Origin of the sequence: Acinetobacter sp. YH12023 (assembly GCF_013420135.1) — a bacterium.
Lineage (GTDB): Bacteria > Pseudomonadota > Gammaproteobacteria > Pseudomonadales > Moraxellaceae > Acinetobacter > Acinetobacter amyesii.
Genome location: NZ_VOYU01000001.1, coordinates 1 through 230,686, shown reverse-complemented (window position 1 = coordinate 230,686; position 230,686 = coordinate 1). Strand labels below are relative to the sequence as shown.

At 40.8% G+C, this 230,686-nt stretch carries 206 protein-coding genes, 8 tRNA genes, 2 rRNA genes and 4 pseudogenes (1 of these 220 cut by a window edge); 66 read left to right on the top strand and 154 right to left on the bottom strand.

Features of this window, described 5'->3' with window-relative positions:
• Window positions 1-23, top strand: partial view of a YbjQ family protein gene (locus FTT92_RS01095; protein WP_111885285.1) — the final stretch only. The gene continues 421 nt to the left of window position 1, outside the view; the window shows 23 of its 444 coding nt (coding positions 422-444); its start codon lies beyond the left edge, outside the window; its stop codon occupies window positions 21-23.
• 33 nt (window positions 24-56) lie between these two features.
• On the opposite strand, the gene FTT92_RS01090 is transcribed toward FTT92_RS01095, so the two are convergent.
• The 3 genes from FTT92_RS01090 to FTT92_RS01080 form a co-directional block, all read right to left on the bottom strand.
• Complete coding sequence (locus FTT92_RS01090) at window positions 57-1,073, bottom strand: hypothetical protein (RefSeq protein ID WP_180171218.1); 1,017 nt, start codon at window positions 1,071-1,073, stop codon at window positions 57-59.
• Between the two features lie 76 nt (window positions 1,074-1,149).
• Complete coding sequence (locus FTT92_RS01085) at window positions 1,150-1,956, bottom strand: SDR family oxidoreductase (protein ID WP_180007565.1); 807 nt, start codon at window positions 1,954-1,956, stop codon at window positions 1,150-1,152.
• A gap of 44 nt (window positions 1,957-2,000) precedes the next feature.
• The gene (locus FTT92_RS01080; protein ID WP_180171217.1) at window positions 2,001-2,672 is read right to left on the bottom strand and encodes a hypothetical protein; all 672 of its coding nucleotides are present in this window, start codon (window positions 2,670-2,672) and stop codon (window positions 2,001-2,003) included.
• A 184-nt stretch (window positions 2,673-2,856) separates the two neighbouring features.
• Between FTT92_RS01080 and FTT92_RS01075 the strand changes: the two genes are divergently transcribed.
• Both FTT92_RS01075 and FTT92_RS01070 read left to right on the top strand, forming a co-directional pair.
• Window positions 2,857-5,751, top strand: coding sequence for a valine--tRNA ligase (locus FTT92_RS01075; RefSeq protein ID WP_180171216.1), 2,895 nt, complete (start codon window positions 2,857-2,859; stop codon window positions 5,749-5,751).
• 66 nt (window positions 5,752-5,817) lie between these two features.
• Window positions 5,818-7,296, top strand: a complete 1,479-nt coding sequence (locus FTT92_RS01070) for an SIR2 family protein (RefSeq protein ID WP_180171215.1) — start codon at window positions 5,818-5,820, stop codon at window positions 7,294-7,296.
• 106 nt (window positions 7,297-7,402) lie between these two features.
• On the opposite strand, the gene FTT92_RS01065 is transcribed toward FTT92_RS01070, so the two are convergent.
• The 6 genes from FTT92_RS01065 to def form a co-directional block, all read right to left on the bottom strand.
• Entirely contained in the window at window positions 7,403-7,777 is a 375-nt protein-coding gene (locus FTT92_RS01065; protein ID WP_180171214.1) for an endonuclease domain-containing protein, read from the bottom strand.
• Window positions 7,778-7,973: 196 nt separating this feature from the next.
• Entirely contained in the window at window positions 7,974-9,014 is a 1,041-nt protein-coding gene (locus FTT92_RS01060) for a molecular chaperone DnaJ (protein ID WP_180171213.1), read from the bottom strand.
• 90 nt (window positions 9,015-9,104) lie between these two features.
• Window positions 9,105-10,382, bottom strand: coding sequence for a glutaminase (locus tag FTT92_RS01055; RefSeq protein WP_111885556.1), 1,278 nt, complete (start codon window positions 10,380-10,382; stop codon window positions 9,105-9,107).
• 64 nt (window positions 10,383-10,446) lie between these two features.
• The gene (locus FTT92_RS01050; RefSeq protein ID WP_180171212.1) at window positions 10,447-10,899 is read right to left on the bottom strand and encodes a hypothetical protein; all 453 of its coding nucleotides are present in this window, start codon (window positions 10,897-10,899) and stop codon (window positions 10,447-10,449) included.
• 17 nt (window positions 10,900-10,916) lie between these two features.
• Window positions 10,917-12,128, bottom strand: coding sequence for a GGDEF domain-containing protein (locus FTT92_RS01045; protein WP_180171211.1), 1,212 nt, complete (start codon window positions 12,126-12,128; stop codon window positions 10,917-10,919).
• Window positions 12,129-12,319: 191 nt separating this feature from the next.
• Window positions 12,320-12,802, bottom strand: coding sequence for a peptide deformylase (gene def / locus FTT92_RS01040; protein ID WP_180171210.1), 483 nt, complete (start codon window positions 12,800-12,802; stop codon window positions 12,320-12,322).
• A 379-nt stretch (window positions 12,803-13,181) separates the two neighbouring features.
• Here def and FTT92_RS01035 point away from each other — a divergent pair, with 379 nt between their 5' ends.
• Complete coding sequence (locus tag FTT92_RS01035; RefSeq protein WP_180171209.1) at window positions 13,182-14,462, top strand: MFS transporter; 1,281 nt, start codon at window positions 13,182-13,184, stop codon at window positions 14,460-14,462.
• A gap of 406 nt (window positions 14,463-14,868) precedes the next feature.
• On the opposite strand, the gene FTT92_RS01030 is transcribed toward FTT92_RS01035, so the two are convergent.
• The 4 genes from FTT92_RS01030 to pnuC all read right to left on the bottom strand — a co-directional run bounded on the left by FTT92_RS01030 (window position 14,869) and on the right by pnuC (window position 17,089).
• The gene (locus tag FTT92_RS01030; RefSeq protein WP_180109767.1) at window positions 14,869-15,366 is read right to left on the bottom strand and encodes a DUF2505 family protein; all 498 of its coding nucleotides are present in this window, start codon (window positions 15,364-15,366) and stop codon (window positions 14,869-14,871) included.
• A gap of 166 nt (window positions 15,367-15,532) precedes the next feature.
• The gene (locus FTT92_RS01025; protein ID WP_180107380.1) at window positions 15,533-15,826 is read right to left on the bottom strand and encodes a hypothetical protein; all 294 of its coding nucleotides are present in this window, start codon (window positions 15,824-15,826) and stop codon (window positions 15,533-15,535) included.
• 109 nt (window positions 15,827-15,935) lie between these two features.
• Complete coding sequence (locus FTT92_RS01020; RefSeq protein WP_180023193.1) at window positions 15,936-16,235, bottom strand: hypothetical protein; 300 nt, start codon at window positions 16,233-16,235, stop codon at window positions 15,936-15,938.
• A 263-nt stretch (window positions 16,236-16,498) separates the two neighbouring features.
• Window positions 16,499-17,089: a nicotinamide riboside transporter PnuC gene (pnuC, locus tag FTT92_RS01015; RefSeq protein ID WP_180120566.1), complete on the bottom strand. Its 591-nt coding sequence runs from the start codon at window positions 17,087-17,089 to the stop codon at window positions 16,499-16,501.
• Window positions 17,090-17,311: 222 nt separating this feature from the next.
• Here pnuC and FTT92_RS01010 point away from each other — a divergent pair, with 222 nt between their 5' ends.
• From FTT92_RS01010 to FTT92_RS01000, 3 genes are read left to right on the top strand one after another with little or no spacing between them, the layout of a single operon-like run.
• Window positions 17,312-18,097, top strand: coding sequence for a crotonase/enoyl-CoA hydratase family protein (locus FTT92_RS01010; protein WP_180171208.1), 786 nt, complete (start codon window positions 17,312-17,314; stop codon window positions 18,095-18,097).
• A gap of 55 nt (window positions 18,098-18,152) precedes the next feature.
• Entirely contained in the window at window positions 18,153-19,043 is an 891-nt protein-coding gene (locus tag FTT92_RS01005; RefSeq protein WP_180171207.1) for an alpha/beta fold hydrolase, read from the top strand.
• Between the two features lie 50 nt (window positions 19,044-19,093).
• Entirely contained in the window at window positions 19,094-19,657 is a 564-nt protein-coding gene (locus FTT92_RS01000; RefSeq protein ID WP_180171206.1) for a TetR/AcrR family transcriptional regulator, read from the top strand.
• Here the strand turns inward: FTT92_RS01000 and FTT92_RS00995 are convergent.
• A complete protein-coding gene (locus FTT92_RS00995; protein WP_180023189.1) occupies window positions 19,639-20,127 on the bottom strand; it encodes a hypothetical protein in 489 nt (162 codons plus the stop codon). The genes FTT92_RS01000 and FTT92_RS00995 overlap by 19 nt on opposite strands.
• A 435-nt stretch (window positions 20,128-20,562) precedes the next feature.
• Here FTT92_RS00995 and FTT92_RS00990 point away from each other — a divergent pair, with 435 nt between their 5' ends.
• A complete protein-coding gene (locus FTT92_RS00990) occupies window positions 20,563-21,009 on the top strand; it encodes a GNAT family N-acetyltransferase (RefSeq protein ID WP_078191420.1) in 447 nt (148 codons plus the stop codon).
• 143 nt (window positions 21,010-21,152) lie between these two features.
• On the opposite strand, the gene FTT92_RS00985 is transcribed toward FTT92_RS00990, so the two are convergent.
• The 4 genes from FTT92_RS00985 to FTT92_RS00970 all read right to left on the bottom strand — a co-directional run bounded on the left by FTT92_RS00985 (window position 21,153) and on the right by FTT92_RS00970 (window position 25,592).
• Window positions 21,153-22,949, bottom strand: coding sequence for a diguanylate cyclase domain-containing protein (locus tag FTT92_RS00985; protein WP_180171248.1), 1,797 nt, complete (start codon window positions 22,947-22,949; stop codon window positions 21,153-21,155).
• Between the two features lie 187 nt (window positions 22,950-23,136).
• Complete coding sequence (locus FTT92_RS00980) at window positions 23,137-23,475, bottom strand: FKBP-type peptidyl-prolyl cis-trans isomerase (protein ID WP_078191421.1); 339 nt, start codon at window positions 23,473-23,475, stop codon at window positions 23,137-23,139.
• Between the two features lie 507 nt (window positions 23,476-23,982).
• Window positions 23,983-24,513: a YaeQ family protein gene (locus FTT92_RS00975; RefSeq protein WP_078191423.1), complete on the bottom strand. Its 531-nt coding sequence runs from the start codon at window positions 24,511-24,513 to the stop codon at window positions 23,983-23,985.
• A 65-nt stretch (window positions 24,514-24,578) separates the two neighbouring features.
• The gene (locus FTT92_RS00970; protein ID WP_180171205.1) at window positions 24,579-25,592 is read right to left on the bottom strand and encodes a GTP-binding protein; all 1,014 of its coding nucleotides are present in this window, start codon (window positions 25,590-25,592) and stop codon (window positions 24,579-24,581) included.
• Between the two features lie 567 nt (window positions 25,593-26,159).
• On the opposite strand from FTT92_RS00970, the gene FTT92_RS00965 reads away from it, so the two are divergent.
• On the top strand, window positions 26,160-26,381 hold the full coding sequence (locus FTT92_RS00965; RefSeq protein WP_078191424.1) for a hypothetical protein: 222 nt from the start codon (window positions 26,160-26,162) through the stop codon (window positions 26,379-26,381).
• Window positions 26,382-26,724: 343 nt separating this feature from the next.
• Window positions 26,725-28,329: a bifunctional 3-(3-hydroxy-phenyl)propionate/3-hydroxycinnamic acid hydroxylase gene (locus FTT92_RS00960; RefSeq protein ID WP_180171204.1), complete on the top strand. Its 1,605-nt coding sequence runs from the start codon at window positions 26,725-26,727 to the stop codon at window positions 28,327-28,329.
• 65 nt (window positions 28,330-28,394) lie between these two features.
• Here FTT92_RS00960 and FTT92_RS00955 read toward each other — a convergent pair whose 3' ends face one another.
• Window positions 28,395-29,003 carry a glutathione S-transferase family protein gene (locus FTT92_RS00955; RefSeq protein WP_180039731.1) on the bottom strand — a complete coding sequence of 203 codons (609 nt, stop codon included), beginning with the start codon at window positions 29,001-29,003 and terminating at the stop codon, window positions 28,395-28,397.
• Window positions 29,004-29,218: 215 nt separating this feature from the next.
• Here FTT92_RS00955 and FTT92_RS00950 point away from each other — a divergent pair, with 215 nt between their 5' ends.
• The gene (locus FTT92_RS00950; protein ID WP_180034493.1) at window positions 29,219-30,127 is read left to right on the top strand and encodes a DUF4349 domain-containing protein; all 909 of its coding nucleotides are present in this window, start codon (window positions 29,219-29,221) and stop codon (window positions 30,125-30,127) included.
• 120 nt (window positions 30,128-30,247) lie between these two features.
• Here FTT92_RS00950 and FTT92_RS00945 read toward each other — a convergent pair whose 3' ends face one another.
• From FTT92_RS00945 to FTT92_RS00900, 10 genes are all read right to left on the bottom strand, one after another.
• Entirely contained in the window at window positions 30,248-31,141 is an 894-nt protein-coding gene (locus FTT92_RS00945) for a LysR substrate-binding domain-containing protein (RefSeq protein ID WP_180034494.1), read from the bottom strand.
• A complete protein-coding gene (locus FTT92_RS00940) occupies window positions 31,141-32,346 on the bottom strand; it encodes an MFS transporter (protein WP_180034495.1) in 1,206 nt (401 codons plus the stop codon). Before FTT92_RS00940 ends, FTT92_RS00945 begins: the two co-directional genes overlap by 1 nt.
• Window positions 32,343-32,939, bottom strand: coding sequence for a TetR/AcrR family transcriptional regulator (locus FTT92_RS00935; RefSeq protein WP_180171203.1), 597 nt, complete (start codon window positions 32,937-32,939; stop codon window positions 32,343-32,345). The genes FTT92_RS00940 and FTT92_RS00935 overlap by 4 nt, the downstream gene beginning before the upstream one ends.
• Before the next feature lie 195 nt (window positions 32,940-33,134).
• Complete coding sequence (locus FTT92_RS00930) at window positions 33,135-33,656, bottom strand: acyl-CoA thioesterase (RefSeq protein WP_078192241.1); 522 nt, start codon at window positions 33,654-33,656, stop codon at window positions 33,135-33,137.
• 280 nt (window positions 33,657-33,936) lie between these two features.
• Complete coding sequence (locus FTT92_RS00925) at window positions 33,937-34,113, bottom strand: hypothetical protein (protein ID WP_180171202.1); 177 nt, start codon at window positions 34,111-34,113, stop codon at window positions 33,937-33,939.
• Window positions 34,114-34,499: 386 nt separating this feature from the next.
• Window positions 34,500-35,492 carry a patatin-like phospholipase family protein gene (locus FTT92_RS00920; protein ID WP_180009823.1) on the bottom strand — a complete coding sequence of 331 codons (993 nt, stop codon included), beginning with the start codon at window positions 35,490-35,492 and terminating at the stop codon, window positions 34,500-34,502.
• 242 nt (window positions 35,493-35,734) lie between these two features.
• A complete protein-coding gene (locus FTT92_RS00915; protein ID WP_180126246.1) occupies window positions 35,735-37,210 on the bottom strand; it encodes a sodium:alanine symporter family protein in 1,476 nt (491 codons plus the stop codon).
• 63 nt (window positions 37,211-37,273) lie between these two features.
• Complete coding sequence (gltS, locus tag FTT92_RS00910) at window positions 37,274-38,515, bottom strand: sodium/glutamate symporter (RefSeq protein ID WP_180034498.1); 1,242 nt, start codon at window positions 38,513-38,515, stop codon at window positions 37,274-37,276.
• 629 nt (window positions 38,516-39,144) lie between these two features.
• Window positions 39,145-40,425 (bottom strand): DcaP family trimeric outer membrane transporter, encoded by a 1,281-nt coding sequence (locus FTT92_RS00905; protein ID WP_180171201.1) that lies wholly within the window; start codon window positions 40,423-40,425, stop codon window positions 39,145-39,147.
• A gap of 642 nt (window positions 40,426-41,067) precedes the next feature.
• Window positions 41,068-42,270 carry a multidrug effflux MFS transporter gene (locus FTT92_RS00900; protein WP_180171200.1) on the bottom strand — a complete coding sequence of 401 codons (1,203 nt, stop codon included), beginning with the start codon at window positions 42,268-42,270 and terminating at the stop codon, window positions 41,068-41,070.
• A 135-nt stretch (window positions 42,271-42,405) separates the two neighbouring features.
• Between FTT92_RS00900 and yccS the strand changes: the two genes are divergently transcribed.
• The 4 genes from yccS to FTT92_RS00880 all read left to right on the top strand — a co-directional run bounded on the left by yccS (window position 42,406) and on the right by FTT92_RS00880 (window position 48,984).
• Window positions 42,406-44,574, top strand: coding sequence for a YccS family putative transporter (gene yccS / locus FTT92_RS00895; RefSeq protein WP_180171199.1), 2,169 nt, complete (start codon window positions 42,406-42,408; stop codon window positions 44,572-44,574).
• 85 nt (window positions 44,575-44,659) lie between these two features.
• Window positions 44,660-45,220, top strand: a complete 561-nt coding sequence (locus tag FTT92_RS00890; protein ID WP_180110910.1) for a YcxB family protein — start codon at window positions 44,660-44,662, stop codon at window positions 45,218-45,220.
• Between the two features lie 187 nt (window positions 45,221-45,407).
• Entirely contained in the window at window positions 45,408-48,110 is a 2,703-nt protein-coding gene (locus FTT92_RS00885) for a sulfite reductase flavoprotein subunit alpha (RefSeq protein WP_180171198.1), read from the top strand.
• A gap of 103 nt (window positions 48,111-48,213) precedes the next feature.
• Window positions 48,214-48,984 carry a YdcF family protein gene (locus FTT92_RS00880; protein WP_180171197.1) on the top strand — a complete coding sequence of 257 codons (771 nt, stop codon included), beginning with the start codon at window positions 48,214-48,216 and terminating at the stop codon, window positions 48,982-48,984.
• A gap of 53 nt (window positions 48,985-49,037) precedes the next feature.
• On the opposite strand, the gene FTT92_RS00875 is transcribed toward FTT92_RS00880, so the two are convergent.
• From FTT92_RS00875 to FTT92_RS00825, 11 genes are all read right to left on the bottom strand, one after another.
• Window positions 49,038-49,499 (bottom strand): DUF2750 domain-containing protein, encoded by a 462-nt coding sequence (locus tag FTT92_RS00875; RefSeq protein WP_078191441.1) that lies wholly within the window; start codon window positions 49,497-49,499, stop codon window positions 49,038-49,040.
• Between the two features lie 97 nt (window positions 49,500-49,596).
• Window positions 49,597-49,672: transfer RNA gene (locus FTT92_RS00870), tRNA-Val, on the bottom strand.
• A 98-nt stretch (window positions 49,673-49,770) separates the two neighbouring features.
• Window positions 49,771-49,847 (bottom strand) — tRNA-Asp (locus tag FTT92_RS00865).
• 44 nt (window positions 49,848-49,891) lie between these two features.
• Window positions 49,892-49,967, bottom strand: a tRNA-Val gene (locus FTT92_RS00860).
• Window positions 49,968-49,998: 31 nt separating this feature from the next.
• Window positions 49,999-50,075, bottom strand: a tRNA-Asp gene (locus FTT92_RS00855).
• A gap of 13 nt (window positions 50,076-50,088) precedes the next feature.
• Window positions 50,089-50,164, bottom strand: a tRNA-Val gene (locus FTT92_RS00850).
• A 21-nt stretch (window positions 50,165-50,185) separates the two neighbouring features.
• A tRNA-Asp gene (locus tag FTT92_RS00845) sits at window positions 50,186-50,262 on the bottom strand.
• A gap of 47 nt (window positions 50,263-50,309) precedes the next feature.
• A tRNA-Asp gene (locus FTT92_RS00840) sits at window positions 50,310-50,386 on the bottom strand.
• Window positions 50,387-50,415: 29 nt separating this feature from the next.
• A tRNA-Val gene (locus tag FTT92_RS00835) sits at window positions 50,416-50,491 on the bottom strand.
• Window positions 50,492-50,939: 448 nt separating this feature from the next.
• Window positions 50,940-51,434 carry a cell wall-recycling L,D-carboxypeptidase ElsL gene (elsL, locus tag FTT92_RS00830; RefSeq protein ID WP_078192250.1) on the bottom strand — a complete coding sequence of 165 codons (495 nt, stop codon included), beginning with the start codon at window positions 51,432-51,434 and terminating at the stop codon, window positions 50,940-50,942.
• A complete protein-coding gene (locus tag FTT92_RS00825; protein ID WP_180083637.1) occupies window positions 51,427-51,861 on the bottom strand; it encodes a YbaN family protein in 435 nt (144 codons plus the stop codon). The genes elsL and FTT92_RS00825 overlap by 8 nt, the downstream gene beginning before the upstream one ends.
• Before the next feature lie 88 nt (window positions 51,862-51,949).
• Between FTT92_RS00825 and FTT92_RS00820 the strand changes: the two genes are divergently transcribed.
• From FTT92_RS00820 to dapE, 3 genes are all read left to right on the top strand, one after another.
• Entirely contained in the window at window positions 51,950-52,813 is an 864-nt protein-coding gene (locus FTT92_RS00820; protein WP_180083633.1) for a DUF1853 family protein, read from the top strand.
• A gap of 154 nt (window positions 52,814-52,967) precedes the next feature.
• Complete coding sequence (locus tag FTT92_RS00815) at window positions 52,968-53,117, top strand: entericidin A/B family lipoprotein (RefSeq protein WP_078191053.1); 150 nt, start codon at window positions 52,968-52,970, stop codon at window positions 53,115-53,117.
• A 122-nt stretch (window positions 53,118-53,239) separates the two neighbouring features.
• On the top strand, window positions 53,240-54,373 hold the full coding sequence (dapE, locus tag FTT92_RS00810; RefSeq protein WP_180083630.1) for a succinyl-diaminopimelate desuccinylase: 1,134 nt from the start codon (window positions 53,240-53,242) through the stop codon (window positions 54,371-54,373).
• Window positions 54,374-54,442: 69 nt separating this feature from the next.
• Here the strand turns inward: dapE and FTT92_RS00805 are convergent, their stop codons facing one another.
• The 6 genes from FTT92_RS00805 to pilG form a co-directional block, all read right to left on the bottom strand.
• Window positions 54,443-54,910 carry a hypothetical protein gene (locus FTT92_RS00805; protein WP_078191055.1) on the bottom strand — a complete coding sequence of 156 codons (468 nt, stop codon included), beginning with the start codon at window positions 54,908-54,910 and terminating at the stop codon, window positions 54,443-54,445.
• A gap of 3 nt (window positions 54,911-54,913) precedes the next feature.
• On the bottom strand, window positions 54,914-59,428 hold the full coding sequence (locus tag FTT92_RS00800; RefSeq protein WP_180171196.1) for an Hpt domain-containing protein: 4,515 nt from the start codon (window positions 59,426-59,428) through the stop codon (window positions 54,914-54,916).
• Between the two features lie 162 nt (window positions 59,429-59,590).
• Window positions 59,591-61,666 (bottom strand): methyl-accepting chemotaxis protein, encoded by a 2,076-nt coding sequence (locus FTT92_RS00795; protein WP_180034510.1) that lies wholly within the window; start codon window positions 61,664-61,666, stop codon window positions 59,591-59,593.
• A 44-nt stretch (window positions 61,667-61,710) separates the two neighbouring features.
• Window positions 61,711-62,247, bottom strand: a complete 537-nt coding sequence (locus tag FTT92_RS00790) for a chemotaxis protein CheW (protein ID WP_078191058.1) — start codon at window positions 62,245-62,247, stop codon at window positions 61,711-61,713.
• Between the two features lie 6 nt (window positions 62,248-62,253).
• Window positions 62,254-62,622 carry a response regulator gene (locus FTT92_RS00785; RefSeq protein WP_078191059.1) on the bottom strand — a complete coding sequence of 123 codons (369 nt, stop codon included), beginning with the start codon at window positions 62,620-62,622 and terminating at the stop codon, window positions 62,254-62,256.
• Window positions 62,623-62,651: 29 nt separating this feature from the next.
• Window positions 62,652-63,035: a twitching motility response regulator PilG gene (gene pilG, locus FTT92_RS00780; protein WP_078191060.1), complete on the bottom strand. Its 384-nt coding sequence runs from the start codon at window positions 63,033-63,035 to the stop codon at window positions 62,652-62,654.
• A gap of 361 nt (window positions 63,036-63,396) precedes the next feature.
• Here pilG and FTT92_RS00775 point away from each other — a divergent pair, with 361 nt between their 5' ends.
• The 4 genes from FTT92_RS00775 to FTT92_RS00760 all read left to right on the top strand — a co-directional run bounded on the left by FTT92_RS00775 (window position 63,397) and on the right by FTT92_RS00760 (window position 70,062).
• The gene (locus tag FTT92_RS00775) at window positions 63,397-63,972 is read left to right on the top strand and encodes a hypothetical protein (protein WP_228144750.1); all 576 of its coding nucleotides are present in this window, start codon (window positions 63,397-63,399) and stop codon (window positions 63,970-63,972) included.
• Between the two features lie 46 nt (window positions 63,973-64,018).
• Window positions 64,019-65,122 carry an efflux RND transporter periplasmic adaptor subunit gene (locus FTT92_RS00770; protein WP_180171195.1) on the top strand — a complete coding sequence of 368 codons (1,104 nt, stop codon included), beginning with the start codon at window positions 64,019-64,021 and terminating at the stop codon, window positions 65,120-65,122.
• 23 nt (window positions 65,123-65,145) lie between these two features.
• On the top strand, window positions 65,146-68,250 hold the full coding sequence (locus FTT92_RS00765; RefSeq protein WP_180171194.1) for an efflux RND transporter permease subunit: 3,105 nt from the start codon (window positions 65,146-65,148) through the stop codon (window positions 68,248-68,250).
• Window positions 68,251-68,346: 96 nt separating this feature from the next.
• Complete coding sequence (locus FTT92_RS00760) at window positions 68,347-70,062, top strand: proline--tRNA ligase (protein WP_180171193.1); 1,716 nt, start codon at window positions 68,347-68,349, stop codon at window positions 70,060-70,062.
• A 62-nt stretch (window positions 70,063-70,124) separates the two neighbouring features.
• Here FTT92_RS00760 and FTT92_RS00755 read toward each other — a convergent pair whose 3' ends face one another.
• The 6 genes from FTT92_RS00755 to FTT92_RS00730 form a co-directional block, all read right to left on the bottom strand.
• Window positions 70,125-71,426, bottom strand: a complete 1,302-nt coding sequence (locus FTT92_RS00755) for a hypothetical protein (protein WP_111884918.1) — start codon at window positions 71,424-71,426, stop codon at window positions 70,125-70,127.
• A 50-nt stretch (window positions 71,427-71,476) separates the two neighbouring features.
• The gene (locus tag FTT92_RS00750; RefSeq protein ID WP_180171192.1) at window positions 71,477-73,657 is read right to left on the bottom strand and encodes a DUF6160 family protein; all 2,181 of its coding nucleotides are present in this window, start codon (window positions 73,655-73,657) and stop codon (window positions 71,477-71,479) included.
• Between the two features lie 30 nt (window positions 73,658-73,687).
• A complete protein-coding gene (locus tag FTT92_RS00745; RefSeq protein ID WP_180171191.1) occupies window positions 73,688-74,377 on the bottom strand; it encodes a hypothetical protein in 690 nt (229 codons plus the stop codon).
• Window positions 74,378-74,387: 10 nt separating this feature from the next.
• Window positions 74,388-76,448 carry a hypothetical protein gene (locus FTT92_RS00740; protein WP_180171190.1) on the bottom strand — a complete coding sequence of 687 codons (2,061 nt, stop codon included), beginning with the start codon at window positions 76,446-76,448 and terminating at the stop codon, window positions 74,388-74,390.
• Between the two features lie 244 nt (window positions 76,449-76,692).
• Entirely contained in the window at window positions 76,693-77,262 is a 570-nt protein-coding gene (gene dcd, locus FTT92_RS00735; protein WP_005008040.1) for a dCTP deaminase, read from the bottom strand.
• 112 nt (window positions 77,263-77,374) lie between these two features.
• Entirely contained in the window at window positions 77,375-77,968 is a 594-nt protein-coding gene (locus tag FTT92_RS00730) for a LysE family translocator (protein ID WP_180171189.1), read from the bottom strand.
• A gap of 437 nt (window positions 77,969-78,405) precedes the next feature.
• Here FTT92_RS00730 and FTT92_RS00725 point away from each other — a divergent pair, with 437 nt between their 5' ends.
• From FTT92_RS00725 to FTT92_RS00715, 3 genes are read left to right on the top strand one after another with little or no spacing between them, the layout of a single operon-like run.
• Entirely contained in the window at window positions 78,406-79,413 is a 1,008-nt protein-coding gene (locus FTT92_RS00725; RefSeq protein WP_168379308.1) for a TAXI family TRAP transporter solute-binding subunit, read from the top strand.
• Window positions 79,391-79,885, top strand: coding sequence for a DUF1850 domain-containing protein (locus tag FTT92_RS00720; protein WP_227591861.1), 495 nt, complete (start codon window positions 79,391-79,393; stop codon window positions 79,883-79,885). The genes FTT92_RS00725 and FTT92_RS00720 overlap by 23 nt, the downstream gene beginning before the upstream one ends.
• Window positions 79,882-81,894 carry a TRAP transporter permease gene (locus FTT92_RS00715; protein ID WP_067764590.1) on the top strand — a complete coding sequence of 671 codons (2,013 nt, stop codon included), beginning with the start codon at window positions 79,882-79,884 and terminating at the stop codon, window positions 81,892-81,894. The genes FTT92_RS00720 and FTT92_RS00715 overlap by 4 nt, the downstream gene beginning before the upstream one ends.
• 500 nt (window positions 81,895-82,394) lie before the next feature.
• On the opposite strand, the gene apbC is transcribed toward FTT92_RS00715, so the two are convergent.
• On the bottom strand, window positions 82,395-83,672 hold the full coding sequence (apbC, locus tag FTT92_RS00710; RefSeq protein ID WP_180171188.1) for an iron-sulfur cluster carrier protein ApbC: 1,278 nt from the start codon (window positions 83,670-83,672) through the stop codon (window positions 82,395-82,397).
• A 347-nt stretch (window positions 83,673-84,019) separates the two neighbouring features.
• Here apbC and FTT92_RS00705 point away from each other — a divergent pair, with 347 nt between their 5' ends.
• Window positions 84,020-84,358 (top strand): hypothetical protein, encoded by a 339-nt coding sequence (locus tag FTT92_RS00705; protein WP_180074107.1) that lies wholly within the window; start codon window positions 84,020-84,022, stop codon window positions 84,356-84,358.
• Between the two features lie 49 nt (window positions 84,359-84,407).
• On the opposite strand, the gene FTT92_RS00700 is transcribed toward FTT92_RS00705, so the two are convergent.
• Entirely contained in the window at window positions 84,408-84,806 is a 399-nt protein-coding gene (locus tag FTT92_RS00700; protein ID WP_180007518.1) for a hypothetical protein, read from the bottom strand.
• A gap of 278 nt (window positions 84,807-85,084) precedes the next feature.
• The gene (locus tag FTT92_RS00695; RefSeq protein ID WP_180171187.1) at window positions 85,085-85,888 is read right to left on the bottom strand and encodes a hypothetical protein; all 804 of its coding nucleotides are present in this window, start codon (window positions 85,886-85,888) and stop codon (window positions 85,085-85,087) included.
• A gap of 172 nt (window positions 85,889-86,060) precedes the next feature.
• Here FTT92_RS00695 and metG point away from each other — a divergent pair, with 172 nt between their 5' ends.
• Together metG and FTT92_RS00685 are read left to right on the top strand one after the other, a co-directional pair.
• Window positions 86,061-88,121 (top strand): methionine--tRNA ligase, encoded by a 2,061-nt coding sequence (gene metG / locus FTT92_RS00690; RefSeq protein ID WP_180171186.1) that lies wholly within the window; start codon window positions 86,061-86,063, stop codon window positions 88,119-88,121.
• A gap of 297 nt (window positions 88,122-88,418) precedes the next feature.
• Complete coding sequence (locus FTT92_RS00685; protein WP_067764607.1) at window positions 88,419-88,775, top strand: hypothetical protein; 357 nt, start codon at window positions 88,419-88,421, stop codon at window positions 88,773-88,775.
• 45 nt (window positions 88,776-88,820) lie between these two features.
• Here the strand turns inward: FTT92_RS00685 and FTT92_RS00680 are convergent, their stop codons facing one another.
• On the bottom strand, window positions 88,821-89,444 hold the full coding sequence (locus FTT92_RS00680) for a LysE family translocator (RefSeq protein WP_078192408.1): 624 nt from the start codon (window positions 89,442-89,444) through the stop codon (window positions 88,821-88,823).
• Between the two features lie 171 nt (window positions 89,445-89,615).
• Between FTT92_RS00680 and FTT92_RS00675 the strand changes: the two genes are divergently transcribed.
• Window positions 89,616-90,074: a DIP1984 family protein gene (locus FTT92_RS00675; protein ID WP_180171185.1), complete on the top strand. Its 459-nt coding sequence runs from the start codon at window positions 89,616-89,618 to the stop codon at window positions 90,072-90,074.
• Between the two features lie 238 nt (window positions 90,075-90,312).
• Here FTT92_RS00675 and FTT92_RS00670 read toward each other — a convergent pair whose 3' ends face one another.
• Window positions 90,313-90,516 (bottom strand): NF038215 family lipoprotein, encoded by a 204-nt coding sequence (locus FTT92_RS00670; protein WP_180107328.1) that lies wholly within the window; start codon window positions 90,514-90,516, stop codon window positions 90,313-90,315.
• A 306-nt stretch (window positions 90,517-90,822) separates the two neighbouring features.
• On the opposite strand from FTT92_RS00670, the gene FTT92_RS00665 reads away from it, so the two are divergent.
• The 5 genes from FTT92_RS00665 (at window position 90,823) to FTT92_RS00645 (ending at window position 96,462) form a co-directional block, all read left to right on the top strand.
• Entirely contained in the window at window positions 90,823-91,371 is a 549-nt protein-coding gene (locus tag FTT92_RS00665; RefSeq protein WP_180059305.1) for a TetR/AcrR family transcriptional regulator, read from the top strand.
• Between the two features lie 6 nt (window positions 91,372-91,377).
• Window positions 91,378-93,027, top strand: coding sequence for an MFS transporter (locus FTT92_RS00660; protein WP_180171184.1), 1,650 nt, complete (start codon window positions 91,378-91,380; stop codon window positions 93,025-93,027).
• A gap of 62 nt (window positions 93,028-93,089) precedes the next feature.
• Window positions 93,090-94,208, top strand: coding sequence for an HlyD family secretion protein (locus FTT92_RS00655; protein WP_180171183.1), 1,119 nt, complete (start codon window positions 93,090-93,092; stop codon window positions 94,206-94,208).
• Between the two features lie 130 nt (window positions 94,209-94,338).
• On the top strand, window positions 94,339-95,229 hold the full coding sequence (locus tag FTT92_RS00650) for a 1-aminocyclopropane-1-carboxylate deaminase/D-cysteine desulfhydrase (protein WP_180171182.1): 891 nt from the start codon (window positions 94,339-94,341) through the stop codon (window positions 95,227-95,229).
• Window positions 95,230-95,262: 33 nt separating this feature from the next.
• On the top strand, window positions 95,263-96,462 hold the full coding sequence (locus tag FTT92_RS00645) for an NAD(P)/FAD-dependent oxidoreductase (protein WP_180171181.1): 1,200 nt from the start codon (window positions 95,263-95,265) through the stop codon (window positions 96,460-96,462).
• 452 nt (window positions 96,463-96,914) lie between these two features.
• On the opposite strand, the gene FTT92_RS00640 is transcribed toward FTT92_RS00645, so the two are convergent.
• The 4 genes from FTT92_RS00640 to FTT92_RS00625 all read right to left on the bottom strand — a co-directional run bounded on the left by FTT92_RS00640 (window position 96,915) and on the right by FTT92_RS00625 (window position 99,792).
• Window positions 96,915-97,076 carry a hypothetical protein gene (locus FTT92_RS00640; RefSeq protein ID WP_162689753.1) on the bottom strand — a complete coding sequence of 54 codons (162 nt, stop codon included), beginning with the start codon at window positions 97,074-97,076 and terminating at the stop codon, window positions 96,915-96,917.
• A 124-nt stretch (window positions 97,077-97,200) separates the two neighbouring features.
• On the bottom strand, window positions 97,201-97,383 hold the full coding sequence (locus tag FTT92_RS00635; RefSeq protein WP_180171180.1) for a hypothetical protein: 183 nt from the start codon (window positions 97,381-97,383) through the stop codon (window positions 97,201-97,203).
• Between the two features lie 69 nt (window positions 97,384-97,452).
• Entirely contained in the window at window positions 97,453-99,231 is a 1,779-nt protein-coding gene (locus FTT92_RS00630) for a mechanosensitive ion channel (RefSeq protein WP_180171179.1), read from the bottom strand.
• A gap of 282 nt (window positions 99,232-99,513) precedes the next feature.
• The gene (locus FTT92_RS00625) at window positions 99,514-99,792 is read right to left on the bottom strand and encodes a hypothetical protein (protein WP_078192282.1); all 279 of its coding nucleotides are present in this window, start codon (window positions 99,790-99,792) and stop codon (window positions 99,514-99,516) included.
• A 358-nt stretch (window positions 99,793-100,150) separates the two neighbouring features.
• Here FTT92_RS00625 and FTT92_RS00620 point away from each other — a divergent pair, with 358 nt between their 5' ends.
• From FTT92_RS00620 to FTT92_RS00600, 5 genes are all read left to right on the top strand, one after another.
• Entirely contained in the window at window positions 100,151-100,573 is a 423-nt protein-coding gene (locus FTT92_RS00620) for a hypothetical protein (protein ID WP_078192409.1), read from the top strand.
• A 337-nt stretch (window positions 100,574-100,910) separates the two neighbouring features.
• Complete coding sequence (locus FTT92_RS00615) at window positions 100,911-101,858, top strand: transporter substrate-binding domain-containing protein (protein WP_078192283.1); 948 nt, start codon at window positions 100,911-100,913, stop codon at window positions 101,856-101,858.
• A 70-nt stretch (window positions 101,859-101,928) separates the two neighbouring features.
• Complete coding sequence (locus tag FTT92_RS00610) at window positions 101,929-102,672, top strand: amino acid ABC transporter permease (RefSeq protein ID WP_180171178.1); 744 nt, start codon at window positions 101,929-101,931, stop codon at window positions 102,670-102,672.
• A complete protein-coding gene (locus tag FTT92_RS00605; protein WP_078191088.1) occupies window positions 102,672-103,355 on the top strand; it encodes an ABC transporter permease subunit in 684 nt (227 codons plus the stop codon). Before FTT92_RS00610 ends, FTT92_RS00605 begins: the two co-directional genes overlap by 1 nt.
• Window positions 103,352-104,095, top strand: a complete 744-nt coding sequence (locus tag FTT92_RS00600) for an amino acid ABC transporter ATP-binding protein (protein ID WP_078191089.1) — start codon at window positions 103,352-103,354, stop codon at window positions 104,093-104,095. Before FTT92_RS00605 ends, FTT92_RS00600 begins: the two co-directional genes overlap by 4 nt.
• A gap of 430 nt (window positions 104,096-104,525) precedes the next feature.
• Here the strand turns inward: FTT92_RS00600 and FTT92_RS00595 are convergent, their stop codons facing one another.
• Window positions 104,526-105,287 (bottom strand): ferredoxin--NADP reductase, encoded by a 762-nt coding sequence (locus FTT92_RS00595; RefSeq protein WP_180171177.1) that lies wholly within the window; start codon window positions 105,285-105,287, stop codon window positions 104,526-104,528.
• A gap of 85 nt (window positions 105,288-105,372) precedes the next feature.
• Here FTT92_RS00595 and gigC point away from each other — a divergent pair, with 85 nt between their 5' ends.
• Window positions 105,373-106,251 carry a LysR family transcriptional regulator GigC gene (gigC, locus tag FTT92_RS00590; protein ID WP_180171176.1) on the top strand — a complete coding sequence of 293 codons (879 nt, stop codon included), beginning with the start codon at window positions 105,373-105,375 and terminating at the stop codon, window positions 106,249-106,251.
• A 26-nt stretch (window positions 106,252-106,277) separates the two neighbouring features.
• Here the strand turns inward: gigC and FTT92_RS00585 are convergent, their stop codons facing one another.
• The 16 genes from FTT92_RS00585 to ndhC all read right to left on the bottom strand — a co-directional run bounded on the left by FTT92_RS00585 (window position 106,278) and on the right by ndhC (window position 123,386).
• Window positions 106,278-107,033: a cold shock domain-containing protein gene (locus FTT92_RS00585; protein WP_180171175.1), complete on the bottom strand. Its 756-nt coding sequence runs from the start codon at window positions 107,031-107,033 to the stop codon at window positions 106,278-106,280.
• A gap of 105 nt (window positions 107,034-107,138) precedes the next feature.
• A complete protein-coding gene (locus tag FTT92_RS00580) occupies window positions 107,139-107,432 on the bottom strand; it encodes a cold shock domain-containing protein (protein WP_078192288.1) in 294 nt (97 codons plus the stop codon).
• A gap of 86 nt (window positions 107,433-107,518) precedes the next feature.
• Complete coding sequence (gene upp, locus FTT92_RS00575) at window positions 107,519-108,154, bottom strand: uracil phosphoribosyltransferase (RefSeq protein WP_078192289.1); 636 nt, start codon at window positions 108,152-108,154, stop codon at window positions 107,519-107,521.
• Window positions 108,155-108,280: 126 nt separating this feature from the next.
• Window positions 108,281-109,825 carry an NADH-quinone oxidoreductase subunit NuoN gene (gene nuoN, locus FTT92_RS00570; protein ID WP_180171174.1) on the bottom strand — a complete coding sequence of 515 codons (1,545 nt, stop codon included), beginning with the start codon at window positions 109,823-109,825 and terminating at the stop codon, window positions 108,281-108,283.
• A 3-nt stretch (window positions 109,826-109,828) separates the two neighbouring features.
• Window positions 109,829-111,442: an NADH-quinone oxidoreductase subunit M gene (nuoM, locus tag FTT92_RS00565; protein ID WP_180171173.1), complete on the bottom strand. Its 1,614-nt coding sequence runs from the start codon at window positions 111,440-111,442 to the stop codon at window positions 109,829-109,831.
• A 1-nt stretch (window position 111,443) separates the two neighbouring features.
• Complete coding sequence (gene nuoL / locus FTT92_RS00560) at window positions 111,444-113,333, bottom strand: NADH-quinone oxidoreductase subunit L (protein ID WP_078191097.1); 1,890 nt, start codon at window positions 113,331-113,333, stop codon at window positions 111,444-111,446.
• The gene (gene nuoK, locus FTT92_RS00555; protein ID WP_067665227.1) at window positions 113,330-113,638 is read right to left on the bottom strand and encodes an NADH-quinone oxidoreductase subunit NuoK; all 309 of its coding nucleotides are present in this window, start codon (window positions 113,636-113,638) and stop codon (window positions 113,330-113,332) included. The genes nuoL and nuoK overlap by 4 nt, the downstream gene beginning before the upstream one ends.
• Window positions 113,638-114,156, bottom strand: coding sequence for an NADH-quinone oxidoreductase subunit J (gene nuoJ, locus FTT92_RS00550; protein ID WP_171262661.1), 519 nt, complete (start codon window positions 114,154-114,156; stop codon window positions 113,638-113,640). The genes nuoK and nuoJ overlap by 1 nt, the downstream gene beginning before the upstream one ends.
• Window positions 114,156-114,698, bottom strand: coding sequence for an NADH-quinone oxidoreductase subunit NuoI (gene nuoI / locus FTT92_RS00545; protein WP_078191099.1), 543 nt, complete (start codon window positions 114,696-114,698; stop codon window positions 114,156-114,158). The genes nuoJ and nuoI overlap by 1 nt, the downstream gene beginning before the upstream one ends.
• Before the next feature lie 18 nt (window positions 114,699-114,716).
• Window positions 114,717-115,733, bottom strand: coding sequence for an NADH-quinone oxidoreductase subunit NuoH (gene nuoH, locus FTT92_RS00540; RefSeq protein ID WP_078191100.1), 1,017 nt, complete (start codon window positions 115,731-115,733; stop codon window positions 114,717-114,719).
• Between the two features lie 3 nt (window positions 115,734-115,736).
• Window positions 115,737-118,415: an NADH-quinone oxidoreductase subunit NuoG gene (nuoG, locus tag FTT92_RS00535; protein ID WP_111884891.1), complete on the bottom strand. Its 2,679-nt coding sequence runs from the start codon at window positions 118,413-118,415 to the stop codon at window positions 115,737-115,739.
• A gap of 11 nt (window positions 118,416-118,426) precedes the next feature.
• A complete protein-coding gene (gene nuoF, locus FTT92_RS00530) occupies window positions 118,427-119,758 on the bottom strand; it encodes an NADH-quinone oxidoreductase subunit NuoF (protein ID WP_078192293.1) in 1,332 nt (443 codons plus the stop codon).
• The gene (gene nuoE / locus FTT92_RS00525) at window positions 119,755-120,264 is read right to left on the bottom strand and encodes an NADH-quinone oxidoreductase subunit NuoE (RefSeq protein WP_078191103.1); all 510 of its coding nucleotides are present in this window, start codon (window positions 120,262-120,264) and stop codon (window positions 119,755-119,757) included. Before nuoE ends, nuoF begins: the two co-directional genes overlap by 4 nt.
• Before the next feature lie 14 nt (window positions 120,265-120,278).
• A complete protein-coding gene (nuoC, locus tag FTT92_RS00520; protein ID WP_180171172.1) occupies window positions 120,279-122,066 on the bottom strand; it encodes an NADH-quinone oxidoreductase subunit C/D in 1,788 nt (595 codons plus the stop codon).
• An 87-nt stretch (window positions 122,067-122,153) separates the two neighbouring features.
• The gene (locus FTT92_RS00515) at window positions 122,154-122,831 is read right to left on the bottom strand and encodes an NADH-quinone oxidoreductase subunit B family protein (protein ID WP_078191105.1); all 678 of its coding nucleotides are present in this window, start codon (window positions 122,829-122,831) and stop codon (window positions 122,154-122,156) included.
• Window positions 122,832-122,837: 6 nt separating this feature from the next.
• Window positions 122,838-123,386, bottom strand: coding sequence for an NADH-quinone oxidoreductase subunit A (gene ndhC / locus FTT92_RS00510; protein ID WP_078192295.1), 549 nt, complete (start codon window positions 123,384-123,386; stop codon window positions 122,838-122,840).
• Between the two features lie 557 nt (window positions 123,387-123,943).
• Here ndhC and FTT92_RS00505 point away from each other — a divergent pair.
• Window positions 123,944-124,300 carry a hypothetical protein gene (locus FTT92_RS00505; protein ID WP_078192296.1) on the top strand — a complete coding sequence of 119 codons (357 nt, stop codon included), beginning with the start codon at window positions 123,944-123,946 and terminating at the stop codon, window positions 124,298-124,300.
• A 92-nt stretch (window positions 124,301-124,392) separates the two neighbouring features.
• Here the strand turns inward: FTT92_RS00505 and bfmS are convergent, their stop codons facing one another.
• Window positions 124,393-126,054 (bottom strand): sensor histidine kinase BfmS, encoded by a 1,662-nt coding sequence (gene bfmS / locus FTT92_RS00500; protein ID WP_180034533.1) that lies wholly within the window; start codon window positions 126,052-126,054, stop codon window positions 124,393-124,395.
• A 44-nt stretch (window positions 126,055-126,098) separates the two neighbouring features.
• Complete coding sequence (gene bfmR / locus FTT92_RS00495; RefSeq protein ID WP_067764711.1) at window positions 126,099-126,815, bottom strand: response regulator transcription factor BfmR; 717 nt, start codon at window positions 126,813-126,815, stop codon at window positions 126,099-126,101.
• 588 nt (window positions 126,816-127,403) lie between these two features.
• Here bfmR and FTT92_RS00490 point away from each other — a divergent pair.
• From FTT92_RS00490 to FTT92_RS00475, 5 genes and pseudogenes are all read left to right on the top strand, one after another.
• Entirely contained in the window at window positions 127,404-130,235 is a 2,832-nt protein-coding gene (locus FTT92_RS00490) for a ribonucleoside-diphosphate reductase subunit alpha (protein WP_180171171.1), read from the top strand.
• Window positions 130,236-130,572: 337 nt separating this feature from the next.
• Window positions 130,573-130,698 carry a hypothetical protein gene (locus FTT92_RS16630; protein WP_257231532.1) on the top strand — a complete coding sequence of 42 codons (126 nt, stop codon included), beginning with the start codon at window positions 130,573-130,575 and terminating at the stop codon, window positions 130,696-130,698.
• A 435-nt stretch (window positions 130,699-131,133) separates the two neighbouring features.
• Window positions 131,134-132,417 (top strand): ribonucleotide-diphosphate reductase subunit beta, encoded by a 1,284-nt coding sequence (locus FTT92_RS00485; RefSeq protein WP_078191110.1) that lies wholly within the window; start codon window positions 131,134-131,136, stop codon window positions 132,415-132,417.
• Between the two features lie 169 nt (window positions 132,418-132,586).
• Window positions 132,587-133,195: pseudogene (locus tag FTT92_RS00480) on the top strand (DUF805 domain-containing protein).
• Window positions 133,196-133,259: 64 nt separating this feature from the next.
• Window positions 133,260-133,859, top strand: a complete 600-nt coding sequence (locus tag FTT92_RS00475; protein ID WP_078192310.1) for a DUF805 domain-containing protein — start codon at window positions 133,260-133,262, stop codon at window positions 133,857-133,859.
• Between the two features lie 40 nt (window positions 133,860-133,899).
• Here the strand turns inward: FTT92_RS00475 and FTT92_RS16625 are convergent, their stop codons facing one another.
• Both FTT92_RS16625 and FTT92_RS00465 read right to left on the bottom strand, forming a co-directional pair.
• The gene (locus tag FTT92_RS16625; RefSeq protein WP_228144741.1) at window positions 133,900-134,313 is read right to left on the bottom strand and encodes a TM2 domain-containing protein; all 414 of its coding nucleotides are present in this window, start codon (window positions 134,311-134,313) and stop codon (window positions 133,900-133,902) included.
• A gap of 93 nt (window positions 134,314-134,406) precedes the next feature.
• Window positions 134,407-135,576 carry a low temperature requirement protein A gene (locus FTT92_RS00465; RefSeq protein WP_180171170.1) on the bottom strand — a complete coding sequence of 390 codons (1,170 nt, stop codon included), beginning with the start codon at window positions 135,574-135,576 and terminating at the stop codon, window positions 134,407-134,409.
• 295 nt (window positions 135,577-135,871) lie between these two features.
• Here FTT92_RS00465 and FTT92_RS00460 point away from each other — a divergent pair, with 295 nt between their 5' ends.
• Window positions 135,872-136,324, top strand: a complete 453-nt coding sequence (locus FTT92_RS00460) for a hypothetical protein (RefSeq protein ID WP_180171169.1) — start codon at window positions 135,872-135,874, stop codon at window positions 136,322-136,324.
• 28 nt (window positions 136,325-136,352) lie between these two features.
• On the opposite strand, the gene FTT92_RS00455 is transcribed toward FTT92_RS00460, so the two are convergent.
• A complete protein-coding gene (locus FTT92_RS00455) occupies window positions 136,353-137,024 on the bottom strand; it encodes an HAD-IA family hydrolase (RefSeq protein WP_180171247.1) in 672 nt (223 codons plus the stop codon).
• A 98-nt stretch (window positions 137,025-137,122) separates the two neighbouring features.
• On the opposite strand from FTT92_RS00455, the gene FTT92_RS00450 reads away from it, so the two are divergent.
• Complete coding sequence (locus FTT92_RS00450; RefSeq protein WP_180171168.1) at window positions 137,123-137,890, top strand: hydroxymethylpyrimidine/phosphomethylpyrimidine kinase; 768 nt, start codon at window positions 137,123-137,125, stop codon at window positions 137,888-137,890.
• Between the two features lie 79 nt (window positions 137,891-137,969).
• On the opposite strand, the gene FTT92_RS00445 is transcribed toward FTT92_RS00450, so the two are convergent.
• The 22 genes and pseudogenes from FTT92_RS00445 to acnD all read right to left on the bottom strand — a co-directional run bounded on the left by FTT92_RS00445 (window position 137,970) and on the right by acnD (window position 157,482).
• Entirely contained in the window at window positions 137,970-139,022 is a 1,053-nt protein-coding gene (locus FTT92_RS00445) for a DUF1176 domain-containing protein (RefSeq protein WP_180171167.1), read from the bottom strand.
• A 90-nt stretch (window positions 139,023-139,112) separates the two neighbouring features.
• The gene (locus FTT92_RS00440) at window positions 139,113-141,548 is read right to left on the bottom strand and encodes an AI-2E family transporter (RefSeq protein WP_257231531.1); all 2,436 of its coding nucleotides are present in this window, start codon (window positions 141,546-141,548) and stop codon (window positions 139,113-139,115) included.
• Window positions 141,549-141,685: 137 nt separating this feature from the next.
• Window positions 141,686-142,132 carry a nuclear transport factor 2 family protein gene (locus tag FTT92_RS00435; protein ID WP_218951534.1) on the bottom strand — a complete coding sequence of 149 codons (447 nt, stop codon included), beginning with the start codon at window positions 142,130-142,132 and terminating at the stop codon, window positions 141,686-141,688.
• A 25-nt stretch (window positions 142,133-142,157) separates the two neighbouring features.
• Entirely contained in the window at window positions 142,158-142,841 is a 684-nt protein-coding gene (locus FTT92_RS00430) for a DUF2939 domain-containing protein (protein ID WP_180171166.1), read from the bottom strand.
• A gap of 238 nt (window positions 142,842-143,079) precedes the next feature.
• A pseudogene (locus FTT92_RS00425) lies at window positions 143,080-143,364 on the bottom strand (YegP family protein).
• 261 nt (window positions 143,365-143,625) lie between these two features.
• On the bottom strand, window positions 143,626-143,988 hold the full coding sequence (locus FTT92_RS00420; protein WP_180171165.1) for a 5-carboxymethyl-2-hydroxymuconate Delta-isomerase: 363 nt from the start codon (window positions 143,986-143,988) through the stop codon (window positions 143,626-143,628).
• A 162-nt stretch (window positions 143,989-144,150) separates the two neighbouring features.
• Entirely contained in the window at window positions 144,151-144,492 is a 342-nt protein-coding gene (locus FTT92_RS00415) for a zinc ribbon domain-containing protein YjdM (protein WP_180083522.1), read from the bottom strand.
• 157 nt (window positions 144,493-144,649) lie between these two features.
• Window positions 144,650-145,018, bottom strand: a complete 369-nt coding sequence (locus FTT92_RS00410) for a DUF488 domain-containing protein (RefSeq protein ID WP_180171164.1) — start codon at window positions 145,016-145,018, stop codon at window positions 144,650-144,652.
• Between the two features lie 44 nt (window positions 145,019-145,062).
• Window positions 145,063-145,509: an SRPBCC family protein gene (locus FTT92_RS00405; RefSeq protein WP_078191122.1), complete on the bottom strand. Its 447-nt coding sequence runs from the start codon at window positions 145,507-145,509 to the stop codon at window positions 145,063-145,065.
• A gap of 329 nt (window positions 145,510-145,838) precedes the next feature.
• On the bottom strand, window positions 145,839-146,225 hold the full coding sequence (locus FTT92_RS00400) for a ribonuclease E inhibitor RraB (protein ID WP_111884820.1): 387 nt from the start codon (window positions 146,223-146,225) through the stop codon (window positions 145,839-145,841).
• A 133-nt stretch (window positions 146,226-146,358) separates the two neighbouring features.
• Complete coding sequence (locus FTT92_RS00395) at window positions 146,359-147,294, bottom strand: hypothetical protein (protein ID WP_180171163.1); 936 nt, start codon at window positions 147,292-147,294, stop codon at window positions 146,359-146,361.
• Window positions 147,295-147,791: 497 nt separating this feature from the next.
• On the bottom strand, window positions 147,792-148,457 hold the full coding sequence (locus tag FTT92_RS00390) for a pseudouridine synthase (protein WP_078191125.1): 666 nt from the start codon (window positions 148,455-148,457) through the stop codon (window positions 147,792-147,794).
• 85 nt (window positions 148,458-148,542) lie between these two features.
• On the bottom strand, window positions 148,543-149,001 hold the full coding sequence (locus FTT92_RS16620; protein ID WP_180171162.1) for a GIY-YIG nuclease family protein: 459 nt from the start codon (window positions 148,999-149,001) through the stop codon (window positions 148,543-148,545).
• 1,810 nt (window positions 149,002-150,811) lie between these two features.
• Window positions 150,812-151,069: a hypothetical protein gene (locus tag FTT92_RS00380; RefSeq protein ID WP_180171161.1), complete on the bottom strand. Its 258-nt coding sequence runs from the start codon at window positions 151,067-151,069 to the stop codon at window positions 150,812-150,814.
• A gap of 105 nt (window positions 151,070-151,174) precedes the next feature.
• On the bottom strand, window positions 151,175-151,384 hold the full coding sequence (locus FTT92_RS00375; protein ID WP_078191130.1) for a hypothetical protein: 210 nt from the start codon (window positions 151,382-151,384) through the stop codon (window positions 151,175-151,177).
• Window positions 151,385-151,865: 481 nt separating this feature from the next.
• Complete coding sequence (locus FTT92_RS00370; protein ID WP_180171160.1) at window positions 151,866-152,441, bottom strand: DUF4126 domain-containing protein; 576 nt, start codon at window positions 152,439-152,441, stop codon at window positions 151,866-151,868.
• Window positions 152,442-152,568: 127 nt separating this feature from the next.
• Window positions 152,569-152,784 carry a hypothetical protein gene (locus tag FTT92_RS00365; RefSeq protein WP_180171244.1) on the bottom strand — a complete coding sequence of 72 codons (216 nt, stop codon included), beginning with the start codon at window positions 152,782-152,784 and terminating at the stop codon, window positions 152,569-152,571.
• Between the two features lie 60 nt (window positions 152,785-152,844).
• Complete coding sequence (locus FTT92_RS00360) at window positions 152,845-153,264, bottom strand: type II toxin-antitoxin system VapC family toxin (RefSeq protein WP_180114684.1); 420 nt, start codon at window positions 153,262-153,264, stop codon at window positions 152,845-152,847.
• A complete protein-coding gene (locus FTT92_RS00355; RefSeq protein WP_078191134.1) occupies window positions 153,264-153,494 on the bottom strand; it encodes an antitoxin in 231 nt (76 codons plus the stop codon). Before FTT92_RS00355 ends, FTT92_RS00360 begins: the two co-directional genes overlap by 1 nt.
• Before the next feature lie 210 nt (window positions 153,495-153,704).
• Window positions 153,705-154,115 (bottom strand): hypothetical protein, encoded by a 411-nt coding sequence (locus FTT92_RS00350; protein ID WP_180171159.1) that lies wholly within the window; start codon window positions 154,113-154,115, stop codon window positions 153,705-153,707.
• Between the two features lie 160 nt (window positions 154,116-154,275).
• On the bottom strand, window positions 154,276-154,806 hold the full coding sequence (locus FTT92_RS00345; RefSeq protein WP_180159906.1) for a hypothetical protein: 531 nt from the start codon (window positions 154,804-154,806) through the stop codon (window positions 154,276-154,278).
• Window positions 154,807-154,863: 57 nt separating this feature from the next.
• On the bottom strand, window positions 154,864-157,482 hold the full coding sequence (gene acnD, locus FTT92_RS00340; RefSeq protein ID WP_180171158.1) for a Fe/S-dependent 2-methylisocitrate dehydratase AcnD: 2,619 nt from the start codon (window positions 157,480-157,482) through the stop codon (window positions 154,864-154,866).
• Window positions 157,483-158,073: 591 nt separating this feature from the next.
• Here acnD and FTT92_RS00335 point away from each other — a divergent pair.
• The 3 genes from FTT92_RS00335 to FTT92_RS00325 all read left to right on the top strand — a co-directional run bounded on the left by FTT92_RS00335 (window position 158,074) and on the right by FTT92_RS00325 (window position 161,645).
• Entirely contained in the window at window positions 158,074-160,173 is a 2,100-nt protein-coding gene (locus FTT92_RS00335) for a multicopper oxidase family protein (RefSeq protein ID WP_180171157.1), read from the top strand.
• 117 nt (window positions 160,174-160,290) lie between these two features.
• On the top strand, window positions 160,291-161,013 hold the full coding sequence (locus tag FTT92_RS00330) for a folate-binding protein YgfZ (protein WP_257231529.1): 723 nt from the start codon (window positions 160,291-160,293) through the stop codon (window positions 161,011-161,013).
• Between the two features lie 146 nt (window positions 161,014-161,159).
• On the top strand, window positions 161,160-161,645 hold the full coding sequence (locus FTT92_RS00325) for a hypothetical protein (protein WP_078192331.1): 486 nt from the start codon (window positions 161,160-161,162) through the stop codon (window positions 161,643-161,645).
• Window positions 161,646-161,730: 85 nt separating this feature from the next.
• Here the strand turns inward: FTT92_RS00325 and FTT92_RS00320 are convergent.
• Window positions 161,731-162,915, bottom strand: a pseudogene (locus tag FTT92_RS00320) (sorbosone dehydrogenase family protein).
• A gap of 207 nt (window positions 162,916-163,122) precedes the next feature.
• On the bottom strand, window positions 163,123-163,368 hold the full coding sequence (locus FTT92_RS00315; protein WP_078191141.1) for a hypothetical protein: 246 nt from the start codon (window positions 163,366-163,368) through the stop codon (window positions 163,123-163,125).
• A gap of 249 nt (window positions 163,369-163,617) precedes the next feature.
• Here FTT92_RS00315 and FTT92_RS00310 point away from each other — a divergent pair, with 249 nt between their 5' ends.
• Entirely contained in the window at window positions 163,618-164,424 is an 807-nt protein-coding gene (locus FTT92_RS00310; RefSeq protein ID WP_078191142.1) for a tetratricopeptide repeat protein, read from the top strand.
• A 73-nt stretch (window positions 164,425-164,497) separates the two neighbouring features.
• Here the strand turns inward: FTT92_RS00310 and FTT92_RS00305 are convergent, their stop codons facing one another.
• The 4 genes from FTT92_RS00305 to FTT92_RS00290 all read right to left on the bottom strand — a co-directional run bounded on the left by FTT92_RS00305 (window position 164,498) and on the right by FTT92_RS00290 (window position 170,098).
• A complete protein-coding gene (locus tag FTT92_RS00305) occupies window positions 164,498-165,427 on the bottom strand; it encodes an AEC family transporter (protein ID WP_180027265.1) in 930 nt (309 codons plus the stop codon).
• 81 nt (window positions 165,428-165,508) lie between these two features.
• Window positions 165,509-166,624, bottom strand: coding sequence for an NADH:flavin oxidoreductase/NADH oxidase (locus FTT92_RS00300; protein ID WP_180133928.1), 1,116 nt, complete (start codon window positions 166,622-166,624; stop codon window positions 165,509-165,511).
• 12 nt (window positions 166,625-166,636) lie between these two features.
• Window positions 166,637-168,817: a TonB-dependent receptor gene (locus FTT92_RS00295; protein WP_180171156.1), complete on the bottom strand. Its 2,181-nt coding sequence runs from the start codon at window positions 168,815-168,817 to the stop codon at window positions 166,637-166,639.
• Between the two features lie 18 nt (window positions 168,818-168,835).
• Complete coding sequence (locus FTT92_RS00290) at window positions 168,836-170,098, bottom strand: carbohydrate porin (protein ID WP_078192336.1); 1,263 nt, start codon at window positions 170,096-170,098, stop codon at window positions 168,836-168,838.
• 389 nt (window positions 170,099-170,487) lie between these two features.
• On the opposite strand from FTT92_RS00290, the gene mutM reads away from it, so the two are divergent.
• The 3 genes from mutM (at window position 170,488) to FTT92_RS00275 (ending at window position 172,189) form a co-directional block, all read left to right on the top strand.
• Window positions 170,488-171,342, top strand: coding sequence for a bifunctional DNA-formamidopyrimidine glycosylase/DNA-(apurinic or apyrimidinic site) lyase (gene mutM / locus FTT92_RS00285; RefSeq protein WP_180171155.1), 855 nt, complete (start codon window positions 170,488-170,490; stop codon window positions 171,340-171,342).
• Window positions 171,339-171,617 carry a peptidylprolyl isomerase gene (locus tag FTT92_RS00280; protein WP_078192338.1) on the top strand — a complete coding sequence of 93 codons (279 nt, stop codon included), beginning with the start codon at window positions 171,339-171,341 and terminating at the stop codon, window positions 171,615-171,617. The genes mutM and FTT92_RS00280 overlap by 4 nt, the downstream gene beginning before the upstream one ends.
• A gap of 197 nt (window positions 171,618-171,814) precedes the next feature.
• A complete protein-coding gene (locus FTT92_RS00275) occupies window positions 171,815-172,189 on the top strand; it encodes a hypothetical protein (RefSeq protein ID WP_180171154.1) in 375 nt (124 codons plus the stop codon).
• 38 nt (window positions 172,190-172,227) lie between these two features.
• Here FTT92_RS00275 and mscL read toward each other — a convergent pair whose 3' ends face one another.
• Window positions 172,228-172,659, bottom strand: coding sequence for a large conductance mechanosensitive channel protein MscL (gene mscL / locus FTT92_RS00270; RefSeq protein ID WP_078192339.1), 432 nt, complete (start codon window positions 172,657-172,659; stop codon window positions 172,228-172,230).
• Window positions 172,660-172,949: 290 nt separating this feature from the next.
• Entirely contained in the window at window positions 172,950-174,785 is a 1,836-nt protein-coding gene (gene typA / locus FTT92_RS00265) for a translational GTPase TypA (protein ID WP_111884800.1), read from the bottom strand.
• Window positions 174,786-174,958: 173 nt separating this feature from the next.
• Here typA and FTT92_RS00260 point away from each other — a divergent pair, with 173 nt between their 5' ends.
• The 3 genes from FTT92_RS00260 (at window position 174,959) to FTT92_RS00250 (ending at window position 178,893) form a co-directional block, all read left to right on the top strand.
• On the top strand, window positions 174,959-176,329 hold the full coding sequence (locus FTT92_RS00260; protein ID WP_078191151.1) for a uracil-xanthine permease family protein: 1,371 nt from the start codon (window positions 174,959-174,961) through the stop codon (window positions 176,327-176,329).
• Window positions 176,330-176,395: 66 nt separating this feature from the next.
• Entirely contained in the window at window positions 176,396-177,430 is a 1,035-nt protein-coding gene (locus FTT92_RS00255) for a methyltransferase (RefSeq protein WP_078192341.1), read from the top strand.
• Window positions 177,430-178,893 carry an amino acid permease gene (locus tag FTT92_RS00250; protein ID WP_078192342.1) on the top strand — a complete coding sequence of 488 codons (1,464 nt, stop codon included), beginning with the start codon at window positions 177,430-177,432 and terminating at the stop codon, window positions 178,891-178,893. Before FTT92_RS00255 ends, FTT92_RS00250 begins: the two co-directional genes overlap by 1 nt.
• A gap of 241 nt (window positions 178,894-179,134) precedes the next feature.
• Here FTT92_RS00250 and ligA read toward each other — a convergent pair whose 3' ends face one another.
• The 5 genes from ligA to FTT92_RS00225 all read right to left on the bottom strand — a co-directional run bounded on the left by ligA (window position 179,135) and on the right by FTT92_RS00225 (window position 187,430).
• Window positions 179,135-181,168 carry an NAD-dependent DNA ligase LigA gene (ligA, locus tag FTT92_RS00245; RefSeq protein WP_180171153.1) on the bottom strand — a complete coding sequence of 678 codons (2,034 nt, stop codon included), beginning with the start codon at window positions 181,166-181,168 and terminating at the stop codon, window positions 179,135-179,137.
• A 98-nt stretch (window positions 181,169-181,266) separates the two neighbouring features.
• Complete coding sequence (locus FTT92_RS00240; RefSeq protein ID WP_180171152.1) at window positions 181,267-182,313, bottom strand: cell division protein ZipA C-terminal FtsZ-binding domain-containing protein; 1,047 nt, start codon at window positions 182,311-182,313, stop codon at window positions 181,267-181,269.
• A 1-nt stretch (window position 182,314) separates the two neighbouring features.
• The gene (gene smc / locus FTT92_RS00235; protein ID WP_180171151.1) at window positions 182,315-185,764 is read right to left on the bottom strand and encodes a chromosome segregation protein SMC; all 3,450 of its coding nucleotides are present in this window, start codon (window positions 185,762-185,764) and stop codon (window positions 182,315-182,317) included.
• A 10-nt stretch (window positions 185,765-185,774) separates the two neighbouring features.
• Window positions 185,775-186,470 (bottom strand): GntR family transcriptional regulator, encoded by a 696-nt coding sequence (locus FTT92_RS00230; protein WP_180171150.1) that lies wholly within the window; start codon window positions 186,468-186,470, stop codon window positions 185,775-185,777.
• A 147-nt stretch (window positions 186,471-186,617) separates the two neighbouring features.
• Entirely contained in the window at window positions 186,618-187,430 is an 813-nt protein-coding gene (locus FTT92_RS00225) for a sulfite exporter TauE/SafE family protein (RefSeq protein WP_180008514.1), read from the bottom strand.
• Window positions 187,431-187,459: 29 nt separating this feature from the next.
• On the opposite strand from FTT92_RS00225, the gene FTT92_RS00220 reads away from it, so the two are divergent.
• The 3 genes from FTT92_RS00220 to FTT92_RS00210 all read left to right on the top strand — a co-directional run bounded on the left by FTT92_RS00220 (window position 187,460) and on the right by FTT92_RS00210 (window position 189,870).
• A complete protein-coding gene (locus FTT92_RS00220; protein ID WP_180171149.1) occupies window positions 187,460-188,215 on the top strand; it encodes a biotin--[acetyl-CoA-carboxylase] ligase in 756 nt (251 codons plus the stop codon).
• A gap of 22 nt (window positions 188,216-188,237) precedes the next feature.
• On the top strand, window positions 188,238-188,966 hold the full coding sequence (locus FTT92_RS00215; protein WP_180171148.1) for a type III pantothenate kinase: 729 nt from the start codon (window positions 188,238-188,240) through the stop codon (window positions 188,964-188,966).
• 226 nt (window positions 188,967-189,192) lie between these two features.
• A complete protein-coding gene (locus FTT92_RS00210) occupies window positions 189,193-189,870 on the top strand; it encodes a hypothetical protein (RefSeq protein ID WP_180171147.1) in 678 nt (225 codons plus the stop codon).
• Between the two features lie 137 nt (window positions 189,871-190,007).
• Here FTT92_RS00210 and FTT92_RS00205 read toward each other — a convergent pair whose 3' ends face one another.
• Window positions 190,008-190,601 carry an alpha/beta hydrolase gene (locus FTT92_RS00205; RefSeq protein ID WP_180171146.1) on the bottom strand — a complete coding sequence of 198 codons (594 nt, stop codon included), beginning with the start codon at window positions 190,599-190,601 and terminating at the stop codon, window positions 190,008-190,010.
• A gap of 283 nt (window positions 190,602-190,884) precedes the next feature.
• On the bottom strand, window positions 190,885-192,288 hold the full coding sequence (ffh, locus tag FTT92_RS00200) for a signal recognition particle protein (protein ID WP_078191163.1): 1,404 nt from the start codon (window positions 192,286-192,288) through the stop codon (window positions 190,885-190,887).
• 138 nt (window positions 192,289-192,426) lie between these two features.
• Between ffh and FTT92_RS00195 the strand changes: the two genes are divergently transcribed.
• The gene (locus FTT92_RS00195) at window positions 192,427-193,236 is read left to right on the top strand and encodes an inner membrane protein YpjD (protein WP_180171145.1); all 810 of its coding nucleotides are present in this window, start codon (window positions 192,427-192,429) and stop codon (window positions 193,234-193,236) included.
• Between the two features lie 150 nt (window positions 193,237-193,386).
• Here FTT92_RS00195 and FTT92_RS00190 read toward each other — a convergent pair whose 3' ends face one another.
• Complete coding sequence (locus FTT92_RS00190; RefSeq protein WP_067761877.1) at window positions 193,387-193,596, bottom strand: cold-shock protein; 210 nt, start codon at window positions 193,594-193,596, stop codon at window positions 193,387-193,389.
• A gap of 449 nt (window positions 193,597-194,045) precedes the next feature.
• Between FTT92_RS00190 and FTT92_RS00185 the strand changes: the two genes are divergently transcribed.
• Window positions 194,046-194,978: a tRNA-dihydrouridine synthase gene (locus tag FTT92_RS00185; RefSeq protein WP_180171144.1), complete on the top strand. Its 933-nt coding sequence runs from the start codon at window positions 194,046-194,048 to the stop codon at window positions 194,976-194,978.
• A 56-nt stretch (window positions 194,979-195,034) separates the two neighbouring features.
• Here the strand turns inward: FTT92_RS00185 and FTT92_RS00180 are convergent, their stop codons facing one another.
• From FTT92_RS00180 to rpe, 9 genes and pseudogenes are all read right to left on the bottom strand, one after another.
• Entirely contained in the window at window positions 195,035-195,403 is a 369-nt protein-coding gene (locus FTT92_RS00180; RefSeq protein WP_180171143.1) for an SseB family protein, read from the bottom strand.
• A gap of 62 nt (window positions 195,404-195,465) precedes the next feature.
• Window positions 195,466-196,118, bottom strand: a pseudogene (locus FTT92_RS00175) (nuclease-related domain-containing protein).
• 352 nt (window positions 196,119-196,470) lie between these two features.
• Window positions 196,471-196,953, bottom strand: a complete 483-nt coding sequence (locus FTT92_RS00170; RefSeq protein WP_168378519.1) for a methylated-DNA--[protein]-cysteine S-methyltransferase — start codon at window positions 196,951-196,953, stop codon at window positions 196,471-196,473.
• Window positions 196,954-196,990: 37 nt separating this feature from the next.
• Window positions 196,991-197,308: a quaternary ammonium compound efflux SMR transporter SugE gene (gene sugE / locus FTT92_RS00165; RefSeq protein ID WP_078191206.1), complete on the bottom strand. Its 318-nt coding sequence runs from the start codon at window positions 197,306-197,308 to the stop codon at window positions 196,991-196,993.
• Window positions 197,309-197,363: 55 nt separating this feature from the next.
• Window positions 197,364-197,681, bottom strand: a complete 318-nt coding sequence (locus FTT92_RS00160; protein WP_078191168.1) for a multidrug efflux SMR transporter — start codon at window positions 197,679-197,681, stop codon at window positions 197,364-197,366.
• 301 nt (window positions 197,682-197,982) lie between these two features.
• A complete protein-coding gene (locus FTT92_RS00155; protein ID WP_180171142.1) occupies window positions 197,983-198,975 on the bottom strand; it encodes a copper resistance protein B in 993 nt (330 codons plus the stop codon).
• Window positions 198,962-200,944, bottom strand: coding sequence for a multicopper oxidase domain-containing protein (locus FTT92_RS00150; protein ID WP_180171141.1), 1,983 nt, complete (start codon window positions 200,942-200,944; stop codon window positions 198,962-198,964). The genes FTT92_RS00155 and FTT92_RS00150 overlap by 14 nt, the downstream gene beginning before the upstream one ends.
• A 46-nt stretch (window positions 200,945-200,990) precedes the next feature.
• Complete coding sequence (locus tag FTT92_RS00145; RefSeq protein ID WP_180078278.1) at window positions 200,991-201,506, bottom strand: hypothetical protein; 516 nt, start codon at window positions 201,504-201,506, stop codon at window positions 200,991-200,993.
• 615 nt (window positions 201,507-202,121) lie between these two features.
• Window positions 202,122-202,808, bottom strand: a complete 687-nt coding sequence (rpe, locus tag FTT92_RS00140; RefSeq protein WP_168378513.1) for a ribulose-phosphate 3-epimerase — start codon at window positions 202,806-202,808, stop codon at window positions 202,122-202,124.
• Between the two features lie 604 nt (window positions 202,809-203,412).
• Here rpe and FTT92_RS00135 point away from each other — a divergent pair.
• A complete protein-coding gene (locus FTT92_RS00135) occupies window positions 203,413-203,709 on the top strand; it encodes a DUF2218 domain-containing protein (protein ID WP_180109462.1) in 297 nt (98 codons plus the stop codon).
• Between the two features lie 31 nt (window positions 203,710-203,740).
• On the opposite strand, the gene FTT92_RS00130 is transcribed toward FTT92_RS00135, so the two are convergent.
• The 9 genes from FTT92_RS00130 to FTT92_RS00090 form a co-directional block, all read right to left on the bottom strand.
• Complete coding sequence (locus FTT92_RS00130) at window positions 203,741-204,802, bottom strand: M48 family metallopeptidase (protein WP_180171140.1); 1,062 nt, start codon at window positions 204,800-204,802, stop codon at window positions 203,741-203,743.
• Window positions 204,803-204,816: 14 nt separating this feature from the next.
• Window positions 204,817-205,923, bottom strand: a complete 1,107-nt coding sequence (locus FTT92_RS00125) for a YjgN family protein (RefSeq protein ID WP_180171139.1) — start codon at window positions 205,921-205,923, stop codon at window positions 204,817-204,819.
• Between the two features lie 130 nt (window positions 205,924-206,053).
• Window positions 206,054-206,899: an S-formylglutathione hydrolase gene (gene fghA, locus FTT92_RS00120; RefSeq protein ID WP_180171138.1), complete on the bottom strand. Its 846-nt coding sequence runs from the start codon at window positions 206,897-206,899 to the stop codon at window positions 206,054-206,056.
• A 28-nt stretch (window positions 206,900-206,927) separates the two neighbouring features.
• Window positions 206,928-208,319, bottom strand: coding sequence for a C13 family peptidase (locus FTT92_RS00115; RefSeq protein ID WP_180021433.1), 1,392 nt, complete (start codon window positions 208,317-208,319; stop codon window positions 206,928-206,930).
• Between the two features lie 125 nt (window positions 208,320-208,444).
• Complete coding sequence (locus FTT92_RS00110) at window positions 208,445-209,263, bottom strand: class I SAM-dependent methyltransferase (protein WP_218948292.1); 819 nt, start codon at window positions 209,261-209,263, stop codon at window positions 208,445-208,447.
• Window positions 209,257-210,081, bottom strand: coding sequence for an undecaprenyl-diphosphate phosphatase (locus tag FTT92_RS00105; protein WP_078191179.1), 825 nt, complete (start codon window positions 210,079-210,081; stop codon window positions 209,257-209,259). The genes FTT92_RS00110 and FTT92_RS00105 overlap by 7 nt, the downstream gene beginning before the upstream one ends.
• A gap of 12 nt (window positions 210,082-210,093) precedes the next feature.
• Entirely contained in the window at window positions 210,094-210,759 is a 666-nt protein-coding gene (gene tsaB, locus FTT92_RS00100) for a tRNA (adenosine(37)-N6)-threonylcarbamoyltransferase complex dimerization subunit type 1 TsaB (RefSeq protein ID WP_180120416.1), read from the bottom strand.
• 162 nt (window positions 210,760-210,921) lie between these two features.
• Window positions 210,922-211,452, bottom strand: coding sequence for a gamma carbonic anhydrase family protein (locus tag FTT92_RS00095; protein WP_078191181.1), 531 nt, complete (start codon window positions 211,450-211,452; stop codon window positions 210,922-210,924).
• A 35-nt stretch (window positions 211,453-211,487) separates the two neighbouring features.
• Entirely contained in the window at window positions 211,488-212,096 is a 609-nt protein-coding gene (locus tag FTT92_RS00090) for a CoA pyrophosphatase (protein ID WP_078192365.1), read from the bottom strand.
• Between the two features lie 126 nt (window positions 212,097-212,222).
• On the opposite strand from FTT92_RS00090, the gene FTT92_RS00085 reads away from it, so the two are divergent.
• Window positions 212,223-212,771, top strand: coding sequence for an NUDIX hydrolase (locus FTT92_RS00085; protein ID WP_180009934.1), 549 nt, complete (start codon window positions 212,223-212,225; stop codon window positions 212,769-212,771).
• Window positions 212,772-212,838: 67 nt separating this feature from the next.
• On the opposite strand, the gene FTT92_RS00080 is transcribed toward FTT92_RS00085, so the two are convergent.
• The 6 genes from FTT92_RS00080 to FTT92_RS00055 form a co-directional block, all read right to left on the bottom strand.
• Window positions 212,839-214,854 (bottom strand): hypothetical protein, encoded by a 2,016-nt coding sequence (locus FTT92_RS00080; RefSeq protein ID WP_180171137.1) that lies wholly within the window; start codon window positions 214,852-214,854, stop codon window positions 212,839-212,841.
• A 22-nt stretch (window positions 214,855-214,876) separates the two neighbouring features.
• Window positions 214,877-216,226 (bottom strand): putative pilus assembly protein FilE, encoded by a 1,350-nt coding sequence (gene filE / locus FTT92_RS00075; protein ID WP_180171136.1) that lies wholly within the window; start codon window positions 216,224-216,226, stop codon window positions 214,877-214,879.
• A 14-nt stretch (window positions 216,227-216,240) separates the two neighbouring features.
• Window positions 216,241-217,905 (bottom strand): OmpP1/FadL family transporter, encoded by a 1,665-nt coding sequence (locus tag FTT92_RS00070; RefSeq protein ID WP_078192369.1) that lies wholly within the window; start codon window positions 217,903-217,905, stop codon window positions 216,241-216,243.
• 12 nt (window positions 217,906-217,917) lie between these two features.
• Complete coding sequence (locus tag FTT92_RS00065) at window positions 217,918-219,117, bottom strand: hypothetical protein (RefSeq protein WP_180171135.1); 1,200 nt, start codon at window positions 219,115-219,117, stop codon at window positions 217,918-217,920.
• A gap of 60 nt (window positions 219,118-219,177) precedes the next feature.
• A complete protein-coding gene (locus FTT92_RS00060) occupies window positions 219,178-220,011 on the bottom strand; it encodes a C39 family peptidase (RefSeq protein ID WP_180171134.1) in 834 nt (277 codons plus the stop codon).
• Between the two features lie 197 nt (window positions 220,012-220,208).
• Window positions 220,209-221,165 (bottom strand): DUF6160 family protein, encoded by a 957-nt coding sequence (locus FTT92_RS00055; RefSeq protein WP_180171133.1) that lies wholly within the window; start codon window positions 221,163-221,165, stop codon window positions 220,209-220,211.
• A 255-nt stretch (window positions 221,166-221,420) separates the two neighbouring features.
• Here FTT92_RS00055 and pabB point away from each other — a divergent pair, with 255 nt between their 5' ends.
• The gene (gene pabB / locus FTT92_RS00050) at window positions 221,421-222,761 is read left to right on the top strand and encodes an aminodeoxychorismate synthase component I (RefSeq protein WP_180171132.1); all 1,341 of its coding nucleotides are present in this window, start codon (window positions 221,421-221,423) and stop codon (window positions 222,759-222,761) included.
• A 118-nt stretch (window positions 222,762-222,879) separates the two neighbouring features.
• On the opposite strand, the gene hisC is transcribed toward pabB, so the two are convergent.
• The 9 genes from hisC to FTT92_RS00005 form a co-directional block, all read right to left on the bottom strand.
• Window positions 222,880-223,977: a histidinol-phosphate transaminase gene (gene hisC / locus FTT92_RS00045; protein WP_180171131.1), complete on the bottom strand. Its 1,098-nt coding sequence runs from the start codon at window positions 223,975-223,977 to the stop codon at window positions 222,880-222,882.
• A gap of 181 nt (window positions 223,978-224,158) precedes the next feature.
• The gene (hisD, locus tag FTT92_RS00040; RefSeq protein ID WP_180171130.1) at window positions 224,159-225,460 is read right to left on the bottom strand and encodes a histidinol dehydrogenase; all 1,302 of its coding nucleotides are present in this window, start codon (window positions 225,458-225,460) and stop codon (window positions 224,159-224,161) included.
• Between the two features lie 201 nt (window positions 225,461-225,661).
• Window positions 225,662-226,363, bottom strand: a complete 702-nt coding sequence (gene hisG / locus FTT92_RS00035) for an ATP phosphoribosyltransferase (protein ID WP_180103104.1) — start codon at window positions 226,361-226,363, stop codon at window positions 225,662-225,664.
• Window positions 226,363-227,619 carry a UDP-N-acetylglucosamine 1-carboxyvinyltransferase gene (gene murA / locus FTT92_RS00030; protein ID WP_180034592.1) on the bottom strand — a complete coding sequence of 419 codons (1,257 nt, stop codon included), beginning with the start codon at window positions 227,617-227,619 and terminating at the stop codon, window positions 226,363-226,365. Before murA ends, hisG begins: the two co-directional genes overlap by 1 nt.
• Window positions 227,620-227,625: 6 nt before the next feature.
• A complete protein-coding gene (ibaG, locus tag FTT92_RS00025; RefSeq protein WP_078191194.1) occupies window positions 227,626-227,877 on the bottom strand; it encodes a BolA family iron metabolism protein IbaG in 252 nt (83 codons plus the stop codon).
• Window positions 227,878-228,012: 135 nt separating this feature from the next.
• On the bottom strand, window positions 228,013-228,345 hold the full coding sequence (hpf, locus tag FTT92_RS00020) for a ribosome hibernation-promoting factor, HPF/YfiA family (protein ID WP_078191195.1): 333 nt from the start codon (window positions 228,343-228,345) through the stop codon (window positions 228,013-228,015).
• A gap of 169 nt (window positions 228,346-228,514) precedes the next feature.
• Entirely contained in the window at window positions 228,515-229,969 is a 1,455-nt protein-coding gene (locus FTT92_RS00015) for an RNA polymerase factor sigma-54 (RefSeq protein WP_180034594.1), read from the bottom strand.
• A 290-nt stretch (window positions 229,970-230,259) separates the two neighbouring features.
• Window positions 230,260-230,374 (bottom strand): 5S ribosomal RNA (gene rrf / locus FTT92_RS00010).
• 196 nt (window positions 230,375-230,570) lie between these two features.
• Window positions 230,571-230,686, bottom strand: a 23S ribosomal RNA gene (locus FTT92_RS00005); the annotation flags it as partial.

The window sequence follows — 230,686 nt, the reverse complement described above, 5'->3', positions numbered from 1 at the left end:
CAATTCAAAAGAGAGACATCTGATCTCTCTACTTCTCCCCAATTCATTTTTACTATTTAATTTACTTTACACAATGTGTTTTCAAACTCTTCATAACTCACATTTTCATTGCGACAAACTTTAAAGCAAACCTCATTAAATTTTTTTTCATCAATATTTGGATCATGATAACTAAATGTAACATCTCCAGCATAAGCACGTGCCAGATCTTGCACCACAATGTCAGCTTTACATCCATATAAAGTTGGACATGCCTCTAATGTTCCTTCGTAATACTCTTTACACTGAGTCGGTTCGACATCCACCTTATTGGGTTTTTGCATCGACACATTTAAACCATTTTCATTCATTAGAAGAAAATATTGAAGTTTTCTAAATGGTTTTAAGTCAATCTCGAGTCCCGAATGATTGATACGAGCCAATTGATCTTTGTAAGAATTATGATCATCTGAGATTAACTCTGCATTACCAGCTTTGTCGATTTTGATAAAGCTATAGTTGACAGGCATATATGCGCCACTCCCCTTATGTGCAATCACTTCGATCAAATGATCTTTCGCAATAAATGCGCCCGTAAATACAGTCGATTCAACACTGGTCAGCAACTTACCTTTCACTAAAACACAATATCCAAAACATTGATCTTTGAATCTAGCCTGATCGCCTTTAAAATCATCAACAGCATGAAATTCAGCTCGCCATTTAAAATCACCAATTTTATTCGAGCTATAAGGTAATTTATCAACATCTGAATCTTGAGGATTTTGACTGTAATACTCAGACTTCAATAATCCTTTTTCATCAAACAGTGCTTCGATCGGTAACCACCCCTCATTTGGTCCTCGCATAACAACTTCTGCACTCGCCGCTTCAACTTTAGGTTCAATCTCAACAGATTCAATAACTGGTTCTGATACAGTTCCTATTTCTTTTTCAGGCTTTTCGAGCGTTGACTTCTGCTCAATTTTTTGAGTTTTCTGTTTAAAATAAAAATATGCCACTGTACCGATTGCACCAATGATTGCGCACAAAATGATGGCTATTCCCCATTTGTTAAAATTATTCTTTTTCATTTCTTATAATCTCGTTACTCATTAAAAAAAAGTCACTGTTAAGAGTGACTTTTAAACTATTTAAACTTGATAAAATTTACTTCACTTTGGTTTTACGAATCATTTTATATAACGTTGTCGGTGATAATCGAGATACCCAAACACCGAGCTTTTCTTTAGAACCACCCACCACGATGTATTCTTCCCCACGTTGCAAAGATTGCACCACCGTTTCGGCAAACTCATTGGCTTCTAGACCATTTTCAATGGCTTCATCCTGATGCCCTTGTGGCTTGCCGGCACCATTGAGTGCATTAAATGAAACATTGGTTTTGACAAATCCGGGGAATATCACCGATACGCCCACCCCTTGATCCGCAACTTCCGCACGTAGACTGTTCGCCCACATATGAATGGCAGCTTTTGCAGCAGAATAGGTCGCGCGGTATTGTGTCCCTAATAAGCCTGCAACACTTGAAACAAAAGCAATTCGACCAGACTTTTGCGCTAAAAAAGTCGGTAAAACGGTTTTAGTCAAAAATACTTGAGAAAAATAATCTACTTCCATGATGGCTCGTTCAGTCTGCATGGTCGTATCCGTGATCAATGCACGCTGACTCAATCCCGCATTATTGATTAGCCAGTCAATTCGACCTTTATGCGCAAGGACTTGTTCATAAGCATGTCGAACTTGTTCTTCATTGGTAATGTCTGCACACACTGAAAGATGCTGATCTGGATGTAATAATGAAACACGGACTTTTTCCAACTCTTCAAAACGACGTGCGGTCAAAATGACCTGCGCCCCTTGCAAAGCACATTCTTTTGCTAAAGCTTCACCCAAACCTGACGATGCCCCAGTAATCCACACCACTTTTCCATTCAAATCATCACGTTTTGCCATTTTGACATCCTTTTAAATAACTAATTTATTCATTTATATGTATTTTATGCTTTATATAGTACAGGCTCATTGCTCAAAAACACCATAAAATGGTCAAAGTACTGACTCATCGATTGTGCATCATAAATTTTGCCGAGTTTATCAAAACGTTTATAACCGAGTTGCGTGGTGAGATTGATGACACCGGTTAAAGTTTTATCCACCACCATGTTAAATTTCAGCATTTTTTTCGGTTCTCGCACCAAATGCGTCACCCCGGCATCGACCACTTGTGTGAATGCTTTCAACGCGAGCGGCACATATTGATTCTGCCCTTCTTTCATTTGATTGACATAGGCAAGCAAGTCGGTGGCTAAAGAGGCATCGATCGGATAATGCATATAATGCTGACCATCTTCGCTGTAAAAACGTCCATATAAATAATTTACCATCGGTACAAGGCGGTCATTGCTGAAAAAAGACACCGACCACGGCATATATTTACGGGTCGTTTCACGTATTTGCTGAATAATTTTTTCGGATTCATTGTCTCCAGACTTATTCATGCGCGCCATTTGGCCAAAAACTTGATCTAAAATTTCACATGCAATATCCGCTAAATTATCCCCTAAGGCTTTGGACTGACTTTCTGTTTCACCTGCATTGAGTTTTTGATGAATCGTCTCAAAACGTTGATATGTCGTAGGTTGAATCTTTAAAGAAATAGAATAAGTCATTTGATATTGCTCCTTTTATCTTAGTTTTGGGATCAATGGATACTTCTTATCTTAGGTCCTATCATACGGACTCTTTTATTTACTGCCAAATCCTAAAAGTTAACATTCGCCCAACATCCCTAATTCACCATTTTTTTTGCTACAATAGATCTAATTTTTTATCCACTTTTGATCTGTTTAGACTATGACTGATTCAGCGCAAAATATTGCTACGACCTACGATCCGACCGAGATCGAAAAAAAATGGTACAAGACTTGGGAAGAGAGAGGCTACTTCAAGCCATCTCAAAAAGGTGATTCATTCTGTATTATGATTCCGCCACCAAACGTCACTGGTAGCTTGCACATGGGTCATGGTTTCAACAATGCCATTATGGATGCGTTGACTCGTTATAACCGTATGTCTGGCAAAAACACCCTTTGGCAGCCAGGTACCGACCATGCAGGTATCGCAACGCAAATGGTTGTTGAACGTCAATTGGGTGCTGAAGGCATCAGCCGTCACGACCTTGGCCGTGAAAAGTTCATTGAAAAAGTGTGGGAATGGAAAGAACAATCTGGCGGGAACATTACCCGTCAAATTCGTCGTCTAGGCTCATCTGTAGACTGGTCACGTGAACGCTTCACCATGGACGAAGGTCTTTCTAACGCGGTTAAAGAAGTATTTGTTAAGCTACATGAAGAAGGCTTAATTTACCGTGGTAAACGCCTAGTCAACTGGGACCCTAAACTACAAACTGCCCTTTCTGACTTAGAAGTTGAGTCTGATAAAGAAGAAGCAGGTTCACTGTGGCACTTCAAATATTTCTTTGAAGATAAGTCACTTCGTACTCACGACGGTAAAGATCACATCGTAGTTGCAACCACTCGTCCTGAAACATTGCTTGGCGATACAGCTGTTGCGGTTGCGCTTGATGATGAACGCTATGCAGCGCTTGTTGGTAAAAACATTATCTTGCCAATTACAGGCCGTGCTGTTCCTATCGTAAAAGACGAATATGTAGACAAAGAATTTGGTACAGGCTGTGTAAAAATCACCCCTGCACACGACTTCAATGACTATGAAGTGGGCAAACGCTGTGAACTTCCGATCATCAACATCTTCAACAAAAATGCTGAAGTGTTGGCTGAGTTTGAATACATCGCAAAAGCGGGCGAGCAAATTTCTAAAACCATTCCTGCACCTGCGGATTACATTGGTTTAGAACGTTTTGAAGCACGTAAAAAATTGGTTGCTCAAGCGGAAGCTGAAGGCTGGTTAGACCAAATTCAACCATATACCTTGAAGCCACCTCGCGGTGACCGTTCAGGTGTGATCGTTGAACCATTACTGACTGACCAATGGTACGTAAAAATTGCACCACTTGCTGAGCCTGCAATTAAAGCGGTTAAAGATGGCGACATCAAATTTGTACCTGAGCAATACAGCAACATGTACATGGCGTGGATGAACAACATTCAAGATTGGTGTATTTCGCGTCAATTGTGGTGGGGTCACCGTATTCCTGCTTGGTACGATGCTGAAGGTAACGTATTTGTAGGTCGTGATGAAGCTGAAGTTCGTGCGAAAAACGGCATTGCACCTGAAGTTGAATTGAAACAAGACGAAGACGTGCTTGATACATGGTTCTCTTCTGGTCTTTGGACGTTCTCAACTTTAGGTTGGACTGGTGACGCGGCGAAAGATAAAGAAAACTATTTCTTAAATACTTTCCACCCGACTGATGTACTAGTAACAGGTTTCGACATCATCTTCTTCTGGGTTGCCCGCATGATCATGATGACCATGCACTTCATGAAAAATGAAGATGGCACACCGCAAGTTCCGTTCAAAACAGTGTACGTTCACGGTTTGGTACGTGATGGCGAAGGTCAGAAAATGTCTAAATCTAAGGGTAACGTGCTTGACCCATTAGACTTGATTGACGGTGTTGATCTTGAAACTTTAGTACAAAAACGTACTACAGGACTCATGAACCCGAAACAAGCGGCGAAGATTGAAAAATCAACCCGTAAAGAATTCCCTGAAGGCATTCAATCTTACGGTACAGATGCGGTTCGTTTCACTTTCTGTGCGCTTGCGAACACTGGCCGTGACATCAAGTTCGATATGAAGCGTGTTGAAGGTTACCGTAACTTTGCCAACAAAATCTGGAACGCTACCCGTTTCGTGATGATGAACTGCGAAGAGCAAGTGATTGGTCAAGACGTTCGTCAAGACCTTTGGGAATTGCCTGAACAGTGGATCGTCAGCCGTCTACAAAAAGCGGAACAAGCGGTGCAAACAGCATTCGCGACTTACCGTTTAGACTTGGCTGCACAAGCAATTTACGAGTTCATTTGGAATGAATACTGTGACTGGTATGTTGAATTAACTAAGCCTGTTCTCAATGACGAAAACGTATCGGTTGAGCGTAAAGCTGAAGTACGTCGTGTTCTTCTTGCTGTAATGGAAGCGTCTTTACGTTTGGCTCACCCATTGATGCCTTACCTAACAGAAGAAATCTGGCAAACGCTTGCGCCGAAACTCAACATCGTTGGCGAAACAATCATGTTGGCTCAGTACCCTGTTGCTGAGCAAGCACTCATTAACGACCAAGCTGAAGCTGATATGCAATGGCTTCAAGGTTTAATTGGTGCTGTACGAAACATCCGTGGTGAGATGGGTCTAGGTAATGCTCGCTTGTTGCCTGTTCTTCTTCAAAATACCACTGATGCTGAAAAAGCACAAATAGCACGTATTGAACCGTTGTTTAAAGCATTGGCAAAAGTTGAAAGCATTACTTTCCTTGCAGATGCTGAACAACCACCATTGTCTTCTTCATCTGTCGTAGGTCACGTATCTGTATTTGTTCCAATGAAGGGCTTAATTGATCCTAAAGCGGAATTGGGTCGTCTACAAAAAGACTTAGACAAGGTTCAAAAACAGCATGACCAAATTGCGACTAAACTTTCTAACGAAGGTTTTGTGGCGAAAGCGCCTGCTGCTGTAGTTGAAGGCGAGAAAGTAAAACTTGCTGAGTTTGCTGACCAGTTAGCGAAAATTAAAGCGAATATGGAGCAGATTGCGGCGCTTTAATGTGTTGTTAATTTAACCAAATTCGTAGTATAAAGGGCTGATTATTCAGCCCTTTATTTTTATAAAATGAACTTTGACGATATTCTTAATAATTTTGATCCACACAATAGTAAAAACTCATATAGAGACTTAAGTTTCTTTTTAGAAAAGCTTCTTGAGCATCATTTTGAAAAACAAAAAATCATATATCATCAGCTTTCAGCACCATTTTTCCCTTTTGATTATATTTTAGAAAATACATTCATTCCTGACTTACCTACTCCAACAGCAGTTGAGATTAAGATTATTCCTTCAGCATTGGCGGTTGGAAAAATCCTTGATAAATTTTTAAATCAAAAAGAAAAATTTCACCCAGAACCCAAAAGCTTGATTGTGATTTCCACCTTAAGTGAAAATGATATAAGTAGGTTGTTTAAAAACAAGGAGCCAGATTTTCCATACAAGATTTGTGGAAAAGAATTTATAAGTAAGCTAATTATTGAAAATATTGATTTTTCAAAAAATTTACTAACTAATTTATATAATATTAAATTTGAAGAAATATTCTCAAATAAAAATAATGAACAAAATTGGAAAGATGAACGGTCAAAACGAATCGAGCAATTAAAGCTTAAATATAAAGACGGAAATTTTTCTTTATTGTTAGGAGCAGGTGTTTCATGTGATGCTAAATTGCCATCTTGGGAACAATTAATCTCATCACTGTTAATAAAATATTTTTCCGAAACCCAAAATGCTGACAATAAATTTTCTCAGAAATCAATTAACACTATTTCAGATAATTTTAAGGAAAATCATTTTAATTCAGCACTACTTTCTGCTAGATACTTGAAAAAATCATTTACAAAAAATACTGAACCTTCTGATAAATTTAAAAATATTATTCATGAAATTCTCTACAACTCAAAACAAATAAATCACAATTCAAAGCTTATAGAAGTTATAGGTCGATTATGTATCCCCACAAGACTAAGAGCCCATGTAGACTCAATTATTACTTATAATTTTGATGATCTAATTGAACAAAAGCTTAAAAAGCTTAATTTACATCATCATGTTATACCTAACGAATTGGAAACATACAGTATAAAAGAATTACCAATTTATCATGTACATGGCTTCATTCCAGAAAATCTAAATCAATATGATGATTATGTTGGAAATGAAATTGTATTTTCAGAAGATGGGTACCATAAGATGTACTCAGACTCATACCATTGGTCGAATTTAGTACAATTAACTCATTTAAGAGAAAAGAGTTGCTTAATGATTGGACTATCTATGGATGATCCGAATTTAAGAAGACTTTTAGACATTGTTTCTAATCCTTCCGTTGAAAGTAAACACTTTGCAATTCTTCAGAGAGTAAAAGAAGAATCTTTAATCAATGATAACTCAACAAACGAAGAAATTAATTTAGCTAGAAATTTCTTGCAGAGCCACCATCATTTACAGGAAGCAATATTCAAAGATTTAGGAGTCAATATTATTTGGTATGAAGAATACTCAAATATTCCTGAAATTTTAGAAATGTTATTACACTAAATTTATTACCCTCACCCCAGCCCTCTCCCAAAGGGAGAGGGAGCATCATTTAATTTAATGCCTGCATGAGTTTTATATTAAAGTTCCCTCTCCTTTTAGGAGAGGGTTAGGGAGAGGTATTTTTTAATTCAGAACACCTCTGCCATAAATCCTCTAACACCACATCCGTCCGCCCCAACACATCATGATTCCAATACCGCACAACCTTTAAACCTAAAGTTTCTAAATACTTCGTCCGTTCCGCATCATATTCAATGACATCATCCAATCCATGCTGACTGCCATCAAGCTCTATGACCAAACAAATTTCATGACAGTAAAAATCCACAATATAAGGCTTGATTACATGCTGACGACGGAATTTTAAATCCATAAATCGCTTGGTACGTAGGAGTTGCCACATAAAGTTTTCTGCATCGGTGGCGGTATGGCGCATGGTTTTGGCGAATATTAAAAGTTGGGGGTCGAGTTTATTGTTCATTACGTTTTGTTTTTATTATTTTATTTAGATTATCAAATTTTATAACCTCTCCCTAGCCCTCTCCTACAAGGAGAGGGAATATTCATTATTAAGCCAATTGACGGAATTTAATTAGATGCAGCTCCTTCTCCCTATGGGATGAGAAGCACTGCTTCGCAAGGGGGATGAGGGAAACATGCTTTTAATGAAAAAAGTATCAAAGCACCCCATTCTCCAGCAACACCTCCAACCCTTTCACCTTCTCCATATATTTCAGCCGTTCTTTTTCCCACTTCACTTGTTCTTTCAATACCGAAACATCGCCATCAATCACCTTAAACACATCTTTCACCTGCATATTTTTCGGCTTCGGTTTTTCACTCCAGTGAAAGCTATCCTTGATGTCATCAATTTGACTTGCAAGGCGTTGGCTTTGTGCTTCTAGCGCCATTTGATAAAACTTTAAATGTTCATCAGTTAAGGCTTTAGGGCTTTTGTCTTTATTGGTTTCAAGCTGTAATTGCAGCTTTAATAAATAAAACAAATCCTGTGCTTCATGAGCTTGGTTCACCACTTGCAGCAACTCTGTTTTTTCTGCTTTTTTAGCTTCATCAGGTTCACGGTCTGGGTGAATCATGGCGGTGATTTTTAAATACACAGTTTTCAGGGATTGGTTCACTAACTTTTCAGCTTGTTCACGCTTTTGCGCTAAGCGTTTACGCTGATGCTCTTCTTTCTCACGTTGATATTGTTCGCTGTCCCACGCTTCATATGACTCATATTCTTCTGTCGTTTCTTGTTCTATATCAACATGACCTTCTACTTTGCTCTGTTCAGCTTGCGCTAACTTAGCTTTTTTATTCGGCTTTTGCATATGTGCATGATGCTGCTGATAAAAAGCATCAACCTCTGCAACCTTTTCCAGTTCGGCAGTATTTAAGTAGTTGGATTTTTTCAGTTGCTTTGCTAGTTTCGCAAGCTTTGCATCCAGCTGTGCTAAGTCTGCTTTGGCAAAGTCTTCTTGCTGTAGATGCTGCCAAAGTTGTGCAAGCTGACGGTAGTACACCGCATGCAAATCACGATAGATCGGTACAAGTTTCCGTTGGATATAACTCTGAATCTCACTTTTGGCATTTTGCCAATGTGCTAAATCCAGCTTTTGCTGTTCGATTTGCTCAATCAGTTTATTCAGCTTTTTATGCTGTGGGGATAAAGCTTCAGCACTCGGGAGTAAACTGACTTTTAACTCAAAAGACATAAGCAAATTTAACGCAAAAAGAAAATTATAGCCGATCTAAGCACTAAACTTATGAGCACCTTGTATGAATCAACAATGGATTTTTATCAATTAACGCTCAAATCGTTGTAAATATTGACTCAACTCTTCCCGCACAACCACCTCATGTCCTGCATGACTTCGACGTTGTTCCAAGAGATGCTCTGAGTCGATCACTACCACGCGATGACCATCCGCAATTAAACGATCTACGCCTTCAAAGAGCATTCGGACACCAACAGCGTGTATCAAAGAAATATTGGTCAGGTCTAAAACGATATGGTTATTCGCAACAGGTTCATCCTCTAAGATCCGCAGTAACATTTCCGACTCAGTAAATTGCAATACGCCGCGCAGTTCATACACCACCACCGAACGATCTATCCCGCAGGTATAGCGACTCTGGACGATCGTTTGCGCTGAAGGTGTTCCCTCCATGACATGCAGTCCCATGTCCTTAGACAGTCGTTCAAATATTTCGACGCCTCGAACACTATTCCCATGTGTATCCAGTTTCGGACTAAAGACAGCCAGCCCAACCTGCCCCGGCAAAGCCCCCATAATGCCACCGGCCACACCGCTTTTGGCAGGAATACCGACCGTTGTCAGCCAATCACCCGCAGCATCATACATGCCGCAAGTCATCATCACACTCAACACTTGCCGCACCACCGAACGTGACAGCAACCGTTTCCCTGTGGCAGCTTGCACACCACCATTGGCAAGCACACTGGCCATTTTTGCCAAATCTTTAACCGTCACTAATATTGCACACTGACGAATATAGCCGTTCACCACATCTTCAGGGTCTTCTTCAAGTACACCGACTGTGCGCAGCATGTAACCGATCGACAAATTTCGAAAAGCCGTCTTCACTTCAGACTGGTAAACCGCTTCATCAAAACTCAGCTCACGCCCTGCCAATTCACTTAAAAATTCACGGAGTTTTTCAGCTCGGGTGCTGTGCTCGTCATGCGGTAATAGTGAATGTGTGGTGATTGCCCCCGAATTGATCATCGGGTTTTTCGGGGTATTGCTCTGTGGATCGAGCGCAATTTGATTGAATGCCTCTCCCGATGGCTCGACACCGACTTTTTGTAAAACGCTGTCTAAACCAAGATGACGAATCGCTAAGGCATAAGCAAAAGGTTTAGACATCGACTGAATGGTGAACTCGACTTCGTCATCACCCGTGGAATAAATCGTGCCATCTACGGTAGACAGTGCCAAAGCCAGTCTATTCGGATTGGCGTTAGCTAACTCAGGAATATAATCTGCCAAAGCTCCGTGCTGATTGGCATCGCAGGCATTGAGGACATGCTGTAAATAATCTGGAACAGGCGTTTTCATAAGGGCTATTTTTTGTTGTGTGCTTTTTTATTTATAACAAATTGAGCTGCCTCTGTATAAGTCCTTATGGTGAAGCCGTGTTCTGAGCTAAAACCTGTATGTGCTGTATATTCAAATGGTGCATCATTTCTCGAATAAAAACGAAATAACTGAGTTGAATGATTGCCTGTTCACCAAATAGATTTTGATAATATTCGGTATGTTCAATCATTTCATTAAAGCCATGTTCTAAGCTTTGTCGGTCAATGCGGGTCGCATGTTCAAAAAAGGTCTGCGCCAATATTTGCAGCATCGAGTCATTCGACTGAGCATAGCGCTGCGTCTGATAATCAAGCTGTAATCGTTCTAAAATTTCTTCAATTTCATAGATCAAATATTCAATCGCTAAAGCATCGAAGCGCTGATGTCGGACACATTTTTGTACCAAAGACGCTAAGCCAAGATCAAAATGAATATTCTGTTGCTCGGTCTGAAAGTCGAGCTGCGCTAATCCGAGCTGAAATTGTAATTGCTGCATCGCTATCTTTTAAGTTTTTAATCTTCTACCAAGTTTAACTCACGAAAGCTACGCACTTGGTTACGTCCTTGTTGCTTTGCCATGTACAGCGCTTGATCGGCCATACGCGTGACCACAGCAGACGGTGTCCCCTCAATCGCAGTTGCTACACCGAAACTTGCACTAATCTTCAACATTTGATGGTTGGCTATCATAGTTTCAGCTTCAGAAATGGCCAATCGACAGCGTTCAGCGACCTCTATCGCCTGCTCTAAACTCTGATTTTCTAAAATTAAAATAAATTCTTCACCGCCATAACGTCCAACCACATCTTGTACACGAGTATTGTCATTTAAAATTTGAGCAACACGTTGTAAAACGGCATCTCCTGCATCATGTCCATATTGGTCATTGATCAATTTAAAATGGTCGAGATCAAGCAAAACCACTGCAAATTCAGGCCGTGTCTGTTTGCTGAGCGTATCAAGTTCATGACTGACATAACGACGGTTAAACACATTGGTCAGGCCATCAACACGGCTGAGGACTTCCATCTTTTGTTCACGGTGTCGCCACTGTAAAAGCAAAATCTGAAAAAATACCGCACTGACGATCAATATGGGTAAATACAACTCCGCCATACTCATCAGCCAAAAGGCATTGTCGTAAAACTCACTCTGTTTTAATGCTGGGCTGAAAATTGGTGCATATTCTAGACGGTCAATCGAGGTTTGATAGCAAATGTAGCCAATAAACAGTGTGATCGGAAATGTAATACTGAGCATAATTGCAGGACGATAAAAAACTAAACCGACCATCAACAAATTGACTGTTCCCGCCATGGTGGCAGGACTATAGATCCCGATCATATAGCCACCATAGATCATGCCGATCCCAAATAGGACGGGCGCAAAATAGCTAAAAAACAGTCTAAAATTTAAATATTTTTTGAAATAAATACTGAGTACTGCCAATACGCCATAACTGAGTAGGACTATACAAGCGACGATGATCCTGAACTTGAGTTCACTCGGATTAAACCAAATCCGATTGGTCGAATAATAAAAATTCATGATGCACCACTTCAACACGCTAACTTGACTCAGCATGCCAAAGATGAGAAGTAAACGCCCTTTATCGTAGTCAGACCAATTGATGATGAGATAGTCTGACTCAAACAAAAGATGCTTCAATTTACGCCATTGTACGCCCCAGTTCGTACAGACAGCATTGCCCCAATTTTTCCCCATTAATCTTCTTTTTTATTTTATTATTTCGTTAGTTATACAAGGTTTTAACTTCAAAAAGAAAGCCTATTTTCACAGTTAAAAGTGCAACCTTTGAAGCCTTTAAACTTCACTTACACCACTATTCAAATTACTTTTCCATTATTTCTTTAGCTCAATTGGTCACTTTTATCTTTTTGAAATAGTACAGTTTATTATTCTAAACGCTCGGTGAATAAGATCCCGTTCAGATGATCGACCTCATGTTGTACGATCCGTGCAGGAAAGCCATTCAGGGTTTTCTCTTTGACTTCACCTTGAAGGGTCAAATATCGCACGTGAATTTGCTCGGCTCTCGGGACTTGTCCTCGTGCATTCGGCACACTTAAGCAGCCTTCTTCACCCAAAACCGTGGTCGTAGATCGAGATGTAATCACTGGATTGACCATCACGATCGCCTCCATTTCAGGCGCATCGGGATAGCGTAAATTTGCACGTGAAGCCACGATAATCACCCGCTTTGAAACATAAATTTGCGGCGCGGCAATGCCTACGCCTTGACGCTCAAGCATAGTGGCATGCAGTGTTTTACTTAGTGCAGTTAACCATGCAGAACCTATTTCAGATGCTTGTACCTCTGCGGCAGTGAGCGTCAAAATTGCTTCACCACGCTGTGCAACAGCAGCAATATGACTCATGTATTTATCCTTTTTTAAGTCTAGCGGGCTGAAATCACTTTAAAAAAGCAACCATGCAATATGCATTATTATTGGTTCTGAGTATAAAACAACAGCGTGCTATGGCTTTGAATCTTTTGTGGTTTATATAGAGCACAAAGTAAAATAGTAGATCATACTACCCTATACCATTGATATTTATCATTTATACATCAAGGTACACTATTATCTATTACCAATCTTTCTTTAAGTTAATGCGACTTTATCTATATTATTTTGTTCTTAATTAGTGATATTTTCATAACTATAAGTTTTTAATAAGGCAACAAAGTTTGATTATTCAATAAAAAATTGAATCACTAAAATCGTCAAATGCTATTTGCTGCTGGAAAATATTTGCATGGAAGCTCAGCCACGCCTGACTCGTCAAGATAAACGCACCCTCGGACTGTCATCCCTCGGTGGCGCACTTGAGTTTTATGACTTTGTCATTTATGTGTTTTACGCCAAAATTATTTCGGAACTGTTTTTCCCCACTGGCCTCAGTCCATTTTGGGCGATGTTGAATACCTACGGTATTTTTGCAGCAGGATATTTTTTCCGCCCATTGGGTGGTGTCGTAATGGCGCATTTTGGCGATTTGATTGGTCGTAAGCGTTTATTTAGTTTGTCTATTTTACTCATGGCTTTGCCTACACTGATGATTGGTGTGATGCCGACTTTTGAAAGTATTGGTTATGCAGCACCACTTTTGCTCCTACTGATGCGTGTGATTCAAGGCATCGCGATTGGTGGTGAAATCCCTGCTGCATGGACTTTTGTTTCAGAGCATGTGCCTGAGCAAAAAATTGGTATCGCCAATGGCTTACTCACTGCTGGCTTATCTTTGGGTATCTTATTGGGCGCACTGATGTCTTTGTTTATTTCATTACAATTTACAGAGTCAGAAATCCATGATTGGGCATGGCGGATTCCATTCATTCTAGGCGGAATCTTTGGTTTTGTTGCGCTCTATCTCCGCAGTTATTTAAAAGAAACGCCTGTATTTAAAGCCATGCAAGAAAAGAAACAATTGACTAAAGAGCTTCCTGTGAAACAAGTGCTGCAACAGCACAAAACAGGCGTTGTGATTGGTATGCTGTTTACATGGTTCTTAACTGGCTGCGTTGTTGTATTGATTTTAGCGATGCCAAATCTACTCACGAGCACCTTTGGTTTTGAACGTGCAGATGCCTTTAAAATGCAAAGTGCCGCTATTGTGATGCAAATGGTCGGTTGTATCTTGGCAGGTCTTTTGGCAGATCGCTTCGGTGCGGGCAAAGTGATGCTGTTCGGTTCCCTCCTTGTCGCGATAATCGCGGGCGTGTTCTATAACAGCTTGGGCCATGTGGCAGCATCGACCGTGTTTACGCTCTATATGCTGCTCGGTTTGGCATCAGGTACGGTCGGCATGGTGTCTTATAGTATGGTGAAAATGTTCCCTGCACAGATTCGTTTCTCGGGCATTTCATTTTCATACAATTTGGCTTATGCCATCGCGGGTGGTATCACCTTGCCATTGGTTCAATGGTTGAGTTTATACAGCAACATTGGCGCCATGTATTATATATGGACTGTCTGTTTGGTGACCTTCTTTACTGCGATGCTTTATCGTCAACGTTTTGAAAAAACATCTCGCTAACTGATGTTACGAAGTAACATCAGCAGCGCAATTTGATTCAAATAAATGAACGATACGCGCTAAGGTCATCCGCAAGTGTTTGAGACAGGACTACTTTTAATCAAAATTGTTTTTGCAATACTTTGAAAAATTTGACGCTAGTGAACGAGTTTTGCGGTGAGGAGCATTGCTCCGCAAGATGGTTTCCTTGCGAAGCTTCGCTTCTCATTTTGCCTAATGAGAAACATTGTTTCGTAAGAGTACCTCCAGCCGAAGGCTAATCCCTTTATTCAATCCATAGATGTAAGACCCCGTCGAATAGACTTAAATATCATTTAAAAATTGTGAAATTACTTTTACGTGCGTAACATCAGTCACTAAAAAAAGCGGTCAATGACCGCTTTTTTTAACTTGCTTTCAAATCAATTCAGGCTTTTAAATTTTTACGCAATTCATCTTCTACAATTTCAATCTCAAGCTGACTAAAACGACGAATTTCACCTTCTGCATGTTTTTCAAGTAATCCACCAAGCAGTGGAACTTTGACTTTCACCGTCCAGTCCAAATTGAAACTCACTTGTGTTGCATCACCACTGACACTTCGTTTACAACTGGCTTCGAGCGGTAGGTTCGGATCTAGTTTGACGTCAGAGGTTAATGCCGCCAAATTACTAATATCCGTACGTTTCAGACGAAACGCATCTTTTAAAAACTTCTTGGCAATATCTGGAATATTTACATCCAAGTTATAGGCACGTTTTAAGGTATACATATCACCTGTTTTTTTTGATTCTAAAATTTCTAGATTTTCACCCGGTATGCGTTTGCACACCGCTTCATGCAAGCTGATATCTGCGGCTAGTCGTTTAAAATCTTCAAGTGAAACGCCATGAATTGTGGCATTGACGGTAAATTGATGTGCCATTCTCGTAATCCTTCAGGTCAATATTGGTTTTATTGTTTTATTTCGCCCAGTCTACAGTTGCTAAAACTGTGCTTTGAATTAAATCGAAAAGCGCTGTGGCTGTCATTGACCTGAAACCAAGCTAGAAAAACAGAATTGCCATACTGCAACTCAGAGGGACTCTGCCTTAAAGGCTTTTTTGAAATATTTGCCCATGCTGATTTTTCAACTCGAGCTGAAATTCCCAGCCCGCATCAATTTTTAAATACATCCCTGCATAGGACAACTTTGCGTACCAATGACCAAACTCGAGGCTAAAAATATCAAAGCTGGCTTGTTCAGGAAGCTGTTGCATTGGTTTTGCATGTATTAAAGCGCTAGGTTCAAAAGACTTGAAGTGCGAGCCATAATGATGAAACAGTTCAAAACATAGCTGATTAAAAATTTCAAATGTTGAATCTTTGGGATCAAGTTGCGTCATTGCTTTAATAGCTTCCCATATCTTTTCATTTCTTCTTGCGCTTATTTTTATATTTCTATAACAAATCTTTGTGGTACTGCTTTTATAAATCTCAGTTTAATTTAAGTTGTTAATTTAACAGCATGCTATGCACTACACCATCCCGATCACGGTGTACCAATTTGATCGGTTGTGAATAATCGATCAAGATGCTTTGGTGTTTATAACTGATTTGGATGCCGTATTCATCTGCACCATCATCCAAACCGCTGATGCTACATTGCGTCCCTTGTGGAAATGCCTTGAGCCATTCAGCGTTATACACATCTGCTATTTGCTCAAACTGAAAAAAGCTCGCCTTTTGCTGCAGTAGAACCGTAGCTTGTCGGTCAAAACGCAGTTGCTGCTCAAGTTGAAAGTCGATAATCATGACTCTGCACGCTCTTTACTTATTCATCGGGATCGGATCATCGGCTATTAAAATCAAGCTTCGCAGACACCCAATTTTGCTTATAAATTCACAGAGGATTTTATGACATGTCTTAGACTCAAATGAACACAGCCACATTTCTTAAGGCATAAAAAAGGCACTTCTCATCGGGGTGAAGCCCGATTATGAAATGCCCTTTATGGTTACAAAGTAAATATATTTTTATAAATTGTCAAATTGGGAATGAAAAAAACATCTGTGGGCTAAATGGATAAAGCTTTCATCGCCTGTTGCTGCTGTTTATTTTTGACTTGTGTCCATTGCCACCAACCAAATGCCGCCAAGCCCACAAAACCTGCATACAACGCCGCAGTGAGATACAGGTCTTTGTATATAAACATACCCACATAGATAATATCGACAAATACCCAAAGCACCCAAGTAGCAATATGTTTCCGGCTGGTCCAATACGTTGCGAGTAAGCTAAACGCGGCCAATTGTGCATCCAAAATTGGTACGGCTGCATCGGTAAAATAGTGCAAACTTAAACCAAAAATCAAACCACCCACCGCTGCTAAGAGCATTTGAAAGATCACGAGTTTGGTCGCAATCGGTTCAATACGGATGTCATGATCTTGTTGTTTGCCCTTCAACCAGTGATAAAAACCGTAGAAGTTCACCACTACAAAGAAAAACTGCAAAATGGTTTCGCCATAAAGTTTGTAGGTATAAAACAAGTAGGCATACAGCAAAAAAGCTGCAAAGTTAAACCACCAACACCACATATTTCGCTTTATGGTTAAAGTCACCCCGATTAAGCTAATAATGACTGCAAATATTTCTAAGTTCGACATGGTTGATTGGGCCTTAAAAAAGCTGCAGCTATTATGAAAAAATTCAGCCTAAAGGCAAGCTATATCCTGCACTATTTCATATCAACTCTGTAAATTTTAAATCAAACCACTCATCCACCAGACGATGATTTTGATGTTTTGAACGCATCAGTTTTGACAGTTTTCTAACAATCGTTTAAAAACTTAGCTGTGCATAAAGAATAATCAGAAGGAATCATCCAAATGTCAGAACAACAAGGTCGTGTAAGTCGAGAAATTCGTGGTCATCTTTATTTAATCGGTTTGGACCGTGCAGATAAACGAAATGCGTTTGACAGTCATTTAATTCATGACCTTTCACTGGCGCTCACTGAATATGAAGATGATCCAAATTTACGCTGTGCAGTGATTTTTGCTCATGGTGATCATTTTACTGCAGGTCTAGATCTGGTCGAACTACAACCCAAACTCGGCAGTGGACTGTTTAATTTTCCTGATCAGCAGATTAATCCGTGGGGAACCAACTCACGACAACGGAAAAAACCAGTTGTGGTCGCGGTACAAGGGTTCTGTTTTACAGCGGGTATTGAACTCATGCTGAATGCCGATGTCGTGATCGCACAGCGTCAGACAGAGTTCGCTCAAATGGAAGTGCAACGTGGCATTCTTCCTTTTGGTGGTGCAACAGTTCGCTTTGTGCAAGCAGCGGGTTGGAATAAAGCCATGCGCTATTTACTCACAGGTGAACGTTTCAATGCGCAAACGGCATATGACATGAACTTGGTGACTGAAATCACTGAGCAAGCGCCCTTATCTCGTGCCATTGAACTTGCAGAACAAATTGCACAGGCCGCACCATTGGCGGTTCAGGCAACACTCGCTGCAGCACAGCAAGGTGTGCATTTGGGAGCCGATGCTGCATTTGCTCAATTAGATCAGCACTTACAACCACTACTAAAAACACAAGATGTACAAGAAGGTGTGATGGCCATGCTACAACGTCGTGCAGCCAATTTTCAGGGCAAATAAGCCTATGGATAAATCGAATAAACCCTTAACGCCCTGCAACATCAAGAGAAAAATTATGTCAACGGATTTAGAACAAACAACGCAAGAAATACACAGTACACCCGTGAGTTTCCCAGCAACCGATGGTTATACGCTTTCAGGCGTTGAATATCGGCCTAATACTGCCGCTAAGGCCAATATTATTATTTCAAGTGCGACAGGTGTACCTCAACAATTTTACCGTCGTTTTGCCGAGTATGCCGCAGGACTCGGTTATCAAGTACTGACTTTTGATTATCGTGGTATTGGACGTTCTGCACCGTCAAAACTTAAAGGCTTTAAGATGTCCTACCTCGACTGGGGACGTTATGACCTTTCTGGTGCCATAGCTTATATGCAACAACACGGTCAGGAAACTTTTCTAGTGGGACACTCCTATGGCGGTCAAGCACTAGGCCTCACCTCAAATCATGATCAGATACGTGCCATGTATTGTTTTGGCACGGGCGCAGGCTGGCATGGCTATATGCCATTTAAGGAAAAAATGAAGGTTCATGTGATGTGGAATATCGTTTTTCCGCCAATGGTTGCCGTCAAAGGATATTTGCCTTGGAACAAACTCAATATGGGCGCTGACCTTCCTGTCGATGTCTATAAACAGTGGCGTCGTTGGTGTAAAAACCCAACCTATTTCTTTGCCGACCCTGAGCTGAGTGAGTTGTCTCAACAATATGCTGCTGTTCAAACGCCGATTTATGCGGTCGCTGCACTCGATGATGACTGGGCATTACCCAATTCACGACATGCTTTTATGCAGCATTATGCGCAAGCATCAATGCACTATATCAATATTGAAGCGCAAGATTATGGTCTAAAACAGATTGGTCATATGGGATATTTCCGCAAAGGTGCTGAACTCTTATGGCAGGAAGTCATTGGAAGGTTTGACGAACTATTAATCGCCTAGACCAATTTACTTCATACATAGCACATTGATTTATTCGGATAGAGAATTACATGCGTCCACGGAAAAACACCTCTGAACATCTATTGTTACAGTCAGCACACGCTTTTAAACGCTATGGCTATATGGGCTGTAGCATGGGGAAATTGGCCGAAGTCTGTGGTCTCTCAAAAGCTGCTTTTTATTATGACTATCCGAATAAAGACGCTTTATTAATGGAAATTTTAAACCTGACGCATATAAAGTTACAGCACAGTATTTTTCAGCAATTACAGCAATCCACTGCATCTCCTCAACAGGCTTTCTCGCAAATCCATCAACTGGCCATCCAGTTTTTTAGTCAAGGTGGATTAGGTTGTTTAGTCGGGATATTAAGTATGGAACGTCAACATTTGCCTACCGAGATTTTTGCAAAATTACAGTCCATCTTTCACGAGTGGCAACTCGCCTTTGAAGTGTTTTTTCAGCGATGCATGACCATCGAACATGCCGCTCAACTTGCCAAAGTCAGCTTGGCGGATTATGAAGGCGCGATTTTAATGGCTCGAATAACCGATGATTTGAGTTATCTCGATTTAGTCCAAGATCGCATTTTGCTTCAACTTGCGGAGTCTTGATAGCGATATTCAATTTTATGTTCTTCGCCAAAACGGTCGACATGTGTATAAAACTCACCGTATCGGCCTAAATAATACTCGAGCGATTGATTGTAAAAACTCCAATAAATCGACCATTCATTCAGATCTAATTGGCGAATTTGAGTTTTACAATTCACTGGCATGCGACGTAAAAAGACTTCTTGTAACTGCTCGGCTGCCTGTAGCGAATCTAATTTGTATTGTTGTTGAAAGAAAATTTCCGCAATATCATCAAAAAGTTGCTGTTCATATTCATCAACTTCAATGACCTGATCGACTTGGCGTATAGCATCATCATTCGATGCTAAAGAGATACTGTTCGATTTTTTTGGTGCTTGGTAGCGCGTATATTTTTGACGATATTTTTCTGTTTTTAGGATTTTTTTGACCACGATTCCCGCTGCAGACAACGCTATCAGAATACATATCACAATGAGAAAATTAACCATAATAACAACCTACTGCCGATGACGCGCATGCACATCTTGAATCATCGAATATTTTTATGGACTAATATAACGCACAATAACGTTTAAAATTCATACAAAATTATTTTAAAGCTGAAATCTTGCCAATTTTCTTTGCTAATTTATTTCAAACTATTACACCTGTTGAAATCATTGAGTATGTATACATTTCTAAAAAATCTATTATTACTTTAAAAACAGTATAGTTAGATGCATTTATGTGGTTATTTATCCGTATTTAACGATTAATTTATAAATATACATTTGTAAATTTTGCAACAATTTTGAAATAAAAACCCAACCCAACAGCGCAATGGCTGCAAAAAAACATAAAACGCAACAAGAAGCCTCTTTAAGCACAAGGCGATATCTTCTGAAATGACAGGCTGTTGGAGTTTTCTATAAAAAGAAAAAATTATGATACGCGAAGCACAAATTCAGGATATACCCGAAATTATTCACGTGATTCACAACAGCATTCGTTCATGTATCCAGGACCATCAACGTAATGAAAGTGTGATTCAAACTTGGCTTGAGGAGGCAAATCAATCAAATATCTTAATGTGGATGCTTTACAACGACAGTTGGGTCTACGTCAGTGACAATCGAGTGGTCGGCTTTATTTTAGTCAGTGATCAAGGACAAATTTTACTGAACTATATCTGCCCTGAACGTCAGTACCAAGGCATTGGTAAGGCATTATTGTTAAACATGATGCACTGTGTCAGGAAAAAGAATATTACCGAGATCAGTCTAGAAAGTACTCATACGGCACTCGCCTTTTACCAAAAATATGGCTTTGTCGCACATCAGGATTTTGAGCCTGCCGATGTTCCGCTCAAATTGGTCAAACAGCTCTGTTAGTAGAGAGGCAAACCTCATAAAAAGATAGATTTTCAAATAGGATGATTATGATAGGTGAATTTAAAAAGAGATCAATCTAAATAAGTATTGGCAAAGGATACTAGCGATAGCACCGCAAAGTTTTCGCCGTTTACAACGGAGTATCAAGGCTTAAGTTGATCGCGTCCTGCCTGTTTAGCCATATATAAATAATGGTCTGCATGCTTCATTAAGGCTTCGATACTGTCGAAGTCATTTTGCTTATCCATCCATGCCATGCCCAAACTCAGTGTGACGTAATTTTTGTCATCCCCCCGATTAACATGTTCAAGTTGTTCATTACGCATGGCTTCGAGTACCAATTGCAATTGTTCTTGGGCAATCGCATACGGAACATCATGCATCAATATGGCAAACTCTTCTCCCCCATAGCGAGCCACATAGGCTGAACTTGGCAGGGTATTTTGCATGGTTTTCACGATCTGCTGTAACACCTCATCGCCTTTGAGATGTCCATAGTGGTCATTATAATTTTTAAAATAATCGACATCTAACATGGCAAAGACCAATGTTCGATGACTATGAAAACGGACTTCTGAATATAAACGTTGAATTTCGGCATTCAAAGCACGACGGTTGAATGCCCCCGTTAAGGCATCAATACGAATTTGTAGCTCTAATTTTTTATTCAGCTCATGGAGCTGTAAGGTGCGCTCTTTGACTTTCTGATCGAGTGAACTGTTTAGCTCAAGCAGACTATTATTTAACTGCTCGGTATGCATCGACTGCTGTGCATAATGATGCGATTGCTGAAACATGATCAACAAGGCATACAAACTGGTTGAAATGAACGATAAATTGACGGAATCAATCAAATTCATCATCAGCAAAAAGTCGTTTAAAAAAGTAATGCACAGGAAAATAACCGCGATTAAATTTAATTTTGAATACGGTTCTTTCTTTTTCAGTGTTACGTAAAAACCATACGCAAAATTACTCAGAACAACGATCACATAGGCAAAGCTGTAGGTTGCCAAAGGCTGAAAAATCTCAGGCGTCGAAACAAAAGTCACTGAAATATTCAAAGACAACAGCAACATCGCGATCTGATAATTTAAGGTAAATAAATAGCGACGACTGAGCAAGTGGATATAACTTAAAAAGAAAATCGATGCCAAATAGGTAAATAAGTATTCTAATCGCGTGCCCCACAACCAATTAATATCGGTAAAAGTGGTATAGGCATAAGGTGCTGAAAATAAATTATGGAGTGCTAAAAAGACAATAAATAAGCCAAACACCAAGTTACTTCGGCTATTGCGACCGCGTAACCCTCGGAAGACTGAAAATAGGATTGTAAATAGTCCCACACCCAAGACGGCACCAGACACCATTCCAATACTCATCATCTGTTGTTGGAATTGGCGGTTTACTGTCTTAGCAATACCAATACGCATCGGGTTTTCAAACCCGCCATGCATACTGTTAAAACTTGAAGCCTGAATGGTTAAAGTGAAATATTCATCTTGTGCCACAAAATAGGCAATTCGCGGCGCATTCTCCGTTTTTTGTTTTGCTTCAGTACGCCCAACTTCTCCCAAACGAACGATCACATCACCATTTAAAAATACCCGATATGCACCGTACTGATTTGGAATCAATACCGCGATACGACGACCAATAAATTGTTTGGGGATTTGGAAATGTCCAGTATATGTCCCAAAGCCTTTACTGTCCCCTGTGATGTCTTTAAATGATGCAGGCAGATAGACCGTTTGACCGACTAGAACCGAACTCGGAGAAGTTAAAAATTGATTTGGATAAAACAACCATTTGCCTTGTAAGAGGCTACTGGTGTCTTCCGTGAAGTAGATTTGGTTAACTTCGTTTTGGTGTTTTAAATAAAACGATTTAGGAGCAGTTTCATACTGTGCTTGAGCAGTCGATACAGTGAATGCCAATGTAAAAATAATAAAGGTAAGAACCCAGAACAATCTGGTGCAAGGCAACTGTAAAGACAACGGCTTTGATTCCTGCGTTTATACTCGAGCAATTATTCTAATCTACGGTAAAAGACAAAAATAACAACTACTATTTTATCAAATTGATCAATAACTTCCATGTCACTGATCTAAAACAGTCGCTGTATTAATCGCGAGTTTTTACATCATACAATTCAATCTCAAAAATAAGATTTGAATTAGCAGGAATTACATTACCCATTTTACGTTCACCATAAGCCAAATGTGATGGCACGATTAACTTACGTTTACCACCGACTTTCATCCCCATGATGCCCTGATCCCAACCTTTAATCACACGGCCAGTACCAATCACTGTTTCAAAATAATTACCACGATCCAGTGATGAATCAAATTTTGTACCGTCTTCTAACCAGCCTGTATAGTGAGTTGTAATCAAAGCGCCTTTAACCGCTTCTTTACCTTCACCTACCACTAAGTCAATAATTTCTAATTCCGTGCTCATGCTCTCAACCTCAAATGCCGCAATCTAAATAAAGCACTATTATAAACAGAATCAGTCTGAACATGATGCCCTTGAATGCGTTAGAACTTACCGACTCAAAGTTGAGAACACAATGATTTAGATCAGCATGCAAATAAACATTTACTAGTAAAGCTCACATGTCTTGAAACATTTAGGAGTATTCCGTTATCCCTAAGATGCATTGGGAAGAAACGAATAAAAAATTTAAAGCGCTCTAAAAGTTTGAACGTTCATTGAATGAAGACGTTTATGCGGTAAGAACAACGCTATTTACAATGATAATAAAGAGGATTCATCCATGAGCATTACATAAATTGAGGCCTGGAAATTTTCCCCAAATTAGATTTTTATGATGGTTTTAGGTCAACTGAGTTTTAAATCGACAGTTAAATTAACAGAATCGTATTAGCTGAAAAAATAGTTATAGCGACAAGGATGCAAGCCTAAACTCGCATCCATCATAAAAAGTTAAATCAAATCATGCGCTTATTGCAATTGTGTCCATTCAATCACCGCTTGAGCTTTATCACCAATCAAAGTCCATTCGCCGTCCATTACGTTTAATTGTAAAGACATGGTCCGTTCGCATAACTCTTGAATGGCAGCCGTACTCGCTTCAGATAATTGCCAAATTTCAACATTCTTCAGGGTTTTCAGTTTGCTGTTGCGTTTATACCATTCGTCTACTGAAGAACCATAGGTAATCACAGCAACGTGTGGGCAACGTGCGCTGGCTTTTTTGACTTTATCTTCGTCAGGGCAACCGACTTCAATCCATTTCACCAATTGACCTGTTAAATCTTTTTCCCACAGCGCTGGTTCGTCTGTTTCGAAAAGATCTTTGGTAAATTCTAAGGCTTCATCTGCATAGCGTGCATATGCCAAGACACGTACCATCAAACGTTCAATCGTTTCAGAAGGATGCAAAGCCATCGTCAATTGATAATCACCATATTGGTGTACATCCATATTGGCAATGTTCAAATCTGCTTTATAAATTGTAGCTTTTAGCGCCATAGTAAAGTCCTCAAATTTGGCGCCTAGCATATAAGATTTAGCAAGCTTTTGCTGCGCTGATTTACTTATTTCTCAGCTTTCTCGGCATCGATACGACACTGCATTAAACGATCTTCAAATTCGAGCCATTCACGTTCAGTCTGGTAAATAATTTCGACACGATTATCTATACTTTCCTCGCTCGACTGATAATTAAACTGATCGGGATTAAAGTTAAAGGTTTTCCACCCTTGGTCTGTCTGAAAAATACCTTTGATCCGTAGCCAATCTTGCTGCTCACAGAGTAAATCTAACAGCTCAAAAAAGTCGAAGGTCCATCGTTTTGGGAGTTTCCAACCTGCGACACTATAGCCCTGAGCGGATTCAACATAATGATAAGGCAACTGTTTAATTTCTGTGGGTACATCGACCAGCGTTTGCTTTTGTATCGCCAATAAGGGCTGAATTTTACGAGGACTTCCCATATAGGCAAGATCAATATTTGTCAGTTTTAAATCACCTTTGACAACATTGATCCATTGCTGCTGATACGGTAAATACGCTTGTTTGAGTCGTTCCAAACCAGCTTGATCGGCATCACTCATACAATCAACATGCGACACCACAACGATTTGTGCCACTTTGAGTTGATCGGCATACAGGTTTTGCGAAGTCCACTCTTGATCATGTAAGCGTGAGCCATCAACCACGGTTACCAATGCCCGCATGGCTAAATGCGGATGCCAATGTGGCTCGGTCAATTGCTCCAATAGTTGTCCCGGATGCCCTAAACCCGTCGGCTCAATAAACAGTCGGTCGGGTTTCACCTCTGACAATAATCGTGACAACGCAATTTGCATCGGCAGTTGGCTACTACAACATAGACATCCACCCAATAATTCCTTCACCGCAAAGCCCTGATCTTGCGGCAACATCTGTTGATCGACCCCGATTTGCCCAAACTCATTCATCAGTACGGCCCAAGTTTCGCCCGCTGGCTTTTGCTTTAATAACTGCTGTAAAACTGTGGTTTTACCCGCACCTAAAAAGCCAGAAATAATATGAACAGGAATCGCACCGTGGGTAGAAACTAATTTCAAAAGTGAGTCACTCAAATAAATAGCCAATGATTGATGGCCTTTACCATAATGATTTCAAAAAAATGCTGCAAGCCTAGTCTTCATATCTCTGTCTTCATTTTCCTAAAGCATAGATCAGCCTAGTATCCGAGGCATTGAATGATGATCTGGCTGTTAAACAGCCTGTTTATTCCATTTGCATGAATGCATGACATATCTGGTCATACTTTATTGGCAAAGTTAACTCTTATATTTAAAAAAATAGCCATATCGAAAAGAATCCTTACATTTGGATTTTAGGGAAATTTCTGGATTCTGCTTATTTACGACATCGATGTAATCATCATGTAAACAATGAATGAATCATGAAGCCGATTTGGTCATTTTTTCTTGCAAAGTTAAATGAAGATTCCGATATTTTTTACATTTAAAACACAGGATGGACGGTTATGTATTCATCCAGTTAACCAGTCTGTTTCACTTTGTTGCTCGCATTGATCACTCGGTTTTCTCGATTTAGCATGAGTTCTCTCCTGATGGACGTGATGATCTTTTCAGGACTTACTAAAATATATAAGGATGCTCAAAATGAAATTAACTCAAATTTTACTTGCTTCTACTCTAGCTGCTGCAGCTGCAACAAGTTTTGCTGCGAGCAAAGATAAACAAGAAGCGCCTGAACAAGAAAAAGTAGTGGTTAGCACTCAAGAACAGCCAGCGACTGAAACAACTGCTGCTGAAGGTACTGCTGCTCAACCTGCTTCAGAAGCAAATGCTGAAGGTTCTGCACCAGCTCAACCTGCTCAGTAATATACGAATAGCGTACTCCACACGCTAAATTCATTTAGTCTGCTGCTCAACATTTATCCCTCACTAATAGAATGTTGTGCTAAATGAATTAAAGTCGCCGGATCATTGAAAAATGGTTCGGCTTTTTTATGCTCAAAGCCACTGATTGATAGATTTTAATGATCGATAAATCATTCAAAATGATTGATGATTTTCATATAAATAAATATATATCATTCACTTAAAATAAAACCCTGCAAAAAACACGATAATTCGATTCATCGTTTCGACTTATGCCTAGCTTGTTGAAAGCCTAGCTTTAGAACTTAATAGTGGCATATGTGAAGTGATTGGATGTTTACGCATGAGCAATAAAGCAAATTACACAACGGAAGTTGCCATTCTGGGCGCAGGTCCTGTCGGCTTAACCATTGCAAACTACTTAAGTAAGCAAGGTGTCAAAGTCAATGTGATTGAACAACTAGACAGCCTGATTGACTACCCACGTGCGATTGGTATTGATGATGAATCATTACGTACCATCCAATCATTAGGTTTAGTGGACCAAGTGTTACCGCATACGACACCGAACCACGCGATGCGTTTCTTAACCCCTAAAGGCCGTTGTTTCGCAGACATTCAACCGCTCACTCGTGAATTTGGTTTCTCACGTCGTAATGCCTTTATTCAACCACAAGTCGATAATGTACTGCTACAAGGTTTAAAACAGTACGAAACCACAAATATTTTATTCTCTCGTCAATTGTCTGATTTTAGCCAAGATGCCAAGGGTGTAACGCTCAATATTCAAAATAAAGACGGTGAAGCTGAAATAATTCAAGCGCAGTATTTGATTGCTTGTGATGGTGGTAACTCTGTGGTACGTCGTACCCTCAACATCGGCTTCGATGGTAAAACTGCACCGAACCAATGGATCGTGATCGACATCAATAATGACCCACTTGCAACGCCACACATTTACCTATGCTGTGACCCTGTGCGTCCTTATGTATCTGCTGCACTTCCACACGGTATTCGTCGTTTCGAATTTATGGTGATGCCTGGGGAGACTCAAGAAGAATTAAGCAAACCTGAAAACATTGCCAAATTATTGTCGAAAGTACTTCCAACGACCGATGGTATTGAAGTGATTCGTCAGCGCGTTTATACCCACAATGCCCGTATTGCAGATAAATTCCGTGTAGACCGTATTTTACTTGCAGGCGATGCTGCGCACATCATGCCAGTTTGGCAAGGTCAAGGCTATAACAGTGGTATGCGTGATGCGTTCAACCTTGCGTGGAAAGTTGCAATGGTTGTACAAGGCAAAGCTGGCCCAGCGCTTTTAGATACATACCAAGTTGAACGTAAAGATCATGCCAAAGCGATGATTGATCTTTCTGTAATGGCGGGTCATGTTCTTGCGCCACCAAAAAAATGGCAAGGTTTCGTGCGTGATGGTATCGCGTATGCGCTCAATTACATCAAACCGATCAAACAATATCTATTGGAAATGCGCTTCAAGCCAATGCCGAAGTACAACGACGGTGCGTTGATCAATAACGGTGTTAAAGACTCACCTGTGGGTAAAATGTTCATTCAACCACATGTTCAACTTGAATCTGGTGAGAAAGTCCTACTTGATGAAGTCATCGGTAACGACTTTGCAATCATTGCTTGGGGCGTCGATCCGAAATGGGGTCTGTCAGATGCAACCATGAAAAAATGGCAAAAATTGGGCGTTAAATTTATCCAAGTATTGCCTGCTGTTCAGCTTAGCAATGAAAATCGCACCAAGTACGACAATGTGATTACGATTGGTGATATTGGTACTGATATTCGTGGTTGGTTTGGTAAAACCACTGAATCTATTACGATTCTTCGACCAGACCGTTTTGTTGCAGCGATTGCAATTCCACAAACTTTAGACAGCGTGAGCCAACAATTGTTTGCAAAATTGCATGCTTAATTGGGTTTAGTACCCAATTAAAAAAACCACGCACATCGCGTGGTTTTTTTTGACGACAAATCGGTTTAAACCGACTGAAACCAATGCACATCTTTTACCGATTCACGTTGCTGAATCTGCTGAATAAAAGGTTTAAATTCCTCTAAATATGGCAATATTTTGAATGAAATGGCATACACCATCCAATAAGCTAAATACAAATCTGCTGCGCTAATTTTATCCCCCAACAGATATGGCTGGGCCTGCGCAAGCCCTGTTTTAATAAAATCTAAAAGTATTTTTTCATTACCAAAACTCAAACTGCCACGTTTCTCATCCATCAACTCTGTGCTAATGCCGACATTTTTCATGTCCATGTATTCAGTCAGCGGACCATGACAGAAAAACATCCATTTCAAATATTCACCACGTTTGGGATCATCCAAGGCGGGTGCCAAACCTTTGTCACTGAATTTATCGGCTAAATAACTAAAGATGGCTGCGGTCTCACTAATCACGGCAGTACCATCGACTAAGCAGGGAACTTTGCCCATGGGATTAATCTTGAGATATGCCGCTTGGTGCATCTCTTCATATGGCACTTCAATAATCTCAACTTCTGACTCGATGTCTAATTCTTTCAATAAAGGCAGAATAGTATTACTGCGTGAGCGTGGATTGCTGTAGAGTTTGATTGTTGGGTTCATTGTAGATATCCTTATTTTCATCCTTGTTGTTCTGTCTATTACTATACGCGGCTTTATGTAGAATTATGTTGCGTTCATCCCTGCTTTAAACACTTTCCGATACAATACGCCCGACTAATAATTACGCTAAATTTGAATTGATATTTAAAGCAAAAAGTATTTACTCCGACTTTCTGATAATCAAACAATTGAGCTCTACATCGATGAAAAATAAATATTTAATTGCCATGTTTACGGTAATTTTAATTTCAGGCTGTTCCAAGAAAACCGAAGAAATGGCAACTGAAGCCAGCGCAGATGCACAACCTGCTCAAGTCAGTACACAGCAAGATCAAGCAGCGGAAAGCACTTCCAATGAGCCGTCTACCACGCCTGCAACAACACAAAAACCTGAAACTATTTTAAATGAGCAGGTCAACCCAGCTGAAGCCTCACGTAAAATGGTACGAGAAGCCAATGTCAGTTTTGAGTCGAAAGATGTGGTTAAAACGGCCTTAGAAATTGAAAAACTGACGCTAAGTTTAGGCGGCTTTATTGAACAGAAAAATATCGACTTTGTGGTGCAAGAGAGTCAATCCTACCCGATTGCTGACGGCAAAATTAAAATCTTTGAAAAAGTAAATCCGCAAGCGGAAATGATCATTCGTGTGCCAACTGAAAAAGCTGCACATTTCGTTAATCAACTGTTGCCCCTTATGCATTTTTTGAACCGTCAGCAATATTCGGCAAAACGCTATGAGCTAAAACTACTCGAAGAAATAATGTCACAAACACAGGTCGTGCCCGACCATGTTGCAGCTGCGCAAGTCAATGAAATCTCACGACTGACCCGCTTAGAAGTTGAAGATCGTGTCCGCTATAGCACGATTGTGATTGGCTTTACTCAACCTGCCACTGTCCGTGAACATATCGATATTAACCTTGATGCTGTTGCGCAGTTAAATGGCGATAGTTTCTGGCAAAGAGCGTGGTATGGTATTCAAAAAGGTTGGCAATTTGTGTTGAGCCTACTGGTTATTCTCATTACGATTTGGCCAATCTATATGATTATTATTATCGGTTTGATTGCCTACCGTGTGATGAAACCTTATTTACAAAAGTGGTTTAAATAAATCAGAGTGACAATGACTATGTCTCATTGAGTCTTTGATTAAAAATACGATAAATAAAAAAATCCCGAAGCGCTTAATTCGGGATTTTTTCATTTAAATCTTAGGGCAATATTTAAAGGCTTAGAAAAAGCCCATATAGAACTGCTCTTTTAATACTTTTAAAATCAACTCGATCGCATCATTTTTACGATCTTTTCGATAGCTCGCATACAAACCAATGGTCGGCAAAGGTTCAACGGTACTTTTAACCAATATTTTATCACCGAGCAATGGAATGACATAAGACGGCACCAAACTCCATCCCACGCCCATACCGACCAAATTGACATTTAACAAAATATTGGTCGAATGCTGTACCAAGTTCACATTCAGTTTATTTTGCTTAAAGAAATCTTGAATAATTCGGTATAGCTCAGGTGATGAGTGTTCATCGCTAATAATAAAATCCTGATTATTCATGTTTTTAATGCTGATATGCCGCTGTTCTGCAACAGGCGAATTTTTCGGTACAATCAGCGCCAAAGGCTCAGTAAAAATCTGAACAAATTCTATATCAGGGCTTTCTTCGACATAACGGGTAAAGGCAATATCAATCTCTCCCTTACGCACTGCACTGATCTGATCGACATCCATTAAACTATGAAAATGAATTTTTAACTCAGGAAACTGAGCTCGAATATTTGGCATGATATAAGGAAAGACCTTCATTTCAGCCACAGGAACAAAGCCGATATTCAGTTGTTCTTTACTGAGCTGCGCGATTTGACGTGCATCTATCATGGCTTTTTCAGCATGCTCTAAACTCAAACGCGCTTCTTTTAAAAAGGCCTGACCTTCTGCAGTCAGCTCAACTTTTCGGTTGGTTCGCATCAATAATTGCACCCCAACTTCCTGTTCTAGGTCTTTAATTTGCTGACTTAAAGAAGGTTGCACAGTACACATTCGCTGCGCAGCCTTGGTAAAATTTAGCTCTTCGGCAACCGCAACAAAATATCGTAGATGTCGTAATTCCATTATTCAGCTCCTAAAGCACTGCGTTTAAATTGGTTTGCCACGAATAGACGATACATCCACAAAGTGAACAGCACCATCACCGCACAAAATAAATAGGTTGCCTGAAATCCAAAGTATGCAATCAGCACACCCATAATGACCGAACCGACAGCAAGGCCAATATCAAACAAGGCAAAAAAGGTGGATATTGCATGTCCTATTCGGGCTTTTTCTACCGTTTGAATCGCGACCGTTTGCAGGCATGGGAACACTGAACCGTAGCCGATGCCCATAAAAACTGCCGATATCCAAAGCACCCATTGATTCGTGAGAAAACTCACAACCACCAAACCAATGGCAAAGCAAATAAAGGATGGATAGATGACTGCACTCGGGCCTTTACGATCATAGACTTTGCCAACCCAAGGACGGACGAGCAACATCGACACAGCAAAGACAATAAAAAAGATACTGGTATAAGCGAGTAAATGCTTCAACTCTGCATAAGCGGTGATAAAACTCATCACACTCGAATATGCAAATGCGGTCAGCAATGCCACAAAACTGATGGCAAGTACCCGTGTTTCTATCACATCACGCCATTGGATGGCTGCGGATTGGCTCGCTTGATCACTTGATTTATGCTGTACGTGTTCTTGTATTTGAACTAACCACGTAAAAATATAGCCCACTGCAACCAATAAGGCTAATACTGCAAATAAGGTACTAAAACTGCTGAATTGAATCATACTCAGCGCTAAAAATGGCCCGATCACCACGCCTAAGTTGGTCGACATGACAAAGTAGCCCATGCCTTCGCCCTTTCGATGATCTGGGATGTAATCATTTACGATGGGAACATTGACCGTGGTTAATATACTGAACCAAAAACCATGTAAAAAACGAATGACCAACAACGACCACATGCTGTCAATCCACAAATAACTCAGCGCAAAAACGACAAAGATAAAGCCTGAAATACGTACAGAATTGGCTTTACCAAAACGTTCAATGATCATGCCGGAAAATGGACGAATCGCAATGGATGACACCAAAAACAGCGTTAAAGCCATACCCGCTTGCTGAATCGAACCACCCAATTCTTTCATAATATAAATGGGCAATATTGTCAGCAGCGCAAAGTAATAGCTAAATAAAAACAAGTTATTACACAGACAAAAAACGAAAGACTTGTTCCATAGCGATGCCTGATGTTGAGTAGTCATGAGGTCATTGCCTCGCTGCTACGCGTGGCTTGGGACTGCGTAAAAATCGGGTTTAGCGCCAACTGCACCAGTCGCTTGATATAGTCTTCATCTGGCTGGGTATTAAAGAAAATGATCTGATAATGAATCTGGCCATACAACATATCCAACATGAGTTCGAAAGGATAATCTGCGCGAATTTCTCCTCGTTGAATGGCCAATTGGATCAGCTCACGTGTCGCTTCTCGTCGAGGTAACAAATACTGTTTAAAAAACTCACCCGCTGCTTCACGATGCTCCACCAAAACCACGAGCAATGCTCGACCCACGTGCTGATTTAAAGCCCTTGATAGTTTGAGCAATTGTTGATTTAGATTGAACTCTAAACTTTGTGATAAATCGAGTTCAAACACCGAAGCAGTGTGCGCTTTAAAAGCATCGAAAACCAGATCGGACTTATGCTTCCACCAACGGTAAATCGTCGATTTTCCCACGCCTGCACGAGCCGCAATATCTTCAATGGTCATGCTTCGATAATCACTTTCCGCTAAAGCATCTGTGACTGCCTGTAAGATACATTGCTTACGCCGAGAAGTTTTTTCAGTTTCACTCATAATATAAAACGAAACGCTACGTATCGTTTTATATTAAACATTATTGGACTGAATGACTATCTTTAACTGAGCTTCGAAGAATAAACTTTAGTCGCACACTCGGAACTCAAATCTCAACTGCACTCTCCAGACGAATTTCAGAATACAAAAAAGATCGCCTAAGCGATCTTTTCAAATATTCAGCCACCAAAGTGATTAGCTTTGTGTCGACTTTTTATAAATACTGCAAGAAGGATGATGATTTTCCTGTAAACGTGCCACTTTACGTTGTTCCGCAGCTTCGAAACGACAACGTTTCCAGTCATTATCTAGATTCAATGCTGGAATTTGTTTCGGTTTACCTTGATCATCAACAGCGACCATTGTGAAATAGCAACTATTGGTATGACGTACTGTACGTTTTTGAATGTTCTGCGCTTCAACACGAATACCAATTTCCATTGAAGTACGACCAACATGGTTCACACTTGCAAGGAAAGTCACTAACTCACCCACGTGAATTGGTTCTTTAAAATTCACTTTATCGACTGATAGTGTCACCACGTAGCTACCAGAATAGCGACTTGCACAAGCATACGCGACTTGGTCTAACAATTTTAGAATCGTTCCACCATGCACATTACCCGAAAAATTCGCCATGTCAGGAGTCATTAAAACTGACATCGATAATTCTGACTGGTCGTCTAGTGCATTCGCAATTTGATCTAATGGGGACATCTTGTTTCTCTAGACTCGTGATATAACAATGATTAATGTGATTATTATATAGATTTTAATCAAAATTAAATGTTCAAATCGGCAAAAAAACCATCATTATTATTTATAGTGATCACACCATCATTCAGTAAAATATATATCGATAACGATATACACCCGATAAACAAGTATTTATCACGCTATCTATCAGTTTTTTGATCAAAGCTATGCTGTGTTTTATATTTAAAACATATTCATTAAAACGCGTTGTTCATCGATTCAACATAGCACGGCATTAAACTTAATCTTCTAAGACTTTTAACATCTCGAAAGATACGTTGTCATAGCTGGTTTTTTGTCCACCATCATTGGTACTTTCTAGCGTGTAAGAATTATCTACATGTACATGAGTGACAATAAATACCCTCTCTTCCATCATCGCAAGCTTTACTTTTTGTCCTACATCAAGCGTTTTCATCTACAGCTACCTTTAAAATATTTATTGGTTTTAAGTATTAATAACCTGATGATATTCTAAACACTTCAACAGTATTGGTAAATGTAAGCACATGAATAAAAACGCTAATATAGGTATATACTCTTAAAATCTACGTAAAACCAATTAATATGATTTTTTTAATTAATTTCAAATAATTAACTGTATATTTTCGTATTATTAAGATTTTTATATTTGGCAAATCTTTTGATTAAGACCTAAAACCAATCAACATCCAAGATATTAATGATTACTAGATACTATTGAGCATGGGAAAAGCTGAGAGCAAAAATTAAAATGCTTTGCTGAAATAAAAATGCACCCTGAGAGGTGAACAGGATGCGTTTAAATTTGCGAATCGTATCAGCCTAGTCTTTGGCTGCCAAATAAGGAATATGATGTCCCTTGCTATATTGATGTTCAGCATAAACCCGAGAAATCTCTCCAAGTTTTTCCAAGGTTGCCTCTTCACCTGCAAGCATCGTCGCTTCACGCCCTTTCACATCAAATATATGTGCTTTTTCACGTAAATCAGGTTGAATCACAATGTCTGCTCGCTTGAGCTCTTCTTGAGCTAAACGATTTTGCATAATATTGATATTTTGGTTAAACAAGCCCCAAACATTCGACGTTTCGGTATGAATCGGTCGTGCCAAAATATCCACCGCAATAATAATATCTGCCCCTAAATCGCGTGCAACGTCCACAGGAACAGGACTGACCAAGCCACCATCGACATATTCTGTATCTTCAATAATCGTTGGAATAAACATACTCGGAATTGACACCGAAGCACGAACAGCCTGCCCCGTATTGCCATAATTGAACACGACTTTTTTGCCATCTTTTAACTCGGTTGCCACCACATACATTGGGGTTTTTAGCAACTCTAAAGGCACATCATCAACTTGCTCATTGATATAATCTTCAACTTTTTTACCGTCAAAAAAGCCTTTTTTGTCCAAACGTATTTCTCGAACATCATTGGCTTTCATATTTAAGGCGATATCTCTTAACTCATTGGCACTTTTACCTGAAGCATAGATTGAACCCACAATGCTACCCGCACTGGTTCCAACAATAAAATCTGGGTGTATTCCCTGCTGTTCAAGTATCTGAATGGCGCCAATGTGTGCATAACCACGTGCCCCACCACTCCCTAAAACCAAAGCAACAATCGGACGCTTTTCCTGCTTTTTCACTTTTTTAAAGTCAATGCGGTTATTCGCCACTTGAGCAGGTGCTGCTGTATAAGTTCGAATTTGTGATGTTGTTTCAGCGCTGACCTTTTTTGAGCCCACACTTTGACAACCTACAAGGCTGATTGCGAATGCAGTCATCAAAACAGTTATGCTTTTCATTGAGAGATATTCCAAATGCAACTCGAGATTTGAAGAGAAAAAGTAGTCTAATCAGTCCACATTCACGTCACTGTTATTATTCGTTAATGCCTCTGACCGATGCACATTATATTGACATACAACCTAGAAAGTCATTGGCTGTCAAAATTTCAGTGTCTAGCAGAATTTCCACATCAAGATCCAAAACATTGTCTAGCAAAAAAAGCCCCGATAACGGAGCTTTTTAAAGTTAATTTTTGACTTTACCAAATATCGGAATTAACGCGATCCTTATATTTTGGATGTTCATCCATTTTAAATACTGGCTCTTTTACACCCCGTTTTAACTGTGAGGTGTAGTCTTTCATCAGCATCAATAAGAATGGCGTCAGCAATAAAATCGCAAAGAGGTTAATACTCGCCATCACGCCCATGAAGAGATCCGCTAAGTTCCAAATCAGTGGCACACTCATGATTGAGCCAAAGTACACCATCATGAGGACGACTACGCGGAATATAAACATGACCTTAGGATTGTTATTGATAAACTGCACATTACCTTCAGCATAAGCATAGTTACCGATTACTGAAGAATAAGCGAATAAGAACAAGATTATGGCAAGGAAGTCATCTCCCCATGCGCCAATCTGGCTTTCAAGCGCCATTTGCGTCAAAGCAACACCCTCAAAGCCTGCATTTTCATACAAGCCAGATGCCAAAATAATGATCGCCGTACAGGTACACACCACAAATGTATCGACAAAGACACCGAGCATCTGAACCAGGCCTTGATTGACCGGGTGTTTAACATCTGATGCTGCCGCAGCATTCGGAGCAGAACCCATACCCGCTTCGTTTGAGAATAATCCACGCTTAATGCCTTGCATCATCGCCATAGAAACCATAGCACCGAAGAAACCACCAGCCGCAGCATCAAACTCAAATGCTTTGCTGAATATTAACTGGAAGATATCAGGCAAGATTGCAAAGTTAGCAAAAGCGATATAGAGCGCGACTGCCAAATAAAGTAATGCCATAAATGGAACAAAACGTTCTGCCACTTTTGCAATACGCTTAATACCACCAAAAATAATCAGCGCTGTTATAAAGACAAGGAATAACCCTACCCATGAAATTTCAAAACTAAAACTGCCCAAACTCAATACTAGATTGGCTTTATCCCAACCCCAAGCATGTGAAGTTGCACCCGTAATGGCATTGGCTTGTACTGCATTAAACACAAAGCCATAGGTTGAAATCAGCGCAATGGCAAAAACCACACCCAACCACTTTTGCTTTAAGCCTTGCGTGATGTAATACGCTGGACCACCACGGAATTGCTGATTTTGCGTATCACGCACTTTAAAGAGCTGTGCAAGTGAAGACTCCACAAATGCAGAACTCATGCCTAAAAATGCGGTAAACCACATCCAGAACACTGCACCCGGCCCACCAATTGCAATCGCAATTGCAACACCTGCCACATTACCCACACCGACACGACTTGCCAGTCCAGTCACAAAGGCTTGGAATGGTGTAATCCCATGCTCATCATCGCCTTCTTTACGGCTAGATTTCATCACTTTAATACTATGAAAAAATAGACGAATCTGAACTGCACCAGTGATTAAGGTATAAAAAATACCAACCGCCACTAAAAATACGACTAAGAAATCCCAAAGCGGATCATTAAAAACTTTGACCCAGCTCATCAGGGTTTCGTTTAATTGTTCATTCATATTCAACCCTAGTTTTAAATGGTCAAAAGTATAAAAGGCTCTTTTTTGAAGAGCCTTTCTAAATTAAGCAAAGAATTTAAGAATTAATTGAATAACTGTTGCGTTAATCAAATCAACAAAAAATGCGCCACATAAAGGAACGATTAAGAAAGCCTTATGAGATGGACCATACATATTGGTAATGGCTTGCATATTTGCGACTGCGGTAGGTGTTGCCCCCATACCAAAACCACAATGACCCGCCGCTAAAACCGCAGCATCATAATTTTTGCCCATTACACGGAAAGTGATAAACGCAGCATATAGTGCCATTGTTAATGTTTGGGCTCCCAAAATCACAACTAATGGTCCTGCAAGATCTGATAGCTGCCATAGTTTCAACGATAATAGTGCCATTGCTAAGTACAGTGATAATGAAGCATTACCAAATACATCAATTGCACGATCAAATATTTGTACGCGGAAAATACCTTCTAATACATTACGTAAAATGACACCACCAGCTAAAGCCCATACAAATGTCGGTAATTCAAACATCGTACCTTTACTGAAAGCCGTCATAAAATCAGCAAATGCTAAACAGCCAGCAAATAAGCCCAAAGTCGTAATTGCATTATCTGCGGTAATTAAACGAACACGATGTGGATATTCAAAAGGTACATATTCTGTTGAATTAATATCAGCTAGTGGTGTGTTATCACTACGCTCAATTTGCTCATTCGTGCGCGGAGTTGCTAGGCGATAACGATTAATTAGCAACTTAGCTAATGGGCCACCAATAATACCACCAATGATTAAACCAAAAGTTGCACTTGCCATACCTAAAGCTAATGCACCTTGTATACCGTGTTCAACTTCAAGAATTTCACCCCATGCACCAGCTGTACCATGACCACCTGTCAACGTAATTGAACCTGCAATCAAACCAATCAGTGGATCAATACCCAATAAAGTGGCAAGACTGATACCAACGACATCCTGCACAACAATGAAAGAAGCAACGGCTACCAGAAAAATAACAAGACCAATTCCTCCTTCTTTCAATTTGGCAAAGTTTGCGCTTAAACCAATGGATGCGAAGAAAATCAGCATAAAACTGGTTTGTAATTCACTACTCGTAGTAATGCTATAACCCCAAATGCTATGTACAACCAATGAAATTATTGCAGCAACCAAACCACCAGCTACGGGCTCAGGAATATTGTAACGCCTCAAAAAACTGATTTTATTTACCAGAAAACGTCCTAATAAAAGAACGATCACCGCCGCAATTAAGGTATAAAATGCGTTAAAGCTAAATTCCATAATAATTTGTCCAAAATGGTTAGAATATTTATTAGTCCAATTAATAGAAATTAGTAGCGTTTATTAATTAAAATACAATTCCAATTTGTAAATTTAACTAATAAATCAGGCTACCAGCTATTCATTGCCAATCATAAATATTCATCATCTGATTCAAATATGTATGCCTGAGTTAAAAGAAGTGAAAACTCAATTCGACAAAACAAATCCATAAAAGCAGTTCATGCTTACTAAACCAACACTTACTACAATATTCACATCATAGATGAAATACATAAAATCAAATGCTGATTAGAAAAGTCGCACATTATGCGTGGAGAACAGAGAAATTTCATTAATTTTAATTACAAAAAGTTTTATTTGCTATAATTTAAAGTTATATCTGTTTGTTTTTACTAAAATGTATTCGCATTTTTTATCTATATAAAATATTAAAGATTTGAACATGCTGCCCATGTAGGACGTGGTTAAATGAATGCTTTAACCAGTACGACATCATGACTCAGGCGATTTAGTGGTTCCATCTGCTTAGTGCTATGGGTTAATTTGCGTTGAAAAATCTCCTGTTTCAACAAAAAAAGCCTGAACTGAGTCAGGCTTTTTTGATCGATTAGATCAGTAGTTTGTGCTTAGAAGCTATATTTAGCCATTAAGCCCACGCGGTCATCGTTATAAGATTCACCCGCAAAGTTTTTGCGTTTACCGTTTACATATTCCAAGCCAAGTTCAACTGGTTTTACAGGTGCGTAAATAAAGTTAATCCAAGCTTGCTGTGCTTCTTCATTCGCATTTGAGTTAGATACATCTTTCGCATACGCGCTGCCATCATCCGCAAATAGCGCGCCGTAAGCTAAAGTCGAACGTAGTTTTTCATTAAACTTATAAGTTGCACCCACTTGTACAGCAGTGAATTTGTTTTGCTCGATGTTGCCATCTACCACAGAGTAAGCCGAGTTAGAACCATATAAATAGTTGCTGTTGCCTTCTGTATACGAGACATCACCATTCAATTTCAATTGATCAGTCACTGCATAAGATGCACCCGCTGCTACACCCCAAGCTGTTTCTGTATCATCCGCAGTTTTAGATTTGTAGTTTTCAACCAATGCACGAGCTGAAGCGGTACCTTTGCCTGCAGCAAAACCTTGAGTCACTTTGGCAGTTAAGTTTGGAAGGCGATACGTCGGATCTGCAGCAACAGTCCCTTTACTATCCCCTTCTTCCGCAGAAACAAATAATTGAGTATCTGGAGCTAACTTGTAGTTATAACGAACTTGAGGAATACGTGTAGTACCACCACCGACGTTTGTATTAAAGTCAATCATTTCTGGCGCATGACTAGACAAGAAGTTTGATGTCGTTTGACCAAATAACCAGTTATTAAAGGTTAAATAACCGTGACGTAAGCGAAGTCCATCATTTGAACCATTTGTATCTGCAAAGTCGACTTCAATTTTACCGCCGACTTTATTATCGCCACCCACTGGTGCGGTAAAATCTAAACCAAAACGCGTTGTTTTAGCAGTCGCGCGCAATTTGTCTTTTGTCGCACCAGTTGATGTATGTACGCTGTTGAAGTCATTATCCGCACCTTCAATGATGTAGTTCGCATCACCACGAACAAAACCGTAAAGACTTACATCTGCACCTGTTTTAGATTTTAAGCTTGCAGCTGGAGTAGCTGGTTGCGGTGGTGGTGCAACAGGACGCGCTTTAACTTGCTGAATCTCTGTTTGTTGCTGTTGTTGAACTTGCTGCTGCGCTTTAATCAAACTTTTCAGTTCTGCAACTTCTGCACGTAATTGTTCAATTTCAGAAGTATTGCTGCCTGCATGAGCCATTGAGATCGTTGCCAAACTCATTGCAACAACAAGGGTTTTCATTGGGTGGAATACAGTTTGAGTTTTCATCCTAAGCTCTCTATTGTCCTGTCATTGTTGTATACCCTAAATCCGGGTGCTTTGTTATTCAGCTATTTGAGCGGACAAATTTCATGCTGCATATCCGTGCTTTAGTCGCATTAAAACCTTAACTTGTAGCCCCCAATAACGAAATACTTGAAAGCAAAAAGCACGAAACCTGAATCCATTACTGAAAATAGACTGAAATATTTAGTTAAAATTCGGACTTAGCCGATTCAGATGGCAAAAAATCTCAATATTCATACCTTAAAGGTAAAAACCCATACCCTGTAGGTATGCAATAAAAACTATAAAATCCGACATATTACCGATAGAGACATTCACAATGTATTTATCCAGCATAACGTAATGTATTTAATGCGAATAATACTTATTTAATAATTATTCTATTTCCTTAGATTAAGACAACAATGATGCGCAGTTTCATTAATTATTTTCAAGTGGATGATTTCTTAGATATAAGTTTCGAGAAAATAGAAACTGACCTCACAATGGGAAAATAGCACAATCATTCATCGTTATGATGATGAACATTTATAATGAATGACACACATATTTCATCAAAAATATATGGACATTGATGACTGACGTTTAAGTCAAACCAGCTAAACGTCTTCACCCTCATTCAGTTCACCCCATGGCTGAAGCTCTTAAACTACGCATGGTGAACATTGCAACAACCACAAATAGAAGCATAATCAGGGCCATATTGATCAGCGCTGACCATACTAAAAAGTTCAAAAACACTCCAGCCAATAGACCACAGGCAAATTGCATACTTCCCATGATTGCACTGGCTGTGCCAGCTCGTGAGCCTTGTTCAGACATCGCCAAAGCCATCGCATTTGGCCCAGTGAAGCCAATTGATGCAACACATAAGAACATGCCCAACATTACAACAACGATAGATGAAAGATAAAATAGCCCCGCCGCCAATAAGATCAGCACACCACACAATTGAAGTGCATTACCCAATTGCAAACGATGGCGAACATCCAGTCGATTTGCAAGTTTCTTGTTGAGGGTCGAAAACACCATAATCCCTAAAGCATTCGCACCAAATACATAAGCAAATTGCTGTTGGCTCAGACCATAACCATCCATTAAAATGGCAGATGAGCCACTGATATAACAAAATAAAATTGCGCCAGAAAAACAGCCTGTGAGCATCGGTTTACGGAAGGTTTCGTCTTGCAAAATCGCACCATATAAACCTAAGACTTGTTTTAAACTTAAGTTTAAGCGCCGCTCAACAGGGAGGGTTTCTTGAAAGAAAAAATGTACGCAGAAAAGACAAAAAATACCGACAAGTACCAATACCGCAAATATGTATTGCCATTCAAACACCTGTAACACCCACGCGCCTAAAGTAGGTGCAATGATTGGTGCAATTGTTGTCACGATCATCATACTCGCAAAGGCTTGAGCAGAAGCTTGCATACTTAAGCGATCACGAATTGCAGCACGGGCAATCACCACACCGACACAGCCACCCAACGCTTGCAAAACACGAGCCGCGATCAAGCTCCATTCACTATTGGCAAAGACACACAGAAAACTGGCACAAATATATAAAACCAAACCGAAATATAGCGGTGTTTTACGCCCAATACGGTCGCTGACTGGCCCATAAATTAACTGCCCAATCGCCAAACCCAAGAAATACGCAGGAAGACTATTGGCCACTTGTTGCGTTGTGACACCAAAATCATCGGCCATTTGAGGTAAAGCAGGCAAATACATATCGATTGAAAGTGGCCCCAAAGCAGTCAGCAACGCCAATAAGACGATCCAGCGTTGAGAAAATTCCTTTTGTGATTCGACGCTTTTCATAAGAATAATTCATTTATTGCAAGCAAGTTTTGCAGACAAGTTTACACTGCACATAGTATTATTTCTTGGCTTCAATGTGAAAATTCACACGATACACATTGCTTACTGGCCCATCGCTTTAGCAAAGGAAAAATTTTGAACGCCTGGCTCGCACGACTGAAACAAGCAACCTATAACACGACCTTTATGTATAACTTGCGCATGGTCATTGCCTTCGCAGGAACAGCCTTTGTCCCATATTTTTTAGATCAGCAATTGATGACCATTCCCCTCACCTTGGGTGTGGTTGCCGCTGGTCTAAGTGATATCGATGACCGCTTTTCAGTCCGCGTGCTCAATCAAATTTATACTTATATTGGGTTCTTTGTTACTGCGGTATCCATTTATCTGTTGTTCCCGCATCCGATTTTATTTGCTTTGGGGCTGATTGTGTCTTGTATCGGTTGGATTCTTTTGGGTTCATTGGGTCGTCGCTATGCCACCATTTCTTATGGCTGTCTGGTGATCTCCGTGTATTCCATGCTTGGGGTTGAACTTTTTGAAAATTGGTATACACAAGCAGGTTTATTGGTCATCGGTGCGATGTGGTACGGACTGCTTTCGACTTTGAGCTTTCTGCTGTTTCCTGTGCGTCAAGTTCAGGACAAATTGGCCCAAAGCTATTCGTCTCTAAGTGACTTCTTATTTGCAAAATCTAACTTGTTTGATGTCGATATGACACCGGAAAGTTACCAGCAAAGTTTGATTGAGCTGTCGCTCGAAAATGGCAAATTAATTGGCATTTTCAACGATATGAAAACGGCCTTATTAACGCGTTTAAAAGGCGACCGTGGACAAAAAGATACACGTCGTAGCCTACAATATTATTTTGTCGCGCAAGACATTCATGAACGTGCCGATTCCGCGCATATTGATTATCAAAAATTGACCCGTATTTTTGAACATAGTGATATTTTATTTCGCTTTCAACGTGTGCTTTCGATTCAAGGTAAAGCCTGTAAAGATTTAAGTATCAGCATCTTACAGCGAAAACCTTATCATCATAATCAACGTTTTAAACATGCGTTCCACAATCTAAAATTGTCACTCGAAAAGCTGCGTGAAGAGCAAAAATACGATGAGGTCTGGATCAACTCTTTATTTGCTTTATACCAAAACCTAAAAGGCATCGATGCGCAATTACGTAATGTCGAAACCGAGCGTTATATTGACCGACAAGCCCTGATTGAAAATCGTTTAAAAGATGATGATTTAAAAGGATGGGACGACATCGTCATTCGATTCAAACAACATTTGAGCCCTGAGTCGGTGCTGTTCCGTCATGCTGTGCGTTTATCGACCGTGTTATTTATTGGTTATATTTTTGTCCAAGTCACCAATATCAGTTATGGCTATTGGATTTTATTGACTGCCCTGTTTGTCAGCCAGCCGAACTTTAACGCCACCAAGCGCCGCCTCTATTTACGTATCATTGGCACCTTGGTCGGAATTATTTTAGGTTATGCGATTTTATATTTTGTTCCTTCTGTCGAAGGTCAGTTACTGCTACTCATTTTAAGTGGCGTGCTGTTTTTTGAATTACGCAGTAAGCAATATGCACAAGCCACTGCATTTATTACCATTTTGGCGCTGATCAACTTTAACTTAGATGGCATGGGTTTTGCCGCAGCAATGCCGCGTATGATTGATACACTGATTGGTTGTGCCTTGGCATGGTTTGGTGTGAGTTTCATTTTCCCAGATTGGAAATTCCGTCGCCTGCCTCGAACCATCAGCCGTTCGATTCAAGCGCAGTGTGATTATTTGGCCGAAGTGGTTGAACAATACAAATCTGGTCGTAATAACGGGTTGAATTATCGTGTGGTACGACGTGCAGCCCATAATACCGATGCAGAAGTAGCATCACTGATTTCCACCTTAGCCACCGAACCCGATACCGATCCGACTCAAAAAGCTTTGGCCTTTGAGTTTTTGTGTCTCAATCATACCTTTATTAGTTATATCGCAGCCTTAGGTGCGCATCGTGAAAAAATTCAAGATCAACAGGTCTTAACCTTATTGGATAAAGCCACAGATGACATTCAAGGTGCATTACTACGTGACGAAGTTCCAGACTTATCTGCGCAAAATATGTTGCAAGAAATCCGTCAGCGATTGTCACAAAATAGTGAGGAAGATCAAAAATCCTTAATTGTGCTACAACAGCTTTCGTTGATGTTTAACGTGTTGAACCAATTTAGCCAATTGAAACAAAATCTCAGTCATGAGCATGATCAGGCATCGACTGAACTGGCTTCGCTATAATTTGGATGATTTTGGAACAATATACTCACTGAATTGGTATAAATAATGCTAAACTTTTTACAGTTTTAAATCTGTTACTTTCACTATGACCGCAAAAAATTTATACGCCTACACGCTAGAGCCAGTGGCTTATGAAATTTCTGAAGCAGAACAACGTTATGCTCAACTTGTTCTGTCTCGCAGTAACTTCAAAATTGGCAAAAAAGCATGGCTAATTATGGGTGCAATTCTTGCACTGGCACTCTTGGGCCTCATCTTTATTAAGAACTATTCAACAGTATTTTGCTGGGTAGCTATTGTCTGTGTCGTGATTTACTTCCTTGTGCGTAAATTCGGTATCGAATGGTATGCGAAACGCAAACTGAACGAAGTCCCTGTTCAAGAAATTAAAGGCATCCGTATGGGTGTTCAGCCGCATGGGATCTCTATGCAGCAACGTATGGGCGCAAACATGGGGACGATGACTGTCGGTTGGAAAGACATTCATGAATGGTATGACACCAAAGACTTCATCCTTTTAAACTTTAAAGTGAAGGGTCAAGACGGTGCATACATCTTGCCTAAACGTATGGATAGCAAGAAGTTTCCATTTTCGACCATTCGTAAACACTTAAATGAAACTGTAGGCCCAGCTAAACCAATTTAAGCCTAACAGACATTTGTTTATAAAAAGCCTCCTCTCTTTGGAGGTTTTTTATGTGTTTAATTTTTGAATAATTATTGATAATTACAATAATGAGAATGAATATTACTTACTTTTTCCACATTCTCTACTACATCATCGTTTATAATTCGTCGCAATTCAGCAACCTTTTATCAATATTAAATCCATCATGTTTAAGAAAACCCTTTTCCAGATTCACTGGTTCTTGGGGATTAGTGCCGGCTTAATACTCTCGCTCATGGGGGTTACAGGTGCCATTTATTCCTATGAACAGCAAATACTTAAAGCAATCAATCAGGACAGTTATGTGGTTCAGGCTCAACAGCAGCCTAAACTAACCCCTGCTGAGCTTTATCAGCACTTTAGTCAGTCTGATCCTGACATGAAAATTAATAGCATCTCTATTGCCTCAGATGCTACCGCCTCAAGTACCGTGAATATTGTCAAAGAAGGTGCTCGTCGTGGCTATAACATGATGGTTAACCCCTATACAGCCGAAGTTTTACCTGAAATTAAAGGTCAAAAATTCTTCCAGTTTGTACAGCAGCTACACCGTAATTTAACTGTTGGCCCTGTTGGTAAACAAATTACCGGCGCATGTACACTGATGCTGATTTATTTTGTATTGAGTGGTTTGTATCTGCGTTGGCCAAAAAGACATTCTGTAAAACAATGGCTTGCAGTAAAACCGAAGCTCAAAGGACGTAATTTCCTATGGGATTTACATGCAGTCGTCGGCACATGGGTGATTGTTTTTTATCTCATTTTGGCATGTACAGGTCTGTACTGGTCTTATGATTGGTGGCGTAATGGCATGTTTAAAGTCATGGGCGTTGAACGTCCACAGCCCCAGTTACAAGAAGGTCCAAAAACGAATGGACAACCTGCTGAACAGGCGGGTGCAAAGCAAGGTGGTGAAAAACAAGCCACTGCAGCAGGACAAACTCGTGGTGAACACCAAGCACGTTCTGAAAGAAACCCTGCAACGTCGAGTCCCTCTGAACACGGCTCTCAAGAAAACAAACATGGTGCTGAAGGTCGCGGAGAAAAACGTGGTCTAAAACCAGAACAAGTGAATATTGCCCTTACCCAAAGTTGGAATGGCTTTAATCAAAATATTGGTCGTGAATACTCAAGTGTCACTTTTAATATTCCGAAAAAAGCCAATGGTGAATTAGAAATTAACTTTGTGGATGCCGTCCCTCAACATGAACGTGCTCGCAACAAAGCGACTTATAACTACAAAACGTCTGCTCTCACCGATATCGAGTTATACGAAGATAAAAAATTAAATGAAAAAATCATGACCAGCATGTTACCTGTGCATCGTGGTAGTTTCTTCGGACCGATTTATCAGTTCTTTGTGGTTATTGCATCCCTCATGATGCCGCTGTTCTTTGTCACTGGATGGATGCTCTATCTCAAACGTCGTAAACAGAAAAAACTGACACAGCAAGCTCGTCAAAGCTTAGCACCTGTTGCCATCGATCCAAACGCACAGCCTTGGTTAATTTGCTATGCATCACAAACAGGTCAGTCTGAACAATTGGCATGGCGTACAGCAACAAGCTTACAAGAGGCTCGTCAGCCCGTCACAGTGAAAGCTGTTCAGCAACTTTCTGCTGATGACTTAACGCAAGCCGCTCAGGTTTTATTTGTTGCAAGTACTTATGGCACTGGCGAAGCACCTGACCTCGCTTCAAGCTTTGAACGTAAACTGATGACACAAAGCCTCGATTTGAGTCATGTTCAGTTTGCCGTATTAGCTTTAGGTTCAGAAGAATATCCTGATACTTTCTGTAGCTTTGGTCATGCGATTCATCGTTGGATGCAGAGTAATGCGGCGAAGCCCCTGTTTAACACGATTGAAGTCAATAATGGCGACACCCAAGCCATTCAAGCATGGAATAGCGCTTTAGCCAAAGCGACTAAACTTGAACTTCAGCACATGCAAATTGAAAAAACTTTTGATGCATGGACATTGACCAAACGTGATTTACTCAACCCGAACAGTTTAGGTGCACCTGCATTTAATATTGAGTTAAAACCGCAACATGAAGCCAATTGGCAAGCGGGTGATATTGCAGAGATTCAGCCGGGTAATAGTGCTGAACGTATTGCAAACTTCATGCAAAAGTATCAGATTCAGAGTCAGCAAGTGGTTGATTCTACTCAGCAACGCATTGAAGATGCATTATGGGATCGTAACCTAAATACGGATGTCGAACCATTTGCCAACCTTGATCACTTGCTCGAACAGCTTCCACCGCTTCCAACTCGTGAATACTCGATTGCCAGTATTCCAAGTCAGCAAGTATTACGCTTAGTGGTACGTCAGCAGTCCAATGCGGATGGTGAGCTTGGTTTAGGCTCTGGTTGGTTAACACAACATGCAGCGATCAACAGCACACTACAACTGCGTATTCGTACCAATGAATCATTCCATCTGATTGCAGATAATCGTCCTGTGATTTGTATTGGTAACGGTACAGGTATTGCAGGTTTACTCAGCCTGTTACATACACGAGTTCGTCAAGACTATACGCAAAACTGGCTGATTTTTGGTGAGCGTCAACGCGCACATGATTTCTTCTATCAAGACATCATTGAAGCATGGCAAAACACAGGCTTAGTTCAACGCATAGATCTCACCTTCTCTCGTGATCAAGCGGAGAAACGCTATGTGCATCATGAGCTACGTGACCATGCGACCTTATTAAAATCATGGGTAGAACAAGGTGCCGTGATTTACGTCTGCGGTAGTATCAATGGTATGGCAACGGACGTTGACCACGCACTGATTGATATATTAGGTGAAGACGTTGTTGCTGAACTGCGTCAAGCTGGGCGTTACCGTCGTGATGTTTACTAATAAGATGTTTACTCATAAATAGTCCCAACTAAAAACCAGACCTCGTGTCTGGTTTTTTTTCGCTATACTTAGGCCAAATACGAATACTGCTTTAATTTTTTGCATGAAAAGAATACTACTGCTTTGTGTAGGCTTGCTGCTCTGCGTAGATGCCATTTGGTTACTTACATTAGATAAAATTCATTTAGGCATCCTTTTACCCTTAGTCATTGGGTGTATTTTTATTTTATCCGGACTATTTTCAACCCAAATCCACAATATTTTAGATCAATACCCTAAACTCAAAAGGCTCTGGCGTGCTACATGGTGGTTGTTTTGGCTTTGGCTATTGAGCCTTTTACTGTTTTTTGCGTATTTACACTTCAATAGCCAGCAATCCAAGCCATTTACTTCCGTCCAAGCCATCATCGTTTTGGGGAGTGGTATTGAAAATGGTCAACCCTCTCCGACCTTAAAGGCGCGTCTCGATGCCGCAGCACCGTATGCCTTGCAACAACCCAATACTATTATGATCATGACCGGTGGTTTAGGCTTTAATGAAAAAATGACCGAATCTTCCGTCATGAAACGCTATTTACTTCAACACTATGACATTTCAGCGGCAGGCATATATGAAGAAAGTAAAAGTACCAGTACAGAACTCAACCTGATCAACAGTAAAATGATTTTAAAACAACATCAGATTTCTCTTGATGCCCCCATTGCAATTGCCAGTAGTGACTTTCACCTTCCACGTGCAAAAGCAATTGCACGAAAGTTAGGCTATACACAAGTGTATACCATTGCAGCACCTACACCGCTTTACATCCGCTACAACTCTTGGTTACGTGAATATTTTGCCTTTTTGAGTGGTTTTGTACTCAATGAATATTAAAAAAGCCCTTGTTTGATCAGTAAACAAGGGCTTTTTATGCTGTAAATAAACCATTAATTTAAACGAATACTACGTGGCAAAGGAATTTTAAGGTTTTCAAAGATTTCTGGGCGCTGTTGATAAACTTGATATAAATAATTTTTAATATCTAACAGCATCTTTTCAGGTGCAACCAAAATATTTTGTCCTTCTGGGGTTAAATCTAAAGATACTGTAGTGCTCTCGCTGCGTAAAAACGGAATGACTTTTTCGATAAAGTCTTTTAATGAAATTTCCTGAATTTCATAATTGGACCAATTGTCTTTAATTAATAAACGTGCCAAACCACGGTTTTGCCAAATGGCGAAGGAACGTTGACCTGTAGGTGTCGCACAAAGTGCCCAACCATCTTGATATAACGCAATCACGCCACCTTGAGCGACCATATTTTCAATAAATTGTTTATAGGTTTCTTGAGGATTGTAATTTGTAGTTTGAGTTTTAGACGCTGCCTTGCGCTGATATGGATTTCTCATAGATCACATACAATATTAAAATTATTATAGAGCGGATTCTATGTAAATCAGAAAATTTAGGCAAGCTTTTGGATAAAGAAGTTTCTATAGAAGAATATGGTGGGCGCTGACGGGATCGAACCGCCGACATTCTGCTTGTAAGGCAGACGCTCTACCAACTGAGCTAAGCGCCCTGAGCGAAGAGTAACAAAGCGAAGCCTTGTCTGAGCGCAAGAGAAAAATCAAAGATTTTTCTAAAGGCATTCTCTTGAACAGAGATTTTTAAGATAAATGGCGCAGCGGACGGGACTCGAACCCGCGACCCCCGGCGTGACAGGCCGGTATTCTAACCAACTGAACTACCGCTGCATCACGTAGTTTCTTTCGAAACACAACCTATATCTTAAAAGATATGGTGGGCGCTGACGGGATCGAACCGCCGACATTCTGCTTGTAAGGCAGACGCTCTACCAACTGAGCTAAGCGCCCTTAAAGGGTACAACAATTATATTCTTTGAAATGGCGCAGCGGACGGGACTCGAACCCGCGACCCCCGGCGTGACAGGCCGGTATTCTAACCAACTGAACTACCGCTGCATCGCAAAAAATATGGTGGGCGCTGACGGGATCGAACCGCCGACATTCTGCTTGTAAGGCAGACGCTCTACCAACTGAGCTAAGCGCCCTCAAAAGGTCTATCATGTAAATGGCGCAGCGGACGGGACTCGAACCCGCGACCCCCGGCGTGACAGGCCGGTATTCTAACCAACTGAACTACCGCTGCACTTACACAATGTCGCTATTGTGGTTCAAACGAATCAAGATTTAAAGTGGCGCAGCGGACGGGACTCGAACCCGCGACCCCCGGCGTGACAGGCCGGTATTCTAACCAACTGAACTACCGCTGCACTCTAAATATCTTAACGCTGAAAAGGTTTGGTGGGCGCTGACGGGATCGAACCGCCGACATTCTGCTTGTAAGGCAGACGCTCTACCAACTGAGCTAAGCGCCCTTTTCAAAACATGTTCATCGTTTGATGAGGTGCATTATAGAGAATCCTCACGGTCTGTCAAACGCTTTTCTAACTCTTTTCCACTTTTTCTGTTTGAGTGATTAAAAAATAAGTTATATTGCGGAAAAATCAGTATTTTTGAACATTTTTTAGCTATAAACCTGTAAATTTATTACTAAAAATATGACTTATATTCTGCATCATTCACATAAAAAACAGTTTTTCGCGTGGACTCATAACTAATCATTCAGCGAACCGACGATTAATTCATCACATACACTACATTCTAAAACACCACAGTGTACAAAATACATTCAAACACGATTTTCTGTTAGTTTGCGTGTATTACTTCTGACAAAAAACGCCTTTCAAACTCACTTTAATTCTTCAAACCATGGTTTGATGTCATGAATTTCGGCTTTCATGGCTTGTGCTTTTAACGACGTGTTCAATGTTCAGTGATGTAAACCAAAGCATTTAATGGAATCAATTGATAAAGTTCTACAACATCGCTGTTTCGCATGCGAATACAACCATGTGACATCGGTATGCCCATAGGCTCGCGATCTGGTGTGCCATGGATATAAATATAACGTTGATAAGTATCACAGCCCTCACCTGCATTAAAGCCGGGTTCTAAACCACTGAGCCATAATATTCGAGATAAAATCCAATCCCGATCAGGGTGTGATGCAGCAAGTTGCTCGTCGTAAACCTCTCCGGTCCACTGACGTGCTTTAAAAACTGCATTTTGAGGTTGTTGTCCACCAAACTTTTCAGCCACTTGATGCCAGCCTCGTGGCGTCTTGCCACTATTTTCCTGCTCACCAATGCCATTTTTACCCGATGAAATGAGGTAAAACTTATTCAGTTTCGGCAAAGTTAAAGTTTGATCTTTCAAGTTAATCAGGATATCTGCTTGATCTTGGGTATATTCAGACATGCTCTTGCTCTTTCTGCTTATCTTTATCTTGTGGTTTAGTCTGCGGCGAATGTTCAATAGTCCGCATCTGATTTGGCTCTGGTCGTGTCCATAACCAAATGCCAACAATCAACATGGTTAAGTCAGTGAAAATCTTGACGGCAATCGGTGCTGATGTAAAAAGCATAATCAGACCACTCACAAACATCATGATCGATGCAAACCATTTTGCTTTGCGTGGGACTGTGCCATTTTCGCGCCAAGCGCGTAAGGTTGGCCCATATTTAGGATGATTCAACAACCAAGCATCCATTTGAGGCCAACCTTTTGAAGCCGCCCATGCCGCTAATATTAAGAAGACTGTCGTGGGCATTCCCGGCAATAAAGCCCCTATAAAGCCTAAAATGACAAAGACAACCACTAAGCTTCGCCAAAACAACGTCTTCATACCGCTACCCTGAACTTTCAATTCAGGTAGTATAAGATGTTTTTAACAATTATCCGTTGTTATTCTGCATTATTCAAAAGGTTTCAATATGGCTGTAGCCCCGACAACATCGTCTTATTTTGAGCCATGGTTGCAATTTAAACAGCCCTTAGTTCGCCAATTAGCTTTCTGTATTGCTAGCCCAAATATTCTGCAGCAAATTCCCAATGAACTCGAAATCCGCTATCCCTTTCATTTTCATCCAAACGAGCTTTGGCAAAAACATTTTGAAGCCTACCTTCCCCGTTTAAAACAACTCGAACAACACCCAAGTTCATTAGTAGAATTTTTACAAAAATTAAAAAGTACTCGCCTTGGTTTACGTTTCGAAATGTTTATATGGTTTTGGCTTCTCGATCACCCATACCATCCCTACCAGTTACTCGGACATAGCATTCAAAAAATTGACGGCCCTCGTACAGTAGGTGAACTCGACTTTGTTTTAAAAAATACTGAAAGTGGTGAAGTTGAACATTGGGAAGTGGCTTTAAAATACTATCTAGCAGAGCGCGATTTTCAATTACCCTATTGGTATGGCTTAAATCGTAGTGATACTTTGGCTCGAAAGCTTAATCATTTTACCCAAAAACAATTCCAATTTGATGAAGCATTTGGGCAGCAGATTCAACAGCGCTATTGCGTTTTAAAGGGCCAATTATATTTACCTATTCAGCGTACCAACGCATTGCCAAACTGGGTCAATCCTGCGCGTAGAATAGGTCAATGGGGACATGTCATTCCCTCAAAAAGTCAAGGTTACTATCGCCTACAACGACATGAATGGATCTGCGTGCAGCAGCAACCGACGAGTGCAACCGCACATTGGTGGACAGATGGTTTATATAAAAAAGACAGTGATGAAAGCTATTATATGTATAGACAGCCACGCTTGGTTTTGCCGCAAACAATTTAAGACTCAATGCACCATTTAGTAGAAATTTACATTTATTTACTCAACCACCGTAAAAACCACCTACTGTTTGATACGGCTATTTTTTAATCTAAATCTCACAACAGAATAATTTAGTCCTCTAAAAATTATTCTTTCATAATGGAGATTACATTCAATGAAAAAAATTTTAGCTGCATCACTTATGGTTGCTTTCGTACTGACAGGTTGTAATACAGTAAAAGGTGTTGGTAAAGACGTATCTAAAGCTGGAGATGCTGTAACCAATACTGCTGAGAAAACTTCGGAAGAAATTCGCCGCAATTAATTTCTTTCCCAAGAATTTATAAAAGAGCCCTATTTTTTAAATAGGGTTTTTTTACGTCTAAATTTCCCTTCGCTTGTCGATTCGCCTATTATATTGCGACATTTTTGACTTCTGTATTTAGCATGACCTCAACAGCAACTCTTGATCTCAGCCTAGAACTACTTCGCCAACCGTCGGTGACACCGATTGACCATACCTGCCAGAACATTATGGCGGAACGTTTAGCCAAGATTGGCTTTAACATTGAAAATATGCGTTTTGATGATGTAGATAATCTTTGGGCACGTAAAGGGACTGAAGCACCAGTATTTTGTTTTGCAGGTCATACTGATGTAGTACCTACGGGTAACTTGGATGCATGGGGTTCTGACCCATTTCTTCCTGAAATTCGCGACGGTAAACTGTATGGTCGTGGCAGTGCAGATATGAAAACCGCGTTGGCAGCTATGGTTGTCGCTTCAGAACGTTTTGTTGCGAAGCATCCAAATCATAAAGGTTCGATTGCCTTTCTCATTACCTCTGACGAAGAAGGCCCTTCGATCAACGGGACCGTCAAAGTTGTTGAAACGTTAGAAGCGCGTAATGAAAAAATGACGTGGTGTTTGGTGGGTGAACCTTCTAGTACTAAAACACTTGGCGATATTGTTAAAAATGGTCGTCGTGGTTCGCTAAATGCCAATTTAACGGTTAAAGGTAAACAAGGGCACGTTGCTTACCCACATCTAGCAATAAACCCAATCCATACTGCGTCAAAAGCACTGGCTGAACTTTGCGATACCGTGTGGGACAATGGTAACGAATACTTCCCTGCAACGTCGTTCCAAATTTCCAATATCAATGCCGGTACAGGTGCAACCAACGTTGTTCCGGGCACGATGAATCTACTGTTTAACTTCCGTTATTCAACTGAAGTAACGGCAGATGAACTCAAAGCACGTACCTTAGAAATTCTAGATCGTCATGGCGTTGAATATGACATCTCTTGGACGTTATCTGGTTTGCCATTCCTAACCCCTGTAGGTGAGTTAGTGAATGCCGCACGTGATGCCATTCGAGAAGTTACTGGGACTGAAACTGAACTTTCGACCAGTGGTGGTACTTCTGATGGTCGATTCATTGCGCCTACAGGTGCGCAGGTGCTTGAACTGGGTGTTTTAAATGCCACGATTCACCAAATCAATGAACATGTCAATGTGGAAGAATTGGAGCCACTTTCTGAAATTTACGAAAAGATTTTAGAAAACCTGTTGGCTTAAATATTCCCTGCATAGTCAAAAAAAAGGAACTCCATTGAGTTCCTTTTTTTATATCGCGTTTTGCAAATACTAAGCTGCTTGAAGCCCAATACTGTTTTGAATATTAGCTAAATTTGGAATATGAAATACCTGATCGGCCATGCGTACATATTGGAAAATATTGGCGTCTTTCACAGCTTTTTCTTCATCAACCACTTCAGAAATACGCAGACGAATGGTTTTCGGCATTTCATTACACATCAGTGCAAAACGCTGCCCAACATCATCGCCTTCAATCACCAAAGCCACGCCCTGATTTTTTGCAGGATCATTGACCGAGAAAACAGGCAATTTCAATTCATGCCATTCAACAAAAGGAACCTTGGTTGCACTATCGAGCGCTGATAGCACAATATTTTGTGGCAACAACATTGGCTCTTTACCATGACAATCAATGATATATGCATCGATAAACCCGGTAGATACCGTAATGAGATGTTGCAGTTCCTGCTGATCAATTTTATCACTGACAACCTGAGAAACAGTATTTTGGCTCATAGATTACCCCTGCTTTTCTGCAATTAAAGCTTCAATATTGGCAAGCAATTCAGCTTCTTGGAACGGTTTACCCATATAGTGAGTCACACCTAAGCTAAATGCACGCTCACGATGTTTTTCACCTGTACGCGATGTAATCATAATGATTGGCAAGTCACGGTGAATGTCGTGGTGACGGACTAAGTTAGTCACTTCGAAACCATCCATACGTGGCATTTCAATATCGAGTAGCATCAAGTCTGGACGGACATTTTCAAGCTGCTCAATTGCATCCACACCATCTTTCGCTGTCACAATGTCATAACCTTGACGTTCAAGTAAGCGTGAAGTCACTTTACGTACAGTTACCGAGTCATCGACAATCATCACTAAACGACGCGCATTGGCTTGACGTCCCAAATCACGCTGTTCAGCTGAATGTTTAACACGCTGCGTAGTTTGAATTTGACGTGCAATATTTTGCCCATCCAAAATCAAACATACATGACCATCACCTAGAATCGTGGCACCTGCAATCGCGGCTACACTGGTAAATTGTTGACCAATTGGTTTCACCACGATTTGAGAACGTGAACCCACCAGCTGATCGACCAATAAAGCAATGGTTTGACCACTGTTGCCTTTAATTAGTAGTACAGGCAATGAATGGCCGACATTATTTAAACGTGGAATTGGCTGATTACCCACAAACTCTGATAGATAACGTAATTTGTAATTGGTGTTGTCAAATTTAAACACGTCATCATTACTATTGAAATAAGTTTCGAGTGCCGTAGGTGCAATACGGACAATACGTTCAATTTGCGCTAATGAAATCGCATATTGCTGATCGCCCGCTTTCACCATCAAGGCATCGCTGACCGCTACTGTCGTTGGTACACGAATGGTAAAGGTCGTCCCTTTACCTAACTCAGACTCAACGGAAACATGACCACCCAAGGCTTTAATTTCACTTTGCACCACATCCAGACCAACACCACGACCCGAAATTTGCGTTACCGCTTGTGCCGTTGAGAAACCTGGATGGAAGATCAATTGCAAGATTTCTTGTTTATCGAGGAACTGATCCGCTTTGATTAAACCAAGTTTTAAGGCTTTGTCTTTAATTTTGGTTTCATCAATCCCTTTACCATCATCACTGAAAGACACCAGTACATCAGTACCCTGACGACTAATGTTCAAGACGATGCTACCCACTTCTGGCTTTTTCAAAGCCAAACGGTCAGCAGTATCTTCTAAACCATGGTCGACCGCATTACGCAGCATATGTTCAAATGGTGTCACCAAACGCTCTAAGATCGTACGGTCCAATTCACCTTCTGTATTTTGAACAATCAATTCTGCAGGACGGTTCAAGGTCGAAGAAGTTTGACGCACAATACGTTGTAAACGTGGTAACAAACGATCAAATGGCACCAAACGGGTACGCATCAGACTTTCTTGAATTTCTGACTGAATACGTGATTGCTGTAATAACAAACCTTCCGCATCACGGATTTTTTCTGCCAAAGTACTCTTGAAGTCAACCAAATCCGACGCAGATTCGGCTAGAGATTTTGACAATTGGTTAATCGATGAATATTGGTCCATCTCCAATGGGTCGAAATCCGCATAGCGTGAATTTTCAGAACCATGTTTGGCAATAATTTGTGACTCAAGCTCACCATCCATTCGACGTAACTGGTCAGCAAGTCGCTTAATTGCTAACTCCATTTCATTCAAGGTATTGCCTAGCTGACCTAAGTCCATCTCAATACGTGAACGGTTAATCGAGTTTTCGCCTGATAAGTCAATCATCTTCTCGACGAGATCAGCCGAAATACGAATCATCTCATTACTGTTATCAGAAGAATTGGCTTCAGACCATTCACCCAACATAGATGGAGGTTCAACACCATCACCTTGAATAAATTCAAAGCCTTTACTGACAATACCTTGTTCTAATTCTGCAACACGGTTTGGCAATTGAACCGTAACATCCACATACTGAATGGATTCTAAGCTCAATTTGATGCTGTCAAAATTACTATAGTCATGGTTGAAGATTGCTTCTTTTAACCATGCCAACGTCGTTTTGAGTAAGCCGTCATATGCATTTGAGTTGAAATGATGAACCGCAAAATGCTCAAACGTCGTCTCAAGTTGATACGCAATTGCGGCAACAGGTTCATTTTCAACCATACGCGCACCACCCTTAATACTATGGGCAGCACGTTGTAATTGAAGCAATACGTTACGGTCACTACGTTGCTCAGTCCATTGATTTAATAATTGAACGGCTTGTTCAAGAATTTCTTCAGACTCTTCAAGGAAAGTTTCTTCCATGACAGAACGTAGATCATCATCTGGATGCTCAACATGTTCAGCAACCGCATGTTCAAGATGTTCAACAGCAGACTCAGTGTGAGCCGTCGTTTGAGCTTCAACCACTGCTTCTGCTGTGTCTTCAGCAACATCCATCGGCTCTGACACCGATACATCTTGCTCTACTGCTGCTTGTTCAGTTTCAGCAGAAATAGGAGCCGAAGCCAATCCGACTGGTTCTGAATGCTCCCCTGCCACAATTGACTGAATATTCTTAAGAATATCGATCACATTATTCGCTGGGTAGTCGATCCCTTGGTCACGAATGGTTTGAATACGATCTGAAATATCATCCTGCACCAAACGAATAATTTGAATTAACGCAGGCGTAATCGAAATTTGCTGACGAATAATGCGCTCATAAATCGACTCCAATTCATGCGAAATTAAACCCACATGAGACGCGGCAATCATATTTGCACCACCTTTTAGGGTATGCAAATAGCGCATTAAATTATTCAAAGCTGAAGTATTGGTCTGATCACGTGTCCAAGTACTGAGGTCTTGATCAATCCCCACCAATAATTCTTCTGCCTCTTCAATAAAGATCCCTAAAAGATCTTCATCAAAGTCATTATTCGCATCCGCCGCTTGCATCTGTTGATGATCAAGTTGAATACGCTGACTTAATTGTGCAAAGTCTACTGCTGTTGTATTTGCAACAGCGGCTTTATCTTCTACAGTGGTAACAGGTTCAGCAACTACATGGGCTTCTGGTGTTGTCGTCGCTGCAACTGCTTCAATGTCTTGTTGAACAAATGCAGTCAGCTCATTTAAGAAACGCTGAACCTCTTCACTTAACACCACACGCTGACCCGCCGCTAAAGTGTCAAATAAGTGAATAAACTCCTGATGTGCTTGCGCAAATAACTCATAGCCATAATCAGCATGGAGTAATTTAGGCTTTTCAACTAAAGACTGATACGCTGCACGCAGTTGAGTTGTGAAATCATGGATTCCAACAGACGCACGATTATCCGTATGTTCGATCAACTCTAAAGCTTGTTGACTAAGCTGTTGAATATAGTCTGGGAATTCAGCAAGGGCACGTTTATCAAACTCAAATTCAGCATCTAATAACTGATCAATATTTAATTCAATTAGTTTAGAAACCAAACCTTGCGGATTATCTTCAGGCGCCAATTGATCTTGGCTAGCAAAACCATAATCATCCCAAGCAGCTTTGAAGGTTTCATAAATAGATGCAAGATTTGCCTTATCTCCTGAACGCAGCACGTGTAAATAATCACGAACAAATTCAGCATATTGAATCAATAAAGCAGTTTCTTTCGAGCTCGATACGATTTCGTCTTGTAATAAGGTTTTGAATAAGTTTTCAACTTTTGAACTGGCTTCAAAAATCTCTTCGATTTGCGCCATTGACGAACTACCACGTAAGGTGTGTAGCGCGCGAATCAAGCCATTATAGTCTTGTGATTTACTGTCATCTGATTGGAGGAACTGATCAATCGTTTGTAGATGTTCTTCAGCTTCTTCAATAAAAATGCTCACTGTCTCTTCGACCAGTGATGCATCTGCATCCACTTGTTCAGGAGCAGGTTCTGATTCAACAACCGCATCAATCGTGTTTTCAAGCACTTCTACAGGTGCTGTAGCTTCAACATCAGTCAGTTCTAAACCAGTGACACCATCTTCAGATTTTAATTGATCTGCCAGTTTTAATAATTCTTCGAGTGCAGGCTCAAGGCTAATATTTTGTTGTAATTGTTGCCCCATTAAAACCAATGGACGTAAGTCAACATCCAATTCGGCAACATTTTTAAACCGTGGATAGAGCTTATATTGATAAACATTTAAAACTGTTTGTGCAAACTTTTGAACGGTCGGCGTTAACTGTACTGAACCCGCAATGACACGATTCAGTGTATCTTCAACTGCCCATGCAGTTTCACCCGCCGATTTTGCCCCGACCATACGACCTGAACCTTTCAGGGTATGGAAATGACGACGAATCGTCGTTAAAGTGTCTTTATCTTGTGGATTTTCCAACCAAGTTGTAAATAAACCCGCCAGTTCTTCAAAGATTTCTTCTATTTCTTCAACAAAAATCTCTAAAATTTCTGCATCTTGATCAAGATAACTATCTTCAGGAAGCGTAGTTGTTTCAACTAAATTTTTTAATATTTCTTTCATAGCTAAGGCTTCTTATGTTTTGCCACCAAGAAGGTTGCTCAAACTTAATTGTAACCATCACCTAAGACTTAACTGTGACGTTAAGTTCACCTTATCGATGTGTTATCTGTAATCGGTGCAGTACCCTAGCCGCAGCTAAGGTACTCCAGGTTTGCGCCTGACTTACTCTGGGAGTTTAAAGTCAGATACAGATTCACGTAATGATTCAGCCATGTTCGCCAATTCAGATACCGAACGTGCAGTATCAAATGTTGCACTGGTGGTTTGCGAGGTAATTTCTTGTACAACGTTCATCGTTGTCGCAATATGACCTGCTGAAGCAGACTGAAGTTTTGCAGCATCCGAAATGTTTGCAATCAGTTTCGCCAAGTTACCCGATACAGACTGAATTTCATCCAGTGCTACGCCGGCATCCTTAGACAAGTTCGCACCACGTACAACTTCCGAAGTCGTTTGTTCCATTGAAATTACGGCTTCGTTGGTATCCGTTTGAATGGTTTTTACCAAGCCTTCAATCTGTTTGGTTGCAGACGCTGAACGTTCCGCAAGACGCTGTACCTCATCCGCTACCACGGCGAAACCACGACCTGCTTCACCCGCCATCGACGCCTGAATTGCTGCGTTTAATGCCAAGATGTTTGTTTGGTCGGCAATATCGTTAATCAATGCGACAATATTACCAATCTCTTGTGAAGACTCACCCAAACGTTTAATACGTTTTGAAGTTTCCTGAATCTGTTCACGAATCGTGTCCATACCTTCAATTGAACGGTTTACGACATCTGCACCGTTTGCAGCAATTTGTACAGAACGTTCTGCTACGACAGCTGATTCTTCAGCGTTCGAAGATACTTGGTCAATCGACATTGCCATTTCGTTAATCGCGGCAGATGCACCAGCAATCTCTTGCGCCTGATGTTCAGATGCTTCTGCAAGCTGGTTGGTAATACCCTGCGTATTTGCCGTATATTGTGCAACTTCTTGAGAAGTTTCTGTAATACGCGATACAAGGTCACGTAATTGGTCGATTGCGAAGTTAATCGAGTCGGCAATCGCACCCGTAAAGTCTTCAGATACCGTCGCATACGAACGTAAGTCACCGTCTGCAAGATCGGCAATTTCATCGAGTAAACGTAAAATCGCGTTCTGGTTACGGTCATATTCTTCTTGAAGACGGGTTACACGGAATTTATCCGATTGACCACGTAAAGAAAGAAGTTTGAACACACAGATTAAGAAGGCTGTTAAGGCAAGAATCAACATTACCGCAGGTAAAATGGTTTTCAGACCTGTGCTAGAAGACAATTGATTTAAGTTGTCCAATAATTTGTCTGACTCAGCAAAAATTTGTGAAGATGCTTTACGTACGTTCACAATTTGCGTTGAGTTTTTCAAAATTGTCGCAGCCGCTGATTTTAATACATCGTCATATTCAGCTTTAATACCTTCAAGAGACTCACGTAATTCAGGGCTTTCAATACGTTGTACACCAAGCTCTGTACTACCATCCAATTGGGCATTTAAGTACAAACCGAAGGTTTCAGTATCGGCACTGAAGTCATCTGCAGACTCACGTGAGCTATCAGAACCTGAAAGCACCGAGCTGATCGAACGTAAAATACGTTCAGCAATGAATACCTGGTTTTTCGCAATAACCACCTGGTTCGAAGGCATGTCTTGACGTGCCATTTGGTCGACCATCAAGTTATATTCAGCCTGAATCCCCGGAATAGTTTCACCAATCGCGATGTTCGTGTCATATAACTTATTAATGATTTTTTGTTGCGAAGTAATCAAGTCAATACTTTTTGAAACCTCAGCCCACTGCGTATCTACAGATTTCAGCGCATCTGTATTTGCATGAATGTCTTTTACAGTTTCTAAGTTTTCTTTGAACGAATCTTGAGAGGCAATTAATTTTTTCATTGCATCTTCAGTACCTGATGCAGTTGCTTCAGTTGCTTGACGCGAAATTGTTTGCGAAAGAAGACGGAGTTCACCCAAACTTTGCGTTAATTGGTTACCGCGAGGAACGCTATAGAATAGGTATAATAAAATAATCGTTGCCAGTACTAATGAACCAATCGCACCATAAATAAATGGTTTGGATTTTTCACTATCACCAAAAACTCGAGATAATTGATCTGTCTGTGATTGCAGTTTTGCCAGAAAAGCATTACCGCCTTTACGACCACTGGTGCTTTCACCCGTATTTTTCTTTTTAAGTTTAAAGCCCATTCAGCTTCTCCCCGATTACGCCTTCTTTCGTTCGTGCGCGACAATTAATTTATAAATTTTATAGATGCGTTCATGTATTTTGGATTTTGCAGTAAACGACTGAAGAGAAATACATTCCACTGCTGGTTATGCTGGTGGAAATACCCCTGACAATATTCCTGCAAATTTCGATCCAACTCATTATGTTTAGAAAAATAACTTTTCTTATTAAAGTGTTGAATACCCAAAACTTGATCGACTACCAAACCGACATAATGGTCATTATGACTAATACATAAAACTTTTTGAGTGGGTGAAAAACTACTTCGATGACCGGTTATATATTGTGCTAGGTCAGACAAAGAAAGTAAGCGTCCCCGAATATTGGCTAATCCCATCACCCAAGGTTGGGTATTGGGAACTGGCGTATATTTTGGTGGGTAGATCACTTCAGCTACTTCACCTAAAGGAGCAACGTAATATTGCCCCATCATCTCAAAAGCAATGCCTGACCATCGGTTTACTTCATTTTCAGTGGAAACGTAGTTTTTGTTTCCTCGTTTTGCGATTCGAAGTAATTCGATAAATCCATTTGCTGCCATAGAGCTTTATCCTGCATTGAGGTGTTGCTTAATCACATCAATTAATTGTTTTTCGTCTACAGGTTTAGTCAGATAATCAGAAGCACCTTGGCGTTTACCCCAAACACGGTCAGTTGCCTGATCTTTGGTACTTACAATGACAATCGGGATATGTTTGGTGGTCGCACCACGTGCAATTTGACGTGTTGCTTGGAATCCATTCACACCCGGCATTACCACATCCATTAAGACCAAATCAGGTAACTCAGCTTGAGCCATTGTCACCCCATCTGCCCCATTTGAAGCTTCAATCACTTCAAAACCGTGTTTACCTAAAATTTCTTTAAAACGGAATGTTTCTGTTGGTGAATCATCAACGATTAGGATACGTGCCATGCTTTTTCCCCAAAAAATAAAAAATCTAATTAAGCTGTAACGTGATTACGAATTGCATTCAGCAATTCATCTTTACTGAATGGCTTAGTCAAGTATTCATCAGAACCTACAACACGACCCTTCGCCTGATCAAATAAACCATCTTTACTTGAAAGCATAATCACAGGAATATTTTGATAATTTTGAGAGTTTTTAATCAGGGCACAAGTTTGATAGCCATCTAGACGTGGCATCATTATATCGACAAATACGATATCTGGATTCGCATCTGCAATTTTTGAAAGTGCTTCAAAACCATCTACAGCAGTGACTACTTCACATCCTTCACGCTGAAGCAGCGTTTCGGCCGTACGACGAATGGTTTTTGAATCATCAATTACCATGACTTTTAGATTTTGGAATTTATCGTCCATTTATTGACCCTACCCATTGAGGATGTACAAACAATTAAGTTAGCAGCATTATTATTTACAAGTTGTGAACATTTTTAACATATCTTTACTTGCGTTTTCAATGAACATTTTCTGCGCAAACACACAAGATTTCTTGTTTTTATTAACTGCTTCACACTTTCCGATGACCAACGATTTTTTTTTAACTTGGAATAGTATTTAATTGTCTTAATTAAGCATATTATAGCAAGATTATTACTTTAAAATAAGTAATTTAGTCAACTTTAAACTGGGGAGTACAAGGTTGAGTCCGCTTACAAAAAAAATTCACTTGATTGGCCTTAAACATTTCTCAAAAAAAATCATTCTGACGACTTGTTTACTGGCTTATACCCCGCTTTTATTTGCTGCACCAAACAATATGCAGCAACCACAAAAGGCGACTTGGTATCGCTACTATGACAGTAAAGGCGTAGCAAACATCAGTACCAATGTGACACCAAATCACATCCGCTATGGTTATGAAGCACTTGATCAAAATATGCAAGTGATTAAACGTAACCGCCCCTACAATGCTGAAGCTGACATTAGACAAGCTCCTCAGCGTGCTGCCCAAGCACGTCAGCAAGCGTCAGATATCAAACTTAAAAAAGCCTATACCAATAGCCGAACTGCAGCCATTAAAAAGCGTGATGCACTGACTGGTATACGTAAACAGATCGTGTTTGAACAAGAACAATTAAAACAATTACAAAATGATCGTGTATTATTTGTTCGTCAAGAACGTGAACATTTTCGAAAAGGTGAAACCGTTCCGGCAAAATTAAAAACAATGTTGGATAATAATCAAAAAAATATGGTAGCGAAAAAAGAATACATTCAATCGTTACAAACTCGCTATCGAAATACAGAAGCTGAATACGACAGAATTATTACGCGTTTAAAAGCGATGGAATAAACTTGTTATTCAATTGCTTTTGTAGACCGCTGATATAAGGACCATTATGCACTCTGCACAGCAATCATCCCCATTTTTAAAGCTTAGCCTGCTTTGCATAAGCCTGACTTTGGCTGCATGTCAAAAAGAAGATCCGCAGCAAAGTGTTAAACCAGAAAATAAGATTGAATTGATTCAACAAGATCTGGTCACGATCGAACAAGGCAACGCCATTTCAAAAACAGCCTTTACAGGTACCATTCGGGCGGTCAATCAGAGCAGTATTCAAGCCCAAGTCACTGCGACTGCAACCAATGTTAATGCAGAAGTCGGACAACGTGTCAGCAAAGGCCAAGTGTTGGTGCGTTTAAATAATCAAGACAATGCCGCACGTCTTGCTCAATCTCAAGCAAACCTTGCATCAACGCAAGCTCAAGCCAATCAAGCTAAACTGATGATGGACCGTAAACAGCGTTTGCTGAATCAAGGCTTTATTTCCAAAGTAGAGTTTGAACAAAGTCGTGTCGATTACCAAGCTCAAATGGAAAATGTTCGCGCTCAACAAGCCAATGTCGATATTGCACGTAAAGCCAATCAAGATGGTACCATTTATAGCCCTATCCAAGGCGTGATTACCAAACGTGATGTTGAACCGGGACAAACGGTTGCTGCCGGACAAACCCTTTTTGAAATTGTCAATCCAGACCAATTAGAAATTCAAGCCAAATTACCAAGTGATCAGCAAGCTGCACTGAAAATTGGACAAAAGATTGAATATAGCATCCAAGGTAATAGCAATTTACTCACAGCACAAATCAGCCGGATTTCACCGATTGCCGATCAAGCCAGTCGTCAAATTGAGTTTTTTGCAGCCCCAAATGAAACCATTACGTCATTAAGTATTGGTGCTTTTGTCGAAGGTCACATCTTAGGTACAGATAATATTTCAGGCCAAAAAATTCCACTCGACACCATTCAAAGTCTAAAAGATAAACCTTACGTCTGGGTCATTCGTCAAAATAAAATTGCCAAAGTACCTGTACAAATTTTGAATCAGAGTTATAGCAATAACACCGCGATTGTTCAGGGCTTACAAAATAGCGATCTGATCAGCCGAATTAAATTTAATGATTCAGATATCAAACAAGATGTAAGTATCAGCCAAAATTAAAAGAATAAGGCAGGACAGTTGTTATGTGGTTAACCCGAATTAGTGTGAAATATCCTGTTTTCACAATCATGATGATGTTCTGTCTGATGGTACTAGGACTCGCATCTTGGCAACGTATGGGTGTTGAAGAGTTTCCTGATGTCGACTTCCCTTTTGTTGTTGTCTACACCAACTATCCGGGTGCTTCTCCTGAGTCTGTCGAATCTGAAATCACCAAGAAACTTGAAGATCAGATCAATACCATTTCAGGCCTCAAGCAAGTCATTTCTCAATCCAGTGAAGGTTTATCCACGGTTATTGTCGAATTTAATCTAGATGTCTCGTCCTCTGTAGCTGCACAGGATATTCGAGATAAAATTGCACCAGTAACCGCACAATTTCGTGATGAAATTGATGACCCCATCGTAGAACGTTATGACCCTACTGCCAGTGCAATTATGTCGATTGTTTTTGAATCGAAGGACATGTCTTTACGTGATTTGAGTTCCTATCTGAATCAACGGATTGTGCCCCAGCTTAGAACGGTTCCCGGTGTCGGTACGGTCAATTTATTGGGTGATGCACAGCGTCAAATTCGTATTCAAGTAAATCCGCAAAAATTACAAAGTTTCGGGATTGGGATCGATCAAGTTATAAACACCCTAAAATCTGAAAATATTGAAGTTCCGGGGGGGACTTTAAAACAAAAGAACTCAGAATTGGTGGTCGAAATTAAATCTCGGGTTATTCACCCAAACTCATTCGGTGATTTAGTGGTTGCCAATAAAAATGGCGCGCCGATTTATCTCAAACAAATTGCCGAAATAGAAGATAGCCAAGCTGAAATGGAGTCGAGTGCTTATCTGAATGGTAAAACAGCCGTCGCTGTCGACATTCTAAGAAGTTCGGACTCTAATGTGATTGAGGTAGTTGATAATACCCGTAAAACCTTAAGTAAAATCCAACAGCAATTGCCGAAAGGCACGACCGCAGAAATTGTGGTTGATTCTTCAAAAGGTATTCGTGGCAGCATTAAAGACGTGGCACGTACGATTATTGAAGGTGCAGTACTTGCGGTACTCATTGTATTGTTATTTCTCGGCTCATTTCGTTCGACAGCCATTACAGGTTTAACCCTACCGATTTCGCTACTAGGTACCCTCACCTTTGTTTGGATTTTTGGTTTTACTATCAATATGATGACCCTACTAGCTCTCTCACTGAGTATCGGTCTCCTGATTGATGATGCTATTGTAGTACGCGAAAATATTGTCCGCCATGCCGATATGGGCAAGGACCACGTCACCGCTGCACTCGACGGCACAAAAGAAATTGGTTTAGCCGTATTGGCCACAACATTGACCATTGTCGCGGTATTTTTACCTGTGGCATTTATGGGCGGCATTATTGGGCGTTTCTTCTATCAATTTGGTGTAACCGTCAGTACCGCTGTACTGATTTCAATGTTTGTGAGTTTCACCCTTGACCCGATGTTGTCTGCTCACTGGGCAGAGCGCCACGATCCAAATAAAAAGCCGGGTAAAATCAAACGTTTTTTTAACTGGATTTCGGGCAAGCTCGACAACCTAAGCCATCATTATGAAAAATTACTCAAGCTTGCTTTAAAATTTAGGCTCATTACCCTTTTAATCGCCGTCGCGTCTTTATTTGGTGCATTAGGTTTATCCAAAATGATCGGAACTGAATTTGTACCCGTACCAGACAAAGGTGAAATTCGGATCAAATTTGAAACACCAGTTGATGCAACCCTTGAATATTCGCAGGCTAAGCTTAAGCAAGTAGATCGTATAATTCGCCAACATCCAGAAGTCAAAGCCACTTATGGTGCAATTAATAGTGCCACTGATCGGGGTAAAAACCATGCTAGCATTCGTGTCACTGTTTCACCACGTACGGAGCGTAGTCAAACATTAACGGATCTCAACAATGAATTCCGTACCCGCTTAAAACATGTAGCAGGTATTACCATTACCTCGATTGCCTCAGCTGATGAAACAGTATCGGGCGGCCAAAAGCCGGTAATGATCTCGATTAAAGGACCAGACTTAGATGAGTTACAACGCATTTCTGACCGCTTCATGAAAGAAATTTCGAAAGTCGACGGTATTGTCGACTTAGAAAGCTCACTCAAAGAACCTAAACCGACCTTAGGTGTACATATCAATCGCGTTTTAGCCAGTGATTTAGGTTTATCCGTCAATCAAATCGCCAATGTATTACGCCCTCTTCTTGCGGGTGATAATGTAACAACGTGGAAGGATGATAAAGGCGAAACCTATGATGTAAATTTAAGACTCACTGAAGATCAGCGTCGACTGCCAACTGACATTCAAAGCATGTACATCACATCACAAAAAACCGATGCTGCAGGCTTACCTATTTTAGTTCCATTGGCAAGTGTGGCAAGCTTTGAAGAAACACTTGGTGCTTCACAAATTAACCGTCGTGATCTGGCACGTGAAGTAATGGTTGAAGCCAACACAGCAGGACGTCCTGCGGGTGATATTGGTGCCGAAATCAATGAGATAGAGAAAAACTTCGACTTGCCACCAGGTTATAGTTTTGTCACGCAAGGTGCCAATAAAGATATGGCTGAGTCTGCGGGTTATGCAATGACTGCAATTACCCTCTCTATTGTATTTATTTATATTGTTTTGGGTTCACAATTTAATAGCTTCATTCACCCTGCAGCCATTATGGCTTCATTACCCTTATCATTGATTGGGGTGTTCTTAGCCTTATTCTTATTTAATTCAACCATGAACCTCTTTTCCATTATCGGGATTATTATGCTCATGGGCTTGGTGACAAAGAACGCAATTCTACTCATCGACTTTATTAAAAAAGCCATGGATCATGGTGTAGATCGTTATGACGCAATTATTGAAGCAGGTAAAACCCGTTTACGCCCCATTTTAATGACCACCAGTGCAATGGTGATGGGTATGGTTCCGCTTGCACTTGGTCTGGGTGAAGGCGGTGAACAAAGTGCGCCTATGGCACATGCCGTGATTGGCGGGGTGATTACCTCTACCCTACTAACACTTGTGGTTGTGCCGGTGATTTTTACCTATTTGGATGATTTCCGAAACTTCCTTGCACGTCAGGCCAAAAAAATCATGTCATAATGACAAAATCTAAAATGAGGTGACTTTGGAAAATGTTCACCTCATTTTTTATTGTATACTCTCCACTTTAACGCTTAATTTTTTAGGACAGTTTCCATGCGCGCGAGTCGCTTTTTATTTGCAACGTTAAGAGAAACCCCAAACGATGCTGAAGTTATTTCACATCAGCTTATGCTTCGTGCCGGGATGATTCGTAAATTGGCTTCAGGTTTATACACTTGGCTGCCGATGGGCGTTCGCGTATTAAATAAAGTTGAAGCGATTATCCGCGAAGAGATGGATCGTGCTGGTTCACTTCAAGTCCTGATGCCTGTCACTCAACCCGCATCTTTATGGGAAGAATCAGGTCGTTTCGTACAATATGGTCCAGAACTTTTACGTTTTAAAGACCGTCATAACAATGACTTTGTACTTGGCCCTACACATGAAGAAGTAATTACAGATCTTGCTCGCAATGAATTGAAAAGCTATAAGCAATTGCCTGCAAACTTCTACCAAGTACAAACTAAATTCCGTGACGAAATCCGCCCTCGTTTCGGTGTGATGCGTTCACGTGAATTCATCATGAAAGATGCCTATTCTTTCCATGTTGACCAAGCTTCTTTACAAGAAACCTATGACAAGATGTATGCAGCTTATTGCAAGATTTTCACTCGTTTAGGTTTAAATTTCCGTCCAGTTCAAGCGGATACAGGTTCAATTGGTGGTTCTGGTTCACACGAATTCCACGTCCTTGCGTCTAGCGGCGAAGATGACATCGCATTCTCTACAGAGTCAGATTATGCTGCTAACGTAGAAATGGCGGAAGCAGTATTAGTAGGTGAACGTGCTGCTCCGACTAAAGCACTTGAAATTGTTGATACACCAAATCAGAAAACCATTGCTGAGGTTTCTGAATTCCTTAAATCAGACCCTACTCAATCTGTCAAAGCATTATTGGTTCAAGGTGTTGCTGAAGAAGGTAAAGCTGCACCAGTGGTTGCCTTATTCCTACGTGGCGACCATGAACTGAATGAAATTAAAGCAGAAAAACACCCATTAATTGCTGCTCCATTAACTTTTGCAACTGAAGCACAATTAGCTGACTTAGGCTTAACTGCTGGTTTCTGTGGCCCTCAAGGCTTAACCGAAAAAGGCATTACCGTTATTGTTGACCGTGCAGCGTCTGTACTTTCAGACTTTGTTGCTGGTGCGAACCAAGTTGATAAACATGCTGTAGGTGTAAACTGGGAACGTGATGCACAATACACCGAAGTTTATGACCTGCGTAATGTTGTTGAAGGTGACCCTTCTCCAGATGGTCGAGGTACAATCTTGATTAAACGTGGTATCGAAGTTGGTCATATCTTCCAGTTGGGTCAAAAATACTCTAAAGCGCTTGGCTGCAAAGTTTTAGGTGAAGATGGCAAACCTCTCGTTGTGACTATGGGTTGCTACGGTATTGGTGTAACTCGTGTTGTTGCTTCTGCGATTGAACAAAACTTCGATGACAAAGGTATTATTTGGCCGTCTGCAATTGCTCCTTTCGAAGTTGCTATCGTGCCAATGAATGCACATAAGTCACCACGTACAATGGAAGCAGCTGAAGCACTGTATGCAGAATTAACTGCTGCTGGTTATGATGTGCTTCTTGATGATCGTAATGAGCGTCCTGGTGTTAAATTCTCTGATATCGAGTTAACAGGTATTCCACACCGTATTGTCATTGGCGAGAAAGGTTTGGATGCTGGTACATTTGAGTACAAAGGTCGCCGTGATGAAGAATCAAGCAACCTCAGTAAAGAAGACCTTTTAGCGAAACTTGCAAAATAATTTGCGCTAAACATAAAAAATCCCGCTAGGTGCGGGATTTTTTATATCAAATATTTTAAGCCTTAACAGAATTTCAGCCCCCCGAAGCAGTTAGAACGAAACTCCTGTCCAGACAGTTTTAAATTGGTTAATGGGAAATCAATTAATGACGGGTTTTTAATCTCTTTAACATCCAAAGAAGAACCTGCAACACAACCAAAGAGTAAATCTCCACAGTTACGAACATTGGTACTTAGGTCATGGTTAATTCCGGCGATCGTTTGTTTCAATACTTCATCCGTAATCGCCACTTTATCTGATGGTGTAATACTGCCCAAATCGACTTCATCTTCCATCGCCAGCCACCACCCTCTTTCTGCTGCGACTGCAGCACCAGGCCAGAGTATTTTTTGAGCTTGTAAAGATAGCGAAGCAGGGTTATTTAGATAAAGTGCGTGAATCAAACCTAAACTTTGATTTACCGTAATATCGGTTTTTAGCCCAGTAAGATACCCCGTCACATCTTTATTCAAATTAATGTTTAAACCGAGTAAAGAGATTTGAGCTTCTAATGGACCACTAAAATCTAGACGATCAACAGTTCCTGTACCCTTTAACTGTACATCTGTCATTCGATTCCCACTTACAACAGTGGCAGGAATCGTAAAAGGAGCCGTGGTTGATTTTAAATTAAAAGAATAATTATCAGATTTGTAGTGAAGCGGTAGATCAACTTCAGCACCAAATAATGTCCCCTTAACAGCCCCTTCAATGTATTGCTGCGTAGAAGCATAGTCCATCACACGCTCGGCAGTTGTTGCAACACCCGCAGATGCTTTGGTTTTCATATAACCACTAAAGGTATTGATACCATTGGGTGTATTGCTATTTTCTGTACCTAATGTCATTAATCCAGAAATTTTTTCAGCGCTCAAACGAAAGCCCATCACTTCACGTGTTGCCGCTGATTTCGGATCTTTAATTGCAATTTCGATAAAAGGATTGGTCAGCAAAGCTGAAGTTGCCGCACGTTCATCCGACGTATAATTGCTATTTGCAGGCAAGCCACTCAGTGAAATATGATCAATATCAATATCACAAGCACCTGAGCCATTTGCACCACCACAACCCAATTGGAGCTTTTTAATATTGGCATTGAGCTCCATTTCAGCTTCCAAACCAAGTTTATAAAAGCCAACTTTGGATTGGTCAACGGCTTGTCCACTCTCATCCACAGAATTATACCCCTGCGTATATTCCATGGAGAGTAAAGCTTGACCATCAACTTTTGATAAGCTTTCATCATCTAAAGCCATCATTGCATGAGATAAGCTACTCATCGCAAATGTCGAGAATATCAAACCTCTGATTAACTTCTTTTTCATAACAAATTCCCTGTTCGTTATTTTATTTATTTGTTATTGATTTAATCTTACTAGCGTGGAGTAATCCCCATCGTACTTCGCATTGTTCCACCGGTTAGGGCAATATCCGCCATCTTTTGCATATTGCCATTTGTTAACATCGAAACTTCTGCACGAAACGCTTTAGACATATTATTGGTTGGATTGAATTTTACCTGATTATCAAACTCTACCGAATCTTGTTTCATTTTAATTCGAGCATCAAAGCCTAGATCGCCCTGCATTTTATTAATATTGATACTTGAAGCTGAAACGACACCGCTGGCATTTACATCTTCATTCATCAAACTTAAATAGCTTCCCATAACTTTTTGATCTTTCTTTTCAGCATCAGTTAATGCTTTAAATTCAAAGCTTCCACGGAAAGACAAATAGTTATTTTCTGCACTGTCATTTAGACCCGGCACTATAAATAGCTCACCCTTACCATCGAGTTTAAACGCAATATTCGTCAACACATCATCACGTTTAGAGAAATTATCTAAAGGTACTGTGGTCCCACATTTGGCAGAAGCTGTAGTCGCACAGTTATAGGTTGAACCCGGAAGTTGACCAATCGCTAACTCGGCATTGGCTGCAATCAATAAATTATCTGCACGTACATAGATGCCATCATTTTCATAGCCAATCACACCATCAGATTGAATAAGTGCATTGATGTTTCGTAAGCCTGCATAATAATTGACTTCTTGACCATTAATACCTTTTTTACCATCAATCAAAATAATGGAAGTTGTACTTGGTGTTCCTGTTTTTTTATCAACACCATAACCATCTGTGCTCATTACAAGGTTATAGCCAATACCTGATTTTTCAGCCGCATTTTTATAACTGTATTTTTTCTCTGATAATGCAACGTTGGCATTCATATTATAAATCGGGATACCAATCCCCCAACTGTTGTCATTACTTGCAATTGCAGCAATTGAGTTATCCGAAATAAATCGTGCGGTACGCGCGATGGACTGAAAATCCATACCACGAATCGCCACAAGTGCAAAATTTCCACCCGCCGTTTGATTTGACAGATTCTGGGTTAAAACATTATTGGTTAAACCTAATGTCGCTTTTAATTTATCATTTACCAGAAAATCAAGGCTTTTTGCTTGAATGGTATTGATATAAATATCGCCAAAATCAATATAGGCATTTTTATCAGCAACTAAAGACGTTAAATTAGAAAATTCAATGGCATAACTACCAATACCCGTATGGCCAATTTCTAAGGTTGTCGGTGCTTGACCTGCAACAAGACTAGGATCATCCTTTGAAGTGAAATCCGCGCGCACACCTAAATGTAAACCACCTGAACCAACGGACTCATATCCTGAAGCTTTCGTTGCTAGACCAAAATCTTTAATTCCTTCTTGATTGGCATTTAAGGCAACTCGTGCATTAGTGACAGCACCCGATGCTCCCATACGAATTAAATTGCGCTGTGCACCACTATCGGTACCGTATCGTAAATCGATATTAACGCCGGGGTTTGTGGCATCGCTACGTGAGCTATGTACATCTGAAGTATCCTTTACCCGCCCCAAATTGACCGCATGGTCTTTGCTCCCTGTGGATTTTGTGGTGAGAACAATGCCTTCATCAGCTGCGACATACATATAACCTGAACCAGCAAAGTTAAAGTTAAAGTCCTTTAAGGTTACGCTATGTCCATTCATACCATGACTAATGCTGGCATTTTGCAATTGAAATTCCATATACGCCGTATCATTACGGTTAAATAGACCATTGCTGGTTTCAAGTAATACCTTTAAAGGTGAAGATGTTGCAATCGTAAGTGAACCTAAATTTTGTGTAGGCGTTTGGCACGTTGTGCCTTGACACAGCAACATAATATTTTGTGCAACAGCCGTAAATGGGCTGACACTCGCAGCTATACGCATGCCTACACCAGCATCCGTAGTCCCGACATCAAAATCTAATTTTGATGTAATGGTGCTTTGTCCAACGCCATCTATTTGCACATTGTGCAAACCCATTTTCATCTTATTTTGGTCAGTTGGGTCAACCCAATTTAACTGATCAACTTTGACTCTAGAAACTTCATGGGTAATCGAAATACCATCTTGGCCAGTAACTGCACCCAAGCTTTCATCGGTCATCGCTTCAAAAGCATAGGCGTGTTGAGCAAGTAAAATACTGGTTGCGAGTGCCGTTAAAGTTGTTATTTTTTTCATCACAATATCCTTATATTCAGTCACAGCTGATTAACAGCGACCTGCACCATTTCCAGTGCAGTTAAAACTGAAGATGTTTAACTTTCCACTCATGTGCATGTTGCCATGCACATTAACACCCATAAATCCTTGTTCTGAACCACGATCAAAATCAGGCACTGCTAAAGTTGAAGTTGTTCCATCAGCTTTCTTTTCGGTATAGGTCGTATAAGTACTGGTATTTTCATAACCTTCCTTACCTGTCGTCCCTGTTTCCACCGCCAACGTAGCAAAACCTAAATTTCTAATTTTTAATGGCTTATCATCATAAAATGTCAACTGCATAGCCGTTTGTGGATTGCCTTCACGATTGATAATCGTCACACCATCTAGTGAAAATTGATCGATCTGTAACGTTCCTTGAAACTGTTTAAACACCAACCATTTCTTATTACCATTTGCATCCACATGATTATTGGGTGCAAGTGCTAAGCGACAAAATTCATTGGATGAACATTGATATCCATAAAAAGCTTGAGTCGTTTTACCATTCGCATCCATGATTGATATGTTGTTTTTTGACATATCATTGGCGTATTGATGGTTTAAGGAAAGTGTCCAACTGAGATCTGCACCGCCTTGGCCCGTTGCAGCGGTAAGTTCGCTATTATCCATAGACACTAAGCCTGCATGAGTTTGTGTCAGTGCAGCACAAACAATAGCGCATAAAATTTTATACATGTAATTTCTCCTACAGCCCTGTTGTTCTTATTTTTAAGTGCTGAATCAAGACGCCATCTATGGCAACAGATCCTAAGTTCGTGCTTTGTCCATTAACACCTTTAAACACTACACCTGTCGCAGTATCCGTACTTTTTGCATTTAGCAGATTACCAGGCAAGCGCTCTACTGTACCAATTGCAATACTACTATGTGTTGCATCACGCCCTTGGTACAGTGCTGTAGCATCTGAAGCATTGGCTTTTAAGTCTGTGCCACAACTATAGACGTTACATGTTGAACCTTTAAAGTCTGCAGCAGTTAAGCCTGATGTACCTGTGGTATTACCAACGATATCTGTATAGTAAGTATAAATTTTACTGTATATAGAAGGCACATTAGGAATACGTGTTACTTCCAAAATAATATTTCGACCTTCCGACCCCACAATAAAGGGCTGATACATATTGCCTAAAACTAAATTGATGTTTGGGCTATATAAATATAGACCTTCCGTTTCATGGAAAATCGGAGCGACAGAACGGTCCATCGCTGGTGTCGGTGCCGTACCATCATCCAGTTCGGAGCGTGCAGCTGTACTGATACGCATACCGCGAGCATCCAAATCACCGTCATTGATACTCAGTGACTCAGCACGATCATTGGTATTAATACGAATTAGGCTGGCTAAACCTAAGGTTTGGTTGTAATTTGTATTTGTAGATTTTAGGGTTTGAAAAATTCGAACTTGTGATCCATTAAAACTCAGGCCATTCGCAACAATTTGAGTACGTAAACGATAGTCTTTATCTAAGCCACTTGTCGGCGCACCGGTAATCGGATCAACAACATTACTTGAATTCAAAGATCGTGAAAATACGTCCATCCACAAACCAAGTTTGATGTTATTAGATGCATCATCTGCTGCAATTTTCTTTAATGGTGCCTCAATGGCTAAGTAACCAACATTCCCCTTATTATCTTTCGCAAATTGTTCAACATCTTGATTTCCCGCATGGAAAAGCCACGGATTTTCAGCTGTCCCCCAATTAAACCCTTGATCGGTATAGCGTGTTGCTAATGAACTTTTGCCATTTTTATCTTTACTGTTGGACAGGGCTAAGCCATATATAAATACATCTGCTTTCGATCTGAGACTCGATACCGTTGCAGTAGATGCAATTTGTTTGGCTGTAATCTCAGCATTTTTTTTCACAGTTGCTAATGCTGCATCGCTTGCCTTTTGAGCTTCAAGCTTGGCATAGTCCGTTGCCAACTGATTGAGGGTTTCTGCAGCTTTGGCATTCAACTGAGCATTTTTTGTTGTATCTATAATATTTGAACGTGTTATTTTTCCTGAGACATAATTTTTATAAAAAGTCGAAGTGGTTGGCAAGTTACCCGTACTATTGTTACCGTATAGTAACTCAATCATCTCATAGGTATTTTTTAAAGCGGCAGCTTGAGATTTTTCTTTTAAGAGCGGTGTAATTGATTCTTTCGTTGTGCCATCGTTTTCAAAAGATAAGCCAGCCGATGAACCATTATAATAATCTGCATAACGCTGATCGTAATATGCCTTCATCGTTGGTGATTCAAGATAAGACTGTACTAATCGGCCACGATATTCTGTTGAATATGTTGCGATGGTTTCATTGGTTACTCGTGTAGCATTATTGGTCTCATAAGTGCTTTTAGAACTTATAAAAGTTGAGTCATAAACACCGTTATAGCCCGTAACTCGGCCTTGCTGATAAGCATCAACATAAGCTGCTTTGTAGATTTTATCGTAAGCACGCTGGCCTAATTGTTCATAGTTTTCACCTGTAGGAATAATCCGAATAAAACCTGTATCGCTTTTCCCTGGATCAACCATACCTGACGCATAACTAGAAGCTGTAGAACGGTCATTTGGGCCTTGAAAGACCATTTTGAAATTTTCTAAAGTGAGTGCAACACCTTCACCAGTTGTGGCTGAAAGTGCTTCATCTGATAAATCTTGAAGCGCATATACAGATGGTGCAGCAAAAATGCTGACTGCGGCTGCTAAGCAACTCTGGCGGAATAACTTAGCCTGGGTGAATTGAGTCATCTCGACCTTCCTTTTATCAGATGCTCTGCATCTCTCTTATATTTATTCCTGAGAACTGGCTTTGATGTTATTGTCCATTTATTCCTTAAATGGAGACTTGTGATAGACCAGTCACTTAACTTTTTATTATGCTGAATAATTACTCAATTGCAAAAACTTCCCCACCGAATGGTCTATTTTCCGATGAATGACCCAACAAAAAAGCGGGCTAATTCGCCCGCTTTTTTAAACTCAATCCGAAGGATTAAGCTTTCGGTAATGTCACACCGGTTTGACCTTGGTATTTACCACCACGGTCTTTATAAGAGGTTTCACACACTTCATCTGATTCGAAGAACAACATTTGTGCGACACCTTCACCCGCGTATATACGTGCAGGTAGGTTGGTTGTATTCGAAAATTCTAAAGTCACGTGACCTTCCCACTCTGGTTCAAGAGGCGTCACATTGACAATAATACCGCAGCGCGCATAGGTTGATTTACCTAAACAAACGGTTAACACATTACGTGGAATACGGAAATATTCGACTGTCCGTGCTAGTGCAAACGAGTTCGGCGGAATGATACAAACATCTGATTCGATATCAATAAAGCTTTTATCGTCAAAGTTTTTAGGGTCAACAATTGCTGAATGAACATTGGTAAAGACTTTAAATTCACGAGCACAACGCACGTCATAACCATAGCTCGACACGCCATACGAAATAAGCTTTTCGCCATTTTCATCATAACGGACTTGGTTTTCTGCATACGGTTCAATCATGCCGTGTTTTTCGCTCATTTCGCGAATCCAACGATCAGACTTAATAGCCATTTATCTCTATCCAAAAACTTAAATCAATTATTGCGTGGTACTTTAACTGAAATCCGACTTAATGAAAATAAGCTTTGCCGAACTAAGCGGATTTAGTCATTTTGAAATCAATTTAGAGTTTTAAAATCGCAGAATAACTCAGTGGTATCGAAAAACTAACCAAGACTAGCGATGCTGTTCGTTGTAAATTGGCTTGATTGAGCCAACTAATTTTATTCGATGCCAAAACTGAACCAAGGAAGGTCCAAAAAAATGCAATAGGAACGATCAACAACAAAAAGATCAGCATGTGAGCTACATAATACTGCGCATTTTGCCAAGCCAATGCAGGAAAAATCGCAGATGCAAATAATAGTGCTTTAGGATTTAATAACGTCGCAACAAAGAGTTCGCGTGCACAAATGCCCTTTTGATTAAAATTTTCAGCAACAGTTGCTGTACGCCATAATCGCATAGCCAAAAATAGAATATAGCCAGCACTAAACAGTTTTAAAATGGTCGGCAGTAAAGGCAGATGTACGTAAATTTTACCAATGAGAAAACCCCATAGGCTAATCGAAATAAGATAACCAAAGGCTTCCGCTGGAATGAGTCGGAATGATTTACGTAGCCCAACTTGAATACCCGAAGATGCGAGTAAGGTATTGGTTGGTCCTGGCGTTAACAAAATACTGATAACTAGACCAATAAAAAACCATGAAATCATACTTTGACCTCAAACTTAATCCGCGAAGATTAATTCAGTTGTTTCGTATTAGCAAAATAAAAAATAGAAACGCTTATAAAAAACTCCTTATTTAATTATAAATTCAGTAACTTAAATAGAAAAACAAAACCTTAGCTGAACAGTCATTCAGAGCACCTTACAATTCAAAGAAATATCTTGAACTTATATTTATTAATAGAAATTTCACATGATTCCATGTATACCCTACAGTTTTTACACGTAACAAAATATTATTAAAATAAACGATATAGCTCCATGCCATTCTTACGCATAACCATTATTTATTGGAGACTAAAAAATCAAAAAAAAATACTTTTCAAAAATAATTGATTAAGTTATGTTCAATTGAGTAGTGGAAATTAAAATTAAAGCTCATCAAATCAATATTCAAAATTTATGTGTAAAAGGACGTTTCTATGAACCAATGGACAAAACTCACGTTACTCTCGGTTACTTTGGCGTGTATTACTGCTTGCTCAAATGATCAATCTACTTCAAAAAATACCACGGAAGGAAAAAGCGCAGAAACTGCTACATCTGACAAACTTCAAACCAAGTTCGTAACCATTGCAACTGGTGGGGCATCAGGACCTTACAATGTGATTGGGACAAGTCTTGCAGAAATTTATAACAAAACCTTTGGTGTAAATTCTAAGACTCAAACTACAGGTGCATCCGTCGAAAACTTAAACCTTCTGAAACAGAATAAAGTTGAAATGGCATTTGTTATGAGTGACAGCTTAACAGAAGCACTGAACGGAACAGGAAGTTTCGCAAATGGTAAAGTTGAGAATGTCAGCCAAGTCGCAGCGCTTTATCCCAACTACGTACAAATCGTAACCTCTAAAAAATCAGGGATCAAAAATATCGAAGATTTGAAAGGTAAACGTATCGCTGTAGGTGCACAAAATTCAGGTGTAGAAGTAAATGCACGTACACTGTTGAATGGTTTTGGAATCACCTATAAAGATATTAAAGTTGATTATTTAGGCTATGCTGAAGCCGCTGATGCTTTAAAAGGTGGCAAGCTTGATGCTGCATTCCTGACTAGTGGCATTCCAAATTCATCACTCATGGAACTTCAACAAAGCTTTGATCTACAGTTAGTTTCAATCAATGCAGATAAAGTCAAAGAAATAGCTAAAGATCAAAGTTATTTCTTACCGATGATTATTCCAAAAGGCACATATGGCAATACTGCGGACATTCAAACTGCCGCAATTAAAAATGCATTAGTTGTTCGCACAGATATATCGGATGATGATGTCTACAAACTAACAAAAACTTTCTTTGACAGTTTGCCTCAATTGGCAACTTCACACCAAGCAGCAACAGAAATCACGCTTGAAGGTGCTCAACAAGGCCTTGTAGCGCCTCTACATCCAGGCGCGAAACGCTACTATGATGAAGTGGCTAAAAAATAATAAGCTTCAAAAAAATGCAGTTTATACTGCATTTTTTATATTGTTCTTCTTAATCTATGCTAGCTATCCAACACTGTATACGCAGGTTAGAGTTGAAACTGATATATGCAAAATTTCAACTGATCAATTTGATTTACAGTGGAAGCATTCAGTAGAAAAGACGGCTTGGTCTGAACAATATCAGCGTCAAAAGAATAAGTTTTTACTGCGCCACACCGATTTGATTTCATTTGGTGCAGGTACACCCTCAAATTATCCCATTGAGTTTCAAAAAAATGGTGTGATTAGAATGCGGGTCAATCAAAATATAGATGAAATCAACTGGGTGATTTCTAGAAATATGCAAGGCACGATCCTCGCTGACCAAAAAATTTGGTCTATTTTTCAAAGTTACCCAGACTATAGTTTGGTCAACATCTCGGTTCAATATCAACCCAAATGGAAGTCTTGGTGGATTGGAGAATGCCTATGAATTCCAAAGAAGATAAAGTTGTATTAGAACAACTCGATGAGAAACAACAACAAGCCATATTAGAAAAATTTGATCGGGAATCTGTTACTCGAATCAATATGAGCAAATCTGTTACCTACTTTGTTGCATTTGTAGCGATCTTTTATTCATTATTTCATTTATTTATTACGTTTAATCCTTTACCTGAGTTAATACAGCGTGCAGCCCATGTCGCTATTGGCCTAGCACTCATTTTCTTACTCTATCCAGCTCGTCAAGCAAGCTCCCGGCAGCATATTTCACTTCTCGATTGGTTCTTGGCTTTGCTTTCCATCTTCAGTTTTTTATATTTATGGAAAGAATATCAATCTATTATGACCACTCGAGGTGGTATTCCAAATACCTTAGATATCGCGTTTGCAATTATGAGTGTGGTATTAGTCATAGAAGCAACTCGCCGGGTCATGGGGTGGATGCTGCCCATTTTAAGTTTAATTTTCCTGACCTATACATTTATCAGTCACTTTGATTGGTTGCCAGATCGATTAATTACTCGCCCTTATACCATCAGCGACATTTTCGGACATATGTATTTAAAAACCGAAGGCTTATATTCTTCGGCAATTGGTGCATCCGTCACTTTTATTTTCTTATTTATCCTTTTTGGTGCTTTTCTTGCAAAATCAGGTATGGGGAAATTGTTCAATGATCTTGCCATGGCATTGGCGGGTCATAAACAAGGTGGTCCTGCCAAAGTTGCTGTAATTTCAAGTGGATTTATGGGCAGTATTAATGGAACTGCTGTTGCCAATGTTGTTGGCACAGGCTCATTTACCATTCCATTGATGAAAAAAATTGGTTATCACAAGAATTTTGCTGGTGCCGTTGAAGCCAGTGCATCCGTCGGTGGACAAATTTTGCCGCCAGTCATGGGTGCGAGTGCCTTCATTATGGCCGAAACAACTGGCGTGAGTTATGGCACGATTGCACTAGCCGCATTATTACCTGCCTTATTGTATTACCTTGGCGTCATGGCTCAAGTTCATTTCCGTGCGGGTAAAGATGATCTGAAAGGCGTACCTAAAGCTGATTTACCTAAAGTAAAAGAAGTTCTAAAAGAGCGTGGACATTTACTTATTCCAATTTTGGCACTGGTCTTTTTCTTATTTCAAAATATTCCTGTGAGCTATGCTGCTGTCTACACCATCGTCCTGACCATCTTTGTAGCAGCTTTAAGAAAATCAACACGAATGGGTGTAAAAGATATTTTAGATGCGCTCGTTGATGGAGCCAAACAATCATTATCTGTGATGGCTGCTTGTGCTGTCGTTGGTATTATTATCGGCGTAGTAAGTCTGACAAGTTTTGGTTCAGTAATGACTTCTTCAATTATGAGTTTAGGTGCAGGTAGTCTCTTTCTCACTTTATTTTTAACCATGATTGCATCGATGATTTTAGGCATGGGGCTTCCATCTATTCCGGCCTATATCATTACTGCCACCATGGCAGCACCAGCACTCGCAAACTTTGATATCCCTGTATTAGTCGCGCATATGTTTGTGTTCTATTTTGGTTTATTTGCAAACATCACCCCACCAGTTGCCCTTGCCGCCTTTGCGGGCGCAGGAATTGCAGGCGGTGATCCAATGCGCACTGGGTTTCAGGCCTTAAAACTATCTCTTGCTGGTTTTATTGTTCCATTTTTATTCGTTTATAACCCTGCCATGCTGATGATTGATACCACCAATGTTGCAGTCAATGCTCGAGAATTTGCCTTTCCTGCATGGACAACTATAGTGAGTATTACTGTCACTTCAGTGATAGGAATTCTCGCTTTAGGCTCCGCAGTTGAAGGTTATTTCAAGACTTATCTCAACTGGTTCTGGCGTATTTTTTTAGGTGTGGGTGCGCTGTGTATGATTATTCCAGAAACCATTACAGATATTGTAGGCATTATCATGGTCATCATCGCAATTACGGTGAATATTATCACTGCTAAACGTAAAGCAAACCCGTCTCTTTCCTCCTAAAAAACCAATTAAAAAGCCCGGTAATTACCGGGCTTTTTAATTTCTTAGACTAAGGCGTACCCTCATTTGATGGGTGGGTTTTAATGACTTCAAATAATATTTAAAATTATTTGTTCCTCTATATTTTTTCAATGCTAAGCCCCTTGTAACAGAGGACATTTGGCAAAAATCTAAGACACAATGCGTTTGTACGGTTACTGCCGTTCAAAGAATTGATCCTAGCCAAAATAATAGAAATATCGTGAAAGCTATTTTGTAAAAACTAAGTACAAACGCGACATCCTTTGATATGCCTCAAGAATTTTATCCTTGGCAGACGGCTTATAATCGCAGGAAAAATAAGAAATTGTGCAAATCGTTTTTTAGATGTGTAATTCATAGACATCGTTGAATGTCTAAAGTTCAGTACTCATAATTTTCAAACACTCCCAATACCACGTTATAAAAAATCTGGCACGAGGCCAGATTTTAATACGATCAACTTAAATTTCAGTTCACCCTTAGAAAATACGGTTTTTATCTTTTTCAGCCTGAGGTAATGCATCTGCAACTTTTTGTGCAATCGCCATGTAGCTTTCAGCAGCATCATCACCTGCTATCACAGATGGTTTCCCTGCATCGGCATTTTCACGAATTTGTACATTCAGCGGTAAACGACCTAAGAGCGGAATGTCGTATTGGGCTGAAAGTTGGTCGCCACCACCTGTACCAAAGATTTGCTCTTCATGCCCACAGTTCGAACAGATGTGAGTCGACATATTTTCAACCACGCCCATCACGGGAATATGTACACGATTAAACAACTCAATGCCTTTGGTCGCATCCATTAATGCAACATTTTGTGGTGTCGTCACAATCACAGCACCTGTCACCGGTATACGCTGTGCAAGCGTCAACTGGATATCACCTGTGCCTGGTGGCATATCAATGACCAATACATCCAGATCAGGCCATAAAGTTTGGTTAAAGAGCTGCATTAACGCCCCCGTCGCTTTCGGCCCACGCCAAGCCACAGGGGTATTGTTATCACCTGTTAAATGGCCAATCGATAAGACTGCCAAACCATAAGCTTCAATTGGTACAAATTGTTCAGCTTCAATCATAGGCGTACGGCCAGCGTTACCGAGCATAGTTGGAATACTTGGACCATAGATGTCTGCATCTAATACACCAACTTTTAAACCCAGTTGTTGTAATGCAAGCGCCAAATTCACTGTGGTGGTCGATTTACCCACACCACCTTTACCAGATGACACCAAAATGACATTTTTAATGCGTGGATGTTTCGGTACATCACGCTGTTGTGGAGCCGCTTTTTGAATTGGTGGATTGTTTGGATCTTCTTCAGCCTTGGCTTGAGTAGCAGATGCATCCACAACAGGTGGCAGATTACTCGTAGTAGACTTTTGCTCAGTTTGTTCATTAGCTTTAGGCTGTGTTGAACAGCTTTCACCTTCTGCATGATGATGACCACAACCACCTTCAGATTTATGCCCTGTTTTTTGTTGAATCACGTGCATATTCAGCTCATTAATACCGCATTTTTCCAATGCATCGGCCAAATCATCATGGATTTTTTGTAAGTCATCGGCTTCTGAAGGAAAGGTATTAATCGTGATCTGCAAGATCTGACCTTGCACATTTACCTGTGTAATACGGTCTTTTAAAGCATTATTTGAATTGGGAAGTACATAGTTTTGTAAAACCTGTTGGATTTCCTCTTCTTTCACCTCTTGGGAGGGTGAAAACACAGATTTTAGAGAAGAAAGCCACGACATTATGTTGTCTCCAAACAGGAACATCAAAAGATAATAGCGATAGTTTACCTGTTCATCTGCCCCAGAGTAAGAGGGAGATGAATGACTTATTCCTATAAGCTTATAAAGTTGAGTAATTTAGTCAGCTTTCAAACAATTTTTCTAACGTGTGACACTTAAAAATGCACCTGCAACTGATTTTTGCGGCTAAACCAAAGCCTTTAAATTTGAATTGATTACATATCAACCATACATTTTCGGCGTAATTTCAGTTTATATTTCAGTCGTTTCAACAGAATAATCATAGCGATGGATGTGCAATCTAAAGGCACATTTTGTGCTTTTTAGTTTTTAAAATGGGGATGACGATGTATCCGAAGACTATCTATAAGAAGAATATTTATAAAACGACTTTATGTGCCTTGATGCTCCTGACTTCAGCAGCCTATGCAGAAATTGCGACTGAAGCCATTCAAACACCTGACCGACAAACTGTAGCGATTGGTGATAGCCTCGATCTCATGCGCTCGCGTATGCAAGCATCTCCGATGAAAATGGTGTCTTATCCGCTGCAAGAGAAAAATCTGCCTGCGAAACTAGCGGTAGATTACACCTATGAAATTGCCAATATGCGCTATGTGATTACCGTAGTCGATGATCAAGTCAAAAATATTAAGACTGAAAATTTAGATGGATTAAAACAATGAATCCTAAAAAAGCCGCTCTTGATAGAACGGCTTTTTTGATCAGCCCCAATTAAGCTTGATCATCTTTTTTAAACTTATTCAGTGTGTCAGTGGCTTTCTTTTTTAACTCGTCAAATTTCTCTGTCGCCTGCACTTTTAGTTCATCAAATTTTTCGACAGCCTCATGTTTAAGTTCGGAAGCTTTGACTTTGGCTTCATCAAATTTATGACTCGCTTCTGCTTTTAACTGCTCTAGACGGTCTTTGGTTTCAGCATGCTGTTCTGCATGTTCATGTTTGGCGTCATTTAAGGTTTTTTCACCCTCAAGCTTGAGTTCTTCAACTTTATGCTTTGTACCATCGAGTGCTTTTTCGCCTTCAAGTTGAGCCTCTTTGGCTTTGAGCTTTAGATCATCACCCAACTCTGACGCTTTATCTTTCAATTGATCAATTTTATTTTCAGTTGTCATCGTTCTCGCCTCTTCTCTGTTATTGTCTAACAATAGTTATAACGTGCTTTGACGGGATGACCTTAAAAATATGCATTTAGAAACAATTGAGCTACATGACGTTGCATTTATGCTTTTTGGCATAAGGTTAGGAGTTAAAATTGATCCGAGTTTAAATGTATTAAATCATTGAAAAATATAAAGGCTATTTTTATTGTATTGATATTCATCAATCTAAATTAAGCAAAAGGAATAACGGTAAAGCCCCTAATGACGCACTTTACCGCTACATAAAAAGATTATTTGCTGACCGTACTCATAAAGCTCACTGCGGAAAACAGCCAAATAAACAGAATAAAACTCCGTCCCTGATTAAAATGCGTGACATCGGTGCCATGCAAAATATTATGACGGGTCATCGCTACGGTAGAGCTGCTATCCATTTGGTAGGCTGCCAATTCGGCAAAATACGGATTCAACTCATTGGCAATTTTTGCTTTATGCCAAAGACTCTTAATTTCACTGCCTTTTAGACCGGGTACAATTTTATATACATCGACAAACTTGGTACCGCTCTGCTTTAAAAAGCCCGTTTGAATCAGTACATCCGTTAAAATGCCTTCTAACTGTGCATACAAGACAGGGATACAACCGGCATGGAAATTCAGCTTATACAGTTTAAAAGCTTCAAGTAGAACCAAACGACGTTGCGCTTTATTTTCACCAATCTCTAAGGCATCAAAGGCTTTCAACATTTCAGTTTGGAAAAACTCGCTATTGATGACATTCAGAAAATTAAAGTCTGCATCATTTTCATGTTGATGTTGATGAAGCAGTTGCCAAAAATACAATAAATTTAAAGCATCATTCGCTACTTTCATTTCTACAGGCTGATCTAATTCATCGGCCAATACATCGAAGTAAGGTTCAGTTGTAGCCAAATCACGTAAAGTCTGAATCAGTAATGCATGTTCATCTGCCGAAATCTGCTCAAGGTATTGTTGTGCTTCTTTGACAATGTGCTGACCGAGTTGTTTATTACGCTGTTGATTTTGCGGAATACGGGTCACAGGCTGGTCGTCATCATAATCGTCGTCGTACATGGGCTTGTCACTCTAAAGGCATCACAGATATGCCCTATTATCACTGTAATTGTGTCAGCAATATAGATTTTTTTACTTTTGCAAAGATTTCACCTATTCCCTTGTGCAAGTACTGGCTATCTCATGTAAAATTACAGCCCATTGCATAAATACGAATGAGAGAGTCATATCCGTGCGTAATATTTTAGTTACTAACGCCCTTCCATACGCGAATGGCCCAATTCATATGGGTCATTTACTCGGTTATATCCAAGCTGATATTTGGGTTCGTGCCATGCGTGCAATGGGTCATAACGTGACTTATGTATGTGCGGATGATGCTCACGGCACAGCGATTATGCTACGTGCGGAAGCCAATGGTATTTCGCCTGAACAGCAAATTGCCAATGTGCAAAAAGAACATGAACGTGACTTTGCTGGCTTTAGAGTTGACTTTGACCATTACGACTCAACTAATAGCCCTGAAAACCAAGCACGCGCTTCAGAGATTTACATTAAGAACCGTGAAGCGGACAACATTGCTGTACGCCCTGTGACGCAATTGTTTGACCCTGAAAAAGCAATGTTCTTGTCGGATCGTTTCATTAAAGGTACATGCCCGAAATGTAAAGCGGAAGACCAATACGGCGACTCATGTGAAGTGTGTGGTACAACCTACAACGCAACTGAATTACTCAATCCAAAATCGACTTTGAGCGGTGCGACACCTGTAGAAAAATCTTCAGATCACTACTTCTTTAAACTGCCAAACTTTGGTGAATACCTGCAAAAATGGACACGAGACGAAGGCCGTCTGCCTGTGTCAATTGCCAACAAACTCGATGAATGGTTTGAAGCAGGTCTGTCTGATTGGGACATCTCGCGTGATGCGCCTTATTTCGGTTTTGAAATTCCTGATGCACCAAACAAATACTTCTACGTTTGGGTTGATGCGCCAATTGGCTATATGTCGAGCTTTGAAAACTACATCAAGACTAAACGTCCTGACCTAAGCTTTGACGACTACTGGAAAAAAGATTCTAAAAATGAAGTCTATCACTTCATTGGTAAAGACATCGTTTACTTCCACGCGTTGTTCTGGCCTGCAATGCTTGAAGGTGCAAACTACCGCACCCCAACAAGCTTATTCGTCAACGGTTTCTTGACTGTAAATGGTCAGAAGATGTCTAAATCTCGCGGTACGTTCATTAAAGCGGAAACATACTTAGAGCATTTAAACCCTGAATATTTACGTTACTACTTTGCATCTAAGCTTTCTGACAAAGTTGAAGATTCTGACTTGAACCTTGATGATTTCGTTCAGAAAGTAAACTCTGACTTAGTGGGTAAAGTGGTCAACATCGCAAGTCGTTGTGCGAAATTCATCAATACTAAATTTGATAACAAACTTTCTGCAACGTGTGCAGAGCCTGAATTGGTACAAAGCTTTATTGATGCAGGCGCTTCAATCGCTGCTCAATATGAAGCACGTGAGTTCTCTGCAGCCATCCGTGAAATCATGGCGCTTGCGGACAAAGCCAACCAATATATCGACGAGAAAAAGCCTTGGGCTTTAGCGAAAATTGAAGGTGAAGAACAACAAGTTCACGACGTATGTTCTGTTGGTATTAACCTATTCCGTCAATTGGCTGTTTACCTTGCACCAGTACTTCCTACCTTGGCAGCAGAAGTTCAAAGCTTCTTAAAATTAGAATCTTTCGACTTTGCTTCAGGCAAAACAATTTTGGTGAATCATGAAATTGCTCAATTCCAACCATTGATGCAACGTGTAGACCCGAAAGCAGTTGCTGCGATGGTCGATGCGTCTAAAGATTCTTTAGCTGCCCCTGCGGAAGCTCCAAAATCTGAAAAGAAAAAAGAGAAGAAAGCTGCTGAGAAAAAGCCTGAACCTAAAGTAGGTGAAGCTGAAATTATTGGCATTGAAGACTTTATGAAAGTTGACCTGCGTGTAGCAGAAGTTTTAGAAGCAGCTCACGTTGAAGGTTCTGACAAACTGCTTCAATTGACTTTAAATGTCGGTGAAGCTGAGCCACGTAACGTATTTAGCGGTATTCGTGAGTTCTACCAACCTGAAGACTTAAAAGGCAAATTGGTGGTGATGGTGGCGAACCTTGCTCCACGTAAGATGCGTTTTGGTATTTCTAACGGTATGGTTTTAGCTGCGGGTAATGGCGAAGGTGTTTGGGTGATTTCACCTGAAACTGGTGCTAAAGCTGGTGATAAAGTGTCTTAATTTTTAGATTAAGATAAGAAAAAGCCTCTACGTTGTAGGGGCTTTTTTGGGCTTTAAGTTCCCTCTCCTTTTAGGAGAGGGAAAATTCATTGTGAACCCAAAGAAACCATTCATTCCAAACAACTAAAAGCTTTAAGCATTCACTATGCTAAAAAGAGCTAAAACTAAAATATTGACAAATCGCTCTATGAAAAAAACTACTTATTTAAACTAAAGTAAATTTAATTTATTGATATTTCATTATCTTTATATAAAATGTGCTCGCTTTTTATAATTTATTAATCTTAGGGGTACAACATGAAAAAATTATTGGTTGCAGCACTAGCAGTTTCGACAGTGGCTTTCACTGGCTGTTCAATCCGTATGGCGGATATGACTGTAGCATCTACAAAAAACTATAATTTAAACTCAAATCAGTTCGTAAAAGGTCAGCGCGTTACTGGTGAAGATAAAGTACCAGTTGTGTTATTCCCACTAGGTATTCCAAATTTCAAAACAGCAATTGACCGTGCTATCGAAAAAGACCGCTGTGCAGTTGCACTTTCAGACGTTGTTATCACTCAACTAAACCAAGCATTCCTTGTTGGTCAAATTGGCTATCGCGTTGAAGGTACACAAGTTATTGACCGTTCACAACCAGAATGCAACAAATAAAATTGCATAAAAAAGCTTCTATTCGTAGAGGCTTTTTTCGTTCAATCACTTCATACCAAAAATCAACTTTAAACCCAGCACTGTCATCACTGCCCCAGCTGCCCGATCAAAACCCGCTTTAAACTTCAAATAGACTTTACGTGGTTTTTCTGCCGACAAAGCCACAGCGACCAATGAGCACCAGCCTGCATCGATAAAGAAACACAAAACTGGCAGTACAAAGTAAAAATACGTCGGAATGTCTTTCGGTAAAAGTGCCGTAAAAATACTGGCTAACACAATTGCAATTTTCGGATTCGACAACTGGGTAATTAAACCAGTGGTAAATGCACGACGAAGTGACATTTGCGAGCTGCTGGCATCACCAGCTTCAATCGGTTCTTTGGCATGTTTTATAATTTTAAATGCCATCCAAAGCAGGTATAAACCACCACAAATTTTTAAAGCCAAATATGCAGAAGGTACAGCCAATAAAAATGCCTGCAAACCCAATACCGCTAAAAGCCCAAATATTGCAGCGCCCAAACCTGTACCAAGTGCGGTAAATAAACCGTGTTTACGTGAAATCGCAATGGAATTCTTCGCCACATAAATTGACGTTGGCCCTGGGCTCATTGCACCAAGTAATAGTGCTGCCGCAATCGAGCCTAATATCCAAAATGATTCCACTATCACACCGTTTTCACTTAAATTCGTGGCAATTTTACAGATAGAATCTCTGAATTTCTCCCTATAATTTGCAGTGTTTATTTTAATTGACCAAATTTTTCACTATAAATAACTTGAATACTGCATTAATCCATCGCATGATCGCTAAAAGTACAAATTAATATCAAGACAATGAAATTAGCCGAAGCCCTACTTTTACGCAGTGACTTACAAACTAAATTGGCCTCGCTGCAACAACGAATCAATAACAACGTGCTCATTCAAGAAGGTGATGCACCCAGCGAAGAACCGAATGCTTTAATTCAAGAAGCATTTACCGTAAATACAGAACTTTATGGCTTAATTGAAAAGATTCACGCCACCAACGCACAGGCTAAAACCCGTTCTGGACGCTGCATGCTTTCAGTGCTCAATGAACGTGATTTATTGACCCAGCAGCATCGAATCTTGCAACAAGCAATCGACAGCTCACGCCGTGAAAATGGTCGTTATAGCTCGAGTGAAATCCGTTGGATTAAAACCATTGCAGTGGCAGATTTACAGAAACAGGCCGATAGCATTAGTCAGCAACTTAGACAAAATAACTTAGAAATTCAGGCATCCAATTGGCAAATAGACCTGATAGATTGACCTGATTTAAGCATTTGAACCACGGTTCATTCCAGTTCGGGCATACTGGGCGAGTACAGAGCCTTTTTAAATGTTTGTAAGGCTTTAATCCAACAAACTACACTGCAGAAGTAAGACGTCTACTTCAAAATGTTCACACATCTGACGTAGCACACTGCATCTGTGACTCTTTACATGTCACGTCTCACTACCGTGTACTGACAGTATGTCCACCCTATTTTTTTTACGGATCCATCTGCTAATCGTCATCTGCAGCGGCTTCATTGAGTGCAACATCTTCACGCGGTAATTTATAATCAAGGTCATTTACAGGGACACCACCAATGATCATGGTGCGATGTTCATTTTGAGGACGATGCAATTCGTCAGTCGTATCACAACCCACCATCCAAAAACTGCACAGGCACAGCATAGGCAGCACAGCCCGACTTAATTTGCTCATTGGATGCCCTCCATTTTTATAATTATCTTGTTTATAAATTCAGCATAACATTTTTGTGCAGATATTCACCTTATTTATCTGCCGATTTAGGGTCAATTGTCAGGAATTATGTCTCGACGGTCTTTCCAATGCGGATGCAAACTGATGCCGATAGAAAAATATTTCCTTTTAAAAATAAATAATTGATTCATTTTATTTAACTACATAGAAGACAAGTTACAAAACTGCTATCGAATACGATTTTACTTCGGACACTTTTGTCCGTTTAATATCTAGATAAATTTAAAATGATGATGCCAAAGAATAATGTCCACACGTCAACAACTCGCTGCACAAAACCGAGAAATCCTTTTAGAAGCTGCGATTGAGGTTTTCCGTATTCACGGAATCAATGCGCCTTTACAACTCATCATGGATCAAGCTCAAGTTGGACGTGCGACGTTTTATCGTAATTTTAATGACCGTCGTGAGTTGGTACTCGCCTTAATGCAAGCTGCCTTAAACCGACTTGAACAACGTGCGCTTAATTATGCACAGTTCGATGATGGATTTATTCGCCTCATTCAAGACCATATTTATAATATTCCCTATCTCACAGCCCTAATGGAATATTGGCGTGTGATCGATCGGGATGATCCCGCCATGGTTGAAATATACCAACGACGTGATGCCATATTGCAACCGATGATTGATCAGGCCATTCAAAATGGTCGCTGCCGAGCAGACTTTAAACCGGCGGACTATGCCATGGTCACCTCCATTTTACGTGCAGCTTTGCAAGGCCATACCGAAGCAGATCAGGAAAAACTCGCCAAACGTGCCGTGGAATTTTTACTACATGGTATTTGCGGGTAACACGTCATGTCCAAATCACCGCGTTTATTAGAACCTGCTCCGGATTGGACACCCGAAGAAAAACCGACTTTGCCCGGATCTCCCGCTGCCATTGCACATCCCACCTATAAGCGTTTTTTATACTTCTTTATCGGTTTATTTGTTGCGATCTCGGGGAGTTTAAGTAATGGATTTATCACGGCAAATTTACCCCTTCTACAAGGTGAATATGGTTTAACGCCTTCAGAAGCGGCATGGATTCCTGCGGCATTTGTTATGGCCAATGTCAGCTCTAACCTGATCTTATTTAAAGCCCGTCAACAATATGGACTTAGGCTATTTTCAGAAATTGGTTTGGTTTTATTTATCGCGGTAATGCTGCTGCATTTATTCGTCCATACCTATGAAATGGCAATTTTTGCACGGGTGATCAGCGGCTTACTTGCAGCTCCACTCAGTTCGCTTGGGATGTATTACATCATGCAAGCCTTTAAACGTGCTCATTTTGGTCGTGGGCTTTATCTAGCTTTAGGCTTTCAGCAGTTGGGGATACCGCTGGCATGGATCATGTCGCCCTATCTGGTCGATGTAAATGATTGGTCTATTTTCTATACCTTTGAATTAGGTTTAGCCTTATGTTGTTTGGCGATGGTGGTCTCGCTCAAACTGCCACGAAGCCTACGTATCGAAGTGTTTGAAAAGCAAGATTTATTCACCTTTGCATTATTGGCACCCGGCTTTGCTTTGCTATGTATCGTGCTAACTCAAGGCCCGATTCTTTGGTGGTTTGATGCTGAATGGTTGGCTTATTTACTCATCGCCGCTTTGATTCTTTTAGTCGTCGGCCTGACCTATGAACATTTTCGGGTCAACCCCCTGATTGTCACACGCTGGCTCGGAACATCGTCTACCGTGAGTTTTATTATCGGTGCCTTTGCCATTCGCTTTCTCATGTCAGAACAAAGCTATGCGGCAGTGAATTTTTTGAAAACCATGGGCATGGGACCCGACCAATTCGTTTCTTTTTATACCGTCGTGCTGATCGGGATTGTCTTAGGCACAGTGTTTAGTGCCCTGACCTTTTCCAAAGAAAAAATCGTGCTTCATCTACTCGGTGCAGCAGGTCTCGTGCTCTTTGCCTGTGCACTGGATTATCACCTGACCAGTGATGTTCGACCGCATGATTTTTATTGGAGTCAGTTTTTGGTGGGCTTTGCCAGTGGCATGTTTATTGGCCCACTTTTGCTTACAGGCATTGTCAGTGCTTTGCAAAAAGGCCCATCGCACATGGTGACGTTTATCGTACTATTTTCTGCAACGCAAACTTTTGGTGGTCTCGTCGGCTCATCGTTCTTTTCGACCTATCAGCAAATGCGTACCCAAACCTATCAGGCACAGATTTATAATGATTTATCGCAAACCTCCCCTATAGTGGAACAGCGCCTACAACAATTGGCGCAAAGTGCGCATCAATATTCTTTAGACTCAAATTTAGACCAACAACAAGCCATACGTAGCCTTAATCAAACCATCACTCGAGAAGCCCAAGTTCGAGCCTATAACGATGTGATTTTTTTAAATGGCATCTTCGCCGTTTTATTGTTGCTTTGGGGTTTATTGCTGATGGGCAAAAATAAATATCAATTACGCCAACAGCAACGCACGGATAGCAGTTAAAATTTTCCCGACTTAAACAACATAAGCAACCGCCAAATGACCTAATCGATATTGAGAACAACATGACCGAAGTCCATAAACCCACTGAGCAAGCAGCACCGCAGCAACCACAAACAGCAACCGCTATGCCTGCGCCATCGAGCAAGCTTATTTCTACGCCGCAGCGTACCTTGATTTTTATGTTGATCATCCTCTTGTTGGGAATTGCGCTGATCTTATGGGCGTGGCGGATTGGTCCATTTCATAACAGTATCGAGTCGACTGAAAATAGCTATGTCAAAGGCAAAACCACGGTGCTTTCATCACAAATTAATGGTTATGTGAAAGATGTTTTGGTGACGGATTTTGATCATGTGAAAAAAGGTCAAGTGCTTATGCATATCGATGCAACGACCTATGATCAAAAAGTCACACAGGCTGAATCTGGGGTGGAACAAGCACAGAACTCGCTTGCCAATCAAAGCCAGGCCATTGAACAACGCAGAGCAGATATTACGGCAGCCGAAGCGAAAGTGGACCAATCACGTGCGGCCTATGAATTAGCTCTTGCACAAATGACGCGCTACCAACAACTCGGCAATACTGGCGCTGCATCGAAATCAGAACAAGATAAAGTGATTGCAGACGCTAAAAATAGTTTGGCCCAACTTCATCAAGCAGAAGCCAATTTACTAGTTGCCAAAGAATCATTCAAAACTGCACAAGTTGCAGCGACAGGGCTTAAAGCGCAAGTGAATAGTGCCAAAGCACAATTTGATCAGGCAGTGACCACTAAAGACTACAGCACGATTGTGGCACCTATGGATGGTCAGCTTGGCGAAGTCAGCCCACGTATTGGTCAATATGTTGCGGCAGGCTCTCAACTGATGTATTTAATTCCACAGCAGCGCTGGGTGACTGCTAACTTTAAAGAAACGCAAATTGCAGATATGCATATTGGTCAAAAAGCTTGGTTCAGCGTCGATGGCATGAAACATCAAAAATTTTACGGCAAAGTTGAGCAAATCTCCCCTGCGGCTGGTTCTGAATTTAGTGTATTGAAACCTGACAATGCCACAGGAAATTTCACTAAAGTCGTGCAACGCATTGCCGTGAAAATTGCGATTGATCCCAATCAACAAGGTTTGGAAAACTTAAGACCCGGTATGTCTGTCGTCACCTCCGTTGATGTTGCTAGTTAGCAGATATCGGCAGTGAAGTGCTATAAGCAGAGTTGAACTGACCAAGATGCAAAGGATTTTATCTTCTGCACCTCCCGTTTTACAATGCCTACCTATTTGAACTCTAACCACCAAGATAACGATTACCAACATGTTTGAATCTATCGCCCACGCCATTCCTGAGCAGACTATTCAATATCAAGGGGTTGATTTGTGTATTAAGCGTTTGGACTTGGTACACCCACAAATATCAGGCAATAAATTTTATAAACTCAAATATAATTTTATTGAGGCGCAGAAATTAGGGTTTAAACAGGTGCTTAGCTTTGGCGGTGCTTATTCAAATCACATTGCAGCCACTGCATATGCTGCACATTTATTTGGATTCGGCAGTTTAGGCATCATCCGTGGGGAGGAATTACAACATCAAGCCCGAAATCCTACTTTAGCCACCGCTGAACAATTTGGTATGCAGCTCAGTTTTGTTACACGCCAAAAGTATCGAGAACAGAAACAAGCAGACGCTTTAGTGCAATTACGACAGGAATTTCCCGAACATTATGTCATTCCTGAAGGTGGAAGCAATGCATTGGCTATCCGTGGCTGTAGAGAAATCTTAAGCCATGAAAATCAACAAAATTTTGATCTCATCTGCTGTGCAGTCGGTACAGGTGGAACCATAACGGGCTTGATTGAAGCCAGTGCTGAACATCAACACGTTCTAGGTTTTTCAGCGCTCAAAGGCAATTTTCTTTGCGACGATGTTGCTCAGTTGACACAGAAAACCAATTGGAACATCAGTGATGAATTTTGCTGTGGCGGCTATGCCAAAATAACGCCGGAACTATTACAGTTTATGCAGGACTTTGAACAACGCTTTGCGATTCCATTAGAACAGGTTTATACGGCTAAAATGCTGCGAGGTATTTTCTGCATGATTGAGCGGGGTCAAATTACAAGCCATCAACGTGTTTTAGTGATTCATACTGGTGGCCTACAAGGTCGCCTGAAAGGTTCAACCGAAGCGCTAAAAAGCGTATAATCCTGCGTCCTTTCTTCCACGCGGAAACTTACCATGTCGCAAAATCAATATGATGTCCTTGTTTTAGGTGCTGGTGCATCAGGCTTAATGACGGCATATAAAGCGGCGCAGCGTGGACGCAAAGTTTTGGTGGTTGAAAAAGCCAATAAAGTTGGCAAAAAGATCCTGATGTCTGGTGGTGGTAAATGTAATTTCACCAATTTGTATGTCGAACCAGAAAATTATATTTCACATAATCCACACTTTGTTATTTCAGCATTAACTCGCTATACCAACTGGGACTTCATTGGTATGGTCTGCGAATATGGCATTGAGTACGAAGAGCGCAAACATGGGCAGTTATTTACCCAAAATGGTGCAAAAGAAATTCTCGCCATGCTATTGGCAGAATGTGACAAAACAGGCTTGGTAGATATTAAAACCAACTGTGAAGTAAAAGCAGTCAATGCCTTACCTGAACAAGGCTTTCAAGTGGCAACCAATCTAGGCTATTTTGAAGCAGAATCGGTGGTTATTGCCACTGGTGGTCTGTCCATTCCAACGTTAGGTGGTTCAGGAATTGGCTATGAGATTGCCAAACAATTTGGTCATTTTGTCTACCCCACTCGTGCAGGCTTAGTACCCTTCACTTTCTCCGATAGTTTTAAAGAAGTAACCACTCGCTTGAGCGGCAATGCTGTTGAAGCGACGTTATCGAATGAGTTAAATAGTTTTACTGAGGCTTTACTCTTTACTCACCGTGGTTTAAGTGGCCCAAGCTCATTGCAGCTTTCAAACTACTGGGATGTCGGTCAACGCTTTAACATCAATTTCCTTCCAGCTTTAGATGTTTTAGATTTCCTCAAATCTAAGAAATCTAGTCAACCAAAAGTGTTACTGCGCACACTGTTCAATGAACACTTACCGAAAAGTGTAGTTATAGAATTACAAAATCTGATTTGGCCTGAACAAGCTGAATTAGCCATTGGCAATATCAGTGATGAAAAACTAGAACTCATTGTAAGCCGTCTGGAAAGCTTTGAAGTGAAGCCATCAGGCACTGAAGGTTACCGTACTGCTGAAGTTACACTCGGTGGTGTCGATACCACTGAAATCTCATCAAAAACCATGGAAAGTAAAAAGCAGAAAGGTTTGTACTTTATTGGCGAAGTGCTCGATGTAACAGGTCATTTAGGTGGATACAACTTCCAATGGGCATGGGCTTCTGCGCATGCAGCTTCCGAATACGTCTGATCTCGACATAGCGTTAATAAAGCACTAAAGTTACGACAGTAAGAGTAATTTCACATTTATAAAAAAGATTTTTAGGTCTATTCGACGGAGTCTTACATCTAAGGATTGAATAAAAAATTAGCCTTCGGCTTGAGGTACTCTTACGAAGCACGCTTCTCATTAGGCAAAATGAGAAGCGAAGCTTCGCAAGGAAACCATCTTGCGGAGCAGTGCTCCTCACCGCAAAACTCGTTCACTATCTTCAAATGATTCGATGTATTGCAAAAACATTTTTGATTAAATGTAATCCTGTCTGAAACAATTGCGGATGACATTACCGCGTATCATTCTTTTATTTAAATCAAATAGGACTTCTGATGTCACGTAGAAACATCAGTTGATCATAATCCGCAGATGAACTCTGTATAAAAAAAGGGCTGATTCATTCAGCCCTTTTTTATGCCCGATCTAACTTATTCAAGATAGTCGGTTTTAAATAATGATACCGACGACGTCGAAGTTCGTTGAATTGTCAGATCCATTTTTTCAACGGCAACTGAAATATGTTGTGGTTGCACGCTTGCGGTTTGTTTGAGTGTCGATACTAAAGTATTGAGCATTGAAATTACCCCCATTTTGCCATTCCTTTGCACGGATCATAAGTGTCATTCATGACAGCAATATGAATCCTAAGTTTTTATATTTTAAGTAATATTCCATATATCACTATTACTTAAAATACCAATTTTCGGGTAAATTTCAATCATTATTTTTGGACTGATTGGTATAATTTTTTTCACTGTTTGGCGGTGATTGTTCTTTCTGCTCCAAATCAGTGCGTTTTGATTTTGCAAAAATAAAGCGTCGTGCGCTCGCCAAAAAACCTACCGTGATCCCTGCAATAATCACTGGGGCTAAAAATTTATTCGGTGCTTTTGCCATACAATATTCCTTATAGAGCATTAAAATCGACCACCTAAGCGTGGCCGATTTTTTTAAAGACAGAATAGTTTAATTTGGATCATCTGGTTTTGGCGGGGTTAAAGGTGCCGAAGGTGCATCGACCTGTTTTTCAGCCTCGCCTGTCGATCCAAATGGATTATTTTGTGGTTGATCACTTGGGTTTACATCCAACTGATCTGGCGTCGCAGTTTCTTTTTCACTGACGCCGGGAGCAGCCTGTTGAATGTTTGGATAGCCATCATCTGTTTTCACTTCAGAAGTCATCACAGATGTTGATGGCGTTGGACTCGCTACAGACGATGTAGGCGTATTAAAGGTGGTTTTTGCCTTCGCCTGTTCCTGTACTGGATTCGGTTCGTTGGCTTCACGTTTCGCTTTATCGATAAGATCTGATAACAATCGTTCCGCCGGATTGCGACCACCTAAACCAAAGGCCAAAGCGAAAGCAACTGCAACCGCACCGAGGGTTAAACCAAAGGCCAAATTCACGATCGAGTCAGCAATACCCATGGCACGCAAGCCCATGGCTACAACCAAGCCCATAATCAGCACACGGACCAAATTACCTAACCAACGCGAACTGTTATATTCCCCTCGTTGCACCACATTTGCCACAATATTGGCAAGCCAGAAACCCACCACCAAGATCACAGCACCAAGTAAAATACTTGCACCGAACTGGATAAACATAGCAATAAGGGCACTGATTTGCTCAAAGCCTAAACGGTTAGCAGCTTCAGATACCGCAAACAACATTGTGAAAAATACAATGAGGCAACCGACAACATCCGACACTTTGGTTTTGCCCAAAAAGCGTTGAATGTCTAATTTTTCTGGCACAGTATCAACACCAGTACCCGAGATCACATCCACCACTAGACGTGCCACAAAACGTGATACCACATAAGCCAAGATTAAGATTAAACCTGCGGCAATGATGTTCGGTATCGCATACATGATCTCATGTAACATGGCTGTTGCAGGCTGAGAAATTGCCTCGATACCAAGTGCTTCAAAAGCCACAATTAAAGCCGTGATAATAACTATAGCAAAGACAAAATTACCCAAAACTTGAGCAAGTTTTGCATTTTTGAACATGCCCACTTTTTCGACTTGCTGCTGCAAACTCAAACTGTTTACCAAGCCTTCCACAATCCCTCGCACAATCTTCGCCAAGATGTACCCCACAAAGACGATGACACCGGCAATAAAGATATTGGGAAGATAAGAAACAACTTCAGTGACCATATTTTGGATTGGGAACAAGAGACCGTTCAAACCTAAGATCGATAAAACAATCGGTAGGAAAAGTAACAAAATCAGCCAATATACAATTTCACTGATATTTTGACTGATTGGGCTGACGCCAACCTCAGAACTGAGTTTTTCATCGAGTTGGGTTTTATCAAGCAGTTTCTTTGAACCGACTTTGACCAAACTCGCCACGATCCAGCCAATAAAACCTACAGCTACTGCAGCCAAGAGCTGTGGAATAAATAACAAGAACTGCTGAATCATGTTACTGAATGGGCCGCTGACACTGGTCAAATTCAGCACATTGAGTGCACCAATGACGGCAATGATCAAAATAATCCAGAACACAACTCTGGAGACTATATTTTCAACATTGGAACGGTGCCCAGTTGCATTTGAAAGTTTTTGATTTGTACCTAATTTTTGCAAAACTTTTTTGACGCCAGCAGCAATCAATAAGGCAATAACCCAACCTATCAGGAGAATTGCTAATGCACTTAAAATGGGGTGAAACTGTTCCCAATAATACATGGCATCAAAACGGCCACGCGGACCACCCAGATAATCATTCATACGTTCGCCCTCATTGTTATACATGATCTGTTGTTATGTGCATTTTTACGTATGCCGCGATATCACACAGCATTAGTGCTTTGAACTTAAGCTTTCTTTTCCACCTTAGTTTTTGCGTATTTTTTAATCAACCAAAGTATGCATAACTCCAACAAAAGCTCACAATTGAATGTAAAAAAGCCTTGGGACAACCAAGGCTTTATTTATGTCACTCTGAAGAGATACTTAAGGTTCAGATCTTGCACTCATGTAACTCTGACTCATGTTTATCATCAATTATTATCAACGATCTGTCGCAGTTGCAGTATTTGAATCATTAGCAACAGCTTCATCCCCCGGTGTACCGCTAGTCGTATCATTGGCTGTTGCAGTTTGTGCATTGGGTGCAGGATGATCAGGCGGTGCATCCGAAGCAGAAGGTTTCATATCTGCAAACATATAAAATAATAATGCGATTAAAAAGATACCCACTAAGATCAGTATGTACACAGGGATACGTTTTTTTTGTGTTGTTTCTTCCGTACTGGTTGTATGGGGTGGTTTATTAAAATCGTGTGTCATATTCCCCTCGCAATTTTGTTGTTCATAGTTGAATTTTTATACTAGCAATACAATATCCAGTATTGTGTGAAGAACAATTACAATCAGTGAAAACGTGTAACTTGAATGATAAGTCTTGAATGATAGTTTAATAAATATATTTTCCTTTGGAGCTAGGTCAGTTATTTTTGAAGATAAATCAATATATAAGGGTGAAAATATTGGGCAAAGATTTAAGTGCTATATTTAAATTTAAAGCATTTTTATAGGATTATATCTTAAAGAATAAATGCTTTTTTGAGCCCGGTGGAATTATCTGCTTTTGATGAATGAAATGAGCTATAATCATGCACCTTATTTTTCACCTGTTATCAAATCTATGGCGTACCATCAACAAGGTGTAACGCTTGATCTTGACACTGACGTCACTCATCAATGTTCCCTTCATTACACTCGCGATCAACATCTTATTGGCATTATTGAATTTAGTAAGCCGAGTTATGTGTTGAAATGGGGTGATTTGGAATATTTCCGCCGACGTACTGAAGAGTTTTCAGTGATGCCTTTCCCTGAATGCATCAATGCGATGGTGATTGATATTCGAAATATTGCGGCTTTTTTAGATAATGAAGTGCCTATTATTCCTTGGCGCTTGCTCGAAGAAGAATGTCCGATTCGCTTAGTTGTTCCCCAAGATCGACTGGAGCATTATGCTGGCTTTTTTGAACCGACTTGGTTGACTGCTGACGTAGACACAGCGATTCAAGAAATTCGTGAATTTATGGATATGTTTGTGCATTAATACGGAGATTAAACTAAAGTTTAATCCCGAAAACCTCCATTTGGAGGTTTTTTTATGCCCTTTTATTTTAATTATTTATTTCACAATAAAATTAAATTATTTTATATTTAATGGCTTATAGCAAACCTTCTTATAAAAAATGTTCATAACTTATCCTATTTCTTAGTAACAATTCGGCAATAAATTTTGCTTGAGCCTTGCTCGATATATCACCTAAGATGTAGAAAATGATCTCTTTTTTATTGTTGAAACATTCTTAATAACAAAGCAATAAAATCTAACTAGAAACAAGATCATAAAAAGTGGATATTAAATCAGGGTAAAAGGAGTTTTAACGATGACGTCAAAAAAACATTTAGCAACTTTGTTCTGTGCAAGTGCGCTCACTTTAGGGCTTAGCGCATGTAGTGACAATAAAGCACCTACAACGGATAAAGCTGCAGGAAGTGAAGCTGCTGTTTCTGACTCAGGGACTTTAGATAAGATCAAAAAATCCGGCACAATTGTATTAGGTTATCGCGATTCATCGATTCCATTTTCATATATCGCAGATAATCCAAACCAACCTGTAGGTTATGCACACGATCTCCAATTAAAAGTCGTTGAGGCGGTTAAAAAGCAATTAAATCTTCCCGATTTAAAAGTCCGTTATAACTTAGTGACCAGCCAAAACCGTATTCCATTGGTTTCTAATGGCACAGTCGACTTAGAGTGTGGTTCAACCACAAACAATAAAGAACGCCAACAACAAGTAGATTTCTCAACAGGTTTCTTTGAGGTCGGTTCACGCTTACTTACAGCAAAAGACTCTGGGATTAAAGATTTTGCTGACCTAAAAGGCAAAAAGTTAGTCACCACGGCAGGAACGACATCTGAGCGTTATATTCGTCAACATGAAAAAGAATTAGGTATTGGTGAAGTCATTTCTGCCAAAGACCATGCTGAGTCTTTCCTCATGCTACAAAATGGTCGTGCAGCGGCATTTATGATGGATGATATTTTGCTGGCGGGTGAAAAATCAAAAGCCAAAGATCCAAATAAATGGGAAATCGTAGGTACAGCACCGATTCATGAAATCTATGGTTGTATGCTGCGTAAAGGCGATACCGGCTTTAAACAAGTGGTTGATGATGCAATCAAAGCAACTTATAGCTCTGGTGAAATCAATGACATGTATAAAAAATGGTTCCAAACGCCAATTCCACCAAAAAATATCAATTTGAATTTCCCGATGTCTGATCAATTAAAAGCATTGATTAGCAATCCACATGACCGTGACGAATAACTTTCCCTAAACATTCTAAAGATGCTTAAGCCAAACGGATTTTGGCTTAAGCTCATTATAGGGAGTTCCTATGAATTATAGCTGGAATTGGGGTGTGCTGTTCCAATCTACAGGTGTAGGTGATTCAACCTACCTGAATTGGATTTTAATTGGGATCGGCTGGCTGTTTGTCATCGCTTTGGTGGCATGGAGCATTGCGATGGTGCTTGGCAGCATCTTGGGTATTATGCGTACCCTACCGAGTCCTGTAGCACGAGGTATAGGTACTACCTACGTGACTATTTTCCGAAATGTACCCTTATTGATTCAACTGTTTATATGGTTCTATGTTGTACCCAACTTCCTCCCCGCTACGATTAAAAGCTGGTGGATGAATGACCTTGGAGCAAATACGACCGCCTTAATTTCTGCAAGTGTCGGTTTGGGTCTTTTTACAGCTGCACGGGTCTGTGAACAAGTCAGGACAGGTATTGAAGCGCTTCCTTTGGGGCAAACCAATGCTGGTTATGCCATGGGATTTAGCACGACTCAACTTTATCGCTATGTGATCTTACCGCAGTCGTTCCGCACGATTTTGCCACCACTGAGCTCTGAGTTGACCAACTGTGTCAAAAACACCTCAGTTGCGTCTTTGGTCGGTGTTGCAGAAATCATTTCACAGATGAAAACCATCAGTGAATACACGCAAAACACTATCGAAATTTATACCTACGTCACCATTATTTTCATCGTGATCAACATCTGTTTAATTGGTTTAATGAATTTTCTGGAAAAACGCCTACGCGTTCCTGGCTTAATTGCAGGAGATAAATAATGGAATGGCTCAGTTCTTTTATTCAAGACCTCCAAGCGTCTGGCCCTGCACTATGGCATGGTTTCAGCATCACACTCAAAGTGGTGATCACGGCAACTATTGGTGGTGTCTTTATTGGGACCCTACTGGCGCTGATGCGCCTGTCCTCGATTAAAGCTTTTAATATTTTTGCTAAAGGCTATGTGAACCTATTTCGTTCTATTCCTTTGCTCTTGGTGCTGATGTGGTTCTACTTTGCAGTACCCTTTATCTACACAGGGATCACCGGTAACTATCTAACGATTGATACTGCCCTTGTGTCCAGTATCGTGGCCTTCATGCTATTTGAAGCGGCTTACTTTTCAGAGATTGTCCGTGCCGGGATCCAATCGATTCCTAAAGGTCAAACTTCTGCAGCTTATGCTTTGGGTATGAGCTATAGCCAAGCGATGCGCTTAATTATTTTGCCGCAATCTTTTCGCAAAATGACGCCACTGCTTTTACAGCAAACCATTATTCTGTTCCAAGATTCAACCATGGTTTATGCCATCGGACTGTTAGACTTTTTCCGCACCAACTATGTTCGAGGCGACCTCATGTCATTGTTAACCCAATACATTCTATTTGCCGGTTTGGTGTATTTCACTATTAGTATGATCGCTACCTATGCAGTTAAAAAATTACAACGGAGGTTAAGTGTATGACCGATCAAAAAACGATGATTGACCTCCAAAATGTCAGTAAATGGTATAAAGATTTTCAAGTGCTTACCGATTGCACGACTCAAATTAAACAAGGTGAAGTGGTTGTAGTGTGTGGACCTTCGGGTTCAGGTAAATCAACGCTCATTAAAACCGTTAATGGACTTGAGCCTTTTCAGGCCGGTACGATTTTAGTCGACGGTATTTCCATTAATGACCCAAAAACCGATTTAAATAAATTGCGTAGTCGTGTCGGTATGGTGTTCCAGCACTTTGAATTGTTTCCACATTTATCCATTACCGAAAACCTGACCATTGCGCAGGTTAAAGTCTTGGGTCGATCAGAAGCCGAAGCCAAGAAGAAAGGTTTGGCTTATTTAGACCGTGTGGGTTTAAGTGCGCATGCCGCTAAATTCCCTGCACAGTTATCAGGTGGACAACAACAACGTGTTGCGATTGCACGTGCGCTCAGTATGGACCCGATTGCCATGCTGTTTGATGAACCGACTTCGGCACTTGATCCAGAGATGATTAACGAAGTGCTTGATGTGATGGTGGGTCTTGCCAAAGAAGGTATGACCATGATGTGTGTAACCCATGAGATGGGCTTCGCGCGTCAGGTTGCGGACCGTGTGATCTTTATGGATCAAGGAAAAATTGTGGAAGACTGCAGTAAAGATGATTTCTTTAATGCCCCTCGTGGTGAACGAGCGCAGCAGTTCTTAAATAAAATTCTGCATTAAAATCAAAACGTTTATTTAACTGATGTTACGCAGTAACATCAGAAGCGTAATTTGATTCAAATAAAAGTACGATACGCGGTAACGTCATCCGCAAGTGTTTGAGATAGGACTTCTTCTAATCAAAAATATTTTTGCGATACTTTAGATAATTAGATGCTAGTGAACGAGTTTTGTCGGTGAGGTGCATTGCACCGCAAGATGGTTTCCTTGCGAAGCACGCTTCTCATTTTGCCTAATGAGAAGCGTGCTTCGTAAGAGTACCTCCAGCCGAAGGCTAATCACTTTATTCATTCCCTTGATGTAAGACTCTATCGAATTGGCTTAACAATCATTTTAAAAATGCAAAATTACTTTTGCATGCATAACATCAGTTATTTAATTTCCGAAAATAAAAAAGCTCATCCATCGATGAGCTTTTTTTCATGGCAGATTACCAATAATTTTCTACAGCAATATTGCCTTCACCACGACGGTTCATGGTCAAACCACGCGCTTTTAAGGCCGCCTTCGTGTCATCAACCATTTGTGGATTACCACACAGCATGACATGCGTCGTTTCCACATTAAATGCTAAGCCAGCCGCCTGTTCTAATTCGCCATTTTCAATTAAAACTGGTAAACGGTCATGCAGCGGTGCATTTGGATCACGTGTCACAATAGGAATAAATTTGAAGCCCGTATGCCCTTCACCATAGGTCTCAGCGATTTCTTGAATCCGCTCTACATAAGCCAGTTCTGATACGGTGCGCACACTGTAGACTAGATTAATTTTCTCGTATTTAGACCACGTTTCAAAGTCTTGTAGCATTGATAAAAATGGTGCAAGACCCGTTCCTGTCCCCAACAGCCATAAGTCCTTCGGCAATGGCAACTGATAACGCGCCAAGGTGAGGAAGCCATAAGGGACTTTTTCTAAATACAGCTCATCGCCAACTTGTAGATGCTGCAAATTTGAAGTAAACGCACCATCTGGAACGACGATAGAGAAAAACTCTAAAGTTTCATCAAAAGGGGACGACACCACAGAATAGGCACGAACCACCAATTCATCGCCCACTTTCAAGCCGATTCGTGCGAACTGACCAGCGGTAAATTTAAAATGCGCAGGGCGTGTCATGGTAAAACTGAACAAAGTATTGGTCCAACGGTGTACAGATAAAACCTTTTCTAAGCTAAATTTTTCAATTGACATGATTTGAACGTGGCGTGACAGACTGTGCTCATGTTAGCATGACAGCATAATTTATTAATATTTTTTAAATGTTAAGGCCTGATTCATGCGCATGACTTTACGCCAGTTGGCTGTTTTTGTAGCAGTCGCTCAAGAAGGTACCGTTACCAAAGCCAGTGATGCTGTCAAACTTACTCAAAGTGCAGCAAGTATGGCATTGGCAGACCTCGAAGATGGTCTCGGTGCTCCACTGTTTGACCGACTTGGTAAACGCTTGCAATTGAATGACTTGGGTCGTTTTTTATTGCCACAAGCTTTGGAAATTTTAGGGCGCTGCGAAGCTTTTGAACAAGCAGCGAAAGGCGAACTACAAAGTATTGATCTACGTTTGGGCGCGACCCTGACCATCAGTGACTACTTGATGCCAGACCTCATGGCAGATTTCTTACAAATTCAGCCTCAAGCACATTTACAACTTCAAGTCGGCAATACCCGCCAAATGATTGAAGCGGTAAACCAATTTCAGTTGGATTTGGCCTTAATTGAAGGTTCATGCCATCTGCCACAGCTACAATGTATTCACTGGCGTGACGATGAACTTGCAGTATGCTGTTCACCAGAGCACCCCTTAGCGAAGTTGGATCGTGCAATCACTGCAGCTGACTTTGATAACGTAGAGTGGATCTTACGTGAAGAAGGTTCAGGCACACGTGAAGTATTTGACAACGCAATTTTAAAAGACCTGCCAGATGCCAATATACGTTTAACCTTGGGTCATAACGAAGCCATTCTAAAAATCGTGGCAGGTGGTCTTGGTATGTCATGTATTTCTAAACTGGCAATTGAGCCTTTACGTGAAAAAGGTCAATTAGTGGTTTTAGATACGCCGTTCTGGCAACTTGCCCGTCCATTATTCATGTTGGTACATCGTCAGAAATACCAAGGACCGGGTCTCAAAGCCTTTATGCAATTTTGTGAAAAATAGATAAAAAAGCGCCTTAAGGCGCTTTTTTATCTATTTTTAAATTGGCGTTCACATGGTTCGCCATCATTATTGCCGTCCATTTTCGTATTTGGACAATTATTATTAAAGAACACTGCTTCTTCGTATGAACGCATCTGACTACAATGCGTACGCCCATCACAACTAAACTGTGCTTTCTCTACTACCCTTGGCGTATCACTTGAAGAAGGTGCCTGCGCAGTATCTTGAACAACAGACTGAGCTTGCGTTGAAGCTGTGCCGTATAGATTTTTTTCACCTTGCTCAGTCAGCACCCGATCGGGTAAATCCCCCTGAGCTTTACGTTGTTCTTTTACAATGTTTTCATTTTCTTGCATGAGCTGTTGTAAATGTAGCTGCTTCTGTTCTTGGTACTGCTGATATTTCCCATAAACAGCCACAGCTAATACTAGAATTACAATGAGTCCAATCATGCTGAAGATTTTACTGCCCCAAACTGTACCTTTGGCTGTATCGTGAGGAGTAGCTTGGTCATTCACTCGATCCGACCTTGATTCAAATGACGGATTTATCTGTTCATGTGTGGACTGCTCTTTTTTCAAATCTAAACGGATGATATTTACCGCTTTAAATTTACCTCGATCTGCTTCAATCCTGTATTTGAGATTTTCTCCAACACGTGGTTCGATTTGTCGGCTAGGAAAATCACGAATATGAAAAAATAAATCCTGTGCTTGATCTTGTTGTATAAATCCAAAGCCGCGCTCAACGTTATAGCTTTTGATTTTCCCCTCTTTAATCATAAAAATTGTCTCTCATCTTTTCTTTTAATACTCTTATCATAATAAAAAAGAGGCCAGATAGACCTCTTTTTATTTCAAAGATTTCCATGAAATCTTAAAATCACATTATTTACGCAAATTCGAAAGCAAAGCTGAAGTAATTGACTGGTTATTTGCCACTACTTTAGATTTTTTAGCTTTTGCAGATTTGTCTTCTTCACGCTCAATGTTTATGGCTTTATAACGATCACCATTTTTCACCACATTAAATTTCACACGATCATTACGTTTTGGCTCGACACCATCTGCGGGAAAGTCAGAGATATGGAAAAATACATCACCTTCTTCACATGAAAGAAAGCCAAAGCCCTTTTCAGGATTGTACTGCTTCACTTTACCTTTATATTGTTCGGACTTCATAAAAGTACCCTATTCCATTTATGCCAATGTCTTTAGTATATAAAAAAGAGGCTATAAAAGCCCCTTTTCTGTTCATGATGCAAAAATTAGTCTTTTTGAACTGAACCGAAAATTTTATCGCCTGCATCGCCAAGACCAGGAACGATATAACCGTTTTCATTTAAACCTTGGTCTACAGATGCTGTATAAATGATCACATCTGGGTGAGCTTCATTTACACGTTTAATGCCTTCTGGAGCGGCAACAAGCACCATGACACGAATATCTTTACAACCACTGGCTTTTAGAACGTCAATAGCAGCAACGAGCGATGAACCCGTTGCAAGCATTGGGTCAATAATCATCGCTAAACGGTTTTGTACGTCTGGTACTAATTTTTTGTAGTAAGTACGCGCTTCTAAAGTTTCTTCATCACGCTCTAAACCCAATACAGATACTTTCGCACTTGGAATCAGGTTTAAGAAACCATCCAACATACCAATACCTGCACGTAAAATCGGTACAACTGTTATTTTTTTACCGGCAATACGATCTACAGTTACTTTACCATTCCAACCATCAATTTCATGATCGACCATTGGTAAATCTTTCGTTGCTTCATAAGTCAGAAGCATAGTCACTTCTTGAGCAAGCTCACGGAAGTTTTTAGTACTAATATCTGCACGACGAAGTAAGCCGAGTTTATGTCGGATTAAAGGATGACGGATTTCATGGATAGCCACGGGAGAACACCTAAAAGGTTAAGATAAAATTTCAACCATTATAAAGCTATTTAACAAATGATAAAAATAAAAAAGCCCCCTTTACAGGAGGCTTTTTTGTAATAAGCAAATTAATTGCTTAATTCATTAGTTAAAACCACTTTGAATTAAGCTAAAAATGAACTGTTGTAATTCAGATGAGATCGCAAAGTATGCCACTTGAGAAACTGCAATGATTGGATCTGGATATACACCGATCAACAACACAAGAGCAGCTGCACCAAGCACCATAATACCACCCACTTTTTGACCCCAATGATCGACAGCGTCGATACGTGGGTTTTCCGGTGGAGTCATGTACATCACAACCATCACACGTAGGTAGTAGTACAAACCGATACCTGAACCAAGGATCACCATTGCAGCTAAGAACCATGAACCACCAGCAACTGCTGTTTTGATCACAAGGAACTTACCAATAAAGCCCGCTGTTAATGGGATACCTGCAAGAGATAACATCATGACAGTGAGTGTTGCAGTCAACACTGGACGACGCCAGAACAAACCACGGTACTCAGCAAGACTACCTGCTTCGTCTTTGTTGTTGTAAGGGCTAGACATCAGTGTCACAACACCGAACGCACCAATCGTTGTTAATACATAAGTAATCACATAAACGTTGACGCTGCTGAATGTTGCAAAGCCTTGTACTTGAACAAAGTCAGTATTACGTGCACTGACAATAGCAACAAGTAAGTAACCAAAGTGAGCGATTGAAGAGTATGCAAGGATACGTTTCAAGTTCACTTGACGTACTGCTAGTAAGTTACCCGCAAGGATAGACAATACTGCAATGATGGTCACGATCGTGATGAAGCTGTCAGAAAGGATTAAGCCAGAAGCCAAGAAGTAACGAACGAATAGACCGATCATTGCCACTTTAGCCACAGTCGCTAAGAATGTCGCGATTGGCGCTGGCGCACCTGCATACACGTCTGGTGTCCATTTGTGGAATGGCGCAAGAGACAATTTAAATGCAACAGCAAATACAATCAGTGCAAGACCAAGGACTACACCCGGTTGGCTGAATGTTGTGAACATTTTGCCTGGTTCAGCAACGAATGCCATTGTACCTGTATACGCATATACATAAGCCATACCCATCAACAACATCGCAGAAGCGGTTGCTGAAAGCACCAAGTATTTCACACCCGCTTCAAGCGACTGTGAACGTTGGTGTGTATAAGCCAATAGGCCGTATACAGGAATCGACATTAACTCAAGGCTGATAAAGAATGACGCATAGTGAGAACTTGCAACCATTAACAATGCACCTGTTACAGAGCACAGCATCAAGATATAAAGTTCTTCACGGTTATCTTTATAGGTTTCGATATACGCATGTGACAGTGTGCAGCAAGCAAGTGCTGCAATCAAAATCACGAATTGGTACAACATCGTAAATGGATCTACGATGAACAAATTCATTACGTTTGCAGGTGCATACTGCCCTGCAACGAAAACAAAAATAATATAAAAGGCTGCAAGGTTCAGACCGATAACGGAAGTCGTTGCAACTAAATTGTGGTTACGCTTGATTGCAATTAGCAACATCACGACGATCGCAGTTAAAGCCACGATCATCACAGGAGCTAATGGCATAAGCTCAGAAAATGACATTGTGAAGTCCATGGCTTATTGCATCTCCACATTTTCAGGTTGTACAGCAATCTGCTGCACAACATCAACGACTTCTTGAACTGGGATATAGCTATTCGCAATCCACGCCATGCTTGAATTTGAAATATCAAGGAAGCTTTGTGGAAATAGACCAAGCCATACTAGACCAAGAGCACAGATTAAAAGAATCACAACTTCACGCGCATTTAAGTCTTTCAACGGATTTGCGTAATGCTGTTTTTGTTCTTCGTTTGGTGTACCAAACAATGCTTTGTGGATCAGGATTAAACCGTAAAGACCGGCAAATACTAAGCTTACTGCAGCAAGGATTGTGTACACAGGGAACTTGTCATAAGAACCCATCAAGATCAGGAATTCACCGATGAAGTTACCTAGACCCGGAATACCTACAAGTGCCGCAACAAAGAACATTAAGAAGAATGAAAGGTATTGGAACTGACCACGGATACCGCCCATCAAACGCATGTCACGTGTATGCAGACGTTCGTAAACCTGACCACACATAATGAACAATGCAGCAGAAGATAGACCGTGAGCCAGCATCATAATCATCAAGCCTTGGAATGTCAGGATGTTACCTGCATACAATGCAAGAAGTACGAAGCCCATGTGCGAAATAGATGTGTACGCAAGCAGACGTTTCATGTCTGTTTGTTGGAATGCACACCATGCACCGTAGAAAATACCGATTAGACCAAGAATGATCGCGATGTCAGCAAACTGAGCAGATGCTACCGGGAAGAATGGAATAACGAAACGTAAAAGACCATAAGCCGCAGTTTTAATCAAGATACCTGCAAGGTCGACAGAACCCGCTGTAGGTGCTTGCGCATGTGCATCTGGTAACCAGCCGTGTAATGGGAAAACTGGAAGTTTTACCGCAAAACCAATAAACATACAGATCATGAATGCATACGCAAGTGCTGGAGCTTTTGCCTCAACAGTTTGTGCAACACTCATCAAGAAGTCATAGTTAAAGCTGATTTGACCGTGAAGTTGGAAGCCAACAACCACTAGACCCAAGATACCGATCAACATGATCAGACCCGCAACCTGAGTATAGATAAAGAATTTAGTTGCAGCGTAAACGCGTGACTTACCTTCTGCCCCTTTATGACCCCAAAGTGCGATCAAGAAGTAGATTGGTACCAGCATCATCTCCCAGAAGAAGAAGAATAGGAACATGTCAATCGCTAAGAATACACCGATCACACCACCTAAAGACCACAGTAGGTTTAAGTGGAAGAAACCAACGTTCTTTTGAATCTCACCCCATGAACAGCCGACCGCAAGTACACCCAGTAATGCAGTTAAACCCACCATAAGCAGTGAAAGACCATCCACCGCAAGGTGAATGTTAATCCCTAAAGTGGTAATCCACGGTAGGTTAAATTGAGCAGCCCACTGTGGAGCTTGTGTACCCAACTCGTAGTTATAAGTACCGCTTTGCCATAAAACGACGGTTAACACCAACGTTAATAGCATACCAATTAAGGCAATATAGCGTGGTAAGTGCTTGTCGAGTTTATCGACAAGCCAGCATACAAAACCTGCAATGAACGGAATAAGGATCAGAGCGGGTAGAATTAAATTGTTTGGAGTTTCCATTTTATTTCCCCACGACCTGAATCACGACCAGGATCAATAGTAATGCAAACGTACCGAATGCCATACTAGATGCGTATTCACGCAATGAACCTGTTTGACGTGAACTTGTAAAGCTATTACCGCCTTTAACAAGTGCAGGCAATACAAGCCATAAGCCGTCAATTGGATCACGACCAAAGATTTTAGCCAGTAGCAAATAAGGCTTAACGAAAACAATGTTGTACAAAGCATCGAAACCAAGTGCATTACGACAGATATTTGCAAGACCCGCGCCCAGTGAAGTTTTCGCGAACGATTTCACTGCACCATAAGCAAAGGCAAATAACACCACACCCACTGCAAGACCTGCAAGTGCAATACCAACAGCTGTGTATTCAGCGCTATGCATACCGTGTTCTAGTGCTTCTGGAATATTAAACGCTGGGATTTGTGCAGCATTTAAAATATTCGTTACTGGTGCTTTTAATACATAAGCTAAACCAGTTGAAAGCACTGCAAGAATCGCCAATGGACCCCAGTAAGTAACACCTTTGATTTCATGGTAAGGCGTGTTTTCTTTACCAAAGAATACAACCCAAATAAGACGGAATGTATAAATTGAAGTTAAGAACGCACCTGCTACACCAGTCCAGTACAAGCAGTCATAAACTGCAATCGCTTGACCTTTCACCCATACCGCACCAAGAATCGCATCTTTCGAGAAGAAGCCGATCGTGATGAATGGAATCGCAGCCAATGCACCGCCACCAATCGCGAAACAAGCAAACAAGAATTTGTTTTTGTGGAATAGACCACCCATCTTGAAGATGTTTTGCTCGTGATGGTAAGCCAAAATCACTGCACCAGAAGACAAGAATAATAATGCCTTGAAGAATGCGTGAGTCAGCATGTGGAATAGACCTGCTTGGTAAGCTTCAGCACCTACAGCCATAAACATATAACCCAACTGACTCATAGTTGAGTAAGCAAGAATACGTTTGATGTCTGTTTGTACCAATGCAGCAAAGCCTGCAACTAACAATGTCACCGCACCTGTGATTGAGATGAACATCATCACTTCTGGCGCTTGTTCAAACACGCTGAACATACGGCTACATAGGTAAACACCCGCCGTTACCATTGTTGCTGCGTGGATCAATGCAGATACTGGTGTAGGACCAGCCATCGCATCTGCCAACCATGTTTGTAATGGGATCTGAGCAGATTTACCTGCAGCACCCAAGAACAACATCAATGCAGTCCAAATCGCAATTGAAGAACTCTGAGCCAAAACTGTTGGCGCAGCAGCTACAACTTCTGCAATGTTTAAAGTGCCGAATTGTTGGTAGATCAAGAACAATGCGATCAGTAGGAATACGTCACCCACACGTGTTACAGTGAATGCTTTAATTGCAGCAAAACCGTTTGCAGGTGTTTGGTAGTAGTAACCAATCAATAGGTATGAACATAGACCTACACCTTCCCAACCGAGGAATAACAACGCTAAGTTGTCACCCAACACTAAAAGCAGCATGCTTGCTACGAATAGGTTGAAGTATGAGAAGAAACGTGCAAAGTCTTCTTCGCCACGCATGTACCATGTTGCAAAGATGTGAATTAAGAAACCCACACCTGTGATCATGCCCATCATCAATAATGATAAGCCATCTAAATGAAGCGTGAAGCCCGGTGCTAAGTTACCTGCACTGAACCAAGTCCAAAGATGCTGAGTTGTTGCAACTGAACCATTATTAACAAAGTCGATACCGGCAATTAATGCAAATAAAGCTGAAAGACCAACTGAACCTGCACCAATAATTGCAGCAACTGATTCAGGAAGATTTTTACGACCTGCCGCCAACAGGATAAAACCAATTAGCGGGAATAGTACTGTTAAATATAAATAACTCATCCGCGCATCTCACTAGCAGCATCCACATCCAGATGATGGAAGCGATGATAGAACTGAAGGACGATCGCAAGACCGATACAAGCCTCTGCTGCAGCAAGCGTTAAGATCAAGATAAACATCACTTGACCATCTGGCTGTGCCCATGCGCTTCCTGCCAAAACGAACGCTAAAGCAGCTGCGTTCATCATGATTTCAAGGCTCATTAAAATAAATAGTAGGTTGCGTCGAACCATCACACCGTAAAAACCCAGTGCAAAAAGAATGGTTGCAACGATCAAACCATGTTCTAAAGGGATGTTGCCCATTATTCTTTGTCCTCTTCTGCACCTGGCTCACGTTTGCCAAGATGGAATGCAGCGACAAGTGCGCCAAGCAATAACATCGCAGCAACTTCAACCAGCAATAAGTACTGAGTAAAGAGTGAAGTACCCACTTCTTTCGGACCGACAACTTGAGCACCCATGACAGTGCCAGCAGTTGTGTAGTCTGACTTCAACATCCAAACAAGGATTAGACCCATCAGGAAGCTCATCAACGCAGGATATGCCCACGCTGAAGAAGTCAGCCATTTGCTTTCTTGTTCAACTGTATTTTGACCAAGATTCAGCATCATCACGACGAATACGAATAGCACCATGATTGCGCCAGCGTAAACGATAATTTCGAGGGCACCGGCAAACGGCGCACCCACGATCATGAAGATACCTGCAACTGCAAGTAAAGAGATAATCAAGCTTAATAAAGCGTGTACTGGGTTCGTGTTAGTTACAACACGAACGGTAGAGACGATGGCCACAAGCGCCATCAAATAAAATGGCCACATCATGGTAATAGACTCCGTACATCAACTGGTGTGCTTTCGCGTTGAGCCTGACCTTTATCTTTACCAGCAACAGCCATACCTGTTACGCGGTAGAAGTTATAGTCTGGGTATTTACCAGGACCTGAGATAAGAAGGTTTTCTTTCTCATATACTAAGTCCTGACGAACATACTCACCTAACTCAAAGTCAGGTGTCATTTGAATCGCAGTCGTAGGACATGCTTCTTCACACATACCGCAGAAAATACAACGTGAGAAGTTGATACGGAAAAATTCCGGATACCAACGACCATCTTCTTTTTCAGCTTTTTGTAGTGAAATACAGCCGACTGGACATGCAACCGCACAAAGGTTACATGCAACGCAGCGCTCTTCACCATCAGGGTCACGCGTTAACACGATACGACCACGGAAACGTGGTGGTACGATGTCTTCCGCTTTAACCTCTGGATATAAAATGGTGTCACGTTTACGTGTCGCGTGTGAGAATACCATCCACAACGAACGTACAATTGACCCAAATCCAGCTAGAAATTTAAACATTTTATTCTCCCTGCTGTCTTAGGCCTGATTCATCAGAATCACAGCACCAGTTACCAGAAGGTTAACCAACGCCAATGGCAAGCAAATTTTCCAACCAAAGTTCATGACTTGGTCATAACGTGGACGCATTAAAGAACCACGAGCCAAGACAAACATCATTACAAAGAATGCTGTTTTAATAATGAACCAGAACGCAGCTGGAATGAATGGAATATCTAGGTTGAAAGGCGCTAACCAACCACCGAAGAATAAAGTCACGATTAATGCAGAGATCAGTACGACGTTGACGTATTCCGCAACGAAGAACATACCCCATTTCATACCGCCGTATTCGACATGGTAACCTTCCGCCAATTCTTGTTCTGCTTCTGGTTGGTCAAATGGATGACGGTGAGTTACCGCAACGCCCGCAACCACGAAGATCAAGAAACCTAAGAACTGAGGAATAACAAACCAAACATCACGTTGAGCTTCAACAATTTCACGCATGTTGAATGAGCCTGCAATCGCAACCACACCCATCAGTGAAATACCCAAGAACACTTCATAAGAAATGGTTTGAGCAGCAGAACGTAAACCACCAAGTAATGCGTATTTGTTATTTGATGACCAACCACCGAATAATACTGCGTATACCGCAATACCAGCCATTGCCATAAAGAACAATAGACCGATGCTCATGTCTGAAACACCTAGATAAGGTGAAACAGGAATAACCATGAACGATAGCACCGCAGTTGCCATCGCAACTGCTGGAGCCATACGGAAAGTCAATTTGTCAGCAAATTTTGGTGTCCAGTCTTCTTTGAACATGATTTTCAGCATGTCGGCAACAATCTGGAACATACCGCCCGGACCTACACGGTTCGGACCGTAACGGTCTTGCCACAAGCCGAGTAAACGACGTTCAATAAAAGACATCAACGCAGCGATCAATACCACAACCAGTAAGATCACAATTGCTTGAAGAACTGAATAGGCGATTGGCCAATTTTCAGCCCACAGCGGCGTTTGACGGATTAATTCTTGTTCCATGAATTACACTCCTACCGCGACTGAAACAGGTTCTGCAAGCGATACTGTAGGTGCTAGACCCACTGGGTAACCGATATAACCTGTAGGTAAGTATTCAATCACTTGAACTGGAAGGACGATTTCAGCATCCCCTGCTTTCACAGCGATACGTTGACCATCTTGAACATTTAAGCGTGCTGCATCTTGTTCACCCACAGCAAACATTGCTTCAGGAATACGTGATTCCATCGCAGGAGTTTTCACTGTAAATTCACCAGAAGCGAAGATGTGATGCATCGGCACAAGACGGAAGCTCTCACCATTAACCGCAACAGGTGCAGGTGCAACGAAAGTACGTGCTGGACGTTTCGCTAAACGATCGAATAAACGAACGCCTGCATCACCACCTTTTAAGTGACCACCCACGTTGTCTTGGAATTTGTTCCAAGCTTGTGGAGAGTTCCAACCTGCAGACCAAGCAAATGGTACAAGTGAAGCTGGAGTTTGGTTACCTACATAACCTTCCATAGAAAACGTCAACGCAGAGTCTTTATCGACTGGTTGTTTTGGTTCATGAATAGAAAGTGGTGCGCGCATCGCAGTACGACCTGAGTAACGACGTGGTTCACGTGCCACTTTCAGACCATGTACACGGAAGCCAGCATCTGGTGCTACGTCTTGAATTGCTTCAAGTGCAGGAACGTTTTTCGCTACTGACTCGATAACATCATCAAGAACTGTCCAAGAAATCGCTTTGCCTTTCACGCCAGTTTCAATGGCATGTAACCAGCGCCAAGATTCTTTGATCGCAAGTTCTGGTTTGTAGTAGCTTGGGTCATACACTTGGTAGAAACGTTGTGCACGGCCTTCTTGAGAGACCACAGTACCATCACCTTCAGCAAATGAAGCAGCAGAAAGTACGATGTTGGCTTTTTTCACAGTTTCAGTTTCAGAATGATCAAGTACGATCACTTCTTTACCAGAAAGTGCAGCATTCACCTGCGCGGCTGGTAAACGACGATAAAGGTCATTTTCCACCACGATCACAGTATCGTAATCTTGTGCAAATGCTTGTTCTAAGCTTTGACCACCAAAGATCGCTAAGCCCATTGAGTTCACTTCAGGAACAGTCAATGTTAAGCCCGCATTACCAAGGTTCTGTGCAACTTGTGCAGCAGCTTCCATGATTGATGCGTCTTGCAAGCTTGTACCAGAGATGATTAATGGTTTTTTCGCAGCTTTTAAAGTGTCAGCAATAGTTTGTGCAAATGCTTTTGCATCGTCATCCAAACCTAAGATCACTTCACCTTTGACAGCAGCTGCGACCGCAAAACCTAAACGTGCAATGTCGTTAGGTGATGCAACAACTTCACCTGTTGCAACATCAGCTAAACGTGTTTGAGTTGCAGCAAGGATGTAAATCGGAGATTTCGCATCTTGAGCAATACGTTGTACAGGCTCAGCCAACCACTCTTGCGTACGGCGCTCTGCAGCCATTTCTTTGGCTTTATTTTTCGCAGCTTGGCGAACAGATAGAGCCATACGTGGTGCAGTTTGAGTTAAGTCTTCACCCAAAATCAACACAGCATCGTAGCTTTCGATTTCACGCATACCTGGGTTATAAACACCTTCGGTTTGCATGATAGAAGCTGCAAGCTCAACAAGTTTTTGCTCTTTTTGAGACATACCTGTTGAGAAGTTGTCTTGACCTACAAGTTCGCGAAGCGCGAAGTTTGATTCAAGTGACGCACGTGGTGAACCGATACCCAATACTTTTTTGCCTTGGATATTTTCAATTACGGTATCCAATGCTTGGTCTACAGAAACTGTAGTCACATTTGCACCAGAGCGGAATTGTGGTTGACGTGGACGATCTTCACGGTTCACATAACCTGTACCGAAACGACCTTTATCGCAAAGGAAGTATTGGTTCACGTCACCGTTAAAGCGGTTTTCTACACGACGTAGTTCGCCATAACGTTCACCCGGAGAGATGTTACAACCTGAAGAACAGCCTTGGCATACGCTTGGCGCATACTGCATGTCCCATTTACGGTTATAGCGTTCAGAGTGAGTTTTATCTGTGAATACACCTGTTGGGCACACTTCAGTCAAGTTACCAGAGAATTCAGATTCTAAAGTACCTGATTCTGGACGACCAAAGTAAACACGCGAAGCGTTTGCATACACACCAAAGTCTGTACCACCTGCATAATCTTTGTAGTAACGCACACAACGGTAGCACGCAATACAACGGTTCATTTCATGAGAAATGAAAGAGCCTAGCTCTTGGTTGTAATGCGTACGTTTTGTGAAGCGGTAACGACGACGGTCATGCTGAGTCATTACAGTCATATCTTGTAAATGACAATGACCACCCTCTTCACAGACTGGGCAGTCGTGTGGGTGGTTGGTCATCAAGAATTCAACAACAGAAGCACGGAAATTTTTTGCTTCGTCATCTTCAATCGAGATGTAGGTATTGTCAGATGCAGGCGTCATACATGACATAACTAAACGACCGCGAGTATCTTCAGGATTCGCGTATTGAGTCACAGCACATTGACGGCAAGAACCGACAGAACCTAAGGATGGATGCCAACAAAAGTATGGGATGTCGATGCCAAGGCTAAGACATGCTTGTAGCAAGTTCTCTGAGCCGTTGACTTCATACGATTTTCCATCGACATGAATTGTAGCCATAGTCGAATTCCTTAAGCTTGTTCTACGTTGCTAGTTTGAGCTGCCGCATTTACGACTTTAGCTTCAAACTCGCCACGGAAATGTTTGAGTGCGCCCATTAACGGTTCCATCGCACCTGGAGCATGCGCACAGAAAGTTTTACCAATCCAAAGCTTACGAGTCAGTTCTTGTAAGTGATCGATATCTTCTTTCTTACCTGTGCCATCTTCCAAGGCTTTAAGCGCTTTAACCGCCCAAGGTAAGCCATCACGGCATGGTGTACACCAACCGCAAGATTCACGCGCAAAGAATTCTTCTAAGTTACGTGTCGCAGAAACCATACACTGAGTTTCATCGACTACCATGAGCAAACACGTACCTAAACGTGAACCTGCTTTCATGATGCTTTCAGCATCCATAGGAAGGTCAATATGTTCAGCAGCAAGGAAGTCTGTAGAAGCACCACCCGGTAACCATGCTTTGAGTTTTAAACCATCACGCATACCACCCGCATGATCTTCAATCACTTCACGCGCAGTTGTACCAAATGGAAGTTCCCAAAGACCTGGGAATTTTACTTTGCCTGAAGCGCCATAAATTTTAGTACCTGGATCTTTCGACTTACCTTCAGATAAACCGATATACCATTCAGGACCACGAAGCATAATTGCGGGTAAGTTGTTGTAAGTCTCTACGTTGTTAACAATCGTAGGACGACCCCAAGCACCTGCAACTTGTGGGAATGGCGGTTTAGTACGAGGGTTCGCACGGCGACCTTCAAGCGAGTTAATCAATGCAGTTTCTTCACCACAGATATAACGACCCGCACCAGTATGCACGTGTAACTCGAAGTTCCAACCTGTACCTAAGATGTTTTCACCCAAGTAACCTTTGGCACGAATTTGGTCCAATGCTTCATTTAAGTATTGAGCCGCTTCGACGTATTCACCACGGATGAAGATATAACCCTGTGTTGCTTCTAATGTATAAGCAGCAATCAACATACCTTCGATCAACTGATGAGGAAGTTTTTCCATCAACAGACGGTCTTTAAAGGTACCTGGTTCCATTTCATCGGCATTACAGATAAGGTAACGAGGGCCTGAGTTATCATTTGGCGCCATAAGCGACCATTTGATCCCTGCAGGGAAGCCCGCACCACCACGACCTTTTACAGTCGCAGCTTTGATCACTTCAAGCACTTCTTTCGGTTGCATGCCAACAGCTTTCTTAAAGCCTGCATAACCTTCAAGTGCTTCGTAATCATCTGCACTGCGAACGTGTTCCTGTTTGCTCAAACGCCAAGTTAATGGGTGAGTTTCTGGGTTACCGTCGCCATAAATTGGTTTTGGTTCAGTATTCATACATACTTCTCCAATAACTGTTTAATTGAAGTCACTTCAACTAGACCGTGAGTGTCTTCGTCAATCATTAACGTCGGACCTTTGTCACAGTTACCTAGGCAGCAAATTGGCAATAAAGTAAAGCGACCATCTGCAGTCGTTTGACCAAATGAAATGCCTAATTCACGCTGGAATGCTTCAGCAAGTGTTTCCGCACCCATCAAGAAACAAGCAATCGAGTCACATAATAAAATTACGTGGCGACCAACTGGTTGACGGTAAATACGGTTATAGAAAGTTGCAACACCTTCTAGGTCTGCAAGGCTCATGCTAAGCAATTGCGCAATAGCATTCATCTGTGCATCATCTACCCAGCCATTACGGCGTTGTACACACTTCAAAGCATCAAGACATGCTGCGCGTGGGTACGGATAGTGACCAATGTGATGTTCGATATCGTGGATTTCTTCCGCAGTTAAAATCCCTTCAACATTCACACGTGGTTTTTTGTCAGTCAAAATCATCATAATGCGATTACCCCTTAGCGATCCACGTCAGCCATTACGACGTCAATTGTCGCTAAATAAATGATTAAGTCAGACATTAAGCTGCCGTTAATCACAGAAGGCATTTGCTGTAAGTGCGTGAAGGTTGGTGTACGGATACGTGTACGGTAACTCATCGTTGACTTGTCTGAAGTCAAGTAGTAGTTCGACGCACCTTTTACCACTTCCGCCATTACAGAGCTTTCGCCTGCTGGCATTACAGGACCCCATGACACGCTCAAGAAGTGCGTAATCAATGTTTCGATGTCTTGTAAAGTTTTATCTTTTGGTGGTGGAACAGCCAGTGGATGGTCTGCTTTGTATGCACCAGAAGGCATGTTGTCTAAACATTGCTTGATGATTTTCAGCGATTCTTCAATTTCACGGAAGTGAACAAGAACACGTGCATAAGCATCGCCTTCGTACTCTAAAGGCACATCAAAGTCGTAGTTTTCGTAGCCGCTATAAGGACGGTATTTACGAACGTCGAAATCAATACCTGTAGCACGTAGACCAGTACCCGTTACACCCCAAGCCAATGCAGATTTAGCATCATACTGAGCAACATTACGGGTACGACCGATAAACACTGAGTTTTTAAGTGCTGCAGTGTAGTACTCGTTCATACGCTTCGGCATCCAATCTAGGATTTCGCGAATGAGGTGCTGCCAGTTGTTTGGCAAGTCGTGCGCTGTACCACCGATACGGAACCATGCTGGGTGCATACGGTAACCCGTGATCGCTTCGATCGCGTCATAGATTTTTTGACGGTCAGCGAACATATAGAATACTGGGGTCATACCGCCGGCATCCTGAATCGCAGTACCAATGAACAATAAGTGGTTATTGATACGGAACAATTCAGACATCATGACACGGATACATTGTGCACGATCAGGAACAGTAATCCCTGCCATTTGCTCTACGCCAAGAACGTAAGGCATGTTTTGCGCACAACCACCTAAGTAGTCAACACGGTCTGTATACGGAATGAATGAGTGCCATGTTTGACGCTCAGCCATTTTTTCCACACCACGGTGGTGATAGCCGATGTCAGGAACACAGTCTTTCACTTCTTCACCGTCCAACTGCAAGATCACACGGAAGGCACCGTGCGCAGATGGATGGTTAGGACCCAAGTTTAGGAACATGAAGTCTTCATCATCGTTCCCACGCTTCATACCCCAATCTTCAGGTACGAAACGAAGATGTTCTTGTTCGTAATCCTGTTTCGCTTGGTTTTGGCGATAAGGCGTGTATTCGGTCGCACGTGCAGAATATTCTTTACGTAACGGGTGACCTTCCCAATATGTTGGCAACAAGATACGACGGAGCATTGGATGCCCTTCGAAGTTGATACCAAACATGTCGTAAGCTTCACGTTCGTACCAATTGGCATTCGGCCAAATATTGGTTGCCGTTGGAATGTTTACATCATTCTCAGCTAATGCAACCTTGATACGAATATCACTGTTACGCTCTAACGATAACAAGTGATAGAACACAGTGAAGTCAGATGCAGGCAGACCATCGCGGTGTGTACGTAAACGCTCATCAACCGCAGACAAGTCAAACAGCATCACGTATGGACGTGACACCGTACGCAAGAACATTAAAACTTCTTGTATACGTGCGCGCTCAACCCAGACTGTTGGAAAGTCTTCAAAAGTCGTTTGCACGTAGAAGTTCTCACCAAATTTGGTTTTGAGCTCTTCTACAATTGCAAATGCAGGGCGGGAATCAACTGGAGTTGATTCTGGCATAGCAATGTCAGTTTCAGCCATTGGCTTGGCTTCCTATTTAATACAAATTCAGTCAATCAAAACGACAATTACACCCAGTCCGGGTGTATCAATATTTCGTCGCAGTGATTATTTAATTTCATCCATTGAGCGTAAGTTTTTCACTGCAATACGCTGTGCGTTCTTACGGTCACGTTCTGGCATCATCTTTGGCTTATACACTGGCTTAAGATCATCACCAATCACGGCCGATAAAGGACGGCGCTCAAGTTGAATCTGGTCTTGCAATAACATCAATGCCTGAATTAAAGCTTCAGGACGTGGTGGGCAACCCGGGATATACACATCGACAGGGATGATTTTATCCACACCTTGTACAACTGAATAAATGTCGTACATACCACCAGAGTTTGCACATGCGCCCATTGAGATTACCCATTTAGGCTCAAGCATTTGCTCGTACAAACGTTGAATTACAGGCGCCATTTTCATGAAGCATGTACCTGCAACAATCATCAAGTCAGCCTGACGTGGTGAAGCACGAATAACCTCGGCACCGAAACGTGACAAGTCATGCACGCCTGTTAAAGTCGTTGCATACTCTACGTAGCAGCAAGATGTACCAAAGTTAAACGGCCAAACTGAGTTTTTACGCCCCCAGTTTACTGCTGTATGTGCAACATCCTCTAAACGAGTCATGAACACATTTTTATTCACTTCTTCTTCAAGCGGATCGGTAACGATTTGACGCTCTTGAAGTGGATATTGATCAGCATCCGGATTCGCACGGGTTAATGTATATTTCATCCCGTCTTACTCCTTGTCAGATGATGCAGTCGGTGACTTAGATTTCACACGACCAGATGATTGCGCTGGAATTTGACCTGTAGGGTCCATAACCAACTCTTCAATAGAGTTAAAGCGTGTGATTTCTGCGATATCCATATTTGGCGAACCAATTTTAGGTTTAATTCCCGCCGCTTTACGCTTGTCAGAAGGTGACCAATTCAAACCACCAGAAGACAATTCATAAACCAAACCAGCAAGTAAAACTAAAATAAAGACTGCTGCAGCTGCAAAACCAACCCACCCTGTTTCACGAACAGAAGATGCCCATGCATAAAGGTAAAGTGCTTCGATATCGAACACCACGAAGAAGATCGCAACTAAATAGAATTTCGCAGACAAGCGAATACGTGCACCACCAGCACCTACTACACCTGACTCAAACTGCTCTTGCTTAGCACGACCCCATGATTTACCCCCAAGGAGTAAAGGGACGGTCAGCATAAAGACGCAAAGGAATGTAACGCCGATCACGAAGGCAATAATTGCCCAATCGTATGGAGTAATGGCACTCATGCGGGGATAACTCCTGGCAGGCCTATTTATTAACAAAGAATGTATGTATTGGCCTTCAAATACACCAAACACAAAATTAATCCCGCCAATTGTACCTGATTGAGGAGGCTTCTTGCTAGCTTATCGATATTCGTCTTTAGGATGATTTTTTAATCATTTCAGCATTTAAATTGGGTTTACTCCCTTAAATTTAGGATTAATCGTTTAATTAGATTAGATCTTATTTTTTTATTAATTATTACATTTATGCGATTTTAACAGAAAATTATGACTGTTCAGTTTCATGAACATATCCTTCAACTTTTAGCTCATGTATTAAATTTTCATGGCCGTATCATTTATTAAATAAATTCCATCTTGTTTCAAATTGGTTGCCTTTTTTATCCCATCTATTAGCTTTGATCTTTCCCCTAAAATGAAAAACAAGTTGAATTAGCACAAAGAAAAAAGGCTTTTTTTAGCTTCTTGTGACTTTTTTGCAATTCTTTGACACGACCCACAAAGAGTGTGATATTTGTAGTTAAAACACAAAAAGCAATCACAACGGAGAGACAATAATGACTTTAGAATTTACGCATAAACCTGATTATTTTCTATCTGCGCAATTGGTGATTCACCATATTAAAAGCTACTTAGATAAGCATCCTGATGCTCAAAATGCCATTTTTGATTTACGTGATATCTATGAGTTGTTACGACAAGATTTAGCTTCTGCAACAACCAACCTTAACGGGATTATGAATATTGCAGATGAATATAAACTTGAAACTTTAAACGGTGATCAAAAACTTATTAGCAATTATTCTATCGATGCTAAAAACAACTCCTTACTCATCGATTTTAATGCAGATGCTCTTGCCGCATTAAAAAATGGCAAACCTATTATTGAACCCGATGCAACAATTACGGAATAAGTAGAAAACTGATATCAAAAAGCCATTCAAATTGAATGGCTTTTTATACTTATCATTCACTAAAATCAGCTTAGCTACATATCTAAGCTTACTTAATTTTCATTGGTACTCGGTTCTTTAACATCTAACTTCGGTTTATTTTTCTTAAAACGAGTTGCAGGCCATGTCATGGTGAAACGCGCCCCGCCTAATATTGGACTTTCATCAATATCAATAGTCCCGCCAAACCAATATGCAATGCGACTAACAATCGATAAGCCTAAACCATAGCCCCCTGAGGCACGTGTGCGACTATCATCTAAACGTGCAAAAGCATCAAAGATACGTTTACGATCTTCTTCTGGAATGCCGGGGCCATCATCTTCAACACAGATATAAGCCATACCTTCATCATTCACACCACCACTAATCAGCACTTTATCATCACAATATCGCACTGCATTCCCCACCAAGTTTTGTACAACACGGTGTAAATAGCGACGCTCGGTTTCCACAACCACTCCAATTGGTGGTGCTTGCAATTCCAAGGTTTTCCCAGTCTTTAAGGCTTCAGTTTCAATCAGAACCTGATCTAAAACTTCAAACAAGCTAACATCTTCAAATTCTAAAGATGGCATGCCCTGTTCGAGTTTGGCATAAGTCATGATTTCATCAATTAAAGTATTTAGAGCCTCAATATCTTTATCAATCTGTTCAACTTGTTGCTGCCGGTAATCATAATCATCTTCATCCGCCATCATTTCTACACCAAAGCGAATACGTGCCACGGGTGTCCGCAGTTCATGCGATACCGCGCGCATCAACTCACGCTGTGCTTCAATTAAACGCTCAATATGATCTGACATGGAGTTATAGCTCGATGCTAAAGTACCAAACTCATCCGTGCTTTCGACAGGCAGACGTACAGATAAGTCCCCGCCCTTCATTTTATTTAACGCATAATTTACAGCACGCAGCTTACGTTGCATCGGCACCAATAGACCATAAACACCCAAGCTCAAGACAAACAAGCTCAGTAGCGTAATACCCGCTGCCAACTGGAAAGGCATCCAATTAAATAATGGTACCGGCCCCATGACCAAGACTTCTGAAGTTGAGCTTGGAATTGGTGATACGATCGAAATAGTTGTGCCGCGCTCTGTTGCACTATCACGATACAAAATAATACTGTGATCTAAACGTAGTCGGCCGATTTGCTCAGAGTCTAAAGGCAAACTTTGAACATTTTGAATTGAAATTGGATAAGAAAAATGATGTTGGATTTTTTCAAGATATTGTTTTTCTTGACCTGGGTAATACACCAAATAATCCAGTATAAAGACAGGCAATGCTTTCATTTGGCGTTCTGAAATATTATCAGCTTTTATATACAGTAGATGTGCAGGGTCATCTTTTAAGCCAATAATAATATAAGCTGCTGTGGTTTGTGCGTCCCAACGCACTACAGCTTTACGCTCTTCTATACGTTTTGTTTCCGCTCGGGTTAAATCAACCTGATTAGCTTTTACATAATAAATAGGCAACTCAAGTAGATCGGATGCATCTGACACCCAATCTGACTTTTGTTGTTCATTTGGCTGACGTGCAATACCTTCACTTATAATGAAAGCCAAACCGTCAGTAAGCGATTCACGATATTCTTGCGCGCGCTGGTAGTTAATGATTTGCACCAGCAAATAGCCAAATGTAGCGACTAAAAAGACTAAAATCAGTAGCCCCGCATAAACGCGCAAAAATATACTGTGTTTAAACACGTAAAAGTGTCCTACTTTGCCAAACTAAGGGACGGTATTTTACATTAAATGCCGTTGGTTTCTTTTACGAATAAATAACCTTTACTACGTACGGTCTTAATACGTTTCGGGTTTTCTGGATCATCACCAATTTTTGGACGAATTCGCGAGATACGCACGTCAATTGAACGGTCTTGACCATCGTATTCAATACCACGCAGACGCTCAAAAATATCTTCACGAGAAAGAATGCGACCCGCATTAGATGCCAACAGCCATAAAAGGTCATATTCTGCACTGGTAAAGTCAACCAACTCATTATTGAGTGTGACAGAACGACCACCATTATCAATTACAAGATCATCAAATTCGATGCGCTGTGCAACTTCATCTTCTGGTGCTTTGTCTGTACGACGTAATAATGCACGAATACGCGCAAGTAAAACGCGAGGTTGAACAGGTTTTGCAACATAATCATCTGCACCCATTTCTAGACCCAACACTTGGTCCATGTCTTCGGTACGTGCAGTCAACATTAAAATTGGTTGATGGTAGTGTGGACGAACTTCACGACAAATGGTTAAACCATCTGCACCCGGAAGCATCACGTCGAGTAATACCATATCTGGTTGTTCAGCGATAATACGGCGAATCGCACGATTACCGTCTGGTTCTACCCCAACTTCAAGTCCGTTACGGATTAAGTATTCTTGAGTTAAACGAGCAAGACGCTCATCGTCTTCAACAATTAAAATTTTAGGTAACTTTTCTTCTTGGCTCATTGATTGCCCCTTATTTGATTGGGCGTATCCTATTTGAAATCCGATAGATACGCTTAAACATAGTTTGCAATATACACACGTTTACATTGTAAACAAGATGGCATTCACCAAACTGATACATCAATATCGTATTTTGTAATAAATTTTAACCTGCTACATTTTTGCAGCCGTATTTACCAATCATTTCCATGCCCTATTGCTCACAATACCAACAATTATAAATTTGGATACATTTTCATCGAATAAAAACTGACTGATTAATTCACAACTTTTTAGGCTTTCTGAAGTTATCCACAATGTTATCTATAAGCACTCTTTTTCGACTTTGCTATGCTATGCCCTTGTCGGATAAGGCATATATAACAAAGATAAAAAATAGGGATTTTTTGAGATGGATTTCTGCCAGAAAAGTTCAAAGCATTTAGTAAAATGTCAATATTGATATACCCTGAATTTTCCCGTATCTTGTGTTCAATAAATTTTTAAACCACTAGGTCTTGTGTTTAAACCTCAAACACTGTGGCATAAAAATTGCCCAGTTCAAACGGTCCTAACATAAAAATAGATGACAAATGGAGCTATGCTAGCATGAGCGTAACGAATTCAACCCCTGGTCAAATTCAGGTGATTAAACGCACCGGTGACGTTGCACCTTTTGATGCAGAAAAAATCTCTGTGGCGATTGGTAAAGCGTTCTTGGCCGTTGAAGGCCAGCAAAGCGCTGACTCCAGCCGTATTCATGACCGTATCTCTCAATTAACTGAGATGGTATTGAATACCTTTAACCGTCGTTTACCTTCTGGCGGTACCATTCATATTGAAGAAATTCAGGATCAGGTTGAACTTGCGCTTATGCGTACAGGTGAGCAAAAAGTTGCTCGCTCTTACGTGATTTACCGCGAGCAACGTGCCGAAGCTCGTAAACAAACTGGTGCTCACCACCACCCTACTTTACAAGTGACAGGTTCAAACGGTCAGCTTAAACCGCTTGATCTTGGCGCACTTGAGGCAAATATTGTTAAAGCAGCTGAAGGTTTAGAAGGCATCGATGTTCGAGCGATTATCGATGAGACTGTAAAAAACCTTTATAACGGCGTAAAAGAGTCAGACATCTCAACGACCATGATGATGGCTACTCGTACCCGTATCGAACAAGAACCAAACTATACATATGTGACTGCGCGTTTATTGCGTAACGACCTTGTTGCTACAGGGTTAGAGTTCTTAGGTTTAGATAGTGACACGAATGAAGGCGACGCTTTAGAAACTTTCTTGAAGAAAGGTATCGAGCTTGATCTTCTTTCTCCAGAACTACTTAACTTTGACCTTGCAAAATTGGCTGCTGCGATTCAACCAGAACGCTCAAACCAATTTACTTATTTAGGTCTACAAACCTTATTTGACCGTTACTTCATCCACTCAGATGGCGTACGTTTCGAATTACCACAATTATTCTTCATGCGTGTTTCAATGGGTCTTTCATTGAACGAAGCAAACCGTGAAGAACGTGCAATCGAATTCTATAACTTATTGTCTAGCTTCGATTACATGGCGTCTACGCCTACTCTATTTAACTCTGGTACTTTACGTCCACAGTTATCTAGCTGTTACTTAACAACGATTTCAGATGACCTTTACAACATTTATGGCGCAATGCGTGATAACGCAATGTTGTCTAAATGGGCGGGTGGTTTAGGTAATGACTGGACGCCAGTTCGTGCGCTTAACTCGTACATCAAAGGTACAAATGGTAAGTCACAAGGTGTTGTACCGTTCCTTAAAGTTGCCAACGATACTGCTGTTGCAGTCAACCAAGGTGGTAAACGTAAAGGTGCAGTATGTGCATACCTTGAAACTTGGCACTTGGACATCGAAGAATTCCTAGAACTTCGTAAGAACACAGGTGATGACCGTCGTCGTACACACGACATGAACACAGCGAACTGGGTTCCAGATTTGTTTATGCAACGTGTATTCGAAGATGCTGAATGGACTCTGTTCACACCATCTGAAACACCTGATTTGCATGACCTAACAGGTGCAGAATTTGCTGAACGCTATGCTTACTATGAAGGCATTGCGAAAGAAACCAACATGCTACATAAGAAAGTCCGTGCGAAAGACTTATGGCGCAAAATGTTGTCTATGTTGTTTGAAACTGGTCACCCTTGGATCACATTCAAAGACGTATGTAACTTACGTTCACCACAACAACACGTTGGTGTAGTTCACTCTTCTAACTTGTGTACAGAAATTACGCTGAACACTAACGAAGATGAAATCGCAGTATGTAACTTAGGTTCAATCAACCTTGTACAACACGTGCAAGGTGGTGTGTTAGATCGTGAAAAGCTTGCTCGTACAGTTAAAACTGCTGTTCGAATGCTCGATAACGTAATTGACATCAACTACTACGCTGTTCCACAAGCTCGTAACTCGAACTTGAAACACCGTCCAGTGGGTATGGGTATCATGGGCTTCCAAGATGCTTTATACGAAATGAAATTGGCTTATGGTTCTGATGCTGCGGTTGAGTTCGCTGACGAATCTATGGAAGTGATTTCTTACTACGCAATCCAAACGTCTAGCGACTTGGCACTTGAACGTGGTACTTACGAGACATTTAAAGGTTCACTTTGGGATCAAGGTATCTTGCCAATTGACTCTTTAGATATCGTACAAAAAGCACGTCCTGACCGTATGTTCGAAGTTGACCGTACAACACGTTTGGACTGGGATACTTTACGTACTAAAGTTCAAAAAGACGGTATGCGTAACTCAAACGTGATGGCGATTGCACCGACTGCAACCATTTCGAACATTTGTGGCGTATCACAGTCAATCGAACCAACTTTCCAAAACTTGTATGTGAAATCTAACCTTTCTGGTGAATTCACAGTGATCAACCCATACCTAGTACGTGCGTTAAAAGATCGCGGTCTTTGGGATTCTGTAATGGTGAACGACCTGAAACACTTCGAAGGTTCGGTTCAAAAAATTGCACGTATTCCTGAAGAGCTTAAAGCAATCTTCGCGACTGCGTTCGAAGTTGAGCCACGTTGGATTGTTGATGCTGCATCACGTCGTCAAAAATGGATCGACCAAGCTCAGTCGCTTAACCTTTACATCTCTGGTGCAAACGGTAAGAAACTTGATATGACGTACAAAATGGCATGGTTACGTGGTCTAAAAACCACTTATTACCTACGTGCATTGGGTGCGACTTCTGCTGAGAAATCAACCATTAACACTGGCGCATTGAACGCAGTTAAGCCTGCTACTGTTGCAGCACCTGTAACTGCTGTTGCGAAAGAAGAACCTAAAGCTGAAGTTGCTGCTGAAGAAGAAGGTTTTGGTCAAGCAGCTCCAGTGCCTATGGCATGTTCAATTGACAACCCTGATTGTGAAGCTTGTCAGTAATCACTGATTAATAGCAATTTATCCGTAGGGTTAATTAATCCAAAAAATTAATTAACCCCCAAAGTAGCCAATTTGGTTATCAAGGATGTTGTTAATAGTCAGAGATAGCCAAATCGCCAAAATTAACGGTGATTAAATGGACAGTTTCATAACTATATGTGTTTTAGGATTGATAGCTATTGTAGCAACGTTGTACGCGGTGAATTTAAAATTTTCATTTAAAGCGAATAAAAATAATTCGCAGAACACGAAAATTATAAATAACATCACCAACCATAATTATTATGGTGACCACAACAAAAAATTCTAAACACAATCACTAATAAAGGAGGTCACCATGCCACATATGACGCATAACTATCAGTTAGGGCTTATTGCTTTGGTGGTTTCCTTTATTTTGACTTTTTATGTCCCGATCGCCTATTTCTGGTTTAAGGCATATAAATCGCGTAATCAAAAATAAATGTCTTTTTAATTTTAATGATCTATTTCTTAGATTTTAGTTTCGCTTAAAAAGAAAACGTTTATACAAAATTTCTAAAAGCAGTGAAACATTTTTAAAAACACTAAATACTGCTTTTATATTTAAAAAACACCCTCAATTAACCCGAGGGTTTTGGTTGTGTTTCAAAATATAACACTATGATTTTTATTGTTTATTCCAATGATGAAATTAAAAAATTTTAATATTTTTAAAATCAAAAAATTATATGAAATATGCATTATTAACGGCTAATAAAACGCTCTATTGACCTACCAAAATAAGCTAATTAAAACTACAATAGCTCCCAATTTATTAAAAAACTAAATCGCCTAACTTTACAAAATGTTTGTGTGTTTTTTATACACCCAAACATCCTTTGTAAATAAGTGAAGCGTATAATTTGTGAGAATTGTTATGTCTATCCTAAGTTGGGACGATTTCGAAGATGATGAACCGAAACAAGCTGCACAAGCTCACCAGCCTGCGCCCGTCGAACCGCAAAAAACGACTGATTCGCAAGTGGTATCTAATGCACAGCACTCATCGCCGAATTTGGCAGCTGCACAACCCGCTCGAACCAGTACAAATCGACCAACAGATCCAACCGATCCGTTGGCAAGAGCATCTAACGCTCTAGAAAATCTAGACGTTGCACCTGGCTTAGAAGAGCTAGAAATGGGTGCTCAGCGTGTTCAAGTTGACGATAAAGCGATGATCAACTGCCGCGCTGACTTAAACCAACTTGTACCGTTCAAATACGAATGGGCTTGGCAAAAATATCTAGACGGTTGTGCAAACCACTGGATGCCGCAAGAAGTGAACATGAACCATGACATCGCACTTTGGAAGTCTGAAAATGGCTTAACCGAAGATGAGCGTACCATTGTTATGCGTTCTTTAGGTTTCTTCTCGACTGCGGATTCATTGGTTGCAAACAACTTGGTTCTTGCAATCTACCGTCACATTACCAACCCTGAATGCCGTCAGTACATCTTACGTCAATCATTTGAAGAAGCGATTCACACGCACGCTTACCAATACTGTATCGAATCTTTAGGTATGGACGAAGGCGAAGTCTTCAACATGTACCGTGAAATTCCTTCAGTGGCTCGTAAAGCAGCTTGGGGTCTGAAATATACACAATCTTTAAGTGATCCTACGTTCAAAACAGGTACACCTGAAAACGACCAAATCTTGCTTCGCAACTTGATCGCGTTCTACTGCGTACTTGAAGGTATCTTCTTCTACTGTGGTTTCAGCCAAATCTTGTCAATGGGTCGTCGTAACAAGATGAATGGTGTTGCTGAGCAATTCCAATACATCTTACGTGATGAATCTATGCACTTGAACTTTGGTATCGACATGATCAACCAAATCAAGATCGAGAACCCTCACCTATGGACTGCTGAGTTCCAAGAAGAAATCATTCAAATGATTCTTGAAGGTACAATGCTTGAAATCGAATATGCACGTGACACGATGCCACGCGGTGTATTGGGTATGAATGCAGGCATGATGGAAGAATACTTGAAGTTCATCTGTAACCGTCGTTTGAGCCAATTGGGCTTGCCTGAACAATTTGCTGGTGTGAATAACCCATTCCAGTGGATGTCAGAAATGATGGACTTACGTAAAGAGAAGAACTTCTTTGAAACTCGCGTAACGGATTACCAAACTGGTGGTGCGTTAAGCTGGTAATAAATTTTTCAGCGAAATATCAAAAGCGGAACCAAGTGTTCCGCTTTTTTTATGAAGAATTTCATTCACCCAAGCAAATCTATGCATTTAATTTAATTCATATTCTGCTAATATAAAACGGTATAAAAATACATCAATTAATAAAAATCACATAATAAAAGAGGACAGAATGAAAGGTCAGATTTTAGATTATTCAGTACAAACCAATTCAGGCATTATCAGTGGAGATGATCAAAACCGTTATGAGTTTACAGGTGCAGAATGGCGTGGCCAAAACTCACCTAAACGCGGCGATCATGTAGATTTCGATATCAGTCCAGAAGGTCAAGCTGTTCAAGTATTCAATGCTCTTGGCAGCAGTAATCCTATTCAACAAATTTCACAGCAACTCGATAAAATTTCAAACCAAGACTAAGCTGAATCAAAATTCAACATGATTGATTGGTTTGTCAAATGTCTAAAAAATTATGCCAACTTTACTGGACGTGCACGCCGTAAAGAATATTGGTTTTTTGTATTGGTCTATCTTATCGCAATGATTATTACTCTAATTGTAGATTCCGTGCTTAGAACCAGAGGAATATTCACAGGTATTTTCATCTTAGCAATGGTTATTCCTTCCCTTTCTGTTGCAGTACGCCGTTTGCATGATATTAATAAATCTGGTTGGTATTGGTTAATACAAATGATTCCGCTCGTTGGACCAATTCTGGTTCTAATTTGGCTTGCAACGGAAACCAAACCTGAAGTAAACCAATGGGGACAACCTGCAAAATAAATAAAAAATCGTGGCTACTGTTCATCTAGCCACACTATCAACAGCACATTAACTCAGGAAAAATATGAAAGGACAAATACTAGATTTTTCGATTCAAACTAATACTGGGGTGATTAGTGCTGAAGATGGAAAACACTATCAATTTGCTGGTCATGAATGGCGAGGTCAAAGACCACCTACACGTGGAGAACAGGTTGATTTTGCTTTGGATGAAAGTGGGCAAGCGATTCAAGTCTATATTGCATTACGCCAACAAAGTTTTTCCACCAATACGCGAACAAACTACAGTGAAGAAGAGGAAAACTATGACTTTTTCGCGTGGTCATTCAAACCACTGAAAAAGTTTGCTGAATTTGAAGGACGTGCTCGACGTAAAGAGTTCTGGTTCTTTTGGCTATTTTGTATATTGGTCACTATACTTGCCTCTGTTTGCGATTTCGTAATTGGTAGTGAACCTTGGCTAGAAAATATTACCAATATCGTTTTACTCATTCCTAGCTTAGCTGTTGGCGCACGTCGACTACATGACACGGGACGTTCGGGTTGGTGGCAACTTTTAATGCTCACAATCATTGGGATCATCCCACTGATTATATGGTGGGCTACAGACACCAAAGCCGAGAACAACCAATGGGGTCAACCCGCTAGAGATCTGCAACAATAAAATAAGGCGCACAATGCGCCTTATCTTTTAACACAAAAATTTAGCCATATTTACGTGCAAAATCTTCATCTGAAGTGCATAGATAAATAATAAATTCAATAAAAGCAACAATGGATGGAATAAAGGTCCAACAGAATAGTAGATACACAATCCCCCATCCAATACGACCCAAATAGAATTTATGGATACCAAATCCACCAAGGAAGAATGCTAAGAGTGCAGCAACAATTCGACTCTTTTGACCGTATTGCGTGCCTAAAGCATTCGGCACAGCGACTAAGTAAATATCGGTTGCGTAACCCATTCCACTTGTCTCAAAATCAACAAATTGTCCACGAGCAGGAACAGTTTGTCCTTTCCAATCGCTTCCAGAAAATTGATAACGATTCTGATCATCTCCGCTGATGATGCCTGTATTATTTTGAACAGAAAAATCGAGTATTTGCCCTTTCATATAATCCTCTATGTTTTATCTTTATTTGATGATTCTTGGACGTTATTTTCATCAGCAATATAACGAATTATTGATCAATGTCATATCATTAACTTATCTTGCCAAATAGCATTTTGTAAACATCAATCGCAGTGCGTATACCACTGCCATCGCAAATATCGCATAACCTGCAGGAGTGATAAACAACGGAATACACAAAACAATCACCACGGTTAAAGGATATAAAAGTTTTCTAAAGCCACTTTGATGATGCAATTCATGGAGTAAATATAAACTTGTCGTATAAATCACGAGGCTGATCGCCACAAAATAGCTTTCTTTTTCAGAACTAATCAGTGCCTCATGCGAAACCACATCGACTGCGGCAGCTAAACCTGCACCAATCGCCGCGATACTAATAAAGACAAAGAAATGTCCATACCCCCAAGTAAATGCCATTTTGCGGCTATTTAAACGCTCTGCAATACTGGTATCAAAATAAGACCACCACATAGTGAACATCATCATCAGGCCGCCCACCATCAAAAAGATCAGTTCAGTACTAAAACGCTGATTCGTTAAAGCATCGGTTATGGCAATCGAGCATCCAACAATAGATTCGCCTAAAACGATAATGGTGAGCAGTGAATATCGCTCTGCAATATGATGCGCATGCCAAGGTGTACGGCTTGCAGCTTCTGCAAAAACTGGCACAGACAGTTCAGCAATTGCGAGCAAAATGAAAAGATAAACGGTGAAATGCAGCGGTGAAAAATGAAAGAACAGCCACCCGACTTGTACCAGTATGATGCCAAAAGCATAGCGTAACGCAGTTTTCCGACGGGACAGATCATGCTTTGCAACACGAAGCCACTGCGTAACTAAGCCTAGACGCATAATGGCATAACCAATCACAATTACGTCAAAATCTTGCTTTTGAAAAGCGCTTGGAATACCAGCAGCAATGACCAAAGAGCCAATGATCTGTACGAAAGTTAAGATTCGATAGAGCGCATCATCATGATCATATGCCGAGGCAAACCAACTAAAGTTCATCCACGCCCACCACAAAGCAAAAAACACCATGCCATACAGCGTTAAACCCTGAGCCAAATGATTTTCAACAATGGCATGATGCAGTTGCTGCCCTGCGGTTGCGATCGCCACGACAAAGATCAAGTCAAAAAGCAATTCTAAAGAGGTCGCGACACGATGATGCTCATGTGGATCACGTGGGTGCAAAGGTTTGAGCCACTGGCTAGGGAATAAAAATGATTTGGACATAGCATTCAGCTTTATTGTTTTCTGTCTGAATTTTTTCAAAAGCCTGAAATAGTTACAAGGTCGATTACATAAATCAGATGAGAAACAGTTTTCTAGAAAAAGGATAATGGCTTTAAAAACCTACTTAAGCGTTAGATATTTCAATTATGGAAGTAAAAATTTAAAGTAATAAAACTGCGAAAGACGTTTAAGATAAAAACTCGATAGATCGTTGTATTTTTTATATCTCAGCTATATTTTTCACTAAATTTTAATGACATACTGCTATCCACTAAAATAATAATGAAACCGAAAAGTGATGTTAAAAGAAAAATTAGCGTCTTTTCCTGACGCAGTTTGGGTACAGATCCATTATGATCAAATGCAAGTTTTAACGCGTGATCATCAAATTGTAGCTGAACAAAACTGCCCTCTGGCGTTTATAGAACGCGGAAGTTTTGTCCGAAACTATCATGTTGCAGAACAGTGCTTCAACCAACTCATACAACAGATCCACTTCAAGTGGTATGAGTTTGGACAGCCGGTTATTTTTATTCAGTTAAAAGAACGCTTAAGTGAAGAAGTCAGCGTACTCGAGCTACAAGCCATTCAAGAAATGGCTCTAAGCGCAAATGCGCATTTTGTATTTGTCTACGATAAACATGGCATCGCACTCGAAGCAGATACCATCAAAAATGATGAGTCATCTTTGCTCAAATGGTTTTTCTGTGGGCTGATTTTTCTGATTTTGCTGATTATCTTTAAATAATCAGCATCATTCATTAGGTTCGGTGCAACTACGACACTTTCTGCTGCTGCAATTGCTCAATACTCGAAATCAAATCGCTAAAACGATCAATCACCAAAGCCGGTGCAGCCATTTGAATTTCTTCTGCACTACCATAACCATAGCTCACAGCAATACTCGGCACTGCATTACGGCGTGCGCCTAAAATATCGTACTCACGGTCTCCCACCATCACACATTCTTTTGCATCTAACTGTTCTTGCTGCAAAATGTATTCAATTAAATCGCCTTTGTTGGTGCGCTCGCCATTTAGTTCACTGCCATAAATTACAGTAAAATATTGCGCCAAATCAAAATATTCTAAAATTTGGCGAGCATAGACCGTCGGCTTTGCTGTAGCAACATACAAGCGAAAACCTTGCTGTTGTAAGGTTGCTAGAGTTTCAGCAACGGCAGGATAGACTTTATTTTCAAATAAACCGGTAACGGCAAAGCGCTCGCGATAACCTAGTAAAGCCTGATCTGCAAGTACATTATGCACATCGACATTGAGGATTTTGGCCAAAGAGGCTTTCAAAGGTGGTCCAATGATCCAATCGATATTGGTCTCATCCGAAATGGGATGTCCAATTTTCGCCAGTCCATAGCGTGCTGAAGTGGTAATGCCAACTTTTGGATCTGTTAATGTTCCATCGAGATCGATCAATATATTCTTAATCACAGCTTTTACCTTATCCATTCACTTCTGCAAAAATACTATCGAGTGTTCGCTCAAAGTTGCCTATACTATCGTAAATTTTGTGTAATAAGGACATCATTGTGCGCCCTACTGTACTGTGCTTTTCAGGTCTTGACCCTTCAGGTGGTGCAGGACTGCAAGCGGACATTGAAGCCATTGGTCAAAGTGGCGCACATGCTGCCATTGCGTGTACAGCGTTAACCGTTCAAAACTCACAACAAGTGTATTCATTTGAAGCAACCTCACGTGAGTTATTACTGGCTCAAGCACATGCCGTCGTCGGTGACCTCCCTATTCGCTGTGTAAAATCAGGAATGTTAGGAACAACTGAAAATATCGCGGCTCTCGCTGAGTTTTTACGTGAACATCCCGAATATCATTATGTTCTCGACCCCGTTTTAGTTGCCAATAGTGGTGGCTCTTTGGGTGATCAAGCAACGTTGGTCAAAGCCTTTGCAGAACTGATTCCACTTGCCACGGTGCTTACACCCAATACCGTAGAATTACGCGCACTCACAGCTGAAGACGACATATCTAAAGCTACAGCAAAACTTTTTGCGATGGGCGCTCAAGCGGTATTAGTAAAAGGTGGGCATGAAAATACGCCAGACTATATACAAAACTCGTTGTACATTCAGGGTGAATTAGTTTCTGAAACCCGTTGTCCACGACTAGATGGGGAATATCACGGTTCTGGCTGCTCATTGGCGAGTTTTATTGCTGGGCGATTAGCCTTGGGTGATGAGCTCAAAACGGCTGTTCATCATGCCGAAACATGGCTATTTGGTGTGTTGAAAAGCGCTGAATCACCGGTTGTCGGTGGACAAAAAATACCAAAACGTTTTTAAAGTACTCGGTTATTTATTTAAACCCCATAGAATAAAACGCTATATCATTTAAAGCCCTGAATATCAGGGCTTTTTCAAATTAAGAGTCGAGTTGAACGCGATAGACCAAGGTTGGAATTTCCCACGCACCACCAGCAAATCCTTTGCACTGTGTGGTTTTTGCCATATAGGTTTGGATAAAACGCTGACCATTCCATGACCACTCCCCCGTACTATGACAGTCGCCAATGCCTCGTCCACGTTGGTTGGAGAAAATCTGCCCTTCGCTAAAACCACTTCCGGAAAAGGTCACGGATTGTTTGATTTGCTTTAAATTTCGATCCATCAGCCAATAGCCATTACCACTGTTATATGCCCCACGCCAACATGGCACTTCGACCAAGGCATTTTTCCCATTGATTGGAAACACCACGACCCGATCATCCTCTAAGAAATTTGCATCAAAGAGTTGAGGACAATCTTCTACTGTCGTTTTCTTCTTTATCAATCCAAACAATTGTTTGGCTGTGGGCGCATTGACGGCATACCGTGTTTGTAAGCCCTTACTGTAATTTTGAATATTCACTTTCGGAATACTTTTCGGTTTGAGTACATTGGCCGAACTACTATTGGCTTTACGCAATAATGCTGAATTTGTCCCTATGCGCTTTTGAAAATCATCCATACGGAGTAATACTGCGCTTGCGCCCTGCACAGACAATAACCATGTTTTGTTGTTGCCTTTCCACACAATCGGTTGATTGGCTTGTAAGGCTTGAATCAGTTTTTGAGTTTGAGCTGCACTTAACTGACCTTCCGCAGTTTTGGCATCAAGCTGCACAGTTCCCTGATTTTTACCTAAAATGTAAAGTTGAAGTGGTTTATTTGCCGCACTTAACGTTTCAGGATCGAGCTTTACTCGTGCACTGACTTGCGCTTGTGCTCCCGCGGCACGTTGTAATAACACAGAAACAGCGGGGTGATTGCCTTCCGCTTGATAACCTGCAACGCGACATGTCCCCGTATTATCACAAGCGATTTCCCAATCCTTATGTGAAAAATAATTTCCTTGAATTTGAGCAAAACTCACACTACAACCCAATGCAGCAACGTAGCCCAATAAAAGTTGCCAGATGACATTATTTTTGTTCATGTCTTTGGCTCAAAATAATTATATTAGAGCTATCTTAGAATGCTTTTCACTGAAACTCCAGTTTAAATGGATCTGCTACATGATTTAAATTTATAGAGATGAATCATTCAGTTGCTGTATCTCCTCACATTTTTTTCGCTTCACATTTTCATCACTGAGCGTATTCATCAAATCTGCCGCTAGGCCTTTTAAAAGACTCATATCATCATCTGTCATTTGATTCGGCTGCCGATCTAAAACACAAAAACTTCCCAAGGCCACCCCATTACGGTCTCTAAGTGCAACGCCTGCATAAAAGCGAATGCGGTTATGCATCAATTCAGGTAAATGCGCAAAGCGTGGGTCACGTTGTAAGTCTTCAATAATCAAGCGTTCATTTTGATATACCAAATGGCTGCAGATTGAGTCTTGCTTCGACTGGCGCACCTGCATCGGTTGCTCGGTAGCCTGAGCCAAAGGGCTACCTGGAGTATAGACCCAGTCTTGCTTGACCCAAGAAATTTGTGCATATTTCACATCGAAGGCTTGTCGGGCTTCTTCAATATATTGTTCATAAATCGGTAAATTCCGCTCATCCAAAACATTCAGTTCTTCTAATGCTTTTAAGCGCTGTGCTTCAACGCTAGGATCAGGCTCATCCAACCAAGATTCACCCTGCTTCAATTGAAAAGCTTCAATGGTTAATAACAAGTCATTCATATTATTGACCACTGCATCGACGGTGAAATTTTCTTTGATCGCATCTAATTGGGATATCTCATCACAGCTCCACAGTGCAAAAATCAGTTTTTTATCTGGAAACTGTGCCTTAAAAACATGGCTTAAAAGGCGAATTTGAGCTTCTGGTGCTGTATGGAAAATCGAAATACATACGATCTGAATATCCTCTTGGATATCATCTATACTTTGATGCTGATTTTGAATTAAGACGTCGCTAAATGCCTGAGCCGGAATACCCCTTAAACTTAGGCCATGCGCCAACATAGCCGATACTTGAACATCAATTTCCCAACGTGCCCCGATACATAACACCGCTGCTTTCTGATCCTGCTGTGCCACTGGATATGCCCGTTGAAAACTATGATTAAACAGTTTTAATCCCTGATGTAAACGTAGTCGATGTTCAGCACTGGCCTCGGTGTTGTGGCCTCTCGAAAAAATCCGTATGGCTGGAATCGCGACTTTGGCATAAAACGCATTAACCCGCCGTGCCTTGATTTCATCCGTCGCATCCTTCGGTAACTTTTCAGTAATAAAATTTTGTGCGACATCCACGGCATCTTGCACATCATCAGCGACTAATCTCTGATAAAAGCGCTCATGCGGTGCCAATGCAGGTGTACTACCGATCAGGGTTTTAATAAAACCTAAGGATGGTACATAGCTCGAAAGCACCAATAAACATGCGGTTAAAGGCGTCGATAAAATTAAACCAATTGGCCCCCACACAGCCGTCCAAAACATGGCGGCAATAATAATGGCTAAGGTTGAAAGTCCGGTACTTTCCCCATATAACCAAGGCTCAATAATATTATTACTGACCAATTCCAAGAGCAAAATTAAACCCACTGTCCATAGCACCATATTCCATGTGGGATCTACCGCAAAAGCCAATGCAATGGGGAAAATCGCAGAAATCATTGGGCCGACATAGGGAACAAAGCGCATCACTATCGCCACCATTCCCCACATAATTGCTGCCGGCACCCCAATAAACCAAAGTCCCAAGGCCATCGGAATACCGTAGGTCACATTGACCATCAGCTGCATACGTAAATATTTACCGATACGATTGGCGGCTTCATCTAGTGCGTCTGTTCCGATATTTAAATTGCCGCCCAGCAGCTTAAGGAAACGGTCATGCAAATCTTTCCGATTGACCAAAATCAGAATCACAAACAAAAATACAATACCTGCGGTTGCCAAGGGATTGAGCACCCGCTCACTCCAAGCCATGACCGCTTCAGCCGTGGTTTGTTGTTGTCCCACCACTTCCACTTGCTGCACTTTAGGATTTTTCTCTTCAGGCACCACATCATCTATCGAGTTTTCAACAGTATCTATGGTGGTTTTTGCGCCATCCCAAACACTCGGGCCGCGTGCAAATTGACGAATAGAATCCATTTTCTTTTGAATCGTACCGTGATATTGCGGTAACTCTTGGCTTAATTGCCCCAGTTGATAACCCAAATAAGAGGCCGCGCCGGACAAAATCGCCAAAGCCAAACCGACCACAATAAATATCGATGGCATCTGTGGTAGCCCCCAACCTCGGAGTTTCATCACCAAAGGGTCAACTAAAAAAGCCAATAAGATTGCGAGTGCCAATGGAATAAAAATATCTTTACCAAGATATAAGGCCGCAATCAGCAAACTGCCGATGATGAATCCTGCCGTGATTCGAATCACTTTATGTAAATCTGCAGGGGGCATTTGCTTCGAGGCGTTCAGGTCTTGTAAGCCTTGCTTTTGACCTGATGGTGATGATTCAAAATCTTGCGCTAATTTATTATTTTTATGATCCATTTTCTTATCCTGAACGATGGTCATTATTTTTTAATTTAGGCTGAAGTTTTAGAACTGCATACGCATTTCATGTAATGATTTGCAAAGAAAAAAACAGAGCGACACGGCTCTGTTTTCATACTGTGTTTTGAGATGAATTAAAAGGTAATTACTTTACTTTGATGAGTCACAATATCCACTGGAACAGAAATATGTTGATGAACGATCTTCCATAGAGACTGCGTTTTTTTCATCCCAATGGTGTTACGACACCACGAGATCCCTGGCGTTGGTATTCCACTCTTATCATCAATTTTGGAATAACAGTGCAGAAAGGCAATATCAGGTTCTGCATGGATGACCAGTTCCCGCCTAAACACCTTTAAACCTTCACGAAAATACTCTCTATAAAATTCCCACATTTTTTGATATGCCATTAAGCCGCGCATTTCACAACTGGCATCAAAAAAGTTCACATCTGCTGCGCAGGATTCAGCAATGTTTTCAATTTTCAATTGGCAGATGACCTCATCCCAATTGGCTAAAAATTGCAGAATTTCGTCAGCGGCCTGTTGGTCACCGACTATTTTGATTTTATCTTGCATCTCTGGCACCTATTTCTTTTATTTTTTATGAAGCATTATTCTGTGAGGCGTTTGGAAGTTGAATTTCAACGATCTTCCAGCTCCAACCGCGGCGTTGCATTCTAAATACGGTATATGTTGCTTCGCTTAGGCCTTGGAGCGGCACATACAGATCAAATCGATTCCAAGCACTATAGCTTGCTTTGGGTTCAAGGGACTGGCTTTGTTTTAAAGCGACAGTAGTTGGAGTTGCATCCTTTTTGGATGATGTTGATGTATGAGGTTGTTCTGCGACCTTATTTTCAGCATGAGTGAATAGTTCAATCCCTGAGCTAATCATGCTCGGATTGGTTAGTTGGGTTATTTCTGGTAATTGGATCGACTCTTTTAATGCTTTGCCTTGTAAAAGCAGCATGATACTGTTTGGATTGACCAGACTGTCGACCAGCGTTGCACTGAGGACTGTGCTGAGCTGCCCACCCCACGACTGAGCGAATTCGGGTAAATGCTGTAGCCCAGTTTTCTGTTGAATGAGGTCTTTAACTTGTGGTTTTAGACTCGATTTGACTGTCGCAAAATCGATATATTGAGCAATTTTTTCAGGTTGATTGTGCTCATAGGCTTGACGTATTTGGTACAGCACCCAATACGGAGACGCAATCATCCAACCCAAGACGATGATCAAGATCGCAATGAGCCCATAATACAAAATATGATTCTGCTTATTCATCGTTCACCACTCTAGCCAGTGAAGTTGTGGTACTTCCTTGTACCGTTAAATAAGCCTGATCTAGATTGAATAGCATCCAACCTAACAGCGCTTATCTGAGAACCATATAGCTTTTGATCTTGTGATTTTGACGAGCCTTCTGGTTTGTTCATCTCGCTTTGGCTGTCTTAATCAGGTTGTTTCAAATTTAAGCTGTTAATTCTCTAATTTGGGTATTCGCACCATGGGTTTTAACTGACTAAATGCGTTTATCGCGCGATTGCTCACTGGCATAAAATTGGCTGATCCCAATAATATGATGGTTTGCCGCTTTCAGATTGAAATATGGTTTACCATTATTAACATTCAGTCGTTCAAAGCGACTATCATCTGCGCTGTTGTTTTGTACAGACTCAATCCCGTTTTGTGATGATGCTTACACTTTATATAATTCACTCGTTAAAATGATTTCACCGTTCCATGCTTTTGATACAAAACGAAACTGCTGATCATTAGAATGACTGATCTGGTACCATCCCGACATATGTTACCCCTTCATTTTCATTGTTTTATCTATTATTCGATCAGGATTTGTTGTTGGAAATTCAACCTGATCTACAGAATATAAATGAACTCGGTCACATTTTTCAATGTCTTTTTTGATCAGTGTCAAGGCTTAAAATTTAATCACTAAGAAAATGATTTTCAATAAATAATTCCAATCAAAAAAAACCGACCGAAGTCGGATTTCATCATGATGTATTTGTGAATAGATGCGCTTTACTCAACGTATTGAATAAAGGCCTTAAGGACTGACGATCAGCTTCGAATAGGTCGCTTTATTCATTTCTAAAATTTCTACACAAAGTTGCACCTCTATTGCTGAAGCTGTGACATGTTGTTTCATCACGTCCAATAACAACAATGAAATTTGCTTTTGAACTTCAACCGTTCTACCCGTCAATAATGAAACTTTGGCATGCATATACGCATGTTGAGCATGTTCATCCAAACCCACAACAAAATCTTGCTGAGCGACAGCGCGGCTCTTAATATCATTGATAGCACTAACATGACCCGATTCAAATAAGGCAGTGTTTAGCGCTTTAAGTAAAGGACGAGCCTCAAGCTCAAGGTTATTGGAATATTCCAAATGAATATGCGGCATAGTAAAGACTTTTCAAACCCGTAATGCGTCTATTATGCAGGCTGAAAAATAAAATCTATAGCGGATTAGTTATCTATTTCATGTTTAAGTAGACATCCTAAGCCAAGTGTTGACTTCGCTTAGGATGATAGACGGTTGCTTTAGAGCGAACAAAAACGAAACTTAAACTTTTTTCACGTATTCAGATTTGAGCTTCATTGCTCCTATACCATCAATTTTACAATCAATGTCATGACCATCTGTTGCATCAGCTAAAAGACGGATATTTTTAACTTTTGTGCCAACTTTCACCACTGAAGATGAACCTTTAATTTTAAGGTCTTTCACCACAGTAACCGTGTCACCATCGATCAATACATTGCCATTGGCATCTTTAATCACTATCTGTTCATCTGCAGCACTTTCGCCTTCACGCCATTCATGTGAACATTCAGGACAAATCAGTAAATCGCCATCATTGTAGGTATATTCAGAATTACATTGGGGACAATTGGGTAAAGACATAAAAGACCTCAAAAAAAATATGGATGTAAAAATCCACAAAAACTTAATATAACATTTTTATGTATTTCATAAACTTAAAAACCATAAAAATCGTATGGTTTAGTGATGTTGTGAAGACCTTAATCACACAACGACACAGAACTAATCGGTTTAAATTTTAGATCTCTAATGAGGTGTTTAATATCAACGCTTTTAAGATATGCGCATGATTTTTATCTATATGTTTGGCCGCTGTGAGTAAGGTCAGGGGCTCCTCTTTTTCCCATGCGCGCAGTTGTTCTAACTCGGCTTGATGGGGTTGTATTTCTTGCAAATAGCGCTGTTTAAACTCGTCCCAACGAGAAGCCATTGCTTCGTCTTGATGATACCAACGACGTAAATCTGTAGATGGCGTCAATGCCTTCGGCCACAAATCTAGCTCTGCGCTCACTTTACTGATACCACGCGGCCACAAGCGATCGACCAATATGCGTTTACCGTCATCTGGGCTGATCTCATCATAAATACGTTTAATGTCTACAGTCATTAAACCCTTCCTCACCTATTTGTAGTTTTCGATCATTTTTCAGATTATTCATCGGGGATCGCTGGATTCACTAAAAAAGCCAGCAACTGTAAAGACTCCTGCCAACCCAAATAACAGGCATCAGGTGGAATAACGCTCGGCAACCCTGCCTGTACAATCGTCACTTCGGTTCCGACTGAGACCGCTTTAAACTCAACAGTGACTTCGATTTCACCGGCCAACTCTGGCATATCAAATTGGTCTGTATAGCGCAGTAAATGATTCGGCACGACTTCATGATAATCACCATGGAAAGCGTGTGTGGTTCCCGTTGAAAAATTTTGAAACGACATGCGGTACGAGCCACCTACACGCACATCAGAATGTTCCACATGGGCAGTAAATCCATGCGGTGCCATCCATTTAACCAAAGCATCTGGCTCCACAAAGGCACGATAAACGCGCTCTACAGGCGCACTAAAAACACGATGTAATCGAACAGTATTGCTCATGATGATGTCCTTTTGTCATTGTTTTCACTGAATCATCCACATGCATTCACCCTCGCTTTATCGTCCATTTTTATCACACTGAAACGTTCTAAATGAGACAGCTTTGAGACGTGCGAGAAAGGTCATTGCTGTTCAATACTATAGCGAATCCTACAGATTGATCCCATCACTTTAACGCAATGCCTTGTTATGTTTTGTGAGCTGCATTCATATTAACTTGAATTTAAATTGTTTAAAAATAAATACTTAACCCAATATTCCTATAATTTAAAAAATAAGAACCCAGTTGAATCACTGGGTTCTTGTCACTTTCGATGTAATACTGAGACTTAGCTCAATTGTGCTTCATCTTCATCCAGATCATCATCTTCATAAATATAAGCCATACAACCCCAACCGTCATATTCGCCTGAATGTTGTTCTGCAATTTTAATAAACCACTGCTCTAAATCGACAATATCTTCATAATCAGGCTCCATATAAACATAGACCGTGATAATCCATTCCACGCGATCTGATTCTTCATCTTGGAACAACGAAATTTTTTGCTCTTCTTTCAATAAATACAATGCACACTGTTCAGCCTGCGCTTCGTTCGAAAAGGCAATTGAATATTCGATTTCGTGCGGCACAGATAAATCATCACCATCTTGCTGCATCTGCCACAGCACATTGCCATTATCATCATCTGGAAATTGTTTAAAATCACGAGTCATTGTACTTTCCCTTATCGTTTATGAATTTTATTCTGTTGACTTAGATTAACGGATAATTGTTGCAATTTGCATTAGCTAAATCTCTTTAATCAGAAATAGACCGTCGAAGTGATCTTTCTGATAACAATTCAAATTAAACCACAACATCCATGTGGGCCTGAGTTTCTTTAAGATGTAAAACCAAAGCTGCCATTTTCAATTCTTCTAAGCGTAATTGTAGATAACTGTCGAGTACCCGTGCCTGACTAAAATGTACACCATGCGCATTGAGCAAGGTGAAATCATCCGCCAAAGCCTGCAATAGCTCACCTAAGTTTTTGGTATTTAATTGGGCTAAATACAAATCAGCACGACTATTAAACACCAATGTAAATAATTGCATCGCAGCCAAACGACGTTCTTCATCAAGATAATTACATTTTGCAGTCGATTGCTGCTCCATTGCATCAATCATTTTGCAACGTACCGCAGTCAAATTTTGCTTTGCCGCAGATTCATTCATGCCATCCATCAGCTGATCTAAAATACTCTGTAAAGGTAAAAAGAATGCTGACTGATAGCCCCGTATTTTGTTGTCCAAAGCACGGTTGATGTTATCCAAATGCTGCTGATCCAGCGCTTGGCTATACAAACCCTTTAACTCGGCACGGGCTTGTTCCTGTATTTGTGATTTAGCTCTTTCTTGATATTTGCTCAAATACTGACGTACTTGTTCAATCTGTGCGCGAATATCATTCAACATGATATCGGCATTGGCTTTGGTGACTTCCACCAAACCATCAGCCTGTAAAGTTCGATACTCAACATATTGTTCAATATCCACAATATGTTGATATTTCGCTACTTTATCGACTTGGATTTTTAAGCCACTGTTTTGAATACGTAATTGGCTGATTTCATAATTCAGTTCATCTTGCTGCGACTCTGTTTCAGCCAGTTTTAACCGCGCACGATCGAAGTTTTCCTGCAGTGAACGTAGGGTTTTATCATTTTTCAATTTGCGGTTATAAACAAAAAGGAGAGCCACAATTAATAGGATGATAAGGACGACTAAAGCAATATTGATCATTTGCTAATCCTCAAAATAAGCTTCAATAATTTAAGTTTATTCCCCAAAACAAACCTAAGTTACAAAAGTTAAAATCTATAATTCATTTCATATTAGCAGAACAAATGCAAAAAACCGTATTTATCTGACCAAATACACACTTGCACACAATTCAACTAAAATACTGTTTTAAATTAATTTAATAAAAAATTTTTCATATTAAAAAATAATCAATCAATATTCTTTAGAAAATATAATAAAACTTTAGAAATGGTATTTATTTACTAAAAGATACAAAGAAACTTAATATTAATCTTTGTAAATATTTCACACACTTTATAGAGATATTTAAATTATTTATATATCCCCAGAATTGGGGATATAGTGCATATGGTGATTCATTTTTAAGCAGAAAAACCTATTTAAAGCCGTAATTATTCTTAGCTTGCTAAGCTGCATAAAGATTTCAATTCAACACAGCAGATTTTATGAACAATGAGTATTCACATGAATATGCTTTAAAATTCTGCCGCACAATGAATATGAACAGCTTGTTGGGTTAAGGGCTGGGTAAATGCCAGATCGCAAGCATGTAACGCCATCCGTCCGAGTGAGCTCTGTTTAGCATTTGGGTGATACAGTTGATCCCCTGTAATTGGGTGCCCAATATGCATCATGTGTACACGTAGCTGATGAGAACGCCCTGTCACTGGTGTTAATAATACTCGGCTAATATCCTTGCTTGCGTCATAGCTGATGGCTTGATACAAGGTTTTTGAAGGTTTGCCCAATTCAAAATGCACCATCTGTCGTGGGCGATTTTCCCAGTCCGTAATGAGGGGCACTTCAACACTACCCTCACCTTCAAGTTTGCCTTGAACCAAAGCCACATATTGCTTCTGAACCGTTCGCGCTTGGAACATTTTACTCACTGCCACTTCTGCATCGCGGTGTTTCGCAAACATCAAAATGCCTGATGTTGCCATGTCTAAACGATGGGTAATCTTTGCCGCCGGATACTGTTCCAAAACACGAAGATAGGCACTGTCATGATGCTCAGGCAAACGTCCCGGAACCGACAACAATTCCGCCGGTTTTTCGATGACAACCAAGTCTGCATCTTCATACAAAATACGTAGAGGACCTTGAGGCGGCGCATAGACAAAGTTGGGATCTAAAGGCATGGATAGACTGTGTACTGGGAGAATGTCGGCAAAATAACAACTGACTAATTCGCTGTCAATCGACTTTAACCGATCAGGTCTAACCCTAACGATTATTGCTCCCCAATTTACCAAAGGCTGGTGCTAATGAATGAGACAAATCATCCTCCAGTAACTGTAAGATGCTTGCACTCGTGGTTGATGGATACTCATGTAGTGTGATGCGATATTCGCCCTGAAACCACTGCGATAAATGCAAGGCATAAGTTTGTTTAGGCCCAAGACCTAGATGTTGTTTTAAACGGTTCTTTATACCTGTCCGTGATGATCCGACATACAGAATGTGATTGGGTTGATTTAACTTGGCGCAAGCATGGGTTTTCAATGCCTTAAATGCGGCATAATCCTGATATGTCTGCTGTATATCGCCACCAACTTGCTGTATCACATAAATATAATGTGCGTGTAGAGCAAGATCATCAAAACTTGAAAACTCAAATATACGCTCAGCTTTAGTCTGCTGTGCCTGCAGACAATCCTGTATCAATTGATTCAGATAACCCATAACAAAATTATTTAAAATTTAGATAGTTAAGCATAACAACTTTGTGAAAAAGGACAATCCGAAGCTTAGATTAAGTTTGAGTTGTTCTGCGTGATATTCATTACATCAGCAATGATCAAAGTTTGTTTGGAATGAATGCGAAGTTTGGAATTTTGAAAAAGATGGAAGGATTTATTATTCGATTTAATTCTTAAAAATTTTTTAGGGTGTAAGAGAAAACAGTATTGTTTACTTCAACTATCATCACTTTGTAAGTCATGATCTTATAGCCTATAAACTTCTGGTTTATAGCGTCCTAAGCTGAATCGAGACCTTTTGGGTGAGTACTGTACACGTGTTTTGCACCACTGACAGCATGCTACTCTTTTCAATCTCTATCACACCCTTGAGATATATAGTAGTGGTATCGATGAGGGATTGTTTCCCTGAAAATTACTATTTTTGACTTATTTTAAAAATATTTTTCACATTTAAAGATATATTGAAAATATTTTCTTCTTGTATCATGTTTTAGCATTTTTTCCATCTGATAAATGACTTTTCCCGAGAATTTTCGCCATAGTTTATCACTCAAACCATCGGGATCATTTGAATTCTAGACAGGACTTTTAACCAATGAGAACTTGTATTGAAATGAGTTCTCCAACTGGATTAAGAGTCAATAATGCATACCACAGCGAGATTTGAAAATTGAGGTGTGCTTGAAAAAAGTAGCAAAAAGTACAGAGGCTATTCAATGCGATGAAAATGAAATTCGTTCAGATTTAACACTTGGCTTAGGACTATTTTTACGGGAGATGCTTGATGATCTTTAAGCTTATGGTGATTAAACTGGTGTGGTTTGTTTTATGCGGATTAAAGGAGTAATGATTCATTATTCTTTTTTATTTTGGCTTAAATTTTTGGGGTGGTATAAGAGAAAACAATATTGTTTACTTCAACTATCATCACTTTGTAAGTCATGATCTTATAGCCTATAAACTTCTGGTTTATAGCGTCCTAAGCTGAATCGAGACCTTTTGGGTGAGTACTGTACACGTGTTTTGCACCACTGACAGCATGCTACTCTTTTCAATCTCTATCACACCCTTGAGATATACTTTAACCAAAGAGGATCGGGATTAATTTCCTAAGTTTTTCTAATTTTCTACAAATTCAGCAAATTTTTTCAGCCATTTTAGGTTTAGCAGGATATTTTATCTTTTCAGCTCATTTCAGCGTTTTTTATCTGCAGATTTGCCCAATTATAAGAAAATTTTCTTTTACAACAGACCAAACGTCTAAACACAGTGCTAAATTCTAAAATGTATCGCCACTGAGCATTCATCCCTTCATTTGAATTATCTACATTAATCATGACTCACAAAACACCGCTCAATGAGTAACTAATGATCTAGATCTATCTTTGTTCTACTTATTGAACTGATGTTACGCAGTAACATCAAAAGCGCAATTTGCTTCAAATAAATGAACGATACGCGGTCACGTCATCCGCAAGTGTTTGAGACAGAGCTACTTTTAATCAAAAATGTTTTTGCGATACTTTGAATAATTTGACGGTAATGAGCGAGTTTTGCGGTGAGGAGCATTGCTCCGCAAGATGGTTTCCTTGCGAAGCTTCGCTTCTCATTTTGCCGAATGAGAAACAATGTTTCGTAAGAGTACCTCCAGCCGAAGGCTAATCCATTTATTCAATCCCTAGATATAAGACGCCGTCGAATAGAATTAAAAATCATTTTAAAAATGCAAAACTACTTTTAAGTGTGTAACATCAGCTATTTAATGGATGATCTATTCAACGCATGATTGGTCATTGAGCTAAATAGCTTTGCACCCACTGTGCGCTAAACCACCAACCACTACATGCTGCCATACCACAGAGTAAATTGGCCAAAATTTTATTCATTCGGCTGAGGTCTGATGCATATATTTTGAGATTGATCAAATAAGCAATCACAGCATATACCAGTCCAATCGCACCACCAATGATGATCAGGATCAAAGGCCATGCTGCATAGGCATGCGCCTCTGCTGGATATTTTGTAGAACGGATGGTTTCTGTGGTCATGCTGCATATCCTATTAATAACGCGATTACCTGTTTTAGTTAGCAATTTCTGCGCCATTTTTCTTGGATATACAGCGTTATTTCAAAGTTAATGCATGTTGAATTTCTAGCTTTGACTACAGCATTTATCGCAACCGACCACTTTTTCTGTTGGCCAACTCATACGTGCACGCTTATAAGCGAGTTCGAAATTGGCAAAATAACCAATCAATATTTGCTGGTCAAATTGCGGCATGTCTACACATCCTTGCGTACCATTGTGAATTAAATGCGAGCCATTCGTTAAGGCATTTTCATCCACTATAAATTTAATCATCTACCATTCCCCTCATTATTTTTTATAAAATTCAAAGATTAATAAATCCATATAAAAACTATGTGATTTATAATCACATACTAAAATTATGCCTTTATTGTTTAAAAATCAACCATATTTTAAAGATATTTTTAGGCGTCTCTTGGATGACCTAAACGCAGAATGATGTACTCTTTTAGGATGGATAGGTGGGATTTCTCGATTTCATTTTTTGCGCTTAAGCCGAGTGCTTGGAATGTTGAATAAAGGTATTTTTCACTCGAACTGGCATTAACAAATACGGTGTCCAAATCAGACAAACGAAAGTACTGTCTCTAACTGTATGAAGGTCTATGTATCAGTAGCACTTCTTATAATTTTAATAATCTTTATCAAACGCTGAAAAACTCGGTTTCGGATTTTTATTTTTATATTTATTAAACAAAATGCAGATCATTCACTCTAAAAGATGGATTCATTTTAGAGTGAAATATTGATTGGTTTATAAAGGGGTATCGACCTGTACAGTTCGTTTTTGGCGTATGCGGCGAACCAACCAGATCACGATTGCAATCACTAAGATCACAACAAAAAATGGAACTAAAAAGGCCAATACTGACAAGACTGCAGCACCAATCCATTCTCCTGTAGATAAGATGGGGTTTGCAACGCCACCTGTGGTTGCGGTAGATACACCACGCGCAGCGACAGTACTCATTTGCACTGCTGTTGCTGTACCACCACCCAAGATAATTGCTGCAGCCCAACTGGCAAACTGTGACATTTCACCTGAGCTGACTGCCATTGTGGCAATGGTCCCTGCAATCATGGCTGCAGGTGTTGAAATGGTGTCGAGCGCATTATCTACCCAAGGAATATAGTAAGCTGCAATTTCACAAACCGTCGCAATTGCTAAGCCAATACAAACCGCAGGCATAGACAACCATTCGAATCCTTTCATCGGTTCGAATAGTCCTAAAATGGAAGCAACACTCATCACCAATAAAGGTACAAAGACACGGAAACCACAGGCAGCACTTAAGCCAATACCAATACACAGTCCTAATATTGTTTCCATGGGCTTCTCCGAATGGTCAAACGTACAATTTGTTTTTATATATGCTGTGTTATACGTTAGCAAAAAGCCCTATCGAGTGATAGGGCTTTTCTTTCTAAACAGCGGATAACTGTTAGTGTTTTGCAGCTTAGGCATTCTTATTGTTAAATTGATTGCCTTGGCATTTGATACACGGTGGTAAACGATCAGTACCAATTTCTAAGTAAACGCGGTGTCCGCATTGAACACAAAAATAGAAGCCTGTTCCGGGTTTTTGACCAGCAGTAACCATTTTTGTTCTCCATGTGTTTTTAGAAATGGTAGATTCAGTATAACCCTCTTGTGATGAATGTCTATTGGTCATTTCGACAATTGATAATGGCATTTAGGCAAAGCATAATTTCGTGTGGAAATTTTGGTGGGTTTACAGCGATTTGCTGAGCCAGTTTTCTACTTGCAGTTCGTCTACACGCAGAAATTCTTTTTCATTGTTTGTGACCATGACCCAATTATTTGATCGTGCATGAGCAGCTAGCCATAAATCGTTATTGCCAATTATTTCCCCCTGAAGCGCTAACTGTTTTCGAATTTGAGCATAGTGTACGGCGGTGTGTTCATCTAACTCTATAACAGGAATGATTGAAGTTAATTCATCAATCACTTTGAAAGCTTTGTCTTTCCATTGGCTTTTTTCCGCACCAAAGCGAAGTTCACCTAAAGTAATCACTGAAATAAAAATATTGCCGTCAGGTAAGTGTTTTTCAAAATGCTGACGTACAATTTCGGGTTGATGCTTGGTGATATAGATACAAATATTTGTATCCAATAAATATTGTGTTGGCATTAGAACTCTTCTCGTTCTTGCGGTGGTTCATCCACTCTTGTTTCTGCATAAAAGTCGTCTGGCATTTGCGCCAAAACTTTAAATAGTTGATCTGCTGTGACTGGTTTTTCTCGCAATATGACTTCGTCACCTCGGCGGAAGATTTCTACTTCTTTGCCTTCAAAACGAAATTCTTTGGGTAAGCGAATGGCTTGACTGCGGCCTGTCATAAAAACTTTTGCGGTAGTCATAGCACTACTCCAGCAGTTTTGATATATACCTTATGATAGGTATTTTTTGAGTTTTTTTCAACAATGCCAAAACTAAAAGCCTGATCAATTGATCAGGCTTTTAGTTAAAACAAGGGTCTAAAACCCTCCACTCAAAATGGCGTTTTATTGTCTATTTTGACAAATGATGATGGCGATTGGGCGAAAAGTAATGACTCTAATCAATTTTTTTTAATGAGAAGTTGATTCTACAAAATAAGATTGAATTTTAGAATCAGGTGGCGACAACCATGTACAAGCTAATACAGTAAATTTTTCAATTGACTCTATGAAGCTACAATTTTCAATATCTTCACGTGCTATTTTCAAAATAAATAGAATTTGCCCTAAATCATCTTTAGTAAACTCAACATTTAAGTTATGCGCGACTTTATTTCTTAAATTATTTAATTTAATAATTCCAGGTTTAACAAAATAAACAACTTTATTTTCAGGTAACAAATTTACTTTATTGTAAAAGTTCAATTTTGCTTTTTTAAGCTCTTTTAACCCCAACTCTTCTACCAAATAGATATCTAGATAATGCTCAACTATAAGATGGCACTTTAGCAATATTGCGATTTCATCATAAGATTTATCCATCAAATCCTGAAGATATTTTCGTCTTACTGAGTTCCTTAATTCTATTTCTTCTAGATAAGGTTCTAATTTATCGTAAGCTAAACTTATATCCTCTTTTGAAAAAATATTTTCCTCTAAATACCATTTCTTATCTTAGGTTAAAACTTACAAAATATTTCTATTATGGAATACTAGGAACTAGCTTTAAACCGCCTATATAAGCCCAGTAAGTAATGAAAAAAAATATAATTATCAATAAAAACTCTTTAAATCGATTAAGATTCAAATTTATTGTTTGTAAAGAAATTTTGGCTAATGAAAGCGTTGTAATGGATATTGTTAATAAAAAAATTATATAAATAAATATTGCAGTAATTGCTCCACTATTTGTAATTTTGAAAACTTCACGACCGTATACAATTGTTAGTGTTGCTAAAAGTGAACCTAATGCTTGCTCTCCAAGGAAAGTTGTTAAATCTGTAAATTTAATCGAGCCTTTTGATACATTTAAAAAAGACAAAAAATCATCATTACTAATTTTTTTTGAGATTTTATTTAGATAAGGGTACAAAAAAAACAATAACAAAATAAGATTAATAAAAACAATGATTAAAACATCAACCTGCGATTTAATAATTTTATAAAAAACTATATTCATCCCAGAAAAAAGAAAAATTATTAGCCAAATATAATAATGGTATAAGAAAGCCATTTTGAATTCCATAAGAGTCAAAGCACCAAAAGAAATTATCAGTTGGTGCTATGATATTTAAGCCACATTCCCTTCCAAAAAGTCTTGTGCAAAGCGCTGTAACACACCACCCGCTTCATACACATGCACTTCTTCTTCAGTATCCAAACGGCAAGTCACAGGCACTTTAATGATTTCATTTTTGCCGTCTGCTGTTGAACGCTCAACCACCAAAGTCAGGTCAGAACGCGGCGCAATATTGCCAATCACGCTATACAGCTCAGTACCATCCAGCTTCAAAGTTTTACGGTCAGTTCCTGCTTTAAACTCAAGCGGTAACACGCCCATACCCACCAAGTTAGTACGGTGAATACGCTCAAAACCTTCCGCCACAATCACTTCTACACCTGCAAGGCGCACACCTTTGGCAGCCCAGTCACGGCTCGAACCTTGACCGTAGTCCTTACCTGCAATAATGATCAGCGGTTGCTTACGGTTCATGTAAGTTTCAATTGCTTCCCACATACGCATCACTTCGCCTTCCGGCTCTACACGCGCTTTTGAACCTTGCTTGATCGTACCGTCAGAGCGAACCACCATTTCATTGAACAATTTCGGGTTGGCAAATGTTGCACGCTGTGCAGTTAAATGGTCACCACGGTGGGTTGCATAAGAGTTAAAGTCTTCTTCAGGCACGCCCATTTTATGCAGATATTCACCCGCAGCCGAATCCATCATGATCGCATTTGAAGGCGATAAATGGTCTGTGGTGATGTTGTCAGGCAGAATCGCAAGCGGACGCATATTTGCAAGTGTACGCGGTGCAGCCAATGCCCCTTCCCAATACGGCGGACGGCGGATATAAGTACTTTGCGGACGCCAGTCGTATAGTGGGCTTGCCGCTTTTTCACGCTCACCCAAGTCAAACATTGGGATATACACTTTCTTAAACTGTTCAGGCTTCACCGCTTCTTTTACCAACGCATCAATTTCAGCATCAGACGGCCAAATGTCTTTTAAGTAAATTGGATTACCGTCTTTGTCATTACCCAGTGAATCGGTTTCGATATCAAAACGAATCGTCCCTGCAATCGCATACGCCACAACTAAAGGCGGAGAAGCCAAGAACGCTTGTTTTGCATAAGGATGGATACGACCATCGAAGTTACGGTTACCTGAAAGTACCGCAGTTGCGTACAAATCACGATCAATAATTTCTTGTTGAATTTTTGGATCTAAAGCACCTGACATACCATTACACGTGGTACATGCATATGCCACGATACCAAAACCCAGCTTTTCTAAATCACCGAGTACACCAGCTTCTTCGAGGTATAAAGCCGCAGCCTTAGAACCCGGTGCAAAAGATGATTTCACCCAAGGTTTACGCACAAGTCCTAACTCATTAGCTTTACGTGCAAGTAAGCCTGCTGCCACGGTATTACGTGGGTTAGAAGTGTTTGTACATGAGGTGATTGCTGCAATGATGATTGCGCCATCAGGCATTAAACCTTCAGCTTCCTGAGCTTTAGCCGCTTCTAAGTTACCTGCAATGCCTTTCGCTTTTAAATCAGCGGTTGATACACGTGCATGTGGATTCGATGGACCTGCAATATTACGAGTGACTTGTGATAAATCAAAACGTAGTACACGCGGGTATTCTGCCGCTGTCATATCCGACGCCCAAAGACCAATTTCTTTGGCATAGGTTTCAACCAATTTCACTTGATCCGCTTCACGGCCTGTCAATGTCAGGTAATCAATGGTGTTTTGGTCAATGTAGAACATCGCAGCCGTTGCGCCATATTCAGGGGTCATGTTCGAGATCGTTGCACGGTCGCCTACAGACATACTGTCTGCACCTTCACCGAAGAACTCTAAATAAGCACCGACGACACGTTCTTTACGCAAGAATTCTGTAAGCGCTAACACGATATCAGTTGCGGTGATGCCTGCTTTACGCTGACCGACAAGCTCTACACCAATGATGTCTGGCAGACGCATCCAAGATGCTCGGCCAAGCATCACGTTTTCAGCTTCTAGACCGCCGACACCAACAGAAATTACACCCAATGCATCAGTATGCGGCGTATGTGAGTCTGTACCCACGCAAGTATCAGGGAAAGCTAAACCATCACGGTTTTGAATCACTGGAGACATTTTCTCCAAGTTGATTTGATGCATGATACCGTTGCCCGCAGGGATCACATCGACATTTTCAAAGGCTGTTTTCGTCCATTCAATGAAATGGAAACGGTCTTCGTTACGACGGTCTTCAATCGCGCGGTTTTTCTCAAATGCGTCTGGGTCAAAACCGCCAAACTCTACAGCTAGAGAATGGTCAACAATCAGCTGCGTTGGAACAACAGGATTGACTTTTGACGGGTCGCCACCTTGGTCAGCAATCGCATCACGCAAGCCTGCAAGGTCAACCAATGCGGTTTGGCCTAAGATGTCATGGCACACCACACGTGCAGGGTACCAAGGGAAATCGTGGTCTTGTTTACGGTTAATCAGTTCTTTTAAAGACTGTTCTAAGATTGCAGGGTCGCATTTACGAACCAACTGCTCTGCAAGGACTTTAGATGTATATGGGAGTTTTGCGTATGCGCCTGGCTGAATATCTTCTACGGCTTGGCGTACATCGAAGTATTCTAGCTGGGTGCCTTGCAGCGGTTTACGGTAGTTGTTGTTCATAGCGTTCCTGCCCTCGGTCTTTCATTTTTTTGCGTTGTCTTTTTCATAGACAATTCATCTTTGTTCGATAGGCATACTACACTGCCGAAAACCCATTTCCCAAATCTGATATATTTCATAGAGTTAAATATAAAAACAGGGGTTTTTGAAATATTTAGTTACACTAACTTTGGAATATTCGCTCTAAATGTGAATTTTTTTGAAAAATAGCTGCAAATCCGCCTCATTCTTTAGTCTAAGGAAAATTGCACTGCATAATATTTAATCTAAATATCAACCAAATTGATTAAAAATCAGTCTTATCAATTTTAGTATTTAATAATCAAGGCATTAAATTATTTTATTAGCTCATTGCGCCTTAAAGCCATAATGTGAATCAAAACACTGTTTTATTATTTATTTCATCTTAATTCTCAATTTATCCCTATTTGCAGGGATAGCGTCGAATCACCCCTCTCTCAGATAATAAAAGCACGACATACAAGCACAGTAATTCGCTGTACTCGCCAAAATAATCACAATATTTACAAAACCTTAGCTAAATAAATCAGCGACTACTGTTCTACCGTCATTATGCTTTGGGGAAAGATCATGACAAAATTTAAAACCATCATTGGGGCTGGCTGCCTCTTAAGCTGTCTCAGCTTCATTGCCTGTGGCGACAACGACCAATCGACAACAGATTCGACGATTCAAGAAGAGGAAGTAGACTCACCGACTGTCGTCTCGAATCCACCACGTTTGAAAGCCAATGCACAAGGTGAACATGAACTGCTGATTGCCTATAAACGCCAAGCCTTATACGACCCTGAAACGGGTGAAAATGACCTATTACAGGTCAGAGGCTATCTGACTAAACCTGAACTTTGGAACTCGAAAAATAGCGATGGCAGTGTTTCTGATGTATTGGTCGGCCCACAAATTCGTGCGAAACAAGGTGACAATTTAAAAATTCATCTGGTCAATCACCTCCCTGTTGAATCGACGGAGACCTGTCCAAGTCCAGTGACCAATATTAACCAAGGGAACTGTTTTAACACCACAAATTTACATACACATGGTCTTTGGGTTAGCCCACAAGGAAATAGTGACAACGTATTTTTGAGCTTAAAACCTCAGCAAGATTTTCATTACGAATTTAAGATCGAACCGAATCATCCTGCGGGAACATTTTGGTATCACTCGCATGTGCATGGTTCAACCGCGATTCAGGTCTCAAGTGGCATGGCTGGCCCATTGATTATTGAGGGAGAGCGGAAACCTGTCATTCGTCAGGGGCAAATTCAGCAGACTGGAGATTTGGACATCTTATGGAAAAATCAAAAAACCCAGCAGTATAACCATGAAAAAATCATGCTATTCCAGCAGATTCAATACAATGAAGATTGCGACAGCAATTTAAGCCAAGTGAATGGTACACCCTGCATCTATAGCTTAGAAGATTATTCAAAACTCGATATACCAACCTCATGGGCGGATGAAAATCGTTTTACCAGTATCAATGGCAAAATGTTTGGTGAAATTAAGGTGGATCAGAACCAATACCACCGCTGGCGCATGATTCACGGCGGTATCCGTGACACCATTGGTTTGACCATCAAAGAACTGCCTGATTCTGCGCTCTTTACCGCAGAGCAAACCCTGAGCGAATGTCAAAAATATCAAAGTAAGTCGATGTCTTCACAGTTTAAAACGCTGAAAACATTACCGTTATATACCCTTGCACAAGACGGCTTGACCATGGGCAAAATCCAAAAGCACGGGATTGAAATTTTTCAACCAGGTTATCGCTTTGATGCCATGCTCGCCTTCCCGACCACCAATAAATACTGTGTATACGATGCCAAGCTGAATCTGGAAGATGAAATTAATGCGCCTGAATCAAGTCCATTACTTCGTCGCGCACCAGAAGAAAAACTCAATACACAGCTCCTCGGTTGGGTCAATGTGCAAGCAACTCAACTACCGCAGCAAACGCCGTTTAACTTCTTAAAAAGTCAGGCCACCCAACTAAAACTGGCACCAGAAGTGATTGCACAGCTCGAACAGGGTGATTTATCAGCCTTTATCTCTCATGCGAGTTTAATGACTGCTGAAGTCGATGAAATGCTCAAAACGATGGCGAAGCAAATCACCAACTTTGACATTCTGTTCAATACAGATGGCAGCTTTAAATTTGGTATTCGTCATGCCGAAGAAGGTACCTTGATCAGCTTTGGCGATGCCTACCATGATGAAGACCATACCCACCATAGCTATGTCCGCAAGCTTCCAATCGGGCAAACTCAAGAGTGGGAGTTAAGCAGTAATGTTGCCAGTCATCCCTTCCATATTCATGTCAATCCATTCCAAGTGGTGAAAATATTGAATGAAAATGGCGTCGATGTCAGTGCGATCGGCAGCTCAGATAAAGATGGTGCAGGAAATATTGACTCGCAATATCATGGAATGAAAGGCGTTTGGAAAGATACGCTCTTCGTCAAACAGGGCTATAAAATCTTTGTACGCAGTAAATACGAAAAATTTGAAGGCGACTTTGTACTGCACTGCCATATTTTAGACCATGAAGATCAAGGCATGATGGAAACCGTGCGTATTTGTGGCGATCAATATGATTGTAATAGTGAACCGCCTTCGCATCATTCCACTATGGATATGACTGCAAGCGATATGCCTACACACAATCACTAAGACAGATCTCTGCTGTACAAAAGCCCATATCAATATGGGCTTTTTGTTTGCCTAACACTGCGGCTTGCTGCAAAATAACATGATTAATGATATCTAAAATTTATACTGAGGCTGGTCATGACAACGTCTATGGCATTCACATCTTTTTCTCTCAACGGTGTCGATGCACAAAAATTTCTACAAGGGCAAGTGACTTTGCATGTTGAACGCCTTGAAGAAAATGCAACACGTTATACCGCAATCTGCGACCTCAAAGGCCGTATTCACTTTGGTTTATGGCTCACTAAACACAGTGCTGAAAGTTTTTCTATTGTCACTACGGCAGATCAAGCCGAAGAATTTGCCAAACATATTAAAAAATATGGTGCATTTTCTAAGATGAAACTTGAAGAAACTGGTGCAGTTTTTCCAAGTTTAGTCGGTGATGAAACGACATTTACTTCGGAACCGACGGATGTTGCAGCATGGGAAATTCAAGCGATTCAAGCGGGTCAGGCCTATATTGACCAAGCCATTGAACATGTGTTCCAACCGCAAGAGTTACGTCTACATCAGCGTGAAGGCGTCCACTATGACAAAGGCTGTTATTTGGGTCAGGAAGTGATTGCACGTTTATGGTTTAAAGCTAAACCAAAAGCTTGGTTGCATGCGATTTCAGGTACAGGTACTGCTCCTGCACAAGGCGAACAGCTGAATAAAGGCGTACAAGTGGTCAATAGCGCGGCTGTAGAAAATGGTTATGTAGCTTTAGTTGTGGCACGCCCAGAAGCTTTAGAAGAGTTAGATGTGACAGTTTTAGCCTTGCCTGAAGCATTGAATGGTGATGTGGCGCGTCCGTAGTCAGCTTAAATAAATTAAGAAGATAGCTACATTTAGCTATCTTCTTTTATAACAAATCTAAGTTTTAAATTTTAAAATTCATCATGTTAATTTGACTATTTTTAAACTAAAATGCACTCCGAATTTTAACAATAAACTATATAACGATGCATCAGACACAATTTCAAGACCCAAAGCATAAGTTAATCGCACTCTACTATGGTGGTTTTTCAATATTAGCAGTTTTAATGATATTTTATTTTATTGGTTTTCTTAATCTGTTCTCAATTAACAATATTATTTATCTACTGTTCCTTCTTCAACTTATCATTACAATTTCTGGCAGTTATCTTTACTGGAAACAAAACATTAAAGGTTTAATAACCCTAAAATGGATAAGTTTTAGTTTGATCTTCCTTATATGTACGCCTTATTTTTTATATATTCCAAATATTGCACTTATTTTTGGTTTTTACATAGAAGCAACTCCTGATTCTTTTTTCTATCTACTAAAAGCACATATAGGCTACAACACGTCAATAAAATTCAATACAGCTGGAACTTTGCCTTGGGGCTTTGGTTTAAATTTTATTGAGTTAATTATGTTCTTACGTTTTAGAAAAATTTTAAAAGAAACTCTACAGCAAACATAGAAATAGAAGAGTTAGAATCCTCTCTCATTAATGATCATATTTTATAACATCAAACCCACAGCCAAACCCTAAAGACTTTGGCTTTTTAATCACTCATTTTTTCCCTCACATAATAAATCACCTCTGCCCGATCATCTGAAAAATAAAAAGATTTTTCATCGACCTTATAAATATCAGCAGGTCGCCCATGCACCGTTTTACCGACTAAAAAGCCATCCATAAAGGTTTCAAGTTTTTGTCCTTTACGCATCATTGCAATTTGATAGCCATGACCAATCGCCTCATCGGTAGAGCCATGCAAGGCTACTAAAAATGCATTTTTAATGGCGGTATCAGTATGGGGGTCATCAAAATAATCAAAACCCAATGCAGATGAATGCGAAGGGAAATAAGCATAGGGCGATGGAACATTTTTACAGCCAGATGCACGTTTAAATTTAGGGTCCGCCAAGACATTGCCCAGCCATGAATAACATGCGGGCCAACCATAATCGACATCCTGTTTTAGCGCATAAAAAGTTTCATCTGGCTTTTTAGGTCCCAAATGATCAGAACCTTGATTGGTCGCAAATAGAAATTTTCCGATCCATTTTAGCCCAACAGCATTACGCAAACCTGTCGCATAAATCCGTTGCTCTAAACCATCAGGATTCATCTCAATGACGGAGGCTCGTACTTTTTCTTTTTCAACACAGGCGTTACAACTCGAACCAACCGACACATAAACTTTTCCATTTCCACCGATAGCAATCGTCCGCGTCAGATGCCAACCACCGTATTTATAACTCAAACCATAATCTGGAAATGTCGCTAAAACTTCAGCCTTACTCGAAGGCTGAGTTTCTCCTCTACTAAATTTTTGCCGTGTCAGTTGGTGCGTTTCCGCCAAATAGAGCCAATCCTGTCCTTGAGCATCGGGATAAAACTGAACTGAATTTGGATTTCTCAAACCGGTCAGATAAGGAATGATTTTGCCAAATTTACCGGTGTCAGCATTCCAATCATCCAATATATATACAGTACCTTTTTTATTATCTGTTAGGTCATACATATCCGTGACAAGCATTCTGCGATCAGGCGCTTACGAAAAAAAGCGTACCCGTTTGAGACCTTCAGCAGCAGGAATGATCTCGAAATTTGCAGGCAAATTTAATGAAAACTGCTTGCCATTTTTTAAATGGATTGGATGAGGTACAAGCTTGGGTTGTTGAGCCCAACTGGTCATTGAACAAACGAAACTAAGGATCAAGATGGCACTTATTTTTATCATATTTAAATACATCTCAATGAATCATGTATATCTGTATTCATCATAGATGTCTTGTATCTATTTTATTCAATTTATATTTTTAGAAAATATTATACTTTTGAAAATAAAGGATTTTTAAATCATATACGCTGGTGCAGTACACAACAGTCAAAAATAAGGAGGAACTTTATTCCCCCTCACGTCTTCGTTTTTAAATCATGATTTTAATCAAAATCCATGAAATAGCTTATTCATATCTTTGCATACATATTCTTTAAAATGATAGGCGCGCGCATGTTTGGCATCAAATTTAGCTTCCAAATCGCCTTTTTTGAAAATATAAACACGATCCTCTTTACTGACTAAAAACTCTGCACCCAGTTTCATCAAAAGCGCATCGATTTTATCTTCATCTGCAATCGATTCATCTGCATTAATTTTATCGTAATTGCGTTTAATGCCTTTAATAAACATCGTGCTGCCTCAGAGAAAATAACAATGCGCGATTAAATCAGAGTCCTGCTTTTTTGCAAAGGCTTTTGATGCAATAAAGTCGTGGCATTTAAAGCGCTAAGGGAAATCAACATTATTTTATAAAAACGCTTTAAATCACAATTCCTCACTTTACATTTACGTAAATCTACCTATGATGTAAAAACCGACAAAAATAACCACCAAAACACATAAATGGAATTATGTGTATGATTTAAAAAAGGTTTTAAGATGAAAAAAATCCTACTTGCAAGCATTTTGGCAATGAGCACTCAATTCGCTTTTGCTGAAACCAAAACAGATGCCGTCGATCCTGAATTTGCTAAAGTGGAAGCCATGGTCAAGGCCAAAGATATGAATGGCGCCTACCAAACACTAAGCAAGCTTGCAGCAAAAGGTAATGCTCAGGCTATTTATAATTTGGGCTATCTTACTCAAACAGGTCAAGGCGTAGCGAAGGATGAGAAAAAAGCCATCCAACTCTATGAACAGGCTGCAGCCAAAGGCTACCCTGTTGCAAACTATGTTTTAGGTAAAAATTATGCAACGGGCACACTGGGCTTAAAACAAGACACCAATAAGGCCAAACAATATTTAGAACGCGCATCTTCGGCTGGTTTTGATGATGCCTCCATCGACTATGCCATTTTACTTTTTGCAGAAAATAAACCTGAGTCAGATAAATTGGCGCTCAGTAAACTTGATCCGCTGATTAAAAAAGGCAACTACCCTGCGATTCATGCCAAAGCACTTTATGACATCAGTGCTGGCTTTAAAGCTAAAAATGAAAAGCCTATTCAACAAGGTCTAAATAGCATTCAAGAGTTAGCGAAAAAAGGTTATGTCCCTGCATTGATGGCAGTGGGCAATATGTTTGTAAATGGCAATATCATCCCGCAAAATTTGCCTGAAGCTAAAAAAATATTTAGCGCATTAGCCAAAGAAAATATTCCGCAAGCTAAAGAATCTTTGGCAACCGTGGATAAAATGATTGCTGAACAAGCCAAAGCGCCAAAAGCCAATGCGAAAAAGAGTTAATTGAGCATTAAAAAAAGCCCTGCACATGCAGGGCTTTTTTCATGGGTTTAAGCAAATCTTGAGCTGATCAAAATCACGCCCACCACAAACTGATTAATACGCCTGTTACGACAAATCCCAAGATGGTACTCATCAACAAAGGCGTTAAGGTCTTTTCATTTAAGCCATAAACTTGCCCAAGCATGGCAAAAATCGTCGGCATCGGCAATGCGGCAATAATCGTCCCTGCATATAACATCTCTTGGCTGACATCGGTCAAATAACGTAAGCCTAAATAAGTCAGTAAAGGCATCACCAAGTTGCTTGAAATCACCAAATAGAAGCTCTGAGCATTCACATACTTTAAGCTCATACCGACAATCCCTCCACCAATTGCAAACAGTGCCAGTGGTGAAGCCGTTTGACCTAACATCGCTAGTACATCATTGATTTGATGAGGCAAACGAATTTGGAAAATTGCAAACCCAATCCCTAGCATTACCCCTGCAAAGAGTGGATTTTTTAACAGGGTCATTAAGGTATTTTTGATGATATCGCCAATATTGGCTTTTTGCTGTGAACTTCCTAATTGTGCAAGGACCAGCACCGTTGGAATCAGCAGCACACTTTCAATGATGACGATTAATGAGGTATAGGTCATCGCATTTTGACCGACCAATAAGCTTAGGACTGCAGTGCCAATTAAGCCTGTATTTGACATGCCAGCGCCTAATGACAGTACCGCTGTTTGCGACATATTATTTTTAAAATGTGTCGACAATAGCCAATAGGCCATCCCATACAGTAAAAAAGTGACTCCGGTATAAACAAAGAAATAGCCGGGATACCAAATTTGATGCAAATCTTTAGAAGCTAATGACTGAAAAAACAAAGCCGGCAGTGCAATCTTAATCACAAATGCACCAATGGTTCCAACTTGTTCTTTGCTCAATAAACTACATTTTACAGACAGATATCCCAAGGCCAAAAGAAAAAAGATTGGACCAATCACCTCAAAGACCATACGAAATACCCTGTGTAATAGACTCTTCTATCCACACCCTCAACCTGAGAGTGTAGATAGGACCGCTATAAATTTTGAAAATTAGAAAGCCGTAAATTGACTTCTTTGTGCATGTGGCTGACAGCGTAAATACTGCGGAGAAATTTTTAGGTTTTCACCGAGTTCAGCAGCGGCATGCCATGGCCAACGCGGGTCATATTGAATTGCACGAGCAAGACCAATCGCATCTGCCATGCCATATTGTAAGATGCCTTCGGCTTGCATTGCTTCGGTAATTAAACCCACAGCAATTACGGGAACCTGAACGGCTTGCTTAATGGCTTCAGCAAAAGGCACTTGATAACTGGCTTGTAATTGAATTTTTTGCGCAACATCTAAGCCGCCACTAGAAACATGAATATAGGCTGTGCCTAGTTGTGCAAGCGCTTTTGACAAGCCAACAGCCGAGTCTAGATCCCAACTCGGTGCTTCAGTATATTCCATCCAGTCAGTTGCAGAAATACGTACCCCAATTGGATAATCTTCAGGAACGGCATTTTTCATGGCTTGGAACACTTCAAGCGTCAGCCGAATGCGATTTTCCAGACTGCCACCATATTCATCGCTACGCTGATTCGACAATGGCGACATAAATTGATGCAGCAAATAACCATGTGCGGCATGTAGCTCAATTAAGTCAAAGCCTGCATCTACCGCTCGTTTTGCTGAATCGGCAAAGTCTTGAATGATCTGCTGGATTTCTTCTCGGCTTAAAGCATGGGGTGCATGATCTGTGGCATTAAAGGGCAACTCACTTGCTGAAACAGTTTGCCATCCTTGAGGGTGATCTGGGGGTAATTGTCCACGTCCTGCCCAAGGTTTATCTGTCGATGCCTTACGACCCGCATGTGCCAGTTGGATAGCAAATGGCATAGGTGAAAGTGATTTCACCTTGGCCAATAGTGCCTTCATCTGTGCGCGTTGCATATCATTCCAAAGGCCGAGGTCTGCATAGCTAATGCGCCCCTCTGCCTGTACAGCCGTTGCCTCGACGATACAAAGTCCAGCACCTGACAAGGCATAATTCGCCCATTGTTGTTCATGCCAATAGCTTAACTCCCCTTGCTCATTGGCAGAATATTGACACATGGGTGCAATCACGATTCGATTAGTCAGCCCCAATGTTCCAAACTGAATTGGTTGAAATAACAACGCCACATTACTCTCCTTTTAGAAGGCTTTGGTCACACTCAATCCTGCACTCCAATTCAAACCATCTGTGGGTTCAAAGAAGCGTCCGTTTCCATCATTGACGATCACTGAACCGACATAGTTCTCATCAAACAAATTATCTGCACGTACATAGGTTTTGACTTTCCAATCTGCTTGTTTCCACACATAACCTGCGTTGGCAGAAACCACGGTATAGCTCGACGCAGCATCACTGTTGGCATCATCGACATAGACTTTATCCATATAGCGCACATCTAGGCCGGCATTAAAGCCAATATCTGGCTGCCAATTCAGTGCGGCAAACGCTTGGTTTTTGGCAATACCTGGTATATAGGTACCTTTGACGATATCACTGTCAGGAATTGCGGCATCAAAAGTGGCATCGATATAACTGTAACTTGCTTGCGCGCTTAAATCTCGCCATAGCTGTTTATTCCACGAAAGCTCAATACCTTCACGTAAGGTTTTATCGGCATTTTTATAGGTTGCTCGACCATTGATACTTCCTGCAGAGACGATGTCATCTTGAGTTTTGCTTTGGAATACCGCTGCAGTGAAATTCCCCCATGCATTTTGTGATTTAAGCCCAAGCTCGTAGTTATCGCTACTGGCCGGTTTTAAATCAAAATTCATGCCGTCATCTTTAGAATAGGCCATTTCTGTAAAGGTCGGTGTTTCAAAACCTTTGGCATAACTGACATAGGCATTGAGTTGAGGTGCAATATTCCAGCTTAACGCTGCTGAAGGTAAAACTTTGTCATAGTCAGTTTTACCGCTGTCGTCACCATTGTCTTTATCTGCTGCATATACTGCTTGCTGCTGATAATGATCTTTAGACTCATAGTGTACATTGCTATATCGTAGCCCTGTATCTAATGTCCAATGTGGTAAAAAACTCCACGAAGCTTGTACATAGGGGTCTAAATTCCACAAGGTGTTATTTTCATTTCGACGAATATTCCCCTTCTTGCCATAATCTCCATTGGCATCAAAATTTTCATAGCCCTTACGGTCTTCTTCCATGTAATCAAAGGCAAAGCCTGCAGTCAAACGTGTATTCGGCAAGAGGTCTTTGCCTGTCCAGCGAATATCTGTTCCATAATAGTCACGGCTAAAATCAATCACACCGCCTGCATGGCGAGGGTTTCTTTGACTTGTTGATGATATTGGATTTCCATCTTCATCAAAGCCTAAATTGATTGAATACTCACCTTTAGGAATCGATTGATACTGGGTTACATCACGTTGCCCCATATATACCATTGCATTGAGTTCATGCTGATCATTCAATGGTTTTTTCCATGTTAAGCCAGTTTGAGTTTGGTTAATTTCTTTACGTACATCAAACTGCTTTAAAAATGCTACTTGCTGTTTCGGATTATTTTGCCACTGTGCGCGAGTCAACCCTTGTGGATCATCGGCATTGATATCCACATGATTCACAATCCAATTGACCTTGGAACCATCATCCAGATCCCAAGTCAGTTTTGCATTGCTGAGTACCTTATTTGCAGCACTATGATCACGGTAACCATCAGTTTCAAAATAAGAAGAACTGACAACATAGCTAGGCTCATTGGCCTGTTCTGAGCCACCTTGCAGCACAATATCAGCACGACTTTTATGATGACTGCCGCCCGAATAGCCGAGTTCGATAGAGTCTTTTCCAGTACCTTGCTTGGTTGTTGTTAAGATTGCCCCACCCGAAGAATTACCGTATAAAGAGGAAAATGGCCCACCCAATACCTCGATATGATTTAAGCTACTCATATCGATATTTGATGTCTGTCCCTGACCATCCGGCATGGTCGCAGGGATTCCATCAACATATAAACGGATACCACGCACACCAAATGTTGAACGTGCGCCAAAGCCTCGCATAGACAGTTGCAAGTCTTGTGCATAGTTTTCACGGTTATTCAGTTGTAGTCCGGGCACACCTTTTAAGGTTTCAGACAGATTCACACCCGTATTGTTATTATTTTCAGCCTGCTGTACCCGGTATACCGATGCCGGTGTTTTTAACCATGTGGTATTGGTTCGTGGTGCTTCAATGGTAATCTCAGGAAGTAAAACAGGTTCCGTAGAACCTGTTTCTGCATACAACTGTTGGCTAATACATGCCGTCAGGCAAAGTAAATGTGTCTTAAATGATGTGACGTTAAATTTACTTTGCATAGAGCACCTATTTTGACATTAGAATATTACCTTAGAGCTTAAACCAATTAGGAAAGCATCATCAACCCGATTTGTTGAGCCTGGGTTAATCACATATTGTAAACTTGGGCGAATCATCAACCATTTCGTAGGGTTATGGCTATAGTTCAACTCGACATTATATTCTGCGCTTGCATCAAATTTTTCAGCAGAAAGTCGATCATTGACATGCACACGGTTCACGCCCAAGCCAACCATATCGTTAGGCAAACGATCGGCCAATCCAATGTATTTCAAACCTAGCTGCTGTGAGTTATCAACTTTTGTGGTGACACGATCATGCCAAGTAAAATTGGCAAAGCTATGCAAACCACGTTTGCCTTCACCTGTAGACGTTAACTGTTGCTCAATCGCGACCCAACCACCAAAGGTACGATCTTCTGCTTCGCCCGAAATAATGTCTTTTTGATTTTTTACATTATCTGCAGTGTTGTACATCGCACCAAAGCGGTAGCTCCCCGGTAAGCCATTGACCAATGATTTTGGTGTCCAAACCAATTCTACTGGAATAGTTACGCCATCAGCATGATCTGTATCTAGACTCCAACCTTGACCTTCTGCTTTGGCATTACCATTGTCAGGGTTAAATTCGTAAACACCGACTTGTGCCGCAAGTTCTGGCGTTGCTTGGTATTTCACACGTCCACCCCATTGTGAAACTGGAGTATTCATCCACATAGAACCTTGCCATTTACCCATTTGCGCTGCACAAAATGCGGTGCTGGCAAAGTCACATGCCATCACGTTAAAGTCCATACCTAGACCTAAACGACCTGCTTTTACACTAATGCCTTGTTCTTTGAAATTCTTTTCAATCGAAAGCTCGGTTAAGCGGCTGTCTTGGTTACCACGGCCAAAATTGGCTTGTGCATTTGCCAATTGAGGAACATCTCCTTGCAAATCACGAACTGAGGTACTTTGACCTTGACGTGCAGTCATCACGGCACGCACAGTCACGCCATCCCAACCTGCGAGTTTTTCCATATCAAGCTGTGTACCTAACCACAATTGGCTAGCTACCGTTGCTGAATGTCCCGGATTACGACCACCATCGGCAAGATAGGCAGCATCAGCAGCAATATTGGCCTCAAACTTCACACCTTGTTGTGCAAGTTCGGTACGTTTACCATCCCAATCCCCGAGCATGTACTGACCTTTAGTATCGAATGCTTCTGCGGCGTGAACATGTGTCATGGCTGCTGCAACAAATGCAGGTAGAAGAGCTAGACTGTATTTTTTCATGGTAAAACCTAAATCTGGAGAGAGTCCCTAGACAAGCCTTAAGGCTTGAAATCTAATGTCACAAAAATTACATAATTTTTCACGTTCTATCTCAGCATTATTTTTATCATTCACAAAACTTTAATTTATTAATAAATGAATTTAAATAAATCTATTGTTATGGAATATTTTTAGTTTTTATTTTTCAATATCTTATATTTTTTAAAAAATTAAATTTTAAAATTCTGATCGCTTGCTTAAACTCATCATCGTGACTTATTGGTTTATTATTCTCACAATTAATAATCAATAACCTGTTCATGCATTCCTCAGACCGCGATGAAACTTGCATTCTGTAGGGCTAGACCCAATAGTATGCATAACTTGAATGACCCATTGCTTCGACCTTTATGCCTGAATTACCAGAAGTAGAAACCACTAAAACCAGTTTATTGCCATTATTGAATGAAAAGGTTCTCAAAGTTGAGGTTTTTCAGTCGAGTCTGCGTTGGCCAATTCCTGACGACATTCAAAAACTCGCCGGACAAAAGCTGCTTCAGCTCAGCCGTCGATCAAAATATATTTTGGCTGAATTTGAACAGGACAGCATGTTGTGGCATTTGGGCATGTCTGGCAGTTTTCGGATTTGTGAAGGTCATGAAGCATTACGCAAGCATGATCATCTGGTGATTCATTTTGAAGATATGCAATTGCGCTATCACGATCCACGCCGTTTTGGCTGTATTTTATGGTTAGATGCATCGTCTCAAAGCAAACTGATTGACACGCTTGGCCCTGAACCGCTGAGTGATGCGTTTAATGCTGAATACTTATTCCAAAAATTTAAAAATAAGCAGACCGGTATCAAAGTATCGATCATGGACAATCATATCGTGGTCGGAGTCGGCAATATTTATGCAACGGAAAGCTTATTTAACCTCGGCATACACCCTGCGCAGCCTGCATCGAGTTTGAGTTTTGAACAAGTTGAAAAAATGGTCATCGAAATCAAACGCATTTTAAAACAGGCGATTGATTTAGGCGGTTCAACTTTACGCGATTACAGCAATGCGATGGGTGAAAATGGTTATTTCCAGCAAACCCTGCTCGCCTACGGACGTGCCGGTGAAATGTGCATCAACTGTGAAACCACGTTGCAAAATATCAAACTGGGACAACGTGCATCGGTGTTTTGCCCTGAGTGCCAGCCTTTAAAAAAGGTTAAAATGCAGATTAAGAAAACTCTGAAAGGAAATAAAGCATGAAGTCTGCGATTGTTCGCCACATATTAGTCAAAGATAAAGAACTATGTGAGCAACTGAAAAAGAAAATCAAAGGCGGTGCGGACTTTGCCAAAATTGCGAAGCAGCATTCGACATGTCCTTCGGGTAAAAAAGGCGGCGAGCTTGGCGACATTAAAAAAGGCCAGTTGGTTGGCCCAATTGATAAAGCGGTATTTACCCTACCTGAACGTGAACTGCATGGTCCGATCAAAAGCCAATTTGGCTGGCATTTATTAGAAATTAAGTTTCGGATGTAACATAGCACCCACATTGAACATGCTATAACGAGTATATCGCGAATATGTGCTTTTCATCTTAAAGCACATAATCCCAGTATTTTTTTCAATCGTTCAGAACATTGGCTGGCGGTTTTCAATCATATAATATAAATCATAGCAACCAGATAACATTGCACTAAATCAATTCTACTTAATAATAAACAAAGGACATTCCATTGGGCTATTACAACTATTTTCGTCTTGGCACTGTCGATACAACAGATTTTACAATCATTCGAGGTGAACGAAAGCATGCACTTATCCAAGCATTATATGATGATCAAGATATGAACCCTCATGGTGAAGTCCAGTTGGCACTAGATTTAGATGGGAATCGTAACAATGAATCAAAATGGTATGATGCGATACAGCAAATTAGCAAATTATCCAAAAATCACCCTTTAGTCTTATTTATATTAGGTCAACAAGCCTGCGCACCCGAATCACCTGAAGAAGCAAATGAAGTATTTACAGGCATTCGAAATGGCATTGTTTTTTCGACATCAGAACCTAAGTTTATGAAAATGACGCCTCAACAAAATTCACAATAAAAAACGGCGCTTTAAGCGCCGTTTTCACTGCTAAAGGATTAACCTTTACGTTTTAATTCATCACGAATTTCACGAAGTAATTCGATATCTTCTGGAGTCGCCTCTGGAGCTGGCTCTTCAACTTTTTGACGGCGCAATTTGTTCATCAATTTCACTAACCAGAATACGACCCATGCCAAAAGCAAGAAGTTGATTAAGATAGTTAAGAAGTTACCGTAAGCCAAAACATTAAGGCCTGCATCCTGTGCTGCTTTTAGCGTGGTTAAATTATTTGGGTTATCGCCCAATACTAAGAACCAATTTGAATAATCAACGTCACCACCAAGGATCCAAGAAATAAAAGGCATGATAATGTCTTTTACCATGGAATCGATGATTTTACCGAAAGCACCACCAATGATGACACCGACAGCCAAGTCCATCACGTTGCCTTTTACGGCAAATTCTCTAAATTCTTGAATAATACTCATGTGATCTCCAGAAATTTTTTCAGCTTTAATTTTGTGACGAAGTATACATTATATCTGTATAACTATTTCCACCTAATTTACTTGGTTTATATTAGATTCTAAATACCATGTATAAAAATTCACACAAAACATTTTTGATTTTGGTAATACATTCTATTAAAAAGGATTTATCAAAATTATGCATGTCGAATTAAATGAATAAAGTCATTCAATTTTTGCATTTTTATTCAAAACACCCATGCATAAAAAAACCGCTAACCTAAGTCAGCGGTTTTTTTGAAACTGTAAAATTAACCGTTACGGTTACGTTTACGTTCGTTTTCAGTCAACCAGCGTTTACGGATACGGATTGACTTAGGCGTTACTTCAACTAATTCGTCGTCTTCAATGAATTCAAGCGCTTGTTCAAGCGTAAATTCAATGTGCGGAACAAGAGTCAACGCATCATCAGTACCAGAAGCACGTACGTTAGTTAGCTGTTTCGCTTTAGTTGGGTTAACAGTCATGTCGTCTGAACGTGAGTTAATACCAACGATCATACCTTCATAAACTTCTAACTGAGGTTTAGCGAATAGACGGCCACGGTCTTGTAAGCTGAATAGTGCATAGCCCAAGCAAGTACCTTGAACCATAGAAATCAACACACCGTTTTGACGTTTCGCAACAGTACCTTGTTTCATTGGACCGTAGTGCGAGAAGCTTGAAGTCATGATACCTGTACCTGAAGTCATAGTTAAGAATTCAGAACGGAAACCAATCAAACCACGTGAAGGAACAGTTGCTTCAATACGGATACGGCCTTTACCGTCAACTTCCATATTGGTCATTTCACCTTTACGGTGACCCATTTGTTCCATTACAGCGCCTTGGTGCTGCTCTTCAACGTCAAACGTTACGTTTTCGTATGGCTCTTGTTTTTCACCATCAATTTCTTTGATGATTACTTGTGGACGTGATACGCCCATTTCGAAGCCTTCACGACGCATGTTTTCAATAAGAACTGAAAGGTGAAGCTCACCACGACCAGATACTTTGAAACGGTCAGGACTGTCAGTATCTTCAACACGTAATGCTACGTTGTGAATCAATTCGCGATCTAGACGTTCACGGATATTACGTGAAGTTACGAATTTACCTTCTTTACCAGCAAACGGTGAGTTGTTTACTTGGAAAGTCATCGATACTGTAGGTTCGTCTACAGAAAGTGCAGGTAAAGCTTCAACTGCTTTTGGATCACAGATTGTGTCAGAGATATGAAGTTCATCAATACCCGTTACACAAACGATGTCACCAGCAGAAGCTGATTCAACATCGATACGCTCTAAACCATGGTAACCCATGATTTTTAAGATACGACCGTTACGTGTTTTACCGTCTTTGTCGATTACAGTTACAGGAGTGTTTAATTTCACTGAACCACGTTGAATACGACCAACACCGATAACACCTACGAAGCTGTTATAGTCAAGTGAAGACACTTGCATTTGGAATGGACCGTCAACGTCAACCGCTGGTGGTTCAACGATGTCTACAATTGTTTCGAACAATGGAGTCATGTCTTCAGCAAGTTCTTCTGGAGATGGACCAGCCACACCACGAAGACCTGAAGCATATACAACTGGGAAGTCTAACTGTTCGTCAGAACCACCAAGGTTGTCGAACAAATCGAATACTTGGTCAATTACCCAGTCTGGACGAGCGTTTGGCTTGTCGACTTTGTTAATAATTACGATTGGTTTCAAACCACGTGCGAACGCTTTTTGCGTTACAAAACGAGTTTGTGGCATTGGGCCTTCTTGAGAGTCAACAAGAAGAAGTACGCAGTCAACCATTGACATTACACGTTCTACTTCACCACCGAAGTCGGCGTGTCCCGGGGTATCCACGATATTGATACGGTATTCAGTGTTAGTACGCTTGTCTAACCATTTGATTGCAGTGTTTTTTGCAAGAATGGTAATACCACGTTCACTTTCAATAGCGCCAGAATCCATTACACGTTCGATCTCGCCTGCGCGATCGCCAAGAGCACCTGATTGCTGTAAAAGTTTGTCTACAAGAGTAGTTTTACCATGGTCGACGTGCGCGATGATGGCAATGTTACGGAGAGTTTTAATATCTGACATGTGAATTCGATACGCCTAAAGTTTGAGGGCAAATTATACAGAAAAAATATAGATTTTAGTAGTGACAGTTTATTGACAATCGCATTTTTTTTGACGACTGGTACGCTTTTGGTTTTGTAAAGCTGTGTAAACAGATTAGAATAGCGCCACCTAGCCTTAATTTTCAGTGCCGCATGTCTGATTTAAACCAATCTCCCGAAGCAAAAGATCAACTCGATTTAGTCTATGGATTGAATGATCGACCAAAACCTTTTATTGCTTTTCTCGCTGCGTTCCAACATTTATTGGCCATTATTGTCCCGATTGTGACGCCGGGTCTACTGATCTGTTTAGCACTTGGTGTATCAAAAGAAGACACCAATATGATTCTTTCGATGTCATTGGTGATCTCTGGTATCGCAACTTTTTTACAATGTAAAAAAGTCGGCCCATTTGGTGCAGGTCTCCTGATTGTACAAGGAACCAGCTTTAACTTTATTGGTCCTATTATCGGTATTGGTTCTGCAATGGTTGCGGCAGGTACACCTGTAGAAGCAGTGATGGCATCTATCTTTGGTGTGGTGATCGCGGGTTCATTCATTGAAATGGGTGTGTCACGGATCTTACCGTGGGTGAAAAAACTGATTACCCCATTGGTAACAGGTATTGTGGTGCTATTGATTGGTCTGACTTTAATTAAAGAAGGCCTGATCAGCATGGGTGGTGGTTATCAAGCCATGGGCGATAAAACATTTGCCAATGCAGACAACCTCATCATGTCATGTACCGTTTTGGCACTGATCATTTTATTGAACCGTGTGCGTATTACATGGGTAAAAAGTTCTGCCATCCTAATTGCCTTAGTCGTGGGTTACATCCTTGCAGGCTTTATGGGTCATTTAAACTTTGATGGTTTAAAAGATGCGCCACTGGTTCAAATTCCAACACCGATGCACTTTGGCTTAAGCTTCTCTTGGAGCTTGTTTATTCCAATGGCATTTATCTACCTTGTGACATCTTTGGAAGCGATTGGCGATATTACCGCGACTTCTAAGCTTTCAAATCAAGCTGTAGATGGCCCTGAATGGATGAAGCGTATTAAAGGTGGTGTATTGGTGAATGGTGCAAACTCATTCCTTGCCGGTATCTTTAACACATTCCCAAGTTCTGTATTTGCGCAAAACAACGGTGTTATTCAGTTAACAGGTGTTGCAAGCCGCTATGTAGGCATTTGGATTGCTGCCTTATTGGTTATTTTAGGCTTACTTCCTGCTGTAGCAGGTGTCATTCAGGCGGTTCCACAAGCCGTACTCGGTGGTGCTGTAATGGTCATGTTTGGTGCTGTTGCTGCCTCTGGTATTAATATTTTGTCAGGCATTCATTTAGACCGCCGCGCACTATTAATCATTGCGATTTCATTGGCATTGGGTCTAGGTGTTGCACAAGTACCACAAATCCTTGAACATCTTCCTGAATTGTTCCGTAATATCTTCAGTTCAGGCGTTGCCACTGGTGGTATCGCTGCCCTTATTTTGAATATTGTTCTTCCTGAAGTGAAGAAGTAAGTTCATTTGTCAAAAAACACTGCCTAGGTTCCGCCCTAGGCAGTGTTTTTTATGATGGAGAAATCTATGGATCTCACAAGTGAAGTCGTTATACGACAGATCGATTTATTACAAGATCGCGTGCTTTTCGTAAATGCACCGACAGATGACTTACTCAGTCAATTGAATGACAATATTAAGCCATCGATTTGGTGCTGGAATTTTAATGATTTTCAGTACTTTCAAAATCAACAGTCAAATGTCCATTTTGGTGTCGATTTTCCTGAAGGTCAGTTTGATCAAGCGGTTATTTTTGTTCCAAAATCAAAAGAACTGCTAAATTATTTATTACACAATGTCGCAAGTCATCTTGCTCAAGGTGCGTCTATTTTCCTCGTGGGTGAAAAAAAAGGTGGTGTTGAACGCGCTGCAAAACAATTACAGCCCTTTGGTAAAACCCTAAAAATTGATAGTGCGCGTCACTGTCAAATGTGGCAAACCCTATTGGAAAAAACTGTCACACTGAAGCCACTGCAAGATTGGGTGCAAAAATATCCAGTTGAGACCCCAAATGGTGAGCTTACGATTTGCGCACTGCCGGGTGTATTTAGCCAGAACCGTTTAGATGTGGGTACGGCTACCTTATTGCCTTATTTATCACAGGTGACTTCGGGCAAAATTGCAGATTTTGGCTGTGGTGCGGGTGTTATCAGTGCTTATTTAGCCAAACTGAATCCTAAAAATCGTATCTTTGCCATGGATGTAGATGCCTTTGCACTAGCGTCTACACAAATGACATTTGAACAAAATTTGCTTGAACCTGAACAACTTGAGATTAAAGCGGTCACAGGAATCGAGGATGCACCACTATTTTTACATGCCATAGTCAGCAATCCACCCTTCCATCAAGGGATTCAAACCGACTACAATGCCAGTGAAAATCTATGCAAAACTTCGCGCAGACATTTGAAGTCTGGGGGTGAGCTTTGGATTGTTGCCAACCGATTCCTCAATTATCCGACTTTAATTGAGCAGCATTATGGTCAATGTACAATCAAAGCCGACCAACAAGGATTTAAAGTCTTGTTTGCAAGCACGCAAAAAAATCTTAAGGAACAATGATGAGCGAAACTCAAAAACCAGCTCAGCTTCAGCGTAAGTTGGGTGCTCGCCATCTCAACATGATTGCAATTGGTGGATCAATTGGTACAGGTTTATTCCTTGCCTCAGGTGCAACCATTGCCAATGCAGGCCCGGGTGGCGCCCTGCTTGCATACTGCTTAATTGGTATCATGATTTACTTCTTGATGACCAGTCTAGGTGAGCTTGCAACACATAATCCAACTTCGGGTGCATTCTTTACCTACGGCACCAAATATGTCGAGGGTGGTTTCGGCTTCGCTTTGGGTTGGAACTATTGGTATAACTGGGCGATTACCGTGGCATTTGAATTGGTTGCAGTCCAATTCATTATGAAATTCTGGTTTCCAGATATTCCGGGCTTTTACTGGAGTGCGATTTTCCTCGCAATCGTCTTTGCCATTAATGCGCTGACCGTAAAAGGCTTCGGTGAATCCGAATTCTTCTTCTCGCTTGTTAAAGTGCTCGCAATTGTTGCCTTTATCATTATCGGCCTGTTTATGATTGGCAAAATCATGCTGACACCGGGCGTAGAAACATTTGCCAACTGGACCAAGGGTGAAGCCCCATTTGTCGGCGGTTTATCTGCCTTGATTGGTGTGGCCATGATTGCCGGTTTCTCTTTCCAAGGGACTGAAATGGTTGGTGTGGCTGCAGGTGAATCGAAAGATCCTGAAAAGACCATTCCTATTGCCATCAAGCAAATTTTCTGGCGTATCTTGTTGTTTTATATCGTGTGTATCTTTATTATCGGCACTCTCATTGCCTATGATGACCCACGTTTATTACAAGCAGCATCTACTGAAAATATTGCACTTTCACCATTTACCTTACTGTATGAAAAAGCAGGTTTTGCTTTTGCTGCATCGGTGATGAATGCGGTGATCTTGACTGCGATTTTATCAGCGGGTAACTCTGGTATGTACTCCTCTACTCGTATGCTGTTTGATATGGCACGTAAAGGCAGTGCGCCGAAAGTCTTTGGTCGCTTAGATGCACGTGGCGTACCGATGAATGCGCTTTATGCAACAACGGCGATTGCGGCACTGTGCTTCTTAACCACTTTTATCGGTGAACAAGCGGTATTTAACTGGTTACTGAACATGTCAGGTATGTGTGGCTTTATTGTGTGGCTCGGTATTGCAGTTTCACATTATCGCTTCCGTAAAGGCTACTTGGCTCAAGGCAATAAATTAGAAGATCTTGCTTACCGTGCAAAATTCTTCCCATTTGCACCGTGGTTTGCCTTTATTTTGTGTGCCATCGTGGTCCTTGGTCAGAACTATCAAGCCGTTTTAGATGGTGAGTGGTTAGCCGTTGTTTCTACCTATATTGGTATTTTCTTATTCCTTGCCATTTGGTTCGGTTATAAGTGGAAACACAAAACTAAGTTTGTTTCATATCAAGAAATGGATGTAAAACCGATGAAAGTTGATCAAGAATAATGTAATCACTGAATAAAAAAAGCAGCTCCTAAGCTGCTTTTTTTATGGCTAAAATTGTATCTCAATACATTCACGCTTTAACAAAATATTTCGTGAGTGATGTTGAGGAATGATGTCTGATCTATCATCAACAACTGATAGGCTGACGCAATCATGTTAAGCAGCAAAATAAAAACGCCCAATGCAATGCATCAGGCGTTTGTTCAAAAGTAACTACGTTTTCAGGTTTGATTTTCAATACTTAAGAAGCATTATGCTGTTGTACAAAGGCAATAAACTCGTCTTCGCTCATCACAGGTACACCCAGCTTTTCAGCCTTTTCTAATTTAGAACCTGCCTTTTCACCTGCAACTACACATTTGGTTTTACCCGAAACACTACCACTGACACGTGCGCCTAAGGCTTGAAGCATTTGCGTCGCTTCATCACGCCCCATGGTACTCAATGTTCCAGTAATCACCCAACTCTCGCCATTCAGCGGCTGACGACTTGGTGCAACAGGTGCATCCCAATGAATCCCAGCTGCCAACAAACGATCAACCACTTCGAGGTTATGCGGCGCTTGGAAAAAGTCGACAATCCATTCAGCGGTAATATCACCAACGTCTGGCGTTTTTTTCAAGGATTCGAGATCTGCATGACGAATCGCATCAAAGGTTTGGAAGGTATTGGCGAGCATGCGTGCCGTGGTTTCACCCACGCCTCGAATGCCGAGTGCATAAATAAATGCACCTAGTGTCGTTTTCTTACTATTTTCAATAGAATCGATGAGGTTTTGAACCGACTTCTCACCCATTTTTTCAATGGTCAGTAATTTTTCACGATGCTCTGGCAAGCTATAAATATCAGCAACATCTTTGAGCAAATCCAAATGTAAAAGTGATTCCGCCCAACGGTCGCCTAAGCCCTCAATGTCCATAGCTTTACGTGATACAAAGTGACGAATCGCCTCAATACGCTGTGCAGCACAGTACAAACCACCTGAACAACGTGCCAAGGCTTCACCTTCGGGCATCACCACAGGTGAAGAACAGACAGGACAACATTCGGGCAATTGAACTTCAACTGCTTCTACAGGTCGAAATTCAGGCCAAACTTTTTCCACTTTGGGAATCACATCACCACTACGGTAAACACTCACGGTATCGCCTACACGGACATCTAGGCGGTGAATTTCACCAATATTATGTAGCGTGACATTGGAAACCGTTACCCCTCCGACTGCCACAGGGTTTAAACGTGCGACTGGGGTCAAAGTGCCTGTACGCCCCACTTGCCAATCAATATTTTCAACTGTCGTGAGCGCTGCGACTGCAGGGAATTTATATGCCGTTGCCCAGCGTGGCTCACGGCTTAAAAAACCTAAAGTTTGCTGCTGTTTCAAACTATTCACTTTAATCACCATGCCATCAATTTCAACACTCAGGCTTGGTCGATCAATGATCATTTGCTCATACGCAGCTTGTACGTCCTGAATGCTGTCACATATAAAGTGACGTTCACCGACAGCAAAACCAAACTGTGTCAGCCACTCAAGACTTGCAGACATGGTGGTTTGACCATGATGTGGTTCGCACTGTGCAATGCCATAAGCATAAAAAGCCAAGGGACGCGAAGCCGCAATTGCAGGATCGAGTTGACGTAAGCTTCCTGCTGCTGCATTTCGTGGATTAGCAAAGGTTTTTTCACCTTTGGCTTCGTTTTCAGCATTAAGCTTTTCAAAGCCTGATTTTGGCATCAGAACTTCACCACGGACTTCAAGCAGACTTGGAATTTCAGTCTGTGTAGAGGTCAGTACTTTAGGTAAATTACGAATGGTTTTTACATTTTGGGTAATGTCTTCCCCTGTTTCACCATCACCCCGTGTCACACCACGGACTAAAATGCCATTTTCATACCAGAGAGAAATCGCCAGTCCATCAAATTTTAATTCGACATCATATTCAATTTTTTGATTCGGCAAGCGCTCTTCCGCACGACGCGCAAAGGCAAATAAATCTTCTGCATTAAACACATTACCCAATGACAACATGGGTACTGCATGGGTTACAGATTCAAACTTAGACAAGGCCTTTCCACCCACTTTTGTAGTTGGTGTATCAGGTTGTACTAAATCAGGGTATTGCTCTTCTAAAGCTTTTAATTGGTGAAAAAGTTGATCATATTCACTGTCCTCAATTTCTGGCGTGTCCATGACATAGTAGGCATGGTTATGCTTCGCCAAGAGTTGAATCAGTTGTCGCATCTGTGCAACGACAGTGGATTGTTGTGTCATACATTCACCATAAAAAAGGGCGGTTCATACTCCGCCCTCAAATTTCATTATCTGTTGCTATTATAGAAACCCACTCGGTGAGTTTCAATCAAAGACGCTTAGACTTCGATGGCTTGACCTTGACGATAATCAATCGCTTGATGACGCCAATGTTCACGCATCTGCGGTGTAAATTCTTGGTTATTTTGATCATACACAGTACCGTCAATTTCACGGGCAATTAGACGTGAAATGCTATCCATGGTATCAAAGGCATTTTGTACATCGCTGTGTGGCAGCGCTAAGAAGAAAGCCAAACCTTTTACTTCTTCAGTCGATAAAGTTTCAAGATCAAAACCTTGCGCAGCGCCATCATTATTCATTTGCAATACAGAGAATAATAACTTTGTACCTTCTTCATCATAGCGATGGAAACAGGCCATTTCGCCAAAACGCAGGCCGTATTTGAGTAAAACTTTTAATGCTTTTTCACCTGACAATGCACGGCTATCTGGGAAAACATTTAAGGCGATATAAGTTTCCGCAGTTGCTAAAGCACTTTCTTCATCAACAATTTTTTGTTCATGTAAATGCGCATCCAAAATACTGCTTTCTTCATCAAAATCGCTAATTTCAGCTTTTTCAATTGCGCTATTTACACTAAATTCTGGCGCTTTTTCTGCAGGAACAGCATCAGCCTGAACGTCCGTCGCAGCAGTCGCTGCGTGATTGGCATCGGCGGCTACAGATGCAATAGTTGTAGATTCAGTTGCTTCTGTAGACAATGTACTGTCTTCTGTTGCAGTTTGAGCGTTTTCAACTGAAACGGGATCTGTCGTAATCGCCTCAGTCTTAGCTTCAACGCTCTGCTCAGTTGGTTCCGTTGCCGTTGCTTCTTGCGTTACATTTGCTTGAACAGCTTGAGTCGTTTCAACCGCTGTGACTTTTTCCTCAGCCAAAGTCGGCTCAACACGTTGCGTGGTTTCAGGTGTATTTAACTGATTGCGTACATGGCGCGGAATAACAGGTTGCTGACTATCAGGATCAATATGTAATTCGGTGTCAAGTGATGGCGCTGCATCTGCAGGTTTACGAAACATCATTCGAATGCCCACAACCATGATAATTACAGCGATTACAATCCCAACTATAGTGGTGATTTCCATGTTATGCCTCCGCAGCTAAACCGTATTCTTTGGCTTGCTCTATATTCACAGTCACTAATTTTGAAGTTCCTGGTTCTGGCATGGTCACACCAAGTAAGTCAGTTGCCATTGTCATAGCCAGTTTATTGTGTGTAATGTAGATAAATTGCACTTGTTCTGAAAGCTCTTTTACAAGATTACAAAATCTTCCTACATTTGCATCGTCTAAAGGTGCATCGACTTCGTCTAAAACGCAAAATGGTGCAGGATTTAGGCGGAAAATCGCAAAAACCAAAGCCAATGCGGTCAGTGCCTTTTCACCACCTGACAATAATGCCAAAGAGCTGTTTCGTTTACCCGGTGGTCGTGCCATCAGTTTTACACCCGATTGCCAACCATCTTCAAGACTTAAACTTGCTTCACCACCATTAAATACTTTCGGAAATAACGCTTGAAGTTCTGTATTGACCTTATCAAAAGTGGTCATAAACAGCTTCCGCGTTTCCTGATCAATGCTTTTCATCGCAGCTTGCAGTTGTTCAACGGTCTTTTGCAAGTCATCAATTTGGTGGCTTAAATCATCAAAGCGTTTAGAAACTTCAGTATATTCTTCTGCCGCAGCCAAGTTGACTGCACCCAATTTATCAAACTGCTGCTGTGCTTTTTCTAGTTTTTGCTGATGGGATACCACATCAATGCTTAAGCCCGTCAGCATTTCGCTGTTCATTTCTTTCAGCTGTTCAGAATAATGCTGTAAATCAGACTGCGCGGATTGCCAAGCCAGACGCTTTTCTTCCAATTGCGTACGCAATTTTTCATCTTGCTGTTGATGTGAATGGCGTTGTTCCGTCAATGTCTGTTGTTTGCTCTGAACATTATTGAGTTCAAGCTGCCAGTCATTCCAGGTTTTTTGTAAACGTTCAGTGACTTGAGCCTGCTCTGAATACTGTGACTCAAGCGCAGGCAATTCTAACTGTACCGGATCGACAAATTTCTTTGCCTGCTCCATCTGTCCAATAATTTGCTGAGTTTGCGCTTTCAAAAAGACCGTGTCTTTTTCTAATAATTCAATCTGTTGTTTTGTCTGTACAGACTGACGACGCACAATTTCCAATTCTTGCTGACTGTGTAATGCCACTTGCTGAGCACTTTCCAGTGCTAGACTCAACTCTTCAACTTGGAATTGCAAGGTTTTATAATTGGGCAAAGCTTGCTCAAGCTTCATCGTCAGCGCATGCAAATCAATTTCCAAATCGTCTTTTTGCATGGCATCTTCTTCAAGCTGTGCTTCAAGTTGCTGTAATTGATCTTCTAACTGCTGCTTTTGTAATGCAAAAGCCTGATTGGAACTTTGTACCTTCGCAATGGCAACATCAGCATTTTGAATGTCTTTTTGCCAATTTTTTAATTGGCTATGTTGCTGTTGCAGATTTTGCTGTAAAGCTTGTACGGCATTTTGCAACTCAGGCAATTGGCCTTCTAGTTGCGTTAGCTTTGGCTGCTGCTCTGCAAGTAATTCAGTCAATTCATCTAAGCGAATACGGTGGCTCAATGCACCTTGCCCTGCTTGGCTGTCCTCATCATAATCTAGACCAATCACCCAATCTGCACCGACATGATAACCATCGAGCGTGAGTATCGACTGACCAGCGGCCAGTTTAGCCTGATGACTCAATGCCATCGTCAATGTTTCGGCAATTGCGACCTGCTGCCAAATCGAAAGTTGTGGTGCTTCAATCCACTTCGCCAAAGCGTCTAATCCAACGATTTGTGCGGCTGTGTGATGACTGCCTTTGACCTGACGTGCAATACTATCTTGAAAATTATCACTGTTTCCTAAGACTTGGGCACTCAGCCATTTAGACAAAAATTTCTCAACCAGTTGTGCATGCTGTTTGCCTTGCGTGCTCAACTGCAACTGCTGCATTAAATGTTGACGCTGGCTTTGCTGCTTTGGACTGGCTTTAATCATCAATTGGTTTAGGTTTTTCTGCTCGGAAAACAGCACCTGTATTTCGGACTTTAACTGCAGCACCGTATTTTTGTGCTGTGCCTGCTGTTCTTCTGCAGCTGCAAGCTGTGTCTGCGTTTCAGCAATCAGCAGCTCTTGTTGCACAATTCGCTGTTCGAGCTGTTGCTTATCTTGCTGATACTGCTCCAACTCATCTTGTTGCGCCTGATGCTGAATTTGACCTCGTTGCTGTTGCAAAGTCTCACGCTGTTGCTCAATACGACCAATATTTTTGGTCAATTGTTCACTCTGCGCCAACATCTGTAGCTTTTGCTGTTGCTGCTTTTCGACTTGCCCACGGCATTGTTCAAATTGTTGAACCGCTTGTTGATGCTGAGCTTTCAAATCGGCTAATTGTTGAGTCTGATCTTGACTACTGCTTTCTTGGCGCTGTAATTGCTCAACAAATCCATCTTGTTGTTCTTGCAGCGTTTCCAGTTGTAACTCTAATAACTGTAAGCGTTCTTTGGTTTGAGCTTTTTGCTTTTCAAGCTCCACCAAACTTGCCGAATTTTGTGCAAATAACCCCTGCTTTTGCTCCAGCGTCATTTTCAACTCAGACAGTTTCTTTTCCGCCTGTTGCCATTCACTTTGTAAAGGCGTGGACTGTTGAATAAGCCGTTGAAATAAGGCACTGGTGGAAGATAGGTCATGCTCTAGGGTGTTCAGCTCAGAACGCACCAGTTTGAAGGTTTCCCCAAGCTCATTCATGTGCAGCGTGTATTCTTGCTGTAAACGCGTACTTTGTTCACATTGGAAAGACAGCACTTCGATCTTAATGGTACGAATTTGGGTTTCTAATTCTTTGTATTGCACTGCCGTTTCAGACTGACGTTTTAAGGTTTTCAGTTGAGACTTTAGTTCGGATGCAATGTCTTCGAGACGTTCTAAGTTTTGAGTGGTGTGTTCTAGATGCTGTAAAGTTTCACGACGACGGGCTTGATAGCGAGAAACCCCTGCGGCTTCTTCAATATACACACGCATTTCTTCAGGTTTGGCATCGACCAAACGGTTGATCATGCCCTGTTCAATAATCGCATACGAACGTGGACCTAAACCGGTACCTAAGAAAATATCGGTAATATCACGACGGCGGCATTTAGTGCCGTTGAGGAAATATTCAGATTTACCATCACGATTAACCTGACGGCGAACTGCAAGCTCAGTATAGGCATTATAAGCGCCACCTAACTTGCCATAGGTATTATCAAAACGCAGTTCAACACTCGCCATCCCGACTGGTTTACGCTTTGCCGTTCCGGTAAAAATAACATCTTGCATGGTGCCACCACGCAATTGGCGGGCACTGGATTCACCCATAACCCAACGAATGGCATCAATCACATTGGATTTACCACAGCCGTTCGGTCCAACAACCGCACTACGGTTGCCTTCAAATTTTAGAGTTGTGCTATCGGCAAAAGATTTGAAGCCGGAAAGTTTTAAACTGCTTAAACGCATAATGTCCTGATCAGCGGCGTGAACGTCTCGCCCACGCTAATTCGATTTGTTTCATCCGTGTTAGTGATTCCAACACAAGGTTGCGTAAGTGTCGACAAAAATCTTCCATAAATAAAGTGGCTTGATGTGATTTTCTGATTAAAACTGCATCAGTCACCAATTTAAACAAATCAAAAGATTCTTGTAGTTCACGTCGTGAAATATTCAGTGTCAGGAAATAACTGCGTCTGAGCGATGGCAACAATTCTTGGTAATAACGCATCAGGTAAGTATTTCCCACCATTTCATGCTGACGAGCCATGCCCTGAAAAATCAGATCATAAAACTTTTCAGTATTGCCTTGGCGAGTTTCCACGTCTAATTGTTCAAGTAATAACTGAATACGTTCAGCTTCATGGCTGCGCCACGTTTCCGCCATACGATGCACAATTTGACCCAACAATAATGCTGCAATATCAAATAATGATCGCACTTGTAAAGCTGACATTTCAGAGACTAAGGCGCCACGGCGTGGGTAGATTTCAATGAGCTGGGTCCGTTCTAAAATCAATAACGCTTCACGAACAGAGCCACGGCTCACATCCAATTCGGCCGCGATTCTGAGTTCCTGAATACGCTCGCCTTCGACCAACTCACCGCGAATAATTTGTTCACCGATGTGGTTGGCAATTTGTTCTGACAAACTGTCCGCTTCTTGTTGTTGCATACTGTTCCTATCTTTTTTTTATAAGATGCAATGTTCAGATTTACACTCAATCTATTTGCATTAGAAACGATAAGCAACCTAATTGAACATGACATTGTCTGACAATCTTGTGTCAACAAAGCCAATTTTGTCAGTCAAAACGGACAATCAAGCGCCAAAGGCTTGCACACCTTGGTAAATAAAATAGCAACCAACTGTTGTTAATAAACATGCAAAACAACGCTTTAGCATAAATGGCGACAACATATGAGCCACTTTCGCACCCAATTTCGCAGTGATGAAGCTCATTACACTAATCCCGATAAATGCATAAATATGGATATAACCAATGGTATTGGGAACCACGATATCGGCTTGATGACCAAACCACATAAAGCCGAGTGCCCCAGCAATTGCAATCGGTAAACCACATGCAGCAGAGGTTGCGACCGCTTTTTGCATAATGACGCCATTTTTATTCAAATACGGGACGGTTAAGCTGCCACCACCGATTCCAAAGATCGCAGAGGCAATCCCAATGCCGCCGCCGGCTGCCATTTGCATGGCTTGTGAGGGTAAATGTTTATTCGGATCAACCGGTGTCGCTGCACCGCGAAACATTTTAAAAGCCACCCAGACCGCAAAAAAGCCGATTAACAGTTGCAAGCCCTGCCCTGAGAGATAATCAGCAATGCCTGCACCGAGAAATGAACCGATCACCAAACCCGGTGCCAAATTTCGAAAGACATTCCACAGCACGGCACCTTTTTTATGATGTGCCGAAACCGAGCTAAGTGAGGTGACAATAATCGTGGCTAAAGATGTGCCCACCGCCATGTGCATTATCACACTGGGATCATACTGAAGTTGGGTAAAGACGATGAATAAAATCGGTACAATAATCAGGCCACCGCCAACACCAAATAGCCCCGCAGCAAAACCAGCGATTGCACCAATCAGTAAATATATGATTAACTCCATCAATATTATTCCACAACTCTCAGATTCAAATGGATTTAGAGACCAGACACTTACAGCAATTGCTGAGCACAGTACCTCAACCGCCTGAAGTTTTATTACTGAAGCCCATAACAACATCGACCAATGACGATGTCCATGAGATTGCCAAAAAAGGCATCCAACATGTATTGGTATGCAGTGAACAACAGACTCAAGGCCGTGGGCAACGCGATCATCAATGGGTCTCACCCGTTGGTAATATCTATTTAAGCACATTGCTGAATTTACAGACAGCGATAGATGGACGGCTTGCACTCGAAATAGCCTTAAATATCTTACAAATGCCAAGTTTGCAGAATCTCGCATTACAAGTGAAATGGCCCAATGACCTATATAGCCCACAAGGCAAATGGGGCGGGATTTTAATTGAACCGATTTCGCCACATCAAGCAATTGTCGGCGTTGGGATGAACTTATTTCCGATTCCATCCACAGGAATTGAGCAACGTGCAACGTCGTTATCTGAACTCGGACTTCACTCGCCAAACCGTTTACAGTTAATCGCTGAACTCTATGCCGCGATTCAACTTGCAGGTGAATGGTTCGATCATAACTGCTATAACCTCGCTGCAAGATTCAACCATTATGCTGCATTTATGCAACAGCCTGTTGAGCTTGAACACCTACAAGGCAAAAGCCAAGGCCGCTTTCTCGGTATTGAAAATGATGGTTCGATCAACATCCAAACTTCGCAGCGCTTAGAAAATCATTTCCAAGGTCGCTTACGTTTAGCAGATCAATCATAAACAGGATTGCAAAGGCCTACTGATGAAAAAATTATGGCTCGATGTCGGTAATACACGACTGAAATACTGGATTACCGAACACGATCAAATCATAGAGCATGCTGCGGAACTGCATTTACAGTCTCCAGCGGAACTTCTACTCGGTTTGATCCAGCACTTTAAAAGCTTGAATTTAGATCAGGTGGGTATTTCTTCAGTACTCGACAAAAAAAATAATGATCGGATTCAAAAAATTCTTAAATTTTTAGCCGTTCCTGTCACCATTGCCAAAGTTCATGCCGAATATGCGGGCTTGCGCTGTGCCTACGAAGATACCAGTAAATTCGGGATCGACCGTTGGCTGCAAATGCTGGCTGTGGTCAAAGACCCTACTCAAAAATACTGTGTGATTAGCTGTGGAACAGCACTCACCATTGACTTAACGGATGGATTACAACATTTAGGTGGCTATATTTTGCCAAATTTATATTTGCAACGTGATTCGCTCATCCAAAACACCAAAGGCATTAAAATTCCAGATGCCATCTTTGACGAGCTGTCTCCTGGTAAAAATACCATCGACGCTGTTCATCATGGCATATTGCTCAGTTTGGTCAGCACCATTGAAAAGGTGCTTGATAAATATCCCAGTCGCTTAATTTTAACTGGGGGCGATGCTGCGCTATTTGCACGCTATTTAGAACAATATCAGCCAGCTGTCGAAGCAGATTTGCTGCTTAGAGGCCTACAAAGTTATGTAAATGGCGTGTAATTTAGCCATTTATTTGATAGCAAACTGTAAAAGCGTGATGACCAATGGTGATCACGCTTTTTTATTGAGAGGCATTTCATATAAGCGTAGTTACAAATTGTATCGCGATTCATGACCTTTTTTCGTCCAAGGAATTACAATAGCCTGCGATGATCGACAGATACATCAGCAACTTTATAATTTAAAAATGTCTTTCAAGATAGAATATAAGACGAAGAGTATAGATATGAAATTTAAAAATTTACTGGGTTTAAGCCTGCTCGCCTCTACATTATTCTTCGGCGGTTGTACCACCACACAAAATTTAGCCAACTCTAAAATCCCTGCCGAAATCAAATCACAGCTCAGCACCTCTGAAGCAGTTTTGGGCTATTTTGGAGATGAAGATAATCCTGATTACTGCGGCTGCGTATCGTATATTGACTCAAGTTATTACATGACCCCAGTCCAAGACGGCTATTACCGTGTACTTTTAGGTCGTAATGCCACAGGTGATTTTTTAGTCCAAGATTTTTACCAAGAAACCAAAACCCCTCAATCCTCACCTGCTTGGGTCAAAGATCCGATGAAACTGTTTAGTTTCAGTGGCAGTGACATCGAAGGCCCAGTAACGCTTTATCGCAAAAATGGCAAAGTAGAATCTACCTTTGTGAACCAAGATGGCGTGAGCATCCACGGCGAAGAGTTTTATCCAACAGGACAACGTGGCGCAGCGTATAAAGTCGATGAAAATGGCAATGACGCTTATCGCTTATGGTATGCCTCAGGAAAAATTGCGGCTGAATATGTCGTCGATACCGATGGTGAATATGTTGGTGCCTATAAAGCATGGCAGGAAGATGGTCGTGAAGCCAATGACGACATTGACAACATTCGTGAACGTGTTGCTTTAGAACTCGACTGATCTATCAATAATTCGAACAAACAAAAAGGCGCAGATTGCGCCTTTTTTCTCTTCAATTGCATGATTGTAATCTCAGGCTTCACTAAATATCTTATCGACAAAACACGCGATCTATAAAACACGCGCTCAAAACCTACCTAAGCCGTTAAAATCGGCTCTAACACGTGCCACAGTTGTGGAATCTCAGAAAAGCCATCTTTTGCTGTGAAATGCCCTGCTTCTTTCACTTCATAAATTTGTGCATTTATAAAATTGCCCAATTGGATCGCAACCGGTGGCGGCACGATTGGATCATTGGATGAAATCAGACTGATACAAATCGGCATATAGGTCTGTAAAACACCGCTATCCATTTTTGCACGTTGAATAAATGCAGTTAATTCAGGCTGTGTCGGTAAACTACTTTTAAAACCTGACACAAAAACGCCCGCTTTAATCCGTGTGCCATGCTGTTCAAAATATTGATTGAGATAATGCAGCGTGGTTAAGCACCCCAAACCATGTGCAATCACGATGGTATTTCCATCCAAATCAGGCATTTGCAACGCTATAAATTTCTGCCAATGGTCAAAATCAGGTTGTGCCGCATTTGCCATCACGATGCGTCGAGAATAATGTCCAGCTTCTTGCAGCTTTCGTCCCAACCAAGGAAACCAATGATCATTCGGCGATGCATCATGACCATGAACAATATAGATCTTTTGGCTTTCTGGCGTATGCGGTGTATTCATGATTTGATTCTTATTTTAGGTGATTATTTTTAGTGAAGCTTTCAATTCGCAGTTCGGCAAATTTTCACCTCTGTTTTAAACCTGTCACCTACACGCTCTCAATGTCAATTTGGCATCTTTTTGTAATGATTTAGCTCAGTTCGGTATCTATCTGCTGGTATAGCAAGATTCCTTCATCCAGTACTTGCTATCAAATGCACTCGATCACTTTGCTTAAGCGCACAGTCTCGTCAAATTGCAGCCATAAAAAAAGGCGCTGAATGCGCCTTTTTTAAAATCCAAATTACTTCGGATCTTTACTGCCGAACAATGGACCCATGCCACCACCGCCAAATTGTTTTTGCATATTGCCCAATGATTTCATCATTTTTGCCATACCTGTTGGGTTGGCAAATTTCTTCATCATTTTCGCCATTTGCGCATGTTGCTTGATGAGTTTATTCACTTCCGCAACATCCATACCACAGCCTGCTGCAATACGTTTTTTACGGCTTGGATTCATCAAGTCTGGGTTACGACGTTCTTTAATGGTCATCGATTGAATAATCGCTTCCATTTTCTTCACTTGCTTTTCAGGATTTGCTTGTGCAATTGCATCTTGAATCCCTGAGTTGCTCATGCCTGGAAGTTTATCCAGAAAGCCCATCATGCCGCCCATTTTGTTCATTTGTTCAAACTGCATCAGCATATCTTCAAAGTTGAAGCTACCGCCTTTTTGCAGTTTTTTCGCCATTTTTTCGGCTTTTTCTTTGTCGATTTTACGTTCAACTTCTTCGACCAAAGAAAGTACGTCACCCATACCCAAAATACGCTGTGCGATACGTTCAGGATGGAATGGCTCTAGGGCATCGAGTTTTTCACCCATACCCAAGAATTTGATTGGCTTGCCAGTAATGGCACGAACAGAAAGTGCTGCACCACCACGTGCATCACCATCCGTTTTTGTCAGGATCACACCGGTTAAAGGCAAGGCATCATTAAAGGCTTTTGCCGTATTCGCCGCATCCTGACCGGTCATGGCATCAACCACGAACAATGTTTCAGTCGGCTTAATCGCTGCATGAAGCTCTTTAATTTCATCCATCATTTCGTCGTCTACATGTAAACGACCTGCTGTATCGACAATCAAGACATCAGCAAATTGAATTTTTGCTTGCTCAATCGCACGATTTGCGATGGTAATCGGTTTTTCGTCTGCGCTAGATTCAAAGAAAATCGCGCCAACTTCACCCGCAACTGTTTGTAGCTGTTTAATCGCTGCTGGACGATAAACGTCGGCAGACACCATTGCTACTTTTTTCTTTTGACGTTCTTGTAAGAAACGTGCAAGTTTTGCCGCAGTAGTTGTTTTACCCGCACCTTGCAAACCTGCAAGAAGCACAACAACTGGTGGTTTTGCCGCTAGGTCTAGGCTTTCATTCGCCTCACCCATCATTTTGGTCAATTCGTCATGAACGATTTTGACGAAAGCCTGCCCCGGTGATAACTGAGTCATCACTTCTTGGCCCAATGCTTCTTCCTTAACTTTCGCGATGAATTCACGAGTTACAGGTAACGCAACATCGGCTTCAAGAAGTGCCATACGTACTTCGCGTAACGTATCTTTAATATTGTCTTCGGTTAGCTGCCCTGAGCCAGTAACATTTCTTAAACTCTGCGTGAGTCGTTCTGTTAAGGTATCAAACATTGCAAAATCCGCTTAAAATAGCCATGAGCAAAAAATTGTTTCTTAAAATAGAAAATTTATGCATAGAATGCTATAGGATACTTTAGTTCTTGCAGAATTTATATAAATGAATATTCAACATCCTGAAAAAGGTTTGACATGATCAGTCTCCCCTTGGTTTACACGATCCTAGCATTAATCGCTTATACCACGTCTTTTTGGTATTTATTCAGCCATTTAATGTCTAAACGTGCGCCGAACCATTGGTTTATTGGTGTTGTACTTGGTTTAGGCATGTTATTGCATGCAGGTGTTTTATATAGCGACATGTTGACGCCTATGGGTGTGAACTATGACGTGTTCAACCTGATGTCATTTACTTCAGGTCTCATGCTATTACTCAGTGTGTTATTTAGTACCTATCGACCTGTGCTTGCAATGAACCTGTTGGGCATTCCTGTGGCAGCGACTGGGTTGATTTTAGGCTTCGCATTTAGTCGACAAAATCAATTTATAGAACAACATTCACTAGGTTTAGACATCCATATTATTTTGTCGCTTTCCGCGTATGCCGTCCTGCTGATGGCAACTATTCAAGCGGTTATTTTGCGTTTACAAGACCGTGAACTGAAAAACAAGCAGAAAAAACGTGTATGGGTGAGCCTGCTTCCATCCTTCCAAGCCATGGAATCTTTACTATTTGATTTATTGATTGCTGGATTTGCACTACTAACCGTGGCGCTTGGGTTTGGTTTCTTCACCATCGATAACTTCTTTGCACAGCATTTGGCGCATAAAACTGCCTTTAGCATCATTTCATGGTTCGTCTATGGTGCTTTACTCATTGGACACTATCGATTTGGCTGGCGTGGTCAAAAAGCTATTCGCTTTACCATTATTGGTTTTTGTCTCTTGGCAGTTGGCTTTATTGGATCTAAGTTTATTTTAGAAATGGTTTTGGGCCGCTAAGTCGACGATGAAACGATTTAATATTTTATCAAGAAGTAAGTTTTATCAAGAAGGGAGCTAAAGCTCTCTTTTTTATAGCTTGATTATTCACACAGAAATAACAGGCATAAAAAAAGCGCTATACAGCGCTTTTTTTTCATTACGTCTAAATTATAGAGCAACGATGTTTACAGCATTCGGGCCTTTTTGACCTTGAGCGATGCTGAAAGAAACCTTTTGGCCTTCTTGCAAAGTTTTGAAGCCAGAACCAGTGATTTCGCTGAAGTGAGCAAAAACGTCAGGACCGTTGTCTTGTGCAATAAAACCGAAACCTTTAGTTTCGTTGAACCATTTAACTGTACCAGTAACTGTATTAGACATAATAATACCTATTAATTTGTTGATTTAGCCATTGGATGATGACTGACTATAACTTGGAAAATAATAAAGAATTGAACTTCATTTCTGTAAAAAACGAAGGATTATGACTAACACTGCGATACTTAAAGAAAATTTACGAAACAATACTTTTTTTCTAGTTGCAGCCATCATACATGAAATCTTAAAAGATTCAAGCACAGTATATGTTGTTGATTCCATTAAAAAACAACAGTAAAAGCCATCTTCTTATTATTACTATCCATCTGTATTTACTCATTTTATTGTTTAAGTTTTATGTCAGTCAAGACTTTACGACTTTGGTCCTAATTTCACCAAATAGTTACATAAAATCTTGTGATTTCGTATTCCGCGTCACCAGAAGCACAAAACCTAGACATCCCTTTCAAAACCACGTATAACTCCGTTTTTCAATTTTTGGCTGTGTGACCGTGAAACTTGTTCTTGCGCCGATGGAAGGCTTAACCGACCCAATTATGCGAGATGTGTTAACGCATGTGGGGAGTTTTGACTGGTGTGTAACCGAGTTTATTCGTGTCACGGACTCTGTCCTGCCCGACCATATCTATCATAGCTATTGTCCTGAACTGAACAATGCAGGCAAAACTGCAGCAGGAACACCGGTTCATGTACAGTTCTTAGGTAACAATCCGACCATGCTCGCGGCAAATGCTGTACGCGCGGTAGAACTGGGTGCCCCTGCAATTGATATGAACTTTGGTTGCCCTGCAAAAACCGTCAACCGCCACCGTGGTGGTTCAGTTCTGCTGGATGAACCTGAAGTGGTGTATGAGTTAGTCAAAGCTGTGCGTGACGCTGTTCCGAGTCATATTCCTGTATCAGCAAAAATGCGTTTGGGTTATATGGATCGTAACTTCACTATGGAAAATGCGCATGCCATCGAAGATGCTGGAGCTACATGGGTTACAGTCCATGCGCGAACCAAAGCCGATGGTTATACCCCGCCTGCCTTTTGGGATCAGTTGCAGCCCATTCGTGAAGCATTGAAAATTAACGTGATTGCCAACGGTGAAATTTGGAATAATGCCGATGCCAAACAGTGCCAACTCGAATCCGGTTGTGAAGACCTAATGATTGGTCGTGCTGCAGTCACCACCCCTGACATTACACAGTGTATTCGTCGTAATACGGATGAACCGCTGATTACATGGCATGAACTGCTTGGCTTACAAATTCGTTTCTTAAATGGCTCGTATAAGAAAGAAATGAATATGGTCGGTCGTTATAAACAATGGCTCGGCATGATGTCGAAGCACTATCCAGAAGCCAAAGCCCTTTGGGATGAAGTAAAACGTGTCAAACCACTTGATGAAATCGTGGAAAAACTCAAAGCCGGTATGTAAGTTTTAAAACACATATCTCAGCGTAGTCGCAAAGCCTTTGAACACACCTACAGTGTTCAAAGGCTTTGTTGATTGGCAAACTCTAAAATTGCGTCGATCTCATCTGCCAAAAACTCTTTCGGATGTTCCGAAGTCGGGTTCATCACCAAGCTTGCGCCTTTGGTAATCGCAAATAATTTTTCAGCACTGATTATGACAAACTCTGCATCTGCGCCAACATCCTGTTGAAGCATCGCAAGACTCAGAAAAAATGGAATGGCTTGCTCGCCCTGCTCCGTTGCCATCAATTGAAAATGCAGATGCTGCTCATCATCACGCTCACCCAAACAATATACTTGGCTGGCTAAAAGTTGCTGATAAAAGTCTTGGTATTGCTCAGGATGATCTAAAGTCGATTCATAAAGATGTTGAAGCGTGTCTTTCATTGTTATTGTCCGTCTATTTTTATCATTCAGATACTGTTCACAATCTACAGCATACAGGAAGTTTATGAATTATGCCGTTGATTTAAATCTTCAACGTGCTGTCGATTTGTTTTCCACGACTTTTCTAAAATTTCTTTTTCTAAACGCAATTGTATTCGTTTAAGTTTCATTTCAGAGATCACGGGTTGCCGAAAAGTTTGAACATAGTCCACCCAAGCTGTACCCCGAAATACATTCGATGGCATCTCTGTTTTAAACACCGCTTCAGGCATAAAAACAATCACAGAATGCATATTGCCTTTATCCAGAATATCGCTCAACACCTGTTCTAACACTTTCATATGTTTATAATTTTGGTGAATCGGATTTTGAAATTTAAAACTTTTTTATAAATCTTTTGCGTCCATTGTTTTTGTCTCTCGCTCCCAAAAATCCAGCCCTTATAGTTTTTAGTTTCAATCACAAACACACCAAATGGGCTTAAAAGAAGATGATCAATTTGAGTGGTAGCTCCCTCGCCATCTGGTAAGGTCAAATCATTTAACAATATATAATGGTCTTTCAAATAAAGTTTGACATGAACGGCGACAGCAAACTCCCCCATTTTCCCCTTTAAATATGGTTTAAATGCTTTGATTGCCCCCACAATCAGTAACAATGGAATTAGCCACCACAACGTCGAAATGAGCGGTGCAAAAATTTGAGAAATATTCATTGATTTGATTCATTACTTTAAATTACTGATGTTACCCACATAAAAGTAATTTCGCATTTTTAAAATGATTTTTAAGCCTATTCGCCGGAGTCTTACATCTAGGGTTTAAATAAAGGGATTAGCCTTCGGCTGGAAGTACTTTTGTTTCGGCAAAAGTACCCAAAACCATTGTCATCCGCAAAACTCGTTCACCACCGTCAAATTATTCAAAGCATCGCAAAAACATTTTTGATTAGGCGGCATCCTGTCTCAAACACTTGCGGATGACGTTAACGCGTATCGTTCTTTCTTTGAAGCGAATTGTGCTTTGATGTTACTGTGTAACATCAATTAAATAAGTATATTTTATATTTTATTGTAATTTCTCAATTTTTAACAATATTTCTTTATTTTCTAGACCACCCGCAAAACCCACTAATTTTCCATTTGCGCCCACGACACGATGACAGGGTGCAATAATTGAAATTGGATTTTTACCGTTGGCTGCACCGACAGCACGTACGGCTTTGACATTGCCGATCTGCTCTGCAATTTGTTTATAGCTGCGAGTTTCACCAAAAGGAATCGTCAGTAAAGCTTGCCAAACTTGTTGCTGAAATGCGGTACCTTCAAAGTCTAGTGGCAAGTCAAATTGCTGTCTTTTACCTGCAAAATATTCATTTAATTGCTGTGCGGTTTTGAGCAAAATCGGGTGTTGCAGATCTTCAACCAAAGCCGCCAATCGCACACGATTAGGGTTTTCATTTTCCCAAAGAACAGCCACCAATGCGGTTTCATGTGCAACAAGTTTTAATTGTCCAACGGGTGAATCTAAAAACTGATAAGAAAGTTGCATGAGATACTCCAAGCTCAAAATCGCAGCACTTCATTATTCAGGAGGACGATAATTTCATCAAGACCAGTCCTGAAATAATCAGTACCGCAGCTAGCATGCGCATGGCATTTGCAGGCTCTCCCAATACAACGATGCCGAGGATAAATGAACCCACTGCGCCGATGCCGGTCCACACCGTATAGGCTGTACCTAGCGGTAAGGATTTCATTGCATAAGACAACAAAGCGAAACTTGCGATCATGAAAACAATGGTCAAAATACTGGGCGTCAGTTTGCTAAAGCCTTCAGAGACTTTCATACAATAGGCCCAAACCACCTCAAGCAATCCCGCTACAATTAATAAAACCCAAGCCATATTTTTACCCATAAAAAAAGCACAGGGGCCAATGACCGCTGTGCTTTAGAACATATTAACTTGAAGATAACTTCATCAAAATTAGACCTGAAATGATCAGTACCGCGGCTAACATCCGCATAGCTGTTGCAGGCTCACCGAGTATAAAAATACCCACGAGGAATGAGCCAATCGCGCCGATTCCAGTCCAAATGGTATAAGCCGTTCCTAGAGGCAACGTTTTCATGGCATAGGCCAATAAACCAAAGCTCAGGATCATAAAAAATAAAGTGACTAAACTTGGGCCAAGTTTTGTAAAGCCTTCTGAGAGCTTCATCGAATAGGCCCAAACGATTTCAAAAATACCAGCGAATACCAGAACAACCCAGGCCATGATGCCTTCCTCCATATTAGTAGAGTCAGGTCGTCCTGACGATTTTTCTTACTGGCTTTGAACAAAGATGTAAGGGAGGTCGTTCCTCCGAATCTTGTCTCAGTATAGCAAATTTGCTGAATTTTAGTGCAGTCTTTACATTTTTTGACCAAATTCAGGGCGTTATTCAGTTAATGAAAAAACTTGCACAGATGAATTGCGCCAAAACATGGCATGTCTGTTCAAAGGATAGATTCAGACATAAAAAAAGGCATCACCAAAACCTGTTGATGATGCCCTCTTTATTTGGTCTATTCGCCGATTAGAACTTCAGACGAAGACCAGCGCCATACCACCATTGCTTTTCACTTCCAGTTTCAGTTTGCCATGCCGTATGCTGATTTCCTTTTTCATAGCTGTAAGCGACATCAATAAAGGGCATCAATTTTTTATTGATTTCATAGCGTGTTTCTAGCCCGAGCCATACAGAACTGAGTCCTGTTTTTTGTGCATAGGCAGAGTCATCACTCAGCACCACATCTAGGTTTAGATAAGGTTTTAAAATCAATTTTTGCGTCAACAACAGATCACGTTCGGTTTCTAAAGAAAAACTGACCTGTTTATCTGCACCAAGATATAAATAAGCATCGGTTTCAAAGAAATACGGTGCCAGACCATGCAGACCCACCGCAGCATCTAACTGTTCTTTGTCCGTCACTTGATGTTCATCTACCCGATAACGTGCACCAATTTGCGCATCCCAAAAGTCGGAGATCATACGGCTATACATCACTTGAGCCGCATAATCAGCGTCTTGAGATTCTGCTTTATCGGCATGTAGTTTGATGAAGAGCTTATTTTCATCGGTCCCGATTCGACTCTCAATTTCGGTCTTTAAACTTCCTCGGCCATCGGCATTATAGAGCCATCGATTGTCTATCTCAGTCGCTTGATAAATCTGTCCACCATGTTCACGCTTATGATCAATGGGATGCTGCGCAGAAGTAGCACGTGAAGCAATAGATGATGCATTTGCATGTTCTGCATGTTCTGCATGTTCTGCATGTTCTGCATGTTCTGCATGTTCTGCATGTTCTGCATGTTCTGCATGTTCTGCATGTTCTGCAGTATGCTCTATCTGGCTCGATTCAATCCCTGTTTGCATCTCTTGATGCGACGAATCAAGTGAGGAATGCGACTCATGTTGAGCTGACATCGGCATGCTGTGATGTGCATCTTGCGCCATGGTCATTTGAGTGACCGATGCCAAAGCTAAACTTAGAACCGTATATGTGCATGGTTTAATGATGCGCATGAGACACCTCCTTTTGCGGTACAGATGCCGTTTTCGTATTCTCTGCGACATTTGCGACCACAAGTTTATTCATCATCCCTGCAGACATGTGATACAGCAAGTGACAATGAATCGCCCATTCCCCTAATTCATTGGCCGTTAACAGAGCCGTGACAGTTTTCCCCGGCGGCACAATCACCGTATGTTTATTTGGCATTTCAGAAGATACTTGCCCATTTTCCAATTGCATAAACATGCCATGTAAATGCATCGGATGCGCCATCATGCTGTCATTGACAAATTTCAGTCGGATTCTCTCACCATATTTCACCTTTAGTGGTTCAGCTTCACTGAATTTTTTGCCATTCATGGTCCACATATAGCGTTCCATCGTTCCTCCCAAATGAATGACCAAATCTTGCGTCGGTTCACGTGTATCAGGCTGCGGGGTTAACGCTTTTAGATCACTATATTGCAGTGCCTTATCACCCATAGGTGTTGATGCATTGGCCCAACCCATAACCGTTGCTGAATTTTCAACTGCCTGCTTCTCCTCTTTAGACTGTGCATGCTCCATCGCTGTATGCATATCATGTTTCATGGATGAGTTTATTGAGGAGTGGTTCATAGATGAATGATCCATCACACTATGATCCATATTGGCATGCGCTGAATCAGACATATTCTGTTTATGCATATCTGGATGCTGCATAGTAGTATGCGCAGTCACTGGAGAATGGTCCATGTCATGCCCCATTGCAGCATGATCATGTGCTTGATTCGGCTGAATCTTTGACGGATCGACAGTATGCATGTTGTGCTCATGAGCATTCACTTGCTGGATTGCTGAAGTTTGGGTTGAACCTGTAGCCATATGTCCCATATTGCTATGGTCCATACCTGACATTGAACCATGCCCCATATCTTCCATGGTCAGCAAAGCGGGTGGCCGTGCTTTTGGTATATGAATACCTGAGTGCTGAGGCTGCGTTTCATCATGTAAAGTGCCAATCGCAAATCCAGTCCGATCAATCGACTCAGCTTCAATCTGATAATGCGCAGATTTAGGCTCTACGATCACATCATAGGTTTCTGCAGCACCGATGCGGAATTCATCCACAGCGACCGGCTTGACCGCTTGACCGTCTGCACTGACCACCGTCATTTTGAGCTGAGGAATACGCACATCAAAAAACGACATGGCCGCAGCATTTACAAAACGAAGTCTAACTTTTTCGTTAGGCTTAAATAGACCTGTCCAGTTTTGTTCTGGAGTTTTACCATTCAATAAGAACGTATAACCCGTTACATCAGACAAATCCGTTTTCAGCATACGCATCTGATTCCACATCGAACGGTCTTGCCAAGTGTTTTTTAAACCTGTTCGTTGAATTTGCGTCCATACATCTGAAAACGTTTCACGCTGATTTTGATAGTATTCGGCAGACTTTTTCAGATTTGCCATAATCTGAGCGCTAGATGATTCATGAAAATCCGACAACATGACCACATAATCACGTTGAGTCTGTTCATGTGCGGCAAGTGCTTGTTTACCTTTCGGATAAATTACCAAAGCGCCATATAATCCGTCTTGTTCTTGGCCTTTGGAATGCGCGTGATACCAATAGGTTCCGCTTTGACGGACTTTAAATTTGTAAGTAAAGCTACCATCAGGCTGAATTTCATTAAAACCATTAAAACCGGGTACACCGTCCATTAAACCGGGCAGCAATAGACCATGCCAATGCACCGAGGTATTTTGTTTTTTGAGCAGATTATGTACATGGATGACCGCATCATCGCCTTCTTCAAAATCCAGTATAGGCGCTGGAAACTGACCATTGACACTGATTTTCTTGACCGCTTTACCAGTCAAATTGATGGTCTTTTCATCAATATTCAGATGATATTCTTTAATGGCTGCAAACGCCCACGTTGGAGACAGCAGACACACCCCGAGCACGAGGCATGATTTAGATAAATTAGACATGACTTAACCTTTATAAAATAACGAAAAAACGTATTTAATACTCAGGTTAAGCTTGCGGAGGTCTTAGAATTTCTTGCCAAAAGCCTTTTAAATGCTGTCCAGCAAAAATGAAACGAGGGGGTTCTGCATAGTGATGCACATGGAAGGTCTGCAATGCGACCAAGGCGCTATCGACATAAGAGGTACTGATTTGGCAATGTGCGAGTGTACAGTCCTGACAGTCTGTACTTTGTGTTGTTGAATGATGCACCTGACCATCTTGCAGTGCAGATGGCGAATCTAAAGATTGATGACAGTCCATCATTGAAATGACTTCAGGTGTCGTCTGCTTGCCATGATGTGCTGCATGCTCTGGAACAGCTTGCCGCTGATTTTGATGGCAATTTGCTATATTTGAATGTGAAGGATCAGTATGTGCTGCATGAACTGATGCCTGATGGGCATTCGCAGTCATCATTTGTTGATGTTGAAAATTTTGCTGTGCACTGACCACACTGCTCCACCCCATGACAAACGCCATGAGCCAAGCAAAGCCAAGATGCTTACGCAAAAAATTAAACAATTTAGTATCCTAATTCAACCCAATGATGCACTGTGACAATATATCCCTATTAACACATCTTTAGAAACATCACGCGATCGGCTCAGCCGAAATCCGCATGAAACACCATGAAGATATTATTTACGATTCAAATGCAATCACATGACATTTGTATCAACATGACATGCAGCTCGACCGATTTATCCATCATGAACGATACATTCAGAAATATCTAAAAGCATTATCCAGTGCGATCGATGATGTGTTTTGCCAGTCGCAGCGCATCTCAATAGTTGCTAACAGCATAATTAATTGTGCAGTTATTCACAACAGTTTTAAATTTATTGCGCTGTCATAAAAAATCAGCGCATATCTTCCAGTTAAAACATAAAAGTTATTTTTTAAACTGATTAATTATTTACCATAGATTAATAAACATACAGCATTTCAAACACTTTACTCCATAAAAAAAGGACTCAATTGAGTCCTTTTTATACTTAATACGTCTAATTATTAAACCATTGATGCACAATCGTTTATAATTTATCCAAGTTATCCATATAGTTATCTACACAGATATCCATACGGTTATCCATATAGTTATCCACAAGCGAGGAATAACTTATACCCAAAGGCTTAAGCCTCTTGAGCATGCACTTTTGCCAACTCTGAACGCATGTCATCAATCACAGCTTTATAATCAGGCTTACCAAAAATCGCTGAACCTGCAACAAACATGTCTGCACCGGCTTCAGCAATGTCACGAATATTGGCTGGAGTAACACCACCATCCACTTCTAAGCGAATATCACGACCTGAAGCATCAATAATTTTTCGTGCTTGACGCAGCTTTTCCAAAGTCATTGGAATGAACTTTTGACCGCCAAAACCAGGGTTCACACTCATCAACAAGACTTGGTCAACTTTATCTAAAACATAGTCTAAATAATGCAGAGGTGTCGCAGGGTTAAATACCAAGCCCGCTTGCGCACCACCAGATTTGATTAACTGTAAAGAGCGGTCAATATGGTCAGTCGCTTCTGGGTGGAAAGTGATGATATCTGCGCCAGCGTCTAAGAAATCACCAATCATACGGTCTACCGGCGAAACCATTAGATGCACATCAATTGGCGCCTTAATGCCGTATTTTTTCAATGCCTTACAAACGCCCGCACCAAAAGTTAAGTTCGGTACATAATGATTATCCATGACATCGAAATGAACAACATCTGCACCGGCTTCTAGAACGTTTTCAACTTCTTCACCTAAGCGCGCAAAGTCTGCTGACAAAATTGAAGGTGCGATTAAGAATGGCTTGGACATGAAAAAACCTAGCTTTGAAAAGGGAGTGATTGACGCATTATAGCAAATTGTCCCCCTATTCGCTGCCCACGCCCTCAGTCGTTTTTTCGATACTGATGATTGAGATCTCTATAATAAAAAACCTAGGATGAACTGATGTTACGCAGTAATATCAGAAGCGTAATTGGTTCAAATAAAAGAAAGATACGCGGTAACGTCATCCGCATTTGTTTGAGACAGCACGACTTCTCATCAAAAATGTTTTTGCAATACTTTAAATTAATAGACGCTAGAGAGCGAGTTTTGTGGTGAGGAGCATTGCTCTGCAAGATGGTTTCCTTGCGAAGCTTCGCTGCTCATTTTGCCTAATGAGAAACATCGTTTCGTAAGAGTACCTCCAGCCGAAGGCTAATCCCTTTATTTAAGCCCTAGATGTAAAACTCCGACGAATTGACTTAAATATCATTTAAAAAATGCAAAATTATTTTTTGCGTGCGTAACATCAGTGATTAATATGGATAAAGATCTCAGGGATAGAAACACAGCGTTGCATATTTAGACTTAACGAGCATCTATGTACTTTGCTAAGTTAAAGGACTGACGGCTTAATAATAAAATTGCATTTATGAAAAGTTCAACACAAATCACCACCGCCCAAGCAGCACGTGTTGCTAAGCGCTTAGTCAATCATTGGAAACATAAATTTGAAGTCAATGAACAGCTCATTGGAGAAAATACTGCATTCAAGATTCAACTGCCCTCTGCAGAGGTCAGTCTTTTACCACAAGTTGCATTTTTAGATGTGGTGATTTCAGCCCAAGATCCAAGTGCAAATCTAGATCAATTGGAACATGTGGTTTTAGATCATTTGATCCGCATGGGGCAAGAAGAACTCAGTGCAACATGGCAACGTGAACCGTAGTCTACGTCGCCATATTGTTAAAGCCTTTTACTCAATGCTGATGTGATTGATAATTTCTAACTGCATCAATACGGGCTTTCGTCGCTGGGTGTGACTCAAAGAAATCTGTCCATGATCTCTGATTTTTGGCAGTTCCATCTTTGGCATCTTTCTCTTTTGTTGTTTCACCATCAGCTTCATCTTCCATACGTTGTAAGAAGTTTGCAAAATGTGCCGTTGGAATTTGATGTTTTGAAAGTTGTTTTAAGGCATATAAATCTGCTTCAGATTCAAAGTCTCGTGAGTAGCTCGCACCCACCGCAGCTACCGGTAAACTGGTAAGAATGTCAGAGCCATCCCCTGTGATCATCAACAAAATAATACTGATGCCTAAACCTGACAAACTTTGCTGCAAACTATGGCGTTGAACTAAATGCCCCTGCTCATGTGCAAGTACACCAATTAACTCATAATCATTTTTCGCTAATTTAACCAACTCATCTGTCACGATAATGGTGTTATTGGGTATCGCCAATGCATTTGCACCGATGCTGCCACCACCGCGGAATAACAACTTCGCAGGACGATTTTCAGCCACCAATTGTTGATATTCTTGCTTCAACTTGTCTTGACGTGCTTGTGGCAATTTTGTGGGTTCAGTCATATCGATAATATATTTTTCCGCCTGATCCCCCCAACTCTTTAACGCTGTCTCAGGAAGTTGATTAGCCACCACATGTGACGCTGCTGGTATGCCCCATTTAATTAATACAAAAGCAAAAGCCACCACGAAAATCACACTAAAAATGATTAGAGAAGGTGAACGCTCTAACTTCCAAATCGAATGCCAACGCGACTTTACGTCGAGATTGAACCACTCTGGCAAAGGTTGATGAAACTCTAAACGAGCATCGTCCTTTAACTCAATCACTGGCTGAATATCACCCAAAGCACCGATCAGCGTCATATCTTGATAGGTGTAATGCTGTGTTTGCTCTAGGTCTTGACCATAACGCACAATCACAGCATGTTCCCCATCTGCGCTGATTTGAGCAACAAAGGGTTTTGACACTTTCCCATCATAATAGGTTGCATTCACTACTGATGTTTTCATGTAATTCACCTGCGTTATAAGGAAATATCTAGGTCAAAAATATCGGATAATTCTTCAGCAATCGCATTGTGATCTTGCTGCATTTGATTTTGTAATTGGTCAGGATCATCGACCAACATTAAGTGCAAAGATTCAGTCTGATATTTATATAGTCGTACAACTGCCCATGGTGTCAGTAAACCGAGACTAACCATTTTAGCCAACCAATTGCTCAAGACAATCCATGCATAGCGCCATTGATTACAGTCCGTATGAAACTGACTGCGGCTCAACGTAGTGTTATTCCATGTGGTAATAAAAATACGTGCAGCTGTGAGTGGCCAAATAAACATATAGCCAATCAAATACATACCAAAAATAATGAAGACATAAGATGCGTCATTTAAACCATCTGAACTACCAAACAATATCGCAAAGATCACTGCCAGCAATGCACCAAAGCCCATAAACAGAAATAAAGGCACATACATGGCACGCATATAATCGCCCCAAGTATTATTCAGATTAAATTTTAACTGACCCAGATACAAATGATTCAGACATTCACGTTTATATAGCCAGACCGCAACTGGTGTAAACAACCCGAGGGTAAAAACAACGACCGCAAGACATTTAACAAAGCACCAATACGCGCTTTTATTCGTCCCAGAAAAAAAGAATCGGCTATTACTAAACTTACTGTTACGGGCACGGAAACGAATCGTAGATCGTATGAGCCAAGGAACCGCGAAAAAGATCAGGACAAAGCCCGCTAAGAAAGCTTCCCAAGAATATTTTGCAGCAAAAGAGAAACCACCATAGACCACTAACGCAATGATTCGTCCAACTAAAATTTTTGTAGGCAAACCAGTAAAGTCAAACCGACGCTGAAACACCCAAGTATTACCGTAAAAATAACGTAAACGGCGGACTTTTGCCCAAGGCGCATAAAGTCCAAGCGTGACAATGGTCAGTAAGATATTCACGATCCAAATACCGAAATATTCAGATGCATTACCTTTAAATCTAAAATGATAATTTCGTCCCAAAACATCAGCCTGTTCTGTCTCACCAAATAGACTCGGTGGATTCATCACGGGCAGCTCTGGCGGAAGCGGCGTTTCCATTTGTGAATTTTGCATAAGTACCCTAAATTATTTTTTTTGGTATGTCGAATTTATTCATCTGCATGGTAATGCTCATCACCATGCTTTATTTATACGTATATTAAAGCAAGTTATGCCTCAATATTTTTAACCACTGGCTTTAGAATTAATGAACCGCTGTTTGCAATTGGACAGCGTGAAATTGCAAATGATCGTCCATAAAACTTTGAATAAAATAATACCCATGATCATAACCAACATGTTCACGCAGTTCGAGTGGCTGCCCAACTTGCTCACACGCTTGCTGAAACAACATCGGATTTAACTGGCTATAAAATTGATCATCAATGCCTTGGTCAATCAAAATGGCTTTAAACAAAGCCCCTTTTGTTTGCACTAAAGCTGTTGCATCATGCTGAAGCCACTGCTGACGATCTGAACCTAGATATTGACTAAAGGCTTTTTCACCCCATGGACACTGACTCGGCGCACAAATCGGTGCAAAAGCAGAAACCGATTTAAACAGGTCCGGATGCTTCAACGCTAGAGTTAGTGCACCATGACCGCCCATACTATGTCCGAATATGCCAATCGCACCTTTTTGTACCGGAAATTCAGCCTGTACCAGCGAATACAATTCTTCAGCGATAAAACGTTCCATTTGATAATGCTCGGCCCACGGTTGTTCCGTTGCATTAATATAAAAACCTGCGCCTTGCCCAATATCCCAATGATCGCCTTGCGCTACCTGTTCCCCACGTGGAGAAGTATCAGGGCTGATTAAAATCAGGCCGAGCTGCGCAGCTAAACGCTGTGCATGCGCTTTAATGGCAAAGGTTTCTTCTGTACAGGTTAATCCCGCCAAATAAAACAATGCAGGACACGCTTGGCCTTGTAAGGCTGCTTCTGGCAGAAAAATACCAAACTTTGTTGGGGTTTTTAGACTTGAAGAATCCAATTGATAAATGCGCTGCTCACCCGCAAAACAGGTATTTCGTTGTACTAATTCCATGATCTTTATCCTAAACTTTTTTGATCTTTTAAGGCGTAACCGTCGTAGCCGGTGCAGTAGTCGTCGGCGGGAACAATCGTTGTTCTAATTGAGGCAACATTAATGCCATGTTTTTCCCCATCGACCACTGTGGTTCAGAAGGTTCGAAACCTTGCGCTGCTTCCCATTTCGCTACAGTCGCTTTGGTTTCATTAAATGCCGCTTGAATACTGGTCTGCTCACGCATCGCCTGATCAAAGAAAGCACGACCAAAATAGGTGTATTCAGCTTCATTCGAACAGCCAAAAGACTGTCGATCAGCTGCCGATGCAGTAATGATTAAAGTATTATCATTTTGCAGTGCTGGAATAAAACTGCCTGAATAACATGAAGAAATCACAATTACACGCCAACGAATTCCGGATGCATCCAAGGCTTCTTTTAACCATTTAGGATCGACTTGCGCCAAATCTAAAGGTGCATTTTCCATTTCAAAGACATTCGGTAAACCATGGGAGGTCATATATAAAAATAAGACATCACTTTCTCGATTCATCTGCTGACCAATACGACGCAGTGCCAACTCCATACTGGTTTTAGATGCCAGCGGAATTTCAGTGCGCGTTGCAGGGTTATTGATCAGCTCAACCGAACGCCCATAGGTGCCAAAACGTGTATCAAACTGTTCTTTAATCCGTTCAATTTCCAGTTTAAAGACATCTTGATAACTCGCACCTGCCACCCCTAAGAAGTACCAATGGGATTGGGCAAATTCACCATATTCCACTGCATCCAAGGATTTATTGAGTAAACGGCTTTGTGCATAAAATGCATCTTCAGCAAAGCTTGGAGGAACTTCTTCTACTTTCCAAATCGGCTGATCTTTGACTGAGACTTGCCACACGACCAAAGTAAATAGCGTCGCACCCATAATCAGTGCACGCTCCCACCATGGCCATTTCAGCTCACGTGAAAACACCCAAACGACAGCCAAACTTTGCCAAACAAATAGAATAATGAATAACGTTGGAATGTAGTCATACAGAAAGTATGGGAGAAAATCGAGATCTCCCAAATATTGAATCAAACATTGAAACAACATGATGTGCGTATCAAGCACCAACCAAAGCAATGCAGGGACCAACATTAACCGTGGATTATTTACACGTTGTGATAGGAAAATCCCCACAATTAAAGCAATAAATGGCCACAATGCATAACTTATAAGACCTTGAGCGTTAAATTCACCAATACGCCCCGTGCTGAGCCAACTAAATAAACTATTGGCACAACCACCTAAAATCCCCCAAAACACCAATTGTAAAATCGATGGACGAACGATTTGTAAAGAACGACGAGACCCAAAAAATAACCACATCCCCGCAGTTTGGTTGCTTTTAAAATCATGCCAAAAATTGATGGAGGGTTTGAAATCAATCATAAAGTTCTAATGGTGGCCTTGGCTCGCTTAATTGCACAAATAATTTTATGCCTGATGTCGTTTTTAGCAATGCTATTTTTTAACTATATAACAAATCTTTGAACAATATTGAAGCAAATATCATTTTAAGTCACAAGATCATGTTGGAAATACGCATCAAAGCGACAAGCATCGCCTTGCCACTGATGTTGCGGCTCTTGATTCGCTAAAAAAACTGCCAATCGTGGACGTTTAACCACGACACGTTTAGCAATTTTTTGTGCTAAATCCAGTAAATTATCACCTAAATCCATCTCACCATCTTCAGGTAACAGCAAATGCAATAATTGCATTTGTTTTTTGACCTGAGCTTGCTTTTTGACGGCTTGCTGGTTTTGATCTCGCTGCGGAAACATCGGATCGAGATAAACCACATCAAAGATTTGATTGGTCGTCGACAAATGTTTCAAAAAGTCTGCCGAATCTGAAAAGACCAATTCAATTCGAGCTACAACCGAACTTAAAAATGCATCTTGCTGCGCGCGTTGATGTGAGTCTTCCAATAGGGTAAATAAAATTGGATGACGTTCCACAAGGGTCACATGCGCACCCAGATGTGCCATCAATAAACTATCGTGCCCTAGCCCTGCGGTTGCATCCACAAGCTGTGGCTTTTCAGCCAAATTACACGCACGTGCAATCATCTCAGACTTTAAAGATGCTCGCTTTAAACGCCCCACTTCTGCTTTCCAATCGGGTTGCATCTTCATGCCATTGGCCGCTAACCACAAACCATCTGCATCGACACACAAACTGAGTTCAGGGTTTAAACGTAAAAAACGCGCGTTTAATTTTTCAATTAATTCAATATTTACAGATACGCCACGTGAAGAAAGCACAGCAGAATACTGCTGTGCTTTCTCATGAAACTCTTGTTCTGTGTATAAGCGGATTTCGCTTACCATAATTTCCAGCCTGTAAATGCGAACAATAAAATCAATAAACCTGAAACAATTCGATACCACGCAAAAATCATGAAATCACGTTTTGCCACATAAGCGACAAGCGCACGAATTAAAATCAATGCAGAGACAAATGAAACGATTAAACCAACGGCGATCACAGTCCAATCTTGAGTGCCTTGAAATACATCATAGCTTTGATATAAATCCAGTAAACCTGCACCGACAATAACCGGAATACCCAAAAAGAATGAAAACTCAGTGGCTGCTTTACGGGAAACCCCTAAGAACATGGCACCAATAATGGTTGCACCTGAACGTGAAGTCCCTGGAATTAAAGATAAAACTTGAATTAAACCAATCCAAATCGCATCTTTAATGGTTAAATCTTCTACTTCTTTGGCACGCACCTGCGGTGGATTTTTTTCGATCCAAATAATGATCAAACCACCGATAATCAACCCCATAGCAATCGCAATGTTATTGAACAGCAGCTCTTTCACCGTCTGACCAAACGTCAAACCAATCAACACGATTGGAATCGAAGCGAGAATTAAGCCAAAACCTAAACGGCGACCTTTTTCTTCACCAGTCACCATACCGGTTGCTGCGCCCCACAGGCGGCCCCAGTATTCATAAATCACCGCCGCAATCGCACCCATTTGAATTGCGATCACGAAAACATCACTTTTTTCTTTGGTCCAAAAGTTCATTAATTCTGAAGCCAGAATTAAATGCCCTGTACTTGAAATCGGTAAAAATTCGGTAATACCTTCAACAATACCCATGATTGCCGCTTTGAGCAGCAGTAGAAGATCCATATATAACCCTAATTATGGCTTGCCTTGTTCTGAAATTTTCTTCCAGGCGTTATCTCGTAAATATACGGGCAATGCAAGTTCAGCACTCACCCATGCTTTTCTTTGCGCCGCTTCGCGGGCAATAGTAGCAATATCTTGTGCTGTTGCACTTAAGTCTTTGTATTGTGTTTGTTCTGATTGAATGAGCTCACTACCAGAACCCACGACGGTAAATTTGATCTGCGGTGTGGCATCGGCGTAGCTTAATAGTTGTTCTTCATCTACAGCCTGCATAATGCCATTGGCATCGAGTTGATAGCTAGCGATGTACACTTCTTGCATGCGTGCATCAAGGACTGCCGTTACTTGGGTCAAACCATATAAACGATGTGCCGCTTGAGCCAAAGCTTGCAAAGTCGATACTGGAACAACAGGTACGTCATTGGCCCATGCCAAGGCTTGTGTTACCGCTGCATTAATACGAACACCACTAAATGAGCCAGGCCCACGACTAAAGGCAATCGCAGTTAAATCGGCTAACTCAATAGCAGTTTGATTAAGCCCTTGCTCAATCATTGGGAGAATGGTTTGCGTCTGCGCTTTTGCCCGTAAATCGAGTTGAAAATAAAGCTCTTGAGTTTCATCTACAATCGAGACGGAACACTGCTCATTGGCAGTTTCCAATGCCAGTAATTTCATGCGCAACCTTAATTAAATTTAATCTTAAAAAACGTTGAATATGATACTCCACTCCATCGCAGTTCGCGAGATTTTCCACCACAGACTCAGCGCTTTCTATATTTAATCTATAAAAAAGCCTGGAAAAACGTCGAGGCTTTTTTGCTTACCATGTATAACTTTTTAAAGTTCAGCGACTTCGAGTTGAGTAAAATGTTTAAAATGAGCGGCATAGTGCATGGCACTCATTTTTAGACGTGCTTCGGCTTGTTCATCTAAAGTCTTGACGACTTTACCCGGTGAACCCATCACAACAGAATTATCCGGAATCACCTTCCCTTCTGGAATTAAAGCATTCGCACCAATGATGCAATTTTTACCAATCACAGCATGATTTAGAACCACGGCATTGATTCCAATCAGACTATTATCTCCTACGGTACATCCATGTAGCATGGCTTGATGCCCAATCGTGACATAATCGCCAATGGTCATTTCAATGCCCGCATCGGTATGCAGCACCGCATTTTCTTGTACATTGGTAAAATCACCCAGTTTGATACGACTGTTGTCCCCTCGAATGACGGCTCCGAACCAGACACTCACTTCTCGGCCTAATTCAACTTGCCCAATGACCGTTGCATTTTCTGCAACCCAACCATCCCAAGGTTGATGCGTGGCTTTCGGGCTATATCCTTGAAATTTGTACAACATGATCAAACATCCTATTTTGACTTTCTAAAAATGATTTATGGCTCACGGCCCAAATGAAATGAAGGAGAATTTAATAAAAAAGGCCATTCTTTTTGATAATTCAGACCATATTGAAATAAGGAAATCAGCATCCGTGCAGTCAAGCCCCATACGATTTCGTTTTCGATTCTTAAACTGGGAAAATAAAGCGATTGCTGGGCAAAACGAACTTCATATGGCGTTGGCGGTGTTTCTAAAAGCTGTCTTAATGATGCAAAAAAAATACGGTCAATTTCAGTGGGTTGAGGTATCAAATTCACATCAGGCGGGATCAATCCCACGATCGGTTTAACCAACATCCCATTCCGTGCTTTTTGCATTGGTAAATCACCCAAAAGTTGCACATCAAATGGATTTAGAGCGGTTTCTTCTTGAGCTTCTCTTAAAGCCACCACGATATTACTGGTGTCTTGGGCATCACGTTTGCCACCGGGAAAGGACACTTCACCTGCATGATTATTCATATAGAGAGAGCGGCGGGTCAATAAAATACGTGGATTATCTTCTTGGGTAATCGCAATCAATACAGCAGCATGCGCAGGTTGAATACGCTTAGAAAAACGTAAACTTTGCTGCAATCGCTGAGTCAATAAACCCTCATCCATCCACATTACATCCTTATAATTATCTTGTTTTCATCATAGCTGAATTTCGGCCAAGCTGGTTAGAAATGATGCCAAAGTTTTATTTTTAAGTTATTCTGACGGTTCACACAATCCATGACGATGAATATGAACTTTTGCTCAAACTGCGGACAAAAAACAAAAGAAGCGATCCCGCTTGGAGATCATCAGATACGCCGTATTTGTACCGCATGTGGGTTTATTCATTATGTGAATCCTAAAGTCATTTGTGGTGCTTTAGCCGTTTGGGACAATCAAGTTTTACTTTGCCGTCGTGCGATTGAGCCACGCTATGGGCTGTGGACATTGCCCGCTGGCTATATGGAACTCTATGAGACGATGGAGCAAGGTGCAGCGCGTGAGACTCGCGAAGAGGCTGAAGCAGAAGTCAACATTGAGCAACTGTATTGCATGTATAACATTCCCCGTATTGGGCAAATTTATGCCTTGTTCAAATCTGAATTAATCAATGGAGAATTTGGTGCGGGTGATGAAACCATTGAATCTCGTTTGTTTAGTGAAGAAGAAATTCCATGGGATGATTTAGCCTTTCCAAGTGTGGAAAGAACGCTGCGGCATTATTTTGCTGACCGCAAAACTGGTCAGTTTGAAATGCATCTCGAAACCCTTGGTACGCGACTCGATCACACAGGTTAATTTGCTGCTCTCAATATTAAAAAAGCCCATCACTGATGGGCTTTTTTATTTTACTCATATTTGACGATTATTTAGCCTTGATGGTGTAACAAGGGGCCAACTCTAAAGAAATATCACCACCGCTTAACTTCGCTGTTTGAGCCGCAGCAGTATCATTTGGATTTTTTAAGCTATAAATATAACTAAAGCTGGCCAAACTGTTCCCCCACTTCACTACTTTATTATCTGAATCCGTCAAAGCAACGCCAGAGGGACGCGTGCCTGCATTGGCGTTAATCATATTGTGTAACTGCACTAAAGCACCGCCTACAACCATTGAGGTATCCGCAGATGTTTTTACACTTGAGTTCATTCCAATCAACGCGCCATCAAGCGTATGGAAATATGGGTCAGCTAAAATCATACGAATCGAAATGGTATTTGGATTGATATTTCCTTCAGGCGTAAAGGTACGGGTTGTCGTTCCGATACGATATTGCTGTACACCTTTATCATCTTTCATTAACAGTGGATCGAGCACATCTTTTCCGCTACAGCCTTCCGTCGCATGTGTAGACAAATCGACAATTTGACTATCTTGACGAGTAAATACATCATCTGGCACGCCAGATTTTATATTTGTGCGAATATCACCATTACGGTCAATCACCACACCCAATTTCACTGTTTTAATCGAAGTATCGGTAAATTTAAAGGTTAAATCTGCATACAAGGGGAAGATATAATTTTGTCCAGCAGCAACATTTTCAACAGACTTAAAGACTTTTTTGTCTAAATACGACAGCGGATAAAGCTTGTATAAATCCATCGTGCCTTTAAATTGCACTTGGTTAATGTTTTGCTCCCAAAGACCTAATTTTTTCTTATCATCGGCCGTCAGAACATAATCATCTTTTTTAGCCATTAACGTTTTATATAAACTTCCACCTGTACCGACCACCATTTTGTCGGCAAGTAGCGTCCCTTGTTTAATAATCAAAGGGCCAGAGTTGGCTTCTTCTGCATCAAAACGGAAACCCAGAATGCCAGGTTTATCAATTTGCTTGGTAAGCGGATCGATCCAATTGTCCTGTGGCGTTGCTGTTAAACGTGTTGGTCGAACCTGCGTCAAGAGCAAGACATTCACACCACCAATAGTACTCAACTGTTGATCAACTTTGCCCTTCCACTGTAAACCACTACCAAACGTCATACCTTGGCGGTCCGTCATTAACATGAAATGACCAAATAAATTGACTTTTGAACTATCGGTCGGCAAACATTCATTTTTGTCACAGCCGACCAGTCCATTTGAACCACTGGCATTGGTAATCACACCATCAGTTGAAAACAACGCAAACTCTGGCTGGTAAACCGCAGCCGTTGAGATATTCATGAGTTTTACAACTAAGGTAAATGCATTTTCATTGCTGACTTCGGACAGGTCTAGCCAAGGTGTAAACAGGTCATTAAATTCCGTATCTGAACTGATACTGAAATCTGCTGTCGCGACATTTCGAGTGATTTGATCAATCAATACTTTATCTGCATTGTTGATATAAACCGCTTGGATATCTGTAGCTGTAACTGCGCTGTTATTTTTCAAAGCCAAGGCTTGAATAATTTTAGCTAAACGCATGGCCACTTTAACCGTTGCGTCGGTATTTGAAATCGTTGCAGCAGGTTTACCCGCGATGCCAGCTGCCAAATCCAATAAGGTCAAGCGTGGAGGTGTCGTACCACTGGCTACATTGGAAATTTGCTTCAAATCTACTTTACCCAAATCAATTCGACGTGATTTTTCACCTTGGACAAAGAAAGTTACCGTATCGCCAATCTTACAAGCACCTGTCGAAACACCTTCTTTTAGATCAAATAAAGTAATGTAGGTATTTTTAACGTCGCTCGAACAATTAAAATTCACACCTTCAATGGGATAATCTAAAACGAACTCAACACAGCCTTCGGTATTACTTTTACAAGTACCATTGGTCGTACTGGTATCATAAATTTCAGGATTCACATTTGCACTTTCACCGCCACAGCCACTGAGCGCTGCAACCAATGCCGTTAAAGCAAACGGTAATAAAATTTTATTTTTCATCCTAATTCTCTTTCTTATGTCCTTAACGGATTGCTGTTAATTTAAGTTGGCCTTGATTGGTTAATACGCGGCCATCGACGTCAATTGCTGTTGCTAAAGGCGTTAAGAATAAATACTGGCTACCTTTAGGCACTTGAATCACGCCTTCAATTTTTTCATGGTAAAGATGATCCGCTTCACCTTGGTTATTTTTGAATCCACCTGCGCCTTCCATGACACATCCATTTTTGTCTAAAAATACCGCAAATGGCCAATAAAATGTAGGATTTTGTACTTTGGATGCAAATGAATGTATACGAATATTTTGTAATGGTGATTTTAGTTTTACGACTTCATAGTCAAATTCGTCAGACAATGGTGCTCGAGGCCATAAGTTAATATCTTGAGCTAAGTCGAGCTCTTTGGCTTTCTTCATTTTTTTATTCGAAAAACATTGCTGACCTAAACCTTGAATGGTGTCAGCTTGTGACACCCGATAATATGATGTGGCCAAAGTGATTGGGCCTGTATCTTCGGGTTGATTACGTTTAAATAAATTATCAATGACGGAGCGACTGACACCTTTTTCACGTTCAATGGTTTGCATCCGCGTTTGCCCCATCTTGCTATCAATAACGCCTTCGGGCATGGTGTAAAAGCGCTTTTTGCCTTCTAAGTTAAACTCTTTATCTTCAAGATATTCATTATTGACATACTTTTCACCAGCCATGGTCGAAAAGCCTTGCTCTTGTTTGGCCTTAGTTAATTGTTTTGACAGATTATTTTCTATGTTTGCATCTAAAGATTGTACGGATTGATCAGTACTGACTACTTTCTCAGCAAGGATCTTTTTCTCGACGACAGGTTTATCTTTTTCAGCTAGAACTGTGGACTGATACGCTTCACGAGGTTGGGTTAGCTCTGATTGCTGTAACTTATCTATCCATGCGGTTGAAGGTACCACTTTTGCTGAAATATCTGAAGCTTGTGCTGACTTTTCAGATTTGCGAACTTTATCCCCTGAGACGTCTTTAATTTTATCTACTGTGACAACTTTAATTTCATCCCGTTTTTCCGGCTCGCGTATACTTAAATGTTGAGAATTCACCGGTCCAACAGCCTGTGCTGTTGGACTCGTTTGACGTGTCATCGGTATCTTGGTTTGAGACGGACTAATGCTTACGGATGGTTGAATAATTTGTTGTACAGGTTGAGAGTCTATCGTTTTAGCAGTTGGACTTACTTTAGGTTTCTTTGCTGGTTTTTCTTGCACTTGTACCACCATTGGGCGCCCATCTGGCCCAATAATGGTATGAAACGCCCCAGCGTTGGCATACGACACTTGCACCACAGACAGTGCAAGTAACGTTTTTATGAATAAAATCCTTTTCATTCTGTCTGCTTATCCTACCAACGAGTTCTGTAATTTAATCCTAGGATGGTGATTTTCGTATCGGTTTTTACATTCAGTCCAGCATATGGGTTTAAAAGTAAGTTATTCACACCGGTTAAGTTTGCAAGACTACTAGTATTCGCTGGAATGTTATCTTTACTGCGTAAAAAGCCGATTGATAAATCTAAATCCGTATCTGCATCAAAACGATATCCAATCCCCATACCAAAGAGCTGCGCACCATTAATTGGGACCATGGTATTTCGCTTACCATCTGGAATAGAGGTACTCCTTGGTTCATAGCCTGCACGTAATTTCAAACGATCTGTTGCAGAATATTCAATACCAATACCCCAGTTCCAAGGCGATGTAAATTTCAAAGGTAAGGCCAAAGAATTATCGGTCACATTTTCAGATAATAATTTTGCAATTTTCAGCGCTGAAATTTGACGGTCGAATTCAAAACGGAATTTGTCCCAAGCACGATAATCGGTCCAGCCCACATCAAAATTGATTTGTAAATCAGGCATGACCTTATATTTGATCCCGGCCTGTACGTGCTGTGGATATTCAAAATCCATCGAAACCAAACCCGACTCAGAGTTTGGTACGGCATTTGGGAAACCTAAAATGGCAGCTAAAATTTGACCTGTTGGTGATGACATTAATCCCTTAATCATCTCCTGAGGCGCTTTTGCATTATGAATGCGATAACGGCCTTTCATGCGCATTTTCGCCGCGCTTTGGTACACCATACCAAAACTAAAATCTTCGCGTGGCTCCCACAAAACCCCTAAGTTATAACTTGGGCTCAGTGACTGCTCTAAAGCCAATTCCATCTGACCAAATTTGCCAAATGGATTCATTCCTTCTTCGGTATTACACATCCCCAATAGCAAGATGTCGGTAATAATGTCCGAATTTTCCTTGAATGGCGTACAGACGACTTCATCAATCATCCTTAACATGCCGATCAACTCATTGGGAAATCGTAGATCTGATTTCAATCCAATGGCTTGATAGGACATCCCTACACCACCACCAATCGATAACTCATCACTAACTTGATAACCCACAGTTGGCGATAGATAAGTAATACGCTCTAGAGCAACTTGTTGCCCCATAAAATTACCGGGGTTGCCATTTTCAGCACCAAAACCCGCAATCAAAGGCGCATAAACGGCTGATGCAAATGTTGCTTTAGAACCCGGTGGATTGTAGGCAATCCCCATCGTTGGCGCGGCAATGGGTTGTCCAGCACCAAAATCCACCATCTTTTTTAAGACAGGTACATATAGGGATGCATATTCAACATCACCAGAAACCTTATCTTTAAAGTCCGTACATATATCTGCCGTTACTTCAGGCCCATCATTACAGACCATTGGGTCATCAGAATAACCAAAGACGTTATAACCCGCAGGGACGGTAAATTCACGTTGAATATCAAAGTTTGCAATAATCCCCTGCATATCTGTTTGCAAACCTTCAATTTTAGTTAATGCTGCAGGGTTAAAATGCACGGCACTAATCCCCGGAGGATCAGCAGTTACTGCATTCCCTAATGCAAGTGACCGTACATCAACTGAAAGATTGGTACCCAATTGTGCAAAAGCAGCACTAGAACAGCCCGTTAAAACGATCGCACTAACAAGTGGGCTGAGTCGAATTTTACGCATACGACAGCCCTCTTAACGAAGTTTTTTTCCAAAACCTAGAATATCTAACGGGAAAGAAAGTCCTAATGACACATCTGGTGCATCTTCAGTTAAACCTAGCCCCACCGTACCATTCACAATCGTATCTGGAGATACACGTACACCTAAAGAAATTGCTAGAGTTGAACTGGTTTGGTCTGCAGGTGAATAGGATTCGCCACTGCTATACGTAAATTCTGCGCCAGTGTTGAAACTTTGTTGATATGACATGGTGAGGGAAACATCGTAGTTAAACGAGTATGCAAAACCGAATGCAAAACCACCACTAATTCCCGGTTCAAACTCTTCAATGACACGCGTACCACGACGTTGGTTTAAACCCGTTTCTTTGAAACCATAGTTAGCTGAGACAGATGCAAACAACACAACGGGGTCAATATATTTACGCGTACTCGCACCGATACCTGCCGAATAGTAACCTTTACCTGTTGCTAGATCATTTACCGCGTTGACTTCATATGGACTATCACCTGTTTTCGTAGATAAATTACCAAATAAAATCAGTGGCAAACGACCTTGCTTCAATGGGAAGGGTTCCCAACGTGCGCCTAAAGAAATATCCCCTAAACCAGCAGTTGAAGTATCTTTTAATAAATCAGTTTTTGCTACTAAAGGCACAGATGCAGAGAATGTCAAATTGTCCATTACACCGTATTGCACGGTAAATGTATTGGTCATTGAGTGTGTGGCATTCTCTTGTACACGGAGTTGATAAAGTTGGCCTTGTGCCATTTCCATATCAAGTTGAGTATCACGGTAATAGGTATAATCAATATCGTAAAAAGATGATATTTCACCTTTTTTAATCAATGAATACTGACGTTCATTCGAGCTAAATACTTCCTGTAAGTTAGCTTCTTGACTCGCATCACCCTCTTGCTGTTGAAGTGCTGTCGATGCCTTTTCAGTGGCAGTAGCACTTTCGACTTGTGGTGCCTCAGATTGTACTGGCTCTTCAACAGATTCATACTGTCCAATTTCAGGCTCGGCAGCAGCTTCTTGTGCAGTATCAGCTTGGTTTACAGTAGCAGGAGATACAGACTCTTCTACGACTGTATCTTGTTCAACTGGATCATATTCTCCAAGGCTTGGCTCTTCAGCTGCATAGGCAACCCCCATCACCACCTGAATACTCATGGCTAGTAGTGTTTTGTTCATCCATTTACGATTCATGTTCCTTCCCACCGTTGTTATTTTTTTAATCCTGACACTTTGTTATACGCTTTCATCTAATTATTTACTCTTGTAGTAAAGCCTTAGAAAGTTGTAATTCGATTTACCATATGACTCCGACTCTTCATTCATATTTTTATCAAGTCGTATCGTAGATGCCTTGTCTGCAATTTTTTCCATGTAAAACTGCGGATATTGAATATCAACCAATGCATAACGGTTCACGGTTGCATCTTCAACATGTCGCAAGTCTGAATCTTGCAAAGCCAATAAATTTTTACGTTGCTCAGGCGCAACATTGATTAAGAATAATGTGTTGTTTTCCCATATTTCTTGGAATCGAACTTCATCGAAACTGATATTGCCCAGTGCTGGATCTGCAACATAAACACGCCCATCTTTATAGGCTTTAAAAACCACAAAATGTTTAAAACCAGCATATGAAATCGGAACAATCGCAGGTTGACCTTGCTTAACTAGATCTGAAAACTCACCTTTGTAGCCCCCACTGTCTAGCCCCACAGCAGCGACAAAACGTTTCATGTCTAATAAGGAGAAACTTCGACGTTCGATAATTTTTTCAGTTTCACCAAATTTCAGCAAACCATTCATGGTCTGTTGCTCAGTTAGCTGTGTCCCGACAAAACCATTTAATAAAGTCGTTAAGGCCGCTGAACCACAACTGTAGTCGTATGCTTGCCGAACGATGCCTCGAAATTGATCTTCTATGGCAGGTTTAATTTTTACAGATTCACGGTGCATCCGAGTAAAGGAATCATTTCGTGAATCCAACGTTTCGGTATAGTGAACTGTTCCGACTGGCTTTTCTTTTAAATCGAAGGACTCTTTGGCAAAGTAATACATCAATGCCGAGCCTACAGCTATCTCTAACATATCTTCTAACTTTTAGTTATCGGCAATGATGTGCCTTTTCTCATTATTTTTTAGAGCTAATGCTCTACATCCATGTATTATGCAAGATACCTTTTTTTTTATAAAAAAACAGCATTTTTTTATGCTTTATTGGGTCATTCCGCACTTTTTTGTAAAAAAAAGCGCGTGATCAACACGCGCCTTATTTTTATTCTAGATTATTTACTAGAAATTGTAATTACAGAACCTTGGTTATATACACCCATAGCTGGGCTGTAGAACGTTTGTAAACCTTGAACTTCGATATCACCAATTGAACCAGCGTCTTTACTTCCTAGATGAACACCTTTCACATAATTATCAATTGGACCAGAGTTGCTTACCATTTGAATATAACCATTGTTTGTGCCTTCTTTACCATAAACACGAACATCTTGGTTAATCGTTAAGTCAGTTTTATTAGCATCAGCAACTTTGATGCTTTCGATAAAGATTTCACCTGCTTCGCGTGTAGCCGTTTTAGTTGATGCATCTAGGATACCCAGATCTTTAATTTCTAAGCCACCAACCATTGTCGTACTCAGTTTAATCATTGCACCTTGTGGAGCAGCACCCAACTGAACATTTGCAGTCATTGGACCCGTTTTTAGAGAAAGGCCAGATAAAATTGCATTGTAGTTGTTATCATCACCACCACGGCGAATACCTGTAGTACCCGCTGTACCAGATGCTGTTACGCCAATTTCACCGATTTTGATATCTAAACCAGAAACATCAGCTGCGATGTTAATGAATGCACCATTTGCACCAGTACCAGCATCAGTATCAATACGTAAATCAGCTAAATTGCGAGAAGCTAGAAGATAAGCTCCACCGTTATCATAGTTTGCACCAATAACGATACCTTTATTTTCTAAAGGATCACCAGCTTTCTTGTTACCTTGAATAACGATCGCACCAGCAGTACTTGTACCGCCCTTAGCTGTATCCGTTAAACCGTCGTTATCATGAATGAAAAGTTTTTCAATTTCAATTTTAGAGATACCAATCCCGATGTTAATACCATCTTGACCAGTGGTTGAACTAAGTGCAGCATCGTCCATTGCTTGCATAGCCATAGCATTCGCACTAAATGCGATTGAAGAAACTAGAGCTAATTTAGTGAAATTTTTCATACGGTACTCTCCCAAGAGTATTTATTTTTTTTGATTTTCAACCACTCGATTTATTCAGCTGTAATATTATTTTGTGACAACTGCTAAATCTTTCCTTGAGTTGTTTGCTCGCTCGATTAAATTATATCCAAGCTGAAATTTGTTCAACTGTTGTTGGTCGCAATCTAATTCTTACCGATAAACGGTATTTGCAAACCAAATGAATTAGGAATGGTATAAAATCCATTTTAGTCTTTAAAGTTAATTTTTCTGTTGATGCAAAAACCAATTTCTTTTAAAAAATTTATTCTCAAACAAACTGTTAGTGCTCAAAAAATTTTGCAAGCGCTTGCGCCCTTGTCACATGTGATTTTTTTAGAAGATCAAAACCAACCTGTTATTTGCTTTTTGGCAAATCAATATCAACAATTGAAGAATGATGAACTTAAAGCTTATGTCCGTACCAATTTAGATCAATATGAGGAATCTGATACTCAGCCCTTGCAAAATATTGCCTTCCAAGATTTATGTTCAAACTTAGGCAGCGGGTTTTCTGGGGGCTGGGCTGGTTTTATTAGCTATGATTATGCAGCGCAGCAACAGATTTCCTTGCACGCCAAAGCGCAACCTCGCTTGTTTTTAGGACAATTTTCCAGTTTTTTAAAATTAGAGAATGATGGTTGGTATTTTTATAGTTCAGATCATTCTGCAGCTAAGATTTACGACTATATTGATCAGTTCATTCAAACAGAGATCACTCAGAATCAATTTAAATTAAGACAAAAATGTACTGCAAGATGGTCTAAGTCAGACTACACGAAAGCCTTTGATCAAGTGCAGGAATATATTAAAGCGGGTGATTGCTATCAAATTAATTTAACACAAGAATTCACAGCTCAAGCAAACGGTTCACTCTTAGATACCGCTCAAGAATTTTGGTCACTGACTGATGCACCATATTCAGGCTACTTACGTATTGATGATTTTGAAATTTTAAGTTGTTCGCCTGAACTTTTTATAGATTTTAAGCCTAAACGCAAGATTATTACTAAACCAATCAAAGGCACGATGCCTCGCTATGAAGATCCAGTTTTAGATGCGCACTCAAAACAACGATTAAAATCATCTGAAAAAGACATGGCCGAGAATGTCATGATTGTCGACTTACTACGTAATGATTTGAGTGTTTATGCTAAAACGGGTTCTGTAAAAACACCTAAACTTTTTGATATTGAAAGTTTTAACCAAGTGCATCACATGGTCAGTGAAGTTGAGGCCGTGCTGAAAACAGATGTAAACCCTTTTGAAGTTCTGATGTCTGCCCTGCCAGGTGGTTCGATTACCGGCGCACCCAAAATCCGTGCGATGCAAATCATTGAAGAACTTGAAGGCGCCCCGCGCGGCGCCTATTGCGGCTCAATGGGCTATTTTAATCACGAAGGCACGGGATCTTGGAATATTTTGATCCGCTCTATTCAAAAATACCAAGATCAGGTTTCGCTGTGGGCCGGCGGCGGAATCACCATCGCATCAGATTGCGATGCTGAATATCAAGAATGCTTTGATAAAGTCGAAGCCATGCTGGATTTGTTAAATACCTGGTATAAGCCAGATTAAACAAAAAAAGCGATTCAATTGAATCGCTTTTTTATAACCCTCCCCTTGCGAAGCAGTGCTTCTCATCTTTTCGAAAGGAAGATTAGGGTAGATTTAAATTTATAGTAGCTTGCGGCAATCAAGCCAAAATATCGTTTTTAAACGTATCTACAAGGCGCTGATTTTGTTCATCTGTGCCAATGGTGATCCGCAGGAATTGATTAATCCGCGGCTTATTGAAGTAACGCACAATAATCCCGCGTTCACGCAATTCAGCAGCCAACTCACCTGCATCTTTATTTGGCAATGAGGCAAAAATAAAGTTTGCCGCAGACGGCAATACCTTAAAGCCCAGCTCAGACAGCTGACCTACAAGTTTTTCACGGCTCGCAATCACCTTGGCATTTTGCGCTTCAAAATACGCTTGATCCTCAAATGACGCCACGGCTGCTGCAATCGCAAAACGGTCCATCGGATAAGAGTTAAAGCTATTTTTTACCGCCTCAAGCGCTGCGATTAAATGCGGCTGTGCAATCGCGAAACCGACACGCAAACCGGCCAATGAACGCGACTTAGACGTGGTTTGACAAACTACAAGGTTTTCATATTTCGCAACCAAAGCCACAGCAGATTCCGCACCGAAATCGACATACGCTTCATCAATCACAACCACTGAATTTGGATTAGCTTGCAGGACTTCCTCAATTGCAGACAAACCTAAAGCAATGCTAGTAGGCGCATTCGGATTGGTAATGATGATGCCGCCATTTGGCTGTTTATAGTCATCCACAACTATTTCAAAGTCATCGTTCAGCGGCAAAATTTTAGTATTGGCAGCTATACCAAAAAATTGGCTATATACCGGATAAAAACTGTAGGTAATATCTGGATACAGAACCGGCAGTTCTTGCACAAAAAAGGCTTTAAAAATGTGCGCCAGCACCTCGTCCGATCCATTGCCGACAAAAACCTGCTCAACAGGCACATGCTGCTGTTTTGCAATCGCTTGCTTTAACTCAGACGCATCTGGATCTGGATATAAACGTAAAACATCAGCAGAATTTGCCAATACTTTTTGTACTGCATCCACCACTTTTGGCGATGGCGGATATGGGTTTTCATTGGTATTGAGTTTTAAAATATTTTGGATTTTAGGCTGTTCACCCGGTGTGTACGGTTCTAATTCACGTACATCAGGGCTCCAAAAACGCATTTGTTCAGAGGTAATATTTGGCATTTTATTTTGCTCTTTTTCATCCTCTCCTAACCTCTCTTGCACTTCGCTTTAAAGGAATCCTTAAAGCTCGTTCAGGGAGAGGAATATTCATTTTATGAGATTTCCCCTCTCCTTTCAGGAGAGGGTTAGGGAGAGGTTTATATTTTTGGAAAACTAAGTTTTTCACCTAGTCTATATTTTCTTACTGATAACGATATCTCGCAGATCGCGCATGCGCATCTAAGTTTTCCTGCTGCGCTAATGTATCAGCCGTTTTCGCTAAAATTTTCACACCATCTTCAGAGCACATGATTAAACTTGAGCGCTTTTGGAAATCATATACACCGAGCGGTGATGAGAAACGCGCTGTACCCGAAGTAGGCAACACGTGGTTTGGACCTGCACAGTAATCACCAATCGCTTCTGGTGTATAACGTCCCATGAAGATCGCGCCGGCATGGCGGATATTTTCAGCCATTTCCTGTGCTTCATCTAAACACAGCATCAAATGTTCAGGTGCAACTTGGTTAATCAATTCAGCACCTTCAGCACGGTCTTTGACTAAAACCAATGCACCGCGGTTTTCGATTGAAGTGCGCGCGATTTCCGCTTTAGGCAATGCTTCTAAATGCTTTTCAATCCATTGCTCAACTTGATCTAAAAGTTCTGCATCTGGCGTAATAAATACCGCTTGAGCCACAGTGTCATGTTCCGCTTGTGACAATAAATCCATTGCCAGCCATTCAGCATTGTTTTGACCTTCGGCATAGACCAAAATTTCGGATGGCCCTGCAATCATATCAATACCGACTTGACCAAATACTGCACGTTTTGCTGCAGCAACAAAACGGTTGCCCGGGCCAGTAATTTTGTCCACAGATGGAATAGTTTCTGTACCATAAGCCAATGCTGCAACCGCTTGCGCGCCGCCAATGGTAAATACACGGTGTACGCCGGCTAAGTAAGCTGCTGCCAAAACCAATGGATTCAAATCACCATTCGGCGCAGGCACCACCATAATAATTTCAGGCACGCCAGCAACATGCGCAGGTACAGCATTCATCAATACAGAAGACGGATAAGAAGCTAAACCACCTGGTACATAGATACCTACACGGTCCAGCGGGGTGACCTTTTGACCAAGGGTATTTCCTAAAGCATCAACATAGGTCCAGCCGTCTTGCTTTTGTGCTTGGTGAAATTCACGAACACGGTTCGCAGCAAGTTCTAAGGCTTCACGCACTTCTGAACTTAAACCATCAAATGCTGCTTTCAGCTGTTCTTGTGTCAGCTCTAATTCTGAGAATTGATGCGCTGGATGTCGATCGAACTGCTGTGTCAATTTAAGAACATGAGCATCACCATGCTGACGAACATCAGCAATGATTTGGTCAACGGTTTTTAAAAGTTCTGGATCATTCACAGTTTCAAAAGCCAACAAGTCAGCAAAAGCTTGCTTGAAGTTTTGATCTTGAGTCGATAAACGTCGCATCAATTTACCCACAAGGTAATCTATTGGAAAAGATTAGTTTACCTGTTTTACAGCAGCTTGTGGACATCTATCGCATGTGTTCATGTGGAGTTTTATTGAAAATAACTTTCGTTAAAATTGATGAAAATACAGTTTTATCATTATTTTTCAGTTTTCATAAAAAAACCGCCCAAATTTGAGCGGTTTGATCAGCATAGCTAGAAACTTAACAACTTATGCTTTTTTTGCTTGCTCGCGTTCTTCCACGGCTTTTTCTAGCTGTGCAAGAATTGGATTCAACAAAATTTGTTTACGTTTAAAGCTTGCTTTGTTCACGATTAAACGTGAAGACACTTTACAGATTTCTTCCAAAGGCTCTAAACCATTGGCACGTAAAGTGTTCCCTGTATCCACAACATCGACGATGTAATCACCTAAACCAACCAAAGGTGCAAGTTCCATAGAACCATACAGTTTGATCACATCAACTTGCTCGCCTAAGCTTGCATAATATTGACGGGTCAAATTGACGTACTTAGTTGCAATCTTTAAACGACCTTTCGGACGAACCATGCCGACTTTACCAGCCGTCATTAACTTACAGTTGGCAATTTTTAAGTCCAATGGTTCATACACATTTTGTGCACCATGTTCCATCAGCACATCTTTACCTGCCACCCCAATATCTGCAGCACCATTTTCAACATAAGTTGGTACATCAGAAGCACGTAAAATTAAAATACGAACGTGCTTATGGGTCGTTGGAAAAATTAACTTACGAGATTTATCCGGATCTTCCAATAAGTTAATGCCAGCTGTTTCTAACAATGGCAAAGTTTCTTTTAAGATACGTCCCTTACTTAATGCTAAAGTTAAACCATGATCAAAATTCCCCATTACGTCAAAATTGGGATCATCGTTTCTCATATCGCTCATTAACTTACTCGCTTAATTTGGGCACCTAAACCTTGTAACTTCGCTTCAACATCTTCATAACCACGGTCAATATGATAGATACGGTCAATCAACGTTTCCCCATCAGCGGCAAGTGCTGCTAAAACCAATGAGAAAGAAGCTCGTAAATCAGTTGCCATCACCGGTGCAGCAGATAATTTCTCTACACCTGTAACAACAGCATCATTACCTTCAACCTGAATATTGGCACCCATACGTGCTAATTCAGGTACATGCATGAAACGGTTTTCGAAAATCGTTTCTGAAATTGTGGCAAAACCACGACCAATTGCATTCACCGCCATCAGCTGTGCTTGCATATCGGTTGGAAATTCTGGGTGTGGTAAAGTCTGGAAACTTACTGCTTTCGGGCGTTTACCCATCATATCCAGTTCAATCCAATCTTCACCGCGCGTAACTTCCGCGCCCATTTCTTCAAATTTATCCAGCACAGACTCCAACAAGTTTGGATCTGTATGCGTGGTTTTGATTTTACCGCCAGTTATTGCCGCAGCAGCAAGATAAGAACCTGTTTCGATACGATCTGCAACAACGGCATATTCACAGCCATGTAGGCTTTCAACACCTGTAACAACTAAAGTATCAGTGTCCAAACCTTCGATTTTTGCACCCATCTTGATCAACATATTAGCAAGATCAGTAATCTCGGGTTCACGAGCCGCGTTACGAATCGTGGTGACACCGTCTGCAAGAACCGCAGCAGTTAGAATATTTTCAGTACCACCAACTGTGACCATATCAAAGATAACTTCGCCACCTTTTAGACGACCATTCACTTTGGCATGCACATAGCCAGCTTCAACTTCAATTTCAGCACCAAGTGCTTCTAAAGCTTTTAAATGTTGATCTACAGGGCGTGAACCAATTGCACATCCACCCGGCAAAGATACTTTTGCACTACCATAGCGCGCCAATAACGGCCCAAGCACCAAAATAGATGCACGCATGGTTTTCACGAGTTCATATGGTGCAAATTGGTTATCTAAGCTAGATGTATCTGCCTTAACCGTATCACCTTCATAACTGATTTGAACACCTAAACCTGCGATCAATTTCACTAAGGTGTTCACATCTTTTAGATTTGGAACATTGGTTAATGTAATAGGTGTATCCGCAAGGATAGTTGCAGCGAGTAATGGCAATGCAGCATTTTTCGCACCAGAAATACGAACTTCACCTTCGAGCTTAGTACCGCCCTGAATCAGAAATTTATCCATTAATTATTAAGCTCCGAATAAGCTTGCTTTGCGCCATTCTTCTTTGGTCATTGCACGAATTGTTACTGCATGTACTTCACCGCTGGCAATGTAGGAGTTCAAAGGTGCATAAACAGATTGTTGACGAGCAACAGGACGTTTCCCTTCAAATTGATCATCGACGATGCGTAGATCAAATTTGCCGCCTTGCCCACTAACTGCAACCTCAGCTTCTGGAAAAGCAGCTTTTAAAATTTCAGTGAGCTGTTCACTATTCATCACAAGACCCCATATAGGACTAACGGTGTAAAACCCGTCATTTTACTATAAATCTAAAAAATAATTCATTAGTCACATACATTATATATATAAAAAAAGAGGTTATAAAAAACCTCTTTTTGTACAATGTACAATCTAAACCGTTAAAGGCATATAAATGAGCTGCATTTTTCGATGTTTATGTAATTGTTTTTTTAATTTTTCAGACAATTTTTTGATCGAGGTATACATATCATCAGCGCAAGCTTGCGCAAAAAGTTCGGTCCCGGGTAATCGTATAATCGCTTCTGCAATATGATTATCACTGCCTTTTTTTGAACGTTTATCAACTTGATGATCTTTAGTCAACTTAACTTGCATACTATTGACCTGATCTAAATGTTTGGTCATTTCCGCAAATTTAAGACGAATATTTTCTTCTATTGCTGGCGTAATTGTTAAATGGTGGCCACGAATTGTAATCTGCATAATTCTATCCCTCACCTTCTTTCAGGACTTGAAAAGTTCAAGCCGAATTATCCAACTCAATATGCGAAGCATACATTTACACGATCAGATCATTTCGGCTATTCCTTATATAAAAAAGAGATTCATTATTTCGTCATAATGAACCTCTAGAATAGTCAGATTTTCAAATTTAGATCAACACTTTTCGCTCTGAAGATGATGGAATATGTAACGATTCACGATACTTCGCAACCGTACGACGAGCAACATCAATACCTTCTGCATTAAGCAACACTGCAATTGCATTATCAGACAAAGGTTTACGTGTATTTTCTTCTGCAATCAACTTTTTAATTTTTGCACGGATTGCAGTCGAAGACGCTTCCCCACCCGATGACGTTCCAACATGACTTGAGAAGAAGTATTTCAACTCAAATAATCCACGTGGTGTGAGCATATATTTATTTGTGGTTACACGGGAAACTGTGGATTCATGGAGTTCGACTTCTTCAGCAATGTCACGTAGTACTAAAGGCTTCATTGCCTCAGGACCTTGTTCAAAGAACGCTCGTTGATGCTCCACAATACAGGTTGCTACTTTTAATAAAGTTTTATGTCGTTCATCAATGCTTTTAATGAAATTCTTAGCTTCAAGCATTTGATTACGTAAATATTGATTATCTTCGCTCTGATCAGCACGCTTGATCATATTGGCATAAAAAGAATTTACCCGTAGTTTTGGCATCACATCAGGATTTAATTGAACCAACCAATGTTCATTCTTTTTTAAGACGACAACATCTGGAATTTGATAGTCTGAATCTTTATCTTCAAATTCTTGCCCTGGATGCGCTTTTAATGTTTTTAGCAAAGAAATGGCTAGTTTAAGCTGTTCCGTATTTAATCCCGTTTGCCTAATCAACTTGGGTAATTCATTACTAATCAGCAATTCATAATTTTTCAATAATAAAATAGCTTCATATCGATATTCGATATGCTCAGGAAGATTTTCAACTTGTACCATTAGACATTCAGCAAGATTGCGTGAGCCTACCCCTACAGGATCTAGACGCTGAATATGCTTTAAAACCACCAAAACTTCGTCATCGTCAACTTCTTCTTCATAATCCATAGAGTCTAAAAGATGCTGAACCGATTGGGTAATTTCATTTAATTCGCAATCTAAAAAACCTTTGTTATCTAGTGCATCGACAATACAGTGCGCAATTAATTTATCGATCACAGAAAAGTGTAAAAGATTAACTTGCTCAAGCAAATGCGCTTGTAAACTTTGATGCCCCTGCCGATTATCTTCGCGCTCTTCAAATTCAGCAGCGCCTAAACTTGTTGGTTGATGGGTATATACATCATCCCATTCTGTATCCACTGGTAACTCATCAGGTAAATGATCGGCATTTAATTCATTGGTTAAGTCTTTATTTTCCCTTTCTTGTTCTTGTAAGCTATTTAAACTTTCAACGGTATTTTGTTCTTCAACTTTCTCTAATAGAGGATTACTGTCGAGTTGGATTTGAATTTCTTGTTCCAATTCTAAACTTGAAAGCTGTAATAAACGAATGGCTTGTTGTAATTGAGGTGTTAATGATAAGGAATTGGCAACCTTTAACCCCATCGCTAATTTCATTAATAACTCCCCCTATAATTAACCGCACTTTATAAGCAATTTTTATGCCGTTTTATTTTTTATAGCATAATTTCGAAGAGAACGCCCGATTTTTTGTCTTTTTTAGACTCATTATTCAGCTAATTCATTCTTCTATTAGGAACAATTCGCCTTATAAATTAACTATATAATTAGATTTCTTATTCATTTTACTCCGGCTGTCACTGTATTTTTTGTTTTTCATTGTTCTTATTATTTTTCCCGGCATAAAAAACACCCCCTGCACGAGTCAGGGGGTGTTTAGAATAATGAGCTGGCGATGACTTACTCTCACATGGGTAACCCCACACTACCATCAGCGCTAAGAGGTTTCACTTCTGAGTTCGGGAAGGGATCAGGTGGTTCACTCTTGCTATTGTCGCCAGCACAACTGTTATGGATACTCGCTTAGTCTAATCTCAGAGCAGTGCTCTTCTTGCTAAGTTTTCTACCAAATGAGTTATTAACAGAAGTACTTGAGTTAATTTAAGGTGTTCATTTTATCTAGCTTTTCAACTAAATCAAGTTTGATTGATTATATGTGAATCAATTGATGCTATATATACAACTGCTTGGGTGTTGTATAGTCAAGCCTCACGAGCAATTAGTATTGGTCAGCTTCATGCGTCACCGCACTTCCACATCCAACCTATCAACGTCGTAGTCTTCAACGGCTCTTTAGTGGACATAAAGTCCAAG

Excerpts from the sequence above, each read along its gene's own strand:
- FTT92_RS01090 (WP_180171218.1), bottom strand. The coding sequence starts at position 1,073 with ATGAAAAAGAATAATTTTAACAAATGGGGAATAGCCATCATTTTGTGC.
- FTT92_RS01085 (WP_180007565.1), bottom strand. The coding sequence starts at position 1,956 with ATGGCAAAACGTGATGATTTGAATGGAAAAGTGGTGTGGATTACTGGG.
- FTT92_RS01080 (WP_180171217.1), bottom strand. The coding sequence starts at position 2,672 with ATGACTTATTCTATTTCTTTAAAGATTCAACCTACGACATATCAACGT.
- FTT92_RS01075 (WP_180171216.1), top strand. The coding sequence starts at position 2,857 with ATGACTGATTCAGCGCAAAATATTGCTACGACCTACGATCCGACCGAG.
- FTT92_RS01070 (WP_180171215.1), top strand. The coding sequence starts at position 5,818 with ATGAACTTTGACGATATTCTTAATAATTTTGATCCACACAATAGTAAA.
- FTT92_RS01065 (WP_180171214.1), bottom strand. The coding sequence starts at position 7,777 with ATGAACAATAAACTCGACCCCCAACTTTTAATATTCGCCAAAACCATG.
- FTT92_RS01060 (WP_180171213.1), bottom strand. The coding sequence starts at position 9,014 with ATGTCTTTTGAGTTAAAAGTCAGTTTACTCCCGAGTGCTGAAGCTTTA.
- FTT92_RS01055 (WP_111885556.1), bottom strand. The coding sequence starts at position 10,382 with ATGAAAACGCCTGTTCCAGATTATTTACAGCATGTCCTCAATGCCTGC.
- FTT92_RS01050 (WP_180171212.1), bottom strand. The coding sequence starts at position 10,899 with ATGCAGCAATTACAATTTCAGCTCGGATTAGCGCAGCTCGACTTTCAG.
- FTT92_RS01045 (WP_180171211.1), bottom strand. The coding sequence starts at position 12,128 with ATGGGGAAAAATTGGGGCAATGCTGTCTGTACGAACTGGGGCGTACAA.
- def (WP_180171210.1), bottom strand. The coding sequence starts at position 12,802 with ATGAGTCATATTGCTGCTGTTGCACAGCGTGGTGAAGCAATTTTGACG.
- FTT92_RS01035 (WP_180171209.1), top strand. The coding sequence starts at position 13,182 with ATGGAAGCTCAGCCACGCCTGACTCGTCAAGATAAACGCACCCTCGGA.
- FTT92_RS01030 (WP_180109767.1), bottom strand. The coding sequence starts at position 15,366 with ATGGCACATCAATTTACCGTCAATGCCACAATTCATGGCGTTTCACTT.
- FTT92_RS01025 (WP_180107380.1), bottom strand. The coding sequence starts at position 15,826 with ATGACGCAACTTGATCCCAAAGATTCAACATTTGAAATTTTTAATCAG.
- FTT92_RS01020 (WP_180023193.1), bottom strand. The coding sequence starts at position 16,235 with ATGATTATCGACTTTCAACTTGAGCAGCAACTGCGTTTTGACCGACAA.
- pnuC (WP_180120566.1), bottom strand. The coding sequence starts at position 17,089 with ATGTCGAACTTAGAAATATTTGCAGTCATTATTAGCTTAATCGGGGTG.
- FTT92_RS01010 (WP_180171208.1), top strand. The coding sequence starts at position 17,312 with ATGTCAGAACAACAAGGTCGTGTAAGTCGAGAAATTCGTGGTCATCTT.
- FTT92_RS01005 (WP_180171207.1), top strand. The coding sequence starts at position 18,153 with ATGTCAACGGATTTAGAACAAACAACGCAAGAAATACACAGTACACCC.
- FTT92_RS01000 (WP_180171206.1), top strand. The coding sequence starts at position 19,094 with ATGCGTCCACGGAAAAACACCTCTGAACATCTATTGTTACAGTCAGCA.
- FTT92_RS00995 (WP_180023189.1), bottom strand. The coding sequence starts at position 20,127 with ATGGTTAATTTTCTCATTGTGATATGTATTCTGATAGCGTTGTCTGCA.
- FTT92_RS00990 (WP_078191420.1), top strand. The coding sequence starts at position 20,563 with ATGATACGCGAAGCACAAATTCAGGATATACCCGAAATTATTCACGTG.
- FTT92_RS00980 (WP_078191421.1), bottom strand. The coding sequence starts at position 23,475 with ATGAGCACGGAATTAGAAATTATTGACTTAGTGGTAGGTGAAGGTAAA.
- FTT92_RS00975 (WP_078191423.1), bottom strand. The coding sequence starts at position 24,513 with ATGGCGCTAAAAGCTACAATTTATAAAGCAGATTTGAACATTGCCAAT.
- FTT92_RS00965 (WP_078191424.1), top strand. The coding sequence starts at position 26,160 with ATGAAATTAACTCAAATTTTACTTGCTTCTACTCTAGCTGCTGCAGCT.
- FTT92_RS00960 (WP_180171204.1), top strand. The coding sequence starts at position 26,725 with ATGAGCAATAAAGCAAATTACACAACGGAAGTTGCCATTCTGGGCGCA.
- FTT92_RS00950 (WP_180034493.1), top strand. The coding sequence starts at position 29,219 with ATGAAAAATAAATATTTAATTGCCATGTTTACGGTAATTTTAATTTCA.
- FTT92_RS00945 (WP_180034494.1), bottom strand. The coding sequence starts at position 31,141 with ATGGAATTACGACATCTACGATATTTTGTTGCGGTTGCCGAAGAGCTA.
- FTT92_RS00940 (WP_180034495.1), bottom strand. The coding sequence starts at position 32,346 with ATGACTACTCAACATCAGGCATCGCTATGGAACAAGTCTTTCGTTTTT.
- FTT92_RS00935 (WP_180171203.1), bottom strand. The coding sequence starts at position 32,939 with ATGAGTGAAACTGAAAAAACTTCTCGGCGTAAGCAATGTATCTTACAG.
- FTT92_RS00930 (WP_078192241.1), bottom strand. The coding sequence starts at position 33,656 with ATGTCCCCATTAGATCAAATTGCGAATGCACTAGACGACCAGTCAGAA.
- FTT92_RS00925 (WP_180171202.1), bottom strand. The coding sequence starts at position 34,113 with ATGAAAACGCTTGATGTAGGACAAAAAGTAAAGCTTGCGATGATGGAA.
- FTT92_RS00920 (WP_180009823.1), bottom strand. The coding sequence starts at position 35,492 with ATGAAAAGCATAACTGTTTTGATGACTGCATTCGCAATCAGCCTTGTA.
- FTT92_RS00915 (WP_180126246.1), bottom strand. The coding sequence starts at position 37,210 with ATGAATGAACAATTAAACGAAACCCTGATGAGCTGGGTCAAAGTTTTT.
- gltS (WP_180034498.1), bottom strand. The coding sequence starts at position 38,515 with ATGGAATTTAGCTTTAACGCATTTTATACCTTAATTGCGGCGGTGATC.
- FTT92_RS00905 (WP_180171201.1), bottom strand. The coding sequence starts at position 40,425 with ATGAAAACTCAAACTGTATTCCACCCAATGAAAACCCTTGTTGTTGCA.
- FTT92_RS00900 (WP_180171200.1), bottom strand. The coding sequence starts at position 42,270 with ATGAAAAGCGTCGAATCACAAAAGGAATTTTCTCAACGCTGGATCGTC.
- FTT92_RS00890 (WP_180110910.1), top strand. The coding sequence starts at position 44,660 with ATGACCGCAAAAAATTTATACGCCTACACGCTAGAGCCAGTGGCTTAT.
- FTT92_RS00885 (WP_180171198.1), top strand. The coding sequence starts at position 45,408 with ATGTTTAAGAAAACCCTTTTCCAGATTCACTGGTTCTTGGGGATTAGT.
- FTT92_RS00880 (WP_180171197.1), top strand. The coding sequence starts at position 48,214 with ATGAAAAGAATACTACTGCTTTGTGTAGGCTTGCTGCTCTGCGTAGAT.
- FTT92_RS00875 (WP_078191441.1), bottom strand. The coding sequence starts at position 49,499 with ATGAGAAATCCATATCAGCGCAAGGCAGCGTCTAAAACTCAAACTACA.
- elsL (WP_078192250.1), bottom strand. The coding sequence starts at position 51,434 with ATGTCTGAATATACCCAAGATCAAGCAGATATCCTGATTAACTTGAAA.
- FTT92_RS00825 (WP_180083637.1), bottom strand. The coding sequence starts at position 51,861 with ATGAAGACGTTGTTTTGGCGAAGCTTAGTGGTTGTCTTTGTCATTTTA.
- FTT92_RS00820 (WP_180083633.1), top strand. The coding sequence starts at position 51,950 with ATGGCTGTAGCCCCGACAACATCGTCTTATTTTGAGCCATGGTTGCAA.
- FTT92_RS00815 (WP_078191053.1), top strand. The coding sequence starts at position 52,968 with ATGAAAAAAATTTTAGCTGCATCACTTATGGTTGCTTTCGTACTGACA.
- dapE (WP_180083630.1), top strand. The coding sequence starts at position 53,240 with ATGACCTCAACAGCAACTCTTGATCTCAGCCTAGAACTACTTCGCCAA.
- FTT92_RS00805 (WP_078191055.1), bottom strand. The coding sequence starts at position 54,910 with ATGAGCCAAAATACTGTTTCTCAGGTTGTCAGTGATAAAATTGATCAG.
- FTT92_RS00800 (WP_180171196.1), bottom strand. The coding sequence starts at position 59,428 with ATGAAAGAAATATTAAAAAATTTAGTTGAAACAACTACGCTTCCTGAA.
- FTT92_RS00795 (WP_180034510.1), bottom strand. The coding sequence starts at position 61,666 with ATGGGCTTTAAACTTAAAAAGAAAAATACGGGTGAAAGCACCAGTGGT.
- FTT92_RS00790 (WP_078191058.1), bottom strand. The coding sequence starts at position 62,247 with ATGGCAGCAAATGGATTTATCGAATTACTTCGAATCGCAAAACGAGGA.
- FTT92_RS00785 (WP_078191059.1), bottom strand. The coding sequence starts at position 62,622 with ATGGCACGTATCCTAATCGTTGATGATTCACCAACAGAAACATTCCGT.
- pilG (WP_078191060.1), bottom strand. The coding sequence starts at position 63,035 with ATGGACGATAAATTCCAAAATCTAAAAGTCATGGTAATTGATGATTCA.
- FTT92_RS00770 (WP_180171195.1), top strand. The coding sequence starts at position 64,019 with ATGCACTCTGCACAGCAATCATCCCCATTTTTAAAGCTTAGCCTGCTT.
- FTT92_RS00765 (WP_180171194.1), top strand. The coding sequence starts at position 65,146 with ATGTGGTTAACCCGAATTAGTGTGAAATATCCTGTTTTCACAATCATG.
- FTT92_RS00760 (WP_180171193.1), top strand. The coding sequence starts at position 68,347 with ATGCGCGCGAGTCGCTTTTTATTTGCAACGTTAAGAGAAACCCCAAAC.
- FTT92_RS00755 (WP_111884918.1), bottom strand. The coding sequence starts at position 71,426 with ATGAAAAAGAAGTTAATCAGAGGTTTGATATTCTCGACATTTGCGATG.
- FTT92_RS00750 (WP_180171192.1), bottom strand. The coding sequence starts at position 73,657 with ATGAAAAAAATAACAACTTTAACGGCACTCGCAACCAGTATTTTACTT.
- FTT92_RS00745 (WP_180171191.1), bottom strand. The coding sequence starts at position 74,377 with ATGTATAAAATTTTATGCGCTATTGTTTGTGCTGCACTGACACAAACT.
- FTT92_RS00740 (WP_180171190.1), bottom strand. The coding sequence starts at position 76,448 with ATGACTCAATTCACCCAGGCTAAGTTATTCCGCCAGAGTTGCTTAGCA.
- dcd (WP_005008040.1), bottom strand. The coding sequence starts at position 77,262 with ATGGCTATTAAGTCTGATCGTTGGATTCGCGAAATGAGCGAAAAACAC.
- FTT92_RS00730 (WP_180171189.1), bottom strand. The coding sequence starts at position 77,968 with ATGATTTCATGGTTTTTTATTGGTCTAGTTATCAGTATTTTGTTAACG.
- FTT92_RS00725 (WP_168379308.1), top strand. The coding sequence starts at position 78,406 with ATGAACCAATGGACAAAACTCACGTTACTCTCGGTTACTTTGGCGTGT.
- FTT92_RS00720 (WP_227591861.1), top strand. The coding sequence starts at position 79,391 with ATGATGAAGTGGCTAAAAAATAATAAGCTTCAAAAAAATGCAGTTTAT.
- FTT92_RS00715 (WP_067764590.1), top strand. The coding sequence starts at position 79,882 with ATGAATTCCAAAGAAGATAAAGTTGTATTAGAACAACTCGATGAGAAA.
- apbC (WP_180171188.1), bottom strand. The coding sequence starts at position 83,672 with ATGTCGTGGCTTTCTTCTCTAAAATCTGTGTTTTCACCCTCCCAAGAG.
- FTT92_RS00705 (WP_180074107.1), top strand. The coding sequence starts at position 84,020 with ATGTATCCGAAGACTATCTATAAGAAGAATATTTATAAAACGACTTTA.
- FTT92_RS00700 (WP_180007518.1), bottom strand. The coding sequence starts at position 84,806 with ATGACAACTGAAAATAAAATTGATCAATTGAAAGATAAAGCGTCAGAG.
- FTT92_RS00695 (WP_180171187.1), bottom strand. The coding sequence starts at position 85,888 with ATGTACGACGACGATTATGATGACGACCAGCCTGTGACCCGTATTCCG.
- FTT92_RS00685 (WP_067764607.1), top strand. The coding sequence starts at position 88,419 with ATGAAAAAATTATTGGTTGCAGCACTAGCAGTTTCGACAGTGGCTTTC.
- FTT92_RS00675 (WP_180171185.1), top strand. The coding sequence starts at position 89,616 with ATGAAATTAGCCGAAGCCCTACTTTTACGCAGTGACTTACAAACTAAA.
- FTT92_RS00670 (WP_180107328.1), bottom strand. The coding sequence starts at position 90,516 with ATGAGCAAATTAAGTCGGGCTGTGCTGCCTATGCTGTGCCTGTGCAGT.
- FTT92_RS00665 (WP_180059305.1), top strand. The coding sequence starts at position 90,823 with ATGTCCACACGTCAACAACTCGCTGCACAAAACCGAGAAATCCTTTTA.
- FTT92_RS00660 (WP_180171184.1), top strand. The coding sequence starts at position 91,378 with ATGTCCAAATCACCGCGTTTATTAGAACCTGCTCCGGATTGGACACCC.
- FTT92_RS00655 (WP_180171183.1), top strand. The coding sequence starts at position 93,090 with ATGACCGAAGTCCATAAACCCACTGAGCAAGCAGCACCGCAGCAACCA.
- FTT92_RS00650 (WP_180171182.1), top strand. The coding sequence starts at position 94,339 with ATGTTTGAATCTATCGCCCACGCCATTCCTGAGCAGACTATTCAATAT.
- FTT92_RS00645 (WP_180171181.1), top strand. The coding sequence starts at position 95,263 with ATGTCGCAAAATCAATATGATGTCCTTGTTTTAGGTGCTGGTGCATCA.
- FTT92_RS00640 (WP_162689753.1), bottom strand. The coding sequence starts at position 97,076 with ATGGGGGTAATTTCAATGCTCAATACTTTAGTATCGACACTCAAACAA.
- FTT92_RS00635 (WP_180171180.1), bottom strand. The coding sequence starts at position 97,383 with ATGGCAAAAGCACCGAATAAATTTTTAGCCCCAGTGATTATTGCAGGG.
- FTT92_RS00630 (WP_180171179.1), bottom strand. The coding sequence starts at position 99,231 with ATGAATGATTATCTGGGTGGTCCGCGTGGCCGTTTTGATGCCATGTAT.
- FTT92_RS00625 (WP_078192282.1), bottom strand. The coding sequence starts at position 99,792 with ATGACACACGATTTTAATAAACCACCCCATACAACCAGTACGGAAGAA.
- FTT92_RS00620 (WP_078192409.1), top strand. The coding sequence starts at position 100,151 with ATGGCGTACCATCAACAAGGTGTAACGCTTGATCTTGACACTGACGTC.
- FTT92_RS00615 (WP_078192283.1), top strand. The coding sequence starts at position 100,911 with ATGACGTCAAAAAAACATTTAGCAACTTTGTTCTGTGCAAGTGCGCTC.
- FTT92_RS00610 (WP_180171178.1), top strand. The coding sequence starts at position 101,929 with ATGAATTATAGCTGGAATTGGGGTGTGCTGTTCCAATCTACAGGTGTA.
- FTT92_RS00605 (WP_078191088.1), top strand. The coding sequence starts at position 102,672 with ATGGAATGGCTCAGTTCTTTTATTCAAGACCTCCAAGCGTCTGGCCCT.
- FTT92_RS00600 (WP_078191089.1), top strand. The coding sequence starts at position 103,352 with ATGACCGATCAAAAAACGATGATTGACCTCCAAAATGTCAGTAAATGG.
- FTT92_RS00595 (WP_180171177.1), bottom strand. The coding sequence starts at position 105,287 with ATGTCAATTGAAAAATTTAGCTTAGAAAAGGTTTTATCTGTACACCGT.
- gigC (WP_180171176.1), top strand. The coding sequence starts at position 105,373 with ATGCGCATGACTTTACGCCAGTTGGCTGTTTTTGTAGCAGTCGCTCAA.
- FTT92_RS00585 (WP_180171175.1), bottom strand. The coding sequence starts at position 107,033 with ATGATTAAAGAGGGGAAAATCAAAAGCTATAACGTTGAGCGCGGCTTT.
- FTT92_RS00580 (WP_078192288.1), bottom strand. The coding sequence starts at position 107,432 with ATGAAGTCCGAACAATATAAAGGTAAAGTGAAGCAGTACAATCCTGAA.
- nuoN (WP_180171174.1), bottom strand. The coding sequence starts at position 109,825 with ATGGACTTCACAATGTCATTTTCTGAGCTTATGCCATTAGCTCCTGTG.
- nuoM (WP_180171173.1), bottom strand. The coding sequence starts at position 111,442 with ATGGAAACTCCAAACAATTTAATTCTACCCGCTCTGATCCTTATTCCG.
- nuoL (WP_078191097.1), bottom strand. The coding sequence starts at position 113,333 with ATGAGTTATTTATATTTAACAGTACTATTCCCGCTAATTGGTTTTATC.
- nuoK (WP_067665227.1), bottom strand. The coding sequence starts at position 113,638 with ATGGGCAACATCCCTTTAGAACATGGTTTGATCGTTGCAACCATTCTT.
- nuoJ (WP_171262661.1), bottom strand. The coding sequence starts at position 114,156 with ATGTGGCCATTTTATTTGATGGCGCTTGTGGCCATCGTCTCTACCGTT.
- nuoI (WP_078191099.1), bottom strand. The coding sequence starts at position 114,698 with ATGTTTAAATTTCTAGCTGGATTTGGGTCAATTGTACGTTCGTTGTGG.
- nuoH (WP_078191100.1), bottom strand. The coding sequence starts at position 115,733 with ATGGAACAAGAATTAATCCGTCAAACGCCGCTGTGGGCTGAAAATTGG.
- nuoG (WP_111884891.1), bottom strand. The coding sequence starts at position 118,415 with ATGGCTACAATTCATGTCGATGGAAAATCGTATGAAGTCAACGGCTCA.
- nuoF (WP_078192293.1), bottom strand. The coding sequence starts at position 119,758 with ATGAATACTGAACCAAAACCAATTTATGGCGACGGTAACCCAGAAACT.
- nuoE (WP_078191103.1), bottom strand. The coding sequence starts at position 120,264 with ATGATGATTTTGACTGACAAAAAACCACGTGTGAATGTTGAAGGGATT.
- nuoC (WP_180171172.1), bottom strand. The coding sequence starts at position 122,066 with ATGGCTGAAACTGACATTGCTATGCCAGAATCAACTCCAGTTGATTCC.
- FTT92_RS00515 (WP_078191105.1), bottom strand. The coding sequence starts at position 122,831 with ATGAAATATACATTAACCCGTGCGAATCCGGATGCTGATCAATATCCA.
- ndhC (WP_078192295.1), bottom strand. The coding sequence starts at position 123,386 with ATGAGTGCCATTACTCCATACGATTGGGCAATTATTGCCTTCGTGATC.
- FTT92_RS00505 (WP_078192296.1), top strand. The coding sequence starts at position 123,944 with ATGACTTTAGAATTTACGCATAAACCTGATTATTTTCTATCTGCGCAA.
- bfmR (WP_067764711.1), bottom strand. The coding sequence starts at position 126,815 with ATGAGCCAAGAAGAAAAGTTACCTAAAATTTTAATTGTTGAAGACGAT.
- FTT92_RS00490 (WP_180171171.1), top strand. The coding sequence starts at position 127,404 with ATGAGCGTAACGAATTCAACCCCTGGTCAAATTCAGGTGATTAAACGC.
- FTT92_RS16630 (WP_257231532.1), top strand. The coding sequence starts at position 130,573 with ATGCCACATATGACGCATAACTATCAGTTAGGGCTTATTGCTTTGGTG.
- FTT92_RS00485 (WP_078191110.1), top strand. The coding sequence starts at position 131,134 with ATGTCTATCCTAAGTTGGGACGATTTCGAAGATGATGAACCGAAACAA.
- FTT92_RS00475 (WP_078192310.1), top strand. The coding sequence starts at position 133,260 with ATGAAAGGACAAATACTAGATTTTTCGATTCAAACTAATACTGGGGTG.
- FTT92_RS16625 (WP_228144741.1), bottom strand. The coding sequence starts at position 134,313 with ATGAAAGGGCAAATACTCGATTTTTCTGTTCAAAATAATACAGGCATC.
- FTT92_RS00465 (WP_180171170.1), bottom strand. The coding sequence starts at position 135,576 with ATGTCCAAATCATTTTTATTCCCTAGCCAGTGGCTCAAACCTTTGCAC.
- FTT92_RS00445 (WP_180171167.1), bottom strand. The coding sequence starts at position 139,022 with ATGAACAAAAATAATGTCATCTGGCAACTTTTATTGGGCTACGTTGCT.
- FTT92_RS00440 (WP_257231531.1), bottom strand. The coding sequence starts at position 141,548 with ATGGATCATAAAAATAATAAATTAGCGCAAGATTTTGAATCATCACCA.
- FTT92_RS00435 (WP_218951534.1), bottom strand. The coding sequence starts at position 142,132 with ATGCAAGATAAAATCAAAATAGTCGGTGACCAACAGGCCGCTGACGAA.
- FTT92_RS00430 (WP_180171166.1), bottom strand. The coding sequence starts at position 142,841 with ATGAATAAGCAGAATCATATTTTGTATTATGGGCTCATTGCGATCTTG.
- FTT92_RS00420 (WP_180171165.1), bottom strand. The coding sequence starts at position 143,988 with ATGCCGCATATTCATTTGGAATATTCCAATAACCTTGAGCTTGAGGCT.
- FTT92_RS00415 (WP_180083522.1), bottom strand. The coding sequence starts at position 144,492 with ATGTCTTTACCCAATTGTCCCCAATGTAATTCTGAATATACCTACAAT.
- FTT92_RS00410 (WP_180171164.1), bottom strand. The coding sequence starts at position 145,018 with ATGACTGTAGACATTAAACGTATTTATGATGAGATCAGCCCAGATGAC.
- FTT92_RS00405 (WP_078191122.1), bottom strand. The coding sequence starts at position 145,509 with ATGAGCAATACTGTTCGATTACATCGTGTTTTTAGTGCGCCTGTAGAG.
- FTT92_RS00400 (WP_111884820.1), bottom strand. The coding sequence starts at position 146,225 with ATGACTCGTGATTTTAAACAATTTCCAGATGATGATAATGGCAATGTG.
- FTT92_RS00395 (WP_180171163.1), bottom strand. The coding sequence starts at position 147,294 with ATGATCAATATTGCTTTAGTCGTCCTTATCATCCTATTAATTGTGGCT.
- FTT92_RS00390 (WP_078191125.1), bottom strand. The coding sequence starts at position 148,457 with ATGCCTTTAGATCCCAACTTTGTCTATGCGCCGCCTCAAGGTCCTCTA.
- FTT92_RS16620 (WP_180171162.1), bottom strand. The coding sequence starts at position 149,001 with ATGGGTTATCTGAATCAATTGATACAGGATTGTCTGCAGGCACAGCAG.
- FTT92_RS00380 (WP_180171161.1), bottom strand. The coding sequence starts at position 151,069 with ATGACCACAGAAACCATCCGTTCTACAAAATATCCAGCAGAGGCGCAT.
- FTT92_RS00375 (WP_078191130.1), bottom strand. The coding sequence starts at position 151,384 with ATGATTAAATTTATAGTGGATGAAAATGCCTTAACGAATGGCTCGCAT.
- FTT92_RS00370 (WP_180171160.1), bottom strand. The coding sequence starts at position 152,441 with ATGGAAACAATATTAGGACTGTGTATTGGTATTGGCTTAAGTGCTGCC.
- FTT92_RS00365 (WP_180171244.1), bottom strand. The coding sequence starts at position 152,784 with ATGACCAATAGACATTCATCACAAGAGGGTTATACTGAATCTACCATT.
- FTT92_RS00360 (WP_180114684.1), bottom strand. The coding sequence starts at position 153,264 with ATGCCAACACAATATTTATTGGATACAAATATTTGTATCTATATCACC.
- FTT92_RS00355 (WP_078191134.1), bottom strand. The coding sequence starts at position 153,494 with ATGACTACCGCAAAAGTTTTTATGACAGGCCGCAGTCAAGCCATTCGC.
- FTT92_RS00350 (WP_180171159.1), bottom strand. The coding sequence starts at position 154,115 with ATGGATAAATCTTATGATGAAATCGCAATATTGCTAAAGTGCCATCTT.
- FTT92_RS00345 (WP_180159906.1), bottom strand. The coding sequence starts at position 154,806 with ATGGCTTTCTTATACCATTATTATATTTGGCTAATAATTTTTCTTTTT.
- acnD (WP_180171158.1), bottom strand. The coding sequence starts at position 157,482 with ATGAACAACAACTACCGTAAACCGCTGCAAGGCACCCAGCTAGAATAC.
- FTT92_RS00335 (WP_180171157.1), top strand. The coding sequence starts at position 158,074 with ATGACAAAATTTAAAACCATCATTGGGGCTGGCTGCCTCTTAAGCTGT.
- FTT92_RS00330 (WP_257231529.1), top strand. The coding sequence starts at position 160,291 with ATGACAACGTCTATGGCATTCACATCTTTTTCTCTCAACGGTGTCGAT.
- FTT92_RS00325 (WP_078192331.1), top strand. The coding sequence starts at position 161,160 with ATGCATCAGACACAATTTCAAGACCCAAAGCATAAGTTAATCGCACTC.
- FTT92_RS00315 (WP_078191141.1), bottom strand. The coding sequence starts at position 163,368 with ATGTTTATTAAAGGCATTAAACGCAATTACGATAAAATTAATGCAGAT.
- FTT92_RS00310 (WP_078191142.1), top strand. The coding sequence starts at position 163,618 with ATGAAAAAAATCCTACTTGCAAGCATTTTGGCAATGAGCACTCAATTC.
- FTT92_RS00305 (WP_180027265.1), bottom strand. The coding sequence starts at position 165,427 with ATGGTCTTTGAGGTGATTGGTCCAATCTTTTTTCTTTTGGCCTTGGGA.
- FTT92_RS00295 (WP_180171156.1), bottom strand. The coding sequence starts at position 168,817 with ATGCAAAGTAAATTTAACGTCACATCATTTAAGACACATTTACTTTGC.
- FTT92_RS00290 (WP_078192336.1), bottom strand. The coding sequence starts at position 170,098 with ATGAAAAAATACAGTCTAGCTCTTCTACCTGCATTTGTTGCAGCAGCC.
- mutM (WP_180171155.1), top strand. The coding sequence starts at position 170,488 with ATGCCTGAATTACCAGAAGTAGAAACCACTAAAACCAGTTTATTGCCA.
- FTT92_RS00280 (WP_078192338.1), top strand. The coding sequence starts at position 171,339 with ATGAAGTCTGCGATTGTTCGCCACATATTAGTCAAAGATAAAGAACTA.
- mscL (WP_078192339.1), bottom strand. The coding sequence starts at position 172,659 with ATGAGTATTATTCAAGAATTTAGAGAATTTGCCGTAAAAGGCAACGTG.
- typA (WP_111884800.1), bottom strand. The coding sequence starts at position 174,785 with ATGTCAGATATTAAAACTCTCCGTAACATTGCCATCATCGCGCACGTC.
- FTT92_RS00260 (WP_078191151.1), top strand. The coding sequence starts at position 174,959 with ATGTCTGATTTAAACCAATCTCCCGAAGCAAAAGATCAACTCGATTTA.
- FTT92_RS00255 (WP_078192341.1), top strand. The coding sequence starts at position 176,396 with ATGGATCTCACAAGTGAAGTCGTTATACGACAGATCGATTTATTACAA.
- FTT92_RS00250 (WP_078192342.1), top strand. The coding sequence starts at position 177,430 with ATGAGCGAAACTCAAAAACCAGCTCAGCTTCAGCGTAAGTTGGGTGCT.
- ligA (WP_180171153.1), bottom strand. The coding sequence starts at position 181,168 with ATGACACAACAATCCACTGTCGTTGCACAGATGCGACAACTGATTCAA.
- FTT92_RS00240 (WP_180171152.1), bottom strand. The coding sequence starts at position 182,313 with ATGGAAATCACCACTATAGTTGGGATTGTAATCGCTGTAATTATCATG.
- smc (WP_180171151.1), bottom strand. The coding sequence starts at position 185,764 with ATGCGTTTAAGCAGTTTAAAACTTTCCGGCTTCAAATCTTTTGCCGAT.
- FTT92_RS00230 (WP_180171150.1), bottom strand. The coding sequence starts at position 186,470 with ATGCAACAACAAGAAGCGGACAGTTTGTCAGAACAAATTGCCAACCAC.
- FTT92_RS00225 (WP_180008514.1), bottom strand. The coding sequence starts at position 187,430 with ATGGAGTTAATCATATATTTACTGATTGGTGCAATCGCTGGTTTTGCT.
- FTT92_RS00220 (WP_180171149.1), top strand. The coding sequence starts at position 187,460 with ATGGATTTAGAGACCAGACACTTACAGCAATTGCTGAGCACAGTACCT.
- FTT92_RS00215 (WP_180171148.1), top strand. The coding sequence starts at position 188,238 with ATGAAAAAATTATGGCTCGATGTCGGTAATACACGACTGAAATACTGG.
- FTT92_RS00210 (WP_180171147.1), top strand. The coding sequence starts at position 189,193 with ATGAAATTTAAAAATTTACTGGGTTTAAGCCTGCTCGCCTCTACATTA.
- FTT92_RS00205 (WP_180171146.1), bottom strand. The coding sequence starts at position 190,601 with ATGAATACACCGCATACGCCAGAAAGCCAAAAGATCTATATTGTTCAT.
- ffh (WP_078191163.1), bottom strand. The coding sequence starts at position 192,288 with ATGTTTGATACCTTAACAGAACGACTCACGCAGAGTTTAAGAAATGTT.
- FTT92_RS00195 (WP_180171145.1), top strand. The coding sequence starts at position 192,427 with ATGATCAGTCTCCCCTTGGTTTACACGATCCTAGCATTAATCGCTTAT.
- FTT92_RS00190 (WP_067761877.1), bottom strand. The coding sequence starts at position 193,596 with ATGTCTAATACAGTTACTGGTACAGTTAAATGGTTCAACGAAACTAAA.
- FTT92_RS00180 (WP_180171143.1), bottom strand. The coding sequence starts at position 195,403 with ATGAAAGACACGCTTCAACATCTTTATGAATCGACTTTAGATCATCCT.
- FTT92_RS00170 (WP_168378519.1), bottom strand. The coding sequence starts at position 196,953 with ATGCAACTTTCTTATCAGTTTTTAGATTCACCCGTTGGACAATTAAAA.
- sugE (WP_078191206.1), bottom strand. The coding sequence starts at position 197,308 with ATGGCTTGGGTTTTATTAATTGTAGCGGGATTGCTTGAGGTGGTTTGG.
- FTT92_RS00160 (WP_078191168.1), bottom strand. The coding sequence starts at position 197,681 with ATGGCCTGGGTTGTTCTGGTATTCGCTGGTATTTTTGAAATCGTTTGG.
- FTT92_RS00155 (WP_180171142.1), bottom strand. The coding sequence starts at position 198,975 with ATGCGCATCATTAAACCATGCACATATACGGTTCTAAGTTTAGCTTTG.
- FTT92_RS00150 (WP_180171141.1), bottom strand. The coding sequence starts at position 200,944 with ATGTCTAATTTATCTAAATCATGCCTCGTGCTCGGGGTGTGTCTGCTG.
- rpe (WP_168378513.1), bottom strand. The coding sequence starts at position 202,808 with ATGTCCAAGCCATTCTTAATCGCACCTTCAATTTTGTCAGCAGACTTT.
- FTT92_RS00135 (WP_180109462.1), top strand. The coding sequence starts at position 203,413 with ATGAAAAGTTCAACACAAATCACCACCGCCCAAGCAGCACGTGTTGCT.
- FTT92_RS00130 (WP_180171140.1), bottom strand. The coding sequence starts at position 204,802 with ATGAAAACATCAGTAGTGAATGCAACCTATTATGATGGGAAAGTGTCA.
- FTT92_RS00125 (WP_180171139.1), bottom strand. The coding sequence starts at position 205,923 with ATGCAAAATTCACAAATGGAAACGCCGCTTCCGCCAGAGCTGCCCGTG.
- fghA (WP_180171138.1), bottom strand. The coding sequence starts at position 206,899 with ATGGAATTAGTACAACGAAATACCTGTTTTGCGGGTGAGCAGCGCATT.
- FTT92_RS00115 (WP_180021433.1), bottom strand. The coding sequence starts at position 208,319 with ATGATTGATTTCAAACCCTCCATCAATTTTTGGCATGATTTTAAAAGC.
- FTT92_RS00110 (WP_218948292.1), bottom strand. The coding sequence starts at position 209,263 with ATGGTAAGCGAAATCCGCTTATACACAGAACAAGAGTTTCATGAGAAA.
- FTT92_RS00105 (WP_078191179.1), bottom strand. The coding sequence starts at position 210,081 with ATGGATCTTCTACTGCTGCTCAAAGCGGCAATCATGGGTATTGTTGAA.
- tsaB (WP_180120416.1), bottom strand. The coding sequence starts at position 210,759 with ATGAAATTACTGGCATTGGAAACTGCCAATGAGCAGTGTTCCGTCTCG.
- FTT92_RS00095 (WP_078191181.1), bottom strand. The coding sequence starts at position 211,452 with ATGTTGTACAAATTTCAAGGATATAGCCCGAAAGCCACGCATCAACCT.
- FTT92_RS00090 (WP_078192365.1), bottom strand. The coding sequence starts at position 212,096 with ATGGATGAGGGTTTATTGACTCAGCGATTGCAGCAAAGTTTACGTTTT.
- FTT92_RS00085 (WP_180009934.1), top strand. The coding sequence starts at position 212,223 with ATGAACTTTTGCTCAAACTGCGGACAAAAAACAAAAGAAGCGATCCCG.
- FTT92_RS00080 (WP_180171137.1), bottom strand. The coding sequence starts at position 214,854 with ATGAAAAATAAAATTTTATTACCGTTTGCTTTAACGGCATTGGTTGCA.
- filE (WP_180171136.1), bottom strand. The coding sequence starts at position 216,226 with ATGAAAAGGATTTTATTCATAAAAACGTTACTTGCACTGTCTGTGGTG.
- FTT92_RS00070 (WP_078192369.1), bottom strand. The coding sequence starts at position 217,905 with ATGCGTAAAATTCGACTCAGCCCACTTGTTAGTGCGATCGTTTTAACG.
- FTT92_RS00065 (WP_180171135.1), bottom strand. The coding sequence starts at position 219,117 with ATGAATCGTAAATGGATGAACAAAACACTACTAGCCATGAGTATTCAG.
- FTT92_RS00060 (WP_180171134.1), bottom strand. The coding sequence starts at position 220,011 with ATGTTAGAGATAGCTGTAGGCTCGGCATTGATGTATTACTTTGCCAAA.
- FTT92_RS00055 (WP_180171133.1), bottom strand. The coding sequence starts at position 221,165 with ATGAAAAATTTCACTAAATTAGCTCTAGTTTCTTCAATCGCATTTAGT.
- pabB (WP_180171132.1), top strand. The coding sequence starts at position 221,421 with ATGCAAAAACCAATTTCTTTTAAAAAATTTATTCTCAAACAAACTGTT.
- hisC (WP_180171131.1), bottom strand. The coding sequence starts at position 223,977 with ATGCCAAATATTACCTCTGAACAAATGCGTTTTTGGAGCCCTGATGTA.
- hisG (WP_180103104.1), bottom strand. The coding sequence starts at position 226,363 with ATGAGCGATATGAGAAACGATGATCCCAATTTTGACGTAATGGGGAAT.
- murA (WP_180034592.1), bottom strand. The coding sequence starts at position 227,619 with ATGGATAAATTTCTGATTCAGGGCGGTACTAAGCTCGAAGGTGAAGTT.
- ibaG (WP_078191194.1), bottom strand. The coding sequence starts at position 227,877 with ATGAATAGTGAACAGCTCACTGAAATTTTAAAAGCTGCTTTTCCAGAA.
- hpf (WP_078191195.1), bottom strand. The coding sequence starts at position 228,345 with ATGCAGATTACAATTCGTGGCCACCATTTAACAATTACGCCAGCAATA.
- FTT92_RS00015 (WP_180034594.1), bottom strand. The coding sequence starts at position 229,969 with ATGAAATTAGCGATGGGGTTAAAGGTTGCCAATTCCTTATCATTAACA.